General features: G+C 37.3%; 222 protein-coding genes and 2 pseudogenes (1 of these 224 cut by a window edge). 177 read left to right on the top strand and 47 right to left on the bottom strand.

From position 1 onward, the window contains the following. The 3 genes from IGL90_RS07990 to IGL90_RS07980 form a co-directional block, all read left to right on the top strand. Positions 1-1,673, top strand: partial view of a cation-translocating P-type ATPase gene (locus tag IGL90_RS07990; protein ID WP_002377094.1) — the 3' portion only. It extends 1,033 nt beyond the left edge of the window; 1,673 of the gene's 2,706 nt are visible here — the last part of the coding sequence; the start codon falls outside the window, past its left edge; it ends in the stop codon at positions 1,671-1,673. 69 nt (positions 1,674-1,742) lie between these two features. Further along, a complete protein-coding gene (locus IGL90_RS07985) occupies positions 1,743-2,279 on the top strand; it encodes a GNAT family N-acetyltransferase (protein WP_002370982.1) in 537 nt (178 codons plus the stop codon). A 69-nt stretch (positions 2,280-2,348) separates the two neighbouring features. Next, positions 2,349-2,789, top strand: a complete 441-nt coding sequence (locus tag IGL90_RS07980) for a hypothetical protein (RefSeq protein WP_002384384.1) — start codon at positions 2,349-2,351, stop codon at positions 2,787-2,789. A 240-nt stretch (positions 2,790-3,029) separates the two neighbouring features. Here the strand turns inward: IGL90_RS07980 and IGL90_RS07975 are convergent, their stop codons facing one another. Continuing rightward, positions 3,030-3,191: a hypothetical protein gene (locus tag IGL90_RS07975; protein WP_002357133.1), complete on the bottom strand. Its 162-nt coding sequence runs from the start codon at positions 3,189-3,191 to the stop codon at positions 3,030-3,032. 33 nt (positions 3,192-3,224) lie between these two features. Beyond that, positions 3,225-3,581: a hypothetical protein gene (locus tag IGL90_RS07970; protein WP_002365807.1), complete on the bottom strand. Its 357-nt coding sequence runs from the start codon at positions 3,579-3,581 to the stop codon at positions 3,225-3,227. A gap of 179 nt (positions 3,582-3,760) precedes the next feature. On the opposite strand from IGL90_RS07970, the gene IGL90_RS07965 reads away from it, so the two are divergent. The 7 genes from IGL90_RS07965 (at position 3,761) to IGL90_RS07935 (ending at position 12,560) form a co-directional block, all read left to right on the top strand. Then, entirely contained in the window at positions 3,761-5,095 is a 1,335-nt protein-coding gene (locus tag IGL90_RS07965) for an FAD-dependent oxidoreductase (RefSeq protein ID WP_048737313.1), read from the top strand. Further along, positions 5,085-6,551, top strand: coding sequence for a helix-turn-helix domain-containing protein (locus IGL90_RS07960; RefSeq protein ID WP_048737310.1), 1,467 nt, complete (start codon positions 5,085-5,087; stop codon positions 6,549-6,551). Before IGL90_RS07965 ends, IGL90_RS07960 begins: the two co-directional genes overlap by 11 nt. A gap of 276 nt (positions 6,552-6,827) precedes the next feature. Next, the gene (gene glpK / locus IGL90_RS07955; protein ID WP_002357138.1) at positions 6,828-8,333 is read left to right on the top strand and encodes a glycerol kinase GlpK; all 1,506 of its coding nucleotides are present in this window, start codon (positions 6,828-6,830) and stop codon (positions 8,331-8,333) included. 20 nt (positions 8,334-8,353) lie between these two features. Continuing rightward, the gene (gene glpO / locus IGL90_RS07950; protein ID WP_002379559.1) at positions 8,354-10,183 is read left to right on the top strand and encodes a type 1 glycerol-3-phosphate oxidase; all 1,830 of its coding nucleotides are present in this window, start codon (positions 8,354-8,356) and stop codon (positions 10,181-10,183) included. Between the two features lie 7 nt (positions 10,184-10,190). Beyond that, positions 10,191-10,910 (top strand): MIP/aquaporin family protein, encoded by a 720-nt coding sequence (locus IGL90_RS07945; RefSeq protein WP_002357140.1) that lies wholly within the window; start codon positions 10,191-10,193, stop codon positions 10,908-10,910. Positions 10,911-11,194: 284 nt separating this feature from the next. Continuing rightward, on the top strand, positions 11,195-11,722 hold the full coding sequence (locus IGL90_RS07940) for a 5-bromo-4-chloroindolyl phosphate hydrolysis family protein (RefSeq protein WP_048737323.1): 528 nt from the start codon (positions 11,195-11,197) through the stop codon (positions 11,720-11,722). Then, positions 11,715-12,560 (top strand): hypothetical protein, encoded by an 846-nt coding sequence (locus IGL90_RS07935; protein WP_002365799.1) that lies wholly within the window; start codon positions 11,715-11,717, stop codon positions 12,558-12,560. The genes IGL90_RS07940 and IGL90_RS07935 overlap by 8 nt, the downstream gene beginning before the upstream one ends. Before the next feature lie 299 nt (positions 12,561-12,859). On the opposite strand, the gene IGL90_RS07930 is transcribed toward IGL90_RS07935, so the two are convergent. Beyond that, complete coding sequence (locus tag IGL90_RS07930) at positions 12,860-14,368, bottom strand: helix-turn-helix domain-containing protein (protein WP_002357145.1); 1,509 nt, start codon at positions 14,366-14,368, stop codon at positions 12,860-12,862. 118 nt (positions 14,369-14,486) lie between these two features. Continuing rightward, positions 14,487-16,400, bottom strand: a complete 1,914-nt coding sequence (locus tag IGL90_RS07925) for a PfkB family carbohydrate kinase (protein WP_010822941.1) — start codon at positions 16,398-16,400, stop codon at positions 14,487-14,489. A gap of 146 nt (positions 16,401-16,546) precedes the next feature. Between IGL90_RS07925 and rihC the strand changes: the two genes are divergently transcribed. From rihC to IGL90_RS07910, 3 genes are read left to right on the top strand one after another with little or no spacing between them, the layout of a single operon-like run. After that, a complete protein-coding gene (rihC, locus tag IGL90_RS07920) occupies positions 16,547-17,500 on the top strand; it encodes a ribonucleoside hydrolase RihC (protein ID WP_002383111.1) in 954 nt (317 codons plus the stop codon). Positions 17,501-17,516: 16 nt separating this feature from the next. Continuing rightward, positions 17,517-18,890, top strand: a complete 1,374-nt coding sequence (gene dcuC, locus IGL90_RS07915) for a C4-dicarboxylate transporter DcuC (RefSeq protein WP_048737306.1) — start codon at positions 17,517-17,519, stop codon at positions 18,888-18,890. An 11-nt stretch (positions 18,891-18,901) separates the two neighbouring features. Next, a complete protein-coding gene (locus IGL90_RS07910) occupies positions 18,902-19,390 on the top strand; it encodes a GNAT family N-acetyltransferase (RefSeq protein WP_048737305.1) in 489 nt (162 codons plus the stop codon). Positions 19,391-19,468: 78 nt separating this feature from the next. Here IGL90_RS07910 and IGL90_RS07905 read toward each other — a convergent pair whose 3' ends face one another. Then, positions 19,469-20,497 carry a lactonase family protein gene (locus IGL90_RS07905; RefSeq protein WP_048737304.1) on the bottom strand — a complete coding sequence of 343 codons (1,029 nt, stop codon included), beginning with the start codon at positions 20,495-20,497 and terminating at the stop codon, positions 19,469-19,471. A 191-nt stretch (positions 20,498-20,688) separates the two neighbouring features. Between IGL90_RS07905 and clpX the strand changes: the two genes are divergently transcribed. Both clpX and yihA read left to right on the top strand, forming a co-directional pair. Then, complete coding sequence (gene clpX / locus IGL90_RS07900) at positions 20,689-21,942, top strand: ATP-dependent Clp protease ATP-binding subunit ClpX (RefSeq protein ID WP_048737302.1); 1,254 nt, start codon at positions 20,689-20,691, stop codon at positions 21,940-21,942. Between the two features lie 97 nt (positions 21,943-22,039). Continuing rightward, positions 22,040-22,621, top strand: coding sequence for a ribosome biogenesis GTP-binding protein YihA/YsxC (gene yihA / locus IGL90_RS07895; RefSeq protein ID WP_002357155.1), 582 nt, complete (start codon positions 22,040-22,042; stop codon positions 22,619-22,621). A 16-nt stretch (positions 22,622-22,637) separates the two neighbouring features. Here the strand turns inward: yihA and IGL90_RS07890 are convergent, their stop codons facing one another. Continuing rightward, positions 22,638-22,790 (bottom strand): SPJ_0845 family protein, encoded by a 153-nt coding sequence (locus IGL90_RS07890; RefSeq protein WP_002362024.1) that lies wholly within the window; start codon positions 22,788-22,790, stop codon positions 22,638-22,640. Positions 22,791-22,967: 177 nt separating this feature from the next. On the opposite strand from IGL90_RS07890, the gene yidD reads away from it, so the two are divergent. Next, the gene (yidD, locus tag IGL90_RS07885; protein ID WP_002357157.1) at positions 22,968-23,270 is read left to right on the top strand and encodes a membrane protein insertion efficiency factor YidD; all 303 of its coding nucleotides are present in this window, start codon (positions 22,968-22,970) and stop codon (positions 23,268-23,270) included. Positions 23,271-23,272: 2 nt separating this feature from the next. Continuing rightward, positions 23,273-24,154 carry an ROK family protein gene (locus IGL90_RS07880; protein WP_048737301.1) on the top strand — a complete coding sequence of 294 codons (882 nt, stop codon included), beginning with the start codon at positions 23,273-23,275 and terminating at the stop codon, positions 24,152-24,154. Between the two features lie 40 nt (positions 24,155-24,194). Here IGL90_RS07880 and IGL90_RS07875 read toward each other — a convergent pair whose 3' ends face one another. Beyond that, the gene (locus IGL90_RS07875; RefSeq protein ID WP_002365791.1) at positions 24,195-24,806 is read right to left on the bottom strand and encodes an FUSC family protein; all 612 of its coding nucleotides are present in this window, start codon (positions 24,804-24,806) and stop codon (positions 24,195-24,197) included. Between the two features lie 102 nt (positions 24,807-24,908). Here IGL90_RS07875 and IGL90_RS07870 point away from each other — a divergent pair, with 102 nt between their 5' ends. From IGL90_RS07870 to IGL90_RS07850, 5 genes are all read left to right on the top strand, one after another. Continuing rightward, positions 24,909-25,868, top strand: coding sequence for an aromatic acid exporter family protein (locus tag IGL90_RS07870; protein ID WP_002360063.1), 960 nt, complete (start codon positions 24,909-24,911; stop codon positions 25,866-25,868). Between the two features lie 117 nt (positions 25,869-25,985). Then, positions 25,986-26,939 (top strand): hypothetical protein, encoded by a 954-nt coding sequence (locus tag IGL90_RS07865; RefSeq protein ID WP_002360064.1) that lies wholly within the window; start codon positions 25,986-25,988, stop codon positions 26,937-26,939. 154 nt (positions 26,940-27,093) lie between these two features. Then, positions 27,094-28,431 carry a UDP-N-acetylmuramate--L-alanine ligase gene (murC, locus tag IGL90_RS07860; protein WP_002357163.1) on the top strand — a complete coding sequence of 446 codons (1,338 nt, stop codon included), beginning with the start codon at positions 27,094-27,096 and terminating at the stop codon, positions 28,429-28,431. A 198-nt stretch (positions 28,432-28,629) separates the two neighbouring features. Beyond that, the gene (locus IGL90_RS07855; protein WP_002357164.1) at positions 28,630-29,115 is read left to right on the top strand and encodes a MaoC/PaaZ C-terminal domain-containing protein; all 486 of its coding nucleotides are present in this window, start codon (positions 28,630-28,632) and stop codon (positions 29,113-29,115) included. Continuing rightward, entirely contained in the window at positions 29,108-29,794 is a 687-nt protein-coding gene (locus IGL90_RS07850; protein ID WP_002357165.1) for a Bax inhibitor-1/YccA family protein, read from the top strand. The genes IGL90_RS07855 and IGL90_RS07850 overlap by 8 nt, the downstream gene beginning before the upstream one ends. Positions 29,795-29,839: 45 nt before the next feature. On the opposite strand, the gene IGL90_RS07845 is transcribed toward IGL90_RS07850, so the two are convergent. The 3 genes from IGL90_RS07845 to IGL90_RS07835 all read right to left on the bottom strand — a co-directional run bounded on the left by IGL90_RS07845 (position 29,840) and on the right by IGL90_RS07835 (position 32,946). Then, positions 29,840-31,642: a glycerophosphoryl diester phosphodiesterase membrane domain-containing protein gene (locus tag IGL90_RS07845; RefSeq protein WP_002377127.1), complete on the bottom strand. Its 1,803-nt coding sequence runs from the start codon at positions 31,640-31,642 to the stop codon at positions 29,840-29,842. Between the two features lie 99 nt (positions 31,643-31,741). Beyond that, positions 31,742-32,350 carry a TVP38/TMEM64 family protein gene (locus IGL90_RS07840; RefSeq protein WP_002383106.1) on the bottom strand — a complete coding sequence of 203 codons (609 nt, stop codon included), beginning with the start codon at positions 32,348-32,350 and terminating at the stop codon, positions 31,742-31,744. 221 nt (positions 32,351-32,571) lie between these two features. After that, positions 32,572-32,946, bottom strand: coding sequence for a VOC family protein (locus IGL90_RS07835; protein WP_002419919.1), 375 nt, complete (start codon positions 32,944-32,946; stop codon positions 32,572-32,574). Between the two features lie 197 nt (positions 32,947-33,143). Between IGL90_RS07835 and IGL90_RS07830 the strand changes: the two genes are divergently transcribed. From IGL90_RS07830 to rplS, 4 genes are all read left to right on the top strand, one after another. Then, entirely contained in the window at positions 33,144-34,505 is a 1,362-nt protein-coding gene (locus IGL90_RS07830; RefSeq protein ID WP_002360069.1) for an Nramp family divalent metal transporter, read from the top strand. 107 nt (positions 34,506-34,612) lie between these two features. After that, complete coding sequence (rimM, locus tag IGL90_RS07825; protein ID WP_002360070.1) at positions 34,613-35,137, top strand: ribosome maturation factor RimM; 525 nt, start codon at positions 34,613-34,615, stop codon at positions 35,135-35,137. Continuing rightward, positions 35,127-35,867: a tRNA (guanosine(37)-N1)-methyltransferase TrmD gene (gene trmD, locus IGL90_RS07820; protein WP_048737299.1), complete on the top strand. Its 741-nt coding sequence runs from the start codon at positions 35,127-35,129 to the stop codon at positions 35,865-35,867. The genes rimM and trmD overlap by 11 nt, the downstream gene beginning before the upstream one ends. A gap of 143 nt (positions 35,868-36,010) precedes the next feature. Next, entirely contained in the window at positions 36,011-36,358 is a 348-nt protein-coding gene (rplS, locus tag IGL90_RS07815; protein WP_002357176.1) for a 50S ribosomal protein L19, read from the top strand. A 121-nt stretch (positions 36,359-36,479) separates the two neighbouring features. Here the strand turns inward: rplS and IGL90_RS07810 are convergent, their stop codons facing one another. Continuing rightward, positions 36,480-37,385, bottom strand: a complete 906-nt coding sequence (locus IGL90_RS07810; RefSeq protein WP_048737297.1) for a polysaccharide deacetylase family protein — start codon at positions 37,383-37,385, stop codon at positions 36,480-36,482. A gap of 223 nt (positions 37,386-37,608) precedes the next feature. Here IGL90_RS07810 and yqeK point away from each other — a divergent pair, with 223 nt between their 5' ends. From yqeK to IGL90_RS07795, 3 genes and pseudogenes are all read left to right on the top strand, one after another. After that, the gene (gene yqeK, locus IGL90_RS07805; RefSeq protein ID WP_010777729.1) at positions 37,609-38,187 is read left to right on the top strand and encodes a bis(5'-nucleosyl)-tetraphosphatase (symmetrical) YqeK; all 579 of its coding nucleotides are present in this window, start codon (positions 37,609-37,611) and stop codon (positions 38,185-38,187) included. Between the two features lie 159 nt (positions 38,188-38,346). After that, positions 38,347-38,826 (top strand): annotated as a pseudogene (locus IGL90_RS07800) (DUF4767 domain-containing protein); the annotation flags it as partial. A gap of 335 nt (positions 38,827-39,161) precedes the next feature. Continuing rightward, positions 39,162-39,887 carry a DeoR/GlpR family DNA-binding transcription regulator gene (locus IGL90_RS07795; protein ID WP_430604628.1) on the top strand — a complete coding sequence of 242 codons (726 nt, stop codon included), beginning with the start codon at positions 39,162-39,164 and terminating at the stop codon, positions 39,885-39,887. A 40-nt stretch (positions 39,888-39,927) separates the two neighbouring features. On the opposite strand, the gene IGL90_RS07790 is transcribed toward IGL90_RS07795, so the two are convergent. The 3 genes from IGL90_RS07790 to IGL90_RS07780 all read right to left on the bottom strand — a co-directional run bounded on the left by IGL90_RS07790 (position 39,928) and on the right by IGL90_RS07780 (position 42,224). Then, positions 39,928-41,331 carry a PTS galactitol transporter subunit IIC gene (locus IGL90_RS07790; protein WP_002357183.1) on the bottom strand — a complete coding sequence of 468 codons (1,404 nt, stop codon included), beginning with the start codon at positions 41,329-41,331 and terminating at the stop codon, positions 39,928-39,930. A 94-nt stretch (positions 41,332-41,425) separates the two neighbouring features. Beyond that, on the bottom strand, positions 41,426-41,728 hold the full coding sequence (locus tag IGL90_RS07785; RefSeq protein WP_002357185.1) for a PTS fructose transporter subunit IIB: 303 nt from the start codon (positions 41,726-41,728) through the stop codon (positions 41,426-41,428). A gap of 1 nt (position 41,729) precedes the next feature. Further along, the gene (locus tag IGL90_RS07780) at positions 41,730-42,224 is read right to left on the bottom strand and encodes a PTS sugar transporter subunit IIA (RefSeq protein WP_002357187.1); all 495 of its coding nucleotides are present in this window, start codon (positions 42,222-42,224) and stop codon (positions 41,730-41,732) included. A gap of 222 nt (positions 42,225-42,446) precedes the next feature. Here IGL90_RS07780 and lacA point away from each other — a divergent pair, with 222 nt between their 5' ends. Both lacA and lacB read left to right on the top strand, forming a co-directional pair. Beyond that, positions 42,447-42,875: a galactose-6-phosphate isomerase subunit LacA gene (lacA, locus tag IGL90_RS07775; protein ID WP_010713306.1), complete on the top strand. Its 429-nt coding sequence runs from the start codon at positions 42,447-42,449 to the stop codon at positions 42,873-42,875. 25 nt (positions 42,876-42,900) lie between these two features. Then, entirely contained in the window at positions 42,901-43,416 is a 516-nt protein-coding gene (gene lacB / locus IGL90_RS07770) for a galactose-6-phosphate isomerase subunit LacB (RefSeq protein WP_048737295.1), read from the top strand. A 245-nt stretch (positions 43,417-43,661) separates the two neighbouring features. Here the strand turns inward: lacB and IGL90_RS07765 are convergent, their stop codons facing one another. After that, positions 43,662-43,949, bottom strand: a complete 288-nt coding sequence (locus tag IGL90_RS07765; protein ID WP_048737293.1) for a hypothetical protein — start codon at positions 43,947-43,949, stop codon at positions 43,662-43,664. A gap of 580 nt (positions 43,950-44,529) precedes the next feature. On the opposite strand from IGL90_RS07765, the gene IGL90_RS07760 reads away from it, so the two are divergent. From IGL90_RS07760 to IGL90_RS07745, 4 genes are read left to right on the top strand one after another with little or no spacing between them, the layout of a single operon-like run. Further along, positions 44,530-44,976 (top strand): PTS sugar transporter subunit IIA, encoded by a 447-nt coding sequence (locus IGL90_RS07760; RefSeq protein ID WP_002379545.1) that lies wholly within the window; start codon positions 44,530-44,532, stop codon positions 44,974-44,976. A gap of 14 nt (positions 44,977-44,990) precedes the next feature. Beyond that, positions 44,991-45,488, top strand: coding sequence for a PTS system mannose/fructose/N-acetylgalactosamine-transporter subunit IIB (locus IGL90_RS07755; protein ID WP_002357192.1), 498 nt, complete (start codon positions 44,991-44,993; stop codon positions 45,486-45,488). Between the two features lie 33 nt (positions 45,489-45,521). Continuing rightward, positions 45,522-46,373 (top strand): PTS mannose/fructose/sorbose/N-acetylgalactosamine transporter subunit IIC, encoded by an 852-nt coding sequence (locus IGL90_RS07750; RefSeq protein ID WP_002357194.1) that lies wholly within the window; start codon positions 45,522-45,524, stop codon positions 46,371-46,373. After that, positions 46,348-47,217 (top strand): PTS system mannose/fructose/sorbose family transporter subunit IID, encoded by an 870-nt coding sequence (locus tag IGL90_RS07745; protein ID WP_002394543.1) that lies wholly within the window; start codon positions 46,348-46,350, stop codon positions 47,215-47,217. Before IGL90_RS07750 ends, IGL90_RS07745 begins: the two co-directional genes overlap by 26 nt. Before the next feature lie 203 nt (positions 47,218-47,420). Here IGL90_RS07745 and larD read toward each other — a convergent pair whose 3' ends face one another. Genes larD through larA form a run of 4 tightly spaced genes read right to left on the bottom strand, consistent with a single transcriptional unit; the run spans position 47,421 to position 51,472 of the window. Next, positions 47,421-48,131 carry a D/L-lactic acid transporter LarD gene (larD, locus tag IGL90_RS07740; RefSeq protein ID WP_002357197.1) on the bottom strand — a complete coding sequence of 237 codons (711 nt, stop codon included), beginning with the start codon at positions 48,129-48,131 and terminating at the stop codon, positions 47,421-47,423. A 14-nt stretch (positions 48,132-48,145) separates the two neighbouring features. Then, the gene (gene larC / locus IGL90_RS07735; RefSeq protein WP_002379544.1) at positions 48,146-49,420 is read right to left on the bottom strand and encodes a nickel pincer cofactor biosynthesis protein LarC; all 1,275 of its coding nucleotides are present in this window, start codon (positions 49,418-49,420) and stop codon (positions 48,146-48,148) included. After that, on the bottom strand, positions 49,417-50,160 hold the full coding sequence (gene larB / locus IGL90_RS07730) for a nickel pincer cofactor biosynthesis protein LarB (protein ID WP_048737291.1): 744 nt from the start codon (positions 50,158-50,160) through the stop codon (positions 49,417-49,419). Before larB ends, larC begins: the two co-directional genes overlap by 4 nt. A gap of 37 nt (positions 50,161-50,197) precedes the next feature. Then, entirely contained in the window at positions 50,198-51,472 is a 1,275-nt protein-coding gene (gene larA, locus IGL90_RS07725) for a nickel-dependent lactate racemase (protein WP_024041535.1), read from the bottom strand. Between the two features lie 159 nt (positions 51,473-51,631). On the opposite strand from larA, the gene IGL90_RS07720 reads away from it, so the two are divergent. From IGL90_RS07720 to larE, 5 genes are all read left to right on the top strand, one after another. Continuing rightward, complete coding sequence (locus IGL90_RS07720) at positions 51,632-52,288, top strand: Crp/Fnr family transcriptional regulator (protein ID WP_010710262.1); 657 nt, start codon at positions 51,632-51,634, stop codon at positions 52,286-52,288. A gap of 18 nt (positions 52,289-52,306) precedes the next feature. Next, entirely contained in the window at positions 52,307-53,293 is a 987-nt protein-coding gene (gene cbiM, locus IGL90_RS07715; protein WP_002361997.1) for a cobalt transporter CbiM, read from the top strand. Beyond that, positions 53,293-54,078 (top strand): energy-coupling factor transporter transmembrane component T family protein, encoded by a 786-nt coding sequence (locus IGL90_RS07710; RefSeq protein WP_010777723.1) that lies wholly within the window; start codon positions 53,293-53,295, stop codon positions 54,076-54,078. The genes cbiM and IGL90_RS07710 overlap by 1 nt, the downstream gene beginning before the upstream one ends. A gap of 1 nt (position 54,079) precedes the next feature. Then, positions 54,080-54,793 carry an ABC transporter ATP-binding protein gene (locus tag IGL90_RS07705; RefSeq protein WP_048737289.1) on the top strand — a complete coding sequence of 238 codons (714 nt, stop codon included), beginning with the start codon at positions 54,080-54,082 and terminating at the stop codon, positions 54,791-54,793. Between the two features lie 105 nt (positions 54,794-54,898). Beyond that, positions 54,899-55,735: an ATP-dependent sacrificial sulfur transferase LarE gene (larE, locus tag IGL90_RS07700; protein ID WP_002374609.1), complete on the top strand. Its 837-nt coding sequence runs from the start codon at positions 54,899-54,901 to the stop codon at positions 55,733-55,735. A gap of 184 nt (positions 55,736-55,919) precedes the next feature. On the opposite strand, the gene IGL90_RS07695 is transcribed toward larE, so the two are convergent. Together IGL90_RS07695 and IGL90_RS07690 are read right to left on the bottom strand one after the other, a co-directional pair. Further along, on the bottom strand, positions 55,920-57,842 hold the full coding sequence (locus IGL90_RS07695) for an FUSC family protein (RefSeq protein ID WP_048737288.1): 1,923 nt from the start codon (positions 57,840-57,842) through the stop codon (positions 55,920-55,922). Between the two features lie 107 nt (positions 57,843-57,949). After that, the gene (locus IGL90_RS07690; protein ID WP_002394536.1) at positions 57,950-59,407 is read right to left on the bottom strand and encodes a helix-turn-helix domain-containing protein; all 1,458 of its coding nucleotides are present in this window, start codon (positions 59,405-59,407) and stop codon (positions 57,950-57,952) included. A gap of 227 nt (positions 59,408-59,634) precedes the next feature. Here IGL90_RS07690 and IGL90_RS07685 point away from each other — a divergent pair, with 227 nt between their 5' ends. From IGL90_RS07685 to sprE, 13 genes are all read left to right on the top strand, one after another. Beyond that, positions 59,635-62,307, top strand: a complete 2,673-nt coding sequence (locus IGL90_RS07685) for a bacterial Ig-like domain-containing protein (RefSeq protein ID WP_048737285.1) — start codon at positions 59,635-59,637, stop codon at positions 62,305-62,307. Next, positions 62,283-62,642, top strand: coding sequence for a hypothetical protein (locus tag IGL90_RS07680; protein ID WP_002379536.1), 360 nt, complete (start codon positions 62,283-62,285; stop codon positions 62,640-62,642). The genes IGL90_RS07685 and IGL90_RS07680 overlap by 25 nt, the downstream gene beginning before the upstream one ends. Next, positions 62,635-63,186 carry a hypothetical protein gene (locus IGL90_RS07675; RefSeq protein ID WP_002357217.1) on the top strand — a complete coding sequence of 184 codons (552 nt, stop codon included), beginning with the start codon at positions 62,635-62,637 and terminating at the stop codon, positions 63,184-63,186. Before IGL90_RS07680 ends, IGL90_RS07675 begins: the two co-directional genes overlap by 8 nt. 98 nt (positions 63,187-63,284) lie before the next feature. Next, positions 63,285-64,265 carry a DUF916 and DUF3324 domain-containing protein gene (locus IGL90_RS07670; RefSeq protein ID WP_048737283.1) on the top strand — a complete coding sequence of 327 codons (981 nt, stop codon included), beginning with the start codon at positions 63,285-63,287 and terminating at the stop codon, positions 64,263-64,265. Between the two features lie 208 nt (positions 64,266-64,473). Further along, positions 64,474-65,490, top strand: a complete 1,017-nt coding sequence (gene adhP / locus IGL90_RS07665; RefSeq protein WP_010817394.1) for an alcohol dehydrogenase AdhP — start codon at positions 64,474-64,476, stop codon at positions 65,488-65,490. 47 nt (positions 65,491-65,537) lie between these two features. Beyond that, entirely contained in the window at positions 65,538-65,933 is a 396-nt protein-coding gene (locus tag IGL90_RS07660) for a hypothetical protein (RefSeq protein ID WP_048737281.1), read from the top strand. 503 nt (positions 65,934-66,436) lie between these two features. Next, complete coding sequence (locus IGL90_RS07655) at positions 66,437-72,064, top strand: TIM-barrel domain-containing protein (RefSeq protein ID WP_048737280.1); 5,628 nt, start codon at positions 66,437-66,439, stop codon at positions 72,062-72,064. An 81-nt stretch (positions 72,065-72,145) separates the two neighbouring features. Then, a complete protein-coding gene (locus IGL90_RS07650; protein WP_048737278.1) occupies positions 72,146-74,104 on the top strand; it encodes an amidase domain-containing protein in 1,959 nt (652 codons plus the stop codon). A 418-nt stretch (positions 74,105-74,522) separates the two neighbouring features. Next, a complete protein-coding gene (fsrA, locus tag IGL90_RS07645; protein WP_073340375.1) occupies positions 74,523-75,254 on the top strand; it encodes a response regulator FsrA in 732 nt (243 codons plus the stop codon). An 88-nt stretch (positions 75,255-75,342) separates the two neighbouring features. Beyond that, positions 75,343-76,071 carry an accessory gene regulator AgrB gene (locus tag IGL90_RS07640; RefSeq protein ID WP_048737275.1) on the top strand — a complete coding sequence of 243 codons (729 nt, stop codon included), beginning with the start codon at positions 75,343-75,345 and terminating at the stop codon, positions 76,069-76,071. Next, positions 76,068-77,411 (top strand): sensor histidine kinase FsrC, encoded by a 1,344-nt coding sequence (gene fsrC, locus IGL90_RS07635; protein WP_048737273.1) that lies wholly within the window; start codon positions 76,068-76,070, stop codon positions 77,409-77,411. Before IGL90_RS07640 ends, fsrC begins: the two co-directional genes overlap by 4 nt. A 234-nt stretch (positions 77,412-77,645) precedes the next feature. Continuing rightward, positions 77,646-79,178 (top strand): M4 family metallopeptidase coccolysin, encoded by a 1,533-nt coding sequence (gene gelE, locus IGL90_RS07630; protein ID WP_075578545.1) that lies wholly within the window; start codon positions 77,646-77,648, stop codon positions 79,176-79,178. 48 nt (positions 79,179-79,226) lie between these two features. Beyond that, a complete protein-coding gene (gene sprE / locus IGL90_RS07625; RefSeq protein ID WP_002364098.1) occupies positions 79,227-80,081 on the top strand; it encodes a serine proteinase SprE in 855 nt (284 codons plus the stop codon). A gap of 147 nt (positions 80,082-80,228) precedes the next feature. On the opposite strand, the gene IGL90_RS07620 is transcribed toward sprE, so the two are convergent. Then, the gene (locus IGL90_RS07620) at positions 80,229-81,059 is read right to left on the bottom strand and encodes an MBL fold metallo-hydrolase (RefSeq protein ID WP_002369253.1); all 831 of its coding nucleotides are present in this window, start codon (positions 81,057-81,059) and stop codon (positions 80,229-80,231) included. A gap of 391 nt (positions 81,060-81,450) precedes the next feature. Here IGL90_RS07620 and IGL90_RS07615 point away from each other — a divergent pair, with 391 nt between their 5' ends. The 17 genes from IGL90_RS07615 (at position 81,451) to IGL90_RS07535 (ending at position 103,773) form a co-directional block, all read left to right on the top strand. Continuing rightward, a complete protein-coding gene (locus IGL90_RS07615) occupies positions 81,451-82,305 on the top strand; it encodes a LysR family transcriptional regulator (protein ID WP_002361978.1) in 855 nt (284 codons plus the stop codon). A gap of 381 nt (positions 82,306-82,686) precedes the next feature. Beyond that, the gene (locus IGL90_RS07610) at positions 82,687-84,075 is read left to right on the top strand and encodes an MFS transporter (protein WP_002391405.1); all 1,389 of its coding nucleotides are present in this window, start codon (positions 82,687-82,689) and stop codon (positions 84,073-84,075) included. A 41-nt stretch (positions 84,076-84,116) separates the two neighbouring features. Continuing rightward, positions 84,117-86,177: an LTA synthase family protein gene (locus IGL90_RS07605; protein ID WP_048737269.1), complete on the top strand. Its 2,061-nt coding sequence runs from the start codon at positions 84,117-84,119 to the stop codon at positions 86,175-86,177. Between the two features lie 500 nt (positions 86,178-86,677). Further along, on the top strand, positions 86,678-87,523 hold the full coding sequence (locus tag IGL90_RS07600) for a glycosyltransferase family 8 protein (RefSeq protein ID WP_048737267.1): 846 nt from the start codon (positions 86,678-86,680) through the stop codon (positions 87,521-87,523). Then, positions 87,513-88,415 carry a glycosyltransferase family 8 protein gene (locus IGL90_RS07595; RefSeq protein ID WP_002382420.1) on the top strand — a complete coding sequence of 301 codons (903 nt, stop codon included), beginning with the start codon at positions 87,513-87,515 and terminating at the stop codon, positions 88,413-88,415. The genes IGL90_RS07600 and IGL90_RS07595 overlap by 11 nt, the downstream gene beginning before the upstream one ends. Before the next feature lie 385 nt (positions 88,416-88,800). Beyond that, positions 88,801-89,532 (top strand): GntR family transcriptional regulator, encoded by a 732-nt coding sequence (locus IGL90_RS07590; protein ID WP_002360115.1) that lies wholly within the window; start codon positions 88,801-88,803, stop codon positions 89,530-89,532. 11 nt (positions 89,533-89,543) lie between these two features. Further along, positions 89,544-90,716 carry an SIS domain-containing protein gene (gene agaS, locus IGL90_RS07585; protein ID WP_002357242.1) on the top strand — a complete coding sequence of 391 codons (1,173 nt, stop codon included), beginning with the start codon at positions 89,544-89,546 and terminating at the stop codon, positions 90,714-90,716. A 22-nt stretch (positions 90,717-90,738) separates the two neighbouring features. After that, on the top strand, positions 90,739-91,734 hold the full coding sequence (gene lacD, locus IGL90_RS07580; protein WP_002357245.1) for a tagatose-bisphosphate aldolase: 996 nt from the start codon (positions 90,739-90,741) through the stop codon (positions 91,732-91,734). Positions 91,735-91,749: 15 nt separating this feature from the next. Next, the gene (locus tag IGL90_RS07575) at positions 91,750-92,691 is read left to right on the top strand and encodes a hexose kinase (protein WP_082153286.1); all 942 of its coding nucleotides are present in this window, start codon (positions 91,750-91,752) and stop codon (positions 92,689-92,691) included. Positions 92,692-92,723: 32 nt separating this feature from the next. Further along, the gene (locus IGL90_RS07570; RefSeq protein ID WP_174078482.1) at positions 92,724-94,538 is read left to right on the top strand and encodes a glycoside hydrolase family 35 protein; all 1,815 of its coding nucleotides are present in this window, start codon (positions 92,724-92,726) and stop codon (positions 94,536-94,538) included. Further along, positions 94,535-95,014 (top strand): PTS system mannose/fructose/N-acetylgalactosamine-transporter subunit IIB, encoded by a 480-nt coding sequence (locus IGL90_RS07565; protein ID WP_002361968.1) that lies wholly within the window; start codon positions 94,535-94,537, stop codon positions 95,012-95,014. The genes IGL90_RS07570 and IGL90_RS07565 overlap by 4 nt, the downstream gene beginning before the upstream one ends. Positions 95,015-95,027: 13 nt before the next feature. Then, positions 95,028-95,927, top strand: a complete 900-nt coding sequence (locus IGL90_RS07560) for a PTS mannose/fructose/sorbose/N-acetylgalactosamine transporter subunit IIC (RefSeq protein WP_002357253.1) — start codon at positions 95,028-95,030, stop codon at positions 95,925-95,927. Next, complete coding sequence (locus tag IGL90_RS07555; RefSeq protein WP_002357254.1) at positions 95,914-96,723, top strand: PTS system mannose/fructose/sorbose family transporter subunit IID; 810 nt, start codon at positions 95,914-95,916, stop codon at positions 96,721-96,723. The genes IGL90_RS07560 and IGL90_RS07555 overlap by 14 nt, the downstream gene beginning before the upstream one ends. A 19-nt stretch (positions 96,724-96,742) precedes the next feature. Continuing rightward, positions 96,743-97,150, top strand: coding sequence for a PTS sugar transporter subunit IIA (locus tag IGL90_RS07550; protein ID WP_048737261.1), 408 nt, complete (start codon positions 96,743-96,745; stop codon positions 97,148-97,150). A gap of 149 nt (positions 97,151-97,299) precedes the next feature. Further along, positions 97,300-101,274 (top strand): endo-alpha-N-acetylgalactosaminidase family protein, encoded by a 3,975-nt coding sequence (locus tag IGL90_RS07545; protein ID WP_048737259.1) that lies wholly within the window; start codon positions 97,300-97,302, stop codon positions 101,272-101,274. Between the two features lie 579 nt (positions 101,275-101,853). After that, the gene (locus IGL90_RS07540; protein WP_048737088.1) at positions 101,854-103,008 is read left to right on the top strand and encodes an AI-2E family transporter; all 1,155 of its coding nucleotides are present in this window, start codon (positions 101,854-101,856) and stop codon (positions 103,006-103,008) included. 120 nt (positions 103,009-103,128) lie between these two features. Further along, positions 103,129-103,773 (top strand): DUF998 domain-containing protein, encoded by a 645-nt coding sequence (locus IGL90_RS07535; RefSeq protein ID WP_048737086.1) that lies wholly within the window; start codon positions 103,129-103,131, stop codon positions 103,771-103,773. A gap of 46 nt (positions 103,774-103,819) precedes the next feature. Here IGL90_RS07535 and IGL90_RS07530 read toward each other — a convergent pair whose 3' ends face one another. Continuing rightward, positions 103,820-104,431 carry a lipoprotein gene (locus IGL90_RS07530; protein ID WP_002382413.1) on the bottom strand — a complete coding sequence of 204 codons (612 nt, stop codon included), beginning with the start codon at positions 104,429-104,431 and terminating at the stop codon, positions 103,820-103,822. Positions 104,432-104,609: 178 nt separating this feature from the next. Between IGL90_RS07530 and IGL90_RS07525 the strand changes: the two genes are divergently transcribed. From IGL90_RS07525 to IGL90_RS07510, 4 genes are all read left to right on the top strand, one after another. Next, entirely contained in the window at positions 104,610-105,062 is a 453-nt protein-coding gene (locus tag IGL90_RS07525; protein ID WP_048737084.1) for a DUF2188 domain-containing protein, read from the top strand. Positions 105,063-105,252: 190 nt separating this feature from the next. Then, on the top strand, positions 105,253-106,272 hold the full coding sequence (locus tag IGL90_RS07520) for a branched-chain amino acid aminotransferase (RefSeq protein WP_002369265.1): 1,020 nt from the start codon (positions 105,253-105,255) through the stop codon (positions 106,270-106,272). A 135-nt stretch (positions 106,273-106,407) separates the two neighbouring features. Continuing rightward, entirely contained in the window at positions 106,408-106,728 is a 321-nt protein-coding gene (locus IGL90_RS07515; RefSeq protein ID WP_002369266.1) for a cupin domain-containing protein, read from the top strand. Positions 106,729-106,790: 62 nt separating this feature from the next. Further along, entirely contained in the window at positions 106,791-108,431 is a 1,641-nt protein-coding gene (locus IGL90_RS07510) for a peptide ABC transporter substrate-binding protein (RefSeq protein WP_002360129.1), read from the top strand. Positions 108,432-108,528: 97 nt separating this feature from the next. On the opposite strand, the gene IGL90_RS07505 is transcribed toward IGL90_RS07510, so the two are convergent. Beyond that, the gene (locus tag IGL90_RS07505) at positions 108,529-109,404 is read right to left on the bottom strand and encodes an NAD(P)H-hydrate dehydratase (RefSeq protein WP_048737082.1); all 876 of its coding nucleotides are present in this window, start codon (positions 109,402-109,404) and stop codon (positions 108,529-108,531) included. 149 nt (positions 109,405-109,553) lie between these two features. Here IGL90_RS07505 and IGL90_RS07500 point away from each other — a divergent pair, with 149 nt between their 5' ends. The 14 genes from IGL90_RS07500 to IGL90_RS07435 all read left to right on the top strand — a co-directional run bounded on the left by IGL90_RS07500 (position 109,554) and on the right by IGL90_RS07435 (position 123,253). Further along, positions 109,554-110,420, top strand: coding sequence for an SPFH domain-containing protein (locus tag IGL90_RS07500; RefSeq protein ID WP_002357267.1), 867 nt, complete (start codon positions 109,554-109,556; stop codon positions 110,418-110,420). Between the two features lie 172 nt (positions 110,421-110,592). After that, complete coding sequence (gene purE / locus IGL90_RS07495; protein ID WP_002365766.1) at positions 110,593-111,081, top strand: 5-(carboxyamino)imidazole ribonucleotide mutase; 489 nt, start codon at positions 110,593-110,595, stop codon at positions 111,079-111,081. Further along, on the top strand, positions 111,074-112,198 hold the full coding sequence (purK, locus tag IGL90_RS07490; RefSeq protein WP_048737080.1) for a 5-(carboxyamino)imidazole ribonucleotide synthase: 1,125 nt from the start codon (positions 111,074-111,076) through the stop codon (positions 112,196-112,198). Before purE ends, purK begins: the two co-directional genes overlap by 8 nt. Before the next feature lie 151 nt (positions 112,199-112,349). Then, positions 112,350-113,063 (top strand): phosphoribosylaminoimidazolesuccinocarboxamide synthase, encoded by a 714-nt coding sequence (gene purC, locus IGL90_RS07485; protein WP_002361953.1) that lies wholly within the window; start codon positions 112,350-112,352, stop codon positions 113,061-113,063. 13 nt (positions 113,064-113,076) lie between these two features. After that, positions 113,077-113,328 (top strand): phosphoribosylformylglycinamidine synthase subunit PurS, encoded by a 252-nt coding sequence (gene purS, locus IGL90_RS07480; RefSeq protein WP_002357271.1) that lies wholly within the window; start codon positions 113,077-113,079, stop codon positions 113,326-113,328. Beyond that, positions 113,329-114,003 carry a phosphoribosylformylglycinamidine synthase subunit PurQ gene (gene purQ, locus IGL90_RS07475; RefSeq protein WP_002357272.1) on the top strand — a complete coding sequence of 225 codons (675 nt, stop codon included), beginning with the start codon at positions 113,329-113,331 and terminating at the stop codon, positions 114,001-114,003. Next, positions 114,000-116,219, top strand: coding sequence for a phosphoribosylformylglycinamidine synthase subunit PurL (purL, locus tag IGL90_RS07470; protein ID WP_048737078.1), 2,220 nt, complete (start codon positions 114,000-114,002; stop codon positions 116,217-116,219). The genes purQ and purL overlap by 4 nt, the downstream gene beginning before the upstream one ends. Further along, positions 116,195-117,634, top strand: coding sequence for an amidophosphoribosyltransferase (gene purF, locus IGL90_RS07465; protein WP_048737076.1), 1,440 nt, complete (start codon positions 116,195-116,197; stop codon positions 117,632-117,634). The genes purL and purF overlap by 25 nt, the downstream gene beginning before the upstream one ends. A gap of 1 nt (position 117,635) precedes the next feature. After that, positions 117,636-118,667 (top strand): phosphoribosylformylglycinamidine cyclo-ligase, encoded by a 1,032-nt coding sequence (purM, locus tag IGL90_RS07460; protein WP_048737074.1) that lies wholly within the window; start codon positions 117,636-117,638, stop codon positions 118,665-118,667. Continuing rightward, on the top strand, positions 118,664-119,236 hold the full coding sequence (gene purN / locus IGL90_RS07455; protein ID WP_002360141.1) for a phosphoribosylglycinamide formyltransferase: 573 nt from the start codon (positions 118,664-118,666) through the stop codon (positions 119,234-119,236). Before purM ends, purN begins: the two co-directional genes overlap by 4 nt. After that, the gene (purH, locus tag IGL90_RS07450; RefSeq protein ID WP_373419654.1) at positions 119,188-120,774 is read left to right on the top strand and encodes a bifunctional phosphoribosylaminoimidazolecarboxamide formyltransferase/IMP cyclohydrolase; all 1,587 of its coding nucleotides are present in this window, start codon (positions 119,188-119,190) and stop codon (positions 120,772-120,774) included. The genes purN and purH overlap by 49 nt, the downstream gene beginning before the upstream one ends. Positions 120,775-120,792: 18 nt before the next feature. Further along, a complete protein-coding gene (gene purD / locus IGL90_RS07445) occupies positions 120,793-122,040 on the top strand; it encodes a phosphoribosylamine--glycine ligase (protein WP_048737069.1) in 1,248 nt (415 codons plus the stop codon). A 128-nt stretch (positions 122,041-122,168) separates the two neighbouring features. Beyond that, positions 122,169-122,498 (top strand): DUF1648 domain-containing protein, encoded by a 330-nt coding sequence (locus IGL90_RS07440; RefSeq protein WP_048737068.1) that lies wholly within the window; start codon positions 122,169-122,171, stop codon positions 122,496-122,498. Between the two features lie 20 nt (positions 122,499-122,518). Beyond that, complete coding sequence (locus IGL90_RS07435) at positions 122,519-123,253, top strand: TIM44-like domain-containing protein (protein ID WP_082153256.1); 735 nt, start codon at positions 122,519-122,521, stop codon at positions 123,251-123,253. Positions 123,254-123,292: 39 nt separating this feature from the next. Here the strand turns inward: IGL90_RS07435 and IGL90_RS07430 are convergent, their stop codons facing one another. The 4 genes from IGL90_RS07430 to IGL90_RS07415 form a co-directional block, all read right to left on the bottom strand. Then, positions 123,293-123,814, bottom strand: coding sequence for a QueT transporter family protein (locus IGL90_RS07430; protein ID WP_002385866.1), 522 nt, complete (start codon positions 123,812-123,814; stop codon positions 123,293-123,295). Between the two features lie 145 nt (positions 123,815-123,959). Then, positions 123,960-124,745, bottom strand: coding sequence for a 3-oxoacyl-ACP reductase (locus IGL90_RS07425; RefSeq protein ID WP_048737066.1), 786 nt, complete (start codon positions 124,743-124,745; stop codon positions 123,960-123,962). Between the two features lie 62 nt (positions 124,746-124,807). Further along, positions 124,808-125,041 (bottom strand): DUF2829 domain-containing protein, encoded by a 234-nt coding sequence (locus IGL90_RS07420; protein ID WP_002357284.1) that lies wholly within the window; start codon positions 125,039-125,041, stop codon positions 124,808-124,810. Next, entirely contained in the window at positions 125,031-125,693 is a 663-nt protein-coding gene (locus tag IGL90_RS07415; RefSeq protein WP_048737064.1) for a YigZ family protein, read from the bottom strand. Before IGL90_RS07415 ends, IGL90_RS07420 begins: the two co-directional genes overlap by 11 nt. A gap of 142 nt (positions 125,694-125,835) precedes the next feature. Between IGL90_RS07415 and IGL90_RS07410 the strand changes: the two genes are divergently transcribed. Further along, positions 125,836-126,123 carry a DUF7662 domain-containing protein gene (locus IGL90_RS07410; RefSeq protein WP_002357286.1) on the top strand — a complete coding sequence of 96 codons (288 nt, stop codon included), beginning with the start codon at positions 125,836-125,838 and terminating at the stop codon, positions 126,121-126,123. 120 nt (positions 126,124-126,243) lie between these two features. Then, positions 126,244-126,579 (top strand): PTS sugar transporter subunit IIB, encoded by a 336-nt coding sequence (locus tag IGL90_RS07405; RefSeq protein ID WP_002364074.1) that lies wholly within the window; start codon positions 126,244-126,246, stop codon positions 126,577-126,579. 336 nt (positions 126,580-126,915) lie between these two features. On the opposite strand, the gene IGL90_RS07400 is transcribed toward IGL90_RS07405, so the two are convergent. Continuing rightward, positions 126,916-127,632 (bottom strand): AAA family ATPase, encoded by a 717-nt coding sequence (locus IGL90_RS07400; RefSeq protein WP_048737062.1) that lies wholly within the window; start codon positions 127,630-127,632, stop codon positions 126,916-126,918. Positions 127,633-127,904: 272 nt separating this feature from the next. Between IGL90_RS07400 and IGL90_RS07395 the strand changes: the two genes are divergently transcribed. The 16 genes from IGL90_RS07395 (at position 127,905) to IGL90_RS07320 (ending at position 144,036) form a co-directional block, all read left to right on the top strand. After that, the gene (locus IGL90_RS07395; RefSeq protein WP_024041558.1) at positions 127,905-129,221 is read left to right on the top strand and encodes a DEAD/DEAH box helicase; all 1,317 of its coding nucleotides are present in this window, start codon (positions 127,905-127,907) and stop codon (positions 129,219-129,221) included. After that, complete coding sequence (locus tag IGL90_RS07390) at positions 129,211-129,897, top strand: ComF family protein (protein ID WP_010777679.1); 687 nt, start codon at positions 129,211-129,213, stop codon at positions 129,895-129,897. The genes IGL90_RS07395 and IGL90_RS07390 overlap by 11 nt, the downstream gene beginning before the upstream one ends. Positions 129,898-130,035: 138 nt before the next feature. Continuing rightward, the gene (gene hpf / locus IGL90_RS07385) at positions 130,036-130,587 is read left to right on the top strand and encodes a ribosome hibernation-promoting factor, HPF/YfiA family (protein ID WP_002357293.1); all 552 of its coding nucleotides are present in this window, start codon (positions 130,036-130,038) and stop codon (positions 130,585-130,587) included. A 255-nt stretch (positions 130,588-130,842) separates the two neighbouring features. Beyond that, complete coding sequence (gene secA, locus IGL90_RS07380; RefSeq protein WP_002381826.1) at positions 130,843-133,380, top strand: preprotein translocase subunit SecA; 2,538 nt, start codon at positions 130,843-130,845, stop codon at positions 133,378-133,380. 76 nt (positions 133,381-133,456) lie between these two features. After that, positions 133,457-134,558 (top strand): peptide chain release factor 2 gene (gene prfB, locus IGL90_RS07375; protein WP_111997025.1). Its coding sequence is split into 2 segments (ribosomal slippage): positions 133,457-133,528 and positions 133,530-134,558, totalling 1,101 coding nucleotides; the frame shifts between segments, so codons are not numbered across the junction. A 105-nt stretch (positions 134,559-134,663) separates the two neighbouring features. Next, the gene (ftsE, locus tag IGL90_RS07370; RefSeq protein WP_002361935.1) at positions 134,664-135,350 is read left to right on the top strand and encodes a cell division ATP-binding protein FtsE; all 687 of its coding nucleotides are present in this window, start codon (positions 134,664-134,666) and stop codon (positions 135,348-135,350) included. Then, a complete protein-coding gene (gene ftsX / locus IGL90_RS07365; protein WP_002364071.1) occupies positions 135,343-136,227 on the top strand; it encodes a permease-like cell division protein FtsX in 885 nt (294 codons plus the stop codon). The genes ftsE and ftsX overlap by 8 nt, the downstream gene beginning before the upstream one ends. 175 nt (positions 136,228-136,402) lie before the next feature. Beyond that, entirely contained in the window at positions 136,403-137,257 is an 855-nt protein-coding gene (locus IGL90_RS07360) for a phosphate ABC transporter substrate-binding protein PstS (RefSeq protein WP_002357298.1), read from the top strand. Positions 137,258-137,379: 122 nt separating this feature from the next. After that, complete coding sequence (gene pstC / locus IGL90_RS07355; RefSeq protein WP_002357299.1) at positions 137,380-138,300, top strand: phosphate ABC transporter permease subunit PstC; 921 nt, start codon at positions 137,380-137,382, stop codon at positions 138,298-138,300. Then, positions 138,300-139,184, top strand: coding sequence for a phosphate ABC transporter permease PstA (gene pstA, locus IGL90_RS07350; protein ID WP_002357300.1), 885 nt, complete (start codon positions 138,300-138,302; stop codon positions 139,182-139,184). Before pstC ends, pstA begins: the two co-directional genes overlap by 1 nt. 16 nt (positions 139,185-139,200) lie before the next feature. After that, the gene (gene pstB / locus IGL90_RS07345) at positions 139,201-140,010 is read left to right on the top strand and encodes a phosphate ABC transporter ATP-binding protein PstB (RefSeq protein WP_002357302.1); all 810 of its coding nucleotides are present in this window, start codon (positions 139,201-139,203) and stop codon (positions 140,008-140,010) included. Positions 140,011-140,020: 10 nt separating this feature from the next. Then, a complete protein-coding gene (gene pstB / locus IGL90_RS07340; protein ID WP_002357303.1) occupies positions 140,021-140,779 on the top strand; it encodes a phosphate ABC transporter ATP-binding protein PstB in 759 nt (252 codons plus the stop codon). 14 nt (positions 140,780-140,793) lie between these two features. Continuing rightward, positions 140,794-141,471, top strand: coding sequence for a phosphate signaling complex protein PhoU (phoU, locus tag IGL90_RS07335; RefSeq protein WP_002357304.1), 678 nt, complete (start codon positions 140,794-140,796; stop codon positions 141,469-141,471). 209 nt (positions 141,472-141,680) lie between these two features. Then, positions 141,681-143,282: a daptomycin-sensing surface protein LiaX gene (liaX, locus tag IGL90_RS07330; RefSeq protein ID WP_002364070.1), complete on the top strand. Its 1,602-nt coding sequence runs from the start codon at positions 141,681-141,683 to the stop codon at positions 143,280-143,282. Between the two features lie 74 nt (positions 143,283-143,356). Further along, positions 143,357-143,680: a PspC domain-containing protein gene (locus IGL90_RS07325; RefSeq protein ID WP_002357306.1), complete on the top strand. Its 324-nt coding sequence runs from the start codon at positions 143,357-143,359 to the stop codon at positions 143,678-143,680. Then, on the top strand, positions 143,680-144,036 hold the full coding sequence (locus IGL90_RS07320; RefSeq protein ID WP_002357307.1) for a phage holin family protein: 357 nt from the start codon (positions 143,680-143,682) through the stop codon (positions 144,034-144,036). The genes IGL90_RS07325 and IGL90_RS07320 overlap by 1 nt, the downstream gene beginning before the upstream one ends. Positions 144,037-144,070: 34 nt before the next feature. Here IGL90_RS07320 and IGL90_RS07315 read toward each other — a convergent pair whose 3' ends face one another. Continuing rightward, positions 144,071-145,033: a GIY-YIG nuclease family protein gene (locus tag IGL90_RS07315; RefSeq protein ID WP_048737058.1), complete on the bottom strand. Its 963-nt coding sequence runs from the start codon at positions 145,031-145,033 to the stop codon at positions 144,071-144,073. A 209-nt stretch (positions 145,034-145,242) separates the two neighbouring features. Between IGL90_RS07315 and hprK the strand changes: the two genes are divergently transcribed. The 6 genes from hprK to IGL90_RS07285 all read left to right on the top strand — a co-directional run bounded on the left by hprK (position 145,243) and on the right by IGL90_RS07285 (position 150,239). Beyond that, a complete protein-coding gene (hprK, locus tag IGL90_RS07310; protein ID WP_002357309.1) occupies positions 145,243-146,178 on the top strand; it encodes an HPr(Ser) kinase/phosphatase in 936 nt (311 codons plus the stop codon). 17 nt (positions 146,179-146,195) lie between these two features. Beyond that, positions 146,196-147,029: a prolipoprotein diacylglyceryl transferase gene (lgt, locus tag IGL90_RS07305; protein ID WP_048737090.1), complete on the top strand. Its 834-nt coding sequence runs from the start codon at positions 146,196-146,198 to the stop codon at positions 147,027-147,029. A gap of 67 nt (positions 147,030-147,096) precedes the next feature. Then, positions 147,097-148,119 carry an NAD(P)H-dependent glycerol-3-phosphate dehydrogenase gene (locus tag IGL90_RS07300; protein WP_002357312.1) on the top strand — a complete coding sequence of 341 codons (1,023 nt, stop codon included), beginning with the start codon at positions 147,097-147,099 and terminating at the stop codon, positions 148,117-148,119. Positions 148,120-148,130: 11 nt separating this feature from the next. Next, the gene (gene galU, locus IGL90_RS07295) at positions 148,131-149,027 is read left to right on the top strand and encodes a UTP--glucose-1-phosphate uridylyltransferase GalU (RefSeq protein WP_002357314.1); all 897 of its coding nucleotides are present in this window, start codon (positions 148,131-148,133) and stop codon (positions 149,025-149,027) included. Between the two features lie 177 nt (positions 149,028-149,204). After that, on the top strand, positions 149,205-149,636 hold the full coding sequence (locus tag IGL90_RS07290) for a DUF948 domain-containing protein (protein ID WP_002357316.1): 432 nt from the start codon (positions 149,205-149,207) through the stop codon (positions 149,634-149,636). Between the two features lie 15 nt (positions 149,637-149,651). Beyond that, positions 149,652-150,239: a YtxH domain-containing protein gene (locus IGL90_RS07285; protein WP_002381831.1), complete on the top strand. Its 588-nt coding sequence runs from the start codon at positions 149,652-149,654 to the stop codon at positions 150,237-150,239. A 120-nt stretch (positions 150,240-150,359) separates the two neighbouring features. Here the strand turns inward: IGL90_RS07285 and IGL90_RS07280 are convergent, their stop codons facing one another. Then, positions 150,360-151,463, bottom strand: coding sequence for an aminopeptidase P family protein (locus tag IGL90_RS07280; RefSeq protein ID WP_048737056.1), 1,104 nt, complete (start codon positions 151,461-151,463; stop codon positions 150,360-150,362). A gap of 214 nt (positions 151,464-151,677) precedes the next feature. On the opposite strand from IGL90_RS07280, the gene ccpA reads away from it, so the two are divergent. Continuing rightward, positions 151,678-152,679 (top strand): catabolite control protein A, encoded by a 1,002-nt coding sequence (ccpA, locus tag IGL90_RS07275; RefSeq protein ID WP_002357319.1) that lies wholly within the window; start codon positions 151,678-151,680, stop codon positions 152,677-152,679. Between the two features lie 104 nt (positions 152,680-152,783). Here ccpA and IGL90_RS07270 read toward each other — a convergent pair whose 3' ends face one another. Then, the gene (locus tag IGL90_RS07270; RefSeq protein ID WP_033786253.1) at positions 152,784-155,189 is read right to left on the bottom strand and encodes a transglycosylase domain-containing protein; all 2,406 of its coding nucleotides are present in this window, start codon (positions 155,187-155,189) and stop codon (positions 152,784-152,786) included. A 184-nt stretch (positions 155,190-155,373) separates the two neighbouring features. Between IGL90_RS07270 and tyrS the strand changes: the two genes are divergently transcribed. Continuing rightward, positions 155,374-156,636 (top strand): tyrosine--tRNA ligase, encoded by a 1,263-nt coding sequence (tyrS, locus tag IGL90_RS07265; RefSeq protein ID WP_002357324.1) that lies wholly within the window; start codon positions 155,374-155,376, stop codon positions 156,634-156,636. Positions 156,637-156,891: 255 nt separating this feature from the next. Here tyrS and IGL90_RS07260 read toward each other — a convergent pair whose 3' ends face one another. Then, on the bottom strand, positions 156,892-157,182 hold the full coding sequence (locus IGL90_RS07260) for a hypothetical protein (protein WP_002393362.1): 291 nt from the start codon (positions 157,180-157,182) through the stop codon (positions 156,892-156,894). A 436-nt stretch (positions 157,183-157,618) separates the two neighbouring features. Between IGL90_RS07260 and IGL90_RS07255 the strand changes: the two genes are divergently transcribed. From IGL90_RS07255 to ybaK, 8 genes are all read left to right on the top strand, one after another. After that, on the top strand, positions 157,619-158,281 hold the full coding sequence (locus tag IGL90_RS07255) for a YdeI/OmpD-associated family protein (protein WP_002361915.1): 663 nt from the start codon (positions 157,619-157,621) through the stop codon (positions 158,279-158,281). Beyond that, positions 158,281-158,748 carry a DUF1801 domain-containing protein gene (locus IGL90_RS07250; RefSeq protein ID WP_048737053.1) on the top strand — a complete coding sequence of 156 codons (468 nt, stop codon included), beginning with the start codon at positions 158,281-158,283 and terminating at the stop codon, positions 158,746-158,748. Before IGL90_RS07255 ends, IGL90_RS07250 begins: the two co-directional genes overlap by 1 nt. A gap of 10 nt (positions 158,749-158,758) precedes the next feature. Next, positions 158,759-159,652, top strand: a complete 894-nt coding sequence (locus IGL90_RS07245; protein WP_002357396.1) for a deoxyribonuclease IV — start codon at positions 158,759-158,761, stop codon at positions 159,650-159,652. Positions 159,653-159,845: 193 nt separating this feature from the next. Then, positions 159,846-160,064 (top strand): YneF family protein, encoded by a 219-nt coding sequence (locus IGL90_RS07240; RefSeq protein WP_002357397.1) that lies wholly within the window; start codon positions 159,846-159,848, stop codon positions 160,062-160,064. 196 nt (positions 160,065-160,260) lie between these two features. Continuing rightward, positions 160,261-162,012 carry an ABC transporter ATP-binding protein gene (locus IGL90_RS07235; protein ID WP_048737051.1) on the top strand — a complete coding sequence of 584 codons (1,752 nt, stop codon included), beginning with the start codon at positions 160,261-160,263 and terminating at the stop codon, positions 162,010-162,012. Beyond that, entirely contained in the window at positions 162,012-163,796 is a 1,785-nt protein-coding gene (locus IGL90_RS07230) for an ABC transporter ATP-binding protein (RefSeq protein WP_104859297.1), read from the top strand. The genes IGL90_RS07235 and IGL90_RS07230 overlap by 1 nt, the downstream gene beginning before the upstream one ends. 155 nt (positions 163,797-163,951) lie before the next feature. Continuing rightward, positions 163,952-164,713: a type I 3-dehydroquinate dehydratase gene (gene aroD, locus IGL90_RS07225; protein ID WP_002357400.1), complete on the top strand. Its 762-nt coding sequence runs from the start codon at positions 163,952-163,954 to the stop codon at positions 164,711-164,713. Beyond that, positions 164,710-165,225 (top strand): Cys-tRNA(Pro) deacylase, encoded by a 516-nt coding sequence (ybaK, locus tag IGL90_RS07220; RefSeq protein WP_002397353.1) that lies wholly within the window; start codon positions 164,710-164,712, stop codon positions 165,223-165,225. Before aroD ends, ybaK begins: the two co-directional genes overlap by 4 nt. Positions 165,226-165,354: 129 nt before the next feature. Here ybaK and IGL90_RS07215 read toward each other — a convergent pair whose 3' ends face one another. Next, complete coding sequence (locus IGL90_RS07215) at positions 165,355-165,762, bottom strand: ribonuclease HI family protein (RefSeq protein ID WP_002357402.1); 408 nt, start codon at positions 165,760-165,762, stop codon at positions 165,355-165,357. Between the two features lie 100 nt (positions 165,763-165,862). Here IGL90_RS07215 and IGL90_RS07210 point away from each other — a divergent pair, with 100 nt between their 5' ends. Beyond that, entirely contained in the window at positions 165,863-166,324 is a 462-nt protein-coding gene (locus IGL90_RS07210; RefSeq protein ID WP_002366775.1) for an EbsA family protein, read from the top strand. A gap of 104 nt (positions 166,325-166,428) precedes the next feature. Here the strand turns inward: IGL90_RS07210 and IGL90_RS07205 are convergent, their stop codons facing one another. Then, positions 166,429-166,635: a cold-shock protein gene (locus tag IGL90_RS07205; protein ID WP_002357404.1), complete on the bottom strand. Its 207-nt coding sequence runs from the start codon at positions 166,633-166,635 to the stop codon at positions 166,429-166,431. Between the two features lie 178 nt (positions 166,636-166,813). Between IGL90_RS07205 and IGL90_RS07200 the strand changes: the two genes are divergently transcribed. The 16 genes from IGL90_RS07200 to IGL90_RS07125 all read left to right on the top strand — a co-directional run bounded on the left by IGL90_RS07200 (position 166,814) and on the right by IGL90_RS07125 (position 184,341). Further along, complete coding sequence (locus IGL90_RS07200) at positions 166,814-168,484, top strand: formate--tetrahydrofolate ligase (protein WP_048737047.1); 1,671 nt, start codon at positions 166,814-166,816, stop codon at positions 168,482-168,484. A gap of 104 nt (positions 168,485-168,588) precedes the next feature. Further along, a complete protein-coding gene (locus tag IGL90_RS07195) occupies positions 168,589-169,293 on the top strand; it encodes a CBS domain-containing protein (RefSeq protein WP_002360173.1) in 705 nt (234 codons plus the stop codon). Between the two features lie 5 nt (positions 169,294-169,298). Further along, positions 169,299-169,775, top strand: coding sequence for a signal peptidase II (lspA, locus tag IGL90_RS07190; protein ID WP_002360174.1), 477 nt, complete (start codon positions 169,299-169,301; stop codon positions 169,773-169,775). After that, positions 169,762-170,667, top strand: a complete 906-nt coding sequence (locus IGL90_RS07185; RefSeq protein ID WP_002371061.1) for an RluA family pseudouridine synthase — start codon at positions 169,762-169,764, stop codon at positions 170,665-170,667. The genes lspA and IGL90_RS07185 overlap by 14 nt, the downstream gene beginning before the upstream one ends. A 338-nt stretch (positions 170,668-171,005) precedes the next feature. Continuing rightward, positions 171,006-171,545, top strand: a complete 540-nt coding sequence (gene pyrR, locus IGL90_RS07180; RefSeq protein ID WP_301280621.1) for a bifunctional pyr operon transcriptional regulator/uracil phosphoribosyltransferase PyrR — start codon at positions 171,006-171,008, stop codon at positions 171,543-171,545. Between the two features lie 16 nt (positions 171,546-171,561). Then, positions 171,562-172,842, top strand: coding sequence for a solute carrier family 23 protein (locus IGL90_RS07175; protein WP_002357410.1), 1,281 nt, complete (start codon positions 171,562-171,564; stop codon positions 172,840-172,842). A 13-nt stretch (positions 172,843-172,855) separates the two neighbouring features. Further along, a complete protein-coding gene (locus IGL90_RS07170; RefSeq protein WP_002357411.1) occupies positions 172,856-173,782 on the top strand; it encodes an aspartate carbamoyltransferase catalytic subunit in 927 nt (308 codons plus the stop codon). 8 nt (positions 173,783-173,790) lie between these two features. After that, complete coding sequence (locus IGL90_RS07165; RefSeq protein WP_002357412.1) at positions 173,791-175,074, top strand: dihydroorotase; 1,284 nt, start codon at positions 173,791-173,793, stop codon at positions 175,072-175,074. Between the two features lie 2 nt (positions 175,075-175,076). Continuing rightward, entirely contained in the window at positions 175,077-176,156 is a 1,080-nt protein-coding gene (locus IGL90_RS07160; RefSeq protein WP_002360175.1) for a carbamoyl phosphate synthase small subunit, read from the top strand. Next, complete coding sequence (carB, locus tag IGL90_RS07155; protein WP_002361908.1) at positions 176,156-179,338, top strand: carbamoyl-phosphate synthase large subunit; 3,183 nt, start codon at positions 176,156-176,158, stop codon at positions 179,336-179,338. The genes IGL90_RS07160 and carB overlap by 1 nt, the downstream gene beginning before the upstream one ends. A gap of 107 nt (positions 179,339-179,445) precedes the next feature. Continuing rightward, entirely contained in the window at positions 179,446-180,237 is a 792-nt protein-coding gene (locus tag IGL90_RS07150) for a dihydroorotate dehydrogenase electron transfer subunit (RefSeq protein ID WP_002365731.1), read from the top strand. Continuing rightward, positions 180,234-181,172 (top strand): dihydroorotate dehydrogenase, encoded by a 939-nt coding sequence (locus IGL90_RS07145; protein ID WP_002369312.1) that lies wholly within the window; start codon positions 180,234-180,236, stop codon positions 181,170-181,172. Before IGL90_RS07150 ends, IGL90_RS07145 begins: the two co-directional genes overlap by 4 nt. Next, on the top strand, positions 181,162-181,875 hold the full coding sequence (gene pyrF, locus IGL90_RS07140) for an orotidine-5'-phosphate decarboxylase (RefSeq protein ID WP_002365730.1): 714 nt from the start codon (positions 181,162-181,164) through the stop codon (positions 181,873-181,875). The genes IGL90_RS07145 and pyrF overlap by 11 nt, the downstream gene beginning before the upstream one ends. A 1-nt stretch (position 181,876) precedes the next feature. Continuing rightward, positions 181,877-182,509: an orotate phosphoribosyltransferase gene (gene pyrE, locus IGL90_RS07135; protein WP_002360179.1), complete on the top strand. Its 633-nt coding sequence runs from the start codon at positions 181,877-181,879 to the stop codon at positions 182,507-182,509. A gap of 170 nt (positions 182,510-182,679) precedes the next feature. After that, the gene (locus IGL90_RS07130) at positions 182,680-183,393 is read left to right on the top strand and encodes a carbonic anhydrase (protein WP_002382382.1); all 714 of its coding nucleotides are present in this window, start codon (positions 182,680-182,682) and stop codon (positions 183,391-183,393) included. Between the two features lie 18 nt (positions 183,394-183,411). Beyond that, positions 183,412-184,341 (top strand): LysR family transcriptional regulator, encoded by a 930-nt coding sequence (locus IGL90_RS07125; RefSeq protein WP_002361904.1) that lies wholly within the window; start codon positions 183,412-183,414, stop codon positions 184,339-184,341. 188 nt (positions 184,342-184,529) lie between these two features. On the opposite strand, the gene IGL90_RS07120 is transcribed toward IGL90_RS07125, so the two are convergent. Continuing rightward, entirely contained in the window at positions 184,530-185,576 is a 1,047-nt protein-coding gene (locus tag IGL90_RS07120) for a GntR family transcriptional regulator (RefSeq protein WP_002360181.1), read from the bottom strand. Between the two features lie 156 nt (positions 185,577-185,732). Between IGL90_RS07120 and IGL90_RS07115 the strand changes: the two genes are divergently transcribed. From IGL90_RS07115 to IGL90_RS07100, 4 genes are all read left to right on the top strand, one after another. Then, positions 185,733-187,022, top strand: a complete 1,290-nt coding sequence (locus tag IGL90_RS07115; RefSeq protein WP_002357422.1) for a glycoside hydrolase family 125 protein — start codon at positions 185,733-185,735, stop codon at positions 187,020-187,022. A gap of 11 nt (positions 187,023-187,033) precedes the next feature. Continuing rightward, positions 187,034-189,724, top strand: a complete 2,691-nt coding sequence (locus tag IGL90_RS07110) for an alpha-mannosidase (protein ID WP_048736873.1) — start codon at positions 187,034-187,036, stop codon at positions 189,722-189,724. Positions 189,725-189,885: 161 nt separating this feature from the next. Beyond that, a complete protein-coding gene (locus IGL90_RS07105; protein WP_048736870.1) occupies positions 189,886-191,064 on the top strand; it encodes a pyridoxal phosphate-dependent aminotransferase in 1,179 nt (392 codons plus the stop codon). Positions 191,065-191,174: 110 nt separating this feature from the next. Beyond that, complete coding sequence (locus IGL90_RS07100; RefSeq protein WP_002357425.1) at positions 191,175-192,065, top strand: phosphate ABC transporter substrate-binding protein PstS family protein; 891 nt, start codon at positions 191,175-191,177, stop codon at positions 192,063-192,065. A 40-nt stretch (positions 192,066-192,105) separates the two neighbouring features. Here the strand turns inward: IGL90_RS07100 and pnpS are convergent, their stop codons facing one another. Both pnpS and IGL90_RS07090 read right to left on the bottom strand, forming a co-directional pair. Further along, on the bottom strand, positions 192,106-193,881 hold the full coding sequence (gene pnpS, locus IGL90_RS07095; RefSeq protein ID WP_048736868.1) for a two-component system histidine kinase PnpS: 1,776 nt from the start codon (positions 193,879-193,881) through the stop codon (positions 192,106-192,108). Then, positions 193,878-194,588, bottom strand: coding sequence for a response regulator transcription factor (locus IGL90_RS07090; protein WP_002360193.1), 711 nt, complete (start codon positions 194,586-194,588; stop codon positions 193,878-193,880). Before IGL90_RS07090 ends, pnpS begins: the two co-directional genes overlap by 4 nt. Before the next feature lie 162 nt (positions 194,589-194,750). Here IGL90_RS07090 and IGL90_RS07085 point away from each other — a divergent pair, with 162 nt between their 5' ends. The 3 genes from IGL90_RS07085 to ffh all read left to right on the top strand — a co-directional run bounded on the left by IGL90_RS07085 (position 194,751) and on the right by ffh (position 197,060). Continuing rightward, on the top strand, positions 194,751-195,215 hold the full coding sequence (locus tag IGL90_RS07085) for a DUF523 domain-containing protein (protein ID WP_010824689.1): 465 nt from the start codon (positions 194,751-194,753) through the stop codon (positions 195,213-195,215). Positions 195,216-195,298: 83 nt separating this feature from the next. Beyond that, the gene (locus IGL90_RS07080) at positions 195,299-195,637 is read left to right on the top strand and encodes a putative DNA-binding protein (RefSeq protein WP_002357429.1); all 339 of its coding nucleotides are present in this window, start codon (positions 195,299-195,301) and stop codon (positions 195,635-195,637) included. A gap of 4 nt (positions 195,638-195,641) precedes the next feature. Further along, on the top strand, positions 195,642-197,060 hold the full coding sequence (gene ffh / locus IGL90_RS07075; protein WP_002360194.1) for a signal recognition particle protein: 1,419 nt from the start codon (positions 195,642-195,644) through the stop codon (positions 197,058-197,060). A gap of 74 nt (positions 197,061-197,134) precedes the next feature. Here the strand turns inward: ffh and IGL90_RS07070 are convergent, their stop codons facing one another. Beyond that, positions 197,135-197,890: a MerR family transcriptional regulator gene (locus IGL90_RS07070; protein ID WP_002377293.1), complete on the bottom strand. Its 756-nt coding sequence runs from the start codon at positions 197,888-197,890 to the stop codon at positions 197,135-197,137. Between the two features lie 117 nt (positions 197,891-198,007). After that, positions 198,008-198,562, bottom strand: a complete 555-nt coding sequence (locus IGL90_RS07065; protein ID WP_048736862.1) for an NADPH-dependent FMN reductase — start codon at positions 198,560-198,562, stop codon at positions 198,008-198,010. Positions 198,563-198,703: 141 nt separating this feature from the next. Here IGL90_RS07065 and IGL90_RS07060 point away from each other — a divergent pair, with 141 nt between their 5' ends. The 9 genes from IGL90_RS07060 (at position 198,704) to IGL90_RS07020 (ending at position 206,284) form a co-directional block, all read left to right on the top strand. Next, positions 198,704-199,507 carry a GNAT family N-acetyltransferase gene (locus IGL90_RS07060; RefSeq protein ID WP_048736860.1) on the top strand — a complete coding sequence of 268 codons (804 nt, stop codon included), beginning with the start codon at positions 198,704-198,706 and terminating at the stop codon, positions 199,505-199,507. 146 nt (positions 199,508-199,653) lie between these two features. Beyond that, on the top strand, positions 199,654-199,929 hold the full coding sequence (rpsP, locus tag IGL90_RS07055; protein WP_002357434.1) for a 30S ribosomal protein S16: 276 nt from the start codon (positions 199,654-199,656) through the stop codon (positions 199,927-199,929). Positions 199,930-199,940: 11 nt separating this feature from the next. Next, positions 199,941-200,186, top strand: coding sequence for a KH domain-containing protein (locus IGL90_RS07050; RefSeq protein ID WP_002357435.1), 246 nt, complete (start codon positions 199,941-199,943; stop codon positions 200,184-200,186). 120 nt (positions 200,187-200,306) lie between these two features. After that, complete coding sequence (locus tag IGL90_RS07045) at positions 200,307-200,873, top strand: hypothetical protein (protein ID WP_002357436.1); 567 nt, start codon at positions 200,307-200,309, stop codon at positions 200,871-200,873. A gap of 214 nt (positions 200,874-201,087) precedes the next feature. Then, on the top strand, positions 201,088-202,029 hold the full coding sequence (gene rnz / locus IGL90_RS07040) for a ribonuclease Z (RefSeq protein ID WP_048736858.1): 942 nt from the start codon (positions 201,088-201,090) through the stop codon (positions 202,027-202,029). Continuing rightward, positions 202,030-202,818, top strand: coding sequence for an SDR family NAD(P)-dependent oxidoreductase (locus tag IGL90_RS07035; RefSeq protein ID WP_002364028.1), 789 nt, complete (start codon positions 202,030-202,032; stop codon positions 202,816-202,818). It begins immediately after the preceding gene. A 16-nt stretch (positions 202,819-202,834) separates the two neighbouring features. Next, positions 202,835-203,302 (top strand): LapA family protein, encoded by a 468-nt coding sequence (locus IGL90_RS07030; protein WP_002357439.1) that lies wholly within the window; start codon positions 202,835-202,837, stop codon positions 203,300-203,302. Positions 203,303-203,456: 154 nt separating this feature from the next. Then, positions 203,457-205,769, top strand: a complete 2,313-nt coding sequence (gene recJ / locus IGL90_RS07025; RefSeq protein WP_048736855.1) for a single-stranded-DNA-specific exonuclease RecJ — start codon at positions 203,457-203,459, stop codon at positions 205,767-205,769. 2 nt (positions 205,770-205,771) lie between these two features. Continuing rightward, positions 205,772-206,284, top strand: a complete 513-nt coding sequence (locus IGL90_RS07020; RefSeq protein ID WP_002357441.1) for an adenine phosphoribosyltransferase — start codon at positions 205,772-205,774, stop codon at positions 206,282-206,284. 106 nt (positions 206,285-206,390) lie between these two features. Here the strand turns inward: IGL90_RS07020 and IGL90_RS07015 are convergent, their stop codons facing one another. Together IGL90_RS07015 and trhA are read right to left on the bottom strand one after the other, a co-directional pair. Beyond that, positions 206,391-206,588, bottom strand: coding sequence for a hypothetical protein (locus tag IGL90_RS07015; RefSeq protein ID WP_002360203.1), 198 nt, complete (start codon positions 206,586-206,588; stop codon positions 206,391-206,393). Positions 206,589-206,781: 193 nt separating this feature from the next. Beyond that, positions 206,782-207,435 (bottom strand): PAQR family membrane homeostasis protein TrhA, encoded by a 654-nt coding sequence (trhA, locus tag IGL90_RS07010; protein ID WP_002357443.1) that lies wholly within the window; start codon positions 207,433-207,435, stop codon positions 206,782-206,784. Between the two features lie 131 nt (positions 207,436-207,566). On the opposite strand from trhA, the gene IGL90_RS07005 reads away from it, so the two are divergent. From IGL90_RS07005 to IGL90_RS06940, 14 genes are all read left to right on the top strand, one after another. After that, positions 207,567-208,409, top strand: a complete 843-nt coding sequence (locus tag IGL90_RS07005; RefSeq protein WP_048736853.1) for a DegV family protein — start codon at positions 207,567-207,569, stop codon at positions 208,407-208,409. Positions 208,410-208,512: 103 nt separating this feature from the next. After that, positions 208,513-209,412, top strand: a complete 900-nt coding sequence (locus IGL90_RS07000; protein WP_002365717.1) for an SGNH/GDSL hydrolase family protein — start codon at positions 208,513-208,515, stop codon at positions 209,410-209,412. Further along, entirely contained in the window at positions 209,405-210,058 is a 654-nt protein-coding gene (locus IGL90_RS06995) for a YpmS family protein (protein ID WP_002357446.1), read from the top strand. The genes IGL90_RS07000 and IGL90_RS06995 overlap by 8 nt, the downstream gene beginning before the upstream one ends. A 16-nt stretch (positions 210,059-210,074) precedes the next feature. Then, positions 210,075-210,590 carry a peptide-methionine (S)-S-oxide reductase MsrA gene (gene msrA / locus IGL90_RS06990; RefSeq protein ID WP_002377304.1) on the top strand — a complete coding sequence of 172 codons (516 nt, stop codon included), beginning with the start codon at positions 210,075-210,077 and terminating at the stop codon, positions 210,588-210,590. A gap of 5 nt (positions 210,591-210,595) precedes the next feature. Further along, positions 210,596-210,814, top strand: coding sequence for a YozE family protein (locus IGL90_RS06985; RefSeq protein ID WP_002364020.1), 219 nt, complete (start codon positions 210,596-210,598; stop codon positions 210,812-210,814). A gap of 87 nt (positions 210,815-210,901) precedes the next feature. Then, positions 210,902-212,344, top strand: a complete 1,443-nt coding sequence (locus IGL90_RS06980; RefSeq protein WP_002379484.1) for a S41 family peptidase — start codon at positions 210,902-210,904, stop codon at positions 212,342-212,344. A gap of 17 nt (positions 212,345-212,361) precedes the next feature. Beyond that, on the top strand, positions 212,362-212,916 hold the full coding sequence (gene lepB, locus IGL90_RS06975) for a signal peptidase I (protein WP_002382369.1): 555 nt from the start codon (positions 212,362-212,364) through the stop codon (positions 212,914-212,916). Positions 212,917-213,030: 114 nt separating this feature from the next. Next, positions 213,031-213,480: a hypothetical protein gene (locus IGL90_RS06970; RefSeq protein WP_002357452.1), complete on the top strand. Its 450-nt coding sequence runs from the start codon at positions 213,031-213,033 to the stop codon at positions 213,478-213,480. A 148-nt stretch (positions 213,481-213,628) separates the two neighbouring features. Then, positions 213,629-213,997: a GntR family transcriptional regulator gene (locus IGL90_RS06965; RefSeq protein ID WP_002357453.1), complete on the top strand. Its 369-nt coding sequence runs from the start codon at positions 213,629-213,631 to the stop codon at positions 213,995-213,997. After that, the gene (locus IGL90_RS06960; RefSeq protein ID WP_002366745.1) at positions 213,994-214,848 is read left to right on the top strand and encodes an ATP-binding cassette domain-containing protein; all 855 of its coding nucleotides are present in this window, start codon (positions 213,994-213,996) and stop codon (positions 214,846-214,848) included. Before IGL90_RS06965 ends, IGL90_RS06960 begins: the two co-directional genes overlap by 4 nt. Position 214,849: 1 nt before the next feature. Beyond that, positions 214,850-215,581, top strand: a complete 732-nt coding sequence (locus IGL90_RS06955; protein ID WP_002371093.1) for a hypothetical protein — start codon at positions 214,850-214,852, stop codon at positions 215,579-215,581. 192 nt (positions 215,582-215,773) lie between these two features. Continuing rightward, entirely contained in the window at positions 215,774-216,454 is a 681-nt protein-coding gene (locus IGL90_RS06950) for an ABC transporter ATP-binding protein (RefSeq protein ID WP_002357457.1), read from the top strand. Beyond that, positions 216,455-217,738: an ABC transporter permease gene (locus IGL90_RS06945; RefSeq protein ID WP_002357458.1), complete on the top strand. Its 1,284-nt coding sequence runs from the start codon at positions 216,455-216,457 to the stop codon at positions 217,736-217,738. It abuts the gene before it with no gap. Positions 217,739-217,828: 90 nt separating this feature from the next. After that, positions 217,829-218,797 (top strand): NADP-dependent oxidoreductase, encoded by a 969-nt coding sequence (locus tag IGL90_RS06940; protein WP_002394481.1) that lies wholly within the window; start codon positions 217,829-217,831, stop codon positions 218,795-218,797. Between the two features lie 79 nt (positions 218,798-218,876). Here IGL90_RS06940 and IGL90_RS06935 read toward each other — a convergent pair whose 3' ends face one another. From IGL90_RS06935 to IGL90_RS06920, 4 genes are all read right to left on the bottom strand, one after another. Further along, the gene (locus IGL90_RS06935) at positions 218,877-219,479 is read right to left on the bottom strand and encodes an alpha/beta hydrolase (RefSeq protein WP_048736848.1); all 603 of its coding nucleotides are present in this window, start codon (positions 219,477-219,479) and stop codon (positions 218,877-218,879) included. Positions 219,480-219,491: 12 nt separating this feature from the next. Continuing rightward, positions 219,492-220,454: a ring-cleaving dioxygenase gene (locus IGL90_RS06930; RefSeq protein ID WP_033594769.1), complete on the bottom strand. Its 963-nt coding sequence runs from the start codon at positions 220,452-220,454 to the stop codon at positions 219,492-219,494. Positions 220,455-220,464: 10 nt separating this feature from the next. Further along, positions 220,465-220,893: a MarR family winged helix-turn-helix transcriptional regulator gene (locus tag IGL90_RS06925; protein WP_002379481.1), complete on the bottom strand. Its 429-nt coding sequence runs from the start codon at positions 220,891-220,893 to the stop codon at positions 220,465-220,467. 128 nt (positions 220,894-221,021) lie between these two features. Further along, a complete protein-coding gene (locus tag IGL90_RS06920; protein ID WP_002379479.1) occupies positions 221,022-221,816 on the bottom strand; it encodes an SDR family NAD(P)-dependent oxidoreductase in 795 nt (264 codons plus the stop codon). Positions 221,817-222,012: 196 nt separating this feature from the next. Here IGL90_RS06920 and IGL90_RS06915 point away from each other — a divergent pair, with 196 nt between their 5' ends. Beyond that, positions 222,013-222,765, top strand: a complete 753-nt coding sequence (locus IGL90_RS06915; RefSeq protein WP_016616339.1) for a DUF7006 family protein — start codon at positions 222,013-222,015, stop codon at positions 222,763-222,765. 104 nt (positions 222,766-222,869) lie between these two features. Continuing rightward, positions 222,870-223,592: a TraX family protein gene (locus tag IGL90_RS06910; protein ID WP_002379477.1), complete on the top strand. Its 723-nt coding sequence runs from the start codon at positions 222,870-222,872 to the stop codon at positions 223,590-223,592. 59 nt (positions 223,593-223,651) lie between these two features. Here IGL90_RS06910 and IGL90_RS06905 read toward each other — a convergent pair whose 3' ends face one another. Next, the gene (locus tag IGL90_RS06905) at positions 223,652-224,686 is read right to left on the bottom strand and encodes a YdcF family protein (protein WP_023895066.1); all 1,035 of its coding nucleotides are present in this window, start codon (positions 224,684-224,686) and stop codon (positions 223,652-223,654) included. Between the two features lie 282 nt (positions 224,687-224,968). Here IGL90_RS06905 and ptb point away from each other — a divergent pair, with 282 nt between their 5' ends. The 6 genes and pseudogenes from ptb to IGL90_RS06875 form a co-directional block, all read left to right on the top strand. After that, the gene (gene ptb / locus IGL90_RS06900; protein WP_048736843.1) at positions 224,969-225,790 is read left to right on the top strand and encodes a branched-chain phosphotransacylase; all 822 of its coding nucleotides are present in this window, start codon (positions 224,969-224,971) and stop codon (positions 225,788-225,790) included. 18 nt (positions 225,791-225,808) lie between these two features. Further along, complete coding sequence (gene buk, locus IGL90_RS06895) at positions 225,809-226,891, top strand: butyrate kinase (protein WP_048736842.1); 1,083 nt, start codon at positions 225,809-225,811, stop codon at positions 226,889-226,891. 5 nt (positions 226,892-226,896) lie between these two features. Further along, positions 226,897-228,306: a dihydrolipoyl dehydrogenase gene (gene lpdA, locus IGL90_RS06890; protein WP_010777656.1), complete on the top strand. Its 1,410-nt coding sequence runs from the start codon at positions 226,897-226,899 to the stop codon at positions 228,304-228,306. Between the two features lie 10 nt (positions 228,307-228,316). Further along, on the top strand, positions 228,317-229,309 hold the full coding sequence (locus tag IGL90_RS06885) for a thiamine pyrophosphate-dependent dehydrogenase E1 component subunit alpha (RefSeq protein ID WP_082153225.1): 993 nt from the start codon (positions 228,317-228,319) through the stop codon (positions 229,307-229,309). Between the two features lie 21 nt (positions 229,310-229,330). Next, complete coding sequence (locus tag IGL90_RS06880; protein WP_048736839.1) at positions 229,331-230,317, top strand: alpha-ketoacid dehydrogenase subunit beta; 987 nt, start codon at positions 229,331-229,333, stop codon at positions 230,315-230,317. A gap of 23 nt (positions 230,318-230,340) precedes the next feature. Next, positions 230,341-230,511 (top strand): annotated as a pseudogene (locus IGL90_RS06875) (biotin/lipoyl-containing protein); the annotation flags it as partial. Positions 230,512-230,686: the final 175 nt, after the last annotated feature.

Raw genomic sequence — 230,686 nt, 5'->3', positions numbered from 1 at the left:
AAATGACCGTTGAAGCGTTGTATACAGATGGTCAAGTGTTATCTGCTTCCACAGAAATCCCTGCTGATAATATGGCTTTAAAAATCATGAACTTTACGAATGATACAAAAATCGCTCAAGATGGTTCATTAATTGGTGACCCAACAGAAACTGCCTTAGTACAATTTGGTTTAGATCATGCGTTTAACGTAACCGAAAAAGTAGCAGCTGAACCTCGTGTGGCAGAGATTCCTTTTGACTCTGATCGTAAATTAATGACTACTGTTCATGAATTAAAAACAGGTGGCTTCCTAGTTTCTGTCAAAGGTGCACCAGATGAATTATTGAAACGTTGTACGGAAATCTTATCAAATGGAGAAACAAGTCCATTAGATGAAACAAAACGTCAAGAAATTTTGAAAACCAACACCTCATTAGCGAAACAAGCCTTACGTGTTTTAGGAATGGCTTATAAATATGTTGAGACGATTCCAGCCGAAATGAGTTCTGAACTTGTGGAAAAAGATTTAACATTTGCTGGTTTAGTCGGTATGATTGACCCAGAAAGAAAAGAAGCTGCAGATGCTGTAAAAGTCGCGAAAGAAGCGGGTATTCGTCCAATTATGATTACGGGTGACCACCGTGATACAGCAGAAGCAATTGCGGCACGTTTAGGCATCATCAAAGAAGGTGACGACGATGCCGTCATTACAGGCGCTGAATTAAATGAATTGTCAGATGAAAAATTCGCACAAGTCGTGGGACACTACTCTGTCTATGCTCGTGTTTCACCAGAACACAAGGTTCGGATTGTTAAAGCGTGGCAACAAGAAGGAAAAGTGGTTGCGATGACTGGTGATGGCGTAAATGATGCTCCAGCCTTAAAAGCTGCTGACATCGGGATTGGTATGGGAATTACCGGAACAGAAGTATCAAAAGGTGCTTCAGATATGGTCCTTGCCGATGATAACTTTTCAACAATTATTGTGGCAGTAGAAGAAGGGCGTAAAGTCTTTTCAAATATCCAAAAAACGATTCAATATTTACTTTCAGCTAACTTAGGGGAAGTATTAACCTTGTTTATTGCAACAATGCTCAATTGGGATACCTTGTTACCTGTTCACTTATTGTGGATTAACTTAGTAACGGATACTTTCCCAGCGATTGCGTTAGGTGTGGAACCAGCAGAACGTGATGTGATGAGCCATGAACCTCGTGGTAAAAAATCGAACTTCTTCTCTGGCGGCGTTTTAAGCAGTGTTGTTTATCAAGGGATTACGCAAGGGGCATTGACTTTGATTGTGTATAAAATGTCAATTATGTTCCCAGCACATACCGCAGCTAACACAAACTTATCGGCGCAAGCGTTGTATGATTTACAACACGGCGATGCTTTAACCATGGCCTTCGCTACTTTGGGATTAATTCAATTGTTCCATGCCTTTAATGTGAAGTCGATTTATCAATCAATTTTCAAAGTTGGCTTATTCCGCAACAAATCATTTAACTATGGGATTCTTGTTTCGTTCTTGCTATTAGCTGCAACGATTGTTATTCCAGGATTTAATGATTTATTCAGCGTCACACATTTAGATGCATATCAATGGGCAATTGTAGCAGGTACTTCTTTTGCTATCATCCCAATTGTGGAAATTGTGAAGTTCTTCCAACGTAAAGCAGGTAAAGGTGCTTAATAAATAAGAAAAGAAAATTGGCTGGTACTTAAACCAGTCAATTTTTCTTTATGTAAGGAGTGAAAGGGCTTGAAACGGAAAATTATTTTCGAAACACAACGACTTATTGTCAGAGAATGGCAGTCGGAAGATGAAGTGGAATTGAAAAAATTTTTGCAAGATGAAAATGTGATGTATGCCTATGAACACGCTTTTTCTGATGAAGAGGTTGCAAACTGGCTAAAGTGGAACTTACAGTCCTATCAAGAATACGGCTACGGCTTATGGGCGTTAGAGAAGAAACGAACAGGCGAAGTTATCGGCGAGTGTGGTCTCACCAATCAATTAGTAAAAGGCAAGAGCTATCCAGAAATTGGTTATCATTTATGTGGGAAAGAATGGCACAAAGGGTATGCGATTGAAGCTGCCGCAGCGACAAAACAGTACGCATTCGATGTATTAAATTTTCCAGAAGTTATTTCAACGATTCGTGATACGAACTTAGCCTCTATGAATGTCGCTATTCGAAACCAGATGCTTGTTAGGGATCGATACATTAAAACATATCGTGGCAAAACGATGCCTCACTATGTTTTCTCTGTTAAAAATCAAAAGAATAAAGACTGAAAAAGTGCCACTTGTCAGATGGAATAGAAAAAGTGTAAAATGGAGTGAAAGAGAAAAGGGAAAAGAGGGATGGTTATGAGACCAAATTTAGGATTTTACGTTCAAACAATTAATGATATCGTTAAAACAACAGAAGATATTGGCGAAGTCATGAATCCATATTACGAAGAAGTTCGTCAAGCGATCGATAAGAATAAAGTGAATGATTTAACAGCCGAACGAATTGCAGAAATTCAAGCAAAATTTAAAGAAGGTACTGAAAAATATGAATTAATGCTCAAAAAAGTCGGAACATTAAAACCAACACCACAAGTACTTGGCATTCACAAAAAATTTCAACATGCTTATACAGAATATGTAGCAGGATGCAATGAAATGATTTTAGCAACAGATCCAGAAACAGGTATTGATGCAGAATTATTTAACGCTTCAGAAGAAAAGCAAGACCAAGCAACGGATGAATTAACCTTTGCCATTACGCGAATGAGCAACATTCTTTTGAAAAAATAAAAAACTAATAAAAATAACTAACGAATTTAATATTTTTTTCATGTCTTTTTTATGGACAAAAGAGAAAGTGTATTGTATTATTAATTCATACCAACAACAACCTTTTTATTTTTCATTTTACTCTTATTGAGTAAATACTCCTTTTCCATCGGCAAAACTGCCGGTGGTTTTTTTGTTATTTTTTTATTTAATAATAAAACAACCTTTGATTTTATTAAAATCAAAGGTTGTTTTAGCTTGTTAATTTTCAACATTTCGCACATAATCATCAAAGTATTGAATTAACTCTTTCTTGATTTGTTGATAATCTGCTTCAGAATAGTTCTTTTCTTCTAGCGTACCATTAAAAAATGGCAAATTTAGTTCTTCTTTTAAACGTTCAATCACTTCTTCTTGCTTCATAAGGACCCCTTCTCAACGAATTGTTCTCTTCTATTATAGAACATTGTAGTCATCCGTCAATTGTTCAAAGGCAATTTTCATTTCCTCTAGACGTTCATTCAATTGATGGGTTTCATCTTCTTCATTGAAAAAATGTTGTTTTAATTCAAAATAAAAATTTTCGAAGGCTTGGAAAAAAGGCTCAGACTTGTTGTTTTCAAGAGCAGGAACACTTGTGTAGAGAACACGAGCGCTATGGTAGTAAGTGAAAACCTCGTTAATATTTAATAAAATACGCGCTTCTTCTGGGCGTGGTCGACTTGTAACTAAGTCATGTAAAGATAAACTTTTTGTATGGGTTTCAGATAAATAAAATAAAAATAGTTCCAATTGCTCTTTTGTTGCAGACATGAAAACTCCTCCTCAAACAGTAGTAACATTTATTATAAATGAAAATGAAAGTGCTTGAAAAGCAATGCGCTCAGCAAAAATAATTATTTTAAGTGAAAACTATAGTTGTTGCTTTAGCATTCTTTTTAATCATGATAAACTGAGAGAAGTATAGTAGGTCCTGACAGAGGAGGAAACAAATGAAAATTGTGATTATTGGTGCATCATTCGCAGGTATTTCCGCAGCAATTGCTTCAAGGAAAAAATATCCCCAAGCAGAAATTTCTTTAATTGATAAACAAGCAACAGTGGGGTATTTATCTGGTGGCTTAAGTGCGTATTTTAATCATACCATCAATGAATTACACGAAGCACGTTACATAACGGAAGAGGAATTACGTCGTCAAAAGATTCAGTTGCTTTTAAATAGAGAAGTCGTGGCAATGGATGTTGAGAACCAATTGATTGCTTGGGCACAAAAGGAAGAGCAACAGTGGTATTCTTATGATAAATTGATTTTAGCGACAGGCGCGAGCCAGTTTTCCACGCAAATTCGTGGTAGTCAAACAGAAAAACTACTCAAATATAAATTTTTATCAGGTGCTTTAGCGGCTGTTCCATTACTGGAAAAGAGCCAGACAGTAGCCGTCATTGGTGCAGGACCCATTGGAATGGAAGCTATTGATTTTCTTGTGAAAATGAAGAAAACGGTCCATGTCTTTGAAAGCTTGGAAAATCTATTGCCTAAATATTTTGATAAAGAAATGGTTGCAGAAGTTCAAAAATCTTTGGAAAAACAAGCAGTAATTTTCCATTTTGAAGAAACGGTCCTAGGAATTGAAGAAACAGCAAATGGTATTGTTCTTGAAACAAGCGAGCAGGAAATTTCTTGTGACAGTGGGATTTTTGCTTTAAACTTACATCCTCAATTAGCCTATTTAGATAAAAAAATTCAACGAAATCTGGATCAGACAATCGCGGTGGATGCTTATTTACAAACTTCAGTGCCGAATGTTTTTGCCATCGGAGATTGCATTTCAGTTATGAATGAACCAGTCGCGGAAACTTTTTATGCTCCGTTAGTAAACAATGCGGTACGAACTGGCTTAGTAGTCGCCAACAATTTAGAAGAAAAAACACACCGATTCATTGGCTCTTTGCGAACAATGGGAACAAAAGTGGGGGACTATTACCTTGCTAGTACAGGTCTAACCGAAACGGAAGGTTTATTTTTTCCGCAAACACTTGCTTCCGTAATTGTTAGACAGCCAGCGCCGCCTCTACAACATGGGACAGAAATTTTAGGCAAATTAATCTATGATAAAGTGACGCAACGGGTCCTTGGTGCACAGCTTTGTTCAAAAAATAACTGTTTAGAAAAAATAAATACGTTAGCATTAAGTATCCAAACAGCTCAGACACTGACAGACCTATTACAAAAAGATTATTTTTATCAACCTGCCTTAACCAATATTTATGATATTACAAATTTGATGGGTGCTTCGGCTTATTGGAGAGAGAACGATGAAAGTTGAGACGTTATTGGAAAAGAAAGCGATGCGACAATTATTAACGGTACAACAAACCATCTTAGCAGGCGGCACCTGCTCAGTCTCTGATTTAACAGCGTTTTTAGCGGTCACAAAAGCCTCTTTTGAAAAAGACTTAGAGGATTTACATTATTTTTTGAAACCTTTTGGACAGGATTGTCAGCTTACTTATGATGGCCAACAGCTATCAATCACCTTATCGGATTTTTTTTCGTTGAATCATTTAATTGAAGCATTTGTAAAAGAGTCTCTTAAATTTCAACTTTTAGATTATTTATATCGTAATAAAGAGTTTTCTATTGTTCAATTAACGACTAAATTTATGATTAGTGAGTCTTCTTTATTTCGAAAGATTAAGGAACTCAATCAATTGTTAGCCGCCTTTGATTTGCAAATAAAAAATGGACAACTACAGGGAGAAGAATTGCAGATTCGTTACTTTTACTTTCAGTTGTATTGGTATATTACTCCCTATGAAATACACCAGAAAAAAACGATGTCGCCGTTAAATAAACGGATAATTGAAGGGATTGAGACTGGCTTAGGTTTTACTTTTAATGAACATAATGCGTTAAAAGTTAGCCTTTGGTTGAGTATTACGAAAAAGCGCCTAGCGGTCACTTCAAAAAAATATCAACAATTGAGAAAGAAAATGATTGATTTTAAAGAAGATCCGTTATTTAAGCAAGTTCGACAATTGTTTTTCCGTTTTTCTAGTCGTTATTCATTAGAATTAGATGAAGGAGAAAGCATGATTCATTTTGTTTTTCTAATCACAATGTCGGTCTTACCAGAATCAGCTTTTGATGAATATTCCTTAATTCGGGGACGTCGTTCCGCTGTTTCTTTAGCTGATACGTTTATCTTGGAAAATGTGGTCTTGTATTATCGGCCCCATAAATTTGAACCTATTCTTGAGAAAACCATGGCTTACTATTTTTCACAAATTCATGGAAAACTGTATTTTTTTAAAGGAGAATTGGAAGTTTTTGATCGGGCCCATATCTGGGAAAAAGAACAGCAATTATCTAGTCGGGAATTAGCTTCTTTTTCAACAACGTTATTAGAAAAAGCTTTAGCTTGTTTTGATGAAACGTATCAACCAGGAGATAGTTTGCATGAACTTTCTCTGGTCAAATATTTAAGCGTGTTGGCATTAATTGAATTTAAAATGATTGGTGAAATAAAAATTGGAATTCACTTAGCAATGGATGCTCTTTATCAAGCGGCGTTAACACAAGTATTAATGCTTAGTCTTAAAAATATGAATGGCACGCTGGTGGAGAGGTATCAGCCTGAACAAACATATGATTTAATTGTGACCAATTATCAGCAAACGAGCTATCAAGGAACACCGGAAGTCTATGTTTTGTCAGAATTAAGTTCGACCTATGATGTGCAACAATTAAAAAAGAAAATACGCACCTTGCGGGAGAAATAAACAAAAGGTTGGTGTGACGGAAATTGTCTGATCCTCGCACCAGCCTTTTTACAATTAAAAGTCGAAAATTAGGCTTTTTTAAACAAAAATGTTTCTTTTTATTGAAAAATTAGAGATAATAAAAGTATTATTGAAAGCGTTGTCTTTGTTGGTTTTAGTAGAAATCCTTTCAATTTTTTTAAAATAAAAAAAGTTTTTGACATGTTTAGTTATTCTTTTGTTTGTAAGATAGGAACATAAAGAAAACGATTTCAAAAACGTTTAGGAGGAATTATCATGGCAGAAGAAAAATACATTATGGCGATTGATCAAGGAACGACTAGTTCTCGTGCAATTATTTTTGATAAAAAAGGAAACAAAATTGGTAGTTCACAAAAGGAATTTACTCAATATTTTCCTAATGCAGGCTGGGTGGAACATAATGCCAATGAAATTTGGAATTCTGTTCAATCCGTTATTGCAGGTTCTCTAATTGAGTCAGGAGTGAAACCAACGGATATTGCCGGAATTGGGATTACAAACCAACGGGAAACAACCGTTGTTTGGGACAAAGCAACTGGGTTACCCATTTATAACGCAATTGTTTGGCAATCACGCCAAACGACACCTATTGCTGATCAACTAAAAGAAGATGGCTACAGCGAAATGATTCATGAAAAAACTGGGTTAATCATTGATGCTTATTTCTCAGCAACGAAGGTTCGTTGGATCTTAGATCACGTAGAAGGTGCGCAAGAACGTGCAGAAAATGGAGAATTGATGTTTGGAACAATTGACACTTGGCTCGTTTGGAAATTAACGGGAGATACTCATGTCACTGATTATTCAAATGCAAGCCGGACGATGTTGTTTAATATCCATGATTTAGATTGGGATCAAGAAATTTTGGATCTTTTAAATATCCCACGAGTGATGTTACCGAAAGTCGTTTCGAACTCTGAAGTGTATGGATTAACAAAAAATTACCATTTTTACGGAAGTGAAGTTCCTATCGCTGGGATGGCTGGTGACCAACAAGCCGCTTTATTTGGTCAAATGGCCTTTGAACCTGGGATGGTTAAAAATACCTATGGAACAGGCTCATTTATTGTCATGAACACTGGCGAAGAACCTCAACTTTCTAAAAATAATCTGCTTACCACTATTGGCTATGGCATTAACGGCAAAGTATATTATGCCTTGGAAGGAAGTATCTTCGTGGCTGGTTCAGCGATTCAATGGTTACGAGATGGCTTAAAAATGTTGCAAACGGCTGCTGAATCTGAAGCAGTAGCCAAAGCGTCAACAGGGCACAATGAAGTTTATGTGGTTCCGGCATTCACTGGTTTGGGCGCACCATATTGGGATTCACAAGCGCGTGGGGCTGTCTTTGGATTAACACGCGGTACCACGAGAGAAGATTTTGTCAAAGCGACACTTCAAGCAGTTGCGTATCAAGTTCGTGACATTATTGACACGATGAAAGAAGATACAGGCATAGATATTCCCGTCTTAAAAGTAGACGGTGGAGCAGCAAACAATGATTTCTTGATGCAATTCCAAGCAGATATTTTAAACACTGCTGTTCAAAGAGCCCATAACTTAGAAACAACGGCCTTAGGCGCAGCTTTCTTGGCGGGCTTAGCGGTTGGCTTCTGGAAAGACTTAGAAGAAATCAAAGCATTCCAAGAAGAAGGACAACAATTTGAACCAATTATGGCGGAAGAAGAACGAGAAGATTTATATGAAGGTTGGCAACAAGCAGTAGCAGCTACCCAACAATTCAAACGTAAAAATAAGTAAATGGAAAAGGGGAATTTTCTATGACTTTCTCAATAGAAACACGCCGACAATCAATCGACGCTTTAAAAACACAACACTTAGATGTCTTAATTATTGGTGGTGGCATTACTGGCGCAGGCGTTGCCCTGCAAGCCAGTGCCGCTAAAATGAAGACAGGGTTAATTGAAATGCAGGATTTCGCAGAGGGCACCTCTTCACGATCAACCAAATTAGTTCATGGTGGTATCCGCTATTTGAAAACGTTTGACGTGGAGGTGGTAGCAGATACAGTGAAAGAACGAGCCGTCGTTCAATCCATTGCGCCACACATCCCTAAAGCGGATCCCATGTTATTGCCAATTTATGATGAGCCAAATGCAACATTTAATCTATTTTCTGTCAAAATAGCAATGGATTTATATGATCAGTTAGCTGATGTAACAGGTACCAAGTACGCCAACTATTTGTTAACAAAAGACGAGGTTTTGGCACGTGAGCCACAACTAAAAAGTGAAGGTCTACAAGGTGGCGGTGTTTATTTAGATTACCGAAATAATGATGCTCGTTTAGTTATTGAAAATATTAAACAAGCAGTAGCTGACGGGGCACATGCTGTGAGTCGGGTTCAAGCGGTGGGCTTTTTATACAATGATGAAGGGAAAATTACTGGTATTCAAGCAAAGGACCTACTAACTGACGAACAGTTTGAGATTCACGCAGATGTTGTGATTAATACTACTGGTCCTTGGTCAGATAAATTAAGAGGCTTAGACAAAAATGATTCATTTACACCACAAATGCGTCCAACTAAAGGGGTTCATTTAGTTGTCGACAAAAGCCGTTTAAATGTTCCTCAACCAACGTATTTTGATACAGGTAAACAAGATGGCCGCATGGTCTTCGTTGTTCCAAGAGAAGAAAAAACATATTTTGGGACGACGGATACAGATTACCATGGAGACTTTCAACATCCAACAGTAGAACAAAGTGATGTGGATTACCTATTGGAAGTAGTCAATAATCGTTATCCAGAGGTACAATTGACAATTGATGATATTGAAGCCAGCTGGGCTGGCTTGCGACCTTTAATTTCTGCTAACGGTGGCTCAGATTATAACGGGGGAAACAATGGCAAACTTTCAGATAAAAGTATTGATGAAGTCATTGATGTCGTTGACAGATACCAAAAAAACCAAACAGATAAACGAGAAATTGAAGAAGTCCTAAACCATCTGGAAGACAGTTTGGTGGAAAATAAAGTCAATCCTTCAGCTGTCTCTCGAGGCAGCTCATTGGAAAGATCAGCGGATGGCTTGCTCACTTTGGCTGGTGGGAAATTAACAGATTATCGTAAAATGGCAGAAGGTGCGATGAAAATGATTCAAACCATCTTAGCAGAAGAATACCAGAAAGAATTCACCTTAATTGATTCTAAAAACTATCCAGTTTCAGGCGGAAAATTGAACCCTGCAACGGTAGACGAAGAATTAGAAGCGTTGGCAAAACATGGCGTGTCTAAAGGGTTAAGTGAAAAGGATGCACTATACTTAGCTCATTTATATGGCTCCAACGTACCAACTGTTTTTGAAATGATTGATGATGCCAAAGTAATTCCTGGTTTAACCTTAACAGAAACTGTCTCTTTAAACTATGCGATGGAAGAAGAAATGGCTTTAACACCCGTCGACTTTTTATTGCGACGGACCAACCACTTATTGTTTATGCGTGATCGTTTGGACCAAGTGAAAGCGGGAGTCATTGAAGAAATGGCACAGCATTATCAGTGGACAGCGGAAGAAAGAGCACGACACATTGAAACATTAGAAAAAGTAATTGAAGAATCAGATTTAAAAAATTTGAAAGTAGGGTGAAGAAAAAATGGGAACTTCGATGATGACACAATTATTCGGTGAATTTTTCGGAACGATGATTTTAGTTTTACTAGGGGATGGCGTCTGTGCCGCAGTTAACTTGAAGAAAAGCAAAGCCTTTGCTTCTGGTTGGGTCGTTATTGCTTTAGGTTGGGGCGCTGCTGTTACATTAGCTGTTTACATGTCTGGGTATATGAGTCCAGCGCATTTAAATCCTGCTGTAACAGTTGCGATGGCAATTACTGGAAACTTTGAATGGGGCATGGTTTTACCTTATATCGTAGCTCAAGTCCTAGGCGGTTTTATTGGTGGTTTAGTTGTCTGGTTAGCTTATTTACCCCATTGGAACATTACAGAAGACAAAGGTGCTATTTTAGGAACCTTCGCCACTGGTCCAGCTGTCCGTAACTATCCAGCCAATGTTTTAACAGAAATTATCGGCACATTTGTCTTGGTTTTTGGCTTACTAGCCTTTTCTCAAAACGACTTAGCGGCTGGCATTAACCCAATGCTTGTTGGGATTTTGGTCTTAGGACTAGGTCTATCATTAGGCGGACCTACAGGTTATGCAATTAACCCTGCACGTGATTTAGGACCTCGTTTAGCGCATCAAATTATTCCTGTGAAAACAAAAGGTGATTCCGATTGGGCTTATTCTTGGGTGCCAATTGTGGGACCTATCTTAGGTGCTTCATTAGCTGCAGTAATTTATTTATTCACTATTTAATAAAATGAAATGTAAATAGTTGTTTTAGACAATAAAAAACGCTTGTGAGAAGTAATCAATTCTTGCAAGTGTTTTTTTGCTACATATTAAACCAAAAAAGATTTCCTTAGACATTTAGACAATTTGTCTAAATGCGGAACAGAACAATTTTCCTATATGATACAATAAAAGTGCACAAGTAAGTGGGGGAGTAACATTTCATACTTATTTGTCAATTTTAAGCTGGACAATGTGTTCAGTAATATATACTAATTTAAAAAGGAGTACATGATTTGAATGGGATAATGGTTTTGTTAGTGGGCGCTGGGTACATCGGTTGGGTTATTTATAGAAATGGTCGTACGTATTTCCGTTATAAAAAAAATCTAAAAAAATATCAAACGACGCACCATCTAACGGACAGTGACCTAGAGATGTACCAAAGAATTATGGACGAATTAAAAAAACAAATTATTTATTTAAACGAACTAACGAATAAGTCACGAAATTTAAAAAAAATTGAACAAGTAGAACTGGGTGTTGCTTCCGCTAAGGGCATCTTTAAACACTTAGTGAAGTATCCTGAAGCAATTACTCATTTTAGTGATTTTTTATATCATAAGGTACCAGAGATTTTACGAGCATCAGAACGGTTTTTAAGCATTAAAGAAGATAAATTGTCAACAGAAGAAATAACACTTGCAACCAATGGTATCTTAAGTACCATACGAGTGTTGTCGGAAAGTATCACAGATGATTATGAAAGATTAGTCTCCGAAGCATCTGAGGAAATTGCCTTATCAAAAAAATTAGTGGAGAGAAAAAATGGCTAAACAAAAGAATTTTTATGATACATATGATGCGCTTTTTCAAAAGCCAAAATGGTCGTTTTTTCCTGTCACAAGAACAGACACAGTAAAGCAACTTCCTAACCCAAATAAAAAAGTGGTAAAACCACAGACGAAAAAAAAGAAAAAACAAAAAAAGAACAAAAAAATTATTTGGATAGGCATTGCTGTAGCAATTGGCTTTATAGTATATATTGATCTTGCGGAGAAAGATGATTATTGGGATTACTCCGCTTCATCAGAAGATGTTTATCCTTTAAAAGAAGCTGGACTTACCACAACTGGACCTGTTGATTTAGAAAAACCACTAAAAGTCACAATAGAACAAAATAAACTTTTATTTAATCAAGGCTACCAAATAGAAATTATCGGCGATGCCGATATTGAAACCAGTGGCGGAAAGAACTTTTTAATTTTACCTTCTACAGAGGAGTATCCAGATACAAAATATCTAGGCAATATCAGTTTTTATGAAAAAAGAGACTATTATACATCGGCAGGTATGTACCTTTCTGGCAATCTTGTCAACAGTCTTTCTGATTATTTGGATACAAGTAAAGAGTTTATCAAAGCATATCCAATTGATAAAATTGCTGATGTACAAACCGGCTATATTTTAAAACGGAATCAAGGATATACAGACATCTCAAAATATTATCTCTTTAAAGATGGGACAGGATTTGAATTAGAAGTCTCTGTTGACCAATTGGAAAAGGTCAAAGATCCCAAAGACTATTCTTCTTTTGTAAAAACATACGCAAAAGAAGTCGCTTTTATAGAAAAAAGTTTTAAATTTGAGTCTACTGATGAGGAATCTCGATAGAGAAACTAGTTTTCAGCTTCAAGTAGCGCCTAGCAATACCTTTGTTGAAAAAATGTAAGAGCCTGAGACAAAAAACACTTTGGATCTTCGTCTCAGGCTTAAAAACTGATCAGCGGTGGAACCGTAGCACTTTAAGGACTGAAGTACGTTACTAGATTGTCTTTGAAGGTAACATAGAAAAGAACAGTAATATACAAGCGACCTACAAACTATTTTCTGTCAGACTAAAACTGGCAGAAGTGGTTTGTAGGTCGCTTGTTTTCATTATGGTTGGTGAGACAAGTTAGCGCTTGTTTGTTTTAATATTGCAAATCAAAAATGGCGATACTTATTTTACTGAAAATTAGTTCCCAATCTTCTCGGGTTAATTCTTCTTCTAAAATGTAAATTCGGTCAATTTCTTTTGGTAAATCAAATAAGGGATAGTCAGTAATCACAATATCACAACTAGAAAAATCGGTTCGTTCAAAAATAATATCCTCACTAAATGCTTGCTTGATTTTCATCATAATAAAGCTAGCAATGTAAAAATCGCGAGAATATGCAACACCAATTTTAATTTTTTTGCGGGGACTATAGTGCTTATAAATTCGTAACAACAATTCACATGTCCAAATTGGGTTCTCCTGATCCTTAAATCTTAACTGATAAGGGGAATGCGCTGAAAAGTTTTGATAAAAAGCATAGATTTCTTTCTGTAAATCTTTTTGATAAGTACTATTTTTATTGACTAAAAAATCTAGAATTGCGGTATTTGGTTGCTGTGAAATAAATAATTGGTTATAGATAATATTTTTAAATAAAATAAGTAAGAAGTAATGACGATCAAATTCACGCATTTTTGGAATTTGAAAAACTTCGCAAAAATTGGTTAATAAAGAATCAACGTAGAAATATTCTGGGCAAGAAATTTCATTTAGAGCAGCCAGTAAATCTTTGGCTCGTTTTGCTGAATCAAAATTATCAATGGCAATGGGTGCAATGATATCTACAACCCGCTGTTGATCTTCTGAAAAATTTGATTGGGAACAAAAAATAGTTTGTTTTGAGTCTGAGAAAAGCCTTAAATAAGGATGTTCTTCAAATTCTTTTTGGAGATCATCTTCACAAGTATATGGAAAGCGATATTTTGCGATGTGTAAAAGTAAATTTAATTTTAGTAGAGAAGCGTGTTCCAAGCGTTCAAGAATTTCTGGTTTAATATGTTGCGTCAGTATATCTTCAAAATAAGTAGAGGTATAACGTGGTAAGGCTAAGGTATTTAAAAAGATGGTCCAGTAGACATCAAGAAAAGCATATAGGACTTGAAATTCAGAACCTGTAATCACTTTACTCGCGGAGGGGGAAAAATGGACGGAAATTCCATACAAACCAAATAGTTTATTAATGTTATTTAACCGTTTGTAAATGTAAGATGAGCTAAAATTAGTTTCTTGACTCACTTTCCAGACAGAATTGTTTTCTTTTTTGATAATTGCTTGAAAAAGAATGAAGTCAGTAGAATGGACACAGTAATAATTAAATAATAAAAAATAGTGGGAAAGAAAATCATTGGAAGTCGTATGTAATGAAATTTTTCCGTGATGGATCTGAATCTCTAAGGTATTTTCAGGAAGGGTTGCTAAGTCTTCTTGAATTTCACGAAGATAAATTGATAAATTTTTAGTAGAAAGATCGAATTTTCGGGCAACACTAGATAAATCAAGGTTTGTTTGTTTTGCTAAGTATAAAAAGACAGCCAATTTTTTTTGTGTTTTCTTTGAAAGTAAAAATGTTTTTATGGCATCTTGTGTTTTGATGAGACTCACTCCTTAGTAATAACTTCTCTTTTATTATAATAGTTCGCCTAATAAATTGTAATAAAAAAGAACAATTCTCATTGGTTTATGAGAAAATAACAAGATATTCAGCAGGAAAACACCTGTGTCAGTCGACACAGGTGTTACGATGAGCAAAAAGAGCGGGTTCTTTTTTTATCAAATAATTTTCCAAAGTGACGTGATCAACTAAAGAATCAATCACCCCTTCTTTAGAAACTGAAAATCCTGCAGCCTGAATTGCTATTTGAATGGCTGCTTCAGTCGGATAACCTTTCGAAAGATAGGAGGCGAGCGCGCTGATAAAGCTGTCACTGGCACCAGTACTATCCACAGCTATATTTTCTGTTGCAGGGAAATAGTGGCACACTTGGGGTGTTTTTAATAACACGCCTTTTTTTCCTAAAGTAACAATGACATTTTTTACGCCCATTTCTAAGAAGTACGCCGCTTTCTCTTCTAATGTACCAGTATCTGGTTGAAGTTCCAATAATTCATCTTCATTGGGAATGAAAAAATCAACCTTTTCTAGTATATTCACTGGAATATGATGAATAGCAGCTGGTTTTAAAATAATCGGTACGCCTGAATGTTGGGCGATTTCACAAGCTTTCTCTACAGCAGACAAAGGAATTTCTGTTTGAATGAGACAAAAACTGGCATCCATAAATAGGTGTTTTTGCTGTGCGATTTTTTTAGGCGTAAGCGCTGTGTTTGCACCAGGTAAGATTGAAATCATGGAGTCGCCGCTTGTCTCAACATAAATATAAGCTTGACCAGTCTCAGTATCTTGAATACGTGTGATACCATCTGTCGTAACGTGGTATTTTTCTAATTCTTTATATAAGTAATTCGCATCTGTGTCTGAGCCTAAACAACCAATTAAGGTGGCCTGATGGCCCAGTTTGGTTAAGCCAACAGCTTGATTTAATCCTTTTCCGCCGGGGAATTTAGCATAGCTAGACAAAAAATTTGTTTTGCCGTTATGTGGTAAATTTGTTGAATACAGATAATTATCAACGTTTAAACTACCCACTACAATCATTTTGCTATGTGGATTAACACTAGACATGCCTAATGTATTTTTGTGATCTAGCACCAATTTTTCAGCCTCATTAATCAAGGCTGTTTTTTCTTTGCGTTTGTTAAGCAATAATAAGGCTAACTGGCTGCCAAACGTCTCTGTGTCTAATAAGACGGAAGAAATATGATCAGGTAAAAATGAACGATCAATTTTTCGCTTAATTGCGAGTAAAGAGTAATTATCGGGGGTTCGCAAACCGCTCTGCTTTAAAAGCTGTTCCAAAAAAACAGCCTGGGTATAGTCATCAGTAAGGATACCCGTAATCCCATCTGTGATAAGCTGATTACTGAAATCAGCAGGGATAGTAGTTAAAATATTTTCTTTACTAAAGGGTAAATTGACATCAAACAAGGCTTTTTTATAGCCTGCAATAATTGCTTCTTTATATTTTGGGTTAGTGACGAAATAACTAATTTTTTTATGGTTATTCTGTAATAATTCTTGGGTTAAAACATAACTAGCTTCTTCATAAAGACCCGCTAGAGAAGGTAATTCGTTAGTTGAGTGATTGACGAAATAGTAAGGAATCGTTAATTCTTCTATAAATTTCGCGTATTGTTTACTGTTTTCATTGATTGGGTCCCAAATAATGCCACTGGCTTGTTTTAAAGTTGGCGAGGTAATATTTTTCAGTTCTTGTTCTAAACTACCGTGACTATTTAAAATTAAGCAGCTATAGCCATTTTCTTGAGCTTTATCAATAAAGCTCGTAACCCAAGCCTCAAAAGTTTCATGGCTATTTAATAATAACACGAAGGTTTTTGTAGTACTATTTGTGACGAGATTTGCTGAGTAAGGTGTGTAGTTGTAATCTCGAACGATTTTTAAGACACGCTCACGGGTTTCTTTACTAATAGTTTGATCTTTATTATTTATAATTTTGGATACAGTTGAAGCGGAAACGCCAGCTAATTTTGCAATATCTTTAATATTCATCATTTTCGTCCTTTCACTGAACTCTTTTTTATAGTAAGCATTCTAAAAGCAGAAAGTCAAGAAAAAGCCTAATTATTTATTATTTAGAAATTCTGCTTGACTTTTAATGAAAGCGCTGTTAATCTCAAATTAAGAAAACGTTTCCGGAAATGTTTTTCCTAAATGTGAATGGAGGAAGAAAAATGGATACAAAGAAAAGACCAATCATTATTGATACGGACCCAGGAATTGATGATGCTGTAGCTTTAGCGATTGCACTGAATCATCCTAACCTAGAAGTTCGCTTAATAACGACGGTTGCAGGGAATGTAGATGTAGAAAAAACAACAAATAATGCCTTGAAACTTGTCGATTTTTTTGGGAAAAAGGTTCCTGTAGCCAAGGGGTGTAATTGTCCGTTACTTATTCAATTGGAAGATTCTGCTGAGATTCATGGGGAGACTGGCATGGATGGCTTTGAGTTTCCGCAACCTATCTCTACGTGTTTAGATATTCATGCAGTGGAAGCTATGCGAAAAGAAATTCTGTCTAGTGATGTTCCTTTGACCATTGTTCCAATTGCTGCATTAACGAATATTGCTTTGTTACTGACCCTCTATCCAGAAGTCAAAGAAAATATTGCAGAAATCGTCATGATGGGTGGCTCATTAGCAAGGGGAAATACAAATACAAGTGCCGAATTTAATACGTATGTCGATCCACACGCTGCACAAATTGTTTTCCAATCAGGTGTCCCGCTAACAATGGTAGGATTAGATGTTACAAGTCAAGCTGTGTTAACGAATCATGAAGTAACAGCCATCAGAGCGCTTGGTAGAGTGGGGGAAATGTTTTATGGTCTTTTCCGTCATTATAGAGGCGGCAGTTTAACTACAGGTTTGAAAATGCATGATGTCTGTGCGATTGCCTATTTAACTTCACCAGAATTATTTGAGACAACTGAAACGTTCATTGAAGTTGCTTTGGAAGGTCCAGCTGCGGGAGCTACTGTTGCGGATTTAAAAATGAAGTATCATAAAAACACGAATGCCGTTGCCTGTATAGATGTAAACGTTGAAGCTTTTCAAAAATGGGTTGTCGAAAAAATGAAAGCGGTTAATTAACTGAAGGAGGATAAGTATGATTGAAAGTTTATTGGTATTGGTCGTTTTAGTTGTTGTAGCCTATTTGATTGTAAAAAATTATCATCCCGCACTCAGCTTAATTATTGGTGCGCTTGTTCTACTTGCATGTGCATGGATGTTAGGACATCCCATTTATCCTGCAGGGGAAGGAACCGGTTTTGGATTATTTGATATTTTCTTGAAGTTTAAAGATACAATTATTGCACAAGTGAGTTCAGCAGGAATTGTAATTATGATTCTTTTTGGTTATTCAGGCTATATGAATGCAATCGGGGCCAATCAGATGGCTGTCAACTTTTTGGTGAAACCATTAATGAAGATTAAACGTAAATCGTTATTTGTCCCTGTGGTCTTTTTAATTGGAAATTTAATGTCACTGGTAGTTCCTAGTGCATCAAGCTTAGCGATTATTTTAATGTCTATATTATATCCGATGCTAGCCAGCATGGGGATTTCATCATTAACTGCTGCAGGTGTGATTGCAATGACGGCAACTATCATGCCAACACCTTTAGGCGCGGATAACGTAATCGCCGCAAATACCCTTGGTTATGATGTGTTAAATTATGTTGTATGGAATGCCAAAATTTCGCTGCCATCGTTATTAATCATTGCGGTTGCACAGTACTTCTGGCAAAAATACTGCGATAAAAAAGAAGGTGATGCTGCCTATGTCTCATTAAATGAAGAAGGCTTAAGCAAACAAAAAGAATTTGATGTTCCTAAATTTTATGCAATATTGCCAATATTACCGCTATTATTAATTGTTGGAGTGGGAATCGCAGGAATGTTTATTAAAGGAATAACGATGGATATTTTTGTTCTTACATTTATTTCTTTCTTCATCGCTGTATCGGTTGAGACGCTTCGCTTGAAATCTTTTAAAAAGGTTCAAGATACGGCTGTCGAGATGTTTAAAGGAATGGGGCAAGGGTTTAGTCAAGTTGTGATGCTTGTCGTAGGCGGTTCATTGTTCACGTCTGCGATTCAAACGTTAGGAATTATTGATAGTATTATGGCATCTGTCGAAGCATCAAGTTCAGCAGGAATTGTCACGACCTTAATTTTCAGCGGTGCAACGACCCTTTTTGGAATTTTAAGCGGTGGTGGACTGGCAATGTTTTATGCGGTTATCGAACTAATCCCTGGAATTGCCGAAAAAGCTGGGATTGATGGTATTTTAATTTCCTTGCCAATGCAGATGATCGCGAATTTAACTAGAACGATTTCTCCTGTAGCAGCAGTTGTCATGATTGTCGCATCAACAGTAGGAGTTAGTCCCATCAGAATTTTAAAACGGACGAGTGTACCGACCATCATTGGCATTATTAGTGTGATTGTCTTGTCGATTCTATTGTTACCTTATTAAGAGAATAAACAATGAAAATTAGAGTGGCTGATGAGAAAGAGTTACCGATGATTCTTCAATTTTTAACAGAAGTAAAGGCATACATGGATGTTGTGGGCATTACACAGTGGACAAAGGACTATCCTTCTCAAGGAGATATCCAAGAAGACATTACAAAAAAACGGTTGTATTTGCTAATGCACGAAGAAATGATTTTTTCAATGGCAACGTTCTGTATGGAGCAGGAACAAGACTTTGTTTGGCTAAAGCGCTTTGCAACTTCGCCTAATTATATTGCCAAGGGTTATGGCAGTTTGTTGTTCCATGAATTGGAGAAACGAGCAGTCTGGGAAGGAAGACGTAAAATGTATGCTCAAACTAATCATACTAACCATAGAATGATTCGATTTTTCGAAAGTAAAGGGTTCACAAAAATTCATGAATCTTTACAAATGAATCGCTTAGATTTTGGCTCTTTTTATTTATACGTTAAAGAATTGGAGAACCAATCCATCGTTTAAAATAAGAAAACAGGAGTCAGATGCAAAAATTATTTAGCATCTGACTCCTGTTATTTTCCAAGGAAATAGTCAACTTAATTATACAAATAAAACACAAACACATTCGGGAACAGCAACATCTTTTTGAATCATTTCTAATAAGCCTGTTTCTTGGTTCCGACGATAAAGTGTTAAGTTATCAGAGTCTTGATTAGCAACAACGATGAAATCTTCAGAAGGATCTAAATCAAAATCTCTCGGAATATCGCCTTCTGTTGAAATTAATTGAATTCGTTCAATCGCTTCGCCATTTTCTGAAACAGCATAGACAGCAATTGAGTTATGGCCACGGTTTGAAGCATAAAGGAAACGGCCATCAGAAGAAATACGAATTGCAGCACCACCATTAAACGCATCATAATCAGCAGGCAAAGTAGAAACTTTTTGTAATTCAGTAAAAGAACCATCTGTTTCATCATATGAAAGAACTGAAACAGTGCTATCTAACTCACCAAATAGATAGGCCAATGATTTTGTTGGGTGGAACACTAAATGACGTGGACCAGTCCCTGGCTCAGTCACGAATTGAGCGATTTCAGAAAGCTTTCCATCTAAGCTAACATTATACGTATACACGCGATCGGTTCCTAGATCACAGACGACTAAGCGTTGATCAGGCGTCAAATCTGTGTAATGAACATGGGCATTGTTTTGATTTTCATGAGGACCAGTTGGCTCTGTATGAATCACTTTGTCAGCATCTTCCAAAGCACCATCTTCTAAGATACGATACACGTGAACGATACCTTGGTGATAATTTGCTGCATAGACAAGTTGTCGGTTTTCGTCAACAGCTACATAACATGGCGGTGCACCTTCTTCAGTTACTTTATTCAATAAATTAAAATGGTCCATTTCTGGTTGATAAGCGGCAGTGCCACCTTCACCGTCAACACTAGTGACGCTAAAAAGTTCGCCCTTTTGACTCAGAGCAAGATAGGTAGGACTCGTTTCTTCTAACAAAAGTGTCGCTTCTGTTAAACGACCTTGTGTCGTATCTAATGCAATTTTATAAATGCCTTGGCTGGCTCTTCGAGTATAGGTACCTAGTAAAATTTGTTCTAACATCACAATTCCTCCAATTTGTTTCAACACAATCACTTTTTATGAAAGTGCTTTTATATAATGTAGTATACCATAAGAAGTCTAAGAACAATAAAACTTTCTATCTGAGATGTTCGCATTTTAAAGTGGTTTGTGCTATTATGATGAGAGACTGTGATGACAGTCATTTTTTGATTTTTAGAGGGGTGACGAACATGTACGACAATACGGATAATAACGGGACCGTTCGTTGTTCATTTTGTGGGAAAACACAAGAAGAAGTAAAAAAAATTGTTGCTGGTCCGGGTGTCTATATTTGTAATGAATGTATTGATCTATGTAAAGAGATTATTGATGAAGAATTTTATGATGAAGCAGTCCGAGAATTAACGGATGTGCCAAAACCCCAAGAAATTTTAAATGTTTTAAATGAATATGTTATTGGACAAGAACGTGCAAAACGCACACTTTCTGTTGCTGTTTACAATCACTATAAACGTGTGAATCAATCAGAAACAGCTGCAACTCAAGATGAAGTTGAATTGCAAAAAAGTAACATTTGTTTAATTGGACCAACAGGTTCAGGTAAAACTTTCTTGGCTCAAACGTTAGCAAAAACATTAAATGTACCTTTTGCAATCGCTGATGCGACCAGTTTAACAGAAGCAGGTTATGTAGGGGAAGATGTTGAAAATATCCTTTTAAAATTACTACAATCTGCTGACTATAATGTTGAACGTGCGGAAAAGGGCATTATCTATATTGATGAGATTGATAAAATTGCCCGTAAGAGTGAAAATGTTTCGATTACTCGAGATGTTTCAGGTGAGGGTGTTCAACAAGCCTTACTAAAAATTCTTGAAGGAACAGTTGCAAGTGTACCACCACAAGGGGGCCGCAAACATCCACATCAAGAATTTATCCAAATTGACACAACGAATGTTCTCTTCATCGTTGGTGGAGCATTTGATGGAATTGAAACTATTGTTAAAAACCGCTTAGGCGAAAAAACTATTGGTTTTGGTAAAACTAATTCTGCTTTAAATGAAGAAGAAAGCATCATGCAACATATTATTCCAGAAGATTTATTGAAATTTGGTTTAATTCCAGAATTTATTGGACGCTTACCTGTAATGGCTGCGCTTGATAAATTAACGAATGATGATTTAGTTCGAATTTTAACAGAACCGAAGAATGCCTTGGTGAAACAATATCAAAAATTATTGTCTCTTGATGACACTAAATTAGAATTTGAACCAGAAGCATTAAAAGCCATCGCAGCCAAAGCCATTGAACGTAATACTGGCGCACGCGGACTTCGTTCAATCATTGAAGAAATTATGATGGACGTAATGTTTGATGTTCCTTCAGATGAAAGCATTGAAAAAGTTATCATTACTAAAATGGCCGCTGAAGGTACCGGTAAACCAACAATTATTTATAACAAAAAAGATAAAGAAGCTGTATAAGATTGAAGCTGAAAACAGCTCTTTCGGCGGATCTCCGAAAGAGCTGTTTTTGTTAAGCTTTTGAATGAAAGACTGAACAGAAGAACGGAGGAAAACAATGAACGTACATAATGCAGAAATCGTGATTAGTGCGGTATCCCCTAAACAATATCCTGAATCTCAGTTACCGGAGATTGCTTTAGCTGGACGTTCGAACGTTGGGAAATCATCTTTTATTAATACCTTGATTAATCGTAAAAATTTAGCAAGAACTTCGGGTAAACCTGGTAAAACGCAAACGCTAAACTTTTATTTAATTGAGGATGCCTTACACTTTGTGGATGTTCCTGGCTATGGTTATGCCAAAGTTTCTAAAACAGAACGTGCGAAGTGGGGAAAAATGATTGAAACGTATATCACGCAACGTGAGCAATTACGTGCAGTCGTTTCTTTAATTGATTTACGTCATCCGCCGACCCAAGATGATATCCAAATGTATGAATTTTTGAAATACTATGATTTGCCAGTTATTATTGTGGCAACTAAGGCAGACAAAATTCCGCGGGGCAAATGGAACAAACACGAGAGTGTCATCAAAAAAGCCTTGAATTTTGATAAACAAGATGACTTTATTATTTTCTCTTCTGAAACAAAAGAAGGAAAAGAAGCAGCTTGGACAGCAATTGAAAAGTTTCTATAGAAAAAAACAAGCAAAATTACTCTTTTGCTTGTTTTTTTGCTTCTTCTTTTTTTGCTTCTTGTCGTTGTTTTGCCAGTTCTTCAAGAGGTACTTCTTTCTTTAATGGATCAACGGCGAAAGAATCGAAGAGTTTATCTAAGTCATTGGAACGTTCAAATTTTAATCCCATTTACTAAGCCTCCATTCCTTTTTTTATAGTGTAGCACGTTTTTTTTCATTTGGATAGCAACAGAAATGTAAGAATTCGTCATAGGTGCACCTGGTGTAATTTCTCGTAACTAAGACTTGCCAAACATGAAAAAACAAGCTATTCTTTAGTAAGAATTAGTTAGAAAGAAGGCACTTTATGAAAAATCCGTTAATCGGCGGTGTTCGTTTTTATCAACGATTTATTTCTCCAGGATTGCCTGCACGTTGTCGCTATTACCCAACGTGTTCACAATATATGATTGATGCAATTCATACACATGGAAGTGTCAAAGGAACAACGATGGGGGTAGCACGGATTTTACGATGTCATCCTTTTGTTAAAGGCGGCATTGACTATGTTCCGTTGAAATTTCGCTTGACGAAAAATCCTGATGAGACCTATCATGGACCGTATACGTATCGAAGAAATAAGAAAACAGAAGTAGAAAAGGATGGATAAATATGGCAATTTTAGCATTTGATCTTGGCGGTTCTTCCGTGAAATACGGCGTTTGGACAGGCAAAGAATTAACAAATCAAGGGAGCTTTCCAACACCTGGCTCTTGGGAAGAAATGAAAGCGCATTTATATTCGGTTTATGCAGACAAAAGAAATGAGTCGATTAGTGGTGTTGCTTTTAGTTCACCTGGAGTAGTTGACGAAAAAAGTCAACAGATTTTAGGGATTTCCGCCATTCCATATATTCATCATTTTAACATTTATGAAGAATTAGAAGCGTTGTTTGGCTTACCAGTGACTATCGAAAATGATGCGAATTGTGCTGGTTTAGCTGAGATATATGAAGGCGCAGCGAAAGGAAAAAAAGAAGTGCTTTTTGTCGTTATTGGGACAGGAATTGGTGGAGCGATTTTTCGCAATGGCGAATTGTACAAAGGCGCTCATTTATATGGAGGCGAGTTTGGACTGAACTTTTTAAGTAATGGCCAAACATTCAGTGAAATTGGCACAGCTGTCAAAATGGCTCAGCGCTATTGTGAACGAATTGGAGTCGAAAAACAGGCGGTGACAGGAGAAGAAGTTTTTGAACTGGCACAACGAGGGGATGAGGTTGCTCGCGAAGAAGTCAATAATTTTTATGATTATTTAACACAAGGATTATTCGGCTTACAGTTTTCTTATGATCCTGAAATGATTGTACTCGGAGGCGGTGTTTCTGCTAAAGAAGGCTTATTAGCAGAGATTAATCGCCGGATGCTAACGCATTTACAAACCTTTGAATTAAAAGATTTTGTTCCAGAAATCGTGACCTGCCATTATCAAAATGATGCCAACTTGATTGGCGCAGCCGCCAACTTTCAAGCAAAAATGAATTGGGAACTATAAAGAAACAGCCGATTGTTGTTCTCTTCAATCGGCTGTTTCTTTATTTATTTGCCTTGTCGTCAGTGTTTTCTTCTGCGGCAATCCGCGCTTGAACTTGTTGGCGTAAAGCTTCTAGTTCTTTTTCTTTCTTTTCTAATTCAGCTAAATCTTCAGAAATTTCATGGGCTTCTTCTGCTGGCTTAGGTTGTAAAAAGACGTTTAAACCAATCGCTATAAAGGTCCCAATGAATGTATCCAACACACGTTCCATTGCATATTGAAAGGAATCGCTTTGCGGAATACTTAAAGAAATCATTAAAAGTGTCGCAGTTGCAGAAATGATTCCAGCATTGTTATTAATCCCATCAGAAACAACGATGACGATAATGACTAAAAGTGGTAGTAGCAGTAATTCTACTAAGTGTTGATTAGGAAAATAATCTTGTGCTAATACATAAAGCAAAGCTAAAAAGCCACCCAATGTGTTTCCAATAATGCGCGATTTTCCAAAAGACAAACTAGTATTTAAATCTTGTCTTAGCGAAAAAACAGCTGCTAAACAGGCAATCATAGGTGAGCCACGATGGAAAAATTGAAATAAAAGAATACACAGCATGACAGCAATTGCTGTTTTTAACGTTCGCATGCCTAAACGAAATCGACCCACTATCATAAATATTCGCTCCTAAATAACTTTTCTCTTTAATGATAACCGAAATAGAGGTAAAATTACTAGAGAAAAGTGAAGAATTATTATTTTTTAAGGGGAGTATGCATGAAAATTGGTTTACGAACAGTCAAGACAGCCATTAGCGCTGCATTAGCAATGATTATTGCGGAAAAACTGGGATTACTTTATGCCCCTTCGGCAGGGATTATTTCGGTTTTAAGTGTTACTAGCACGAAAAAAACATCTGTCATGACAGGGATTTATCGTTTGTTATCCTTAGCTTTAGCAACTATTTTAGCGTATATTTGTTTTACTTTTTTAGGTTTTACAGCGATTGCTTTTGGTATTTTTTTGTTATTATTTATTCCAGCAGCTGTGTATTTTCAATTATCTGATGGGATTGTTGTGAGTTCCGTTTTGGTAACTCATTATTTAGTCGAAAAAAATCTTTCTTGGGCGATTATTGGAAATGAGTTTTTATTAATGAGTATTGGTGTGGGACTAGCGTTATTAGCTAATTCTTATATGCCTGATACAGAAAAACGTTTAAGAGAAGACCAAGAAGTCATTGAAACAATGTTTCGTAAAATTTTAAGGGAAATGGCGCTACATTTAAACAACGCTGCAGGAGAGCGAAATTTGGTCATGCATTGTGCAGATTTAAAAACCTTTATTCGCACAGGCGAGACGTGGGCCAAAAATCATGCCGAGAATCAATTGCTGTCTACCAATACGTATTATTTAGAGTACTTTGCGATGAGAAAAATGCAAAGTAATATTCTAAAAAACATGTTGGAATTATTAGAAGATATTACTGTTGATGCGCAACAAGTTCGTTATATTCAACAATTGTTGGAATATACGGCAGAAACATTTGCAGAGAATAATGATGGACAAGAAATTATGAATCGAATTAAGACCGTTTATGAAACCTATCGCACAAAACCATTGCCGCAAACAAGAAGTGAATTTGAAAATCGGGCGCGACTCTTTCAGTTTTTACAATTGTTTCAGTCATTCATTCAAGTCAAAGCGGACTTTGCCAAATTACAACTAGATAAATAAACAAAAAAGAAACCTTTTTAAACGGAGGTTTCTTTTTTTGTTCTCTTAAAAATTCAGGCAAGTTCTTTAGTATTCATTGAGAATGTGTTAAACTAATGAGAAAGAAAAATAAAAGGAATGACCGCAATGGATAATGCTCAAGTGAAGAGAAAACATTTCCGTTTTCCAGCATATGATGATGAACAGGGCGTAAAATTACCAACAGATAATGAACGTAACTTATTTCAAGATGATCTGATTGGTAAAGCAATGTCAGGTAGCAGAAGAACTGCAACATCTGCCGAAGATACCAGACAAAGCACACCATCCGTCCAACAACCAACAACGAATCAATCAACTACAAATAAACAAACACAACAATTAACAGCAGCACAACAAGAGCAATTAGCACGTCATCGTTCTAATTTGCCAGACTACACAAAACATGCTAGTAAAGCAACGAAAAATAAACAAGCAACGAAAAAAAATAATAGCCTTTTTGGGACGCCAAAAGGAAATGGCTGGACACAAACGTATAAAAAAAAAGAAGTCGTAGCGAAACCAAGTAGACCTGCCGCATCACCATTAGTGCAGAAAACGACACCTTCTTATTTTGTTCCTAAATATATCCCGGCTTCTGTGATTCCTGAGGAACAGGAACCTAGTTTTACTGAAGAAGAGTTGCTAAAAGCAATGAAAAAAGATCGGCGTTCATATGTCATTCTTGATGATGAACCAACGGCTTTTCAAGTGAAAGATACGGAAGAAGATCCAACGGTGCGGAAATTTAATATTCCAACCTCAGAACCTGAGATTCCTTTAACTAGACGACAATATCAACAAATCAAACCAGACTTAGAACGTTTTGGCGAAGATGCGTTGGATTTACGTTCGCGTTCCCGTTTGAATGCCGCAAAGAAAAATGCTAAAAGTCAAACGGCTTATGGGAAAAAATTAGCTAAAGCGAATGCTCAAGTGGAGCCGGAAGCACCTGTGACAGAAGAAAAGAAAAAGGGCATCTTGGATAAACCATTAAGTGGGATGCTAGAAGATTCAAGTTCTGTATTAGAAAACAGTAAATATTTTAGTTAAGAGATGAAACTTGCATGTGGAATTGAAACATGTAAGTTTTTTATTCTGTTTTAATAGTTGATTATTTTTTTGTTTTATACGATAATGAATCTCGTATGATTGAAATTTTTTTAAAAAAGGTATGTTTTATATAGTGACAGAGAAGAGGATTATAATGGGAAATCAAGAGAACAAATTATACCATTTTGTCGGAATTAAAGGTTCTGGCATGAGCTCATTAGCGTTGGTCTTACACCAAAAAGGCTACAACGTTCAAGGATCAGACGTAGAAGAGTATTTCTTTACACAACGGGATCTTGAAAAATCAGGTGTCCCTATTTTACCATTTAATGCAGATAATATTGATAAAGACATGATTGTTATTGCTGGAAATGCTTTTCCAGATACCCATGAGGAAATCGCCCGCGCCATCGAATTAGGCGCAGAAGTAATTCGTTACCACGATTTCATTGCTCGTTTTATCGAACCGTACACAAGCATTGCTGTAACAGGGTCACATGGGAAAACAAGTACGACTGGTTTGCTAGCACATGTATTAAGTGGTATCAATCCAACTAGTTATTTAATAGGGGATGGCACTGGCCACGGCGAACCAGATGCTGATTTCTTTGCATTTGAAGCGTGTGAGTATCGCCGTCATTTCTTGGCTTATTCACCAGATTATGCGATTATGACGAATATCGATTTTGATCATCCAGATTACTACAAGAGCATTGAGGACGTTTTTTCAGCGTTCCAAACAATGGCTCATCAAGTCAAAAAAGGAATTTTTGCTTATGGTGATGATAAGTATCTTCGTCAGTTAGAATCAGAAGTGCCAGTATATTATTATGGCGTCAGCGAAGAGGATGATATCCAAGCCCGAAATATTCAACGAACAACGGAAGGCTCATCTTTTGATGTTTATCACAAGGATGATTTTGTAGGTCATTTTGTCTTACCAGCATTTGGCCATCACAATATCATGAATGCGCTAGGTGTGATTGCTGTGGCTTATTTTGAAAAACTTGATATGCAAAAAGTCGCAGAAGAAATGCTAAGTTTTAAAGGTGTAAAACGTCGTTTTAGCGAGAAAAAAGTCAGTGACATGATTATTGTTGATGATTATGCGCACCATCCAGCTGAAATTAAAGCAACGATTGATGGCGCTCGTCAAAAATATCCTGATAAAGAAATTATTGCTGTCTTCCAGCCACATACATTTACACGAACAATTGCCTTAATGGATGAATTTGCTGAAGCACTGGATTTAGCAGATGAAGTATTCTTATGTAATATTTTTGGCTCTGCGCGTGAAACACAAGGCGAGGTACGCATTGAAGATTTAGGTGAAAAAATTCAAAAAGGTGGACAAGTAATTACCGAAGATAATGTGTCGCCTTTACTAGATTTTGAAAATGCAGTGGTTGTCTTTATGGGCGCTGGCGACGTTCAGAAATTTGAACAAGCCTACGAAACATTACTAAGTAACACAACTAGAAACGTTTTATAAGAGAACATAAAAAAAATCGGGACAGGGGTATCTGGCTTCAAAAAATAAGAAGCTGCTCCTGTTCCGTTGTTTGTTTTTAGAATGCTAGCATGGTAGATAAGTTGGTTTTGTTTAAACATCCTTTAAGGACTACTTTTTAGCTTGCCTTTTAAGTACATTTTGGTACAATTATCTTATCAATAACGGAGGTGTACTAATTTGAATATCGGAAAACCGAGAAAATTAGGCAAAACCATCGAAGATATCGAAGAGGGAGATTCGTTGTCCTTGACAGAGTCAATTGAAGACAAGGACTTATTACTTTACTTGGGCTTGACCAATGATGCGAATCCTTTATATATCCAACATGATTATGCCCAAAAAACAGAATATGAAAAACCAATCGTACCATCAATTATGCTGATGGGGATTATCACTAGTGCGATTTCAAAACATTTACCAGGACCAGGTTCACATGTTGTGAATTTCTCTGTGAACTTTGTGGAACCCGTTTTTCATTACGAAACATTGACTTTCCAATTAGAAGTAATCAAAGTCGACAAAATGAAAGATGTGATTACCATTTCAGTTGAGGCTGTTAATGAGCAAGAAAATCGCGTGTTAGATGCAGTGGTGATGGTTCAACCACCCCAAGTGACGATTGATGAACTAACAGAGAAAGAAGGGACTTTAACTTATGAATAATCAAGAGTATATCCAAACTGGCACAGGTTTGAATAAATTTTATGCCAAAATTTACGGATTTTTAGCGTTAGGAATTGGTATTAGCGCAATTATGGCTTATGCCATGACAACTGTCTTTTTACCTGTTCTAGCTACTTTATTCCAATCAAGCTTAGCTTTTTGGATGATTTGGCTTGTTGAAATTGGCTTAGTTTTATATCTAGGCGCAAAAGCACAGAAGAATCCAACCATTGCGATTGCAGGATTTGTTGCGTATGCATTATTAAATGGTGTCACTTTATCCGTGACGTTATTAATGTATACTGGTGGAACAGTGGCCGGCGCATTTTTAAGTGCAGCAGCTACCTTTGGCGCGATGTCATTAGTAGGTGTCTTTACGAAGAAAGACCTATCAGCAGTTGGTCATGCCGCTTATAGTGCCTTAATCGGAATTATCATTGCGATGTTGCTAAATATGTTCCTTTTACACAGTAATGCTGTAGAATTCTTTATTTCCATTTTAATGGTCCTAATTTTCTCAGGGATTACTGCTTACGATAACCAACGTATTCGCCAAGTCTATGCGCAAACAGGTGATCAAGCAGGTACTGGGATGGCCGTTTTCTTCGCATTACAATTATACCTTGACTTCATCAACTTATTCTTAGCTTTCTTAAGAATTTTTGGTAAAAACAACTAACATGAACGTAAAAGAGCCAATCTGCTCAGCAGATTGGCTCTTTTTTTAACCCATTCCAATAGCGAAATTCAACAGTTTATCGGAGTATGTTGGGTTTTCTAAATCGGTTTTCATTGTTTCGTTCAGTAGACTGAGCTGATCGGTAATGATGCCATCGACGCCATAAAAAATCATTCGTGTCATAACATCTTCATCATTTGCTGTCCAAGCATAAACTTTTTTCCCATCATGATGAGCGGCATTTACAAAGTTACGATTCATTGTACTGTATTCCATAGTAAAAAAGTCAACTGGCATTTTAGGCGGTCCCACAATGTTGAAAGGAATAACGTAACCTACATAAAAGCGTGGTTCTTCTTTCTTTAAGGCCATCGCCGTATCATAGGTTAAGGTATGAAGGATATGGCCGTTTTCTAAAATATTTTCACGGTATTGTTTGACAAAGCGCTGTACTAAATCAGGGCTATCTTGAGGCGTGGTTTTGATTTCAATTAATAAACGTTGTTTTAATTGATTGGCTTTGGCTAAATAATCATCGAAAGAAACCATTTTAGCAGTTTGACCATTTTCTGTGACATTCATATTCGTTAATTCTTTAAGTGTTAATTGATTCGGTCGTTTATTAACGCCCGTTAACGCCCGTAAATTAAAATCGTGCATGACAATAAATTGATGGTCTTTGGTTTCTTGAATATCCATTTCAACATAATCAGGTTTTGCCTTATTGGTCTCGATTAAAGAATCCAAGGTGTTTTGAACGCCATTGTTACCATTAACACCACGATGGGAGATGGTAACCGGTTTTCGGTCAGGTGTATGACTTAGGTAATTCGTATTATAGGTGCCTACACCAATTCCGAAGATGATTGCAATCAAACAAAAAAGAACGACTCTGAAGGTGGTCCATTCTACCCGAACCTCTGATTTCGGGGTGAACCATTCTGGCGTGTCAGGCAAAATCCCTTCATCCTCCATATCATCAACAATAATGTAAAAAATAGCAACACTAGACAACACCAAGTTTAAGAGCATCATAACCTGAAGGAGCGTCATAGCGATGACAGCGCTAGGTAAAGACCACTCAGGTTTAAATGTTTCGACGGCGGTTTGACCTAAAAATATCAAGAAATAGCCAGCCGTAAAAATCCCTAAAACAGTTCCTCCAATGATAATAAATTGCCCTAAAATCTGGAAAAAGCGCCGCTTTGTAATTTGCCAACTACGTTTTAAAGACTCACGAAAACCAACATCACGTAAAATCAACTCTGGAAGGGCAAAAGCAAGTCGAATCGCTAAATATAAGATAATCAGTTCTAACAATACGAAACCAATAATAATAATGACGCGATTTGCAAAAATAAAATCTAAGATAAAGGCTGGAATCTTAACTCTTGTTAATAAATAAGAGCGGAAGGTTAACCCACTTAATGGTAAAATCAAAAAGAAATATGCCAGGAAAAACAGAAAGGTAATTCCTCGAACTTTTTTGATCTGAAGCAAGGTGCCGTGCAATAATTGCGTTAGAGTAATTGCTTGCTTTTTCTTAATAAAATAGACACTAAGCAATAAAAAGGTAAATTCAAAAAAGAGTGCCAATAAAATTAACAGCCCAATTAGTAGAAAAGTCAAAAGGACATAGGGATGTTGCGTAGCAATTGCCCCTAAGTTATCGTAGGAAATATAATCAATCCCACCTTCTTTGAGTACCAATTTGGACAAACTTGTCAATAAAGGCAATAGAACGAATAACATAAATCCGTGCATCAAGAGCACATCGCGAAAATACGCCGTTGTCCCTTTAAGAAAATCTAGCGTATTCACAATACTATTTTTAAAATAACTAAACATCAAAAGTCCCCCAGTTTCTACCAAAATTCCATAATAAAAGGACTAAATCAAACTGACACAGGCAGAGTTTTGATTTAGTCCGTTCGCTTTTTTATTTATTTACATTCCCAGTAAGCTAGTTAAAAATGTACCGCCATAAATTAACGCAAGACTATATAAATAGATAGAAGCAGGTTTTGCTAATAGAATAATCAGAGTAAATTTTTTCACAGACATTTTTGTTAAACCGGCCATTAAACAAAGCGCATCATCCGGTGCAATCGGGAAGAAAATTGCTAAAGCAAACAATCGTTCAAAACGTTTTTCATTGTCTAACCAACCGATATACTTGTTATATGTTTTATCACTGACAAGGCTCATAATGAATGGTTTCCCATAATTACGACCTAATAAGAAAATGATAATAGAGCCAAGTGCAATACCAACGTAATTATAGACGAAGCCCATTGTTGGCCCGAAAATCAAGACCCCTGCAGCACAGCTAACACCACCAGGAATAATCGGAATAACCACTTGAATAATCTGAATTAACATGAAAATAATCGGACCGAGAATGACAGATTGCCCTACTAGTCCTCTTAGTGCATTGATGTCCTTGAAGACACCTAATCGGATAAAATAGATGGTTGCAATTATGGTTGCAACAATGCCCAAAATGGAAATAATATTAACAATTTTTCTAGATAGGGTAACACTCACATTTCTCATCTCCTTTAGTTATACTCATCGTACTTTTAGTATATAACTTTTTATCAATAAAAAACATCGTTTGTTCTTTCTGCAAACGAACAAAGTTGTAAGATACACATCATTTGATAAGTTTATTATACAAAAAAAGAGACAGAAAAGACATCCTACTTAAGACCCATTCTGCACTGATCTTTCGAAAGAGAGTTAAAGAAACGAAAGTGGCGCATCTTTTAGGAATATTATAGAGGGGCAAAGAGTGAAATTAAATTTGCATCCACGTCTTTAATGATTGCGTATCGTTGGCCCCAAGGTGCATTCCAAGGTTCTTTAAAAACAATGTAACCAGCTTGGCTCATTTTTTTCACGGTGCTATCAACTTCTGCGGCCGTTTCACAAAGAAAAGCAAGTTCAATTTTATCGCCTTGCTGGCTAGGCGCAAACCCATAGACACCAGTAATCATTTGTAGTGAATTTAAAGAAATCCTGACGCCATTGTTTTGTAATTCTGTGTAATCAGGCGAAGCTTCTCCCAGCACGTTAAAACCTAGCGTTTGGTAAAAAGAGAGTGCTTGTGTCATATCGTTGACGATAATACCGACCATATCTAACTTCATCCTCATAACCTCCGATCTATGATAAAATAAGTGTAAGGGATTTTTTGGTAAAAACCAAACGATTTATAGCGAAAGTGCTTAAAAAAATTAGAATGTAACAGTTTACAACGAAGAATAAGAAGACTATAATTATGTTAACTAGTTTTAGGTGTACCTAAAAGTGAAATGTGTGAACAAGATAGATTGAGGGATGTTGGATGAAAGAAAAGAAAACGGAAAAAATGCTTAATTATGCAAATGGACCTAGTTTAGAAGAGATAAATAATACCGTCGAGGTACCTAAAAATGCTAGCTTTTGGCGAACTTTGTTAGCCTATAGCGGACCTGGCGCTTTAGTGGCTGTTGGTTATATGGATCCAGGAAATTGGATTACGTCAATTGCTGGCGGAGCGGAATATAAGTACACGTTACTTAGTGTGATTTTGCTTTCTAGTTTAGTTGCCATGTTACTACAAAGTATGGCTGCACGCTTAGGAATCGTGACAGGAATGGATTTAGCCCAAGCGACTAGAGAGCATACAAGTAAACGAACGGGCGTTGCCTTGTGGGTGGTGACGGAGTTAGCCATAATGGCAACAGATATCGCTGAGGTAATTGGTGGCGCCGTTGCTTTGCAATTATTATTTGGTTTTCCATTATTAATTGGTGTGTTGATAACAACGTTTGATGTTTTATTACTTTTGCTACTGACAAAGTTAGGCTTTCGCAAAATCGAAGCAATTGTTTCTTGTTTAATTGCAGTCATCTTTTTTGTTTTTGCTTATGAAGTGGCATTAGCAGATCCAAATGTTGGTGAAGTATTACGAGGTTTTATTCCAGACACAAAAATAGCGACAGATAAATCCATGTTATTTTTAGCCTTGGGGATCGTTGGAGCGACAGTCATGCCTCATAACTTATATTTGCATTCTTCCATTGCGCAAGCTCGGAAATTTGATCGTAACGATGATGCTGAGAAAGCCAAAGCAATTCGTTTCACTACTTGGGATTCAAATATTCAATTAACTGTCGCTTTTGTCGTAAATTGTTTGTTGTTAATTTTAGGAGGAGCATTATTTTATGGAACTAACAGTGAATTAGGTAAATTTGTTGATTTATTTGATGCTCTGAAAAATCCAGATATTGTTGGTAATATTGCTAGCCCAGTGTTAAGTATTCTTTTTGCAATTGCTTTACTGGCTTCGGGTCAAAATTCAACGATTACAGGTACGCTGTCAGGACAAATTGTAATGGAAGGCTTTATCCATTTAAAAATGCCGTTGTGGGCACGACGAGTGTTAACTCGTTTGTTAGCAATTGTGCCAGTCATTATCTGTGTCATTATTTATGGCGGTAGCGAAACGGCTGTTGAAGACTTGTTGCTTTATACGCAAGTTTTCCTAAGTATTGCTTTGCCAGTGTCGATTATTCCTTTAACGATGTATACAAGTGATAAAAAATTAATGGGCCAATTTGCGAATCCAGCGTGGGTGAAATTTTTAGCTTGGATTATTGCTATTGCCTTGACGTTATTGAATTTATTTTTAATTTATGGCACATTAACTGGTTTAACGAATTAATAAAAACAAAGGCTGACTAGAAAAGTTGGCCTTTGTTTTTTCATAGAATTTGCGCGTAAGAAATGGTAGAATAGGAAAGATGAAATACAAGGAAGAGAGGCTTTCACGTGACAGATTATTTAAATGTAGGAAAAATTGTGAACACACAAGGAATCAAAGGAGAAGTTCGGGTCATTTCGAAAACGGATTTTCCAGAAGAACGTTATCAAAAAGGGGCAACGTTACTGCTATTTCAAGAGAAAAAAGCACCAATTGAATTGGTCGTGAAGTCCCACCGCAAGCATAAGAATTTTGACATTTTAAGCTTTGAAGGACATCCAAATATCAACGATGTTGAAAAATATCGTGACGGTATTTTAAAAGTTGCAAAAGACAATCTCGCTGAATTGGCAGAGGACGAATTTTATTATCACCAAATCATTGGTGCCACTGTTTATGATGAAACCGGTAGTGAACTGGGAAAAATTAAAGAAATTTTATCTCCTGGTGCGAATGATGTGTGGGTCGTCCAACGACCAAAGAAAAAAGATTTACTTTTACCGTATATTGAAGGCGTTGTTACAAAAGTCGATGTCGAAAATCAACGGATTGATGTGGACATTCCAGAAGGATTGATTGACGATGAGAATTGATGTATTAACTCTTTTTCCTAGAATGTTTGAAGGACCAATGGGGGAATCAATTATTGGGAAAGCTCGGGAAAAGCAGTTATTAGAATTGAATGTCTCTAATTTTCGCAATTTTTCAGATAACAAACATCAAACGGTCGATGATTATCCGTATGGCGGTGGCGCGGGGATGCTTTTAAAAGTACAACCGATCTATGATAACCTAAAAGCAATTGAAGAAGAGACAAACCAGCAACCAAAACGGGTCATCTTATTAGATCCGGCAGGAAAACCGTTTAATCAAAAAATGGCCGAGGAATTTTCACAAGAAGAACATTTAGTTTTTATTTGTGGACATTATGAAGGCTATGATGAGCGAATTCGCACGATGGTCACAGATGAAGTTTCATTGGGGGATTATGTCCTAACAGGTGGCGAATTAGGTGCGATGGTTATGATTGATGCAACAGTCCGTTTATTACCTGATGTCTTAGGTAACAATCTTTCTGCACAAACGGATTCACATTCCACTGGCCTATTAGAGCATCCACAATATACCAGACCTGCTATTTTCAATGATATGGAAGTCCCTGCCGTGCTAACGAATGGTAACCATAAATTAATTGCAGAATGGCAACTAAAAGAATCATTACGACGGACCTTTTTGCGTCGACCTGACATGTTGGAATCAGTAGAAATGACGCCTGAAATGTTGAAGTTATTAGAGGAAATTAAACAAGAAGAGCAAAAATAAGGGAACTTTCAAGAAAATTCTCTTTACAGCTTATTTTGTCTGTGGTAAACTAATTTGGTGAGTGCAATGCGCTCTAACTATTACAATATTCCGCTGTGGCAGAAGTGACCATAAGAATATTTGGGAATAAGGAGAAGGATAAAATGAATCCATTAATTCAAGAATTAACACAAGAACAATTACGTACGGATATTCCTGCGTTCCGCCCTGGTGACACTGTTCGCGTTCATGCGAAAGTAGTCGAAGGTACTCGTGAACGTATCCAGTTATTCGAAGGTGTTGTAATTAAACGCCGTGGTGCTGGAATCAGCGAAACTTACACAGTACGTAAAGTTTCAAATGGTGTTGGTGTGGAACGTACATTCCCATTACACACACCACGTGTTGCTCAAATTGAAGTGGTTCGCTACGGTAAAGTACGTCGTGCAAAACTTTACTACTTACGCGCATTACACGGAAAAGCAGCTCGTATCAAAGAAATCCGTCGTTAATCTTTACTATTCGACAAACGAACACCCTCTTGCTCAGCAAGAGGGTGTTTTTGTGTGTAATTAAGCAGAAAATCAACATTGGCTAAGACCAGAAATGCTTCCTTTAGTGCTCCGAGTTGCTTTAATATAAGACACCAAATTGATAACCATTTGCTTGATAAAACTCTATTAATTGTGGCAATGCTTGTTTTGTTAATTCCTTATCTACTGAATCATGCATTAAGACTACTCTAATATTATAATTTGGATAGACCTCAAGTGAATGTTGATGGAAAGCAAGCATTTCTGCGACTGTAGTAGGCTGTCTGTCTAACGGCTCCGCATCCCCAACCATCGCATTCCAGTCAATCCAATGGATGCCAAGTTGTTTGAATAATTCATCAGATTTTTCTGTACCTCCCCATGACATATGACCTCCTGGGTATCGCCAGAGAGTTGTTTGAAATGTTTCGCCCAGTATTTTTTTTAGTGAGTTTTCCATGGTTGCTATTTCCGCTTGTATTTCTTCAGTGTTGACAATCCCGTTTGGATATAACGTTGCATAATCATGTGTTAAACTATGAAAGCCTATTGAATGCCCTTCTGCGACTTCACGTTTCACTATGTTTTGATTTTCGGAAGTTAGGGTATTTCCTACAATAAAAAAAGTTGCGTGGACGTTATACTTTTTTAATGCATCTAGGACTTGTGGGGTTATTTGATTATTAACGCCATCATCAAAGGTTAAGAAGACTAATTTTTCACCTTTGTAAGGTTCTTCTCCAGTTATATATTTTCTGATTTTGTCTGCTGAGTAAGCATATTTTTTTGATGAAATAGTCATGTGTTTTGATTCCTTTTCTAACTTGGTCGGGGAATCTTTTTTTGCAGTTGAATTTTTAGTCAATGTCTGCACAGTATCATCATTTTTACTTGTTATCTTGGGTTGAGTTAAAAGGAACATTTGAATGAAAACAAGAACAATGAGGATTAACGCACTAAATAATACATACCCGTTTATTTTGAATTTTCTTTTCTTATGTCGCATACTTTCACTCCTCTTTGGTTAATGAAAAAGTTAAAAAATACACCTCCACGTTATACAAAATTGAACGTCCTATTAGTTATAGACGAATTTGAGGACCAAAAAGTTTCAATTTTTTCAATTTAGTTAGTTGTTTATTTAATAAAAAATAAAAGGTTGCTAGAGGATGAAAGGAGTATAATTTATTTATCTAGAAGAGTAATCGGAATGAGAAAGGGCTGTGGAAATGGATCATCAACAGGTGTTGAAAAATGAAATTAAACAATATTTAGTGAGTAAAAACTGTGAGAAGACGTATTATCATTGTATGGAAGTTGGAGAGTATGCCTATCAACTTGGTGAAAAATATTTAACTAGTCCAGAAAAAGTAAGTATTGCAGGATATTTACATGATATCTCTGCGATTTATCCAAATAATCAGAGAATTAGTGTCGCACAAAAATATGGGATTGAATTAAACGAAGCAGAAATGGCCTTTCCAATGATAATTCATCAAAAAATTTCTAAGTCTATTGCGAAAATGGATTTTGGTATTGAAGACAATGAAATTTTATCAGCTATTGAATGCCATACAACATTGAAGAAAAACTATTCGGACATAGATTTAGTTTTGTTTGTCGCTGATAAAATAAAGTGGGATCAAGAAGGGAAGCCACCATACTTAGATGGTTTATTACAAGCTTTAAATTGTTCTTTAGAAAATGCCGCATATTTCTATATCGATTATATTTTGAAACACGATATTAAAGTTGTGCATCCTTGGTTATGGGATGCTTACAATCAACTTAATTTGACAATTAAATAACAAATAAATATAGCCGTTTTTAGTCGAGTTTTGCTGGTGAGAAAAGTGGAAAAGTAGTACAGTATTCTTGTCAGAAAGAAGGGATTCCCAATGAAAAAAATAATCTTGATAGGTCTTTTATTGAGTATTTTATCAGGATGTTCTTCCAACAAAAATGGCGACAGCCAGCCCTTAGTTTTAGTGACGATGCAAAATCAAGGAGATCCTTATGGCTATCTATATTTTGGAGCAACAGATAACGCAGAGTTGAGGGCTGGCTTTGAAAAAATTGTAGGTGCCCCGTCAATTACTAAAGAACAAATCCCAAATATTTCAGTCAATCCGTGGTCTTCAAAAGAGGAAGCGATTGATTTTTACGAAGGAATGTATAAAAACACGGCAAACGAAATTTCAACTCAAATTGACTGGCATAACTATCAGCGGGCAAATTGGCGCGAGGTAGAAACAAAAGGCGACACGTTGACATTGCATTTTGCCAACGCGGGCGGTGCTGGGGGCTCATACACACAATTCACGAAAGTTGGTACGAATACTGTTGTTGTATCATTTGATGGTAATGCTGCTTATCCAGACAACCCAAGTAGCGTTTTACTTGTGCAAAACAGTGATTATAAAGTTTTAAGGACTTTGAATCAGTAATAGGGGAAATACATCGTTTACTTAAACATAGGCAAAGGCAGGTTACTTATAAAAAGGTAAGCAGCCTGCCTTTGCCTATGTGCTATTTTTTTGGATAGAGGTGCTCAGAGTAGGGGATGTTTTTCTGGGAAGTTTTTATGCTAGATCTCTATTTGACTAGGCTCAAATAGATCTGAATCAATCGTTGGAGTGATATCTGTTTATATAAAGATAGGCTAAATCGTCAATTTTTTTAAAATCGTCGTTCATGTTAAAATAAATGGAGAAATGTTTTAGTATTCATAGTAAGTATTTTATCGTAGAATAAAAGATATACTAACAATGGAGCGATGAAAATGCTAAAAGAAGAAAGATTAAATGCGATAGTCTCTCTAGTAGATCAAAAAGGGGCAATCAAAGTTACTGAAATTATGGAACGATTAAATGTTTCGGATATGACTGTTCGTAGAGATTTGACAGAATTAGAAGCAGCGGGGCGTTTAAAACGAGTACATGGAGGAGCTAGCAGTTTAAATACATATCGTCCACATGAATTGTCTCATGCTGATAAACAAATTATTAATAGTGTTGAAAAAAAAGAAATTGTCCAAAAAGCATTAAGTTTAATTCACGAAGAAGAAACTATCTTCCTAGGACCAGGAACAACTATTGAACTTTTGGCCGAGGCAATGGAATTTAAACATTTAAGAGTAGTAACAAACTGTTTGCCTGTGTTTGAAACGTTAAGTAAAAAAAAGAATGCGTTGACCATTTATTTGGTTGGTGGAGAAATGCGACTTTTAACTAAATCTTTTTTTGGTGAAATCGCTAATAAAGCATTTTTTAGTTGTAATGCGTTAAAAGATAATAAAATTATGACAGCCACTATTGAAGAAGGACAAACACAAGCTATTGCATTAGATAACTCAATAGAAAAATATTTGTTAATGGATACTTCTAAAGTAGAGAAACAGGATTTTTATTCTTTTTATCAATTAGAAGAAGTGACAGCGGTAGTTACAAATAAAGATAAATTTGACACATCTAAAGTATTGGAAAAAGTTGTCAGGGTGATCTACTAAAAAGAAGAGGTGCAGATGCACCTCTTCTTTTTAGTTCCCCTTATTGAGCTTTTTGAGCATAAATAATATTTCGCTTCTTCATTTGTTTTGCATACCAAATGAAAATCAGTAGATAGGCGACTAGCGCCAGACATGCGTATAAAATAAATTCGAGTTGACCTTGTGATGCATTGCCGACTAAGTATCCTAAGAATTTTTCCATTGGCCCTTCCATGGTAGTATGTGAAATTAAAGTATTATTATTTAGACCCGCTGGGAAAGCGCCAACTTTTTTTGCGGTTTCGGTAACGAACGGTGCAATTAGGGTACCAGACCATAAGAACAAAGGTAATTCGATTGCTCCAATGATAATCATTCGGATGAGTTTACCTCTTGTTACTACTAGTAGAGCAGGGGTTACACCCATTGCAATAATTCCGCCAAGTGGTAAAAGTTTGTTGCCAGGTAGGACAATGGCTTCTAATAGCATAATTGGAGCCAATACGTTAGCTGCTGCCCAGATTTCAGCACGACCAGCTAAGAAAGGCCAATCTAAACCAATATTAAGTGTACGTCCTTTTAATTTATTCGAAGCAAAATCAGTGATCCCTTGGGATAAAGGCTCAACTGCAGCGATAAACCAAGTTCCAATTAAAGAGAATAGTTCCAAACAGACTGCAGCCGTAAAGGATAGAGAAAAAATTTGCGTGGGTGTTTGGCCAGCTAAAAGACCCACAAAAATCCCTAAGTAAATCCCGATGGCAAATTTTGATCCCCAAAAGCCAATTTTACTATTCAATTTGGCAGCGTCAAAATCGTATTTGTCTAACCAAGGAAAAAGCTTATCAAAAATTTTATCAAAAACCATAATGATTGGGTTCATCATATAGTTCATATGTGTGGTAGTCATAGGATTGGTATCTGGGGCGTTAAGTAAATCGTTAAACGTTGGTTTCATTAAGTCAGAATTGATAATTTTTAAAACACCTATGAAAATAACTAAGATTGTTGCAATTATTAAGTTTGCGCCACAAAAAATAGCAAATAAACCAACAATCGATAGATGCCAAATGTCGAAAATATCCACATCTAATGTGTTTGTTTTATTTAGAATTAACATAATGACATTGACAATCACCATAATTAAAAGAAAGTAAAGGGTGTAAGGAGATCCCCAAGTGATGGTGGCCAAAGGTGCCCAACCAACATCGGTAATATTTAAAGAAATTCCTGTACGTTCTACGAAAGAGGCCATTGCATCTGAGAAAGCAGTAGTTAAAATTCCTATAATAGCACTGATACCAGTTAAAGCAATTCCTAGTTTAAGACCACCTTCTAATGCGCGAGTGGGTTTTACCTTAAAACAAAGGGCAATCAGTGTTAAAACAATAGTCATTAAAGGAGCAGCACCTAAATCAATTAAAGGTTTAAAAATTGTATTTGCTAGGTCAATAATCGTATTCATTTATTTTCTCCTTCATAAGCTAAGATAACAAAATTTTTATCTTAGTTTTGTTATTGTTGACAGTGAAGCGTAAGTAATTAGTCTGAAAAGGAAATCATTTGTTTAAAGAGTGAATGATACTTTCCATTTGTTGATAAACAGGTTCAGCCATTGCTGGAATTCGATAAAGAATTGCGCCTGCATCAACTACAGGAATCGTGATTGGGAAACCCAAATCTGTTTTGGCGATTTGGGCGAAAATATCATAATGGGATAGCATCTCTTGATTGATATCTTTAATCATTACGGCATCGCAAGAAACTTGGTAGCCTCTTTTTGATAATTCTGTTTCTAATGCAGATTTGATTTGATGGCTAGAGTTTACCCCAGCCCCACATGCAGCTAAAATTTTAATCATGTTAAATCTCTCCTTTAAAATTTTTTTGTAAAAAACGATAAACTTCTTCTTTATCTTCACATTGAAAAAAAGCCAATAGTGATGAACGGTCTGTCGTGTTAATAAAATCCATGATAGTCGCTAAAAGACCCGTTTGTTCAATACCGTTTTCATTTAAAATCATGAAAAGAAAGGAAACAGAGAGCGTTTCATCTGGGATAATCATGTTATGAAATGATAAGGATTGTTTCAATTTAATCGGGATAATTCTTGTCGTCCGTACAAAGGTACTTTCGGTATGCGGAATGGCGATATTCGGTAGTGCAGGATCAATCGGTGTTAAACTTAAACCAGTCGGATAGTTATGTTCTCGTTCCAATAAATTAGTTAGAAAATCAGGTGTAACTAATTTCTTTTTTAACAAGTCTAAATAAACTTCTTCAAAAACTTCTTCTTGTGTTTTTTTGTTTGAAATATAGGTAGTATCTAATGAAAAAATCGATGTTTTAATAACCATAGAACCCCTCGTTTCTTTAATATATTATTATTTATTTACAAGTATAATATAAAACGCTTTCAAAAAGATGTCAACACAATATTAAACAATAATAAACAAAAAAGAAAATAAATGTTGAATAAAGTTCGATATTGTTTTATTATGTTTTCGAGAAGGGGATTTGAGTTTAAAGAAAGGGACAGAATTTTAATAGTAGATACACGAGGTAAGGAGGAAAACAAAATGCGTGTCATACTTGGTTCAGATTTAGATGGAATAAAATTAAAAGCAGAAATGAAACAATACTTATTGCAAGAAAAAGTTGAGGTAATCGATAAAAGTGAAAGTGCTTCGGAAGACTTTATAGAAGCAACGCTTGCTGTTGCTCATGAAGTTTTAAAGGATACTGAAAGTTTAGGAATCATTTTTGATGGTTATGGGGCAGGTAGTTTTATGACTGCTGCTAAAATTAAAGGAATGATTGTCGCTGAGTTGTCAGATGAGCGTTCTGCATATATGGCGCGAGAACACAACAATGCTCGGATGATCACGGTGGGCGCAAAAATTGTTGGAACGGAACTAGCCAAAAACATAATAAAAGAATTCTTAACAGGTCATTATGCAGGCGGGCGTCATCAAATACGTGTCGATATGTTAAATAAAATGGCTTAACAAATAATAGAAAGGAAGCGTTTTTATGAAAATTGCCATTGGTTGTGATCATATTGTGACGGATACCAAAATAGCAGTTTCTGATTTTTTGAAAGCAAAGGGATATGAAATTTTAGATGTAGGCACGTATGATTTTACTCGAACTCACTATCCTATTTTCGGAAAAAAAGTGGGAGAAGCCGTAATGAGCAATCAGGCTGATTTGGGTATATGTATTTGCGGAACAGGCGTTGGAATTAACAATGCGGTTAACAAAGTGCCGGGTATCCGTTCTGCTTTAGTTCGCGATATGACTACAGCGTTGTATGCGAAAGAGGAATTGAACGCAAATGTTATTGGTTTCGGTGGGAAAATAACAGGAGAATTCTTGATCTGTGATATCGCTGCTGCTTTTATTGAAGCACACTATCATCCAACAGAAAACAACGAACAACTAATTGAAAAAATTAATCAAGTTGAAAAACAACATCCAGAACAACAAGATGCGCACTTTTTCGATGAATTTTTAGATAAATGGCAACGAGGAGTCTATCACGATTAGTACGTAATCAATGAGGGTTATTTGAGAAAGCGGTCTTAAATAATAATCATTGGTATTTGAGTTAAATTCCCCTTCATTAATTTTTATTGCTGTTTTAATGTGGCACTGTAAAGAGCATTATTAAGAAAAAGAAGTAACAAAGGAACAAATTGAAGGCTATACAGGTAACCATAAAAAGTACACGAGTTCTTTTCTCGTGTACTTTTTATGGTTTCGCTGCTTGTTTTATTTTAGTAATTATTTTTCTATAAAAATAGTCCCAGAATTATTAAAATAATCCCGATAACTAAACTGCCAATGCCAGAAGCCGTACCATATTTTTTACCTAAATTTACATCAGTAGTATTTTTAGGTATCAAGTTTGAGAAAAAATAAAATTTTTTTACCAAGATTAGATATGCAACAAGTAAAAGTAATAATCCTAAGAGAAGATAACTAAGATTTTCAGCTAATAAATCTAGATGAGCTAATAACAATATCCCCAAAAAGAGGCCTACCAATCCATATTTCATCGTTTTTTCTTTTGCTGACATATAAATATCCCTACTTTACTTTTTAATTTATTAAGAGCATAAAACCATAGATTCGATATAAGTTCATTTTGTTGTATCCAAAAGAGCATGACCTGGAATGACCTATATAATTAGAAAATTGGAGTGATATATAGTTATTTTACCATAGCTTAAATGAGTTGATTAACTCCGAATAATGTACAACTATGTACACCTATTGTGGGTGGAATGTGTGTTGGGACTTTGCTAACCTAATAGTTGAAAAAATGAATCAATAAATTTAGAAAAGGGACTATTCAAAAGCAACTTTTTTGGGAATTGCTATATTATTTATTTTTTTAAGCGTAATCAACTAAATGTTTTTATGGATAAAGAAAGTCATTGTTCCTTGTCATCAAGCTACAACAGCCAAATTCATTAGAACTTTTTTAGTGAATGACTTTAATTTTAGAAAGGTACTGTTGTTAAACATTCATGCTATCAAAGGAGCGTGAGGCGAATGAAGCAAGTATTTTCATTTTATAAAAGTTGTATTATGGACTCTTAAAAAGAGGTGATTTAAAAAATTTTGAAGTGGAAATGTTAAGAAAGGAGAGAGGAAATGACTTATTTAGTTCTGGTCAGTCATGGCGATTTTGCTAGAGGGTTAAAAAATTCATTAGGGATGTTTGCTAGCGATGAGATAGAGACAGTCAGAGTGTTTGGCTTACAACCTGGTGAATCTACCGATAATTTTGGTAAGCGGTTTCTTTATGAAGTTGAAAAATTACCGCAGGAAACGAGGCTAATCGTTTTGGCTGATATTGTAGGCGGGAGTCCACTTGCTACTATTTGTAAAGTATTAGATAAGCAAAAAATGCTAGAAAATTCTCTGATTGTTGGAGGAGTAAATTTTCCAATGGCTTTAAATGCGCTTCTAATGAAAGAAACTAGTGAATTATCTGATTTGAAAAAAATGATAGTAGCAGATGCTTGTCATGGCATTAGAGAGTTAACTGTAACTGAAGACGATGTAACTGAAAACGATATAACTGAAGAGGATATCTAAAGGAGAAGATGAACATGTCAATTTCTTTTGTTCGAATCGATGATCGAATGATTCATGGCTTAATTACTTTACGTTGGACTAAAGAAATGCCTTGTGATGGCATTATAGCTGTGAATGACAAAGCAGCAAGTAACCCTATTTTAAAGGAAGCTTATAAAGCAGCTGCACAAGATAAAAAAACCTTTATTTGGACAATGGCGCATTTTTTTGATGTAAAGGATAAAGTATTAGCGTCTAAGTCAAAATACTTTTTGATTACAAAGAGCCCTTTGGATATGAAAAAAATTTTGGTGGATTGGCATTTTGTTCCAAGTGAAGTAAAAATGATTAATGTTGGACCGGGAAATGACCGCGAAGGGACAATTAAATTAGGGGATAACCAATCCTTTACAGCAGAAGAAGCAGCGGCTTTTGAAGAAATTGAAAAGGCTGGTTACAAAGTGGATTTTGCCTTGTTACCTGATCAACGAATTGGTTCTTGGGCGCATTTTAAAGCTAAATTTGGTTACTGATTCTAGAAGTTTTGAAAAGAGGAGAGTAGTATTATGACAATCAACTGGATACAAGCGGCTATTTTAGGCCTATTTGCTTGTCTGTGTTCAAATTCTTGTATGGCTGGACAAGCGGTGGGAAATTATACGATTGGGCGTCCTTTAGTCGGCGGATTAGTTTGTGGCATTATTTTAGGAGATTTAAAATTAGGAATCGCTTGTGGCGTAGCAATGCAATTAGTTTACATTGCTTTGGTCACACCTGGAGGCACAGTGTCTGCTGATGTGCGGGCAATTTCATATATCGGGATTCCTTTGGCGATGGTGGCGATTTCGACCAAAGGGTTAGATCCACTTGGCGGCTCTGCAGCCGACCTAGCTAAATCGGTCGGCACATTAGTTGGAACGATCGGAACGGTATTATTTTATTCTGTTGCTGCGTTAAATTTAGTTTGGCAATCGTTTGGTTGGAAAGATATAAAAAAAGGCAAGCTTGATCATTTATATGCCATTAATTTTGGTTGGCCGTGGATTTCTCATCTACTTTTTTCCTTTTTGCCAACCGTGATTTTAACCTATTTTGGGGCTACGGCTGTTACAGCAATGAGAGATGCATTACCTATGGATGGTCTTGCAATGAAAACGCTTTTTACTGTAGGTGGCATGCTTCCGTGTGTGGGAATTGCAATTTTGTTACGTCAAATTGTTAATAAGAACATTGATTTTGTACCTTTTTTTGTAGGGTTCACATTAGCTGCTTCATTAAAACTCAATTTAGTCTCAATAACGATTATTGCGCTTCTTTTTGCTGTAATTTTTTATAAAATTGCTTTGATTAAAAACAATACTAAACTGGTTGATTCAACAGGAAGTCTGACGAATGATGATGAAGAGGAGGACATATGAGATGGAAGAGTTGAAAGCAAATAAATTAGACCAAAAAACGTTAAAGCATTCTTTTCATTTATGGTTTTGGGGAGCGTTAACTTGTTTTTCACAACAGCATATGCAAACCTTCGGCTATCTTTCTTCAATGCTTCCTATTATCAAAAAACTTTATCCAAAACATGAAGACCAAGTGAAAGCCATTCAAGCATATACAGCTTTTTTTAACACAAATCCAATGCTTGGAACGGTCATTGTTGGTGTGACTGCTAGTATGGAAGAGGCTAGAGCAAGTAAGAATGAAATTGATGGAGAAACCATTAATGATATGAGGGCAGGATTAATGGGGCCAATTGCAGGGATTGGTGATTCATTAGTTGATGGTACCTTAATTCCTATCTTGTTAGGAATTTCCTTAGGAATGTCCACGGGCGGTTCGCCAATTGGTGCCATATTTTATATTATTGTTTGGACGTTAATTTCCTATTTTGGCCAACGCTTTTTGTATTTTAGAGGCTATCATTTTGGCGATAAAGCAGTAAGTTTCTTAGTTGGGAAAGAAGGAGCCGCCGTTAGAGTTGCTATCGGAGTTATCGGTAGTATGGTTGTTGGTGGGGTCCTTGCATCTTGGGTAAATGTAACTACTTCTCTTAAATTAATAGGTGCTGACGGAAAAGTTTTCCTTAAACTGCAAGATAAAATTGACAGTATTTATCCAGGATTATTAACGATACTTGTTACCTTGTTTTGTTGGTGGTTAATGTCCAAAAAACATGTTTCCGCTATTTGGACGATGCTTATTTTAGTTGTTATTTCTCTCGTTGGCGTTTTATTAGGTGTTTTCAATCCAGGATTAACTTACTGAACAATCACCAAAAAGGACTCTAGCTGTTAGAGCAAACTGACTTTTGCATAAAACCGATGACGAAAAAGCTAATAAATTAAATTCTTACTCTCTAAGACACAGAAAAAATCTTGTGATTAAAATAAAAATATATAAAATAGAAGAAATTTAGAGACTAGCTTCTATTTTATATATTTTTTTGTTTTAGAAATTTAGTTGGTTTATTAGAATTTTAGGAAAAATTTTACGAAAAGTGTCGCAAAAATGGCTCCTAAAAACGGTGCAGTTCCGGGAACAATCAACCCATATTGCCAATCATTATTGGTTTTATTTTTGATTGGTAAAAGTTGATAGGCGATACGAGGACCTAAATCACGTGCTTGATTCATTGCGAATCCTGTAGTACCACCTAGCCCCATGCCGATTGCCCAAACAAGCAAGCCAACAGCAATGGGTAGTTGTGTTTCGTAGGAATGTGCAATCGCTAAAATAGATGTTAAAAAAATGAATGTTGCAAAAGTTTCAACAAAATAGTTTCTTGGTAAATTTCGTTGGTTCGGATTTGTAGAAAAAATATTACGAATGGCGATCGGATCGACACTATCGGCGGATAGCTTGAAATGATCAGCATACATAATATAAACAATGACGGCGCCACAAATGCCGCCTAACATTTCAGCGATGACATAGGGAATGAAGTAAGACCATGGAATCATTCCTAAAATAGCTTGAGCGAGGGCCATTGCTGGATTAATACAGACTCCGCCAAAGACGAACAGAACAACAGAGATTCCAAAAGCCCAAGTAGTGATTGCAAACATGTGACCAGAACCAGCGTATTTTGTTCGTTTTAGGACATCGTCGCAGTGAACACCTACCCCAAATACGATCATTAATGCAGTTCCCATAAATTCTGATAAGATATGATGAAACATAAGATAAAGCTCCTTTAATCAATAGTTTTATTATTTAATGTTTGGACGAGGCGATAGACTTCCTCAATTGTAAAATTATATTGTTTAGCAATTCGTTCACAATCTTGGTATTCAATAGACTCGTTCAATAGGCCATGATAATGATTTTTTTTAATATGGACCTTACCAAAAGGTGTTTCCAAGATTTTGAAAGAACGGTCCATCACACTACGTTCCATTGTTTGAAAACGCATACCAATTGTAGAAGTATGTTTAAAGAGTAGTTCTGTAAAATATTCTTTTTCCTCTGTTGTTGTTAAAACCGTTAATAGAATGGCACTTCGGTTTTTTTTCATATGAATGGGCGTGAAAAAAACATCTAGAGCACCATGCTCCAATAATAGATCCATTACGTAACCTAACTGTTCAGGTGTTTGATTGTCTATATTTGTTTCAATTTTTAAGACTTGGTCATGGTGTTCTGTCCTCTTTTTTTTACTATGTGTTTCAGTAAAGATTGATCCTCTGAGGGCATTGAATTTGCCGGTTTCTCGTTTGCCAAATCCGTAACCTATTTTTTCAATTAATCGTTGTTCTGGTGCGACAAATAGAGGACTAAGTTCTTTAAAAATAGCTAAGCCAGTCGGTGTGACAAGTTCAGTTTTTATCTCAAAGTCTTGTTGAATGATTAAATTTGTTTCTTTACGTAATTCCATCACCGCGGGAACTGGTATTGGCATGACTCCATGGGCAATTGTGATAGTACCACTTCCATCTGTAATTGGCGTTGAATAGACTTGTTCAATCTCTAACTGTTCCCATAGGATAAAAAAGCCAACGATGTCAACAATTGAATCAATTGCTCCGACTTCATGAAAATGAATAGTGTCAATTGTTTGTTGATGAACAGCAGCTTCAGCTTTTGCAATGTCATAGAAAACATTTTTACTATGTTTTTTTACAAAATTGGACAAGTCGCTTTTTTCAATTAATGTATAAATATCTTTTAAATTTCTAGAATGGCTATGATGATGTGCATGTTCTTTCGTTTCATGATGTTCATTTTCGTGGTGAGGAGAGAGACTGTGTTTTATACCGTAATCCTTTTTTCCATGTTGTAGGAGAACATCGAAATCTGTTCCGTAAATACAACTTTTAGCAATTCGTTGGGCTTGAATGGTGAACCCATCGATGGGAAGTTTTTTTAATTCGATTAACAGTTTGTTTAAATCCCCGCCTAAGTCAAGCAACAATCCATTTAACATATCACCACTAAGACCAGAAAATGGTTCTAAAAATAAGCTTTTCATAGTGAAGACTCCTTTATTTGATTAATCATACTTGCATTATAAGCGGCACCAAACCCGTTATCTATGTTGACTACACTAACGCCAGAGGAACAACTATTTAGCATTCCTAAAAGAGCAGTCAGTCCTTGGAAATTGCTGCCGTAGCCTATGCTAGTAGGGACGGCAATCACTGGCACGCTAACTAGTCCGCCTAGCACGGACACTAGTGCGCCTTCCATACCTGCAATCACAATAACCACCGAAGCCTGTTGAATCTCATCTAGGTGAGCGAACAAACGATGAATGCCAGAAACGCCTACATCATAGATACGTTTTATTTGATTCCCGAAAGTTTCTGCAGTGATTGCTGCTTCTTCAGCAACGGACATGTCTGACGTTCCAGCAGTAACTATCGCAATATAGTTTTTTGTTGTAGTCTCCATTTGGTTGATAACGAAACAACGTGCAAGTTCATAGTAGGTTCCATGAGGAAAGTTCGACTCTAAAGGCTGGGCTTTTTGTTGTGAAACGCGAGTAACTAAAATTGTATTGTTTTCTTTTCTTAAGCTATTGATAATTTTGATGAGTTGCTCAATTGTTTTCCCTTCCCCATAAACGACTTCTGGATAACCAGTTCTTTCTTTACGCTGCGTATCAATTTTTGCAAAGTCTAATTCGGAAAAGCCATTTAATTTGTTTGTTGCTTCTTCTAAAGATAATTTTCCCTCTTTAAAAGCTCCTAAAATTTCTTTCGGTTGCATAATACAACGCTCCTTATTTCTGATTTCTCAAGGATCATTATTCTACAATGACAGACAAGCCATCTCGAATCACAGTCACTTTTGCATTTAGACCTTCTCTTTCAAATGCTCGCTCTAATGCTTCATCAAACGTTTTTGCTATTTCCATATGCATCGAAGTGATAAGCTCAGGATCAACAAGATCTGAAACAAAAATTATATGATGATGAACTAAAATTCGCGCTAAAATTTGCGAAGTCCATTGATCTGGCACGGTTTCTAATCGTGGTGTATGGATGGCTGCTTCTAAAAATTCGTTTGGATTTTTAACATTGGCAATATTTTCATAAAAACCTTCACCACCGTGACCATCACGACATCCAGCGACCATAATAATGACACCGCCGTCTTTATTGGTTGCTTCTGCAGCGGTCATCCCTTTAACTGCTTGATAAATGTTTTGATCAAGTGGAAATCCGCCGTTCGTTGAAACCGCAATGTCGCAAGGTATTTTTTTGACACGGGCAATTTCTTTTACAAAGTTACAACCAACTTTATGCGCTTCAACCATATCGCCTGCAAAGGAACCAATAATTTTTTTGTCACCATCTAAAACAACATTAACAATAAAAGCTAGATTCGCTTTAGCGGCAGCGTAGACCATGTCATTATGAATCGGATTATCCGTTAAATTTCCTGTCCGTGAGTTGGAGGAATCAATAAATTCTCCAGAATGGTTAGCCATGATGGTTTTATAAGAAGCAATTCCAGGTAAAACAGATTTACGTCCACCAGAAAATCCTGCAAAAAAGTGTGATTCAATAAATCCTTCGGCCAGCAGTAAATCTGCTTCTGCTGCAATGCGATTAATGATACAATCGCCCCCTGAAGGTAGTTGACCGATTTTGACCATTGAGGAATCATCAGTAGAGATATGCATAACGATTTCTTCATTCTCTACGATCTCTTTACCATATTTATTAATCAGTTCTTCTCGTGTAGAGGGGCGATGAAAGCCTGTAGCAACTAAAATCCGGATTCTAGCTGTTTTGTTCACTGAACGAATTCTACGCAAAATAATTGGGGTGATAATATGTGAAGGAACGGGACGTGTGTGATCGGAACTAATAAGGACAATGTCTTTTTTACCCTTAGCTAATTCTTCTAATGGAAGGCTTCCAATAGGATTGTCCAGCGATTTTTCGACTGTTTCTTTCTCGGTATATGGATTTGAAAAATGTTCAGCTTTTGATTCGAGAAGCCCAATAAAATTTTTATCGGGAATTCTTGCAGTAATCATTTTCTTGTCATAAGGTAGGTTAATTTCTACCATAGCAATCATCTCCTAAGTAATATTTTACGAGACTAAGTATAATGAAATTTAGGAATCACACAGTCCTTATTGTGGGTAACATTTGCTAACAAAAGGTTGGTGAGAGTGTTTATAATAGTTAACGAATCAAACAGAAACTTAATCAAAGGAGTGACAATTATGGAGTCAGATTATCTTACAGCTTTCTTAGATAGAAAGAAGACACCGATTATCAAAAAAAAACGCCATACTTATCTCGCTTATCATGGATTGGAGGAAGCGTACACCTATGTATTAAAGAAAGGGGTCGTTAAGACGAGTATTATTTTAAAGGATGGACGAGAATTTAATCTGTCGTATATTGTGTCTCCTGACATTATTTCATTGTTACGTGATGAAGTATCAAATTATACATCTGCTCCTTTTAATATCCGCATTGAGTCGGAAGAGGCTAGCTTTTATCGGATACCAAGGACTGTATTTTGGGAATATGTTAAAGAAGATGCTGTTCTTCAAGATTATGTACGGGATTACTACCGAGCAAAATTATCGGAGAGTATTAGTTCCTTACAGAATATGACAATGAATGGTAAGAAAGGGGCTGTTTGTACTTTTATTTACCAATTAATTGATTTGTTTGGTGTACAGACAGAGGAAGGAATATTAATTGATTTTCAAGTAACTAATGAGGATATTGCGGGGTTTTGCGGGATTTCAACGAGAAATAGCGTAAACCGAATTATCCATGATTTAAAAGAGGAAAAAGTCATCGATATCAAAAAACAAAAAATTGTGATTTACGATCAAAGTTATTTAGCTGATTATATTGATCGATAAGATAGGAGTCTGACGAACATGCATATTCCAGAAAATTATTTAAGCCCACAAACTTGCGCAGTGATGGGCGCGATTATGGTACCTGTCTGGTACCGCGCGGTAAAAAAAGTTGACGTTCAAATTAAATTAAAAAAAGATACAGGGACCATGTTAGGGATTTCCTCCTCCTTGTCATTTTTAATAATGATGTTTAATTTGCCAGTACCTGGTGGAACAACTGCGCACGCTGTTGGGGCTGTTCTCATCGCATTATTGATGGGACCTTGGGCCGCGACGCTGTCTGTTTCGGTGGCTTTACTATTACAGGCTTGTTTATTTGGTGATGGTGGTATATTAGCTTTTGGTGCAAACGCCTTTTCTATGGCGTTTGTGATGCCATTCGTGGGATATGGAGTTTATAAGCTAGTTACGCGTGTAAAAAAATTTGAAACAATGGGTCTTTTCTTAGCTGGGTATCTTGGTGTAAATGTGGCGGCATTTTCTACTTCTGTATTACTAGGTATCCAACCCTTACTATTCCATGAAGCGAATGGTACGCCACTTTATAACCCATATGGTCTTTCTATAACTATACCAGCAATGATGAGTGTTCATCTTTTAGTAATAGGAATTGTTGAAGGTCTCTTCACCGTGTGTGTCTATAATTTTGTAAAAAGTGTGTCAAAAGATGCAATTTTTATCGAAGAAAAGAAGAAAAGGACTCCGTTGTTGCGATTAAAGAGACTGTTATTGGTTATGGTAATTTTATGTCCATTAGGTTTGATTGATCATGCCACTGCTTGGGGTGAATGGGATTTATCTGAATTAGTCAAGAATTTAAAACAGAATCATTTACCTGCAGTACAACCAAAAGGTATGGTGAATGGTTTTTCATTTCATGCACTTTTCAGTGATTACTTTATTCCAGGACTGCCATTAGCACTTGGATATATTTTAAGTGGCGTAACAGCCATAATCGTTTTTTTACTCATTTTTCGTTTATTTAATGGAAGAAGGCAAAGTTGATGCCTGAATGGATGAAAGAATCTTCCACGTCCTTTGAACCTAATAAAAAAGAAACCTTTATGCTTAAAAATCGAAAAGGAATCCTTTTTTTATTAAATAAATTTCAGGTGAGCGGGAAACGCAATAAGACAATTCTCAGTGATATACACCCAGCAATTCAACTGATCAGTACTTTTTTACTAATTGTTTTAATCAGCACAACACAAAAAGTTCTTGTTTTGTGGCTCGTAGGCATCTACCTAGGCATGTTACTTTTAGTTGAAAAACCAACTATTCTACGAAACATTGTCAAAAAAGCTAGTATCCTCATTTTGATGCCGCTGATTATCTATTTACCGATCTTTTTTTTAGGTCAATTTAGTTTATTATTTATTGTTCATTTGTTTTTTTTAGCCATAGCGATTAGTCAATATATGGAAACAACCAACATGAATCAATTTATAGCAGCATTAAAAATCTTTCATTTTCCGAATATAATACTTTTACAATTAGATATTACGATTAAATATATCTTTTTCTTTGGAAATCTCTTAATCCAACTGCTTGCCGCTGTAGAAGCTAGAGCAGTTGGTGGAAATATCCAGTTGAGTACGGGTAGTAATTTAATCAGTCTAATTTCTTTAAAATCTTTTACGTATGGGGAAAAGTTGGACATGGTGATGGAAGCAAGAGGATATACTGGTCAATATTATCGAGTAAAGCAACCATTAAAAACGAAAGATTTTTTGGTTAGTATTGCCTATCTTTTATTTTTCGGGGGGTTGCTTTATTTAGGGAGGAACTAATATGTATCGAGTAAATCATTTGGTTTATCGCTATCAAACGAAGCCTGTTTTTTCGCCTTGTAATTTGGAAATAGCCAGAGGAGAATATCTGGTTTTGATGGGAGATAACGGCAGTGGAAAATCCACTTTTTTAAATTTGCTCGCAGGTTTTTTAAAACCTTCCGAGGGAACGATTTATTTTATGGAACAATCATTAACTGCCTGGAAAAAAGACCCTATTCATAAAAAGAAGTATTATGCTCATTTGGGTATATTATTTCAAGAGACGGACACACAATTATTTAATGCGACGGTTTATGACGAATTGGCATTTGGCCCTAGACAGCTCCAACTATCCGAGCATGAAACAGCAAAAAGAATTAATGATTGTTTGAATTTATTAAAAATTACCCATTTAAGCAATCAAGTGCCTTATCAATTATCGGGCGGAGAAAAGAAAAAAGTGGCTTTTGCTAGTCTGTTAGTAATGAATCCAGACGTGTATTTATTAGATGAGCCGTTTGCTGGGTTGACAAAAGAATCGGAAAAATTATTTAAAAAGATAATAAAAAATCTGCATCAACTTGGTAAAACAATTATCATTTCCACCCATGACTATTTGAGTATTTGCGAGGAAGCTGATTCCATTTTATTGTTTGATTCGGCTGTTACAAGGTACTCAAAGAAAGAGATAGAAGCCAATGCTAACTTGTTACAACATTTAAAACGGTATTAAGTGTACAAATATTGACAATAATTGATACTATGAATCGTGATTTTTTCTAATGTGGAGATGTCTATAATTAATTATGTAAAAGAAAATCAATAGGAGATGGTTTAAATGTCTGTCATGAAAACGAAAGAACAAAATTTAGTTCGCGAATTACAAAAAATGGATAAGTTGGCTGTTGCATATTCAGGTGGAATTGATAGCTCTTACTTGCTAAAAAAAGCTTTGGACACTTTAGGTGCTGAAAATGTACTTGCGGTTGTTGTAAATTCAGAATTATTTTCTGATGATGAGTTTGATAAAGCGGTCGATTTAGCTAATGGATTGGGAGCAAATGTGTTAGGCCTTGAAATGAGCGAATTAGCGGATGATAGAATCGTTGCAAATAACCCTAATAGCTGGTTCTACAGTAAAAAATTATTATATAAAACTATTCGTTCGGCTATTCAGAAAGAGGGATTTGATGTTCTTGCCGATGGGATGATTATGGATGATAATACTGACTTTCGTCCTGGATTAAGAGCAAGAGATCAAGAAGGGGTCATCAGTCCGCTACAACAAGCTAAATTATATAAAATTGAAATACGTCAACTTGCTAAAGACGCAGGTATTTCCAATTGGAGTAAAGTTGCCTCATGTAGCATTGCTTCAAGAATTCCTTATGGCATTAAGTTAACACGCTCAGCTATTGATCAAGTATTTGCTAGTGAAAAATATTTACGGGAAATAGGTTTTCCAATTGTCCGTGTCAGAGCACATCATGATTTAGCACGGATTGAAATTCCAGAAGACAAACTTTCTCTGTTATTAGAAAACAGAGAAAAAATTGCAGATTATCTTAAAAAACAAGGATTTAATTATGTAACTTTTGACTTAGAAGGATTTAAATCTGGCCGAATGAATGATATCCTCACTGAAACTGAAAAAAAAGTTTTTTGTGAATGTTAGACAGATAAGTTTATAAAATTGAGTCGGTGTAACGGAGTCAGGACAGGGGTATTCCGTTACAAAAACCAAGTTTTCTGCTCGATTAGGTCGGTTGTTTTCATTGATTACTCTGCCAGTAGATTATCAACTTTTAAGCCTAGGAAAAATTCCCTTTGGATTTTTCCTAGGCTTTTTGTCTATTTAATCATTTGATATTTGCTAAAAAGAAATTAGCTGTAGAATTTTTTAAGATTACCAGTGATTGTTCAATTTGAGGAAAATAAATGGATTGTTTGGACTGGTTGATTAGTCGATTATTTTTGGGATTCGTGAGTGAAAGTATTTGCTGTGAATAGTTAAATAACTCAGTGTTTAGTGTGTCCGGCCTAACTGGCGTTAATTTTTTTAAGTAGTATTGTGTTTTCATAAGTTCTAAAAGAAGCTCTTCCATAGCAGTTTGCATTTCCAACAGTTGATCATTTAGTTGTTTTTGTTGCATTAAGCTTTCAGCAGAGGCATCGTTACTATAAATAGGAGATTCAAGAACAATTTCTTGAATAGAATAGTTTACTCTACGTTGTACTCGATAAGCTAGTACCCAAGCATCACTAGGCAACGTGGTCTCTTCATTGATTAACGCTAGCAAAATAGAGCTGATCGTTTTTGACCAACTATTGATATTTTTACGTAATACTTGACTATGCCATGTTGGGAAAATAAAAAACATAACAAAAGCAATCAGCGCACCAATAATTACATCAAAAACTCTTGTATAGCCTGCAGAACTACCACCTAATGTGAAAGTTAACCAAGTGGTCACACTTAGCATTAGAAATGCTTGACTTAATTTACGGACGGTTTCATACAATATAACTAGCAAACAAGACAATAGCATTGGCCATAAAGGATTTAGGTTTGTTAAGTTAGCAATTAATTGAGACAAAAAAATGCCTAAACAACCACCTAAAATAGAACCAATAGTTCTTGAAGTGATTTTGCCGAGTGTACCATGATAACCTGGCATAACCATCAAACAACCAGAAATAACTACCCAGAATTCGTGATTAGCTAAAGGCAAAGGGTACATGTAATTAAGTATAAGCGAACAAAAATGACACACTAAACCTGTTAAAGCTAAACGAATTGCGAATCTAGCAGAGCTGCCTTTGTAAGAATGAAGGATCTCTTTGGCTTCTGCAAGTCCTTCTTTTGTGGGTAAGAAAGATTTAAATGAGATTTTTTTAAAGGATTGTTCGTTTTGTATCAGAAGGATTGCTGATTTTATTTCGGTGTTTGCTGAAGCAAATTCTTGAAGAGGCAGGGTTAATTGTTCTCCTTTTAAAAAGAGTTGAATTGCTTTTAAAGCAGGAAGATTTTCAGCTGCATTGGTTGAATCTAACGAGCCTGCAATTGCATCTGCTTGTGAAACCAAGGGATAAATCCATGGTGTTTTTTGATGATTGACCCAGGGCATTGTTTCAACAGATTCGCGTACTTTTATTCTGAAATGGACATAGCGTGCGGGTTTTCCTTGTGCTAATAAATATAATTGCTCATATAAATCGGCTACTAATTTTCGTGCCTCATTATTTTGCGGCTTAGAATAAAGACAATAGAACAAACAAAGGATGGACATACCTAAAATTATTGCACCCAGACCTTCAAAAGTTTGACCAATAGACAAATTGCCTTTTAATTGCGCACCAGCTAGTAAAGAAATGGTCCCAAAGAGACATCGAATATACAGACCAATACTAAAGTTTCTTACAATCCCTGAAAAATACAAACCAAGGACGAATAATAAAATAATGAATATACTTGACGACTGTAAAAGTATCCCCAGACTGGCACCAAGAAAAATCATTAAAATACCATCTATGGCACTTCTTTGTGGAGAGCTATGTCGTGGTAAGACACAAATTACAGTGCCCAAAAAGCTACCAACATTTACTAAAACAAAAGCGAAAGGAAAGACTATTGTTAGAACAGCACCAACAGCATTTGCAATAATGATACTAAGAACAAGGGCAAACCAGTTCTGTCTTGTATCAAAAGTTAGTATAGGGCGACTATACGCCCAAGACGATTCTAAGAAAACCTCAAAAAATTTTTTGATAGATAATTTCACAAAACATTCCTTCTTTAAAAATTATTAGAAGCTAAAAAATTATTCCTCTGCTAGTATACACCTCTAAATTTTTTTTTCAAATTTGCTCTTTTTAAGAAAACTCACAATTATAGTCCAACATTAAGTTTAGCCATATATTTTTGTTGAATAAATTCTGTAAGCTCATGCCAACTTTCTTCATTTTCAATGGAATCTAAGTAGAAAATATCTTGATTAGAAGTAGCTTTTTCGAAGGAATCTGTGATGATGATATCCGCATTTGTGAAGTCTTCGGTAATAGAGATTGCGTTTGTATTATATAAGGAGGATAACCGTGTTTTAATAAAATAACTTGCATAAAAATCTTTGATAATTTGTAAATAGATTCTCACTTGTACTTTTTTTTCGGACACAGACAATGTGTAAAGCAGTTGACTGAGTAACTCTAAATGCGTTTCTTGGTGAACTAATTTTGCCACCGTTCCTTTTATTCGATTAAAGTATGCCACATCTGACGGAGTACAAATTTCTGGCTGCGGTAAATAAAGTGTTAAAAAAGTATAATAATTGCCCTCCGTTAAAAAGTACCAAGCATTAAAAATAGAAAGATAGTAAACGTATTGATAATCATGCTGATTTGTCAGTAAGTAGGCTACTTGCTTAAACAATTTTTTTGATAAAACACAATAAGGATGGTTAGATTCTATAAATAATTTTTCTATTTGTTTCGTTTGCTTTTCCGAAAAGATATAAGGAATAAAAATGCGAGATAAAAAATTAAAGTATAAAATTTCAGTTTTTCTTGTTTCGCATTGAATGTCAGCGAAGGAGTGTTCAAGAAAAAATAAAGTCACATGACTGTATTGATTGATCAGAATAAAAAAAGAATGCAGGTTTTTAGAGTGCGGCATCTTTAAGAAGTTTTGTGCACTTGTTCTAGTTTTAAATATCGCATATAAAATATAAAACGCTCTTTTCTTCATTCGGACATTTTTATAGGATCGTTCAAGAAGTTCATCGGGTAGACTTTTTTTTATTTCTTCAAGACTTATTTTAGAGAAAGGCCAAGCCAATTCTTGAAAGGAATCTTGTAGGAAAATGAAAGAAAACACTCGAATCGATAATTCATTGCCAGTTAATTGATAAATACCCTTAATACTAACGATTACTATATCAAAAATTTTAAAAAAGTTATTCAGTTGTTTCGTGATTTTTACCAGATAATGTTCAGAAATATATAAAACTTTAATTAATTCGTTTTTATCAATGGAAGAATGTGTGACCAATTGTACGCAATAATTAAATTGTACATTGTTTTTTAAAAGATTGAGTTTTAACGTGTAGGCGTATTCGACCGCGCTTTTTCGGTACGCTGGATTTACACAAACAATGCCATTATTGTTAGAGACAATAAAATGTTGGATTTGATAAGTATCCTCGAATTCTTGATTTATTTTTATCAGATTTTCCTTGACCGTTCTTTTTGAAATTTTTAAATTGGAAGAAATTTCATTTAATGACGTATGAGCTCGCTTCACTATATAAAATAAAATTTCTAGCTCATTCGTTAGGTAGGATGGAAACATGTTATGGACCTCCAAAAGTAAAATTTAGGTTCATTGTAGTCTACTTTCTTTAAATTTTTGTATTGATATGTTAACACAAGCGCAATAAGAAGCGGCCATCACAATTAATGTACAGCCTTATACATTAATTGTGTGTGGCAAAGCAATTTCAATGTTGATAAGCTAGCAGTAGTTAGAATAATTATTATTTAGTTTCTAATTCCAAAAAAGGTCAAGGTGAGTAAGCAATGAAAAAAATCAACGAACAATTAAAAATGAAAATGCCAACCTACAAAAGAAAAAAAAGCATTGCTTATTTCTTTTACTCTTGTCTACTATTGGTAACGATTTCTTGTTTTTTGAGCGTGCATTTTCAAGAATGTGAGGCAGCTTCACTCTATCAAGCGGGAGGGATAGCCATTGATTTGAGAACTGATTTACCTTATGGAATGGAGATAAGCCATGACGATGGTGGTGGTCCTGATGGATCATTTGGAGGAAAATTACACGTAAAATTATACGGAACAGTGGACACTTCTCATACACAAAAAATTACTGCTCTTGCTTTCGATACCGATGGGATGCAATATGGTCTGATGTTTCATTTGCCAGAAAATATAAGTGCAGATAATTTTAAAGCGGCTTATGACAAGGCTTATGCGGATAATCCAGAAAATTTTTATTCAATTAGTGGACAAAAAAATACACGAATATCAATCATCAACACAAAAGGAATGCGGACGTTTAACGGTTTTTCAGAAGATGGTTCACCAGGGTGGGGTGATCCCGAACAAGACTATAGTGGGATTGATACTGAGCATCAGGTGATGTTTTGTGAACGTGGAGATTCTATTGATTTGTCTCTTGGAAAAATTTATGACATTTGGAGTAATGAACCTGATAAAACTAAAATAACATTTGAGCTTCATTTTGATTTAGATGTGGCAACTTTGATGAAAGATGGCGATTCGAAGGATTATTCCCTCAATAAAAGTTTAACGAAACATCGCTTACCTGTATCAAATGTTTTGTCGGATGGTGATGAGAGTGATCAATTTTCGTTATCGGCAGATTTTTTTGGCCGGACGTATGAATTGGGTAGATTTTCAGATACAACGAATACAGTTAATCATAATATGGTAACGGCTAGTGCAGACATGTGGTTACGTGCGACAAGTTTAGCGGCAGCAGCAAAGCAAGATCCAAATAATTTGAATCATCAAATTATCACTGGAATCACTGGGAAAGTGGCTACTTGGTCTTCTTATATCTCGCCATGGGATAGCGGCGATAAAGACAATCCATTATCCAATTACAATACCCAAGATGCCTCTAAATATCCTGAAATACCTGAAAGCGAAACGATGTTACCAGGGGATTTTTTATCACCAAAGTTTACGATGAACCAAAGACAAGACAATCCGCTTAATTGGACAGATGGGTATGTTGCTCAACGGTTTGCGCGTGTAGTTAATTTTCATACTCACACAGTTGATCCTAAGGCCAATGTGAATGTCTCTTCACAACAACAAAACGGGTTAACAACCTATTTATTTAGTGGCAAAGATGGTTGTGGGCTGCCGTTAGTCAACCCGCCAGGAACGGATTCTTCAGAGCCCACAGATAAAACATATATGCGCGTCACAACAGATCCATACCAAGTGCCAAGTTTAGAAAAGGCAGCTTTTGTTAAAGGTCAAACAACATTTCACCCGCAACAAAAGATACCAGTAGAACTAACCGTTAAGGCTCCGACAACTAGAAAAGTTCAGATTGAAGAAAAAGTTTCAGGTGCTGCCCAAACTGATTTTCATAAAATTGGGGAGCAAGATTTAAAAAATTTACCAGTCACAGATGATTGCGTTAGTTTTAACTGTTTAGCAGATGCTTTACCAACTTCAGGAGATTACACATTAACGTTTAGAATTCTTGATGTTGATGATACATCTAAAAGCTACTCAAATGAGAAAAGTTTAACTGTACACATTGATCAAGCGCAAATTAAAGTTAAATCTCAAGATACGGTTTATCAATATACTCAATGGCAACCAGAAAGTGAAGTGACTAGCCTACAAACACCAGATGGTAAAAAAGGTGATTTTCGAGACGTAAGTGTCACCATATATAAACTGGACGGAGAGCAAAAGGTCCCAGTAGATGCGGTGGATACAAAAGTGGTTGGTAAATATGAAATTGATTATAACTACCTAGGATTAGAGGCGCAGACTGCACTAGAAGTCATTCCCTCTTCAGCTCATATTGGTGCACATAACGGCAGCTTTTCTGTGGGAACGCCCTTCGATCCAAAACGTCTTTTTGATAGTGCAACAGATAATGATGGGCGGTCCATTCCTTATAGTAAGATAACGATTCGCTATACGCCTAAGCAGGTAAACGATGAAGTAGCGGGCATCTATAGAATTACTTATGATATCTCTAAAATAGTAGGTTTTAGTAAAAGTGTTACTGTTGATTGGACCTACTATTACTCTAATCGTCTAGACTTTTATCACTTATCTGAACAACTAATGCCTTTTGAGAACGTAAAATTTAATGGCCAAGATCAAACACAGACATTAAAAAGTTGTGAGATGAACATTGAAGATACGGGGGATCCTAATCGGACAACTGGCTGGCAGCTTGAAGTAGCCTATAATTTAAATGATCAGAAAACACAAGCGTGGAAAGACGCAGGGCTTGATCTCACGCTAAATCCAAAGTCAGTCGATTATGTAACAACTGAGCAAAATATTATGGTTAACGATGAGCAACAATTAGTAGCTGATGTAAGTAACCAATCTATCAAAAATAAAAAAGTTTTGACGAAATTACAATTATTGCCCACATTAACTATTTCAAAAGTCACACCTGCTGATAAATATGAAGCTCAGTTAATTTGGAACTTAGAAGCAACACCGTAAGGGAAGAGGGAATAGCTGTGAAATGGTTTATCTATGATTTATTGTTTGTTGCCTTTATTCTCGGTTTGCCAATTCAAGCACAAGCTGAAGACAAGACAGCTGACGCACAAGCTGGCACAAAAGTCATGGTAATAGTGAAAGAGAGTGAGGATATTGTTCCACATCCCAATGAGCTTATACCGCAGACTAACGATATGCCAACTTCACGAGGACAACCTAATTTTTTACCAAAAACAAACGAGATTACGTCTCAAGAGACGATTTTAGGAATCGTGGTACTCGGAGGTACATTAATCGTCGGACTTTATAAAGAAAAGAGGAAAAATAATGAATAAAAAAATAATTGGTTTAACTGTCACTTTAGGAACGGGAATCTTTTTAATTGGACAACAAACTGTGAATGCGGCTGATAATACCAATACCACAGCGAATGTGTCGGTTTTGGGTGGCGGATTAACCATTACACCATTAGCACAAATTAACTTTGGGACGGTGACAAAAGACGGCCAAGATCATACGCAACCAGATCAAAGCAAGTCGCAACTTATCATTAATGATAATCGTGGGACAACGAATACAGGTTGGTATCTGACAGCGAATTTAGAAGATAAAGGAAAAGGTGTCACTGGCTTAGACGGAATGACACTTCATTTAGACACTAAAAAACCTGACGGATCTTCTGAAAAAGGTACCTTTACGGGCGTTGATTTAACCACAGATGCTTCAACCATTATTTCGCTAGATAAAAGTGATATCCGTTTATCAGACACTGTCACGACAGCCGATTTAAATGCAACGTTAAATATACCTAAAAGTATTGCTGCAAATACCTACTCTGGAACCATCGTCTGGAATGCCATCGATGGAGCACCCGCCTAAGAATTTAACATAAAACGATGTAAGAAAACGAGGCAGATAAATTGAAAAGAATTTTAAAGATACTTTTTATATTGACTATTCTCTGTTCAGGTGGAGCGATGCGTGCCTGGGCAGAGCCGTCTAATACCAATAGTTCAGCAACAATTGACAATGCGAATGCGTATACAGTCACACCCGTTTTCGGAGCAACTCAAAATAACAAAACCAGTAATTTTTTTGATATGACATTAACTCCGAAACAAAAAGATACATTCAAATTAACGATAACCAATACTACGCCGAAGCCTCAAAAATTTAAAGTTCAGGTAAATACAGCAACAACAAATAGTAATGGGATAGTTGACTATACAAAAAGTAGCTTTGAAAAAGATCCATCGATGAGTTTGGTACTTAGTGATTTGATTAGTCCCAATAGGAAAGACATTAGTGTCCCCGGTAAACAATCACAAACGATTGATTTTCAAATAACGATGCCAGAAAATTTATTCTCAGGAATTTTATTAGGTGGAGTGACGATTCGACCTGTAGAGATAGCTGGGGACCAGAGCAAGGGTGGGATTCAAAATGTTTATATGCATACGATTGCTATTCGGGTGAATGAAACAGCAGAGACCATACCTGCAAAATTGGAAAGTGGTTCTGTTAAAATTGGGCAAATTAACCGCCACAATACTGTTTCGATGGAAATTAAAAATCCACAGCGGAAGTTATTGTCAAAAGTCGAAGGAGATTTTTTTGTTAAAGAAAAAGGAACAAACAAAACGATCATTCACGAAAAGAAAAATAATCTGAGTTTTGCACCAAACACAAGGTTTGACCTGCCTATTTTACTGAAAGATTCGTTTAAACCTGGAGACTATACCTATACCATTAAGTTGAAAAACCATGAGGGGAGCTGGACGTTCTCAAAAGATTTCACGATAAACAAAAAGCAAGCTGATCAGTATAATAAGCGTTCTGTTGATCATAAAGTCAAAAACCTTCACTGGCTTAAGTACCTCATGGCCTTTTTAATTCTAGTTATTTTAGGTACCGTCTGCTATATCTTGGGAAAAAAGAAGGGAAAAATGAAGTTGTAAAACCTGCCTTTAAAATAGTTGACAATTATGCAGAAAAAATCATGCCAGTATGAATTATCTATGACATAAGGGAAGAATAGCTGTCTAGCAAGGATAAATTGTCAAATTAACGTTAATTTACGCAAGTCATTGGTGTTCCTTATTTTGGAAAGTAGTATTATACTATTATTGTTCAATTATTCACAATAGAAACAAGGAGGAAAGAACCATGTATAAAGCAATTGTCGCAGCAAAAGGAAAAACAACAAAAATTGTTGAAAAAGAATCGCGTCCATTGAAAGATAATGAAGCGCGGTTGAAAATGGAAGTCTGTGGTGTCTGTCATACGGATTTACACGTTAAGAATGCAGATTTTGGCGATGTTAGCGGTTGTACCTTAGGTCACGAAGGAATTGGGATTGTGACGGAGGTTGGAAAAGACGTTACTAGTTTAAAGATTGGTGATCGTGCATCTGTTGCATGGTTTTATGAAGGCTGCGGGCATTGCGAATATTGTACTTCTGGTCGAGAAACGCTTTGTCGTTCAGTAAAAAATGCTGGATATACAGTTGATGGTGCCATGGCCGAAGAATGCATCGTCACAGACGGTTATGCAGTGAAAGTGCCAGAAAATTTAGCATCAGAGCCAGCTTCCTCTATTACTTGTGCAGGGGTAACAACCTACAAAGCAATAAAAGAATCTGGGATTCGTCCAGGTCAATGGCTAATGATTTCAGGATTAGGTGGGCTAGGTAATCTAGCTTTACAATATGCCAAGCATGTCTTTAATGCAAAAGTAGTAGCTGTTGATGTGAATGATAATCAGTTAGCTTTTGCGAAAGAAATGGGTGCGGATCTTTTAATTAATCCAGTTAAAGATCCTGATTTTGCTGCACAACTTCAAAAAGAAATTGGAGGTGTCCATGCAGCAGTAGTTACTGCGGTAGCTAAATCAGCATTTAATGGCGCAGTCGATGCAGTCCGTGCGGGAGGAACGGTTGTCGCCGTTGGATTGCCTGTTGAGACAATGGATTTATCTATTCCACGTCTTGTTCTTGATGGCATTCACGTAGTCGGATCGTTAGTTGGAACCCGTCAAGATTTAAGCGAAGCTTTCCAATTCGGTGCAGAAGGAAAAGTTGTTCCTGTTTGTCAAACACGTCAACCAGAAGAAATTAATGCTATTTTTGAAGAAATGGAACAAGGAAAAATTCGCGGGCGCATGGTCATTGATTTTCGCAGTTAATTTAGTTTTTTAGTGATTCGTTGATTTAATCTGAAAACCATGAAAGGATGGATGGAATGTTTGCGAATCTTACTCTCCGTGAGAGACGACTGCTTAAACAAGCACAAGTGGGAGCCACAATTAGCTTTATTCTTTTGTTTTTACCAATTCTGACAATCAGTCTTTTGCATACCAGTGATTTATTAGCAAAATGGCTAGGTATAGTTGGGGTAATTATGGTTTTACCATTGTTGTATTTTGCGTGGCAGATTTTAAAGATAGCCTATAAAGATCAAAAAGATAATCCAACGCCTCCTTTGTGGGTTCCGAAAGTTTATGGGATTGGGCTTTCGATCAATCCCTATCACCGGTTTGGAAAGTTAATTTTTATATTGCTAGCGGTACTGATAGTTGGCATCATCATTAGTTTGCTTTTCACACCAGCAAGTCAAATCAATCACTAAAAACAATTATTAAACACCCTCTTGCTGAGCAGGAGGGTGTTGATTATTTTTAAATAGACTAAAGTTGAGTAACAGGTATTAGATTTTTGAAAAAAGTCTTTCTTTTTCTGATGTAGATATTTTCGCAATAAAATCATCATTATAAGTGAATTAACAGGTTTATCAAGGGTTAATACTCGTTAATGGTGGCTGCTATAATTAACCGTTGACAAACACAAAAAAACCATCATACGATAATTATGTTATTAAAAAAGTGAAAAATTGGTAGTCAACAAATGAAAACGAATTCATAGAGAAATTGTGATTCTGTACTAAAATTTTTATATAAGATGAAAATAGATTGTTTTCATTTAATATTTTATTGAAAGGATGTGTTTATGAAGGGATTACTGAAACTGACTTTCTAACAGTCTCAGTAAACTAAGAAAATCGTTATGACTTTTCATCTGGATAAAACTTTGTTGGGTTTTGGATTTTGTGAGTAATTGTGTCGGAACTATTCTATGGGGAGCAATTTTAAGGAGGAAAAAATGAACAAAGAGTATCAGGGTAAAAAAATTTACGGTAAAAAGCACTGGTTGACATTTTTATTAGTGAGTTCGTCTGTATTGGCGTTCCATTCGTTTGTTACGATGGATTCTCAAGTGGTTGATGCGCAAGAGCAAACAGCAAAAGAAGACGTAGCTGATTCAGCAACGTCAGTCGGAGCAATTGTGTCGATTGAAAAAGCGGAGAAAAACTTTGTCATTACGTATGCTTCTGGCAAAAAAGCACAAATTAGTATTTTAAACGACCATCTTTTTCGCTATCATCTAGATCAAACTGGTAAATTTGAAGAATATCCAACGCCAAATGATCCAAAGCATGTTGCGAAAATTACGGCTAAAACAATGGCCGACTATGGCACACAAGCCTTTGAGCAAACGAACGTCACAGATTCAGGAAACCAATTTACTCTAGAAAATAATGGTTTAAAAATTATATTCGAAAAAGAAAGCGCTTTAATGAGGGTTCTAGACAAGAAAAAGAATCAAGTCATTTTAGAAGAAACCGCTCCGCTATCCTTTAAAAATGATAAAGCTACACAAACGTTAAAACAAAGTAGTCAAGAAAATTATTTTGGCGGAGGAACTCAAAATGGTCGATTTACGCATAAAGGAACAGCTATCCAGATTGTCAATACGAACAATTGGGTAGATGGCGGAGTAGCATCGCCTAACCCATTTTATTGGTCAACTGCAGGGTATGGCGTTGTTCGAAATACATGGAAACCTGGCAACTATGATTTTGGAAGTCATGATCCACAAACAACCACAACAACGCACGAAGGAACAGATTTTGATGCTTTTTATTTCTTTAATGATTCCTCAGCAGGTATTTTAAAAGATTACTATGAATTAACCGGGAAACCAGCTTTGATGCCAGAATACGGGTTCTATGAAGCGCATTTAAACGCGTATAATCGGGACTATTGGGTGAAAGTAGCAGAAGGAACCGCGGGAGCAGTTAAGTTTGAAGATGGTAATTTTTACAAAGAATACCAACCAGGCGATTTAGGAAACTTAAATGGCACGTTAGAATCTTTAAATGGAGAAAAAGAGAATTATCAATTTTCTGCACGTGCAGTCATTGATCGGTATAAGAAAAACGATATGCCATTAGGGTGGTTCTTGCCAAATGACGGCTACGGTGCTGGCTATGGCCAAACAGATTCATTGGACGGCGATGTACAAAACTTAAAAGAATTTACTGATTATGCTCAAGCCAATGGTGTTGAAGTGGGGCTGTGGACCCAATCTAATCTCCATCCAGCGGATCCTAAAAATCCTAAAAAAGGAGAACGGGATATTGCGAAAGAAGTTAGTGTCGCTGGTGTTAAAGCTCTCAAAACTGACGTGGCGTGGGTCGGGTATGGGTATTCCTTTGGCTTAAATGGTGTAGAAGATGCCGCGAATGTTTTTGTAAAAGAAACAGACGGCGCAGTTCGTCCGATGATTGTTTCATTAGATGGTTGGGCCGGAACCCAACGGCACGCTGGTATTTGGACAGGCGATCAAACGGGTGGTCAATGGGAATATATTCGCTTCCATATCCCAACATATATCGGGACTTCGTTGTCTGGACAACCAAATGTCGGTTCAGATATGGATGGAATTTTTGGTGGAAAAAATAAAGAGGTCAACATACGTGATTTCCAATGGAAAACTTTTACACCAGTGCAGCTAAATATGGACGGCTGGGGCTCCAATCCAAAAACGCCATTTGCTTTTGATCAAGAAGCCACAGATTTGAACCGAGCGTATCTAAAATTAAAATCAATGATGATGCCTTATAACTACAGTATTGCCAAGGAATCAGTTGATGGACTACCAATGGTACGGGCCATGGCTTTAGAATTTCCTAATGAAGGAACAGCATATACAAAAGATTCTCAATACCAATATATGTGGGGACCCAATTTACTCGTTGCCCCAATTTATAATGGCAATCAAGATGAGGCAGGAAATTCAATCCGTGATGGAATCTACTTACCAGATGAAAAACAAGTCTGGGTTGACTTATTTACAGGCGAAAAATATCAAGGTGGCCGTGTCTTAAATGGAGTAAAAACACCGCTGTGGAAGGTGCCCGTTTTCGTCAAAGATGGCAGTATTATCCCAATGACAAATCCAAACAACAATCCAAAGGAAATCCAACGGGATCAACGATCTTTCTTGATTTATCCAAATGGCGCCACTTCTTTTAATATGTATGAAGATGACGGAATTTCAACTAGTTATGAAGCTGGGCAATCAGCTACGACTAAAATAAATAGTCAAGGCCCTAAATCAAACGAAAAAGGGGATCTGACCGTTACTATCGAACCGACAAAAGGAAGTTACAAAGGCTTTGTTGATGAACGAAGCACCACGCTTGATTTGCTAGCTTCAGAAGCGCCCGAAAGCGTAACAGCAATGGGGGGGGGAACAGAAGTAACCTTGAAACAAGCAGCTAATAAAGAAGAATTTTTAGCTGGCACAAATCTATATTATTTTGATAAAGAATTCCAAGTGAATCAGTATCTTTCTGAAGCTTCAGGAGAAAAACTGAACCAATCAGCGTTATCAGTAAAACTAGCGAAACAATCTGTGACCGCCAAAGATGTTCAAATAACTGTCAAAGGTTTCATTAATAAAGGAACGGTTGATGGAGGAAATACAACGGTCGATGACCAGTTAACTATTCCGGCAAATGTCGCAATCAATGAAGAAAAAACAACGCCATCTTCTTTGACTCTTCAATGGGATCAAGTAACTGAGGCAACAAGCTATGAAGTAGAGCGTGACGGGACTGTTTTCGGAAATATTCAAACGAATACAGCAACATTTGATGGATTTTCCTTCCTAAGCGAACATACTTTTCGAGTTCGAGCTGTTGGAAAAAACGGGGTCTCTGAATGGAGTGAACCGATTAAAGGAAAAACACAAGATGATCCCTATAAAGAAACAATTAATCAAGTCAAAGCAACAAGTAATTTACCAGAACAACCAGGCGCAGAATTGAAGAAATTAACAGATAAAGATTTAAGTACAGGCTGGCATACGAACTGGTCAACCGGTATCGCTAATCCAAGTGATGGGAATTTCTTGACTTTAAAATTTGATCTTGGTGCGGAGTATCAAATGGATAAAATTGAATACTTGCCAAGAGACAATGCCGGCAACGGAAATATTTTGCAACTCCAGTATCGGACGTCGAAAGATGGAGCTAATTGGACAGAGTTTTCAGAACCTATTAACTGGAAGCAAGATGCTTTGACAAAAACCATTGAAACGAAGGACCAAGCGTATCGTTTTGTTGAAATGAAGGTATTAAAATCGGTGGGTAATTTTGGCTCTGGTCGTGAGATGCTCTTTTACAAACAACCAGGAACAGAAGGAATCTTACATGGAGACATTACTAACGATGGAACGATTGATGAAAATGATGCAATGAGTTATCGAAACTATACAGGCTTAGAATCGGTGGACAGTGACTTTAATGGCTATGTTGAAAAAGGCGATTTAAATAAAAATGGGGTAATTGATGCTTATGATATCAGTTATGTTTTACGACAATTAGATGGTGGGATTGAGATACCTGATGTCGAAGAAATTGCGGGCGGTTTATCCCTTGCTGTGGTTAATGAAAATGGCAAGGATACCTATCTTCCTGGCGATACATTAACCTTTACACTTAAAGGTCAAGACTTAAAAAACATTAATGCGTTAAGCACAAAAATGTCCTTTGATTCTAGCAAATTTGAACTTGTCGGTCAGCCTGCAACCACGAATAATACAAAACAAATGGAAAATTATTCTAAATATCGGAAACATTCAAATGATGTGGAGAATCTATATTTAGTTCTTAGTAATCAAGGAAATAAACAATTGTTAAATGGTTCAATGGACTTAGTTACCTTTAAAGTTAAAGTAAAAGAAACAACTCGCGTAAAACGTGCGACAACTGTTGAGCAGCCATTACAATTTGATATGAGTCAAGGCTTATTAGTAGGCCAAGGATTCCAACAAGCCACACTTTCAGATTTTTCTGTAACAGTGAAGCCCACAGAGCTAGTAGATAAAGAGTTATTACAAGCGCTAATTACGCTAAATCAAGCACGTGTCGAAAAAGAATATACGCCTGAAACTTGGGCAATCTTTAAACCAATCTTAGATGAGGCAGTAGCTGTTCTAGCCAATGAGCAAGCCACACAGACAGACGTTTCTGCTGCTGTGGAAAATCTAGAAAAGGCTGTAGAACAGTTGGAAAAAATGCCTGATGTAGCGAATAAAGCTGATTTAGAAAAAGCAATTCAAGAGGGGCTGGCGAAAAAACCAAGTGATGGGCAAGAATTCACCGAAGAAACTAAAAAAGTTCTCGAAGAGTCATTAGCAGCAGCTCAAAAAGTATTTGCTCAAGAAAAAGTTACCCAAGAAGAAATAGACCAAGCGACTAAAACATTGCGTGAAGCAATTGCACAATTAAAAGAACAACCCGTCGCCGTTGATAAGGAAACCTTAAAAGAGAAAATCGCTCAAGCCCGAGGAAGAAAGCCGGAAGAAGGATACCAATTTACAAAAGAAACAGAAAAACAATTGCAAGAAGCAATTCAAGCGGCTGAAGCAATCGTAGCGAAAGAAACGGCGACAAAAGAAGAAGTCTCAGCGGCTCTAAACGCATTGGAAACTGCAATGGCTCAATTAAAAGAAGTACCCCTTGTAAATAAAGATCAATTACAAGAAGTTGTCAAACGAGCGCAGCAAGTCACTCCAAGTGAAGGGCACCAATTTACTGCCTCCTCGTTACAAGATTTACAAAAAGCGCTTTTAGCAGCTAAAAACACATTGGAAAACCCAGCAGCTAATCAAAAAATGATTGATGAAGCGGTTGCTGAATTAACTAGTGCCATCGATGGGTTACAAGAAGAAGCGTTAGTTACAGATAAAAAAGCCTTAGAGGCAATGATAGCCAAAGCAAAAGCAATCAAACCATCTGCCGGAAAAGAATTTACCAGCGAGTCTAAAGCGCGCTTAACTGAAGCAATTGACCAAGCGGAAGGGATTTTAGCTGATAAAAATGCTCGGCAAGAACAAATTGATACTGCTGAAAAAAATGTAAAAACTGCTTTGGATAGTTTAGAGGAACAAGTCCTTCAAACGGATAAAACAAAGTTGAAAGAACTGCTTCAAAAAGCAGAAACATTGAAAACTAAAGCAGGAAAACAATTTACAAAAGCATCGCAAGAAGCTTTAGCTGAAGCAATTAAACAAGCAAAAGCACTTGTTGAGGACCCAAGTGCGACGCAAGAAGCTGTGGACAAATGTTTAAGTATTTTAGCACAAGCCATTGAAGCAATGGCAGAAGAGCCAATCAGTAGCAACTCTACAGGCAACAATGGAAATCATGGCAGGGTTAGCGGGACTGGTAGCGTAACCAGCACAGGAAAGGGCACAGCAACAGGTGGAACGACAACGAAAACCAGCACTTCTGGCACTTTGCCAAAAGCAAATGAAGTTGTTTCGCCAATCTGGTCAATCAGTGGTTTTCTATTGATAGTAAGTATTGGTTTAGGAAAATTATTCTTCAAAAATAAAAAAGACCAAAATTAGCGTATCATTAACTTACAAGGCGCATTTGTACAAAAACAGTGTGCAAATGCGCAAGTAAGTAATAGGAGAGGATTTTTACGAATGAAAAGAAAGAAAATCAAGAATCAACTACTTGTTTTAACAAGTATTCTCGTTCTTCTAAGTTTGGAAGTCGCTCCAGTTGTTACGTTGGCTGCAGAATTACCAAGTAGCTCGCTACAAATAGCTCTGTCCTCAGCGACGACAATTACTTCGGAAGAAAAAGTAACCGATACAACCGAAACAACTGTTGCTACATCGACAACGTCCACTAGTAGTTCGTCATCTGAATCAAGTAGTTCTACCGATACGACTACCGAATCAACGAGTCAGTCAACGACAGAAACGACAACCACAAATACTAGTTCTGAAACAAAAAAAGAACCTACAGAGCCGACGGTATCATCAGAAATCACGCAGCTTGTTGAACAATCGCAACCACCACAAGTTCCTGTGACCAAGCAAGAACCCGAAGAACCTATTCAAGTTCCTGAAGCCACCAATAACGTTGTTGAAGAAAATCAGGCTGTATCGTTAAATCCGTCCCTCAAAGTAGATGAAATAGCTTCTTCAAATTTAAAAGGCTACGAACTTCCACTGTTGTCGTCTTTTGACGAACAGAAACGGGCAGTTGTGGTGGCTGAAGCATTAAGACACGTTGGGAAAACAAAAAAAGAATTTAATTTGACGGAGCAAGCATTAACCAGTAGTTTCCTTGCCCAAAAAATTTACCAACAATTATTTAAAATAGACATTGGCAGTACGCCGCAAGAACAAATGACATTTGGTAAAGCTCGTTCTATAGAGGAGGCAGAACCTGGTGATCTGATTTTTTGGCAAACAGCTGAAGGAAAAACGCTTCAAAATGGTGTTTATCTTGGCCAAGGAAAATATTTAATTGCCGCAGCGGAATCGGATTCTAAAGAGAAACCAGAGGTAATTGGTCAGTTAGAGAATATCTATACTGCCAAACAACAACCAGACTCAAAAGAGGAAATACGCTTGGTAGTGACTAATCCTTTTAAGGAGTTCACATTAACGGAGTATGGCAAAGAAGTTTTAGCAACATATGGTGCGTCATTTGAAATGCAGAAGTCAGAACAAACCACAGCGTTTATTAAAAAAATTGGTGAGACAGCCAGAGAACTTGGCGAAAAATACGATGTTTTTGCATCAGTAATGATAGCTCAGGCTATTTTAGAAAGTGGCTCTGGCGAAAGTCAACTAGCCAAAGAACCTTATTATAATCTCTTTGGCGTAAAAGGTTCGTTCCAAGGAAATAGTGTTAGCTTTTCAACAAAAGAGGCTGATCAGAGGGGCCAACTTTATACAATTTCCGCTGGGTTTCGCGATTACGGTGGCTATAATGACTCACTGCAAGATTATGTTCAATTATTCCGACAAGGGATTGATGGAAACCAAGATTTTTATAAACCGGCGTGGCGTTCGGAAGCCAAAAACTACCTTCAAGCAACGCGTTTTTTAACAGGTAAATATGCAACAGACAAGCAATACGATAATAAATTAAATTCGTTAATTGCGGTTTATAACTTAACGCAATTTGATTTACCAAAAACAGTGGACGGTTTGATTATCCAATCTAAAAATGAGCTGTCGGAAGCGGAACAGCAACAAATGCATTTTCCAGTCTATGATGGGATCAATTATAATCGAAGTGGTAGCTATCCCGTGGGCCAATGTACGTGGTATGTCTATAATCGTTTCAAACAGTTAGGCACTTCTGTGGATGAATTTATGGGAAATGGCAGTGACTGGGGAAGAAAAGGACGTGCATTAGGCTATCAAGTTAGTTCATTGCCTAAAGCTGGTCGTGCGATTAGTTTCCAACCAGGAGTTGCTGGCGCAGATAATCAATATGGACATGTTGCTTTTGTTGAAGCGGTCACTTCTGATGGAATCATTATTTCTGAAAGCAATGTCATCAATGATCAAACGATTTCGTATCGTGTCTTACCTAATGTAATTGCTTATAGTAGTGGCGTGACCTACATTGGCGCTTAATCGACTCATTCAACAGGAAGAAGTGTGGATGTTTAAGTAAAAAGTTAGCACAATGATCCATGTGTGAACTAACAAATTAAAATAACCAGAATCGACCAATGAATTGATTTTGTCATGTATAAAATGACAAGAACAGTTTGGCGGTTGATTCTTTGTTTTTCATCAACGAAGAGACAATAGTCCTCATGATTCGTTAGAAAAAGATGAATAGTCCAAAGTACTCTTTCTTGATCCTTTGTTATTTTATGTTTTTGTTTGCAGGAAACTACTGAAATCGCTATACTAAATTTATGTGAATATACTAACAGACAATCAATTTTTTATCTCTTTTATTGGTGTATAAATTGATTGAACATTATAATCATTTGTCTTTTGTTGTGTAATTTTATATCTTCTTGAGAAAGGGATGAGTGAACAAATGGCTATTTATATATTAGAAGACCAAATTATTCAAGCAAAAGCGTTAGAAGCATTGGTAACAAATATCCTACATTCAAGAAATATTTATAATGAAACAATCCATTTATTTTCACGTTCAGATGAATTATTACAAGTGGCACACCAGGACGCCCAACTAAATATCTTTTTCCTAGATATTCAAATGAACAATCATATCCAGGCAGGATTTGAGGTTGCTAAAGAAATCAGAAAAACAGACAGTGAAAGTCTGATTGTATTTATTTCTACTCACACAGAATTAGTTTTAACTTCCTACAAATATATGGTTTCAGCTCTTCAATTTATTCAAAAGAACGTGGATTTTCTAGATTTCCAAAAAGAAGTTGAAACATGTGTCGACGCATATATTCAACAAAAAGAAAATATAAAGACAAAAAGTGAATATATTATCATTAACTTAAAAGCGTCTTCTATAAAAATGGATATTAATGATATTTATTTCTTTCAAACGGAATACGATCATCGTGTGTCAATGGTTGGTAAAAATTTTAAAAGAGAATTTTATGGAACGTTATCAAAAATTGAACAACTGCATCCAGATTTGATTAGAGTCCATCAATCAATCATCATCAATAAAAAATATGCGTCAAAATTAAATTATAAAACGCATCTTTTAACTATGAGAGACGGAACGGAAGTACCAGTCTCAAGAAGATATTATACTCAGGTCAAGGCACTATTTCTTACTTAGGGAGGGATAATGACTAATTAAGGAATTATCTATCTATTAGTCGCTATATTCGTTATAATTTAGTGCAATACTTGAAGAGGAGGGCGATATGCTAATCGATTGGATTCTAAAAAATATTATGGATATGGATCAGGAAGATCAATCAGGAAAAACACAATGGACAAAGTATTATCTAACCGTTTATTTTTCTGGCTTATTTAATTTTCTGATGATTCTGATTTTATCAGTTTTATTTGGGACGTTAAGCGAAACCTTTATTGTATACGTCGTACTGGTTTTTTTACGGCCTGTCGCAGGTGGCTGGCATGCAAAAACTAAATGGCTCTGTCGTCTAGAAAGCATTGTTATCTATGTCGCCGTACCATTTGTATTGAAAAATTCTTCTGTGAGCTTACCGTTTATTTATAAAATTCTATTGATTTGCCTCTTAGTTGTATTATTTTATTGGTATGCGCCACAAGGAACAGCAATCGAACCTGTTCAGCCATCTGATTTAAACGTGCTCAAAAAGCAAAGCCTTATAAGGGTGTGTTTACTTATTTTATGTAGTCTGTTTGTCAAAGAAAAGATTGCTTCAGTAATACTCTACGGTCTCGTCATCCAAGGTCTGATGATACTCCCGGTAACAAAAAATTTAATTGAAGGAAGTGTTTTTATGAAATTTGGTAAAAAAATAATTAAAAATATTATTGAAAAAAGAGTTGCAAAAGTTAGTGATGGTGTGGGAACTAAGCCTAGATTAAATCAAAATTCGCCCAATATATTTGGACAATGGATGGGACAAACTGAAAAACCTAAAAAGAATATTGAAAAATGATTTTGTCGTTATTAGCTACTAACGTTTTGCTGGCATCTAGCTTTATCGTTTTTGTCTTTTTACGAGTAACATTGATCAAGATTGAATGTAAAATACCGTTACTTTCATTGCTTATTGTCATTAATCTTTGTTCGTTTGCGGCATTAATGTTGGGCTACTCTTGGTTGATTTATGCGCTGACAGTCGTTATTTTTACAGGATTTTTACTCATTCACAAAAAGAGGTTCTCAATTTTTAAAGCGATATTTTTATCCGTTTTTACATTGCTTATGGTTTCGTTTATCAATTACACGGAGCAAACGATTTTAAGTGTTTTTTTTCAACAGATTTATCAAAATAAATTATTATGGATTGCCTCAAATGTTATTCTGTTGCTTATAAATATCTGGATTGCTTTAAAAATTCCCAATAGTGTTTTTTTAAGATTAAATCGTGTGTTAGAAAATAGCCGAATTTTTTTTGGTTGTTTACTTTTATTGTTGATTCTGTTGTTACTTTTTGTGTTTTTGATTTCGCCAGAGATTTCACCTGACTTTATGCGAGGATTTGTCACGGTAAATAGTTCTAAATTGGAGTTATTAATAAGTGTAGGTTTATTTTTAATTCTGATTGGCTTAGTCATTGAAGCTTATTTGGAAGAACAACGTATCAACACTCAATTATTGAATAATTTAACGATTTATACTGAAAAAATAGAATCCATTAACGAAGAGCTAGCGATGTTTCGTCATGATTATAAAAATTTATTGTATAGTTTACAAATTGCTATTTCATACGAAGATATTCTGGAAATCAAAAGAATTTATGAAGAAACGATTGCACCAACCAAAAAAATTATTGATAATGAAGAATTTGAACTTATGAAGTTAAATCGTTTGAAAAATATGGAACTTAAGGCACTCATAAGTATGAAAATTAATACCGCAAAGCAAGCAAAACTAAAAGTGATTGTTGATGTGCCAGAAGTATTTATTCTTGATACATCAATCGACTTAGTGGTTGTGATTCGTTTGTTGGCTATTCTATTAGATAACGCGATTGAAAACAGTGCAAAATCAGAATTGAAAATGTTCGCAATCTCAATTTTCAATAAAAATGAAACACAAGAGTTTGTGATAACAAATAGTGTCCAAGCCGAATTTGATTTTAGGGTTATGAAGAAAACCAAATTTAGTTCTAAAAGTAACCCTGAAGAGCATGGTTGGGGGTTGTTATACGTAAAAGAAATTGTTGATTTTTCAGATCAATTTGATTTGCAAACGTCCTTCAATGAAGGAGCGGTCACTCAACATTTAATTATTGAAAAAAATCATAATAGTAAAAAAGTTGTTAACGAATGAATTTGTTAACAACTTTTTTGCTATGGTATTGAGATACGAGGAGCAATACAGGGAAAAATGTCGGCTGATTAAGGAATTTAGATAGTGCCGGTTAGGTAGTTGTCTATAATGAAAATAGCAACAAATATTTACGCAGGGAAAGGAGCGGTCGTTTAACGGGAAAGATTAGGGAGGATAAAGCAATACTTTTGTTGGGAAAAGAAATAAAAGGAAACTGGGAAAGGAGTTAATCGTTTGATGAAGGGAAATAAAATTTTATACATTTTAGGTACAGGCATCTTTGTTGGAAGTTCATGTCTATTTTCTTCACTTTTTGTAGCAGCAGAAGAACAAGTTTATTCAGAAAGTGAAGTTTCAACAGTTTTATCGAAGTTGGAAAAGGAGGCAATTTCTGAGGCAGCTGCTGAACAATATACGGTTGTAGATCGAAAAGAAGATGCGTGGGGGATGAAGCATCTTAAGTTAGAAAAGCAAACGGAAGGCGTTACTGTTGATTCAGATAATGTGATTATTCATTTAGATAAAAACGGTGCAGTAACAAGTGTTACAGGAAATCCAGTTGATCAAGTTGTGAAAATTCAATCGGTTGATGCAATCGGTGAAGAAGGAGTTAAAAAAATTATTGCTTCTGATAATCCGGAAAATAAAGATCTTGTCTTTTTAGCTATTGACAAACGTGTAAATAATGAGGGGCAATTATTTTATAAAGTCAGAGTAACTTCTTCACCAACTGGTGACCCCGTATCATTGGTTTATAAAGTGAACGCTACAGATGGAACAATTATGGAAAAACAAGATTTAACGGAACATGTCGGTAGTGAAGTAACGTTAAAAAACTCTTTTCAAGTAACGTTTAATGTACCAGTTGAAAAAAGCAATACGGGAATTGCTTTACACGGAACGGATAACACAGGGGTTTACCATGCAGTAGTTGATGGCAAAAATAATTATTCTATTATTCAAGCACCATCACTAACAGCATTAAATCAGAATGCTGTTGACGCCTATACGCATGGAAAATTTGTAAAAACATATTATGAAGATCATTTCCAACGACACAGTATTGATGATCGAGGGATGCCCATCTTGTCAGTTGTTGATGAACAACATCCAGATGCTTATGACAATGCTTTTTGGGATGGAAAAGCAATGCGTTATGGTGAAACAAGTACACCAACAGGAAAAACGTATGCTTCCTCTTTAGATGTAGTTGGTCATGAAATGACACATGGTGTGACGGAACATACTGCCGGTTTAGAATATTTAGGACAATCAGGTGCCTTGAATGAATCTTATTCTGATTTGATGGGTTATATTATTTCGGGTGCATCTAATCCAGAAATTGGTGCGGATACTCAGAGTGTTGACCGAAAAACAGGTATTCGAAATTTACAAACGCCAAGTAAACACGGACAACCAGAAACCATGGCTCAATACGACGATCGAGCACGGTATAAAGGAACGCCTTATTATGATCAAGGCGGTGTTCATTATAATAGTGGAATTATTAATCGGATTGGTTACACCATTATCCAGAACTTAGGCATTGAAAAAGCACAGACTATTTTCTACAGCTCGTTAGTAAATTACTTAACACCTAAAGCACAATTCAGTGATGCTCGTGATGCGATGCTTGCTGCTGCAAAAGTTCAATATGGCGATGAAGCAGCTTCAGTGGTGTCAGCAGCCTTTAACTCTGCTGGAATCGGAGCTAAAGAAGACATTCAGGTAAACCAACCAAGTGAATCTGTTCTAGTCAATGAATAAAAAAAATTCCCCAATTAAATAAAAATGGATAAGGAGTGGCATAATCTTATGAAAAAGTTCTCCATACGAAAAATTAGTGCTGGTTTTTTGTTTCTGATTTTAGTAACTTTGATCGCCGGTTTTAGCTTGTCTGCAAATGCAGAAGAGTATATCGTTCCTGCCGAAAGTCATTCACGACAAAAAAGATCGTTACTGGACCCTGAAGACAGAAGACAAGAAGTGGCAGATACAACCGAAGCGCCTTTTGCGTCAATCGGAAGAATCATTTCCCCTGCCAGTAAACCAGGCTATATTTCTTTAGGAACAGGCTTTGTTGTTGGAACTAATACAATTGTCACCAATAATCATGTGGCTGAAAGTTTTAAGAATGCCAAAGTATTAAATCCGAATGCCAAAGATGATGCTTGGTTTTATCCAGGTCGAGATGGCAGTGCGACACCATTTGGCAAATTCAAAGTGATTGATGTAGCTTTTTCCCCGAATGCGGATATTGCGGTAGTGACTGTCGGCAAACAAAACGATCGTCCAGATGGCCCAGAGTTGGGAGAAATTTTAACGCCATTTGTTTTGAAAAAGTTTGAATCTTCAGATACCCATGTCACAATATCAGGCTATCCAGGTGAGAAAAACCACACGCAATGGTCGCATGAAAATGATTTGTTTACATCTAACTTTACAGACTTAGAAAATCCATTACTATTTTATGATATCGATACAACAGGTGGTCAATCTGGTTCCCCAATCTATAATGCTCAGTTTGAAGTAGTTGGTGTTCATTCCAATGGCGGCATTAAGCAAACAGGAAACCATGGTCAAAGACTAAATGAAGTGAATTATAACTTTATTGTCAATCGAGTGAATGAAGAAGAAAATAAACGTTTATCCGCTGTGCCAGCAGCGTAAAGAACCATAAAAATACTCGAAATTTCCAGGATCACGGGAAATTTCGAGTATTTTTGTTTTTTAAGATAGTGTAAGTTACGATATAAGTACCTTGTAATTATCGGTTAAAAGCATATAATAGTGCTGAAAAGAAGGCAAATAATCCGATTAAGTTAGTATTTCTAAACCATCATAACTCGTAATGATTTCATGCTTTTGAGATAAAGCCGCCATCTCCGCATAAGACAAGCCGCCATTGTGAGAAAAATGGTTGGCAACGTAAATCGTTTTATCTGTGACGAGTTTTCTTTCTTTTAATTCTGCAATTAATTTTAAATTTTCTTCCCAATTCATATGACTATTGCCAGTTTCGTTTGTTTGACTAGTACAATCTAAAGAAACAATACTAAGAAGTAAATGGCTCTTTTCAAGATATTCAAACATTTCTGACGTAAAGTAACCTGTATCATGGGTGGATAAAAAAGCATCTTTACCATCGTCTATAACGAAAATAAAACAATCTTCGCTGAAATTTCCATGTTGTGCAGGAAGGGGATAAATCGTATAGTTCGCAATAGTAAAACATTTGTAGGGCTGAATAACCTGATAATGTAATCGGGTATCGTCTTGACGACCTTCTAAATCAAAGGCGCGCTGATAAAACGTCTTAACTGCTTCATTTCCGTAAACAGTTAAACGATTTGGAATATCTAATGCATAACCAGACATTCGATAAGCCAAATCCTCGCCGTAAAAATGATCGGAATGCCAATGAGAGATTAGTAAAGAGTCAAAGTCTGCAAAACACAAGTCGTACTGCAACAGGTGTAAATAAGAATCCCCTGGAAAATCAATCAGTAGGACATCATCAATAATTAATTGAGTTTGTGTACGAATTTCTCGTCCTTTTTTCTCTCGAGCGTACTTACATAATTTACAATTACAAAAAATTCCTGGAATCCGTTCTGCTGCACCCGTACCTAAATAGTTGATTTTCATTGGGAGTACCTAACCTTTCTTTGACATTCTTCATACTTAGTAGATAACGCTGAACCTTAAAGTAAATGGGCATGGAAACTGAAACATTTGTTGTGTCCATCTTACCTTTTTTAGAGAAGAATTGAAATGGAATTTCTTAAGTAAATTTGCGTAAAATAGAAAAAGCTAGACGCCTTTTTTAATAAGCTGAATTTGTTGCGAATGTTCATGCTATTTCCGAGAAAAAGTTTTACCAAAGGCACTTTCATATCCATCTGCTATTAGTTATAGAAAAATAACAAGATGGACATAGCTTATTAGAGCAAAAATAACTACGCTATTGATAAAGAGTGAGGCGTGTTTTGAACAGGTTACGTGGGCAAATGAATTTGAATAAAAGGGATGACAAAAGATGACTATTGAAAAATTAGAATATTTTTATACCATTGCAAAATATAATAGTATTTCCAAAGCAGCCTCTGAACTCCATGTTAGTAAATCAACCTTAAGTGCGTCATTAAAAGATTTGGAAAGTGAATTGGGCCATTTACTTTTTGACCGTAACGGGAATTCTTTGACGTTAAATTCCTATGGTGATAAAATCGTCCAATCTGTATATATCATTTTAAACGAGGCTAAGAAAATGAAACTTAATTTGCATGAAATGATTGAGAATCCAGTGATGCGTTTAGGTTTTGGAAATACGTCCTTGATGTATAAAGTGACAGAAAATGAGGATCAACTGAATCGTTTTTGGGAATGTTACCATGGTTCATCGTTTGAGTTATTGAATAAATTGGAGAATCATGAGTTGGATTTTGTGATTACTTCTGCAGATGTGAATAGTCCAGTTTTAAAGAAAGAACAATTAATTGAACTAAAAATGTATCTTTGTGTTTCAAGAGAAATTAAACAAGAAATTGAGGAAGAAGGCTTCAGCTGTTTGACCAACTATCCATTTCTATTTTTGCCGCATCACTTAGATCATTTAGAAGCTACCAAGAGTGTGCTAGAAATGTTGCAATTAACAAGTCCGCTTGTTTGTTGCTACGATACGTTGATGCTTACTCGTCTCATTGAAAAAAGTAAAGGAGTTTATGCGGTAATCTCTCTTCGGAAAGAACAACTGCAGGAAATTGATTCTAAACTCTTCTTTTTACCGATTGAACGAAAACAAAAATTTTATTTATACCGAAATGTTTCCAGTTCGGTTTTTGTCCAACCTGGTCAAATCAAGGCAACTTTACAAAAGTTGCTAGAGACTTAGCCATTAAAATTACTTTGGAATAGTTACCAAAAATAGCTTTATTCGCTTAGATTTACTTTTGCTGCGGATAAGGCTATTTTTGTTGTTCATTGTTTAAAAGAGATGCTCAATTATGGGGCTGTTCGATATTTCTGAACAGAATGTTCAATTATTTAATAACTTAAGAATCGATAAATCGTATCTATTACGGTTCAATTTAAAGGGGTTCTGGTGTATAGTTTGGCTATCTAAAGATTTACTTTTTTAAATATAAAATAACTAAATGGCAAGGAATATAAAGAACTGTTGATACGTGAGTACTTGCGATAACTGTGTCGTTAGAAGTTTAAGTGTCATTGTTGCTTTTCCTGTTTTATGTAGTTGCTAGAAAGGACTGTTTTTATGATCGATAGAAAAAAAGTTATTTTGTATACTTGTTGCATGAGTTTGTTTGTAGTGACCATGGATGTTACGGTTGTCAATGTGGCGTTACCATCCATTCAAAGTGATTTTCACACGAATCTGTCTACATTACAGTGGGTAACAGATGGCTACACTTTAATGGTAGCATCCTTATTATTGTTGTCTGGGTCTACAGCAGATCGAATTGGCCGTAAACGAGTCCTTCAATTGGGCTTAGCCTGTTTTGGTTTAGCGTCTTTCCTATGTGGGATTTCGCAAACCCCAGGGCAATTGATCGCGTTTCGCATGTTGCAAGGGATTGGCGGTTCTATGTTAAATCCGGTAGCAATGTCTATTATTACACAGGTATTTACCGAAAAGTTAGAAAGAGCGAAAGCAATTGGCTTGTGGGGCTCTGTTACAGGGATTTCCTTAGGCATGGGCCCGATTATTGGCGGACTAATTGTTTCTTATTTTAGCTGGCGGTATGTCTTTTTTGTAAATGTACCGATCATTGCTGCGGCAATTATCCTTACACAAAAGTTTGTACCTGAGTCAAAAGTAGAGAAAACGGCGAAAAATGATTTTGTTGGTCAAGCATTGATGATTCTTTTTCTATTTAGTTCTATCTATTCCATTATCGGACTACCTAGAAAAGGGCTTTTCGCGCCAGATATTTTAAGTACTGGGATAATCGGCTGTTTAGCCATTGTCATTTTCTTTATTTATGAATATAACATTGACAATCCGTTAATCAACCCGCGTTTCTTTTTATCTATTCCATTTACATCGGCTTCTTTTTTAGCTATTTTTGGCTTCATCATATATAACGGCTATTTATTTTTAAACACGCTATATTTGCAAGAAATGAGAGGCTTCAGCCCGTTGGAAGCTGGCTTATCAACCATTCCTTTGGCTTTTGTTAGTTTTCTTGTTGCACCGAGAGCCGGCGAAATGGTAGGGAGAATAGGGACGAAACGTCCTATTATGCTTTGTGGTATTTCAATGTTGGCTGTTAGCTTTTTACAATTATTTGTAACTAAAACAACGCCTATGATTATTTTATTTATTATTTATATCTTTTTAGGCATTGGGTTTGGGATGTTAAATTCACCGATTACCATTACAGCGATTGAAGGAATGCCACTTTCTCAGTCAGGAACGGCAGCAGCCATTGCGGTGACATGTAAGCAAATTGGCAATTCTTTAGGGGTTGCGCTACCAAGTCTTTTAATTACAAAGCCTATTACTAGTTCGCTTACTCGAACACCTTTTACAAACGTATGGCTTTTATTTGGATGTTGCGCCATTGCGATTATCTTTTTAAGTTATTTATCCAATTCTCCGCTAGCGAAAAAGTCATTGCGCAGAGTTAGGTTTTATTTTTAACAAATCAAGATTTTTTTGAAGGGAAAGGAAGACAAACTTAGATGAAAAAAATAAATAACCGATTAGGACTCTTTTTATTTTTTGTTTTACTCTTTTGGGCAAAAACGATTCTGGCGTATTACCTAGATTTCTCATTGGGCGTTAAGGGCAGTCTCCAGCGAGAAATTTTATGGTTCAATCCAGTTGCTACTACGCTGTTATTATTTGGTTTTAGTTTGTATTTTAAAAAGCATAAAACATTTATGCTTAGCTTAACTCTTTTAAATGTTTTAAATACATTAATTTTATATTTGAATATTATTTTTTATCGTGAATTCACTGACTTTATTACCATCCAATCTGTTTTTGGCTTTTCAAAAGTTTCAGAAGGGATTTCTGGTGATTTACTTGCTTTAATGAGAGTCCACGATGTCTTTTATTGGCTAGATACTTTAGTGCTGCTCGTTTTGGTATTTTACTCTTTTAAACAGCGACGGAATCATCAAGTCTTTGTGACCAAACCTATCAACAGAAGATTGGCGATCTCAATTAGTTGTTTAAGTGTCTTGCTCTTTTCGGTTAACTTATTTTTAAGCGAAACCGATCGTCCTCAATTGCTTCAAAGAATTTTTGATCGTAATTATATTGTAAAATATCTTGGCTTGGATGCATTCACAGCCATCGATGGTGTCAAAACAGCCATGTCAAATGAGGTAAGAGCAGAAGCTAGTTCAAACGAATTACCTGAAATCATGAAATTTACCAAGCAAAACAATTTACCGCTTAATCCGCAGTATGCCGGGATTGCCAAAGGAAAAAATGTATTTGTGATTCATTTAGAAAGTTTTCAACAATTTTTGATTAATATGAAAGTCCAAGGCCAAGAGGTTACACCGTTTTTAAATCAGCTCTATCAAAACAAAGCGACAATCAGTTTTGATAATTTCTTTCATGAAGTAGGGCAAGGAAAAACGAGTGATGCGGAGAACATGTTGGAAACAGGAACATTCGGGTTACCGCAAGGCTCTCTTTTTACACAATTAGGATCAGACAATACTTTCGAAGCGGCTCCCGCAGTTTTAGGACAAAAAGGCTATACAACCGCTGTTTTCCATGGGAATGTGGGGAGTTTTTGGAATCGAGACCATGTGTATAAAAACTTAGGTTATCAATACTTTTTTGATCGGTCATATTTTTCAAAAGATGACAAAATGCTAGGTTACGGTATTTTAGATAAACAATTGTTGCGTGAATCAGCTAGTGAGCTTGAGCATTTACAGCAGCCATTCTATGCGAAGTTTTTAACTGTGACCAATCATACCCCTTATTATACGGATGACCAAAACTTCCCGTTTCCTAAATTGAACACAGGCAATTCGATTGTGGATGATTATGTTCGAACAGCGCACTATTTGGATCAATCGCTAGAACAATTTTTCCATTACTTGCAAACAACAAGTTTATACAATCATTCTATTTTTGTTATTTATGGTGACCACTTCGGTATTTCAGATGCGAACAACAAGGACTTATGTAAAGCCTTCAACCGCGATCCAAAAACGTGGACAAACTATGACAATGCGCAATTGCAAAGAGTACCTTTGATGTTTTACATGCCAGGCTATACGCAAGGGAAAATCATGCACGAATATGGTGGGGAAATTGACGTTTTACCGACACTGTACCATCTTTTAGGTGTCGATGATAAAAATTATATCCATTTTGGCACGGACCTTTTATCTCCTCAATATAAACAAGTGGTTCCTTTTAGAAATGGCGATTTTGTAACGCCTCAATTTTCTTATCTAGGTGGGGAAATCTACAATAATCAAGGAAAAAAATTAGACCAAGTTCCAGCAGATTTAAAAGCAGAAGTCACGAAAGATAACGATTGGGTGAAAAAATCGTTAAGTTTATCTGACAAATTAAATCAGGAAAACCTTTTACGTTTTTATAAACCACAAGGATTCCAAGAAGTGCAACCAAAGGACTACAACTATGATGTGGCTTTTGAAAAAAACAAAGTCTTAGAAGTAGAAAAACAAAAAAATGCACAATCAACTAGCTTGTTTAGTCAAAATGGCAATCAAACGACAGTCCAAAATTATCCGAATACGCCGTAGATCATTTAAGAAGGATAATTTTTGTAAGGGAAAAAGGATCTTGTATGAAGTGAAGAAGGTCAGGACAGAACCGTTTATTTTCGAAGGAATTGGTTCTGTTCCCGCCATTTATCAGGTTTTGAGCCTGGAACAAAAATCCAAAGTGATTTTTGTCCCAGGCTCTTTCGCTCTTTTATTGAGTAAGAAGTCAGTTTAGAATTTATATTAAGTTTCGCTGTACATTTTAAAATTACTATCAACAGAAAATACAACAGGCGGATTTCTAGATAAAAAAATTAGTAAAACAAGTATTAAATAAATAGTATTTTTGAGGATAAAGTAAGAGAAATGTTGTTTTTTTAATAGTTGTTAACGGAAAACAAAATTATTTTATAGCCATAAAATATATTTTTATTATAATTATATTATAAAATAATGAGCATATGATTTGCAGATAAGTTTTTCAGGGCCTATTCTGAATAGGAACTTAGCTATAAAAATAAAAGAGGAGAGTGGTTTTGATGAGAAAAACTCAGAAGATTGTGCCAATTGTGACAGCTTCAGACGAAAATTATGCTCCTTATTTGAATGTAATGATGACAACTGTTTTAGAAAATTGTCATGCGGAGAGACCTGTTCATTTTTATGTGATTGATGATGGGCTGTCGCTATCTAGCAAAAAAGCACTCCGAGAAACGGTTAGTAGTAACTCACAAAGTGCGACTGTTGAATTTCTAACAGCAGACAAAGAAGTTTATCAAAATTTTTTAGTGAGTGATCATATTACAACGACCGCTTACTTACGCATTTCTTTACCGTCACTTTTACAAAAATATAGCTATAAAAAGGTTCTTTATTTAGATGCAGATACGCTGGTTTTAGATGATATTGTCCAGTTGTATGATACGCCATTAGTGAACCAAACGATTGGCGCGGTTATTGATCCTGGTCAAGCATATGCCTTGAAACGTTTGGGCATCCATTCCTCCGATTATTATTTTAATTCTGGAGTCATGATGATTGATATTGACCGATGGAACGAGAAAGCAATCACTCAAAAAACAATTCAGTATCTAGAAGAAAATGGGGACCGCATAGTTTATCATGATCAAGATGCTTTAAACGCTGTTCTTTATGAAGATTGGCTAGCTCTAGAACCAAGATGGAATATGCAGACGTCTTTAGTTTTTAATCGTCATGAAGCGCCTAATGAGGCTTACCAAAAATTATATGCAGCGGGAAATCAAGAGCCAGCGATTATTCATTTTACTGGTCACGATAAACCCTGGAATACGTTAGAAAATCATCCTTATACAGCTCTTTATCTAAACAAGTTAAAGAAAGTAGGTGCAAGAAATGGAAAATAGAAAAGAATTAGCGATTGTCTCCTGTTGCAATACCAACTTTGTACCGCATCTTGCTGCTATGTTTGTTTCAATTTTAGAAAATAGTCCTTCAGCGGCAGCTGTTCATTTTTATGTGATTGATGACAATATCAATTTTGAAAGCAAGCAACTACTGTATTTTACGATTAAACATACCCAAATCAATGCAGAGTTAACATTTTTAAAAATCAACCCCCATTTTTTCAAAAATGTTGTAACCAGTGAACGAATTCCCAAAACAGCTTACTACAGGATTGCTATTCCAGAGCTGTTTAGAGGAAGCCAGATCGAACGGCTGTTGTATATGGATTGTGACATGATTGCCTTAGATGATGTCGCAAAATTATGGACAGTTGATTTAGGTGAAAATATCATCGCCGCTGTTGAAGATGCAGGGTTCCATCAACGTTTGGAAAAAATGGCGATTCCTGCAGAATCTATGTGTTATTTTAACTCAGGCTTGTTGCTAATCGATGTTAAAAAATGGTTGAATTTAGATGTAACCACTAAAGTCTTAAGATTTATTGAAGAAAATCCAGATAAATTACGTTTCCATGATCAAGATGCATTGAATGCGGTTTTACACGACCGTTGGACCCTGTTGCATCCTAAGTGGAACGCCCAAGGTTATATTCTGTCAAAAGCGAAAAAACATCCAACTATTTATGGAGAAAAACAATATGAAGAAACGAGAAGAGCACCATCCATTATCCACTTTACTGGCCATGTCAAACCTTGGACGAAAGAATTTCAGTGGTATACCAAGCGTTATTATGATCAATATGCGAATAGGACGGCCTTTCGTTGTGTCAACACATTCAATCAATATTTATCTTATACGAAAATTAGCAGAAGGATTGAATATGCTCAATAATGAATATTGTCATGGATTTCGTAAAATCAGTTACTTGTTAGTTGTTGCCAGAACCAAACAATAGAAACGAAGAAGTCGGGATCGAACTGTTTTTCAGATTTTGAGTATGAGACAAAAATCTAAAGTGATTTTTGTCTCATACTCTTTTTTGTCTATTTAAAATAAAGCCAGCAACTGGTATCATATTTAAGGATGGTTTTTTATAAAAAAATGATTTCTTGAGGAAAAAAATATTACAATAAAGAAAAATAAAAAAATGTAAACGTTATCATTTCAAGGTTATAGCGGTATGAAGATATTTATTAATACTTTTTATTGACAAAATAAAAAAAACCACCGTACTATTGGTTTGTGGTTATAACCAGTTAGGGTAAAGGAGAAAGTTATGGAAAATGCCTTTAAAAACAAAGCTTTGTATCATCAACTTGTTGATTTGCTGCAGGAACGAATCGAAACATGCATGATTCCTCATGACAAGTTGCCCTCTGAACGTGAATTGACTGCACAATATGGAGTGAGTCGGACGACGGTCCGGTTAGCGCTACAAGAACTAGAAAATAGAGGTTCCATCTATCGTCGTCATGGCAAAGGAACATTTGTTTCAGATATAAAAAAAGAGGCCGCTGATTTAGCTGGCGCATATAGTTTTACAGAACAAATGAAAGGGCTGGGTCGAAAACCACATACCCGTATATTATCCTTCGAAAAATTGGAAGCGGATAAATTTATTTGTCAGCATTTGAATCTTTCGTTAGGAGAGGCAGTTTTTAAATTAAGTCGGTTGCGGATTGCTGATAACGAGCCATTAATGGTTGAAGACACATACTTGCCTGTGAAATTTTTCTTATCACTCACGGATCAATTACTACGTAGCAAACCATTATATGATCTATTTTCAGAAGATTTTAAGCAAACCGTTCGTTTAGCTGATGAAGAATTATATGCTAGCATTGCGTCAAAAGAAGATGCCAAATTATTGATGATTCCAGAAGGAGCGCCAGTCCTTCATTTAGCACGCCAGACATATAACATGAAAAATGAAATTATTGAATTTACGTTGAGTGTGGCGCGAGCAGACCAATTTCATTATCAGATACGCCATATTCGGAATAGTTAGGAGAGTTAAGTATGTTTACAGCAGAAAAAGAAGAACTAGAACAACTAGGAGCGGAAATCACGACACGTGAAATTCGTCAGCAACCTGAGCTTTGGCAAGAAACCGTGACACTTTATCATGAAAATCAAACAGCTTTGGAAAACTTTTTAAAAGAAGTCCAAGCCAAAGCGCAAGGAAAACGCACAAGAGTAATTTTTACAGGAGCAGGGACTTCGCAATATGTCGGTGATACTGTTGTACCTTATCTCCGAGCACACGGCGACACACAAGCCTTTTCATTCGAAAGTATTGGGACAACGGATATTGTGGCCAAACCAGAAGATTATCTGATTAAAGACGAACCAACATTGTTAGTTTCGTTTGCAAGAAGTGGAAATAGTCCTGAAAGTTTAGCGGCAGTTGAAGTAGCTAATCAAGTGGTTGAAACAATTCATCATTTAGCGATCACTTGTGCCGAAGAAGGACAACTGGCACAAATAAGCCAAAAAGAAGAAAACAGCTTTTTATTCTTAATGCCAACACGTTCCAATGATGGTGGTTTTGCGATGACTGGTAGCTTTTCTTGCATGACCTTGGGTACATTACTACTCTTTGATCAAACAGCCTTTGAGCAAAAACAAGATTATGTAACCGCTCTAATTAAATTAGGTGAAGAAGTGCTATCCCGTGAAGAAGAATTAAATGAAATTGTTAACCTTGATTTTGAACGCATTGTTTATGTTGGTTCTGGAAGTTTAGCTGGTTTGACAAGAGAAGCGCAATTGAAAATTTTAGAACTAACAGCCGGCAAAGTTGCCACAATTTTTGACTCTTCTATGGGCTTCCGTCATGGACCAAAATCATTTATTAATGAAAAAACAATAATGTTTGGTTTTGTTAATAATACACCATACACAAGAGATTATGACTTGGATATCTTAGAAGAAGTTCACGGTGACGAAATTGCGGCGGGTGTTTTTGCGATTGCTCAACCTGGCAAACGTAATTTCTCAGGTTCAACTATTGAATATTCCGCAGAAACTGCTCTATTACCTGATGGCTATTTAGCATTAGCAGATATCATGGTAGCCCAAACAGTCGCACTTTTAACATCTATTAAAGTTGGAAATAAACCGGATACCCCTTCACCGACAGGTACAGTGAATCGTGTGGTTAAAGGCGTAACGATTTATGACTATAAATAATACAACATTTGGAGGAGGAACTATGCTTACGTTAACAGCTGGAAAAAAAGCGGCAATGGATCGTTTGTCAACCCAAGAAGGAATCATTAGCGCATTAGCCATTGATCAACGAGGTGCCTTGAAAAAAATGATCAAAGCACTAGATGTAGAGCCAACCGATGCACAAATTGAAACGTTTAAAGAATTGGTCTCGAAAGAATTGACACCTTATGCGTCCGCCATTTTATTGGATCCAGAATATGGATTGCCTGCTGCAAAAGCACGCGATACCGAGGCTGGATTGTTACTCGCTTATGAAAAAACGGGCTATGATGCAACAACTCCGGGACGATTGCCTGATTTACTAGCAGATTGGTCTGTTTTACGCTTGAAAGAAGAAGGCGCAGACGCGATTAAATTTTTACTCTACTATGATGTGGATGAGGATCCAGAAATCAATCATCAAAAACATGTATTCATTGAACGCTTAGGAAGTGAATGTGCAGAAGAAGACCTACCATTTTACTTAGAATTAGTTTCTTACGATGCACAAATAGCAGATGCAACTTCTTTAGAATATGCAAAAGTTAAACCGCATAAAGTGAATGAAATGATGAAAGAATTTTCTAAACCCCAATATAAAGTAGATGTATTGAAAGTGGAAGTTCCAGTTAATATGAATTTTGTAGAAGGTTTTGCGCCGGCTGAAACAGCGTATACAAAAGAGGAAGCGGCGAATTATTTCTTAGAACAAAGTCAAGCCACTGATTTACCATTTATCTTTTTAAGTGCCGGTGTCTCAACAGAGCTATTCCAAGAAACACTACGTTTCGCTAAAGAAGCTGGTTCAACATTTAATGGTGTTTTATGTGGCCGTGCTACGTGGAAAAATGGCGTGAAACCTTTCGTTGAAGCAGGAGAAACTGCGGCTTGTGATTGGTTAAAAACAGAAGGCCGAGAAAACATTGAAAGTTTAAATGAAGTCATCGCGGCAACCGCCAGCTCTTGGCATGCAAAAGTTCAAGTAAACGAAGGATAATTGGGAGGCATAGCTGTGATAGTAACAGTAACAATGAATCCGTCAATTGATATCTCCTACCTATTAGATCATCTAAAGCTTGATACCGTTAATCGGACCAGTCAGGTGACCAAAACCCCTGGTGGCAAAGGATTAAATGTCACTCGTGTCATTCATGATTTAGGTGGAGATGTTATAGCTACCGGCGTTCTTGGTGGTTTTCATGGGGCGTTTATTGCAAACGAGTTAAAGAAAGCAAACATCCCCCAAGCATTTACGTCAATCAAAGAAGAAACGCGTGATTCGATTGCGATTTTGCACGAAGGGAATCAAACTGAAATTTTAGAAGCTGGACCGACTGTTTCCCCAGAAGAAATCAGTAACTTCCTTGAAAATTTCGATCAATTAATTAAGAAAGCAGAAATTGTCACAATTTCTGGCAGTTTAGCGAAAGGATTAGCATCAAATTTTTATCAAGAATTAGTTCAAAAAGCTCAAGCACAAGAGGTTAAAGTACTACTAGATACTTCTGGTGATAGTTTAAGGCAAGTTCTTCAAGGACCATGGAAACCGTATTTAATTAAACCTAATTTAGAGGAACTAGAAGGATTGCTAGAGCAAGATTTTTCAGAAAATCCATTAGCAACTGTACAAACAGCTTTAACAAAACCAATGTTTGCTGGAATTGAATGGATTGTCGTATCTTTAGGAAAAGATGGTGCAATTGCCAAACATCACGATCAATTCTATCGTGTAAAAATTCCAACGATTCAAGCTAAAAATCCTGTTGGTTCAGGAGATGCAACCATTGCTGGTCTTGCATATGGACTAGCCAAGGATGCCCCAGCGGCCGAACTGCTAAAATGGGGCATGGCGGCTGGAATGGCTAATGCCCAAGAAAGAACGACTGGGCATGTAGACGTAGAGAACGTGAAGAAACATCTTATGAACATACAAGTAGTTGAAATTGCTAAATAAAGAGCTTTCTTTATTTAGCAATTATCCAGCAATTGAAAGCGTTTACTAGAAAGGGTGGCAATGTGGACAGATTTGAAATTAAAGAGGAGTTTCTTTTAAATGGTCAACCATTTAAAATTTTATCAGGCGCCATTCATTATTTTCGTGTAGATCCCTCAGATTGGTATCATTCACTTTATAACTTGAAAGCTTTAGGCTTCAATACAGTTGAGACATATGTACCATGGAATTTACATGAACCGCAAAAAGGAACATTTCATTTTGAGGGAATATTAGATTTGGAGCGCTTTTTAAAATTAGCACAAGAACTTGGACTATATGCGATTGTGCGGCCGTCTCCTTATATTTGTGCAGAATGGGAGTTTGGTGGTTTTCCAGCTTGGCTATTAAATGAACCAGGACGGATGCGTTCGAATAATCCAACCTATCTGAAGCATGTTGCGGAATATTATGATGTTTTAATGGAAAAAATTGTTCCGCATCAACTTGCTAACGGTGGCAATATTTTAATGATTCAAATCGAAAACGAATATGGTTCATTTGGCGAAGAAAAAGCGTATTTACGGGCGATTCGTGATTTGATGATTGCACGTGGCGTGACAGCACCATTTTTTACTTCTGACGGGCCATGGCGCGCAACATTGCGGGCAGGCAGCATGATTGAAGATGATATTTTAGTAACTGGGAATTTTGGCTCAAAAGCCAAAGAAAATTTCGGTATGATGCAAGCCTTTTTTGAAGAACATGGTAAAAAATGGCCGTTAATGTGTATGGAATTTTGGGATGGCTGGTTTAATCGTTGGAAAGAGCCAATTATTAAACGAGATCCGCAAGAATTGGCTGAATCAGTTAGAGAAGCATTAGCATTAGGCAGTATCAACTTATATATGTTTCATGGCGGCACCAATTTTGGGTTTATGAATGGCTGCTCCGCACGAGGAACCATTGATTTACCACAAATCACTTCCTATGATTATGATGCGCCACTTGATGAACAAGGGAACCCAACCGAAAAGTATTTTGCGTTACAAAAAATGCTTCACGAGGAGTATCCTGCGTTACCACAAGCTGAGCCATTAGTAAAAGAATCTTTTGCGCAAACAGCAATTCCTTTAACCAACAAAGTGAGTTTGTTTGCAACCTTAGAAACGATTAGTCAGCCAGTAATTAGCGTTTATCCGCAAACCATGGAACAATTAGGACAAAATACAGGCTATCTTCTTTACCGAACAAGCATTGAAAAAGATGCTGCAGAAGAAAAGCTAAGAGTGATTGACGGTCGTGATCGTCTGCAATTATTTGTCAATCAGGTACATCAAGCAACGCAATATCAAACGGAAATCGGCGAAGATATTTACGTTACACTGCCGCAAGAGAATAATCAAATCGATGTTTTAATGGAAAATATGGGTCGTGTCAATTACGGGCACAAATTATTTGCAGATACTCAGAAAAAAGGGATTCGAACGGGTGTCATGGCAGATTTACATTTTATGACGCAATGGCAACAATATTGTTTACCTATGACAAGCTGTGAACAGGTAGACTATTCAAGAGAATGGCAACCTGATCAACCAAGCTTTTACCAGTATCATGTGGAGTTAGCAGAAGTGAAAGATACATTTATTGATGTTTCTAAATTCGGCAAAGGAATTGTTTTTGTTAACCAAACCAATCTTGGTCGTTTCTGGAATGTTGGTCCCACGCTTTCCTTATATATTCCCAAAGGATTATTAAAAGAAGGGCAAAATGAGATCGTCATTTTTGAAACGGAAGGAACGTACCAACCAGAAATTCAGTTAGTAAAAGAACCACTATATAAAGAAATGAAAGAGGGATTACAATGAGTATTATTGGCGTAAGAATTGATGGACGTTTGATTCATGGACAAGTGGCAAATTTATGGGCGACAAAATTGAATATTTCCAGAATTATGGTCGTTGATGATGAGGTTGCAGGGAATGCCATTGAAAAAAGTGGCTTAAAATTAGCAACACCAGCTGGCGTGAAACTAAGCGTGTTACCAGTTGAAAAAGCTGCTCAAAATATTTTAGCAGGAAAATACGACTCACAACGTTTACTAATTGTGGTACGGAAACCAGATCGTTTATTAAAACTAGTAGAACTTGGGGTGCCGATTAAAGAAATCAATGTTGGGAACATGTCACAAACAAACGAAACACGGTCGATTACTAAGTCAATCAATGTGGTCGATCAAGATATTGAGGTTTTTAAAGAGTTAAATGCTAAAGGTGTCCATCTGATTGCTCAAATGGTGCCAAGTGACAAAGCGGAAGACTTTATGAGTTTGATAACAAAATAGGAGGGAACAAAAAATGAATATCTTATGGTGGCAGATCTTATTATTAACATTATACGCAGGATACCAAATTTTAGATGAATTACAAATTTATTCTTCATTAAGTGCGCCAGTGTTTGCAGGTCTTTTTGCAGGATTAGTGATGGGGGATATTAAAGCAGGACTTATTATTGGTGGAAGTATGCAATTAACTGTATTAGGAGTTGGGACTTTCGGGGGTGCTTCCAAAATTGATGCTAACTCAGGCACGATTCTTGCCACAGCATTTTCTGTGTCTTTAGGAATGAACCCTGAACAAGCAATCGCTGCTATTGCAGTACCAGTTGCTAGTTTAATGATTCAATTAGACATTTTGGCTCGTTTTGCGAATACCTACTTTGCACATCGGATTGATAAAATGGTCGAAGATATGAACTATAAAGGAATTGAACGTAACTTCTTAATGGGTGCCTTACCTTGGTCTCTTTCTCGAATGATTCCAGTCTTCTTAGCACTTGCTTTTGGTGGTGGTTTAGTACAAAAAGTTGTATCTGTCCTAAATGGCGATTTGAAATGGTTAGGTGATGGCTTGTCTGTTGCTGGGGCGGTCTTACCAGCGGTCGGTTTTGCAATTTTACTACGTTACTTACCAGTGAAAAAACATTTCCCTTATTTAATTCTTGGTTTCACTGTAACTGCTTTACTAGGAACAATCTTTACAAACATGCAACTTTTAGGAACATCTGTTGCGAGCGTTGTGAAAGACTTCAGTGGTGTATTTAACGCACTACCAATGTTAGCAGTTGCTTTAATTGGTTTCGCTTTAGCCGCAATTAGCTACAAAAATGGTCAAATGATTCCGAGTGGGCCAGCAGCCAAAAAAGAACATGCAGCGAATGATTCAGACGAAGGAGAGATTGAAGATGACGAAATCTAATTATAAATTGACGAAAGAAGATTTTAAACAAATTAATCGCAGAAGCTTGTTTACTTTCCAATTAGGTTGGAACTACGAAAGAATGCAAGGATCAGGTTACTTGTATACGATTTTGCCACAATTGCGTAAAATTTATGGGGATGATACGCCTGAATTAAAAGAAGTGATGAAAACACACACGCAATTTTTCAATACTTCAAACTTCTTTAATACGATTATTACAGGGATCGATTTGGCCATTGAAGAAAAAGAAGGCATTGCTGGAAAACAAACAGTTTCAGGTTTGAAAACTGGTTTAATGGGACCGTTTGCAGCAATTGGGGATTCAATTTTCGCAGCTTTAATTCCAACTATTTTTGGGGCGCTAGCTGCCAACATGGCGATTAATGGCAACCCAACTGGTATCTTTATCTGGATTGTTGCTCAAATTGCCGTGATGGTCTTCCGTTGGAAACAATTGGAATTTGCGTATCGCGAAGGAATTTCTTTGGTGACAACTATGCAACACCGCTTAACTGCCTTAACAGACGCTGCAACTTTACTAGGGGTCTTCATGGTTGGCGCTTTAGTGGCAACGATGGTTAATGTCAAACTATCATGGGCACCAAGTATTGGGGATGTAACACTTAACATGCAAAATAACTTGGATATGATTTTACCACGTCTACTTCCTGCAGGAATTGTCGGTGGCGTTTATTGGATGCTAGGTAAAAAGAATATGACGTCTACTAAAGCCATTTTTATCGTATTAATTGTCTGTGTCGCATTGTCTGCGTTAGGTGTTATTTCAAAATAAGTAAGACAGGAGAAAATCGATGAGTGAACATTTAGTTTTAGTAAGTCATGGCCGTTTTTGCGAGGAATTGAAAAAAAGTGCGGAGATGATTATGGGACCGCAAGAAACAATTTCCACTGTTGCTTTATTACCAGAAGAAGGTGAAGCTGACTTTTTAGAAAAATTTGAAGCGATTACGGAATCGCTAGAAGATTTTGTTGTCTTTGCTGATCTATTAGGGGGGACACCTTGTAATATTTTATCCAAAAAAATTATGCAAGGTGCTTCGTTTGACTTATATACTGGGATGAATTTACCGATGGTTATCAGCTATGTAAATGCAAGTTTATTAGCGATCGAAGGTGACTATGTTAAGGAATCAGCAGAAAGTATTGTGAAAGTCAACGAATTGCTGCTAAATGTTGCAGTAGATGGCGAGGATGAATAATTCTGACTTGTTGTCGTAAGTAATCAAAGTTTTTAAGAGAATGATTTAGAGATGGACGTTCCAAAAATAAAAGAATTTATTTTTGGAACGCCCCTTTAATTGTTAATAATGAAAGCGCGTTCAAAAATGTTAGGGGGCTGATTTATCAGATGAAACATGGAAAAATAAAACGATTTAGTACATTGACACTATTGGCAAGCGCAACGATTTTAGTACCATTAAGTACGTCTGCAGAAGAAACAACAAACAGCAGCACTGAAACAAGCTCATCAATGGTGGAACCTGCCGCAACAGAAGAAAAATTGTGGCAATCTGATTTTCCAGGAGGGAAAACTGGTGAGTGGCAAGATGTGATTGGTAAAACAAATCGAGAATTAGCAGGAGAGTCATTGGCGATTTCACGAGATGCAGCAGCAGGTAATAATGCCGTATCTTTAAATTTAGATTCCCCTAAATTAGCTGATGGTGAAGTAGAAACAAAGTTTAAATACACTGCTGGAAGCGGTCGAACGGGTGTGATTATACGTGGTAATACCAAAGATAGCTGGGTTTTTGTAGGCTATAACGCGAATGGCAAATGGTTAGTTGAAAGCCCTAATTCGTGGAATGATTCAATTTCTGGGCCAACGTTAAATGAAGATACGAATTATTTGTTGAAAGTACGTTATGTTGGTGAAAAAATTACTATCTGGCTTAACACCACGTTGATTTACGAAGGAGAACCTGTTTTGGCCAATGGAGACAAAATTCCAACAGAAGCCGGACATGTGGGTGTCCGTTTGTGGTACGACAAAAAAATTGTCAATTATGACTATTTTAAAAATGGCCCCGTAGATAGCATTCCAGAAATTGTGCCAGAAGTGACACAAATTGCGCCAGTCAAAGTTTTTACAAAAATTGGTGTCGCACCAAAATTACCGAAACAAGTAAAAGTGACCTATAATACTGGTAAAGAAGCCAATGAAGCAGTCCGTTGGAATGAAATCGATCCTGATGCATATAAAGAACCAGGAACTTTTGAAGTCGACGGTACTTTGGAAAATACAAACATCAAAGCAAAAGCCAGCATTGTTGTTGCTAAAGACAATGAAGCTGAAAAAGGCGACAAAATCTCTTCCGCAGATTTAACAGCCGTGGTTGATCCACAATTTCCACGAATTATTCGCTACGAAGACCCTCAGAGTAATCAAGTGATTTTTAATGGCCAACACGAGAAAATTGACCAAGTAATGATTGATGGCAAAGCATATAAAGCAACTGCTGAAAAACAGAAGAGTGAAGCAAATCAAGCCGTTTATAACGTAGCTGTCCCAGAAATTGGTTTGCGTTTCACAACGACATTGACTGTTTCCGAAGGCCAAGAATTAGCTATGAAACTCTCAGATATTCGTGAAGAAGGAACCAAAATACACACAATTTCAATTCCAAATCAAGGCTTGATTTCTGTCAATAGTACAGATGAAGGGGCGACTTTTGCTGGCGTTGTGATGAATACTGGGACAAATGCAAATAACGGAAATAAAAATGGTGATACTATCCAAGATTTAACTACAACAAGCCAAGAAGAAACGAAAAAATATATGTATGGTTTCTTAAATACGGCGAATTATGCTGCAAGTTTTTGGACGAACGCCTATGGAGACGGCTCTGTCGATGGTAGTGACAACAATCGAATCCATAAACAAACAAAAGAAGCGGCGACTGGTTTTGTAACAACCTTGTCAAGTGGGGCATGGACCTATCGACCATTTGATGCACCGGAAGATTACACAACTGGAGAAACGCCAGAAGTGAAAGTTAAATTCTCAAAAGATAGCAACGACGACAATCGGGTGGATTGGCAAGATGCGGCAATTGGGTTCCGTTCAATTATGAATAACCCAATGGGTGCGGAAAAAGTCCCTGAATTAGTCAACCAACGGATTCCTTTTAACTTTGCTAGTCAGGCGACAAACCCATTCTTAGTGACGTTAGACGAATCAAAACGTATTTACAATTTAACAGATGGATTAGGACAAATGAATTTACTAAAAGGGTATCAAAATGAAGGACATGATTCTGCGCATCCAGATTACGGTGCTATTGGTCAGCGACCTGGTGGGGAACAAGCGTTGAATCAATTAATTGATGAAGGACATAAATTAAATGCCGTTTTCGGTGTGCATATTAATGACACCGAGTCTTACCCAGAAGCAAAAGGATTTAATGAGGAATTAGTTGATCCAACGAAGCGTGGCTGGGATTGGTTAGATCCGTCTTATTTTATTAAACAAAGACCCGATACATTGAGTGGTCGTCGCTATGAGCGCTTTAAAGAATTAAAACAAAAAGCACCGAATCTAGATTATATTTATGTTGATGTTTGGGGCAACCAAGGCGAATCAGGTTGGGCAAGTCGTCAACTAAGTAAAGAAATTAATTCACTCGGTTGGTTTACAACCAATGAATTTCCGAATGCTTTAGAGTATGACTCGGTTTGGAACCATTGGTCTGCAGAAAAAGATTACGGCGGTACAACAACGAAAGGCTTTAACAGTACAATCGTTCGTTTTATTCGGAATCATCAAAAAGACACTTGGATTATTTCCGACAACCCTTTGTTAGGTGGAGCTGAATTTGAAGCCTATGAAGGTTGGGTGGGTAAAACCAATTTTAATACCTATCGCCAAAAAACTTTTGCCATTAATGTCCCAACTAAGTTCTTACAACATTACCAAATTACAAACTGGGAAACTACAACAGCAGCAGATGGTCAAATCTATGGCACAATTAAATTAGCGAACGGTGCTGAAAAAGTGACCGTTACTCAAGCAGATGCTAATTCGCCAAGAAGCATTACGTTAAATGAGACAGAAGTTCTAAAAGGTGATGCGTATCTACTGCCTTGGAATGTCAATGGTCAAGACAAACTATATCACTGGAATCCAAAAGGCGGTACCAGCACTTGGTCATTGGATAAGAAAATGCAAGGAAAAACGAATTTACATTTATATGAATTAACAGATCAAGGGCGTATTGACAAAGGCGCAATTGCCACTACAAATAACCAAGTGACCATCCAAGCCGAGGCTAATACACCGTATGTCATTGCTGAACCTGATAGTATTGAACCCATGACATTCGGAACAGGAACACCATTTAAAGATCCTGGATTTAATGAAGCCAATACCTTGAAAAATAACTGGAAAGTTTTCCGAGGTGATGGAGAGGTTAAAAAAGATGCCAACGGTGATTATGTCTTTAGTTCAGAAAAAGAAAGAACCGAAATCAAACAAGACATCAATCTTCCTAAACCAGGAAAATATAGTTTGTATCTAAACACAGAAACACATGATCGCAAAGCCACAGTAACTGTTAAAATTGGTGGTAAAAAATATACGCGGACAGTGAATAATTCGGTTGCCCAAAACTATATTCAGGCAGATATTAACCATACAAGCAGGAAAAATCCGCAGTATATGCAAAATATGCGAATTGATTTTGAAATCCCAGATAATGCCAAAAAAGGCTCGGTGACGTTAGCGGTTGATAAAGGCAATTCCGTTACAAAATTTGATGATTTACGAATTGTTGAGCGTCAAACGGATATCATGAACCCAGACAAACAAACAGTTATTAAGCAAGATTTTGAAGACACACAAGCAGTTGGGTTATATCCGTTTGTTAAAGGCTCAGCTGGTGGTGTAGAAGATCCACGGATTCATTTATCAGAAAGAAATGAACCTTACACACAATATGGTTGGAATGGAAACCTTGTTTCAGATGTATTAGAAGGCAACTGGTCCTTGAAAGCCCATAAACAAGGAGCAGGTTTGATGCTTCAAACAATTCCGCAAAATATTAAATTTGAACCGAACAAGAAATATACGGTCCAATTTGATTATCAAACTGATGGTGAAAATGTCTTTACTGCTGGGACCATTAATGGGGAGTTGAAAAATAACAATGACTTTAAGCCAGTCGGTGAGTTGACTTCGACAGCAGCAGATGGTCAAACCAAGCATTATGAAGCAGAAATAATTGGGGATGCTTCAGGAAACACCACGTTTGGTATTTTTACAACAGGTGCCGATAAAGATTTCATTATGGATAACTTTACGGTCACAGTGGAATCGAAAAAATAAATTTAGTCTATCTAGAAGAGGTCGGAACAGAAGTGTTTAACTCCGAGAAATAAGAAGGAATTTCCGGAAATTATTCTATAATTTTTGGAGACCAAGTAGGTATTGTTCATCATCGAATCACTACGTTCTTCGTGATTCTCAACAATTTCGGCTTATTTCCGAAGGACCTTCACCAAGTAGGTACGATGATTTCATCTGTTCATGCTTCACAGTGAAACATCGCAACTCTTAGAGCTGTAGCTCTTTTGAAGGCTGTACTGTGACGAGACGCATGTCGAGAAAACACCTTAGAAGTTGTTGAGATCGGAGCAACGCGTAGTGTTGCTTCTGTTCCCGCCGTTTATCAGTTTTTGAGCGTGAAGCAAAAATCCAAAGTGATTTTTGTCCCACGCTCTACTTCTTTTATGAGAAGAAGCAAGGTCTAGTGCCTCATTTTTATACTGCAGAATAAACAGACACATTTTTTAAAGTGTCAGGCTTCTTTGTGTATTTCATCAAGAACGAATGGACAAACTTGCCTTTTGCCACAAATCGTTTACAATTACAATGATAGGCATAATTTATTTAGAGGTGAAGTGATTGAAGAAATACAATGTTGATTGGAATTACTGGGTTGTCCGCTTTTTATTTGTAATGGCGCTGATTGTTGGCTATTTATTAATCACGAATTATCAGCACTTTGTCCATAGTGTTTCGGGTTTATTAGGCATCTTATCCCCATTCATTACTGGGTTCGTGATTGCTTATTTATTGAGTGGAAGTCAGAAAAAAATCGAGGGATTACTAGAAAGAGTTCCTTTACCAGCCGTAAAAAAAGCGAAACACGGCTTGAGCGTACTCCTTTTGTACCTGATTATTTTGTTTATTTTTGTCTTGACATTAAACTATATCGTTCCGCTACTCATTAGTAATTTAGTAGATTTAGCAAACTCTTTACCCACTTTTTATGATCACATGGTTCAGTTTGTGATGAGTTTAGAAGATAAAGGGATTTTAAAAACAGCCGTGATTGAAAAATATTTAAATAGTGTCCTTAAAGATTTGTCGCCAGAACGTTTTTTAAATCAATGGACACAAGCGTTGTTTTCATTAGGAACGTTGACTAAAAATGTTTCTTCATTCTTTTTAAATGCATTTTTGACGTTGATTATCTCAATATATGCGCTGGTATTTAAGCAATCTATTTTGACATTTGTTAAAAAGGCTGCCCACAAATTGCTGTCTGAAAAAGTGTACAAGCAAACACAAACCTGGTTAAATACAACGAATAAAATTTTCTATAAATTTATCAGCTGCCAATTTCTTGATGCCTGTATAATTGGCGTTTCATCAACGATTTTGTTAAGTATTTTGAATGTGAAATTTGCTGTGACTTTGGGGATTTTATTAGGTATTTGTAATATGATTCCTTATTTTGGTTCGATTTTTGCGTCAATTGTTGCTGGTGTGATTACGCTTTTCACAGGTGGTGTTACTCAAGCCATTACGGTGTTACTAGTTTTATTAATTTTACAACAAATTGACGGTAATATTATTGGTCCTCGAATTATGGGAGATGCCCTAAATGTCAATCCGATTTTAATTATTGTTTCAATCACGATTGGGGGAGCGTACTTCGGCGTCTTAGGGATGTTTTTAGCAGTTCCTGTTGCTGCAATCATTAAAATTATTGTCTCGGAGTGGCTAAATGAATCAAAAGAAAATGATAAGATTGTAGATTCTATTGAATCCTAAAGTAAAACTTTTCGTCGCGCGTTGACGAAAAGTTTTTTAGTGGAAAAGAAAGTTTAATTATTTGGAATTTTTGATATGCTATACTTAAAGTAAATAAAAAATCAAAATTGAGGTGAATAGATGCAGTTTTTAAAAAAATATGGCGGCTATTTTTTAGTTTTAGGGGTCTTACTTGATTTTTTTACACCTTATTATGTCGGATTCAAAGATCAAGGTTACAATCAATTGACAGAAGTAATTAGCTTATTAGGTGAGGTGAATAGTCCAGTTAGGGAAAACTTTAATCGGTTAACTATCATTGCGGGAATGTTGATGTTAGCAAGTTTACCTAGGATATATGCTATTTTTTCCAGAAAAACGAAAAAAGGTGCTTGGTTAGTAGTGGCAATGATTGGCGCTTATGGTTTATTTGATTGTATTTTCAGTGGGCTCTTCAGCGTAGACACTTCAAGCGCTGGCACAGTTGCTGCCGCGCTTCATAACGGAGGATCAGCAGTCGGTTATACAGGCTTTTTGTTGTTATCAGGCGTCTTAACCATTATCTATAGTAAATACGGTTCGCAAAAAAATAAAAAACTTTTTGGCTTTTTGTTTATTTTATGTATGCTTGCAGCCGGCTTATATGGCTTAGCAAGGATTCCACAACTACAACAGGTAAAACCATTTAATTATTTAGGCTTATGGCAAAGAGTGAGTTCATTTTGTAATTATCTACCAATGCTGGCACTGTGTTTACAAACTAAAACCAATGACAAATTTGATTGAACATTTGTCATTGGTTTTTTACTAGTTAAAATTGTCTGGTAATAACTTAATTATTGGCTACGGTGACTTCACCAGTAACAGTGGCACCATCTTTTTCTAAGTCAGCAGAATCTTTGTATTCTTGTTTATCAAAAGTAATATTGCCATTAACTTTGGTACCATTTAAAGTAAAGCCATTTGCTTTCACCTCAATATCACCTTTGACAGTCCCGTGAACGATATTGAAATTTTCAGAAGAAACGATTAGCTTAGGAACCGTGATTTCATATTCAGCAGTTACTTTTTTATTATCATCTTGAGAATAAAGCGCTAATTTACGATAGACATCGTTGGAATCTTTCCCCTTATCATGGAAAGTACCAGCAACTGTTACCTCTTTATCAAAAGTGACATTGTCAGTAGCTGCGACAATCCAATTTCCTTTATCACTTAACGCCATTTCGAGCTCTTCAGGCTTGGCACTAATTGAAGCACCAGAGACTACTTCTGTACTTGAATTAGCTGTTTCTTTGCTACTAGAACTACTATCTGTTTTTTTATCAGATGAACAAGCACTAAGCAGCACAAGAGCAGCAGTTGCCGTCAAAACAGTGGTGAGTACTTTAGACATTTTCATGAAAATCCCTCCAAAAAATTTATTTATTTCTTCCTTTATCATAACTGATTCAAAGGGAAATGAGTAATCATACACTCAAAGATTGAGAAGTTTGGCCAACGGGAAATTAGGCTTATTCTCTCAAGAATGTTCAGGAAATATTCAAAGTAATCATTTCTTTTTCAAATGTTCCTTTTCTGTAGTAAGCTAGTAATAGACAGAATTTAAGGAGGAGATTTTGATGCCTTGGAATATGAATGATTATCCTACATCAATGAAAAATTTAGCACCTTTGATTCGGAAAAAAGCGATAGATATTGGCAATGCGTTGCTTGCGGATGGCTACCCTGATGATCGCGCCATTCCAATTGCGATTAGTCAAGCGGAGAAATGGTATCAAGAGGCAAGTGAAGCAGACAAAAAAGCCTTCGAACAAGAAGCAAATCCTACGAAACAAGATTCGCATAAACAGGATAAACATGCGGGAAAATTATTAACGGCGGCTGTCAACGTTAAATATAAAGACGGCCAATGGTTGGTGATTTCAGACAGCGCTGAAAAAGCAAGTAATACATTTACCCACAAACAAGAGGCGATTGAACGAGCCCAAGAAATTGCTCGGAATAAGCAAACAAAGCTGAAAATCTATAAGCAAGATGGTACGTTACAAGAAACCAAAGAGTATACTGAATAATTTTTCGAAACCTTGATATTCCGTTGCAATTCAAGAAACGGTTATCAAGGTTTTTTTGCGAGGGAGAAATGGACAAGTAAGAAAAAATAACAAAAGTTAAGAATGAGAATAAGACTTGCTTTTCTAGTTTTTGGTGGGTACAATTACACTAATTAAGATAAAAAATCAAAATAATTGAGGTGCTACGACAATGGAAAAAGCCAATCTTGATTGGAATAATTTAGGATTTTCTTACATTAAAACGCCCTTTCGTTATATTAGTTATTGGCGAGATGGCAAGTGGGAAGAAGGCACGCTAACAGATAACAATCAGTTAACGATTAGTGAAGGTTCGCCTGCTCTACATTATGGCCAACAATGTTTTGAAGGATTAAAAGCGTATCAATGTGCAGATGGTTCTGTCAATTTGTTTCGTCCAGATGAAAATGCCAAACGGCTACAAAAAAGTTGTGCGCGTCTACTGATGCCACAAGTGCCAGTAGAAACCTTTGTTTCTGCATGCCAAGAAGTGGTGAAAGCCAACCTTGCTTATTTACCGCCATATGGAACGGGCGGTACGTTGTATCTTCGCCCTTATATGATTGGTGTCGGCGATAATATTGGCGTAGCACCTGCCAAAGAATACATTTTTTCTATTTTTTGCGTGCCGGTTGGTTCGTATTTTAAAAATGGTTTAGCACCAACCAACTTTATCGTTTCTGAATATGATCGAGCAGCGGGTCGAGGAACTGGGGCAGCTAAAGTGGGGGGCAATTATGCAGCTAGTCTTTTACCAGGTGCAGAAGCACATGAGAAAGAATTTAGTGATTGCATTTATTTAGATCCGTATACGCATACGAAAATTGAAGAAGTTGGTGCAGCCAATTTCTTTGGCATAACCAAAGATGGTACTTTTATTACGCCGAAATCAGCGTCTATTTTACCAAGTATTACTAAATATTCATTATTGACGCTAGCAAAAGAACGTTTAGGGATGACGGCGCTTGAAGGAGACGTTTACATTGATCGATTAGCGGACTTCTCCGAAGCGGGTGCTTGTGGCACAGCGGCGATTATTTCTCCTATCGGTGGGATTCAAAATGGCACAGATTTCCATGTATTTTATAGTGAAACGGAAGTTGGACCAGTGACTAAGCAACTATATGATGAACTGGTTGGCATACAGTTTGGTGACAAAGAAGCGCCAGAAGGCTGGATTGTAAAAGTTTAAAGAGACAAAAAAGAGAGAATTCATGCTCTCTTTTTTTTTGTGTAGAATATTCAGAATTTTCTATAAAAATATTGACTTTGATTCTATTTAAAGGAATAATGGAAGATACAAGATTTAAAAAAGGAGGGGAAGTTATTGCTTATTAAATCAGCAGAATCAGAAGAAATGACGATTTTTTTTGATAAAGAAAACCAACCAAATGCACAAGTTCAAATGGGCATTATTACATTACAACCTGGTGAAAAACGGCCTTTAGCTGGATATGCTCGCCATGAACAGGATGAATATTCTTATGTGATTTCTGGCGAAGCACATACGATTTTAGAAGATGGTCAAGACTTAGTCGGAAAAGCTGGACAAGCCCAATTAATTGAAGCTGGTGAGGGGCACATTAATTATAATAATGGGTTGGAGCCAGCGGTCGTTGTCTGGATGCTTGTTGAAAGGACAAAATAAAAGGGGAGCTGTCTTTCTGTAAGTAAGAGCATAAAAAAATGAAGAGTTATAGGAGAAAGAAGATGAAAAAGTATTTAAAAATCACAATGGTTTGTATTTTATTGGTAGGATTTTTAGCTGGGTGTACCAATAAAAATGAAAATAAAAAGAAACAGAAAAATACCAAAGAAGCCGTTCAACTGATGTCACCCTCGGAATTAACAACGCTCAACACCTCTGTATTATTGGATTTTCCAGATGCTATTGTCCAAACAGCAGCGTTTGAAGGGTTATATAGTTTAGATGAACAAGACCAATTGGTACCAGCCGTAGCAAAAGCATTGCCGACGATTTCAGAAGATGGAAAAACCTACACGATTTCTTTGAGAAAAGAAGCGGTTTGGAGTAACGATGATCCTGTCACAGCGCATGATTTTGAATATGCTTGGAAAAAAATGATTGATCCTAAAAACGGCTTTGTTTATAGCTTCCTCATCGTTGAAACAATTCAAAATGGTGCAGAAATCTCAGCGGGGAAATTAGCACCCAATGAACTAGGTGTCACAGCTGTGGATGATTATACATTAAAAGTGACGCTCAAAGAGCCAAAACCCTACTTTACGTCCTTGTTAGCTTTTCCTACATTTTTCCCGCAAAATCAAAAAGTAGTCGAACAATTTGGTGCGGACTATGGAACTGCTAGTGATAAAGTCGTCTATAATGGTCCGTTCGTGGTAAAAGATTGGCAGCAAACAAAGATGGACTGGCAACTAGCAAAAAATAATCGCTATTGGGATCACCAGAACGTGCGCTCAGACATTATCAATTATACGGTTATCAAAGAAACATCTACTGCATTGAATCTTTTTGAAGATGGACAATTAGATGTGGCTACACTAAGTGGTGAACTGGCGCAACAGAATAAAAATAATACGTTGTATCATTCGTATCCAACAGCGACAATGAACTATTTGCGCTTAAATCAAAAACGGAAAGGGCAAGCAACGCCGCTTGCAAACGAAAACCTGCGTAAAGCATTGGCTTTAGGAATAGATAAAGAAAATCTAGTCAATAATATTATTGCAGATGGTTCTAAAGCTTTACATGGTGCGATTACGGAAGGCTTTGTGGCGAATCCCACAACGGGTCTCGATTTTCGTCAAGAAGCAGGTGATTTAATGGTTTATAACAAAGAAAAAGCGCAAAGTTATTGGAAAAAAGCACAAGCAGAATTAGGAGAAAAGGTTAACGTTGAATTGATGGTAACAGATGATGGTTCTTACAAAAAAATTGGTGAAAGTTTGCAAGGCTCGCTACAAGAACTGTTTCCTGGTTTGACAATAGAGCTAACCGCATTGCCGACCGAAGCTGCATTGAACTTTGGGCGAGAAAGTGATTATGATTTATTCTTAATTTACTGGACACCAGACTATCAAGATCCTATTTCTACCCTGATGACTTTATACAAGGGCAATGATCGCAATTATCAGAACCCTGTCTATGACAAATTATTAGATGAAGCAGCCACAACCTATGCCTTAGAGCCAGAAAAAAGATGGGCGACACTGATTGCAGCTGAAAAAGAAGTGATTGAAACGACTGCTGGCATGATTCCACTTAGCCAAAATGAACAAACAGTCCTGCAAAATGATAAAGTCAAAGGCTTGAATTTTCATACCTTTGGCGCTCCATTAACGTTAAAAAATGTTTATAAGGAAAAATAAAAAGAGAGCCTGGGCTGAAAATCGCTTTTGATTTTCGGCCCAGGCTTAAATCCTGCTTTTTAACCCAAAATTTGTCACCATTTAGCCTTTTCGGGTTTTATCTCGAACGCTTCTGTTCTAATAGTTCAAAATCAGGTGCAGTGTGGGGCTGGGCATATTTTTTCATATATGTCGGCAAGGCTTGACTAATCTTCGTTGGTAAAACAACATAGTCAGTTTTGGCCAAATCATCTCCAATGAGACTGTGTAAGTAGACGGCGCCAGCAATGGTTTCAATTGTCGGCTTAAACTGAGCTAAAAAACCAGCAATGATGCCAGCCAAGGTATCCCCAGTTCCGCCAGTAGCCATCCCAGGGTTGCCACCTGTATTTTGAAAAGGTTCTCCTGCGTGGAAAATTGTTGTGCGATGACTTTTTAAAACAATCGTACTGCCTAATTTTGCTTGTTGGCGCTGGTTATTTGCCAGTGTTTGTTGCTCGATAGGTAAGTGACTCAAACGTTGCCATTCTATTTGATGAGGTGTGAAAACAACTTTTTCAGGATAGGTAAGGGAAAAATTGCCTTGGCTAAACAGGGTAATTGCTGAGCCATCGATAATTAACCATTGTTGTTTTTGATGTTGGGCGAGTACCATCTTTAATATTTGTTGTGCAGTAGCATCTAAGCCTAAACCTGGACCAATTAAAATAACTTCCGCTTGCTCTACGACGTCCGTCAGAAGGACTGTTTCTTCAAAGCCCACGACCATCGCTTCTGGGCATCTTGCATGTAAAGCCCCGTGGTTTTTAACATCAGTAATCACAGTGGTGAGACCAGCGCCACTATTGATACACGCTTCGGTACTCATGATGATGGCTCCGCCATATTGACGGTTTCCTCCGATTAATACGACACGCCCAAAATTGCTTTTATAAGAGTCGGAGGGGCGTTGAGTGATGACTTCCTCTAAAATGTCCTTGCTTAAATAGCGCATTCTATCACTCCTTTTCTTGGGATTTCTTTGTTCTCAGTATACTACAAGAGCCCCGAAAAAATCAGTTTATTTAATGTTAAAAGTTACTCTATTGAAGGCAATGAGGTGTATAATAAGGACCAGATAAATGAGTTAGGAGAGTGAAACAGATGGAAGAGAAAAAAACATTTTATATGAGTGGCTACGTAGGAATTGCGAGCTTATTAGTTATTTTAATTGCGGGAATTGGTTTATTTATTTATGGAGCGAGTCATACCAATGGTGTTCTTGTTGTTTTAGGTATTATTTTGTTAGTTGGGGCTATTTTATTTTTAAGTTCCTTAACCATTGTTAGTCCCAACCAGGCGAAAGCTATTTTATTTTTTGGTCGCTACTTAGGTACGATTAAAGAAAATGGGTTGTTTATTACCATTCCATTTACGCAAAAAATGAACATTTCTTTGAAAGTACGAAATTTCAATAGTTCTCTATTAAAAGTCAATGACTCTGACGGGAATCCAATCGAAATCTCTGCGGTCATCGTTTTTCGGGTAGTCGATACAGCTAAGGCGTTATTTAATGTCGATTATTATCAAGACTTTGTGGAAATTCAAAGCGAAACGGCAATCCGGCATGTAGCAACACAATATCCTTATGACACTTTTTCAGATAATGATGTAACTCTGCGAGGAAATACCGAACAAATTTCCGAGGAGTTAACCAAAGAATTGCAAGAACGCTTAGCAGTGGCTGGTGTAGAGGTTATCGAAACACGGTTGAATCATTTAGCTTATGCAACTGAAATAGCTAGCTCCATGTTGCAAAGACAGCAAGCAAAAGCAATCTTAGCGGCCCGACAAACAATTGTTGAAGGTGCGGTAAGCATGACACAAATGGCCTTAGAACAGATTGAAGAAGGGCAAGAAATTAATTTTACCGATGAACGAAAAGTACAACTTATTAATAATTTACTAGTCTCAATCATTACTGATAAGGGCACACAACCAGTTATTAATACAGGCGACGTTTCTTCTTAAAGAGGAAGCAACGCTAAAAATAGCAAAAAAGAGTCATCTTTCCGATGGCTCTTTTTTTGGAAAACACGAACATTATATAATTTTAATTTATAATATTTCGGTTTTTCTTTGACATCTCTTTTTCTCATTGTTAGAATAACAGTGAAAAAAGGCGGAAGGAGTTATTATATTCATGAAACCATTAGTCGCTGTGATTATGGGAAGTACCTCAGACTGGGCAACGATGAAAGCTGCTTGTCTTGTGTTAGAAGAGTTGAAAATTCCTTATGAAAAACGAGTGATATCAGCACATAGGACCCCTGATTTGATGTTTCGTTTTGCAGAGGAATCACGAACAAAAGGATTGAAGGTTATTATTGCTGGCGCTGGTGGAGCGGCCCATTTACCAGGGATGGTAGCTGCAAAGACAACCTTACCTGTCATTGGTGTTCCAGTTAAAACACGAACATTAAACGGTATTGATTCACTGTTGTCTATTGTGCAGATGCCAGGGGGAGTTCCTGTAGCAACAACTGCGATTGGCTCAGCAGGTGCTACCAATGCTGGGTTATTAGCTGCAGAAATACTAAGTATTGATGATTTACAGTTAGCAGAAAGAATCCAAGCAAGACGACAATCATTGGAAAAAGCGGTTATGGAAAGTGGGGAACAACTTGAATAAACCTTTAAAAGTCGGAGCAACTATTGGCATTATAGGTGGGGGACAGTTAGGGCGAATGCTAGTCATGAGTGGTAAAAAAATGGGTTTCCAAATGATTGTGTTGGACCCAACGCTCAATAGTCCAGCTGGTCAAGTAGCTGACCGTCAAATTGTGGCAGCCTTTGATCAGATATCTGCTTTAACTGAACTAGCAGAGTTATGCGATGTGATCACCTATGAATTTGAAAATATTGAAGTGGCCTCTCTAGAAAAGGCCATTCCACTAGAAAAGCTGCCACAAGGAACAGAATTGTTAAAAATTACTCAAAATCGATTGCTTGAAAAAATGTTTCTTCAATCGATTGGCTGTAAGATTGCCCCTTTTACGGAAGTGAAAAGTCAGAAAGAGCTGCCACAAGCAACAGAAAAGATTGGTTTTCCATGTGTCTTAAAAACTATTCAAGGTGGATACGATGGAAAAGGACAGGTCGTCTTAAAATGCGAAGAGGATTTCTCCCAAGCGACTGAATTATTAGCTAACGCCACTTGTGAATTAGAAAAGTGGGTGCCTTTCACTAAAGAACTTTCAATCATCGTTGCAGGGAATAAGCATGGTTACCAAAGCTTTCCTGCATCTGAAAACATTCATCGAAAGAATATCTTGCATGAATCAATTGTGCCCGCTCGAATTTCTGAGAATGTGCAACAAAAAGCAGCGGAATTGGCGCAACACATTGCTGAGGAATTAAATTTATCTGGGGTTTTAGCTATCGAACTGTTTTTAACGGATTCAGAAGAGTTGTACGTCAATGAATTAGCGCCACGGCCTCATAACTCAGGTCATTACTCTATTGAAGCTTGCTCATTTAGTCAATTTGATGCGCATATTCGAGGAATTAGCAATTGGGGCATTGGGTTACCCCAGTTACTTCAACCAGTGGTTATGGTGAATCTCCTAGGCGAACACTTAGAAAAAAGCTACCAGTTATGCACGTCAAAACCTACTTGGCAAGTCCATTACTATGGAAAAGCCGAATCAAAAGTTGGCAGAAAAATGGGCCACGTCACCATTACAACACCTTGCTTATCAGAAACGTTAAAGGAAATTGAGACTGTTGGTATTTGGAACGTAACTTAATAAATGCTTGCTCCAAGCAAGTTTTTTATTTTTACATTCGACAAACACGAACGATTATTGTTTTTTTATAACTAATGTAAGTTTTTAACTGATGTAAATCAGCTGAGTTAGAAAGAATAGGGTTCATGAAGCTAACGAGAAGAGGGAAAGAATGGAAAAGAAAGCACTTGTGTATACAGGAAAAGCGAAGAAGTTGTATCAAACAGAAAATGCTGCGGTTCTTTTTGTGGAATATCTTGATCAAGCAACAGCTTTAAACGGTCAAAGAAAAGACAAAGTTCTTGGAAAAGGCGCTTTAAATAATCAAATCACTAGTCTTATTTTTGAATATTTACAGCAACAGAAGATTCCCAATCATTTTATCAAAAAAGTATCTGAACACGAACAATTAATTCAGGCCGTAGAAATGATTCCTTTGGAAGTTGTCGTACGTAATTATGCGGCAGGAAGTTTTTCGAAGCGTTTAGCGATTGAAGAGGGCACTAAATTAGTGACGCCCATTATTGAATTTTATTACAAAGAAGATCGTCTGGATGATCCTTTTATTAACGAAGACCATATTCAATTTCTAAAAGTAGCCACTCCTGCTGAAATTGTGGAGATTAAAGCATTGGCTTTACAAATTAATCAGGCGCTTAGTCAACTCTTTCAACGTCTCAATATTTGTTTGATCGATTTTAAAATCGAGATTGGTCGGACGAAGGCCAATCAATTGTTACTGGCAGATGAAATTTCTCCAGACACCTGTCGTCTATGGGATTTAAACACAAACGAACATCTGGATAAAGATGTTTATCGCCGTGAATTAGGAGAAATAGTTCCTGTATATGAAGAAGTTTTACAACGTTTACTAACAGCTAATTGAGGAGGAAGCGCGTATGTATTTTGTCAAAGTCTATGTTACGTATAAAGAATCAATTTTGGATCCCCAAGGTGAAGCGGTTAAGGAAGCAGTCCATCGGCTTGGTTTTACAGAAGTAGCCGAAATCCGTGTCGGTAAGTATTTTGAAATGCACGTCCAGCAGACAGAAGCAATTGAAGAGAAAATTGAACAAATTTGTGATCAACTATTAGCCAATGTAAATATGGAATCCTATCGTTTTGAAATTTTATCTTTGGAGGAAATTTAAATGAAATTGGCAGTGATTGTTTTTCCAGGATCCAATTGTGATGCAGACTTATTGTGGGCTGTCAAAGAGGTGATGGGCGTCGATGCAGAATTTGTCCGACACGATGCCACTTCTTTAGCAAAATTTGATGGCGTGTTATTGCCTGGTGGTTTTTCTTATGGCGATTACTTACGTTGTGGTGCAATTGCTCGGTTTTCGCCAATTATCAATGAGGTGATTCGCTTTGCTACAGAAGGCAAAATGGTTTTTGGCACTTGTAATGGCTTTCAAATTTTAACAGAAATTGGCTTACTTCCTGGCACGTTGCTAAGAAATGATTCGCTTCGTTTTATTTGTAAAAGTGTCCCATTGAAAGTGAATACGCACACAAAGTTTACAAGCGAGTATCCTGAAAATGTTTCGATACATTTACCAGTAGCACATGGCGAAGGGAATTACTATTGTGATGAAAAAACGTTGCAAGAGCTGAAAGAAAAGAACCAAATTGTTTTTACGTATCAAGAAAAGGTGAACGGGAGTCTTGCGAATATTGCTGGTATTTGTAATGAACAGGGCAATGTTCTAGGAATGATGCCTCATCCGGAACGAGCGATGGAAGAATTGTTAGGTTCAACAGATGGACGCAGCTTTTTTGCTTCAATCATTAAAAACTTTGGAAAGGAATTAAGCCAATGATGAATGAACCAACACCAAAAGAAATCAAGGAGACACGGTTGTATGCAGAATGGGGACTAACAGATGAAGAATATCATCAGATTGAGACCATTTTACAAAGAGAACCTAATTATACAGAAACTGGCTTATTTTCCGTGATGTGGAGTGAACATTGCTCTTACAAAAATTCCAAGCCCGTTTTAAAAAAGTTTCCGACGGAAGGGCCACAAGTGCTTCAAGGTCCTGGTGAAGGAGCTGGGATTGTCGATATTGGTGACGGATTAGCTGTTGTTTTTAAAGCAGAGAGCCATAATCATCCTTCTGCAGTGGAACCTTACGAAGGAGCAGCTACAGGCGTTGGTGGAATTATTCGCGATATTTTCAGTATGGGGGCACGGCCGATTGCTTTATTGGATTCGTTAAGATTTGGCGAATTGACGGATACACGAACACGTTATTTGTTTCAAGAAGTTGTGGCGGGGATTAGCGGTTATGGAAATTGTATTGGTATTCCAACCGTTGGCGGCGAAATTGCTTTTGAGCCATGTTATCAAGGAAACCCACTTGTTAATGCTATGTGTGTGGGATTGATTCGTCATGATGAGATTCAAAAAGGCCAAGCAAAAGGCGTCGGAAATAGCATTCTTTACGTAGGTGCGAAAACAGGACGAGATGGAATTCATGGTGCGACCTTTGCTTCAGAAGAATTTAGTGAAGGTGAAGAACAGCAACGATCTGCGGTACAAGTAGGTGATCCGTTTATGGAAAAATTATTATTGGAAGCTTGTCTTGATTTAATCAAAAATCATCAAGATATTTTAATCGGCATCCAAGATATGGGGGCGGCTGGCTTGGTTTCTTCAAGTGCTGAAATGGCATCAAAAGCAGGTTCAGGCTTGATTCTAGAGCTAGATAAAGTTCCACAGAGAGAGACGCAGATGAGCCCCTATGAAATGCTCTTGTCTGAGTCCCAAGAACGGATGTTAATCTGTGTGGAAAAAGGAGCAGAACAGCAAGTTTGTGAATTGTTTCAAACGTATGACTTAGAAGCGGTAGCGATTGGCTCCGTAACAGATGATGGACAGTATCGTGTCTTTCACGGTGGCAAAATAGTCGCAGATGTACCAGTAGATGCTTTGGCAGAAGAAGCACCTGTTTACCAGAAAGCCTATCAAGAACCAGAACGGATGCGTGCTTTTAAAAAATTAGCGCCCTTCATTCCAGAAATTACGAATAGTACGGAATTATTAAAACGCCTATTGCAACAGCCAACGATTGCATCGAAAAAATCAGTTTACGAAACCTATGATAGTCAAGTACAAACGAATACAGTGGTGCAACCAGGAAGTGATGCAGCTGTATTAAGAGTACGGGGCACCAATAAAGCCTTAGCGATGACGACAGATTGTAATAGCCGTTATTTGTATTTAAATCCTGAAATTGGTGGGCAAATTGCGGTTGCAGAAGCAGCCCGTAATATTGTAGCAAGTGGAGCACAACCTTTGGCTATCACTGATTGCTTGAATTATGGTTCCCCAGATAAACCAGAAAGTTTTTGGGAATTATGGACGTCGGCGGATGGAATCGCCGCCGCCTGCCGTCAGCTAGGAACACCCGTGATTTCAGGGAACGTCTCTCTTTACAATGAAACAGATGGTCAAGCCATTTACCCTACGCCGATGATTGGTATGGTGGGAGTGATTGAAGATGTTTCACAAATTACCACACAAGCGTTTAAACAAGTTGATGACTTAATTTATCTCATCGGTGAAACCCACGCAGATTTTAACGGCTCAGAAATTCAAAAAATGCAACTGGGTCGAATTGAAGGGCAATTACGCTCATTTGATTTAAAAGAGGAAAAAGCAAACCAAGAATTAGTTTTAAAAGCAATTCAAGCAGGCCTAGTTGCTAGCGCGCATGATTGCGCTGAAGGCGGCGTTGCCGTTGCTTTAGCCGAGTCGGCTTTTGCTAACAAACTGGGGTTACAGGTGACACTGCCATTAACAAAAGAATATCTATTTGCGGAGACGCAATCCCGTTTTATTCTTTCAGTTAGTCCCCAGCATCAAGAAGCGTTTGAAACACTTATCGGAAGAAAAGCCCAACATATTGGAAAAGTGACTGAAACTGGTTTGGTCATTCATGCGTTAGATGATGTGATCAATTGTTCAACAAAAGAAGCCAAAGCCTTATGGGAGGATGCGATTCCATGTCTTATGAAGCAAAAAGCTTAAATGAAGAGTGTGGTATTTTTGGTATTTGGGGTCATCCTGATGCGGCACAAGTGACCTATTTTGGCTTACACAGCTTACAGCATCGAGGCCAAGAAGGCGCGGGAATTGTGGCGAACAATTCTGGGAAATTAGATGGCCACCGTGATTTAGGTTTATTAGCAGAAGTATTCCAAAAGCAAGAACAACTGAATGCGTTAGAAGGAACGGCGGCTATTGGTCATGTACGCTATGCAACCGCTGGTACGGGTAGCGTGGATAATATTCAGCCATTTTTATTTAAATTTTATGATAGTCAAATTGGGTTAGCACACAATGGCAATTTGACAAATGCCAAGCGTTTACGAAAACAACTAGAAAGAGAAGGAGCTATTTTTCATTCCAATTCAGACACTGAAATTTTAATGCACTTGATTCGAAAAAGCACTGCTGCCTCGTTTCTCGATAAATTAAAAGAGAGCTTGAATTTGGTTAAGGGTGGCTTTGCTTATCTTTTATTAACAGAAACGATGATGATTGCTGCACTGGATCCCAACGGCTTTCGCCCTCTCTCCATCGGACAAATGAACAATGGGGCGTACGTTGTGGCATCCGAAACGTGTGCATTAGAAACAGTTGGGGCTAGCTTTATTCAAGATGTGGCGCCTGGTGAAGTAGTCATCATTTCTGATGAAGGCTTGAAAATAGAGGTTTTCACTACGGAAGTCCAACCGGCGATTTGCGCAATGGAATATATTTATTTTGCACGACCAGATTCAAATATTGCTGGAGTTAATGTGCATACAGCTCGTAAAAGAATGGGGAAGAACTTGGCAATCGAAAGTCCAGTCGCAGCTGATATGGTAATTGGGGTACCAAACTCGTCATTGTCTGCAGCTAGCGGCTATGCAGAAGAAGCACGGATTCCTTACGAACTAGGTTTAGTAAAAAATCAATATGTCGCTCGAACATTCATCCAGCCGACACAAGAATTAAGAGAACAAGGTGTCCGTATGAAACTATCGGCAGTTCGTGGCGTGGTCAAAGGAAAAAAAGTCATTTTAGTAGATGATTCGATTGTTCGCGGGACCACTATTCGACGCATTATTCATTTATTAAAAGAAGCAGAAGCGCAAGAAGTTCATGTCAGAATTGCTTCACCACCATTAAAATATCCGTGTTTTTATGGCATTGATATACAGACGCGGGACGAACTAATTGCGGCAAACTATTCAATTGAAGAAATCAAAGAGCAGATTGGCGCAGATTCGCTGGCTTTTTTGAGTGAAGCAGGGCTGATTGATGGGATTCAATTAAATTATGATGCTCCTTATTCTGGGCTGTGTATGGCTTACTTTAATGGAGACTATCCAACGCCTTTGTATGATTATGAAGAACAATATCAAGCATCCTTGAAAAAAGAAACTAGGAGGAATTGACATGGAAAATGCCTATTCAAAAGCTGGCGTAAATGTTGAGGCAGGATACGAAGTAGTGGAACGAATTCAAAAGCATAGCCAAAAGACACAACGGACGGGAACGTTGGGCATGCTTGGTGGTTTTGGTGGTTGTTTTGATTTAAGCAGTTACAAGCTTAAAGAACCAGTTTTGGTATCAGGAACGGATGGCGTAGGCACAAAGTTACTCTTGGCAATTGAAGAACAGAGACACGAGACAATCGGAATTGATTGTGTAGCAATGTGTGTCAATGATGTCGTCGCACAAGGCGCCGAACCGTTATATTTTTTAGATTATTTAGCGTTAGGGACCGTTAATCCAGCTAAAGTTGAAGCAATTGTTGCGGGTGTTGCGGCTGGCTGTTGTGAGGCGAATGCAGCCTTAATTGGGGGCGAAACAGCTGAAATGCCTGATATGTATGAAGCAGATGCTTATGACGTGGCTGGTTTTGCCGTGGGTATTGCTGAGAAAAGTCAACTCTTGACTCCAAGTAACGTAAAAGAAGGCGATTTCTTGATTGGTCTTCCTTCAAGTGGTCTTCATTCTAATGGTTACTCTTTAGTAAGAAATGTTTTTTTTAAGAAACATTCGTTTAAAACAACGGACAAGCTTCCAGAATTGGCACCCAAAACGTTAGGGGAAGAATTATTAACACCAACAAAAATTTATGTGAAGGAATTATTGCCATTGTTAAAAGCAGGACTCGTGCATGGGGCTGCGCATATTACTGGCGGCGGGTTTTTAGAAAATCTACCAAGAATGTTTTCTTCTTCATTAGCTGCAGAGATTCAATTAAATAGTTGGCCAGTGCTACCAATTTTTAAATTGCTTCAAAAATATGGTGAAATTCCATCTGAAGAAATGTATGAAATTTTCAATATGGGCTTAGGGATGATTTTAGCGGTGAGTCCAGAGCATGTTGAAAAAGTTCAGGAGCTTTTGCCAGAAGCTTTTGAAATTGGTCGTTTGGTACCTAGGAAAACGAAAGCCGTTATTTTTAAGGAAGCCTTATGAAGATAGCTGTTTTTGCATCTGGCAATGGTAGCAATTTTGAGGCGATTGCTGCAGCTTTTTCCCAGAAAAAAATTGCAGGGCAGTTGAGCTTAGTCTTTTGTGACCAGCCTGAAGCCTATGTATTGACCCGTGCCCAAAAACGCAAGATTCCCGTTGTTTGCTTTTCACCATCTGATTTTCCATCTCGTGGGCAGTATGAAGAACAAGTATTGAAACATTTAAAAGAGCATCAGATCGATTTAATCGTGTTAGCTGGTTATTTGAGAATTATCGGCAAGACTTTACTGGAGGCTTATCCAAAGAGAATCGTCAATATTCATCCTTCTCTGTTACCTAGTTTTCCAGGTCTTCACGGAATTGAAGAGGCATTTCATTATGGAGTGAAAATAACAGGAATCACTATCCATTATGTTGACTCTGGGGTTGATACAGGACCGATTATTTTTCAAACAACAACCAAGATTGATACTGAAGATACATTGGACACATTAGCAGAGAAAATTCATGCTCTTGAGCACGAATGGTACCCAAAAATAATTTCACAAATTGTAAAGGAGACAATGAAATGACCAAAAGAGCATTGATTAGCGTTTCAGACAAAACAGGAGTGATAACATTTGCAGCAGGCTTAGTTGCAAATGGCTTTGAAATTATCTCCACTGGGGGAACAAGGACTGTCTTGGAAGAAGCGGGGGTACCGACACTTGCTATTGACGACATCACTGGCTTTCCAGAAATGTTAGATGGCCGTGTCAAAACGTTACATCCGAATATCCATGGCGGACTTTTGGCAAAAAGGGGAAACCAAACGCATCAAAAAGCACTGACTGAACAAGGCATTCAATTTATTGACCTTGTAGTAGTGAATCTTTATCCATTTAAAGAAACAATTTTAAAACCAGCGATCTCTGAAGCAGAAGCGATTGAAATGATTGATATTGGCGGTCCTAGCATGTTACGTTCAGCGGCAAAAAATTATCAAGACGTAACAGCAGTGGTTGATCCTAGTGATTATGAACAGGTATTAAGTGAAATTAGCAGCACTGGAACTAGCCAGTTAGCCACTAGAAAAAGATTAGCAGCAAAAGTCTTTCGTCATACCGCTGCTTATGACGCGCTTATCGCTGACTATTTAACGACGCAAGTGGGTGAAACTGAACCAGAGAAACAGACGCTTACTTATGAACGTAAGCAAACATTGCGCTATGGCGAAAATAGCCATCAACAGGCCACCTTTTATCAATCCGTTGTACCTGTATCATTATCCGTTGCTTCCGCTCGACAACTTCATGGCAAAGAACTGTCATATAACAATATTCGAGATGCTGATGCAGCGCTCCGGATTGCTAGCGAGTTTACAGAACCTACGGTCGTCGCTGTTAAACATATGAACCCATGTGGAATAGGAACAGGAAAAACGATTTTGGCAGCCTATCGTCAGGCATTTGAAGCAGATCCAGTTTCAATTTTTGGTGGCATTGTTGTTTTGAATCGTCCAGTGGACCAAGCGACTGCGGCTGAAATGCATCAAATCTTTTTAGAGATAATTATTGCGCCTAGTTTTGAGGAAGAAGCTCTGGCCCTGTTATCTCAGAAAAAGAATCTTCGTTTGTTAACGTTAGATTTTCATGCTCAAGAAAAAAAAGCGAAGGAATTAGTTTCTGTTATGGGTGGGTTATTAATTCAAGAACAGGATACAGTTGTTGAAAATGACCAAGCATGGCAAGTTGTTACAGAGCGCCAACCCACACCAGCCGAAAGAGACGCCTTGAACTTTGCTTGGAAAGCAGTCAAGCATGTAAAATCAAACGCTATTGTTTTAGCCAATGAAAGCCAAACGGTGGGGATTGGCGCTGGTCAAATGAATCGAATTGGTTCAGTAAAAATTGCAGTTGATCAAGCCCAAGCAGCTGGAAAATTACAAGGGGCCGTCTTAGCAAGTGATGCCTTTTTCCCCATGGCAGATAGCGTGGAATATGCTGCACAACATGGCATTCAAGCAATTATTCAGCCAGGCGGGAGCATTAAAGATCAAGCATCAATTGATCTAGCGAATCATTATGGTATTGCGATGATTTTTACTGGGACTCGTCATTTCAAACATTAATTTTTAAAGGAGAAACCGATGAATATATTAGTGATTGGGCGTGGTGGTCGTGAACATGCAATCGCCAAAAAATTACAGCAAGAAAATAAAGTCAAGACTGTTTATTGTGCACCAGGTAATCCTGGTATGAGTGGTGATAATATTCGGACTGTACCTATCAGTGAAGAGCAGCAAACGGAACTAATTCAATTTGCGAAGGATAATCAGATTGATTGGACATTCGTCGGACCGGAAACGCCATTAATTGAAGGTATTGTAGATGCCTTTCAAGCAGCGGGATTACTGATTTTTGGCCCGACAAAAGCAGCTGCAATAATTGAAGGTTCAAAAAGTTTTGCGAAAGATTTTATGCAAAAATATCAGATTCCAACGGCAGCATATCGGGTCTTTCAACGTTTGGCACCTGCCTTAGAATATATTGAACAGCAAGGAGTACCAATTGTTATTAAGGCAGATGGTTTGGCAGCTGGAAAAGGAGTAGTAGTTGCCGAAACAAAAACAGCCGCAAAACGGGCGCTAGTTGCGATGATGGAGGACCAACAATTTGGAGCAAGCGGTCAAACGGTTGTAATCGAAGAATTTTTGCAAGGAGAAGAATTTTCCTTAATGGCTTTTGTTTCTAATGAGAAGGTATATCCGATGGTGATTGCTCAAGATCATAAGCGGATTTTCGATGGGGATGCTGGGCCGAATACAGGGGGGATGGGCGCTTATACACCAGTGCCTCAGATCCCAGAAGAAGCGGTTCAGCAAGCCATTAGTCAAGTCCTGAAACCGACTGCTAAAGGAATGGTGGCTGAAAAACGTCCGTTTCAAGGGATTTTATATGCTGGTTTAATCCAAACAGCAACTGGCCCCAAGGTTATTGAATTTAATGCTCGATTTGGGGATCCAGAAACACAAGTTGTGTTGGCACGTTTAGAGAGTCCCCTTTCAGAAATAATTTCTTCATTGCTGGCGAAAGAGCAACCAACGATTGTATGGAATGAGTTAGCGAGTGTTGGTGTTGTTGTAGCAGCAGAAGGCTATCCTAATCAATACAAGACAAATCTACCATTGCCTGAAATGTCTGGTGAAACCATCTATTATGCAGGGGTAACTCGTTCAGAACAGGCTCTGGTTTCGGCTGGCGGACGAATCTTTTTAGCAGAAGCAACTGCTTCGACTCTTGAAGAAGCCCGCAAAAAAGTTTATCAAACATTGGATAATTACTCATTTCCTGGAATGTACTACCGAAAAGATATAGGTGTGAAAGGCTTGATTTAGGATTTTCAAAAACAGAGGCAAGGACATTTAATCGAATGTTTCCTTGTCTTTTTTTTATTGCAAATTCAGATAGGGAGGCATAAACTGAAAGTATATCCATCATTAAACTAGAGGAGAAAGCTAAAATAATGAGAGAGAAGCAGATTGAAAAAGTTAGTCAGCGGTTATTTATTGTTACAAGTATTTTAGCAGTCAGTTTACTATTATTAAGTGCGGTGGTATATCCTGATTTACCAGCTCGTGTGCCCATTCATGTGAATTTTTTGGGCAAGGGTAATTCGTTTGGCCCAAGATATAGTATATTTATGTGGCCAGTGGTCCTGTTTGGCTTGAGTATTTATCAACGAAGTTATCAATCAGTACAACCATATGGTAGGTGGCTGAAGGTGTTCTTAATCATTGTTAATCTTGGCGCTTTGTTTAGTATTCTGCGTCTATTTATTCATTTGTTGGTTTGAAGGGGTCGAAAGGTGAGAAAATGAGAAAGTTAATTTTAGTTTTTGTGGGTTGTGCCATGGCCTTTTGTTTATGGCCTAATCAAGCGGAGGCTGTAGCTGGTGGCTATGGCGGTGGACGTGTAGAAAGTCCTAGCGGAGGTAATCCCTCGAATGGTTTTTCGCCAAGCGGTGATGGATCAAGAAGTTATGTTCATCATAACGAGACCGGGACCAGCAACACAACGCCACTGGAAGGCTTAATTTCAACAGTGTTTTTTGTTCTTTTTGGGGGCGCGATGATTTGGCAAAGACGCCGCAGAAATCAACCAGTCGATGAAGGAGCTTTTCAAGAAATGTGGGCAGCATTACCTGGAACATCAAAAGAAAAAAAGGCACTCTTAAAAGAAATACAACAAACGTTTTTAGAAATACAACAAGCGTGGGATCAAGAAAACTTGTCTGTAGTCAAAGATAACTATACAGAAAAACTTTATCAAAAACATCTTGCAGTATTACAAGCAAATCAACAAGCGGGCATCAGAAATCATGTGAAAAAAGTGAAAGTAGCGCCAGCTTCGAATTATCATCCTATTAGTGAAACCAGTTTTTCACTGATGCTTCATTTTTCTTGTATTGACTACGAGGAAGATACTCAAAGCGGTCGTGTTTTATCGGGATACAAGCATCAAAAACAATATTTTTCACAACTTTGGTATTTTGATTACAATCCATCTCTTGGAAAATGGCAAGCAGACTTCATTCAACCTAAAGGATAGTGCTAAAAAGCGCTTGGGGTTTAAACCCCAAGCGCTTTTTTATTCTTCGATGCGTTTTACAAGCTGTATTTTTTTATTTAATACGTAAATCAGGATGCCGCCGACCGTCATTGAAAGAAGTTCACCAAGTCCAACGGTCAACCATGTGTACCAAAAAGGTAACTGATAAAAGAACGTTAAGGGTCCGGCGACAGTGAACATGGACAAAGCAAAAAGAATGGCCGTCAGCATTAGTTTAATCAATAAATTTTGCTGATTTTTTGTCGCAAAATAGGCAATCCATAAGACTGCGCACGTTCCAGCGCTACCGATGACTATATCGATGATACCAAGAGGCGAAGCGGTGTTGGCAATCGCAACCCCTAACGTAATGGACCAGATATATCGCTTGTTAAAAACGCCTAAATAATTAAATAATTCGGCAAGACGAAGCTGTATCGGACCAAAACTAAGCGGAGCGAGAAGTACAGTGACAACAACATACAAAGCGGTAACCAGCGCCATTTTAGCCAACGCCGTAGCTGACCACGTACTGGTTTGTGGATTTGATGAATGATTCATTTAAGATTCTCCTTTATAAAACAACGACGTGTTTTAGTGATAACCATAACCAAAGGAAGGGCAGTAAAGCCAACTGAAGTGTTATGGTGTGAGTTGCCTCACTGTGTTACATGTTACTGAAGAACAGACACTCTGTAAAGTCTTTTTATTTCATGGTCCAACCACCATCAATGGTCATAACTGTGCCATGGATATAATCAGCGTCATCACTAGCTAGAAATAATGAAAGTTTTGCTACCTCTTGTGGCTGTGCCCAACGGCCCGCAGGTGTTTCACTTGCTACCCAAGTAGCCATTTCACCTTCTCCTGCAAAATCAGCTGCGTTCATGGGTGTTTGGATGGCACCTGGCGCAATCGCATTTGCTCGAATGCCTAATTTGGCATAATCGTAGGAAAGTTGTTTTGTATACCCGATGATTGCGTGTTTGGAGGCAGTGTACGCTGCGCCGCCGCCCCCAGCTACTAAGCCAGCGATAGATGCCATATTAACGATTACTCCTTTTTTTTGTTGGAGGAAATAAGGTAATAGAGCATTGGTCACTAAAAAGACACTTTTTAAATTGGTTGCTAAAATTTGATCCCATAAAGCTTCCGAAGTTTCTAGAGAAGGACGATAATCATCTAAAATACCTGCCGTATTTAATAAAATATCAATTTGGCCGTTGTTTTTCACAATTTGTTTCATCGTGGCTTGCACAAATGAGGGAGAAGACACATCACCGACAAAATAAGTAAATGGCTTAGTAGAATCTGGGTTAACCAGTGCGGCTGTCTGTTTTAACCCCGTTTCGTCTAGGTCGATGCCAATAACTTCAGCACCTTGCTCAGCAAAGGCAATTGCTTGTGCTTGGCCAATCCCTGAAGCTGCACCGGTTACAAGCACCCGTTTTGTTTCAAATTCTTTTGGCATAAGAAAAACTCCTTTAAACATTTAAAAATTAAGGTCTGGAAGAACGAGCAATCGCCGTAATCTGCCAGACCTTATGTGTATAATTATGCTTCAACAATCACCCAATCTTCTGCTAAGACATCACAAGGTGTTGGTGAAAACATGCTGTAGCCTTCATCAGAAGTTTTGATTAAAAAATACGGGGTAACTTGTAAAAATTCACCTTCGGAGGTGCCAATTTCATCACGTAATTCAATAAAAAGTTCAAAACCGCTCCAGCCTTTACGTACGGCTTTTTTTCCTGCTTTAATCTGTGGCAATACTTCTTCAAATGTCATTTGATTGTGCTCCTTTTTCGTTAAATGGTAGTTCATGATAGCTTGTTGCACCTTTTTCAATTGTCAACTGACCGTTAAGTAGATCCGTCATTTCAGCTATAAATGTTTCTGTTGCTTGTTCATCTACTAAACAAATTAACTGAATAGACTCTGTGTAAATAGTTTCTTTAAGCGTGTAGGGACTATGTTCCAAAAAGGCTTGGGCTTTTCCTAATAAAGGATAGGCGATCGTAATCAATAGTTCTTGTTGCAATTTGCCAATGACTAAACCAATTTCATCTAAAGTGTTGGAAAGAGCATGACTATATGCTCGGATTAAACCACCAGTGCCTAATTTTATTCCGCCAAAATAACGAGTGACAACAGCCACTACATTGATTAACTCTTTTTTCTTTAAGACTTCCAGCATTGGAACACCAGCAGTACCACTAGGTTCGCCGTCATCGCTGCTCCGCTGAATGTCATTTTTTTCGCCGATCACAAAAGCACTACAATTATGATTGGCTTTCCAATGTTCTTTTTTTATTGCGGCGATAAAGGCTTTTGCTTCTTCTTCTGATGTTACGCGCTTTACAGAACAGATAAACCGCGATTTCTTGATTTCAATCTCGCTGAAACCATCTTGTTTGACTGTAATATAGCTTTCTAACATATGGGCATCCTTTTCTCTCGTAATAAAGTCAGTATAAAAAAGAATCAACTGAATAGCAACTTTTTCTCTCATCTTTTTTGTGAGATTTTTTGGAAAAAAACGTTATAATAAGGTATGATAGAGAAAAGGGAGGCGCTGGAAAATGGTACATACACGACAGAAAAAATATGATACAATTACTCATTATTTGAAAACGAATGGCGGTTCCCAAGTTACCTTGACCTTTACCCAGTTTGATGAATTGTTATTCCCTCATTCTGGTTTACCAAAAACTGCTAAGACAGATGTCGATTGGTGGGCGAACGATTATAAGCATCCAGAAAAGGGCGCTTATGGTTGGTTGAATGCGAGTTACCAAGTAGTTCAAGTGAATTTGGAAAAAGAATATGTGGTATTTAATAAATTACTGAAATCAGCATGGTACGTTTAAACCAAGGTTGTATCCGCTTTAAAAAACAAGAATGATTGACAAAAATTAACTTTACACTATAATATTTTTAATAGATAATGTTGAAAATTGAAAAAGGCAATGGTAAAAGGGGCTGTTAAAATGTCAAAAAAAACAATTATGTTAGTTTGCTCCGCAGGAATGAGTACTAGTTTACTTGTTACAAAAATGCAAAAAGCAGCATTTAATCAAGGCTTAGATGCCCATATATTTGCGGCTTCTGCATCGGAAGCAGACACAAATTTAGAAAATAATCCAGTCGATGTGTTATTGTTAGGTCCACAAGTTCGTTATATGAAGAGTGATTTTGAAAAGCGTCTATCACCAAAAGGTATCCCAACAGATGTCATTAGCATGTCTGATTACGGCTTAATGAACGGGGAAAAAGTGTTGGAACAAGCCTTGGATTTGTTAGCACAAGCAGATAAAAAAGAGTAAAAAGACAAGTTGTTTTTTCGAGAATCTTCGAAAAAGCAACTTGTCTTTTTTTATGACTTTAGTTAATTAGAATTGAGCTGAAGCAGTCATTCTGGTTTATCAGTTCCATAAATTATAGAGCCGAAATTAGTCCTGTGAGCTAGAGAAAGACAACTGTCTTTAATTTTTTACTTTAATCTAGATACTAAAAAAACATACTTAACAATCTATTTTGTGAATAATGAACACCTTTTTCTGTAGTCTAAAAGTAGTAAAAAGTAGTAATTCAAAGAATGATTAACAATATTTTTATATACGAGTCATTATAGTATGGCATAAGCAATTCGAATAACAGACTTATTCAGCAAATAAATGAGAGAGAATTCTGTTTTTGTTGTTTAAAAATAATGAGGTTATTTCATAAGGCATACTTTCTTCATACGTGATTTCTAAAGGACTATCTTTATCAAAAGAAATAATTTGTGAGTCAGGCATTGCAAGTAATATAGGTGAATGAGAGACAATAATAAACTGAGACCCCTCATCAATTAGTTTTTTTATAGATATCATTAAGGCTAGTTGGCGTTGAGGTGAGAGAGCCGCTTCAGGCTCATCTAACAGGTACAGACCATTTCCTCTAAACCGATGGTTCACCAGATTCAAAAAACTTTCGCCGTGTGATTGATGATGTAGGGATTTATCGCCATATTCAGAAAAATCTAAGTCTATATTTTCTGCATATGTAGCGACATTGTAGAAACTTTCAGCTCTTAAAAAGAAGCCATCCGTAGCACGCTTTACACTTTTTCCAACAGTTAAATAATTATGTAAATCCAAGTGAGTATCGTTTGTAGAGAAATTAAAATTAATACTATCGCCTTCAGGATTAAATCCCCAATTGACTGCGATTGCTTCTAATAAAGTGGATTTTCCAGTTCCATTTTCACCTGAAAAAAAAGTAATAGGTTTTTTAAAATTTAGTGAATTAAATTTATTCAGCCCTTCAATTTTTGAAAAAACAGAATCTTCTTCAAAAGCTTTGAGTTCTAGTCTTTTTAAAAAAATATTTTCCATGATAAAGCTTGCTCCTTTCTAGTCTTTTCAAATTAAAGCTTGAATTACTAGATATACTTTAACATTAATTTTTCTTTAAAGGTAGATAAATTTGTTTATAAAAAATCTGCATATAGGTAAGTCGAAAGTAGAAGATTCGTGTAAACAATAAAGCGTATCAAGAGTTTGTTTAGTAGGTAACGACTAGATAAGAATAGAAAGATAACGGTGGGAGATCTCCTTTTTCGCAAAAAAGCTAGAGAAATGCGTATTTTATAAATGAGGTGGTTAACATGGAAGATTTGCATGGACGTAAAATAATTCTTGAAGAAACAGAACCTTCAATACAGACAAAACTGGTTTATTTACCAACAATGTTAGAGCGTTCACCCCTAACAATTCAATGTCAGCGGTGCGGGGAAGTAGTATCCAAAAAAGAAAACAGACTGGCGACAAATGTATACTACTGTCATGCGTGCATTCAATTAGGCCGTGTGACTTCTTGTCAAAAATTTTGTCATTTACCAGAAAGGCCCAATAGCCCAAGAACTGTCTTTTTTGAGTGGTCTGGACAATTAACAAAGGGACAGCAAGCGATCTCAGTTGAACTTTGTGAGACGGTAAAAATAAGGGAGAATCGCTTAGTGTGGGCAGTTACAGGTGCAGGCAAAACAGAAATGTTATTTGCTGTTTTGCACCAAACCTTACAAGAAGGGGGACGAATTGCGCTGGCTTCGCCGCGTGTCGATGTTTGCTTAGAACTGTTTCCCAGAATCCAAGCGGTTTTTCCTCACGAAGCAATTGCTTTACTTCATGGAAACAGTCAAGAAGCGTATCGTTATACGAAACTAGTGATTTGCACCACCCATCAATTATTGAAATTCCATCAAGCGTTTGATTTACTTATTGTTGATGAAGTAGACTCTTTTCCTTTTGTTAATAACGAGCATCTTTATTATGGAGTGCGTAACGCACGAAAAAAAAGAAGTAGTTTGGTGTACTTAACAGCAACCCCTACGAAAGAATTACGGAAGCTTTTACAGCAAAAGAAGTTAGCGGCCAGTATTTTGCCAGCAAGATATCATCGTAGGCCATTACCTGTGCCACGCCGATTTTGGGTTCAGTCGTGGCAACGTATTTCTACCAAAAATATTAAAATCATTGCACATCATTTGAAACGTTTATTGGTGCGTAATTCAGTTTTATTATTTTGCCCAAGCATTCCATTAATTCACCAATTGCATCCATTAATAGCTGAGCGATTTTCCGACAAAGAAGTTGTCGCCGTTTATGGTAGTGATGAACTTCGTCTGGAAAAAGTTCAAGCAATGCGTCAGCAGAAAACGGATATTTTGATCACTACAACCATTTTAGAACGTGGTGTGACTTTTGATGCAGTCTCAGTTATTGTTTATGGTGCTAATCATCGAGTCTTCACTTCTTCAACACTTGTCCAAATTGCGGGCCGAGTCGATCGAAGACAAGAATTCAATTACGGCGAAGTTTTATTTTTACATGATGGGGAAACAAGAGATATGAAAGAGGCGATTCGGCAAATAAAGCAAATGAATCGCTTGGCTAGCAAACGAGGGATGTTAGATGGATTGTAAAAATTGCGCAAGCCCCATTCGTTTGGAGATAACATTAAAAATGCTCTTACGATTTAAAAAATGGGCGAGGCCTTCACTTTGCCAGCACTGCCAAGCAAAGTTCCAGAAACTGCCAATGATAGGCACTTGTTTTGGCTGTAGTCGCGTCAGCCAAGAGCGCTATTGTTTTGATTGTCAAAGGTGGCAGTTGCTTTATCCAGAGTATTCTTTTCATAATGCAGCGTTGTTTCATTATGATGAAGGAATGCAAGAGTGGATGGAACGCTATAAATTTCAAGGAGACTATCGCTTAAGAATGTGTTTTAGTGAGGAAATCAACTTTTACTTTCAGCAACAATCTGCGGACTATATTATTCCGGTACCCTTATCCGAAAAACGAATGCAAGAACGAGGCTTCAACCAAGTAATTGGCTTACTAGAAGCGGCTGATGTTCCGTACAGCCCTTTTTTAATTAGAAAAGAGGAAAATGTTCCGCAATCTAAGAAAACTAGAAAGGAAAGGATGCAGTTGCAACAACCATTTGCCATCCAAAAAGAAAATCAAAAAAAATTAAAAAATTGTTCTATTATTTTGGTGGATGACATCTATACCACTGGACGAACTCTTTTCCACGCAGCTGCTGTTATCAATGACTGTTATCCTAAAAGTTTGAATACGTTTACTCTCGCGCGGTAAAAAGAAAAGAATTCATAAATTTGATGACTATTTTGTTGGCAAAACCCAGATTATTCGATATAATGAAATTAAGAAGAAGGGAATTAAAGAGTGGTCCTTTAATCTTTTCTTTACTGGTAGATGAAAGGGGTAATTGTTATGTTTAGATATAATGTACGTGGAGAAAATATCGAGGTAACCGAAGCGATTCGAGACTATGTTGAGAAAAAAGTCGGTAAATTAGAAAGATATTTCAGCGATTCACCTGAAGCAACGGTTCACGTGAATTTGAAAGTGTACACTGAAAAAACAGCCAAAGTCGAGGTTACTATTCCTCTTCCTTATCTAGTTTTACGAGCTGAAGAAACGTCACCTGATTTATACGCAAGTATTGATTTGGTTGTCGATAAATTAGAACGACAAATTCGTAAATTTAAAACAAAAATCAACAGAAAATCTCGTGAAACAGGACGTAACAATACAAAAGCCGCTGTCTTCTTAGTTGGTGAAGAAACAGAAGAAACACCTTCAGAATTAGACATCGTTCGTACAAAACGTCTATCATTAAAACCGATGGACAGTGAAGAAGCTGTTTTACAAATGAACATGTTAGGACATAACTTCTTCATTTTTGAAGATGCTGAAACAAATGGAACAAGCATTGTTTACCGTCGTAAAGATGGCAAATATGGCTTGATTGAAACAGACTAAAGCTTAAAATAAGAGCTGAAATGCCTTCGTGCATTTCAGCTCTTTAAACATCTTTAAAGCACAGAGTAAAGAAAAAATAAAGAAATACATAAAATAACTTTAAAAGTTCCTCTTTTAAAGGAAAATGTCTGTAAAATAGAGAGAAATGGTTTTCTTTCTCGTCAAGTAATGATAAAATAAAACGGATAGATTGTGCTTCTTGTACAAAAAGGATACAAAAATAAAAAGAGGTAATTGAAAGGAACACAGATACCAATGGCAAATTTTTTGAAAAAAATGATTGAAAACGATAAAAAAGAATTAAGACGATTAGAAAAAATCGCCGATAAAATTGATGCACATGCAAGTGCAATGGAACAACTAAGCGATGAACAATTACGTGAAAAAACAGATGAATTTAAAGCCCGTTATCAAAAAGGGGAAACCTTAGACGAACTATTACCAGAAGCGTTTGCGGTTGTCCGTGAAGCTGCTAAACGAGTACTAGGTTTATTCCCATACCGTGTCCAATTAATGGGTGGGATTGTGCTTCATGACGGGAACATTCCTGAAATGAGAACAGGTGAAGGGAAAACCTTGACTGCCACAATGCCTGTATACTTGAATGCACTATCTGGCGAAGGAGTACACGTTGTTACAGTTAATGAATACTTAGCAACCCGTGACTCTAACGAAATGGGAGAATTATATAATTTCTTAGGCTTAAGCGTTGGTTTAAACATTAACTCTAAATCTTCTGATGAAAAACGTGAAGCGTATAACTGTGATATCACTTATAGTACAAATAACGAATTAGGATTTGACTATTTGCGTGATAACATGGTTGTTTATCGCAGCCAAATGGTTCAACGTCCATTAAACTATGCAATTGTCGATGAAGTGGATTCAATCTTAATTGATGAAGCAAGAACCCCATTAATTATTTCTGGACAAGCTGAAAAATCGACAGCACTCTATACGCGTGCCGATAATTTTGTCAAACGCTTAAAAGAAGACGAAGATTACAAAATTGATATTCAGTCTAAAACAATTGGCTTAACAGAAGCAGGGATTGAAAAAGCGGAACAAACTTTCGGATTGGATAACCTTTACGATATTGAAAATACAGCATTAACGCACCATTTAGATCAAGCGTTACGGGCAAACTATATCATGTTACTAGACATTGATTACGTGGTTCAAGACAATAAAGTCTTAATTGTTGACCAATTTACTGGTCGTATCATGGATGGTCGTCGTTATTCTGATGGCTTGCATCAAGCGATTGAAGCAAAAGAAGGCGTCGAAATTGAAGATGAAACAAAAACAATGGCGACGATTACGTTCCAAAACTACTTCCGGATGTACAAAAAACTAGCCGGGATGACTGGTACTGCTAAAACAGAAGAAGAAGAATTCCGTGAAATTTACAATATTCAAGTCATTCAAATTCCAACCAATCGTCCAATTATCCGTGACGATCGTCCAGATTTACTTTATCCAACCTTAGAAAGTAAATTTAATGCAGTGGTGGAAGATATTAAAGAACGTTACCACAAAGGACAACCAGTGTTGGTGGGGACTGTTGCGGTAGAAACGTCAGAATTACTTTCTGATAAATTAAACGCAGCTAAAATTCCTCATGAAGTATTAAATGCGAAAAATCACTTTAAAGAAGCTGAAATCATTATGAATGCCGGTCAAAAAGGCGCAGTTACAATTGCAACAAATATGGCTGGTCGTGGAACGGATATTAAACTTGGTTTAGGTGTACTTGAACTAGGTGGTCTAGCAGTTATCGGGACAGAACGTCATGAGTCACGTCGTATTGATAATCAGTTGCGTGGACGTGCAGGACGTCAAGGGGATCCAGGGGTTTCACAATTTTATTTATCTTTAGAAGATGACTTAATGAAACGCTTTGGTTCAGAACGAATTAAAACATTCTTAGAACGAATGAATGTGCAAGAAGAAGATGCAGTTATTCAAAGTAAAATGTTTACTCGCCAAGTAGAATCTGCTCAAAAACGTGTGGAAGGAAATAACTATGATACACGTAAAAATGTCTTACAATACGATGACGTGATGCGCGAGCAACGTGAAGTTATTTATGCGCAACGACAAGAAGTGATTATGGAAGAAAATGACTTGTCTGATGTATTGATGGGCATGGTAAAACGGACGATTGGCCGAGTGGTGGATAGCCATACACAATTAGAAAAAGAAGAATGGAATTTAGATGGGATTGTCGATTTTGCAGCCTCAACACTTGTCCATGAAGATACGATTTCTAAAAAAGATTTAGAAAATAAATCAGCTGAAGAAATCAAAGACTACTTAGTGGCACGTGCGCAAGAAGTATTTGAAGAAAAATCTCAACAATTGAATGGCCAAGAACAATTGCTAGAATTTGAAAAAGTAGTCATCTTGCGTGTTGTCGATACTAAATGGACAGATCACATTGATGCAATGGATCAATTACGCCAATCTGTCGGCTTACGTGCGTACGGTCAAAACAACCCATTAGTAGAATATCAAACAGAAGGTTATTCTATGTATAACAATATGGTGGGTTCAATCGAATATGAAGTAACACGTTTATTCATGAAATCGGAAATTCGCCAAAATGTCCAACGTGAGCAAGTAGCTCAAGGACAAGCGGAACATCCAGAAACAGAACAAGATGCAGCTGCACAAAGCAACACAAGTGCGAAGCGTCAACCTGTGCGTGTAGATAAAAAAGTGGGCCGTAATGATTTATGCCCATGCGGAAGTGGCAAAAAATTCAAAAATTGTCATGGAAGAAACGCTTAATTAAAGAAAAAACGCAGGGTGGGGCAATTTGTCCCGCCTTTGCTCTTTTTACAATAAAGAGAAAGAAGGAATCATTTTGGAAAACCCAGAAATTCGTACATTATTAGACGAAATGACACAAAAAATTACTAGCTTCAGGAGGTCTCTTTGACTTAGACCAGTTAGAAGAAGACATTGCCGAGGCGGAAAATCGGATGGGAGAACCTGGTTTTTGGGACAACACAGAAACGGCTCAAAAGCTAATTAACGAAACCAATAGTTTGAAAGAAAAATATCAACAATTTCATCAGCTCTCTGAGGAACTTGACGAATTAACGGTGATGTTTGAATTACAACAAGAAGAATATGATGCAGAGATTCAAGAAGAATTGGAAGAAAGAATTCATCTCTTGCAAGAACGTTTAACAACGTATGAGCTATCCTTACTACTAAATGAGCCATATGATCATAATAACGCCCTAATTGAATTACACCCTGGTGCCGGTGGTACTGAATCACAAGATTGGGGAAGTATGCTTTTACGAATGTATACACGTTGGGCAGAAAGTCACGGTTTCCAAGTTGAAACGTTGGATTACCAAGCTGGAGATGAAGCAGGGATTAAAAGTGTCACCTTATTAATCAAAGGTTACAATGCTTATGGTTACCTAAAATCTGAAAAAGGTGTCCATCGTCTTGTGCGGATTTCGCCCTTTGATTCCGCTAAACGCCGTCATACTTCGTTTTGTTCAGTTGATGTAATGCCTGAATTAGACGACACAATAGAAATTGCGATCAATCCAGATGACTTAAAAATTGATACCTATCGAGCAAGTGGTGCTGGTGGTCAGCATATTAATAAAACAGAATCGGCTGTTCGAATCACACATATTCCAACAGGTACCGTTGTCGCAAGCCAAGCACAACGTTCTCAATTAAAAAACCGTGAGCAAGCAATGAGTATGTTAAAAGCCAAATTATATCAATTGGAAATGGAAAAGAAAGCCCAAGAAGCAGCAAGTTTACGTGGTGAACAAATGGAAATTGGCTGGGGCTCACAAATCCGTTCTTACGTGTTCCATCCGTATTCAATGGTCAAAGACCATCGGACAAATTACGAAACCGGCAATGTACAAGCTGTGATGGATGGAGACCTTGATGGTTTCATTGATGCCTACTTAAAACAGCGCTTAAGTTAAGCTCTTCATTAAATTGAAATAAAAATGTAACTTAATGCAAGAAGTTTGCAATATTGACATGTTATAATGAGTAGGATTGAAGAAAAAAGAGATGGAGAGAACGCCATGATTGAAATGAAAGATGTAATGAAGAAATATTCGAATGGTACAACAGCGATTCGAAATATTTCAGTAGAGATTGACCAAGGCGAGTTCGTCTATGTGGTTGGTCCCTCAGGTGCAGGGAAATCAACCTTTATTAGATTAATGTATCGTGAAGAAAAAGCAACAAAAGGTAATTTGACAGTTGCAGGTCATGATTTAATGAAAATAAAAAATAAAGAAGTTCCTTATTTACGTCGTGAAATCGGCATCGTTTTCCAAGACTATAAACTATTACCAAAGAAAACTGTGTATGAGAACGTGGCCTATGCGATGCAAGTTATCGGACGACGTCCTCGCGAAATCAAAAAACGCGTGATGGAAGTTTTAGATTTAGTCGGTCTAAAACATAAGGTACGTGTTTTTCCAAGCGAACTTTCTGGTGGGGAACAGCAACGGGTATCCATTGCACGAGCAATCGTAAATACACCGAAAGTTTTAATTGCCGATGAACCAACTGGGAACTTAGATCCAGAGAATTCATGGGAAATCATGAAATTGTTGGACCGGATTAACGCACAAGGAACAACAGTCGTGATGGCAACGCATAATAGTACAATTGTAAATACGATTCGTCACCGTGTTATTGCCATTGAAAATGGTCGCATTATCCGTGACCAAGTGGAAGGAGAATACGGCTACGATGATTAGAACATTCTTTTCTCATTTATTTGAAAGTATCAAAAGTTTAAAACGGAACGGTTGGATGACTGTTGCCTCAGCAAGTGCGGTTACAATTACATTAGTTTTAGTTGGTATTTTTATGGGCGTTATTTTTAATGCAACGAAACTTGCTGATGATATCGAAAAAAACGTGACAGTGTCTGTCTTTGTCGATATTGGTACAAAACAAAATGAAATGAAAACATTAGAAAAACAACTTAAAGGATTAGACAATGTTGAAGATATTTCTTATTCAAACAAAGATCAACAATTGAAAAAAATCCAAGAACAAATGGGGGATGCCTGGAATCTTTTCGAAGGCGACAGTAACCCATTATACGACGTGTATTATGTCCGTGCAAAAACACCAGAAGACACGAAAGATATTGCGAAACAAGCAGCTAAATTCCCAAGTGTTTTTAAAGCCGATTACGGTGGTGTAAACTCAGACAAAATCTTTAAAATCGCTCAAACCGTTCGAACTTGGGGCTTAGCAGCTGCTGCATTACTTTTATTCGTTGCAGTGTTCTTAATTTCCAACACTATTCGGATTACGATTTTATCTCGTCAAAAAGAAATCCAAATTATGCGTCTTGTAGGAGCCAAAAACAGTTTCATTCGTTGGCCGTTCTTCTTAGAAGGTGCTTGGATTGGGTTGATTGGCGCAATCGTGCCAGTCATTATTATGACGTTAGGCTACCATCAAGTTTATAACATGTTCAACCCGCAGTTATTGCGTTCGAATTATTCATTAATTCGTCCAGAAGATTTTATCTGGAAAGTCAATCTATTAATGATTGCAACAGGAATGATTATTGGATCACTAGGTTCAGTTATTTCAATGCGTCGTTTCTTGAAAATTTAAACGAAAAAAAGCTCTCCATTTTGGAGAGCTTTTTTTCGTTTAGTTTTAAAATACTTGTTATTTAATTTAAGAGTTTTCTCAGTTGTACCAACAAATTGATAACTTATAATTTTCAAGTCCTACATATAATGGTAAAATAGAATAGATTGAAATTAATTGGAGGAATAATGAATCGATGAAAAAAAGATTGCTATTATTTATTGGTTTGGCAAGTATACTTACTTTGACAGGATGTGCAAAATGGATTGATCGTGGTGAATCCATCACAGCGGTAGGCTCATCAGCTTTACAACCATTAGTAGAGACAGCGAGTGAGGAATATCAAAGCCAAAATCCGGGAAGATTTATTAATGTCCAAGGTGGCGGAAGCGGAACAGGTCTGAGTCAAGTCCAATCTGGCGCGGTAGACATTGGTAATTCTGATTTATTTGCAGAAGAGAAAAAGGGCATCAAAGCGGAAGACTTAATTGATCATAAAGTTGCTGTCGTTGGGATTACACCAATCGTTAACAAAAATGTCGGTGTCAAAGATATCTCAATGGAAAATTTAAAGAAAATCTTTTTAGGTGAAGTAACAAACTGGAAAGAACTTGGCGGGAAAGACCAAAAAATTGTTATTTTGAATAGAGCGGCCGGTAGCGGTACGCGTGCGACTTTTGAAAAATGGGTCTTGGGAGATAAAACAGCCATTCGTGCGCAAGAACAAGATTCCAGCGGCATGGTTCGTTCCATTGTTTCTGATACACCAGGAGCGATTAGTTATACCGCATTTTCATATGTTACTGATGAAGTAGCTACGTTAAGTATTGATGGTGTTCAGCCAACAGATGAAAATGTAATGAACAATAAATGGATTATTTGGTCTTATGAACACATGTACACTCGTAAAAATCCAAGTGATTTAACCAAAGAGTTTTTAGACTTTATGTTGTCAGATGATATCCAAGAACGTGTGATTGGTCAATTAGGGTATATTCCTGTTTCGAAAATGGAAATTGAACGGGATTGGCAAGGAAATGTCATTAAATAATTCTCTTAACACAAAATTTACAAACTTAACATAAAATTTACATGTTATTAAAAACAAATTGATGTAAAAAAGGTACACTATTTTTATCTGTAAAAGTTGGATTGTTTGAGGAGGAAATATTCTTGGAAGATGTACAGAAAAAATTATTAACAAAATCGAAAAGAGCCAAGATGGAGCAACGAGGGAAATTTATTAGTTTCCTATGTATTGCCTTAATTGTAGCAGTGGTTGTTTCAATTTTCTATTTTGTTGCAAGTAAAGGACTTGCTACATTCTTTAAAGATAAGATTAATGTGTTTGATTTCTTATTTGGAACAAACTGGAACCCAAGTGATATCGGCGCAGACGGTAAACCCATGGTTGGGGCTTTACCAATGATTGCGGGTTCCTTTATTGTAACGTTTTTGTCAGCGATTGTTGCGACGCCATTTGCGATTGGAGCGGCTGTTTTTATGACAGAAATTTCACCTAAAAAAGGAGCGAAATTTTTACAACCAGTTATTGAATTACTTGTAGGGATTCCCTCTGTTGTTTATGGATTTATTGGTTTATCTGTCATTGTTCCTTTTGTCCGTTCAATCTTTGGCGGAACAGGATTCGGTATTTTAGCTGGTACATTTGTACTATTTGTCATGATTTTACCAACGGTCACTACAATGACCGTGGATGCGCTAAAAGCTGTGCCTAGACATTATCGTGAAGCGTCGTTGGCGCTTGGTGCTACGCGTTGGCAAACGATTTATAAAGTTGTCTTGCGGGCAGCTGTGCCTGGTATTTTAACTGCGGTGGTCTTTGGTATGGCTCGTGCGTTTGGTGAAGCCTTAGCAATCCAAATGGTAATCGGAAATGCAGCTGTGATGCCAACTAGTTTGACAACACCAGCTTCGACACTAACAAGTATTTTGACAATGGGGATTGGGAATACGATTATGGGAACAGTTGAAAACAACGTTCTTTGGTCTTTAGCCTTGATTCTATTGTTGATGTCTTTACTATTCAACATTGTTATCCGAATTATCGGTAAGAGAGGAGCCTTAAAATAATGAATGCAAAAAAAGCAGATAAAATCGCAACAGGTATCTTATATGCCGTATCTGGCGTCATTGTTTTAATTTTGGCGGCCTTACTGATTTACATTTTAGCTAGAGGAATTCCACATATTTCGTGGGAATTTTTAACACAACCATCCAGAGCCTATCAAGTTGGTGGTGGGATTGGTATTCAGCTTTTCAACTCACTATATTTACTATTGATTACAATGATTATTAGTATTCCAATTTCATTGGGTGCTGGAATTTACTTATCGGAATATGCGAAAAAGAATTGGTTAACTGATTTAATTCGTACCTCGATTGAAATTTTAAGTTCATTGCCTTCCGTTGTTGTCGGGCTGTTCGGCTTCTTGATTTTCGTTGTACAAATCGGATATGGCTTTTCAATCTTATCAGGTGCGTTAGCATTAACATTTTTTAACTTACCATTATTGACTAGAAATGTTGAGGAATCTTTGAAAGCCATTCATTATACACAGCGTGAAGCGGGGTTAGCCTTAGGTCTTTCACGTTGGGAAACAGTTAAAAAAGTTATTTTGCCAGAAGCATTACCAGGAATTTTGACAGGTGTTATTTTGAGTTCTGGTCGGATTTTCGGTGAAGCCGCTGCGTTAATTTATACAGCAGGACAAAGCGCACCTGCCTTAGATTTCAGTAATTGGAATCCATTGAGCGTTTCAAGTCCAATTAGCATTTTCCGTCAAGCGGAAACGTTGGCTGTGCATATTTGGAAAATTAATACCGAAGGAACGATGCCAGATGGCGCTGCGGTCTCAGCAGGTGCCTCCGCTGTGTTAATTTTAGTAGTTTTACTTTTCAATTTTGGCGCTCGTTTTATCGGCAACCGTCTTTATAAGAGAATGACATCAGCTTAATGTTAGGGGAATTAGCATGAAAGAATACAATTTAAATGATACCCATTTACTTCAACTAGATAGCCAAAAAGACCCGATTGCGTTACACACGGAAGACTTACATGTCTTTTACGGGGACAATGAGGCTATCAAAGGTGTTGATTTGCAATTTGAAAAGAACAAAATAACCGCCTTAATTGGACCTTCTGGTTGCGGTAAATCCACGTATTTACGTTCGCTAAATCGTATGAACGATGGCATTGCCAATTCACGTGTTACTGGAAAAATCATGTATAAAGATGTCGATGTCAATACGAAAGAAGTTGACGTCTACGAAATGAGAAAACGCATTGGCATGGTTTTTCAGCGGCCCAATCCATTTAGTAAATCTATCTATGAAAATATCACATTCGCATTGAAACAGCATGGTGAAAAGGATAAGAAAAAATTAGATGAAATCGTTGAAACAAGTTTGAAGCAAGCCGCACTTTGGGATCAAGTGAAAGATAACTTAAACAAAAGCGCCTTAGCTCTGTCTGGTGGGCAACAACAACGTTTGTGTATCGCTCGGGCAATTGCGATGAAACCAGATATTTTATTGTTAGATGAACCGGCAAGCGCGTTAGATCCGATTTCAACAGGAACGGTTGAAGAAACGTTAGTGAATTTAAAAGATGATTACACGATCATCATTGTGACACATAACATGCAACAAGCGGCGCGGATTAGTGACTATACAGCTTTCTTCTATATGGGTAAAGTCATTGAATACGACCATACAAGAAAAATCTTTACACGACCAAAAATTCAAGCAACGGAAGACTACGTTTCAGGACATTTTGGTTAGGAGGAGCAAGATGGGCAAAGAAATTATTTCATCAAAAGATTTACATTTATATTACGGGAAAAAAGAAGCATTGAAAGGCATTGATTTAACTTTTAATCAAGGAGAATTAACTGCCATGATTGGTCCTTCTGGTTGCGGGAAGTCAACGTATTTACGTTGCTTGAATCGTATGAATGATTTAATCCCAGACGTAACTATTACTGGAAGTGTCGTCTATAAAGGAAAAGATATTTATGGACCGAAAACAGATAACGTTGAATTACGTAAAGAAATTGGCATGGTTTTCCAACAACCTAATCCATTTCCGTTTTCAGTTTATGAAAATGTGATTTATGGCTTGCGCCTAAAAGGAGTCAAAGACAAGCAAGTCTTAGATGAAGCAGTTGAAACCAGTTTGAAAGCTGCTGCCGTTTGGGAGGATGTCAAAGATAAACTTCACAAAAGTGCACTTTCACTTTCTGGTGGACAACAACAGCGGGTTTGTATCGCTCGTGTTTTAGCTGTGGAACCAGATATTATTTTATTAGATGAACCAACTAGCGCCTTGGACCCAGTTTCTAGTGGTAAAATTGAAAACATGCTGTTAACATTAAAAGAGAAATATACCATGATTATGGTGACACATAATATGTCGCAAGCATCACGGATCTCTGATAAAACGGCCTTCTTTTTACAAGGTGATTTAATTGAATTTAATGACACGAAAAAAGTATTTTTAAATCCAAAAGAAAAACAAACAGAAGATTACATTTCTGGTAAATTTGGTTAAAAGGGGGAAAAAGAATGTTACGGACACAATTTGAAGAAGAACTATTAAATCTGCACAATCAATTTTATGAAATGGGTATGATGGTTAGTAGTGCCGTCCATAAATCCGTGAAGGCATATATTAATCATGATAAAAAATTGGCTCAAGAAGTGATTGATCGCGATATTGAAATTAATGATATGGAAGTCAAACTTGAGAAAAAGAGTTTTGAAATGATTGCGTTACAACAACCAGTGACAACAGACTTACGTATGATTATTACTGTTATGAAAGCTAGTTCGGATTTAGAAAGAATGGCGGACCATGCCGTTTCAATTGCTAAATCAACGATTCGCTTAAAAGGAGAAACACGTATTCCTGAAATTGAAAAAGAAATTTCAGATATGTCTGATTATGTGAAAAAAATGGTGGATAATGTTTTAATCGCCTATGTTAAAACGGATCAAAAAGATGCACGAATGATTGCACAAATGGATGATCGTACTAATGAATATTTCGATAGTATTTACAAACATGCCGTAGAAGCAATGAAAGCTAATCCAGAAACGGTCATTAGCGGAACTGATTATCTACATGTGGCACAATACTTGGAAAGAATTGGCGACTATGTCACAAATATTTGTGAGTGGATTGTTTACTTGGCAACTGGTAAAATTACCGAATTGAATAGTAATCGTGACGAACAATTTTAAGAAAAACAAATAAAAAAAACTAGGAGACGGCCTTTTTTAGACCAATTCCTAGTTTTTTTAGCGTAAAATGAACTGATTTTATAAAACTAGTCCTTACTAATGAGAAGAAATCGTTCTTAAGTCCTATGACAAATGATCAAAAACAAGGCATAATAATGCATGTAAGGAAAACACTATTGAGTGAAAAATTTGCTAAGGAGGCAATATCCATGAAAGAAAGAGAACGCGTATTAGAATTAGTGAAAAAAGGTATTCTAACGTCAGAAGAAGCGTTAATTTTATTAGAAAATATGGCAACTGAAAAAGATGAAAAACAAATCGAAAAAGCTGCTGAAAAAGTCGATACACAAAATATTGGAACAACAAATAAAGAAGATCAAGTCGCAGATTTAATGGATGCATTAGAAAAAGGCGAATCAGAAGGACCTACTGTTGATCCGTTTGAAGAAAATACACAGGACAGTGCAGAAAAAGATCGTGAAAACTTAGAAAGAATTCTTGATGAGTTAGCAACAAAAGCCAATCGTGCTTCGGCTGAATTGGACGAAGTCAACGCAGAAATTGCCGGCATCAAAGAAGAAATTAAAGAAGTCGTAGAAGAAATTGGAACATTAGATACAAAAGAAGAGTTAGATGCATTAACAGAAGATGAACAAGTTCAACGAAAAGACTTGCACGTTTTACTTGCACAATTAGAAGAAAAATTAGCGACTCAAAGTACTGAAAAAACAGCACTGGAAGAAGAACTAAAAAACATTCGCAAAGAACAATGGAAAGGTCAATGGAATGATACAAAAGAAAAAGTTTCTTCTCAATTCTCTGAAGAGTGGAAAGATCAAGCCACAGACACCTTTAACCAAGTCGGCGGCAAAGTTGCCGAAGTTGGCGGCCAAGTGGGAGAATTCTTGAAAAAAACATTTAATTCTTTCAGTGATACCATGAATGATAATGTGGAATGGAAAGACATTAAAATGAAAGTTCCTGGTGTGGCAACAACTAAGTTTGAACATGAATTTAACTATCCAAATCCACAAGCAAGTTTAATTGATGTCAAGGTAGCAAATGGTACCGTGGTTTTCAAAACTTGGGATCAAGAAGATGTGAAAGTCGAAGCAAAAATCAAATTATATGGTAAAATGGCAGGAGATTCACCAATGGAAGCTTTCTTAGAACGAAGTGACATTGATGTGGATGATGAAACGATTTCTTTCCAAGTGCCAAACAAACGGGTGAAAGCAGATTTAACGTTCTATTTACCAAAACGCACTTACGATCATGTATCTGTTAAATTATTAAACGGAAATGTCTTAGTAGAAGAGTTAACAGCGAAAGATGTTTACACAAAATCAACGAATGGGACGATTACGTTTAAAAAAATTGATGCAACTATGTTAGAAATTGAAGGCGTGAATGGTGAAATTAAAGTCCTAGAAGGAACGATTTTAGATAACATTATTGAAACAGTCAATGGTGATGTGTCTATTTCCGCGGCACCAGAAAGTCTAAGTGTCTCTCTGATTAATGGAGATATCCGCATTACAGCTAAAGAAAAAACGCTTCGCCGTGTTGAAGCAAGCTCTGCAAATGGGAATATCAAGTTGGCCTTGCCAAATGACTTAGGCGTTGAAGGGCAAGTGAAAACGAATTTAGGTAGTATTAACAGCCGTTTAACAGATATTGAAGTTGTTCGTGAAAAGAAAGATCGCGGCAATCAACAATTACATTTTAGACGTGTACTGGAAGAATCAATGGCTCAAATTAATGCTTCTACAACAACGGGAAGTATTTTCCTAAAAGATACGGATAAATAATTAATAATTTTAAGCTAGATGGGCTGACGAATCAGCCTTTCTAGTGTAAAATTTAGTAGACGAGGTGAAAACATATGAAAAGAAAACTAACAAAATCTCCGAATAACGTGGTTTTAACAGGAAGCTTAGCTGGGATTGCTGATTGGCTAGGAATTGACCCAACAATTATTCGTGTCGTTTATGTCTTGCTCAGCTTTTTCTCAGCAGGATTTCCAGGCATTCTCTTATACATTGCCTTAGCAGTCTTGATCCCTTCTGGAAGAACAGGAAGCGATCGCGGCTACGGCCATCAAAATCCTTATAATAGAAATGTTCGCAATGAAAATCCTTATGCTGCCAATAAAAAGCAACGTAAAGAAGCGGAAAAAATTGATGATGACGAATGGAGTGACTTTTAATGACATATTTTCAGCGATTGGTTGTTAATACACTGACATTCATTTCTTTATCAGTTGTTTTTCCTGGCATGATTCATGTGAGAGGCATAATGCCTGCAATTATTGCCGCCTTTGTTCTCTCAATCCTAAATATGTTGGTGAAACCAGTCTTAACAATCTTGTCGCTCCCATTTACTTTATTAACGTTTGGTCTATTTAGCTTTGTTGTCAATGCAGCGATTTTACAAATGACCTCGTTTTTTGTGGGGGAAATGAACTTTGGCTTCTCAAGTTTTTGGGCAGCGGTGCTAATGGCTGTAATTATGTCAATTGTCAATACGATCGTTACGGATCACAATTTATCTAAATATGAATAAAAAAGCCTGAAGAGCGCAGCATAAAATGCGTTCTTCAGGCTTTTTCGATGGTTAAATTTTCTAGGTGACATTCTGGATGGCGGCTGATATAGCCATATAAAATGTTTAAAAAATCAACTTGTTGCTTCGAGTAATGCTCAATTGTTTTCGGTGGTTTTTTGGGCATGATTTTTTTTGCTAGTTCAAGCGGTGGATATTTTTGAAACGTTTGTTTAGTAACAACACGTGTTGCTACCACCAAGCCTTGGTAAATTAAATAGTATTTGATTTTTTTCTGACAAGGTAACCACATCAGTTGCCAATCTCGTTGGTTAGCTTGACTAATTCGTTGATTTTGGTTTGCAAAGCGCGTCAGAAAGAGCCAATCTTCTTTGAGTTTTGCCGCTTTTTCGAAGGCTTGTTTTTCAGCAGCTTCTTGCATTTGTTGAGCAATTCGTTTGATTGGTTCTCGTCCTTGATTATGGAAAAAGTCGAACAATTCTTGTTGAAATAGTTCGGTCGGAATGGCACTCTCTTTTTGAAAGGTTTGATGCCAATAGTTGATTGGGACGAGATCGTAGATACTATCCAAAATTATTTTTAAACGGTTTAATTTTCGGCGAATCGAATAAGGACCAAAACAGTTCTCTTTAGTGGGAATATTTAAGAGTTTAATCTCTAATTGCCGCTCATTAACGGCTACCGATACATAAGAATATTGTTCATAAGCATTCATTTGGCGATTGTAGCGCGGCCGATACTGTTGAATCAGTTGACATTCTAGAAGGAGCGCATCCAATTCTGTGTCAGTATGGAGAACATCGAAGTCTATAATTTGTTTGACTAAACGCATCGTCTTTCGAGAATGTTGATTACTATTAATAAAATAGCTCGACACGCGATTTTTTAATTTTTTGGCTTTACCCACATAAATAATTGTGTCGGTTGCGTCTTTCATTAAATAAACACCCGGTGTTAACGGTAATTGATGGGCTTTTTCCTTTAAATATTCTTTCATAAGTTTCCTCTTTTCTTAAAAGGATCGGCTTCAAGTATACAAAGTTTTCTGAAATAGTCAAGTGACAGAAATAGCATAGGTAATTTCACTGAAAAATAGTTTCATTTTTTTGAAATATGATAATTCTAGGAATTATCTAGTGAATAGCTAGAAACTTGTATTTTTAAATGATAAAATATAACAAGTAGCAGAAAGGACTGACATTCGATATGACAGAAGTGGTAAAGATTTATCAACTGGTAGAAAATCTTTCTTTAGAAGTAGTATACGGAGATGAAGAAAGCTTAAATAGAACAATTAAAACTGGTGAAATTTCCCGGCCAGGTTTAGAATTAACTGGGTATTTTAATTATTATTCCCATGACCGTTTACAATTATTTGGGAGCAAAGAAATTACCTTTGCGGAACGAATGATGCCTGAAGAGCGTTTATTAGTGATGCGCCGTTTATGTGCGAAAGATACTCCAGCCTTTATAGTATCCAGAGGACTAGAAATCCCCGAAGAATTAATTACAGCAGCAAAAGAAAATGGGGTTTCTGTATTACGTTCACCGATTTCAACTTCCCGTTTACTAGGGGAACTATCCAGTTATTTAGATGGCCGTTTAGCTGTTCGGACAAGTGTCCATGGGGTTTTAGTTGATGTTTATGGACTTGGTGTTTTGATTCAAGGAGATAGCGGTATTGGTAAAAGTGAAACAGCTTTAGAGCTTATTAAACGTGGACATCGGCTAATCGCAGACGATCGTGTCGATGTTTATCAGCAAGATGAATTAACCGTGGTGGGAGAGCCACCAAAAATTTTGCAGCATTTAATTGAAATTCGTGGTATCGGAATTATTGACGTCATGAACCTGTTTGGAGCTAGTGCGGTCCGCGGCTTTATGCAAGTTCAATTGGTCGTTTATTTAGAGGCATGGGAAAAAGACAAGAAATATGATCGTCTTGGTAGTGATGATGCAATGGTTGAAATAGCTAACGTTGATGTCCCTCAGATTCGTATTCCTGTTAAGACCGGCCGAAATGTGGCCATTATCATTGAAGTAGCAGCAATGAACTTCCGCGCGAAAACAATGGGCTATGATGCAACAAAAACGTTCGAAGAGCGCTTAACCCGTTTGATTGAAGAAAATTCAGGAGAATAGAAGGAGAAGATGTGATGATGTTAGCTCAAGTAAATTCAATTGCATTTCGCCTTTTCGGTATTCCCGTCTATTGGTATGCAATTATTATTGTTTCAGGGATTGCTTTAGCTGTTTGGCTAAGTAGTCGTGAAGCCGTTCGTATTGGTTTAAAAGAAGATGATGTCTTTGACTTTATGCTCTGGGGATTACCTGCAGCAATTGTTGGCGCGCGCTTGTATTACGTCGCTTTTCAATGGCAAGATTATGTAGACAATCCGATTGAAATTTTCTTTACTCGAAATGGTGGCTTAGCGATTTATGGTGGTCTTATTGGTGGGGGACTGGCGCTGTTTTTCTTTACGCGTCATCGTTTCATTTCTACATGGACTTTTTTAGATATTGCCGCACCAAGTGTGATTTTAGCGCAAGCAATTGGTCGCTGGGGCAACTTTATGAATCATGAAGCCTATGGGCCAGCGACCACCAGACAATTTTTAGAAAATCTCCATTTACCAACGTTTATCATTGATAACATGAATATCAACGGAACGTATCATCAACCAACATTTTTATATGAATCTGTCTGGAATGTTTTAGGCTTTATCGTTTTAGTGTTATTACGCAAAAAGCCACACTTTTTAAAAGAAGGCGAAGTCTTTTTAGGTTATATAATATGGTATTCTTTCGGCCGTTTCTTCATCGAAGGCTTACGGATGGACAGTTTGTATGCGTTTAGTAATATTCGTGTCTCACAATTGTTGTCTTTAGTGATGTTCGTGGCAGCAATTGTTATTGTGATTGTTCGTAGAAGGAATCCCAATTTGAAATTTTACAATCGGGAGAAACAAAAGAAAAAAATAACAACTTCTTAATCAACTTGATCAAAGAATATGGTAAACTAGAGAAGTAACGTTGTTTAGCGAAAGGAGAGTTTCACCGATGAAACAAAAAGTCGCTGTTTTAGGTCCAGGTTCCTGGGGGACAGCTTTAGCTCAAGTATTAGCCGAAAATGGACACGAGGTCTGTATTTGGGGAAATAAACCAGAGCAAATCGATGAAATAAATACAAAACACACCAACAAACATTATTTACCAGAATTAATCTTACCTACTTCAATTCAGGCAACCACTGATTTAGCTACTGCTTTAGTAGATGTGGATGCAGTACTGTTTGTGGTACCAACTAAAGCCATTCGTTCAGTAGCACAAGAAGTGGCCCAACATTTAAAAACAAAACCAATTATTATTCATGCAAGTAAAGGGCTCGAACAAGGTACACATAAGCGGATTTCAGAAGTGATAGCGGAAGAGATTCCAGCAGAAAAACGGCAAGGGATTGTGGTTTTATCTGGTCCAAGCCATGCAGAAGAAGTCGCTGTTCATGACATCACAACCATTACAGCAGCAAGCGAAAATTTAGCAGACGCTGTGTATGTGCAAGAGTTGTTTATGAATGATTACTTTAGAATTTATACGAATGATGATGTGATTGGTGTAGAAACAGGGGCGGCCTTAAAAAATATTATTGCTTTGGGCGCCGGAGCGATTCATGGCTTAGGCTTTGGTGATAATGCCAAAGCGGCAATTATGACTCGTGGTTTAGCAGAAATTAGTCGTTTAGGGGTTGCGATGGGAGCAAACCCATTAACATTTATTGGTTTAAGTGGTGTTGGGGATTTAATTGTTACTTGTACAAGTGTCCATTCTCGAAATTGGCGTGCGGGTAATTTATTAGGAAAAGGTCATAAGTTAGATGAAGTCTTAGAAAACATGGGCATGATTGTGGAAGGTGTTTCAACAACTAAAGCAGCCTATGAATTGGCACAACAACTAGAAGTCGAAATGCCAATCACAGAAACAATCTACAATGTCTTGTACAATGACGAAGATGTACAACAAGCAGCAAAAGAAATCATGTTGCGCGATGGCAAAACCGAAAACGAATTTACACTTGATTTTTAGGAGGAAAAAAGATGAAAGTTAAAAAGGCAGTTATTCCAGCAGCTGGGTTAGGAACACGTTTCTTGCCGGCTACTAAAGCGATGGCAAAAGAAATGTTACCGATTGTTGATAAACCAACGATTCAATTTATTGTAGAAGAAGCACTAGCTTCAGGAATCGAAGATATTTTAATTGTGACAGGCAAAGCCAAACGTCCGATTGAAGATCATTTCGATTCAAATGTTGAATTAGAAAATAATTTAAAAGAAAAAAATAAAACCGATTTATTGAAATTAGTCGAAGAAACAACGGATGTTAATTTACATTTTATTCGTCAATCTCATCCGAAAGGCTTAGGACACGCTGTTTTACAAGCGAAAGCATTTGTTGGCAATGAACCTTTTGTCGTGATGTTAGGCGACGATTTAATGGAAGATAAAGTGCCATTAACGAAACAATTAATGGATGATTACGAACAAACACATGCTTCGACAATTGCGGTAATGAAAGTACCCCATGAAGATACTTCAAAATATGGTATTATCAATCCAGAAAAAGAAATCGAAAAAGGACTATACAATGTCGAGAATTTTGTTGAAAAACCAAAGCCCGAGGAAGCACCAAGTGATTTAGCGATTATCGGCCGTTATTTATTAACCCCTGAAATTTTTGATGTACTTGAAAATCAAAAACCAGGCGCTGGTAACGAAATTCAGTTAACAGATGCGATTGACACTTTAAATAAAACACAACGCGTTTTTGCTCGTGAGTTTAAAGGAGAACGTTACGACGTTGGCGATAAATTTGGGTTTATGAAAACAAGCATTGAATATGGTTTGACTCATCCAGAAGTAAAAGATAATTTACGAGAATACATTATTAATTTAGGTGCTCAATTAGCGAAAAAAGAGCAACCAAAAGAAAAATAAATAAAAATAAGCGTAAAATTTCAATTCGTTAGAAGGAAATTTTACGCTTATTTTCTTAAAGAAAAGGGCATGAGAATTTTATAAAATAAATTGTCATTCTTAGCTTTATGAGTTGTGAAAAATATAAGTTGGTGTTATCCTAAGATTATAAATAAAATTTCAGAGGGGAGTAATGATATGTCAGGTGGGGAAATTGCTGCCTTAATTGCAGCGGTAGCATTTGTTGTTTTAGTCATCTTTTTAGTACTTGTGTTATATAAAGTTTCTCAAGTTGTTTCAAAAATTGAAGATACAATTGATGAAACAAATACAACAATCAAAGTCGTGACTAGCGATGTGAATGTATTGAGTCGCCAAGTGGAAGGCTTGCTTGTTAAAAGCAATGAACTATTAACAGATGTGAATCAAAAAGTGGCAACGATTGATCCGTTGTTTACGGCCGTTGCTGATTTAAGCGAAAGTGTCTCTGAATTGAACACCTCAAGTAAACATTTGATTACAAAGGTAGGAACCGTAGGGAAAGGCACAGCGAAAGCTGGTTTAGTGAGTAAAGTAGGCGGTTCTGCTTTTAGAGCAATGCGTTCAAAAAATAAAAAAACAAATAACTAATTGGAGGAGATTTTTATGGCTAAAAAAGGCGGATTTTTCTTAGGAGCAGTAATTGGTGGAACAGCAGCAGCCGTTGCCGCATTATTACTTGCACCAAAATCAGGTAAAGAATTACGTGATGATTTATCAAATCAAACAGATGATTTAAAAAACAAAGCGCAAGATTACACAGATTATGCTGTTCAAAAAGGAACAGAATTAACAGAAATCGCAAAACAAAAAGCCGGCGTTTTATCAGATCAAGCCTCTGATTTGGCAGGTTCTGTCAAAGAAAAAACAAAAGATTCATTGGATAAAGCACAAGGTGTTTCTGGCGACATGCTTGATAACTTTAAAAAACAAACAGGTGATTTATCTGATCAATTTAAAAAAGCAGCTGACGATGCTCAAGATCACGCAGAAGATTTAGGTGAAATTGCCGAAGATGCAGCAGAAGATATCTATATTGACGTTAAAGATTCTGCGGCAGCGGCCAAAGAAACTGTTTCTGCTGGTGTCGATGAAGCAAAAGAAACCACCAAAGATGTTCCTGAAAAAGCTGCAGAAGCAAAAGAAGATGTTAAAGATGCAGCGAAAGACGTAAAAAAAGAATTTAAAGGGTAACAAGCGTTTAGCTTATGAAAGTTAGCAACGGATCGTGTTGCTTTTGTTCAGCGGCTTACCTTAAAATTTAGAAATGAGGCCATCAGTCCGGTTGACTGATGGCCTCATTTTATTTTTATGCTATTGAATAATTTGCAATTCTTTGGTTGTCTTAGTGAATGGTTCGGAGCCTGTTTTTGTTACGTGTAAACAATCTTCAATACGAACGCCTACTTTTCCAGGAATGTAAATACCGGGCTCAATAGAGAAACACATACCTTCTTCAATGACTAAATCATTGCCATGAACCAGCGATGGGTATTCATGGACAGTGGTTCCAATGCCATGGCCTAAGCGATGGTTAAAGTATTCACCATAACCAGCTTTTGTGATTACACCTCGAGCAATATCATCTAATTCGCCTGCTGTAACACCAGGTTTCACTGCTTCAGTTGCTGCTAATTGTGCTTCTAAAACAATTCCATAAATTTCTTTTTGGAAATCAGAAGGTTCCAAGTAGCTGACTGTTCGTGTGGCATCACTACAATAGCCATTATGAACGACACCTAAATCAAATAACACTAAGTCATGGGGCTCAATTTTTGTTTCGCCAGGTACCCCGTGAGGACTAGCTCCGTTTTTTCCTGTTAAGACTAACGTATCAAAACTCATTGAGCGAATACCTTGACGTTTTAATTGATACTCGATTTCTGCAACAATTTCTTGTTCCGCAACGCCTGCTTGAATTGCTTTGAAGCCAATCTCAAAAGCGACATCAGCCCAACTACCAGCTTCTAGTAAACGTTGAATTTCAGGTTCTGTTTTAATTAATTGAAGTTTTTCAATTAAAGGCGTAACATCATGCGAAAAATCGCTAGCTGGAAAATAGGTTTTCAATTGATCAAAACGAGCTAAAGAAAGAGCTTGTTTTTCTAAAGCAAAGCGTGGCGTGCCTTGTGTCCGTTTATTTAATAAAACCGCAATTTTTTCCCAAGGATTTTCGCTATCTAAATAACCATAAACGGGATAAGTCCAACTACTCTTTTCGGCATCTTCGACTTCTAATGCAGGTGTAAATAAAAATGATTGGTCGTCCGCAGCGATAAACAAAGCTAACACGCGTTCATGAGGTTCGCTTTCGTAACCAGAAAAGTAAGCGATATGACCAGGATCACTAATATAAGTGAAGTCAATCTTTTCTTGGTGCATCCAATTTTTTAAATCGGCAATTTTTTCTTGATTCATAAAACATCCTTCTTTCTTTTATTCTGAAGTGAATCACAGTACTATCATAACATGAAATGACAAAAAGTTCCTTTTGAAATGGAAAGTAAATTTTCATGAAAAAACGATAAAACGGTTGCAAAAATAGAAGAATTTTGATATTCTAGGCTAGGAAAGAAATGTAAACAGTGTTTTCAGAAAATGAGAACAAATTCATATTTATAGGAGAAGAAACATGGAAAAACAAACAATTACAATTTATGATGTTGCTAGAGAGGCAAATGTATCTATGGCTACTGTTTCTCGTGTTGTCAATGGTAATCCCAATGTAAAACCAGCAACGCGTAAAAAAGTCTTAGAAGTGATTGATCGCTTAGATTACCGTCCTAACGCAGTCGCACGTGGTTTAGCAAGTAAAAAAACGACAACAGTGGGTGTTATTATTCCAGATGTTAGTAATGCATTTTTTGCTTCATTAGCACGTGGCATTGACGATGTGGCTACAATGTATAAATATAATATCATTTTAGCTAATTCAGATGGAGACGATCAAAAAGAAGTTACTGTATTGAACAATTTACTTGCCAAGCAAGTAGATGGGATTATCTTTATGGGTCATCGCATTACAGATGATATTCGTGGTGAATTTTCACGTTCAAAAACACCTGTTGTCTTAGCAGGTTCAATTGATCCAGATGAACAAGTCGGTAGCGTTAATATTGATTACACAGAAGCAACGAAAGATGCAACAGCGACTTTAGCGAAAAATGGGAACAAAAAAATTGCTTTTGTTAGTGGTGCATTAATCGATCCAATTAATGGTCAAAACCGAATGAAAGGCTACAAAGAAGCTTTAGCGGAAAATGGCTTGTCTTATAATGAAGGCTTAGTTTTTGAATCTGAATATAAATTTAAAGCAGGCATTAATTTGGCTGAGCGTGTCCGTAATAGTGGGGCAACTGCTGCCTTTGTTACAGATGATGAGCTAGCAATTGGCTTATTAGATGGGATGCTAGATGCTGGTGTGAAAGTTCCAGAAGAATTTGAAATCATTACAAGCAATAACTCATTGCTTACAGAAGTCTCTCGTCCACGTCTATCAAGTATTACACAACCTTTATATGATATCGGTGCCGTGTCAATGCGTTTATTAACAAAACTAATGAACAAAGAAGAAATTGAAGAAAAAACAGTTGTTTTACCTTATGGAATTGATCAAAAAGGTTCAACAAAATAAATTGAATTAAACGGCTAAACTAAGAGCGTTAACTCTTAGTTTAGCCGTTTTTTGATACCTAAAAATGAGCCAGAAAACGTATTTTTCTGGCTCATTTTAGCGAGTTAATTATTGTTCTTTTTATTATCGTTGTTTTTATTGTTGTTATTATTTGTAGTGGCACGTGGAGCAAGATTTCCCCAGTAAGAAGCGTAATTGCTGTCTGTTCCACCGATCCCAAATTTATAGGTACTTTGTGGTGCACCATCTTTGGCATAGTATGAAGTCGTTGTTTTGCCAGGTGTATTGAACTTGGCACCATTATAGGTAATTGAGCCAGGTTTTTCACCAGTAAATTCAGAAACTTTTGATTTAATGACACTTGGGTCTAATTCAAATTTTTGACCAATGCCAAACAATTCTGGATTCGCATAGTACAGCGCGTTAGCTAAGTTCGCCATATAATTCCCGTTATTGTCGCCGCTGGTCGTCGTCATTGGCGCTGGTAGATCATGTCCTGACCAAGAACTTAGTGTCACAGTCGGGGTAGAGACAATTAGCCATGAATCTTTATAGTCATTAGTTGTCCCAGTTTTTCCGACCCAATCAGCACTGGCTAAATGAGGATTCAAGCCAGCTAATGTTGGTTTGAATTTTGTCGTATTCGCAGAATCCACCACTGAGCGCAACAAGTCATTCATAATAGAAGCGGTCGCCGGTGAATAAACTTGCGTTCCTTCATCTTTGTGTTCGTAGACCACATGTCCGCTATTGTCTGTGATTTTTTCAATCATGTAGGCTTTTTGATATTTACCTTTGTTAGCAAGCGCTTGGAAGCCGTTTGTTTGTGTTACAACATTTGTTTCTACTGAACCCAATGGCGCAGATTCGTAAGCCCAAGCATCTGAAGCTGGATAGTTCATTTTACTTAAGTAGTGATTGTAAGAGAAATTATCATCACCCATTTTTTTCCTTAGCTCATTATTAACATGAACGACAGGGATATTGAAAGACCAATTCAAGGCATTCCGAACAGTCACGAATTGATTTAAATCCACATTTGTGGAATTAACAAATTCTGTACCATCAGCATAAGTCGTTGGGTAGTTGGCCAGACGACTTTCAGAACCAATGAGTCCTTGATCAATCGCAGGGCCATAGACAGAAATTGGTTTAATCGTAGAACCAACTTGACGATCGGCATTAAAGGCATGGTTGTTTTGATTAATATCGAAGTTTCTGCCGCCGATAAAACCAAGGATACGACCAGTAGCGTTATCCATTAAAATATTGCCAGTTTCAATCATTGTATTCCCATTGACATCTGCAGTGCCATCATCAAGCAAATAACCATAATTTGCGACAGCGGTTTGCATCGTGTTATAAATGTTCTGATCAATGGTTGATTGGATTGTATAGCCTTGCGACTGGATTTCGCGACGTGCTTGTTCTTCATATTGATCTAAACCAACTTGATCTAAATCATCACGATTAACTTTAGCTTTTTTCATATCTAAATCCATGACAATCTCAACTGCTTTATCTAACACCGTATAGTATAGATAGCCTTCTGTATTGACATTGGCCTGTTCAGTTGGTAAAAAGTCTTTTTTCAAGTCGTAAGCTTTGGCTTCTTCATATTCCTTTTGTGAAATTGCTTTTTCTCGGTACATACTGAAAAGAACAAAATCTTTTCTCTTCATTCCTAAAGATAAATCGTCTTTCAAGGCACCAGTGTTAGTATAGGGCGTGTAAACAATGGGACTTTGGGGAAGTCCTGCGATAAAGGCCGCTTGAGGAAGATTCAAGTCCTTGGCACTTTTACCAAAGAGTCCTTTGGCTGCTTCTTCCACGCCTGCAATATTTTCACCTTTGTTATTACGACCAAAAGGGGAGACATTTAGATAAGTTGTCACGATTTCGTCCTTAGAAAAGTATTTTTCAATACGTAAAGCTAATAAAATTTCGTTGGCTTTCCGTTTAAAAGTCGTTTCGTCAGTTAAAATCTGTTGCTTTACCAATTGCTGAGTCAATGTTGAACCACCAGAAGAACCGCCGATACCTGTCGCATCAGAAATCAACGCTCGAACTAGCGCTTTTGGTACTACCCCATGATGTTCTTCAAAATATTCATCTTCTGTTGAAATAATGGCTTTTTTTAGCAATGGAGACATTTGATCGCCATTAATTCGTGTCCGAATTAAATCTGATTTGATGTTAGCAATCGGAGTACCATCTGCGTAAGTCATTTTTGACACTTCGGTAATATCACTGATTTCTTTTTGCAATTCTTCCTTCGTTGGGGGCTGTGTATCTTCAACTAGAAAAGCAAAATAGCCCATTCCAATACCTAAGCCAAGAGAGCCACCTAAGACAATCAGAATAACCCCAAAAACCACTAATGACTGAAAAACGCGAATAATGACATTTAAAATAAGTAAAAAGACATTGCCGCCAGAAGAGGTCGTTGGTTTTTGCTTATTGTTACTTGAATTATTTTTCAAAAGCTTCACCTCAATAAAATGATACATTCTGTGTTATTATAGCAAAAAAAAGCTTCTATGAATAGTTTCTACACCAATTGCCATTTTTTGTTGAAAAAACTTAAGAGAAAATAGGGAAATCTCATTTTTTGACTTTTCAAGTGTGACAGAATCGGTTACTATGAATAGGGGAATTTGATCTATTATTATGTTTTACTATAGGAGGAAAATCATGAATTCAGCTTTTTTTGAAGAATTAAAAGCCCGTGGGTTGGTCTACCAAGTCACAGATGAAGAAGCCTTACAAAAACAATTAAATGAAGAATCTGTTAAATTATATATCGGCTTTGATCCAACGGCAGACAGTTTACACATCGGGCATCTACTGCCAATTCTTATGTTACGTCGTTTCCAACAAAATGGTCATGTGCCCATTGCTTTAGTTGGTGGCGGAACAGGCATGATTGGTGATCCATCATTCAAAGATGCAGAACGTAGTTTAAACACACTTGATACAGTGAAAGCTTGGTCTGAAAGTATTAAGGGCCAGTTGTCACGTTTTATCGATTTTGAAGATGAAAAAAATCCAGCGATTCTAGCAAATAACTATGATTGGCTTGGAGAACTTTCATTAATTGATTTCTTACGTGATGTGGGAAAAAACTTTACAATTAATTATATGATGAGTAAAGAAAGCGTGAAACGCCGAATCGAAACAGGAATTTCTTATACTGAATTTGCGTATCAATTATTACAAGCGTATGATTTCTTGAAATTGTACGAAACAGAAGGCTGTTTATTGCAATTAGGCGGCAGTGATCAATGGGGAAACATTACTTCAGGGATTGAATTATTACGCCGAGAACAAGAAGTTCAAGGATTTGGCTTAACTATGCCTTTAATTACAAAAGCAGATGGTACCAAATTTGGTAAAACAGAAGGAAACGCAGTTTGGCTAGATGCGGAAAAAACTTCGCCATATGAATTTTATCAATTCTGGATTAACACAGATGATCGTGATGTCGTGAAATTCTTGAAATACTTTACTTTCTTAACATTGGATGAAATTGCAACAATTGAAGAAGAATTTACAGCGAACCCAGGTCAACGTGCTGCGCAAAAAGCGTTAGCCAAAGAAGTGACTACTTTAGTCCACGGTGAAGCAGCCTATCATCAAGCGGTTAAAATTTCAGAAGCGTTGTTCAGCGGAGATATCCAAAGCTTAACAGCAGAAGAAATTAAACAAGGATTTAAAGATGTACCAACGTACGAGGTGCAACCAGAGGATCAATTAAGTTTAGTTGACTTATTAGTTACCTCAAAAATAGAACCATCCAAACGTCAAGCCCGTGAAGATGTTCAAAATGGAGCGATTTACGTCAATGGAGAACGTAGACAAGATTTAGCAGCTGAATTGACAGAAACTGATAAAATCGAAGGGCAATTTACTGTGATTCGTCGCGGTAAGAAAAAATATTTCTTGTTAAAATACTAAAACACTGTGAACTTCAATCTTATACGGTTTATAAATTAAAAATAATAGTTAACAGTTAATACTAGCTTAATATTTTGCTTTAGGAAGACTTGTTTACCTTAATGTAAGCAAGTCTTTTTATAAAGTTTTGCTTATAGTACTAGAATCAATAGTCACCAACATTATCTTGAACGGTTTATTATATAAAAATACCGACCAAGTTTCTCTGGTCGGTATTCTGTCTAATTTTTAAGTCTCACTACAGATAGCCAATCCTTACTTGTATAATATTACTGTATGGAAACCTTCCATAGATCCTGACAGACCTTGATTTTGTAGTGAATCAATTTTTATATCAACAATTTCATAACCATCTAACTGCATAGAAGATATTATTTCATCAATTTGCGTAGTGTATTTGTCCTCACAGCCAAAATTTTGATTAATCCATTTACTAAAACTATTTACCATAACTAGATGAGTTAAACCATCTTTAGGTTTTAAAAATTTTTTTATTTCTTTTTGATAAATAGATTCTGCAGCACTTTTTTGTCCTTTTGTAAACATTCCCACTCTATTTCACCACCTTTCCAGTAAAATTATTATTGCTAATATATTTATTGCTTCAAGCTTTTTGTGAATGTCCAAAGTGTTAATCACTAATAAAGTTAGACTATTATTCCTCTCTATGGTGATTCATTAAGGAAAAGTATTGGTTAAAGCATATAGACGATAAAGATAGTATATCAATGTTCACAAAAGTCTACAATAAAAATTCAAATTTGTTATAGACTATATTAGAAAAGTAATGGGTGGGTATTGTTGTATCAACAATAAGGAGGACTGTAAGAAAAGTCCTTTGTCAAGATAGTATTGAAATAAAAAGCTGAAAATCAAAAGGACAAATGTTACAAAAAACTCTTTTTTACTATTGGGCATATTCAATTACAGATAACTTGTGCTATGCTAGAATAAAAAGTGCAGTCGCTATAAGGAGTAGGTTATGAAATCAATTGTCGAAAAGTTAAACTTAACGAAGTATCAGCACCCAGTTATTTTAAATAGACCACAGGCAGAGTATCTATCTGAATTTGCTTCAGCCGCGCAGCAATTACCCTCAGAACCAGTTGAGCTGATTTTTGCATTTGTAAAAACGATGGCGGAATTTCAAGAGATTGTTTCAATGGTGATTGAAGGTCAACATTTAGTAGAAAATGGGTTGTTATATGTGGCTTATCCGAAAAAAGGCAATAAAATGTATCCAACTTTTGTCCACCGAGATGAAATTTTTCCAACATTACAAGTAAACGAGGCAGATGGGTATATTAAAGGCTCAACCTTAAAATTTAATCGCATGGTTAGTTTAGATGAGACTTTTACGGTTGTCGGCATGAAGAATGTTCTTAAAAAGCCAGCGAAGAATCAGACCAGTTCTGCTGTTGGGGATTATGTTCAATATTTACCAGAAATTGAAGCGTTGGTACAAACAGAACCAGCTGCTGCAGCGACATTCGCTGCATTAACGCCTGGTTATCAAAAAGAGTGGGCGCGGTATGTATTTAGTGCAAAGCGAGCGGAGACACGGAAAAAGCGGCAAACTGAAATGTTAGTCATTTTAAAAGAAGGCTATAAAACCAAAGCGCTTTATCAGCAAAGGAAGAAATAATGGCGCAGTCAATTGAAACAGTTACAGCATACATCGAAACAGTTGAACCAAAATGGCGAATTGCTTATCAGCAAGTATTAGACGTCGTTTCGCAAAATTTGCCAGCAGGATTTGAATTAACGATGCAATATGGCATGCCAACCTTTGTTGTGCCGCTTTCAGTATTTCCAGAAGGCTATCTCAACCGTGGTGATGAACCGTTACCATTTATCAGCTTAGGCGCTACTAAAAGGCAAGTAGCTTTATATCACATGGTATTAATGGGAAATGAAGCCGTCCGAAGTTGGTTTCAAGAAGCCTATCAGGAACAAGTGTCAACAAAGCTAAACATGGGGAAAAGTTGTATTCGCTTCACTAATCCTAAGCGAATACCCTATGAACTAATTGGCGAATTAGTAACAAAAATCACGCTAGAAGAATGGCTGCAACAGTATCAACACCACCAAAAGAAAAAGAAGAATTATTAGGAGGAACCACATGTTATTAGGATCACACGTTAGTATGAGTGGCAAGAAAATGCTATTAGGCTCTGCCGAGGAAGCGGCTAGCTATGGCTCAACAACCTTTATGATTTATACAGGCGCGCCACAAAACACGCGCCGGAAACCGATTGAAGAAATGAATATTGAAGCTGGGCAAGCTTTTATGAAGGAACACAATTTAAGTAATATCGTCGTTCATGCCCCGTATATTATTAATTTAGGTAATACAATTAAAACGGAAAATTTCGGTTTTGCCGTAGACTTTTTGCGACAAGAAATTGAGCGAGCACAAGCGTTGGGAGCAACGCAAATCACGTTACACCCAGGTGCGCATGTTGGCGCAGGTCCAGAAGCCGGCATCAAACAAATTGTTAAAGGTCTAAACGAAGTCTTGTGGAAAGAGCAAATCCCTCAAATCGCTTTAGAAACAATGGCTGGTAAAGGGACCGAAATCGGCCGTACATTTGACGAACTAGCTGCGATTATTGACGGAGTTACGCTGAATGATAAACTTTCTGTCACTCTGGATACTTGCCACATTAATGATGCAGGTTATAATGTAAAAGATGATTTTGATGGCGTATTAGTTGAATTTGATAAAATTATCGGATTGGATCGTTTAAAAGTTATTCATGTGAATGATTCTAAAAATCCTATGGGCTCACATAAAGATCGTCATGCCAATATTGGCTTTGGCACTATTGGTTTTGAAGCTTTAAACGGTGTGGTTCACCATGAAAAATTAACTGCTTTACCAAAAATTTTAGAAACACCTTATGTCGGAGAAGACAAAAAAAATAAAAAGGCCCCTTACGGCTTTGAAATTGCGATGTTAAAAAATCAAACATTTGATCCAGAATTATTAGAAAAAATTCAAGGACAAAACTAAAGCAACAATCGCTCTTAAAGGTCCTATTGACATTTAAGAGCGTATATTTTTGACTTTTAATCACTATTTTGCAAAAAAATCAGACTTTTTTCATTATTTAAGAGAAATCCCGCAAAAAGAACTTTTCTTTTTTTGCTATTTCTAGTAAAATAATTCATTGAGAGCAAAACTATACGGAGAGGAGAGAGTTTCAATGGCAACAGGTTGGGTAGTATTAATCGCAGTAATCGCTTTATTAGTAGGCGCTGCAGGGGGCTTTTTCCTTGCACGCAAATATATGCAAGATTATTTCAAAAAAAATCCTCCCGTTAATGAGGATATGTTACGCATGATGATGGCATCAATGGGTCAAAAACCGTCAGAGAAAAAGGTTAGACAAATGATGCAACAAATGAAAAACCAAGGAAAATAGTAAAGGTTATTCAGGTAATCATGAATAAGTGTAAAAACGGGCTGATTTTCAGTCCGTTTTTTTGTTGTTTTGCGGGAGAATAGGATAATCTAGGAGGAAAAGAGCGAAACGTTTAATCAAAAACAACAATAACGAAGAAACCTTCTAGCTCGAAAGTAGTCTTCGTAGAACAACAAAGTAAAGGAGGGACAACTGAATGTCCATATTCAAAAAATTAGGCTGGTTTTTTAAGCAAGAGAAAAAAAGTTATATTATTGGGGTTTTCTCATTAATGATGGTCGCTCTTGTTCAATTAGTCCCGCCCAAAGTTATTGGCGTCGTTGTAGATGAAATCGTTAACAAAGAAATTCGCTTAACGAAAATTATCGTGTGGGTTGCACTCTTGGTTGGTGCTGGGCTTGCCCAATATCTTTTTCGCTATATTTGGCGGATGCATATTTGGGGGAGTGCCGCTCGTTTGGAAAAAGAGCTACGGACTCAATTATTTCATCATTTCACAAAAATGGATAGTATCTTTTATCAGAAATATCGGACAGGTGACTTGATGGCGCATGCAACCAATGATTTAAATGCCATCCAAAATGTGGCTGGAGCTGGGATTTTAACATTTGCTGACTCTGTGATTACGGGAGGAACAACAATTATCGCAATGGTTCTATTTGTCGATTGGCGCTTAACATTAATTGCTTTATTACCGCTGCCTTTATTAGCGGTCACCTCACGAGTTCTAGGTTCTAAGTTGCATGATGCCTTTCGAGATTCACAAGCTGCTTTTTCAGCGATTAATGATAAAACACAAGAAAGTATCACTGGAATTAAAGTCATTAAAACATTTGGGCAAGAAAAAGAAGATCTTGCTGATTTTACAGAGAAAATTGATGATGCTATCGTCAAAAATAAACGAACGAACTTTTTAGATGCACTATTTGATCCGTTTATTACGCTGATTATTGGTGTTTCTTATGTTTTGACAATTATTATTGGTGGTCGTTTCATCATGGAAGGAACGATTAGTTTAGGTCAGTTGGTCTCTTTCATTGCCTATATTGGGATGCTAGTTTGGCCAATGTTTGCGATTGGGCGCTTATTTAATGTGTTAGAACGTGGGAATGCTAGTTACGATCGTGTGAACGAATTATTACATGAAAAAACGCATATTATCGAACGAAAAGATGCCATCAAAACAATGGCGCAAGGAACAATTTCAATGAAGATTGATTCTTTTTCTTATCCAAAAGAAGAGGCAGTGGCGTTGGAAAATATCCAATTTTCGTTGCAAGAAGGAGAAACTTTGGGGATTGTTGGCAAAACAGGCGCTGGTAAAACCACTATTTTGAAGTTGTTGATGCGTGAATATGACCAATACCAAGGAACGATTTCCTTTGGAAAACATGACATTAAAAATTACACATTAGATGCATTGATGGGTGCAATGGGTTACGTGCCACAGGACCATTTTCTCTTTTCCATGACGGTACGAGATAACATTCGTTTTGCTAAACCAGACTTGGAACAAGCAGCAGTTGAACAAGCGGCAGCATTAGCATTTATTAACCAAGAAATTAAAGCATTCCCTGAAGGCTATGACACAATGGTTGGGGAACGTGGCGTTTCGCTTTCTGGAGGACAAAAACAACGGATTTCTATTGCACGGGCCTTGATTGTTGAACCAGAATTGTTAATTTTAGACGATGCCTTATCTGCAGTCGATGCGAAGACTGAAGAGGCGATTTTATCAAATCTAAAAGAAACACGCCAAGAAAAAACCACTATTATTACAGCGCATCGTTTAAGTAGTGTCATGCATGCAAAAGAAATCTTAGTGTTGGATGAAGGGAAAATTATTGAACGGGGGACACATCAGGAGTTACTGGCTCAGAAGGGTTGGTATCAGCGGATGTGGGAAAAACAGCAATTAGAAGCGAAAATTGAAGGGAGTGAGAGTTAATGGAAGAAAAGTATCAATCCGAATGGTCCAGAGAGTTACCGCTGAAAGAACAATTAACGATTGTTCAGCGTTTGTTTCGTTTTGCCAAACCGTTTCGACGCATGTTTTACACAGCTATTCTCTTTGCATTTGTCTTATCAATTATCAATATTCTTTTGCCTAGAGTCATTCAAGTTTTTATGGATAATTATTTAACGCCTAAAACTGCTACAATGCAGGTGATTCTAACTTTTGCTGCTATTTATTTTTTTGGTGTCATTGTCAAAAGTATTGTTTGGTTTTTCCAATGGTATTTGTATTCGATGGCTTCTTTAAAAACGTATCAATATATACGAGTGAAATTATTTGAAAAATTACACACTTTAGGTATGCGTTATTTTGATCAAACACCAGCGGGTTCGACGGTGTCTCGTGTTACAAATGACACAGAAACATTGTTTGAATTCTGGTATGTATTCTTAATGGTGATTACAGGAATTTTTGCCGTAATCTCGTCATTTTTTGCAATGTTTCAACTCAGTCCAGAAATCTCATTTTATTGTCTAATTTTCTTGCCAATTTTATTAGTTGTGATTTGGTATTACCAAAAATTTAGTTCAAAATTATATCGCAGTATGCGGGAAAAATTAAGTCAATTAAACACCAAACTAAATGAATACATCTCTGGTATGCAAATCATTCAACAATTTCGCCAAGAAAAGCGTTTGGAAAAAGAATTTGAGGAAACCAATGATGATTATTTAAAAACACGTGTAGCAATGATTCGTATGAATTCGTTATTATTAAGTCCCATCATTAATTTGTTGTATACGTTGGCGATTGCATTGGCCTTAACTATGTTTGGCATCGATGCTTTACATTCACCTGTTGAAGCGGGGATGATTTATGCTTTTGTAACGTATGTCCAAGCTTTTTTTAATCCGATGACGCAAATGATGGACTTCCTAAGTATCTTTACAGATGGGATTGTCGCAGGTAGCCGTATTTTAAAAATTATGGATACGGAAGAATTAACGCCGCAACAATCAGTAGGTGCGAATGGGGAAATTATTCGCGGGAAAATTGAATTTCGCAATGTTACTTTTTCTTATGACGGCAAAAACGAAGTATTGAAAAATATTAGCTTTGTTGCAAATCCCGGGGAAACCGTCGCTTTAGTCGGTCATACAGGAAGTGGTAAAAGTTCAATTATTAATGTACTCATGCGCTTCTATGAATTTTATGAAGGGCAGATTTTAATTGATGATCGTGACATTCGTGATTTTCCCATGACAGAATTACGGGAAAAGATGGGCTTAGTATTACAGGACGCTTTCATGTTTTATGGAGATATTGCTGGAAATATCCGTTTACTGAATCCCAATATTACAGATGAACAAATTAAACAGGCTGCGGAATTTGTTCAGGCGGATAAATTTATCCACACGTTACCCAATACCTATCATGCGAAAGTCATTGAACGAGGAGCGAGTTATTCTAGTGGACAACGTCAATTAATTTCGTTTGCACGAACGATTGTGACTGATCCCAAAATTTTAGTTTTAGATGAAGCAACCGCTAATATTGATACAGAAACAGAAGGATTGATTCAAGAAGGATTAGCCAAAATGCGTCAAGGGAGAACGACAATTGCGATTGCGCATCGCCTTTCGACGATTCGTGATGCAAACTTGATTTTAGTTTTAGACAAAGGACAGATTGTAGAACGAGGAACGCATGAAACGTTATTGGCAGAAGGTGGCCTTTATGCGGATATGTATCAGTTACAAAGTACGGAAGTTTAACGTAACAACTGAAAGAGTTAAATAACCCAAACAAAGACATTTAGTGTTAGGAAATTCCTAATTCTAGGTGTCTTTGTAGCTCTTTAAATTGCAAAAAAGAATAGAAATGGTATGATATGAAGAGAGAAAAACAAACGAGGAAGTTAGGTGGAACTGTGAAGCCAGTTATAGTCAAAAATGTGCGAATAGGTGAAGGGAATCCCAAAATTGTGGTGCCCATTGTTGCTCCAACAGCCGAGGATATTTTGGCCGAAGCAACGGCGAGCCAAACACTAGATTGTGATTTGGTGGAATGGCGTTTAGACTATTATGAAAATGTCGCTGATTTTTCCGATGTATGTAATCTTTCACAACAAGTGATGGAACGGTTGGGGCAAAAACCGTTATTGTTAACTTTTCGTACACAAAAAGAAGGTGGCGAAATGGCTTTTTCCGAGGAAAATTATTTTGCTTTGTATCATGAATTAGTGAAAAAGGGTGCGTTGGATTTATTGGATATTGAATTATTTGCGAATCCACTGGCGGCAGATACGTTAATTCATGAAGCTAAAAAGGCGGGGATTAAAATTGTTCTCTGTAATCACGACTTTCAGAAAACACCGTCGCAAGAGGAGATTGTCGCGCGGTTACGCCAAATGCAAATGCGTCAGGCGGATATTTGTAAAATAGCTGTGATGCCACAAGATGCGACAGATGTACTTACGTTACTTTCAGCAACCAATGAAATGTACACCCATTATGCATCCGTCCCAATCGTTACTATGTCAATGGGACAGTTAGGGATGATTAGTCGCGTAACAGGTCAACTGTTCGGGTCGGCACTAACTTTTGGCTCCGCCCAGCAAGCGTCTGCACCAGGCCAACTATCCGTACAAGTATTAAGAAATTATTTAAAGACATTCGAACAAAACAAGTGATTCAGAAGGTGAAAAAAGTGGCAAAGAAAAAAACACAACAAAAAACGAATGCGATGCGCATGGTAGAACAACATAAAGTACCATATAAAGAATATGAATTCGCTTGGAGCGAAGATCATTTAAGTGCAGAAAGTGTCGCTGAAAGTTTAGGTATTGACAAAGGACGAATTTTTAAAACCTTGGTTACAGTAGGTAATAAAACAGGTCCCGTCGTGGCTGTCATTCCTGGTAATCAAGAATTAGATTTGAAAAAATTAGCGAAAGCTAGTGGCAACAAAAAGGTAGAAATGCTTCACTTAAAAGATTTAGAAGCAACCACAGGCTATATTCGTGGGGGCTGTTCACCAATTGGGATGAAAAAACAATTTCCCACCTATTTGGCTGAAGAAGCTCAACAATATTCTGCAATTATTGTTTCTGCAGGCAAACGTGGCATGCAAATTGAATTAGCTCCTGAAGCAATCCTTTCGCTAACCAATGGACAATTTGCGGAAATAACGACAAAAGAATAAGTGGCTATAAGAAGAAGTCGAGACAGAACCGTTTATCTGTTTTTAAACGTGGAGCAAAAATCACTAGGGATTTTTGCTCCACGTGTTTAATTATCAAATTAATAAAGGAAAAGCATTAAGTAGACAGTGCTACTTTTTATTGGGATAAAATTTTTGTAATGCTTGCCGTGCGAGCATATCGGCCGCTTTGTTTTGACTTTCAGGTAGCCATTTGATTAAGAGCAAAGGGAAATTCTTTTCTAGTTGTTGATATTCTGCTAAATAAGGCTGGTACTTTTCATTTTTAGCATAGTTTTTTTCAATTGTTTGGACAACAATTTTACTATCTGAGTGGAGAAGAACGGTTTGTTGATTGTCTTCATTGGCAATCGCTTGTTTTAAAGCTTCAATCAGCACTTTAAATTCGGCTTCGTGATTACTAACAATGCCTAAAGGCACATGCAATTGTTGCCGCGATTGGTCGGTGAGGTAAACGATACCGCCGCCAGATTCACCTGGATTGCCTTTTGTTGCAGCATCTACATAAATTCTTAACATAAAATTACTCCTAATTTCTTTTTGTTCTTAAAAAAAGTATGTTACTATTATAACATATTTAAATTTAGCGGCGTTGATCCAGAAGTAGTGAGGGCACTTTATGAAAAAACAGAAATTCTATTGGCAGCCAGAATTAGCATCAACAATTATTTACTGGTCTTGCACATTTTGTATATTATTTATTAGTTTAATTTTAGCATTGGAAAATAATGGTCCTTACTTGATTAGTAATCTGGTGATGGTTCCATTTTTTGTGTTTGCGTATCTAGGAATTGCGCGGTCTTTTAACCTGACAGAAACATCTTTAATTGTCAGAGATGTTTTATGGTTTCGCAAAAAAGCACTTCCGCTTTCTCAGATAGAAAAAGTAACCTACAATGAAAAAAGCATCGAAATTTTTTCCTCAGAATTTAAGGAAGGCTCAAAAGTCTTTTTAATGAAAAAGAAAACGATTCCGTTATTTCTTGAGGCACTTAAGGTAAAAAAGCCTGAATTGAAGGTAGCAGAAGATCATTCTTTGGGCCTTCATAAAAAAGAAGAAAAAAACAAGAGTGAGTCATAAGTCGAAACGACTGGTGACCCACTCTCAAAATCTTAAAATAATCAGCTGAAACAAACGCTACGTTTACTTACTTTTTGGAGCTAAGCGCTGTTGGTTCAGCTTTTTTAGTTATCTATTTTTTTGACATGTGCTGCTTGTAGCCCACGATTGCCTTCCATTATCTCGAATTCTACAGATTGATTCTCATCAAGTGATTTGAATCCGTCACCTTCTATAGCAGTGAAGTGGACAAAAATCTCATCTTCTTCGTTGTAAACGATAAAACCATAACCTTTTCTGTTATCGAACCATTTGACAATTCCTTTTTGCATCCAATTCACGCTCCTTTTAGATTTGTAAAGACACTTTCATTATACGAGAAAAGGCTACCAAACGTCAATGGTTGGGTTGTTTAAAAAAGGTTATTCTAGCCATTCTATTCAATACAAGCTATAATTTAAAAGAAACAATGTGTCACAAAGACGATAAAGAATTGAAAAGGGGTCCGTTATGAAGACAGATATTAACATTGCACAAGCAGCAACATTAAAACCTATTCAAGAGATTGCCGAAACAATCGGTCTTTCAGAAGATTCGCTCGAACTTTATGGAAAATACAAAGCGAAAATAGATTTTCCAACGCTTCAATCCTTAGAAGCGAAACCAGAAGGTAAATTAATCCTCGTTACGTCGATTAATCCAACGCCAGCAGGAGAAGGAAAGTCAACCGTGACCATTGGTTTAGGAGATGCATTAAATCAAATCAATAAAAAAACAGTTATTGCCCTAAGAGAACCATCATTAGGTCCTGTGATGGGGATTAAAGGTGGCGCAACAGGTGGCGGTTACGCACAAGTATTACCAATGGAAGAAATCAATTTGCATTTTACTGGTGATATGCATGCCATTACGACAGCCAATAATGCCTTAGCTGCGTTACTAGATAATCATTTACAGCAAGGAAATGAATTAAAGATTGATTCTCGGCGGGTGATTTGGAAACGTGCAGTGGATCTAAATGATCGTGCGCTCAGACAGGTCGTTGTTGGTTTAGGCGGTCCTTTCCAAGGTGTACCAAGAGAAGACGGTTTCGATATTACTGTGGCAAGCGAAATTATGGCGATTCTTTGTTTATCGCAAAATTTAACGGACTTAAAAGAACGCTTAAGTCGGATTATTGTCGCCTATAATGACCAAAGAGAGCCGGTGACGGTTAAAGATTTAAACGTGGCAGGTGCCCTGACTTTATTATTGAAAGACGCCTTAAAACCTAATTTAGTTCAAACGATTGAAGGAACTCCAGCTTTTGTTCACGGTGGTCCTTTTGCCAATATCGCTCATGGATGTAACAGTATTTTAGCGACAAAAACGGCTTTGCATCTAGGGGATTATGTCGTAACAGAAGCAGGTTTTGGTGGCGACTTAGGTGGCGAAAAATTTTTAGATATTAAAGTACCTTCTTTAGGAAAAGCACCCGATGCCGTTGTGATTGTGGCAACGATTCGCGCGTTGAAAATGCATGGCGGTTTGGCGAAAGATCAGTTAGCAGAAGAAAATTTACCAGCGTTACAAAAAGGCTTTGCCAACTTAGAAAAACATATTCAAAACATGCAACGTTATGATGTACCAGTAGTTGTTGCAATTAATGAGTTTACACAGGATACAGAGAAGGAAATTCAACTGTTGAAAGAAGCCTGCCAAGCGTTAGGCGTGCCCGTCGAGTTAACAAGTGTTTGGGCGCAAGGTGGCGCAGGTGGCACGAATCTAGCGAAAACAGTAGTAGCAGAGATTGAAGCCAATACAAAACAGTTTCAACCTTTATATAATCCTCGCCAAACTATTGAAGAAAAAATTCAAGCCATTGTACAAACGATTTACGGCGGGGAACAGGCGATTTTTTCTCCGAAAGCGCAAAAACAAATCGCAGACTTTACAAAAAATGGTTGGGATCAATTACCAATCTGCATGGCGAAGACACAGTATTCACTTTCTGACGATCCTCAAAAATTAGGACGGCCAGAAGGATTTACGATTACGATTCGTGAGCTAGTTCCAAAAATCGGTGCAGGGTTTATCGTGGCGTTAACGGGTGACATTTTAACGATGCCTGGCTTGCCGAAAGTTCCTGCTGCGTTAAATATGGATGTGGACGAAACGGGTCAAGCGAGCGGTCTCTTTTAAAGCCGCTCTTTCCTGAGACCTATTTTTAGTATATACTTGAAAGTAGCTCAATAAAAAATAATGACGGAAATTTATTGCGTAGTTTATTATAAGGAGCAACGACTATGGGGGAACGAGCAGATACATTTTTAGCACACTTTAATCGCATTGAAAAGTGGATGAGAGAGAGACTGAACAATCCTGTCAACATGGGATTCAGTGAAATGACAAGACGTCTTTCCCGAAAAGAAAAAGGACAGATTGCTCAATTTGAAGAGGATTTGCTTCAAATGGCTCAGTTAAGAAATGCCATCGTTCATGAGCGAATTGCTGATGATTTTGTAATTGCAGAGCCAAACGAATGGGCAGTTCAACGAATTGAAACGATTGAACAAGCTTTAACAAAACCAGAAAAAGTAGTGCCTAAATTTGCGAAACGTGTTACAGCTTTTGAAATCACCACTTCTTTAGAAACGTTATTAACGATTATTGCAAAAAAACAATATTCCCAATTTCCGATTTATGAAAAAGGTGTATTTAAAGGATTAATCACGGTTCGAGGGATTGGTGTATGGTTTGCCATTGAGAGCACCAAAGGCGAAGTTCACATTGCCAACCGAACGGTGCGAGAATTGTTGGCATCAAATTATAAACGCAGCAACTATCAATTTGTTTCAATTGAAGCAACCGTTTTTGAAGTTGAACAAATGTTTCGGGAGCAGCCACGCTTAGAAGCTGTGCTTATTAGTAAAAGTGGCCATCCTAATGGTGAGTTAGTAGGCATTGTTCGACCAAGAGATTTAGCAAGTATTCATAGAGAAAAGGAATGACGCGATTGTTAGTAGTATATTTTTTAATCAGTGCCTTATTAGTAGGGCTTGACCAATGGAGCAAATATTTGACGGTCCAAAACATTTCTTTGGGTGAAACAAAAGAATTCATTCCTGGATTTTTGTCGCTGACCCATTTAAGAAATACCGGAGCCGCTTGGAGCTTATTAGAAGGAAAGATGATATTCTTTTATGTCATCACAGTAATTGTTAGTGTCGTGATTATTTATTTATTAATTAAGAATTATAAAAAAAGTATCTGGTATTCTGTAGGTTTATCTTTTGTCTTAGCAGGTGCCATTGGGAATTTTATTGATCGTGTACGTTTAGGCTACGTAGTGGACATGCTCCAAACGGATTTTATGAATTTTCCTATTTTTAATGTTGCAGATAGTACGTTAGTGGTCGGCGTTATTTGTATATTTATTTATTTGATTTTAGATGAAAAAGCAGCAAAGGAAGGCAAAAATGGAACAAATTAACGTAACGATTCAAACAGAAAAAGGCCGGATTGATAAAGTATTAAGTGAACATTTACCCAATCATTCCCGCTCGCAAATTCAACAATGGTTAAAAGAAAAACACGTAACAGTTAATGGTGAAACGGTCCGCGCAAATTACAAAGTTACAGCAGGCGATGAAATTGTTGTAACAATTCCTGAACCAGAAGTTCTAGATATGGTAGCAGAGGATATTCCTTTGACCATTGTTTATGAAGACAATGATGTGATTGTCGTCAACAAACCTCAAGGCATGGTCGTTCATCCTTCGGCAGGGCATCCCAATGGTACATTAGTGAACGCGTTACTTCATCATGCGGATCACTTATCGGCGATTAATGATGTGGTGCGACCGGGAATTGTTCATCGAATTGATAAAGATACTTCGGGGCTATTGATGGTGGCTAAAAATGATCAAGCCCATGAATCATTAGCGAAACAGCTAAAAGAAAAAACATCGTTACGTAAATACGTTGCCTTGGTCCACGGTGTTATTCCTCACGATAAGGGAGAAATAAATGCGCCTATTGGTCGTTCCAAGGTTGACCGTAAAATGCAAGCGGTCATTGAAGGCGGTAAAGAAGCAGTCACGCATTTTACTGTTTTAGAGCGTTTTGATGCATTTACCTTAGTTGAATTACAACTAGAAACAGGCCGGACACATCAAATCCGTGTTCACATGAAATATATCGGTTATCCATTAGCTGGAGATCCATTATATGGACCGAAAAAAACATTGCCTGGCAATGGACAATTTTTACATGCGAAGTTATTAGGCTTTACACATCCTACTACAGGTGAACAATTAGTCTTTGAAGCACCTTTACCAGAAGTTTTTGAAAAAACTTTACACCAATTAAGAAATAATCATTGATTTTTTTCTGAAGAAGAGGTAAACTCTTTTTTAAGAAGAAAAATAACTAAATAACTGTAACCTTTAAGTTTAGTCCCGTGAGGCTAAGAAGGAATCATGCAAAAGAACACTAGGTGCGCTTAGTTAGTAAGTTGTGTGGGCTACATGGTACCCTTGTACCTTTTTAAACTGTAACCAACATCCTCCTATCCTCATACGGGTAGGAGGATTTTTTGTTGGAAAAAATAACAGGACAATTTCAATAAAAATCCACTTATTTTTCAGCTGCTCAATTGAAGGAAGAATCGCTGACCCCAAGACAGCGAGGACGTAGATAAAAAAGAAATGAGGAGGAAATTATTATGCCAAAGAAAGAAGTTGTTGACGCAGTCACAATGAAACGAGCGCTTACTCGAATCTCGTATGAAATTATTGAAAGAAACAAAGGAATTCAAGACATTGTTTTAGTAGGAATTAAAACGCGTGGGATATACATTGCACAACGTCTAGCCGAACGCTTAAAACAATTAGAAGATATTGACGTGCCAGTTGGTGAATTAGATATTACTTTGTATCGTGATGATGTGAAAGATATGGAGGAACCTGAATTACATTCTTCTGACGTACCAGTCTCAATTGAAGGTAAAGAAGTTATTTTAGTGGATGATGTCTTGTACACGGGCCGGACCATTCGTGCTGCGATGGACGCTGTTATGGATTTAGGTCGTCCAAGAAAAATCTCTTTAGCAGTCTTAGTAGATCGTGGGCATCGGGAACTACCGATTCGTGCCGATTATGTAGGAAAAAATATTCCAACATCAAAAACTGAGGAAATTATTGTGGAAATGGAAGAGCGTGACGGCGCAGATCGTATTATGATCAGTAAAGGAAACGAATAAAAAGGAGTGAACAACGTTGTCAGAAAAAGAATTTCGAAATGAGGATGCAGTCTTAGATATTAAAGACAGACCGCAAGCTTTTCACTGGGTTGGCCTAAGTTTACAACATTTATTTACGATGTTTGGCGCAACGGTTTTAGTACCAATCTTAGTGGGAATTGACCCAGGGATTGCGTTAGTCAGTTCAGGATTAGGAACAATGGTCTATCTGATTACTACAAAAGGAAAAATCCCCGCCTATCTTGGCAGTAGCTTTGCTTTTATTGCAGCGATGCAGATGTTAATGAAGAGTGATGGTTATCCAGCCATTGCCCAAGGTGCTATGACAACCGGCTTGGTATACCTAATCGTTTCATTAATCATTAAAAAAATTGGTTCCGACTGGTTGGATAAAATTTTACCGCCTATCGTTGTAGGACCTGTCGTGATGGTTATCGGTTTAGGCTTGGCTGCTAACGCCGCAAATAACGCAATGTATAACAACAACGTTTATGATTTTAAATATATTGCCGTAGCCTTGATTACTTTAGGCTTAACCATTTTTTACAACATGTTTTTCAAAGGCTTCCTAGGATTAATTCCAATTCTTTTGGGAATTGTCAGTGGGTACCTAGTCGCTTTAGCTTTCGGAATTATTGATTTAACCCCTATTAAAGAAGCTGCGTGGTTTGCTTTACCGAATTTTGAAGTACCTTTTGTTCAATATGAACCGAAATTGTATTTAAATGCCATTACAACAATGGCACCAATTGCTTTTGTAACAATGACAGAACATATTGGTCATTTAATGGTCTTGAATAAATTAACCAAGCGCAACTTTTTCCAAGACCCAGGCTTATCTAAAACTTTAATGGGAGATGGCTTAGCGCAAATTGTAGCAGGTTTTGTTGGTGGACCGCCAGTTACAAGTTATGGTGAAAATATCGGCGTGTTGGCAATTACAAGAGTACACAGTGTCTTCGTGATTGGTGGAGCCGCGGTGTTCGCTGTAGCTTTAGGATTTGTTGGAAAATTAAGTGCCTTGATTCTAAGTATCCCAGGACCAGTTATTTCAGGAATTAGTTTCGTCTTGTTCGGTGTGATTGCCGCAAGTGGTTTGAAAATCTTAATCGATAATAAGATTAATTTTGATAAGAAAAAGAATTTATTGATTGCTTCAGTAATTTTAGTCATCGGCATTGGTGGCTTAGTCTTCAAAGTAGGAACCTTTGAATTGTCTTCAATGGCATTAGCAACCGTCTTAGGAATTGTTTTGAATTTAATTTTACCGGAAAACGCACGTAGCGAAGAACAGTAGGAGGACTGGACGAATGATTATTACATCTGAACGAATTAGTTTAAAACATCTTTTAACTGCTGAGGCTTTAACCGACCGTGAAGTCATGGGGTTAATCCGTCGCGCAGGAGAATTTAAACAGGGGGCAAAATGGCACCCAGAAGAACGTCAATATTTTGCAACAAACTTGTTTTTTGAAAATAGTACTCGAACACATAAAAGTTTTGAGGTAGCTGAGAAAAAATTAGGCTTAGAAGTGATTGAGTTTGAAGCAAGTAGAAGTTCTGTTCAAAAAGGAGAAACGTTATACGATACAGTACTAACGATGTCGGCAATTGGTGTAGATGTAGCAGTCATTCGTCATGGTAAAGAAAATTATTACGATGAATTGATTCAAAGTAAAACGATTCAATGTTCTATTATTAACGGTGGGGACGGGAGTGGACAACACCCTACACAATGTTTATTGGATCTGATGACCATTTATGAAGAATTTGGTGGATTTGAAGGCTTGAAAGTGGCGATTGTGGGAGATATTACACATTCTCGCGTTGCTAAATCAAATATGCAGTTATTAAACCGTTTAGGCGCTGAAATTTATTTTTCAGGTCCAGAAGAGTGGTATGATCATCAGTTTGATGTCTATGGACAATATGTGCCGCTAGATGAAATTGTTGAAAAAGTCGATGTGATGATGTTACTTCGCGTGCAGCACGAACGTCATGATGGTAAGGAAAGTTTTTCAAAAGAAGGCTATCATTTGGAATATGGTTTAACCAACGAACGGGCAACTCGTTTACAGAAACACGCAATTATTATGCATCCAGCGCCAGTCAATCGGGATGTTGAACTGGCAGATGAATTAGTGGAAAGTCTGCAATCAAGAATCGTCGCGCAAATGAGTAACGGAGTCTTTATGCGCATGGCAATTTTGGAAGCAATTTTACATGGAAAGGCCTAGGTGGAGAAATGAAGACGTTAATTAAGAATGGAAAAATCATCAAAAAAGAGAATCAATTGATTGAGGCAGCACTTTGGCTAGAAAATGGTGTGATTCACGCAATCGGAGAATCGTTTGACGAAGCAGATTTTGAGCAAGTGTTTGATGCGAACGGGCAACTAATCACGCCAGGCTTGGTGGATGTGCATGTTCACTTTAGAGAACCAGGCTTTACGTATAAAGAAACGATTAAAACGGGTAGTAAAGCTGCTGCTCGCGGTGGTTTTACTACGGTTTGCGCAATGCCCAATTTGAATCCAGTACCAGATACGGCTGAAAAATTAAGTGAGGTTTACGACTTAATTCAAAAAGATGCAGTCGTGAAAGTTTTACAATATGCGCCCATTACAGAAGAACTACGGAGTGAAGTTTTAACCAATCAGAAAGCCTTAAAGGAAGCGGGTGCCTTTGCATTTACGAATGATGGTGTTGGTGTCCAAACGGCAGGAACGATGTACTTAGCCATGAAAGAAGCGGCTGCATTAAATATGGCGCTTGTTGCGCACACGGAAGATGAATCTTTATTATTTGGTGGTGTGATGCATGAAGGAGAAGTTTCTAAGAAATTAGGCCTACCAGGGATTTTAAGTGCAACGGAAGCTTCACAAATTGCTCGGGATATTACTTTAGCGAAAGAAACAGGCGTTCATTATCATGTTTGTCATGTTTCAACAGAAGAAAGCGTGCGCGTTATTCGAGATGCTAAAAAAGCAGGGATTCACGTAACAGCCGAAGTTTCGCCACACCATTTAATTTTAGTCGATGAGGATATTCCTGGTGACGAAGGGTTTTGGAAAATGAACCCGCCATTACGTGGTTTAGCAGATCGACAAGCATTGATTGACGGCTTGTTAGATGGCACGATTGACTGTATTGCTACCGACCATGCGCCCCATGGTTTAGAAGAAAAGCAACAATCATTTTTAAACGCACCTTTTGGCATTGTCGGTAGTGAAACGGCCTTCCAATTGATTTATACGAACTTTGTCGAAACAGGCATTTTCACATTAGAACAAGTGATTGATTGGATGGCAGTGAAACCGGCAGAAATTTTTGGATTAAACGCAGGAACACTAACAATTGGTGCACCAGCAGATATTGCAGTTTTTGACTTAGCAACAGCTGCACCAATTGATGCAGAAGCATTTGAATCAATGGCTGTCAATACACCATTTACAGGGTGGACAGTCAAAGGAAAGACACTTATGACATTTGTTGACGGAGCATTAGCTTGGTCGGAGGAGGCGCAGTAGGTTTGAAAAGGTTATTGATTTTAGAAGACGGAACAGTATTTGAAGGAAAAGCGTTTGGTGCAGAAGGCAATGTAGTAGGAGAAGTTGTTTTTACTACTGGCATGACAGGTTACCAAGAAGCAATTACTGACCAAAGTTTTAATGGACAAATGATTACTTTTACGTATCCATTAGTTGGAAATTACGGGGTCAACCGAGATGATTATGAATCCATTGCACCAACCTGTAAAGGTGTCATTGTTAAAGAGCATGCGCGGGTTGCTTCAAATTGGCGTCAACAAATGACCTTGGATGAATTTTTAAAGCGCAAAGGGATTCCGGGAATTTCAGGAATTGATACGCGTGCGCTGACTCGTAAGTTACGATCAGCTGGAACAATGAAAGGGAGCATCATTGATGCCGTGGATGATTTGCCGCATGCATTTGATCAACTAAAAGCGACGGTCATGCCGAAAAATCAAGTGGCACAAGTCTCCACTACTAAACCTTATCCGAGTCCAGGTATTGGGCGTAATGTAGTCGTCGTTGATTTCGGGTTGAAACATAGTATTTTGCGAGAATTATCAAAACGGCAATGCAACTTAACCGTGTTGCCTTATAATACAACGGCCGAAGAGATTTTAGAATTAAGTCCCGATGGTGTCATGTTGACAAATGGGCCTGGAGATCCCAAAGATGTGCCTGAAGCTATTGAAATGATTCAAGCAATCCAAGGAAAAGTTCCAATTTTCGGCATCTGCTTAGGTCATCAGTTATTTTCATTAGCAAATGGTGCGGATACGTATAAGATGAAGTTTGGACATCGCGGTTTGAATCATCCTGTACGAGAAATTGCAACAGGACGCATTGATTTCACTTCACAAAATCACGGATATGCCGTAGATGAAGCAACAATTGATCCAGAAAAATTACTTGTGACCCACGTGGAAGTCAATGATGGAACGGTTGAAGGCGTGCGTCATCGAGATTATCCAGCTTTTACTGTGCAATATCACCCAGATGCGGCTCCAGGACCGCACGATGGTCTTCATTTATTTGACGAATTTATGGAATTAATGGATGCATGGAAGGAGCAAAACTAATGCCAAAACGAACGGACATCAAGAAAATCATGGTGATTGGTTCAGGACCAATCATTATTGGACAAGCAGCAGAATTTGACTATGCAGGCACACAAGCCTGTTTAGCGCTAAAAGAAGAAGGGTATGAAGTTGTCTTAGTAAACTCAAATCCAGCGACTATCATGACCGATAAGGAAATCGCGGATCATGTTTATATCGAACCGATTACTTTAGAATTTGTTTCAAGAATTTTGCGAAAAGAACGTCCTGATGCTCTTCTACCAACATTAGGTGGTCAAACTGGATTAAATATGGCGATGGAATTATCGGAATCAGGAATTTTAGATGAGCTAAATGTAGAATTGCTAGGAACAAAGCTCAGTGCGATTGACCAAGCGGAAGACCGTGATTTATTTAAACAATTGATGGAAGAATTAGAACAACCGATTCCAGAAAGTGAAATTGTCAATACGGTGGAACAAGCCGTGGCTTTTGCCAAACGAATTGGCTATCCAATTATCGTTCGTCCCGCATTTACTTTAGGTGGAACAGGCGGCGGCATGTGTGATACGGAAGAAGAACTCCGCCAAATTGCCGAAAACGGTCTGAAATTATCACCAGTTACACAATGTTTAATTGAAAAAAGTATTGCTGGTTTTAAAGAAATTGAATATGAAGTGATGCGTGATTCGGCTGATAATGCGATTGTGGTTTGTAACATGGAAAACTTTGATCCTGTCGGCATTCACACTGGGGATTCGATTGTTTTTGCTCCGAGTCAAACCTTATCAGATTATGAATACCAAATGTTGCGAGATGCGTCTTTGAAAATTATTCGTGCATTAAAAATTGAAGGTGGCTGTAATGTTCAATTAGCTTTGGATCCGCATAGCTTTAATTATTATGTGATAGAAGTGAATCCTCGTGTTTCTCGCTCATCTGCACTTGCTAGTAAAGCCACAGGGTATCCCATTGCGAAGTTAGCTGCAAAAATTGCTGTTGGTTTAACATTAGATGAAATGAAAAATCCAGTTACTGGAACCACTTATGCCGAATTTGAACCGGCTTTGGACTATGTTGTTTCCAAAATTCCTCGTTGGCCTTTTGACAAATTTGAAAAAGGTGCTCGAGAACTAGGAACGCAAATGAAAGCAACCGGGGAAGTCATGGCAATTGGCCGCAATATTGAAGAATCCTTATTAAAAGCAGTTCGTTCTTTAGAAATTGGTGCTTATCACAACGAGTTAGCAGAACTAAGTCATGTCAGTGATTTAGAATTAACGAAGAAAATGGTCCATGCGCAAGATGATCGATTGTTCTACTTATCAGAAGCCATTCGTAGAGGATATAGCATCGAAGAATTACAAAGTTTAACGAAAATTGATTTATTCTTCTTGGATAAACTTTTACACATTATCGAAATTGAAACAACCCTTGAAAGTCACGTGGACAACGTAGCTGTCTTGAAAGAAGCCAAACAAAATGGCTTTTCTGATCGGAAAATCGCAGCACTTTGGGGACAAACAGAACAAGCCATCGCTGACTTCCGCAGAGCCAATCAAATTGTGCCCGTCTATAAAATGGTGGATACGTGTGCTGCAGAGTTTGAATCACATACGCCTTATTTTTATAGCACGTATGAAGTGGAAAACGAAAGCAATGTTTCGAAAAAGCCTTCTGTACTAGTATTAGGTTCTGGTCCCATTCGCATTGGTCAAGGGGTCGAGTTTGATTATGCAACCGTTCATTCTGTCAAAGCAATCCAAGCGGCTGGTTATGAAGCAATTATTATGAATAGTAATCCTGAAACAGTTTCAACAGATTTCTCTGTTTCTGATAAATTATACTTTGAGCCATTAACTTTAGAAGATGTCATGAATGTGATTGATTTAGAAAATCCGATTGGCGTGATCGTCCAATTTGGTGGACAAACAGCGATTAATTTAGCTGAGCCGCTCACAAAACAAGGCGTTAAAATTCTTGGAACAACGATTGAAGATTTAGATCGTGCGGAAAATCGTGATTTATTTGAACAAGCTTTGCAAGAGTTAGAGATTCCTCAACCACCAGGAGATACGGCCACAAGTGCAGAAGAAGCAGTCGTGATTGCTGATCGTATCGGCTATCCCGTTTTAGTGCGTCCAAGTTATGTTTTAGGTGGTCGTGCAATGGAAATTGTCGAAAATCAAAAGGATTTGGAAGATTATATGCGACATGCAGTCAAAGCTTCTCCAGAACATCCTGTCTTGGTTGATAGCTATTTATTGGGACAAGAATGTGAAGTTGATGCCATTTGTGATGGTGAAACAGTACTAATTCCAGGGATTATGGAACATATTGAACGAGCTGGCGTTCATTCTGGCGATTCAATGGCGGTTTATCCACCGCAGTATCTTTCTCAAGAAATTCAGGCAACAATTGCCGATTATACAAAAAAACTAGCACTTGGTTTAAACTGTGTAGGCATGATGAATATTCAATTTGTTATTCATGAAAATCGTGTTTATGTGATTGAAGTGAATCCTCGTGCGAGTCGAACAGTTCCTTTCTTAAGTAAAATCACAGGGATTCCGATGGCCCAAGTTGCTACAAAAGCGATTCTTGGTGAGAAACTGACTGACCTAGGATATCAAGATGGATTATACCCTGAAAGTAAACAAGTTCATGTGAAAGCCCCTGTGTTCTCCTTTACGAAACTACAAAAAGTAGATACGTACTTAGGGCCTGAAATGAAATCAACTGGGGAAGTTATGGGTAGTGATTATTATTTAGAAAAAGCCTTGTATAAAGCCTTTGAAGCATCTGGCTTGCATTTGCCAAGTTATGGAGCTGTACTTTTCACCATTGCTGATGAAACAAAAGAAGAGGCGTTAGAAATTGCTAAGCGTTTTTCAGCAATTGGCTATAGTTTAGTCGCAACGGAAGGAACCGCTGACTTTTTAGCGAAGCATCAGTTGCCTGTTAAGAAAGTGACGAAAATTTCTAATCCTGAAGGGGAAACCGTGCTGGATGTCATTCGTAATGGGAATGCACAAGTGGTAATCAATACCATGGATAAAAATCGTTCCAGTGCCAACCAAGATGGGTTTTCAATCCGTCGGGAAGCAGTCGAACATGGGATTCCATTGTTTACCTCACTTGACACAGCGAATGCGATTTTAAAAGTTTTAGAATCAAGAGCCTTTACGACAGAAGCCATTTAAGCAAAAATCTGGAACAATCGTCTGAGGAGGACTGTTCCAGATTCTTTTACGAAGAAATAGAAAATCATTTATAGGGGAATCAGAGAATAAAGGAGTGAAGGATACTGATGCAGAGAAAGCAAGAAATGATGACCATTGTAGCTCAAAAACAGTTAGCGCCACGGATTTATCAGTTAGACTTACAAGGCGAGTTAGTGAAAGAGATGACACGACCTGGACAGTTTGTGCATATCAAGGTTCCGCGTGCAGATTTACTTTTGCGGCGACCGATTAGCATCAACCAAATTGATCATTCGAACGAAACCTGTCGTTTGATTTATCGAGTCGAAGGCGCTGGAACGGAAGTGTTTGCCACCATGAAGGCTGGTGAACAATTAGATATTTTAGGTCCTTTAGGAAACGGCTTTGATATAACTACCGTAGCAGCTGGTCAAACTGCTTTTATCGTTGGCGGAGGAATCGGGATTCCCCCATTGTATGAATTATCAAAACAACTCAATGAAAAAGGCGTGAAAGTGATTCATTTTCTTGGTTATGCATCAAAAGAGGTTGCTTATTACCAACAAGAATTTATGGCATTAGGAGAAACACATTTTGCCACAGATGACGGCTCGTTTGGCGCTCATGGCAACGTGGGACGTTTATTGTCAGAAGCGTTAGCAAAAGGACGGATCCCTGATGCAGTTTATGCTTGTGGTGCGAATGGTATGTTAAAAGCAATTGATTCTTTATTTCCAACACATCCACACGTTTACCTTTCTTTAGAAGAACGGATGGCCTGTGGAATTGGGGCTTGTTATGCCTGCGTTTGCCATAAAAAAGGAGACACTACTGGAGCAAAAAGTGTCAAGGTCTGTGATGAAGGTCCGATTTTTAAAGCAAGTGAGGTTATCTTATAATGAAAAATCCTTTAGCTGTTTCAATTCCAGGTTTAACATTAAAAAATCCAATTATTCCCGCCAGTGGTTGCTTTGGGTTCGGGGAAGAATATGCTAACTATTATGACCTTGATCAATTAGGTTCAATTATGATTAAGGCAACAACGCCCCAAGCACGATATGGAAATCCCACGCCACGTGTAGCTGAAACACCTAGTGGTATGCTAAATGCCATTGGATTGCAGAATCCAGGTTTAGAAGTGGTGATGCAAGAAAAATTACCGAAATTAGAAAAATACCCTAACTTACCGATTATCGCAAATGTTGCAGGTGCTTGCGAAGAGGACTATGTGGCTGTTTGCGCAAAAATTGGGCAAGCGCCTAACGTCAAAGCAATTGAATTGAATATTTCCTGTCCTAATGTGAAACATGGCGGCATAGCTTTTGGTACAGATCCAGAGGTTGCTTTTCAATTAACACAAGCAGTCAAAAAAGTCGCATCTGTTCCGATTTATGTTAAACTATCACCAAACGTAACGGACATTGTGCCGATCGCCCAAGCAATTGAAGCAGGGGGCGCAGACGGTTTTTCTATGATTAATACATTGCTCGGGATGCGCATTGATTTAAAAACGAGAAAACCTATTTTAGCCAATCAAACTGGTGGACTATCTGGACCAGCCATTAAACCTGTTGCTATTCGCTTAATCCGACAAGTCGCCAGTGTTTCTCAGTTGCCAATTATTGGAATGGGCGGTGTTCAAACAGTGGATGATGTCTTGGAAATGTTCATGGCAGGTGCTAGCGCTGTCGGTGTTGGTACGGCCAATTTTACAGATCCATATATTTGTCCGAAGTTGATTGACGGATTACCTAAGCGAATGGAAGAGTTAGGTATTGAATCGTTGGAACAATTAATTAAAGAAGTGAGAGAGGGGCAGCAAAATGCACGATAGACCAATTATTGCGTTAGATTTTCCCACGCAAAAAGAAGTGGCTGTTTTTTTAGAAAAATTTCCTAAGGAAGAAGCCTTGTTTGTTAAAGTGGGAATGGAACTTTTTTACGCAGAAGGACCAGCGATTGTTCGCTGGCTTAAAGAACAAGGACATGATGTTTTCTTGGATTTAAAATTACATGATATTCCGAATACTGTGGAAAAAGCGATGACAAATTTAGCAAAATTAGGCGTTGCCATTACCAATGTCCATGCAGCAGGGGGCGTTCGAATGATGCAAGCAGCTAAGGAAGGTCTAATCAAAGGGACTCAGCCAGGCGCTAAGGTTCCTGAGTTAATTGCTGTAACCCAGTTGACTTCTACTAGTGAAGAAGAGATGCACCATGATCAATTAATCAACGTTTCTTTAGAGACAAGTGTCATTCATTATGCTAAATGTGCGGAAAAAGCGGGTCTGGATGGCGTGGTTTGTTCAGCATTAGAAGCACGTGGTATTCAAGAAGCAACCAAGCAAACGTTTATTTGCTTAACACCTGGTATTCGTCCAGCAGGAAGTGCAGTAGGTGACCAACAACGGGTCGTTACGCCGCAACATGCTCGCGAAATCGGGTCCACATATATCGTTGTTGGCCGACCTATTACCCAAGCAGAAAATCCTTACGAAGCCTATCAAGAAATCAAAAAAGACTGGAGCGGAAAGTAACATGACAAAAGTAGCAAAAAAGATTGCCAAAGATTTATTAGAGATTGAAGCGGTATTTTTAAACCCTAATGAGCCGTTTACCTGGGCTAGTGGCATAAAAAGCCCGATTTATTGTGATAACCGTATCACGATGAGTTATCCTGCTGTGCGTAAAGAAATTGCAGAAGGCTTAGCGGCAAAAATTAAAGAAACTTTCCCAGAAGTCGAAGTGATTGCTGGGACAGCTACCGCAGGGATTCCACATGCGGCATGGGTAGCCGATATTTTAGGATTACCAATGGTTTATATCCGCAGTAAAGCCAAAGATCACGGCAAAGGGAATCAAATTGAAGGCCGAATTTCTGAAGGACAAAAAATGGTAGTTATCGAGGATTTAATTTCAACCGGCGGTAGCGTTTTAGAAGCGGCAGAAGCGGCGGAACGTGAAGGAGCAACGGTTTTAGGCGTTGCGGCAATCTTCACTTATGAGTTACCCAAAGGAACGGCAAATTTTGCAGATAAACAGATGACGTTACTAACGTTAACCAATTATTCAACTTTAATTGATGCTGCATTAGAAGCAAATTATATCGAAGAAAAAGATGTTACCTTATTACAAGAATGGAAAAAAGATCCTGAAAACTGGGGCAAATAAACGTTGAACTAAAGATAGTTCTTGTCGTCTGATTTTTAGTAACCAGATTTAACGGTAGGAGAACTTAGGTCATTTGCCGAGGAGCGTAATGATCTAAGTTCTTTTGTTTGACGTAGAAAAGATGTTAGGATAGAGTTTTAACATGAGTTTTACCTGATTACTATGTGGAAATGAAGGAAGAGTGTATGAAAAAAATAAAAAATATGGACGTTGAATGGAGCTATACAGGCAACGATGGACCGGAACATTGGCATACGCTATGTGACTGGTTTGCAGAAGGTGCTAAGTTTGCTTATCAATCGCCAATTGCTTTAGAAAAAGAAAGTGCTGAGACAGTAAATTCTCAGATTACGTTTCATTATAAAAAAGAAGAATTCACTGAAAAGGAATTCAAAAATACGTTTCATTTTGTACCACCAAATACGGAAAGTTACGTAATGTTTGAAAATGTTGCGTATCATTTAACCGATATTCATTTTCATATGCCTAGCGAACATTTGCTATCGGGAAAGCAGTATCCGCTAGAATTCCATTTGGTTCATATGAATGATGCTGGCGAAAATTTAGTTGTCGGTTGCCTGTTTACCATCACTGAGGAAGAAAATCGTTTTTCAGAAGCGAATCATCCGATGGACTGGGAAAACGGCACGCACCAACAATGGTTTAATCCGTCAATCTTTTTACCAGAGGAGCGTCTACACTACCATTATGTAGGCTCGTTAACAACACCGCCAACTAAGGGTCCAGTGAAATGGTTTGTATTTGATACCATTCAAAAAATGGATCAAGCCTTTTTAAATAAGATCAAGGAAGGTATGTTGGCCTTTAACAATCGGCCCCTTCAGCCGTTGAATGGGCGTAAGATTTATTTTTCAAATGATTAGTGTGTGGAGGAAAAAGTGTTGAATATTCAACAAATGAAGTATGTTGCTGCCATAGCTAACAATGGGAGTTTTCGGGAAGCAGCCAAAAAACTATTTATTACACAACCTAGCTTGTCAAATAGTATTCGAGAATTAGAAGAAGAACTAGGAATTTCCCTCTTTTTACGTACTAATAAAGGCGCTTTTTTAACAGAAGAAGGAATGGTTTTTTTAGAACAAGCAGAGAAAGTCTTAGTTCAAATGGAGTTATTGGAAAATCGCTATCGCGAGACAGTGACCAGCGAACGATTCTCCATCTCTTCGCAACATTACGATTTTTTAGGTGAGGTAATTGCCAAAGTTCTTAAAAAGTATGGGGATCAATATAAAGATTTTCGTGTCTTTGAAACCACGACCTTAAAAGTAATTGAAGACGTCAAAGGATTTCACAGTGAGCTGGGGATTATTTATTTAAATGAACAAAATAGTGTCAGTATTGAACGGTATTTAGAACAAGCTAATCTAGCCTACGAGGTAATTAGTACTTTTAATACACACATTTTTTTAGGAAATCATCATCCTTTAGCCAAGCAAAAAGAAATTCATTTAGAGGAATTAGTTCCCTATCCACAAGTTCGCTTTAATCAAGAAGGAAGCAATTTTTCCTATTTTTCTGAAGATTTAGTTGAAATTCCTGAACAGGAATCGGTCATTCATACTACGGATCGTGGAACCTTGATGAATTTGTTGGTAGAAACCAATGCTTATGCTTCTGGTTCAGGAGTCGTAACGGGTTTTACGAAGAAAGAAATTCGGTTAGTGCCATTGGCGCCAGCTTTGGAAAATCGTATTTGTTTACTCTTTCCCAAAAATCGGGAAATCAGTCCAATTGGTCGCTACTTTATCAAAGAACTAAAAGCGTTGTTTAAAAAAGAGGTAGATACCAAAACATTTAGCACTAAGGAATAAAAAGAAGAGGTCGGGACAGAAGTGTTTAACTCCGAGAAATAAGAAGGAATTTCCGAAAATTGTTCTTTAATTTTTGGAGAATTTCGGCTTATTTCCGAAGGAGTTGCTTCTGTTCCCGCCGTTTATTAGTTTTTGAGCGTGGAGCAAAAATCCAAAGTGATTTTTGTCCCACGCTCTTCTTTTTTTGCTCATTTTGAAACAGTAGAAATGGTTTCTCTTTCAATTAATGTGACAGGTACTTGAATGTCTTCTATGATTTGAATGTCTTGTTGCATCGTTTGTAATAACACTTCACCAGCTAGTTTTCCCATTTCTTTAAAGTCTTGCGCCATGGTTGTTAATGGCGGTTCGACAAATGCTGCTGCTTGAATATCGTCAAAACCAATAATCGATAATTCTTCAGGCACATGAATACCTAGGTTTTTACAGTTTCGTAAACAATGTAACGCGCTGAAGTCATTATCGCAGACCACGGCTGTGAGTTGGTGCGCCTCAAAATACTGTTTAAAGTTGTGTTCATCTAAGAGATTGGTTTCCGTGATTGCTGTATGGAACGCCAGATTGGCTTCTTTTAAAGCTTGGAGATAACCTAAATAACGTTGCCGAACGGATTGTAGGGCCGGACTTCCTGAAAGGATATATCCAATTTTTGTATGTCCTAAGCCAATTAAGCGTTCGGTTGCTGTTTTACCACCAGCAAAGTTGTCTGATTGAATGGTTGCAAAAGGTAAATCATGGATCTTTTTATCCAAGACAACGACTGGAAAATTCATCAAAGCCAACTCAAACAATAAGTCGAGGTAGTCATTACTAGTAGCAGCATAATAGACAAGCCCGGCAAACTCATTCACAATGTCCGCAGCATTTTTCTCTCTCAAAAAATTAGGCGAGGTCATAAAGACTTCTAAACCAGCTGCTTGAATAGTAGGGGCCAAACCGCTATAGAAATTTCCTACTGATAAATCGTCTGCAAAAGGCAATAAAAAAAGAACTTTATTTAAAGAGGTATGGAGAGGGTGCTTTGGTGCTTGAACAAAACTTCCTTTTCCTTGGTGACGTTGGATTACGCCTTGCGTTTCCAACTCAGTTAGCGCTCGTTTGGACGTAATTCTACTGACGTTAAACTGAGCCGATAATTCTTTTTCGGTAGGCACTTGCGCTCCAACAGGCAATCGCCCTGAATCAATTTCATTTTGTAAATAATCAATAATTTGTTGATATAATGGTTGCTTCATTCATTTCACCTCACAATAAGATATATCTTATTTATAGTTTACCATAAATTAATTGGTTTTAAAATGAAAAAAATGATTGAAATCACTAGACAAAGTGAAATGTAAACGCTATAATTCAATTGTAAAATGATATATCAAATTTAAGAGGTGACGAGAATGGTTTATACAGAAGTTCCAAAATCCGTAGCAACATTTATGGAGACAATTACAGAAAAATGCGGTGAAGCACATCAAGATTGGGCAAAAAACTTTCAGGCGGCCTTTGCCAATACTTTACTAACAACAGTGAAACGTCAAGAAGATGGTACTACCTTTTTATTAACAGGCGATATTCCAGCAATGTGGTTAAGAGACTCAACAGCACAAGTTCGTCCCTATTTAGTGATTGCGAAAGAAGACGAAGACCTTGCTCAAATGATTGCTGGTTTGGTTAAGCGCCAGTTTCGTTATATTTGCATTGATCCATATGCCAATGCGTTTAATGAAACAGATAATCATGCAGGCCATCAAACTGATAAGACCGAAATGAATGGCTGGATTTGGGAACGGAAATATGAAATTGATTCATTATGTTACCCGGTCCAATTAGCCTATTTACTTTATAAAAATACTGGGATGACCGAACAATTTAATTCAGATTTTGTGGAAGGCGTCAAAAAAATTCTCAACGTTTTTACAACAGAACAAGATCACGCACAGTCACCTTATTTATTTGAACGAGATACGTGGCGTCAAGAAGATACGTTGGTTGAAGCAGGGAAAGGAACACCAGTTGGCAAAACAGGGATGACATGGTCAGGCTTCCGTCCTAGTGATGATGCCTGCCAATATGGTTACTTAGTTCCTTCTAATATGTTTGCAGTCGTAATTTTAGGCTATATTCAAGAAATTTTCTCTGATGTTTTAGAAGATGCTACGATTGTGGCGATTGCTAAAAAATTACAAGAAGAGATTGAAGAAGGCATCCAAACATTTGGACGAACAAAAAATCAAAATAACGAAACGATTTATGCGTATGAAGTGGATGGCTTAGGCAATGCAAGCGTGATGGATGACAGTAATGTTCCCAATTTAGTAGCAGCCCCTTATCTGGGTTATTGTTCAACAGAGGATGAACAATATTTAACAACGCGTCAAACCTTATTAAGTAAAGAAAATCCTTACTTCTATGAAGGCAAATACGCGAAAGGGATTGGTAGCTCGCATACACCAGAAAATTACGTGTGGCCGATTGCTCTAGCAATGGAAGGAATGACAACCAAAGATAAAGCAGAAAAAGAACGAATTTTAGATTTATTGGTTGCCACAGATGCGGGGACTCATTTGATGCATGAAGGTTTTGACGTAGATAATCCTGAAAATTATACAAGAGAATGGTTTTCATGGGCTAATATGATGTTTTGTGAATTAGTTATGGATTATTTTGACATCCGAGTGGAAAAATAGGAGGAAAAGTGATGACAAAGAAAAAAGTCTATATTGTTTCCCATAGTCATTGGGATCGTGAATGGTATCTTCCTTATGAAGAACATCATATGCGCTTAATTGAATTAGTGGATAATGTATTAGATTTAATTGAAAATGATCCTGAGTTTAACAGTTTCCATTTAGATGGACAAACGATTATCTTAGACGACTATTTACAAGTTCGCCCAGAGAAAAAAGAAGCCGTGAAAAAAGCTGTCCAAGCAGGCAAACTAAAAATCGGACCATTTTATATTTTACAAGATGACTTTTTAATTAGCTCTGAATCCAATGTTCGAAACATGCTGATTGGGCATTTAGAAAGTCAAAAATGGGGAGCACCAGTTCAATTAGGTTACTTCCCGGATACATTTGGGAATATGGGTCAAACGCCTCAAATGATGCAATTAGCAAATCTGCCTGCGGCTGCGTTTGGACGCGGGGTGAAACCGATTGGCTTTGATAATCAAGTCTTAGAAAGCGACTATAGCTCACAATATTCTGAAATGTGGTGGGAAGGTCCTGACCAAACCAAAATTTTCGGCTTGCTTTTTGCGAACTGGTATAGTAACGGGAACGAAATTCCTTCAGAAAAAGAAGCGGCAATCGCTTTTTGGAAACAAAAATTGGCTGATGTGGAACGTTACGCTTCCACAAACCATTTATTGATGATGAATGGGGTCGACCACCAACCGGTACAAAGAGATATTACTAAGGCCATCGCTTTAGCCAATGAACTATTCCCAGAATATGAATTTATTCATTCCAATTTCGATGACTATTTGAAAGCTGTTCAAGAGGAGTTACCAGAAGATTTAGGAACAGTAACAGGCGAATTAACGAGTCAAGAAACGGATGGCTGGTACACATTAGCCAATACTTCTTCTGCTCGCGTCTATTTAAAACAGTGGAACACAAAAGTGCAACGCCAATTAGAAAATATCGCAGAACCTTTAGCAGCAATGGCTTACGAAGTAACTGGCGACTACCCACATGACCAATTTGATTATGCTTGGAAAACATTGCTTCAAAACCATCCGCACGATAGTATTTGTGGCTGTTCTGTCGACGAGGTTCACCGAGGCATGATGACTCGCTTTGAAAATGCCAATGATGTCGGGCATTTCTTAGCAGATGAAGCAACACGACAATTAACAGAAGCAATTGATACAAGTGTTTTCCCAGAAAAAGCGCACCCGTTTGTTTTATTTAATACTAGTGGCTATCAGAAAACGGAGGTTGTCACTGTGGAAGTGGAGATTGAACGATTGCCATTTTATACAGGAAAACCTGAAGATCTTTATCATGAATTAAAACAAAAAGCCACCCCAGATTATCAAGTGATTGATCCAACAGGACAAGCCGTTGCAAGCCGTATTGTCAAAGAAGATGTTCGTTTTGGTTACGATTTACCTAAAGATGCTTTCCGTCAACCGTACATGGCTAAATACTTAACGGTCGAATTATCTGTCAAAGAAATGGCGCCATTCTCTTGGGATAGCTTTGCATTGATTCAAGGAAAAACGAAAGCTTTTGAAGGAAGTCTTTTGGCTCAACCAGCAACAAATGAAATGGAAAACGAATTTATTCAAGTGAAAATTGAAAACAATGGTAGCTTAACCATTGCTGACAAAAAAACAGGAGAAACATTTTCAAAATTGTTAACATTTGAAGATACTGGCGACATTGGGAATGAATATATCTTTTTCAAACCGACTGAAGACCAAGGAATTACAACCGAAAATGTAACGGCTGAAATTACGAATAAAGAAAATTCCCCTGTAAAAGCAAGTTATCAAATTAAACAAACCGTCATGTTACCAGTTTCAGCAGATGAACGATTAGAAGAAGAACAAAAGGCTGTTCGTGAGTTTAGAGAACGCCAAGCACAACGTTCAACGACGCTTCGCCCGTTCGAAATAACGACAGTGGTTACAATGATCAAAGAAAGTAACCAATTGTTCTTTGAAACAACCATTAATAATCAAATCAAAGATCATCGTTTACGCGTGCTTTTCCCAACTGGCATGGTCACAGAAACACACGAAGCGGATAGTATTTATGAAGTCGTGACACGACCAAATCAAGTAAGCGACACATGGGAAAATCCAACAAACCCGCAGCACCAACAAGCGTTTGTGAATGTTCATGACCAAAACAAAGGCGTGACTATCTTCAATGAAGGCTTAAATGAGTATGAAGTCTTAGCAGATGGAACCATTGCGGTCACATTAATTCGTTGTGTTGGCGAACTAGGTGATTGGGGCTATTTTGCGACACCAGAAGCACAATGCCAAGGAGAATATACCTTTAAATATGGTTTGTCATTGCATGGAAAACCAGAAGAACGCTTTGCTACGTATCAACAAGCCTATAGTGCACAAATTCCTTTTACTGCAGCTACTACTGCGCGTCATGAAGGTAAACTAGCACCGAACCATGTCTACTTGACAACGGCAGAAGGACCAATTGGTTGGACAGCCGTTAAACGTCAAGAGCAAACAAATCATTTAGTCGTTCGTGGCTTTAATCTAACAGCGCAAAATATTCCTTGTGAACTTCACAAAGAGACACAACCAGCGACTTGTTTAACAAATGTATTAGAAGAACCGTTGACACCAGCGATAGAAGTTGATGCACCATTACGTCCGTTTGAAATTCGGACATGGCGTTTCGAAAAATAAATAAATAGGAGAACTTTGTTGAAAAGGACAAAGTTCTCCTATTTTCTTTTCTGTCGTTTTTTTGAGATATTTATAATAAAAATCTAGCGAAACAATGAGAAAATCATTCATTTTACGGTCAATTTGTGCTACTATAACGTCAACTGAAGGAGTGAAGCTAAATGGATTTAACCAATCGTTTTAATCGTCAAGTAAATAAAATTGCTGTTTCTTTAATTCGTCAATTTGACGAACAAGTCTCAGGAATTGAAGGTATTTTAAAATTAACGCTAGGAGAGCCGGATTTTAACACACCTGAGCATGTCAAAAAAGCAGCCAAAGAAGCAATTGATGCGAATTTTTCTCATTATACAGGGATGTCTGGTTTATTAGATGTCCGTGAAGCAGCCGCTTATTTTATGAAAGAAAAGTACCATTTGACTTACCAGCCTGCGACAGAAATTTTAGTAACAGTTGGAGCAACAGAAGCGATTTCAGCTTCGTTATTAGCAATTTTAGAACAAGGTGACAAAGTGCTATTGCCAGCACCTATTTACCCAGGGTATGAACCAATTATTACATTGGCGGGGGCGGAGCCGATATATTTGGATACACGAGACAACGATTTTGTCTTGACCCCTGAAATGATTGAAGCGGCAATGGCCGAGCATGGGGAACAAGTCAAAGCAATTATTTTAAATTATCCTAGCAACCCAACTGGTGTCACCTATAACCGCCAAGAGTTGCAAGCAATTGCTGATGTTCTAAAAAAATACGACATTTTTGTGATTAGTGATGAAATTTATAGTGAGTTAACTTATGATGAGAGTCATGTTTCGATTGCTGAAATGTTACGTGACCAAACGATTTTAATTAACGGTTTGTCGAAATCACATGCCATGACAGGCTGGCGGATTGGCTTTATTTTTGCACCAGCGATTTTAACAGCGGAGATTATTAAAGTTCATCAGTATTTAGTTACTGCGGCTGCAACAGTGTCTCAAAAAGCGGCTGTTCGTGCCTTAATCGAAGGAATGCATGATGCTGAAATTATGAAAGAAGAGTATCGGAAACGGCGCGATTTTGTTTATGAACAGATGACTCAATTGGGGTTTGAGGTTGCGCGTCCAAATGGCGCCTTTTATATTTTTGCTAAGATTCCTACTGGTTATGAACAAGATTCTATGAAATTTTGTATTGATTTAGCGCAAAAAGAAGCAGTAGCGTTGATTCCAGGTATTTCTTTTGGTCCAGAAGCAGAAGGATACGTCCGAATTAGTTATGCGTCCGATATGGATAAATTAACAACGGCCATGGAACGAATCGCACATTACATGGCGACCCAACGCGTAACGCACTAGCCTTTATAGATTCTTTACACACCTTTACCTTTTATTTACATTTAATTGAAACAGAATTAACAGAGTCTTGGTAGACTAAACTTGTAACTAATTGAAAAGGAAGTGCAAAGATGAAAAAACGTGTAATTGCAGCAACTATGCTGAGTCTAGGGTTATTATTAACTGGGTGCGGAGCTCAAGGAGGCACAACTGAAAAATCCAGCGAAGCGGATAGTAACAAACCAGTTAAAATTGTCGCTGTTGGTTCCACCGCTTTACAACCGTTAGTAGATGCTGCGAAAGATCAATTTACACAAGAACATCCCAATTATACAGTTTCTGTCCAAGGTGGCGGCAGCGGAACAGGACTTTCGCAAGTTGCGGATGGCGCAGTGACCATTGGAAATTCCGATGTGTTTGCCGAAGAGAAAGATGGCGTGGATGCCTCTAAATTAGTCGATCATCGGGTGGCCGTGGTCGGTATGGGACCAGTGGTCAACAAAGAAGTCGGCGTGAAGAATTTAACAAAGCAACAATTGATTGATGTCTTTACTGGCAAAGTCAAAAACTGGAAAGAAGTGGGCGGCAAAGATCAAGAAATCGTCGTAATAAACCGCGCAAACGGAAGTGGCACCCGAGCAACATTTGAAAAATGGGGCTTAGATGGAGCTAAACCAGTTCAATCACAAGAACAAGATTCTTCGGGAACAGTTCGTAAAATTGTTGAACAAACACCAGGAGCAATCAGCTATTTAGCTTTTTCTTATATGGATGATTCCACCGTTGCCTTAAGCATTGATGGTGTTGAACCAAAAGAAGAACACGTGAAAGACAATTCATGGAAAATCTGGTCTTATGAACATATGTATACAAAAGGGGAGCCTAATAAAGAAGTAAAAGCCTTCTTAGACTATATGGTCACCGATGATGTTCAAAAAACCATTGTCAAAGACTTAGGTTATTTAGCCATCACAGACATGCAAGTAGAACGTGATGTAAATGGAAAAGTAACTGAAAAATAAACAAAAAAACTCAGCCAATAAACAGGATTGGCTGAGTTTTTTAGGCTTCTTTTTTTGTTAAAGGCAAGGTGATTGTAAAAGTGGTCCCTAAGCCTAAGTGACTATCAATGACGATTTTACCGCCTAATAATTCTGTGTAATTTTGGACAATAGCTAGACCTAGACCGGTGCCACCAGAATGACGGCTACGTGCTTTATCGACACGATAGAACCGTTCAAAGATCCGTTCTTGGTCTTTTTGACTAATGCCAATGCCAGTATCTTGAACAGATAAACGTAATTGCTGATTTTCAATAGCATAAGAAATAGTAATCTGTCCATTTTCTTGGGAATACTGAATGGCATTTTCAATTAGATTCTTCACGATTGGATAAAACAATTCGTATTTGGTGAAAAATTGGCTCTCTGGCAGACCATGAACGACTGTTTTCAGCTGTTTTGCTGCCAATTGTTGCTGATAAGAACCGAGAATTTCTGTAATGAATTTTTCTAAAGTAATTTCTTGTTCTGCATAAGGAATTGTTGCGCTGCCCCGAGAAAGTTCTAAAATTTCTTGAATTAATTGTTGCAGACGCTGGGCATCTTTTTGCATGATGTGCAAAAATTGATCAAGGACTTCCGGATCTTCTTTGGCGCCATCTATGAGTGTCTCGGTAAAGCCCAAAAGAGAAGTGACAGGCGTTTTTAATTCATGAGACACATTTGATACAAAATCTTTTTGCATTTTTTCTAGTTGGCGAACGCGCGTTAAATCATAGGCAATTCCTAACACTTGATAATCATTGGCGCTTTGATCATCCAAGTAACGAAGAGAAAGATCTAAGCGTAAAGGTGTTGGTCCTTGTGTCACAGTAATTTCTTGATGTAAACTGTTTTTTTCAGCGACGACTTGATGGATTAAATGAATCAAATCGGCGTCTTGAATCACTTCAAGATAATTGCTTTGCATATTTTTAGCAGAGAGTCCTAACATTTCCTGCATTTTAGGGTTCAACAGACGAAGCCGTCCTTGCGTATCAATGATAAAGACACCAATCATCAGCTCATCTAAAAGTTCGTGAAATTGCTCATCCGCAGACGTATACGCTTTATACGTTTGACTTACTTGTTGACTCAGTAAGTTAATAGTTTCGTAAAGTTCATTCCATTCAGAAGATTGCTGGATAATGGATCGATTTTCATCTGGATGTTTAAGCATTCGTTTCAGAATCGGTAAGACAGTCACTAGCGGTTGATTTTTTTGCCGTAACAATAAAAAGATAAACAAGGTAATTAGTAGGAACAAGATGCCAAATGTAAAGATAATATAGCGACGAAAAGATTGGATATTTTTAGAAAATAGCGCAGTTTGTTCCGAAATCCGAATAATACCAACGATTTCTCCTGATTTTAAAACAGGCGTGGCAACGTACAGAAGTTCTTTATTTAACGTTTTACTCTTTCGTAAAGCTGAACCATAGGTAGCTCCTGATAGAACCGCAGCGATTTCAGGTCGTTTTTTGTGCGACTCTAGCGGTTCATTTTGGCTGCTGTCAAAAAAGACGGTACCATTTTTTTGCAACAAAGTTACTCGTTCTTCTGCATCATCTAACGCATGGGTGACAAGGAGTTGTTGTTGGTTTGTCAGTTGCCCTTTTTCGAAAACGGAAGGGGGCAACTGGTCTGTTAAAAGGGTATTTTTTCTTCTTAAATAGGTTTCTTGCTGAGCAACCATTTCTTTTTGAAAGAAAAAATTGGTCGCTGCAATACTCCCGACAAATAATAAAAGCATGACTGCCGCAACTAAAAAATATTCAATCCGCAGTCTCTTTTTCATCGTTTTGGCTCCTGAAAACGGTAGCCAAAGCCACGGACAGTTACTAAGTAAACGGGCCGTTTGGGATCGGGCTCGATTTTATCACGTAAATGACTAATGTGGACATCGACGATGCGACTTTGTCCAGCGAAGTCATATTGCCAAATTCGTTCCAACAAGGTTTCCCGATTAATGACCCGATCTTTGCGTTTCATAAAGTAAACGAGTAATTCAAATTCTTTCGGTGTTAGTTCAATGGGCTGATTGCGCACAAAGACTTCATAATTTTGTTCATCCACACGAATCTCGCCAATCACAAGCGGAGCTTTAGGTGTGTCCTCTTGAAGCGGTTCGGTCGTGGTAGGTTTTAAACGACGGAAAATAGCTTTCATGCGTGCTAGGACTTCTCTGGGACTAAAAGGTTTTGTTAAATAATCATCTGCTCCAATTTCTAAGCCGATGATTTTATCTACTTGTTCATCTTTGGCAGTTAAAATCAAAATAGGCGTGTCAATTTTTTCTCGACGAAGTGCCTTGGTAATTTCTAAGCCATCCATACCAGGAAGCATTACATCTAAAATTATAAAATCATATTGATTAGACAAAGCTAATTCGAAGCCGTTTTTACCATCTTCGGAAGTAGTCACCTGATAGCCTTCTTTTTCCAAATTAAAGGTTAACAAAGTTAAAATCGATGGTTCATCATCGACGACAAGAACTTTTTTCATTTACATAACTCCTTCAAGAAATTTCTGAAAATAAGTGTATATTTCACTATTGTTAGTTTAACATATTTTTAGAGGAAGAACGTACTTTAAAGTAAGCGAGAATGCTACTTTTGAGAAAAGTCAACTCATGGTATAATAGAGAAATGAAATGAGGAGAAGCGAATGATTGGTATTAGTAGTTGCTTAGGTGGGATTTGTTGCCGTTACGATGGAAAATCTCAAGAACAAGAAGCGTTAAAACAACTTGTAACTAATGGAAAAGCAATAATGATTTGTCCCGAAGTTTTAGGCGAATTGCCCATTCCACGTCCGCCAGCAGAAATCATTGGCGGGGATGGCTTTGATGTTTGGGCGAATACTGCTTATGTATATACGGATAACGGGGAAGATGTGACTGTGGCATTTAAAGCAGGGGCACAACGCGCGTATCAAAAATTAAAAGCCCAACAAATTACAACCTTGATTTTGAAAGAAAAAAGTCCCAGCTGTGGCAGCCAGCTGATTTATGATGGACAATTTTCTGGCATTAAAAAAGCTGGAGTTGGAGTCGCAACTGCTTATTTTATTCAACAAGGAATGACCGTTTATTCTGAAGAAACATGGCAACTTGCGGACATTTCTTTTTAAAAGGTAAAAACTTAGTAAAAAAAGATTGACTATTCCCTATGAAATCGGTAACCTATAAGGGATTGAAGATGGGAGCACGGCTCATGGAAATGGAAAAAACAAACCGCATGAATGCGTTATTTGAATTTTATTCGACATTATTAACGGAAAAGCAGATGAATTATATGGAGCTTTACTATGCTGATGACTTTTCTTTAGGAGAAATTGCGGAAGAATATGAGGTTAGTCGCCAAGCGGTTTATGATAACATTAAACGAACCGAAAAAATTTTAGAAGAATACGAAAAAAAGTTACATCTTTATTCAAACTATGTTGTACGGAAAGAATATCTTGAACAACTACAGCAGTATGTTCAAGAAACTTATCCCAAAGATAGTGAAATCAAAAAATATATTGAACAAATTCAAGAAATAGAGGAATGAAACTATGGCTTTTGAGAGTTTAACAAACCGCCTACAACAGGCAATGAGTAAAATCCGTCGTAAGGGAAAAGTTTCCGAAGCCGACGTAAAAGAAATGATGCGAGAAATCCGTTTGGCTTTATTAGAAGCCGACGTTAATTTACAAGTGGTCAAAGATTTCACAAAACGCGTCAGAGAACGGGCAGTAGGAGTTGAAGTATTAGAAAGCTTATCACCAGCCCAACAAATTGTGAAAATTGTTGATGAAGAATTAACGAAAACGTTAGGTTCAGAAACGGTTGAACTGAATAAATCTCCAAAAATCCCGACAGTGATTATGATGACAGGGTTACAAGGGGCTGGTAAAACAACTTTTACTGGTAAATTAGCCAAACACTTAATGAAAACTGAAAACGCTCGTCCGCTTTTAATCGCTGGTGACGTTTATCGTCCAGCAGCGATTGATCAGTTGAAGGTTTTAGGTCAACAATTAGAAGTTCCCGTTTTTGATATGGGAACCGATGCTAATCCAGTGGAAATTGTTCGTCAAGGGTTAGCGTTAGCAAAAGAAAAGAAAAATGATTATGTCTTAATTGATACGGCCGGCCGTTTACACATTGACGAAGCTTTAATGGACGAATTGAAACAAATTAAAGAGTTGGCTAATCCCAATGAAATTCTGTTAGTTGTTGATGCGATGACGGGGCAAGATGCTGTCAACGTTGCAGATAGTTTTAATGAACAGCTTGGAATTACTGGGGTTGTTATTACCAAAATGGACGGCGATACTCGTGGGGGGGCTGCGCTGTCAATTCGGGCAGTAACGGGGGCTCCGATTAAATTTGTCGGTTCTGGTGAAAAATTAACTGATTTAGAAATTTTCCATCCCGATCGTATGTCGAGTCGTATCCTAGGTATGGGGGACATGTTGACGCTAATTGAAAAAGCGCAACAAGATTACGATGAGAAAAAAGCAGAAGAACTTGCTCAAAAAATGAAAGAAAACAGTTTTGACTTTAACGATTTTATTGAGCAATTGGATCAAGTTATGGGCATGGGACCGATTGAAGACTTATTAAAAATGATCCCTGGAATGAGTAACATGCCTGGTATTGAAAATGTCAAAGTCGATCCAAAAGATGTGGCACGGAAACGGGCGATGGTCTTATCAATGACCCCTGCAGAACGTGAAAATCCTGATCTATTAAATCCTAGTCGCCGCCGCAGAATTGCAGCTGGTTCAGGAAATAGTGTGGTTGAAGTCAATCGTATGATTAAACAATTTAAAGAATCCAAAAAAATGATGCAACAAATGTCCAAAGGGGATATGAACATTCCTGGTATGGATCAAATGCTAGGTGGCGGCGTTAAAGGCAAGCTAGGTAAAATGGCCATGAATCGTATGATGAAGAAAAACAAAAAGAAGAAAAAGAAAAAAAGATAAACAGGCTTTAGTTAATTATCGTAAGAAACAGAAAGTGCGCCATCAGTCGAAGAGACTGATGGCGCACTTTCTGTTTAAGCGTAGTTTTGGATAATTGCGTTTAACGCTTCGGCAAAACCAGCGCCGTGTTGTTCATAATATGACGTAAATCGTTCATCGCCAACATACATAAGGCCTAACCCTTTGTGTGCTTCTGGCGAATAGCTTGACCAAGAGTACATTAACCAATCTTTGTGTAATTGGAAAATTTCTTGCGCAAGTTGGCTAGTTAACTTGGGTGATTTTTGATACATGGCTAACTTAGAAAATAAATCTTTTTCCACGTTCTGCATTGCTTGCATGTCTTTTTCCGTCAAGTTTAAATATTTTTTGTTGGCTTGTTCAATCGTTTCGTTGCCATATTTTTCCCGAATCTCTTTACCATATTTTTCTTCGTTTTCTTGAACTCGTTGTTGTTTGAATGCTTCGAATTTTTGCTGATCTGACATGTTTATCTCTCCTTTGTAATGGTGTAAGGTTTGTTGAACAGAGGCTAAAAGACGATCAATTTCATTGCGCTTTTCCAATAGTTTTTGTTGATGCTCGTATAAAGCCTGTTCAACATTAAAGTCAGGTTGCTCCAAAATTTCTTTAATTTCATCTAGTTTCAGATCCAATTCACGGTAAAAAAGAATTTGTTGCAAACGATTCACCTCGGCTTGCCCGTAAATTCGATAACCAGAAGAATTAATTCTGGCTGGTTGAAGAAGACCAATTTCATCATAATATCGTAACGTCCGTGCACTGACGCCAGATAGTGAAGCCATTTTTTTAATTGTATATTCCATCATTCATTCCTCCTGACAAAATCTATCATAAACCTTTACGTAACGAGAGGGTCAAGCAAAAAAATAAAAAAAGTGAGACAACCTGTAAAAAGTTACCTCACTTTTTCTCGATTGATTCAATTAGGCAGTTAAGCGATTAAAGAAATCCACGTAAGCATCTACAATTGATTGTAAGAAACCAACAGTGCCATCAATAATTTTACCATCTTCACCAATTAAGTTCGTAATGCCGCCAATATAGGCTTCAGGTTGTTGTAAAGTTGGAACATTTAAGAATACTAATGATTGTCTTAAATGATGGTTCGCACCAAATCCGCTAATTGCACCTGGTGAAACACTCACCACAAGTCCTGGTTTTTTATCCCAAACGCTTTCGCCATACGGACGTGAACCGACATCCAATGCATTTTTTAAAACAGCTGGTACTGAACGGTTATATTCTGGTGTTACAAACATCACACCATCTATTTGTTTGACTTCTTCACGGAATGTTGTCCAAGCTTCAGTGGGGGTTCCTTCATCATCCAAATCTTGATTGTATAATTCTAAATCACCAATGTTAATAAAAACAGGTTCGAAATCAGCTGGAAATAAGTCCGCCATTGTTTTTGCTACCAATTTGTTAAATGAATCTTTTCTTAAACTCCCTACAAAAATACCAATTTTTTTTGTCATGTAAATCCCTCCATTTTTCTTTTACTTACTTTATGATAGTACTTTTTCGAAAAAAGCGCAAACGTTTTATCCTTGTACATTGTTGAACTTCGTAACTTCACGTATAATAGCTAGTAAAAGGATGAGTAAAGGAGCAACTGCTTGAATAAAAAAATAAATTGGCGCCGACAATTAACACCGTCGGAGAAACAAACATTGACTGAATTAAGAAACAAGGAAATGATTAAACAAGGAACTTTTTATAAATTGGAACAAACATTTCCTGAGGAATCAGCTTATACTTATTATGGTTTATACAGGAAGGGACAAGCCATTCAAGCGTATATCGTAGAGTATTGTTTTGATGGGGAAACCTTGGAAGCGACGATTGTTGCGCCAAATGTAGGACCATTTTTTGAAGAACTTGTTCAAGAACTCGAAAAGCAAGCAGCTTTGTGGGGAATGAAAGAAGTCTTTCTCGTGATGGAAGACAAGCAATCTGTTGGCCTGAATTATTTTAATAGACAAGGAATTGTGCCAGCTTTTTCAGAACAGTATCTGGTTTTTCAAAGAGAAACATACTCACAGGAGTTGGCGAAGCTGACACTTCTCCGACCGCAAGTGGCTGATTTGGATTCCTTGGCTAGGTTACTAGAAGGTACGCCTTTGCCGGAGGACCTTCAACGAACACTTATTTATAAAGAAAACAATCAACTTTTAGCCACGCTACGTTTGGATCATTTTGAAAACGAATGGGGGATTTATGGCTTTGTTGTGACAAAAACGCAACGAGGTCGCGGTCTTGGCCGTCAAGTGTTACAGTCTGCGCTCCGAATGATTTTAGAAAATTCAGCTTCAGCGACTATTTTTTTAGAAGTTGAAACAGAAAATCAAGCAGCGCTTCATCTCTATCAAACAGAAGGCTTTCAAGTGAGAAACCAGTACAACTATTATCAAATTTTGTGAAAATTCTTCATTATTTCGTTTGTTTTCCTGCAAATTGGCTAAAAAAATTGAAAAAAAGTAAAGGTGTCAAGAAAAAACTCTTTACAGGTTGTTGTTAATCTGTTAAACTAACTCTTGTGATTAAGTTAATGGAGGTGTATTTAATAATGGCAGTTAAAATTCGTTTAAAACGTATGGGTTCTAAAAAGAGTCCTTTTTACCGTATTGTAGTAGCTGATTCTCGTTCTCCTCGTGATGGACGTTTCATCGAAACTGTAGGTACTTACAACCCTTTGAAAGACCCTGCAGAAGTAGTTTTAAAAGAAGATTTAGTTTTAGATTGGTTATCTAAAGGTGCGCAACCTTCTGATACAGTTCGTAACATCCTTTCAAAAGAAGGCGTTATGAAAAAACATCATGAAGCTAAAAACGTTAAGAAATAAGGTGATTGAATATGGCAGATGTGAAAGAGTTAATTTTAACTATTGTCCGTCCGTTAGTCAGTCAACCTGAAGCAGTCTCATTAGAAATTGAGGAATCAACTGATTTCCTCGAGTATAATTTGACTGTGGCCAAAGAAGATATTGGACGTATCATTGGTAAACAAGGGCGTGTTGCAAAAGCAATTCGGACAATTGTTTATAGTGTACGTATCGATGGTCCGAAAAAGGTCCGTTTAAATATTCTTGATGGTAAATAAGCATTAACAAGGAGGTAGCCTAGCTATCTTCTTTTTTTATACATAACCAAAAAGTTTTCATTGCTAGAGACAGGCCTTTCTTGCTAAAATAGATGTATCCAGAATAAAGGAGCGATTTGTATGGCAAAACGAATTATCATTATGAACTTTGATATTGAAAGTAAATCGTACCAAGCATTTTCCGAAATAAAAAAGATGCAGGCAGAAAGACAGCTTAAAGGTGAGCAAATGGCGGTTGTTACGCATGTTAATGATGGCCAGCATCAATTTAAAATCAATGATTTTATCGATTTTACAGGCAACAATCATACATCAAAAGATAGCATGATTGGGATGCTAGTAGGCATATTAGGTGGTCCTCTGGGCATTCTTTTTGGCTGGTTTGCTGGAAGTATGTATGGTGCAAGCAAAGACGCCAAAGAAATTCAAGAAGCCCAAACGGTTTTTGAACATGTGATTCAAAAGATTGATGAAGGACAAACGGGATTGTTATTAATTGCAGAAGAAGAAGACAACCGTCCGCTCAACCAATTGGTTATGTTTGACTTAGGTGGCGAAATCACGCGGCTTGATTTAGAGGAAGTCCAACAAGAAATTAACGATGCGAACGAAGTTGCAAATGAAGCGAAACAATCGTGGCAAGCAAAAAAAGAACAACATAAAGAAGCGACATCGAAAGAAGAATAAGGATCAAAGACTGTTTTCTGAATAAAGGGAAACAGTCTTTTAAAATACTAAGAAATCACGGTTTTTTATGGTAGTTTGCTAATTTTTTGTTATTTTATCGTAAAATACGGTAAACTAAGAAGAAAACTTTGAGAAAATAGATAAATTATTATTTGCTAAAGGAGCAAACTTCTTCTAAAATAAAAAGGAAGTTTAAAAGAAAGTATGGTAGCAGATGGAAATACAATTTTTAGGAACAGGCGCTGGTGTGCCAGCAAAACATCGCAATGTCACAGGGATTGCGTTGAAATTATTAGATGAACGAAATTCAGTTTGGCTCTTCGATTGTGGGGAAGGGACTCAATTGCAAATTTTAAAAAGTAGTATTCGCCCAAGAAAAATTGAAAAGATTTTTATTACACATTTACATGGGGATCATATTTTTGGTTTACCTGGTTTGTTAAGTAGTCGTTCTTTTCAGGGCGGGACAGAACCTTTAGAAATCTATGGACCAGTTGGGATTGCTGATTTTGTTAAAACTTCTTTACGAGTCTCACAATCGCGGTTGTCCTATCCACTGAAATTTATTGAATTAACGAAAGAAAATGACGTTATTTTTAAAGATAAACAATTCACTGTTCGCTGTAATATCTTGGACCATGGCATCACGAGCTTTGGCTATCGAATTGAGGAAGCAGCGCATGAAGGAGAATTACAAGTAGAGAAACTTCAAGCTTTAGGGATTCCTTCTGGGCCATTGTATGGCAAACTCAAACGTGGTGAAACGATCGTTTTTGATGGACAGGAAATTAATGGACAAGCGTTTGTGGGAGAACGTAAACCCGGACGAATCGTGACGATTTTAGGAGACACTCGCAAAACCAAAAATAGTGTAACTTTAGCACGACGAGCGGATGTTTTAGTCCATGAAAGTACGTTTAATAAACACGAAGCAAAAATGGCAAAAGCCTACTTCCACTCAACCAGTCAACAAGCAGCTGAAGTTGCAAAAGAAGCGCAAGTAAAACAACTTATCTTAACGCATATTAGTGCCCGTTATTTAACCAAAGAGGCCTATCAGCTTCAAGAAGAAGCCCAAGAAATTTTCCCCAATACAAAAATCGTAAAAGATATGGATATCATTGAGATTCCATTTGCCAATGAAGGAGGAGCTTAGATGGATTTAACAAATAAAGTCGTTGTCGTAACTGGAGGTTCAGCTGGTTTAGGTGAACAAATTTGTTATGAAGCAGCTAAACAAGGGGCAGTCGTCGTTGTCTGCGCCCGCAGAATTAATTTGATTGGTAAAGTTCGCGAGCAGTGTGCCGCTTTAAGCGGACGAGAAGCATTTTCTTATCAATTAGATATTGCCGATCCAGAAAGTGTTGAACGTGTGGTTGAAGCTATTTCAGCAGAAGTTGGTCCTATAGATGTTTTAGTCAACAATGCTGGTTTTGGCTTGTTTGAAAATTTTGTTGAAATTGACTTGGCTGTTGCACGCCAAATGTTTGATGTCAACGTTTTAGGAATGATGACGTTTACTCAAAAAGTAGCTATTAAAATGATTGAAGCTGGGCAAGGACATATTATCAACGTTGCTTCAATGGCTGGGAAGATGGCTACAGCTAAATCAACCGTTTATTCTGCAACGAAATTTGCTGTGTTAGGTTTTTCAAATGCTTTACGTTTAGAATTGAAACCGTTGGGTGTAGCAGTAACGACTGTCAATCCAGGACCAATCCAAACAGAATTCTTTGATAAAGCGGACCCGACAGGCACTTATCTAGCTGCGGTGGATAAAATTGTTTTAGACCCTACGAAATTAGCGAAAGAAGTGGTTGGGAGTATGGGGACTTCTCGACGTGAGATTAATCGTCCGTTTGTCATGGAAGCGGCTGCCCGCTTTTATACATTGTTTCCACATTTAGGAGATTTCATAGCGGGAAATATTTTAAATAAAAAATAAAGGAGTCGATCAAGTCATGAAAAATCAATGGCGTGTTATTTTGGGCCTTGTGTTGGTCTTAATTGTTGTTATTTTTGCTGTTTTAAATAATCAAGCTGTTCCAGTAAACTTTGGTTTTACTAAAATTAGTGGACCGTTAATCTTAATTATTTTAGGTTCTGCAATTATTGGCGCACTAGTTGGATTACTAACCTCCACAACCACCATTTGGAACCAACGTAAGGAATTAAAAGCTGTACAAAAAGAGTTGGATATTTATAAAAATGATATGGATAAATTAGTCAAAGAAGAAACGGAAAAAGTTCAACGTTCTTTTGATAATCAATTGGCTGATTTGCAAGCCAAACAAGCGGCAGCACCACAAGTCGCAGAACCAGTGGTCAACGAACAAACATCAAACACAGAAGTAGACGCAACGCCTGTGTCAGGTAGTCGTATTGATCGTTATGTGAAACCTCGTGTGAATGAAGAGGAACAAAAATAAGGAAGAGACTTTATCGCTAAGTTTCTTTTAAAATAAAACTGTGATATCTGCTATTTATCTAACAGATATCACAGTTTTTTTCTCAGATTTAAAAAAATGCTTTCTTTAGTTTTTGGAAAAATTTTGCTATAATTACTTGGTTAGGAGTGACGTCGTGAAAAAATCAAACTATCAATGGCAGTTACAGACAAAGACAGAATTACCTGTAGAATTTATAGAACAATTAAAAAAAGAAGAAATTAATCCATTAATTGGCCAACTTTTATGGCACCGCAATATCCGGACAGAAGAAGCATTACGTAAGTTTCTACATCCGACTATCGAAGATATTTATGATCCGTTCTTAATGCATGATATGGAGAAAGCGGTAGCCCGCATCCAGCAAGCCGTCGAAGCGGGTGAACAAATCCTTGTCTATGGGGATTATGATGCAGATGGCATCACTAGTACCACGGTTATGAAAGAAGCAATCGAATTAGTCGGTGGCATGGTTCAGTACTTTCTACCAAATCGTTTTGTTCATGGATATGGACCTAATAAAGACGTATTTGCTGAACAAATTGAACAAGGAGTCCAATTAATTGTAACCGTTGATAATGGTGTAGCTGGACATGAAGCAATTAACTACGCTATGGCTCAAGGGGTAGATGTAATCGTTACTGACCATCATGAATTGCCTGAACAATTACCAGAGGCCTATGCGATTGTCCACCCTAGACATCCGCAAGGAGACTATCCTTTTGGAGATTTAGCTGGTGTTGGCGTGGCTTTCAAAGTCGCTACTGCGTTACTTGGTGAATTGCCAATTGAGTTATTAGATTTGGTAGCAATCGGGACAATTGCTGACTTGGTTTCATTAACCGATGAAAATAGAACGTTTGTCAAAATGGGCCTGCAAATGATTCAAACTGGTGATCGAATTGGTTTAGACGTTTTATTACAAGAAGCGGGTGTGAAAAAGGAAGCTGTTTCAGAAGAATCAATTGGCTTTACCATTGGACCTCGTTTAAACGCATTAGGTCGATTAGGAGAAGCCGCACCAGGTGTTGAATTGATGACTACATTTGATGAAGAACAAGCGCTGGAAATCGCTAAATATATTGATCAACAAAACAATGAACGAAAAGACATTGTAACGACGATTGCCAAAGAAGCCCTGGATTTAATCGACCCGAATGCGCCGGTCCATATTTTAGCGAAACAAGGCTGGCATGAAGGCGTCTTAGGGATTGTCGCGGGCCGCATTATGCAAGAAACGGGGAAACCAACCATTATTTTAGCAATAGATGAATCTGGTACGACTGCTAAAGGCTCTGGACGTAGCATTAGCGCATTGAATCTCTATGAGGCGTTGAACGAAGTGCGTGAGCAATTCACTCATTTTGGTGGGCATCATATGGCAGCGGGAATGACTTTACCTGTTGAAAATATTTCTTTTGTTCAAGAACATTTGGCACACTTTATTGAAAAAAATCAAATTGATATGGCTAATGGACAAGAGTTACTCATTAGTGAGAGCTTAGCGGTTTCGCAGGCAACGACTACTTTTATTGATCAATTGCGTATTTTGGCGCCTTTTGGGACTGATAATACTGTGCCAACTTTTGTATTTAAGGAAATCACGCCTACGCAAATTCGGCAAATTGGTGCAGATAATGCACATCTGAAATTTCAAATGAATCAAGAAGGGGCACAATTGGATGCAATTGCTTTTCAAATGGGGCCTCAAGCGGATGAACTAGCACAAGGAACCGCCGATGTGGCAGGCCAACTTTCCATCAATGAATGGAATGGTCGTAAGAAACCACAATTAATGGTGACTGATTTTGCTGTATCGGGAAGACAATTATTTGATTTTCGTGGCAAAAATAATCAAACGAAACCAATTCCTTCAGAAGCAACAGCTTATCTTTTGTTTGATGAAAAAAATCAAAAATTCATTTCAGATCCAACCGCTAATATTATTGTTTGGTCAAACCAAGAAGAATTGGTGGAAGCTGTTTCTCAAAATCAAATCGAACAACTGGTTTTTGTCGACTGTCCTGTGGAAGCAATCACGGTTAAAGAAATTGTTGAAGCGACTGAGATCCAACGTATATACATGATGTTTATTTCACCAGAAGAAGCTTATTTAAACGGTATGGCTTCACGTGAACAATTTGCAACATTGTATAAATTTATTTTGCAGCAAAAAGAAGTAAATCTACGTTCCCAGCTATCGAAGGTGGCAAATTACTTAAATATCCAAGAAAAATTATTAATTTTCATGATACAGGTGTTTTTTGACTTAGGATTTGTTACAATAGAAAGCGGTGTTTTAAACAGTATTGAGAAACCCGACAATCGACCATTGACTGAAAGTCAAGTGTACCAACAACGATTGAAAAAAATAAAAACAGAAGAATTTCTACTTTACAGTGATTGTCAAACAATACAACAATGGCTGTGGAATGAGGAGGACAAATAAAAATGGATTTAAGAGATTACATTGCAAGCATTCCAGATTATCCTGAGAAAGGGATCGTGTTCCGTGACATTTCTCCATTAATGGCTAATGGGGATGCCTACCGTGAAGCAACGAAACAAATCGTGGATTACGCGAAAGAAAAAAGAATTGATATGGTTGTAGGACCAGAAGCTCGTGGCTTTATTGTCGGCTGTCCAGTGGCTTATGAACTAGGGGTTGGCTTTGCTCCGGTTCGTAAAAAAGGAAAACTTCCTCGTGAAACCATCGAAGTGACTTATGACTTAGAATATGGTTCAGATACATTAACGTTGCACAAAGATGCCATCACACCAGGTCAACGTGTTTTGATTTGTGATGACTTGCTAGCAACTGGTGGTACAATTAAAGCAACCATCGAATTAGTCGAACAATTAGGTGGTATTGTGGTTGGTTGTGCGTTCCTAATTGAATTAATGGATTTACATGGCCGCGATAAAATTGATGGCTACGATATTGTTACCTTAATGGAATACTAATCTAATTTAATTAGAAAGAGCGAAGGAATTTAATCCTTCGCTCTTTCTTTGACATATTTATAAAAACGGAGCGTAGCTTGGGGGGAACACACCGTTTTATTATTTATTAAGGGAACTTACGATAAACGTATCTTGCTTGCTGTTGTTTACGTGTACGTGTATAACGCTTCTCATCCCATGACATAAACCAAAGAATAAATAACGGCGTCACGATCATAAAAGCAAGACGTAATCCTAATGTTCCCAAAAAAATACCTATAACCAATACAAAAAATAAAAATCCAACACGACGAATTGCTTCCATGTGTATCACCTCTTCATTTGATTCGAACGAGTGTTCGTATTGTTATTATACGAATGTATGTTCGTTTTGTAAAGTCTTTTCTACTAATTTATGTTAAAATAATTCGAAAAGAAGAATAATCCTTTATAATAAAGAGATTTAGGGCAATAAAAGAACACGATGCTTTGAGCATCGTGTTCTTATTGTGCTGTGATTACGTATAAAAGAGAACAGAAAAATACATGAGGATCGCTGCAAGCATGACGAACAAGTGCCAAACCACATGCATAAACCGCACATTTTTCAATGAATAGAAGGCTGCACCTAATGTGTAAGACACACCCCCTGCGACCAATAACGCTGTTCCTGTAAACCCAAGAGATTCATATAACGGACGAGCAGCGATGATACAGAGCCAACCTAAAACAATATAAATAATCGTTGAAATGTTTTTCACTGTTTCTTGTTTATGCAACGTGAGGGATTTATAGACAATACCAACGATGGCGATTAACCAAACTAAACTGAATAAAGTCCAACCTAACCAGCCGCCAATACTAATTAAGCAAAACGGCGTATAGCTGCCAGCAATCAATAAGAAAATAGAACTATGATCGAAGACCTGAAAGACCTTTTTGGCTCTTGTAAAAATTAAACTATGAAATAACGTTGAAGATAAAAAAAGTAGAATCAACATGGAGCCATAAATAGCATAAGATACCACGTGAATCGGTGAGCCTAAACGAGCTCCTTTAACAAGTAAAATGACTAAACCAGCAATACTTAAACCTGCGCCTATGCCATGTGTAACTGCATTTAAGACTTCGTTCACGATTAGGTATTTTTTTGAGAAATGCGTTTTTTCCAATAAATTCACTTCCTTTATTTTAATTTGATGAAAAATTCGGCAGTGTCTGTTATACTATAACTAGATAATTAACCGTTTAATGGTATTCTACCATGAAAACAGGTTCCTTTTAAAGAAAGAGTGATAAATTTATGACAAACGTTAAAATCGTAACGGATTCTTCATGTACGATGGAAAAAAGTCTTAGAGATGAATTAAATATCCATATGATGCCTTTATCAATTATGGTTGATGGCGTTGTTTATCCAGATGATGATCATTTGCCAGGCGAAAAATTTATGGACATGATGGCTAATGCGAAGGCCTTACCCAAAACCAGTCAACCACCAATTGGTGAATTTGTAGAATTATATGATCGCTTAGGTGAAGATGGCAGTGAAGTAATTTCGATTCACATGACAAAAGGCTTAAGTGGAACGGTTGAAGCGGCCCGTCAAGCTAGTAACTTATCATCAAGTAAAGTAACGGTGATTGATAGCGATTTTACAGACCAAGGTTTGTCTTTCCAAGTCATTCAAGCAGCAAAATTGGCACAAGCGGGAGCGGGTGTTCCAGAAATTTTAGCTGAAATTGAACGCGTCAAACAAAATACTAAATTATACATTGGCATTTCAACATTAGATAATTTGGTTAAAGGTGGACGAATCAGCCGTACAACAGGATTATTATCAAACATTTTTAATATGAAAGTTGTCATGGACTTTGAAAATACGGAATTGGTTCCTGTAGCGAAAGGCCGAGGCGTTAAAACGTTTAATAAATGGTTTGACGAATTGAAATCAGAATTAAGTAAGATTCCAAATGTTCGACAAATTGGCATTTCTCATGCGGATGGGCTAGAACTAGCAAATGGATTCAAAGAAGGATTACAAGCAATCTTTAAAGACATGGATATTCCCGTATTACATACGAATCCAGTCATTGCAACACATACAGGAAAAAATGCCTTTGCTATTATGTACTATACAGACTAAGAAATAACGAGGTTGGGTCTCACTCTTAAATGAGTAGACGCAACCTCTTTCTAACAAGAAAAGGAAAATTTCTTGTTGGTTTATTTAAAAGGAAGTGACGAAGATGAAAAAACAAACACAGCATATTTTGCTGACCGTCTTAACACCTATCCTCATTGCGCTAGGTGTTTTTACATTGTTAAGTGTGGCCATCCCCAAAGCAAAGCCACTATTAAAGCAAGAGAAAGTGGCCACAACTGCTCAAAAAAATCAAAAAGAAGTCATTCATTATACAGCAATCGGTGATTCTTTAACTGAAGGAATTGGCGATTTGACGAATAGTGGAGGTTTTGTTCCTATTGTGGCAGATGATTTAAAAGAACACTACAACTTGAACGGTGTTCAAACAGACAATTTTGGGAAAAATGGGGATCGTAGTGATCAAATTTTAAAACGAATCAAAGAGAAACCTGAAATTCAAAAGGGCCTTGCCTCTGCGGACGTGATTACGCTAACGGTTGGTGGAAATGACTTAATGAAAGTAATTAGTAGTAATATTTTCGACTTGAAAGTTAGCTCGTTCAATCGTCCTCAAAAAGCCTATCAACGCCGAGTAAGACGACTACTTGAAGAAATCCGAGAGTACAACGAGAAGGCCCCTATTTATGTCTTAGGAATTTACAATCCCTTCTACTTAAACTTTTCCGAAATTACAGAAATGCAAGAAATCGTTGATAACTGGAATCAAGCAACCGAAGAAATGGTTCAAGAGCAAAAACGAGCCTATTTCATTCCTATCAATGATTTACTCTATAAAGGTCGTGGCGATGAAGTTGGCGTAACTGGTGGCGACTCAGAAACTACAGGAAGTAGTGCTAGCAAAGAGGATTTAAACAATTTGTTATATGAAGAAGATCGCTTCCATCCGAATAATCTTGGCTACCAAATTATGGCCGGAGCTGTCCGGGATGAAATGGTCAAGACAGAGAAAGAATGGATAACCAAATCAGAAGGTAGTGAATAAAATGAATGAAGAAAAGCCAAAAACAAGTAAATCAATTAAAAAGACACAACCAACCAATCTTAAACGAAATCCCTGGAAAATCGCTTTTCTTGTTCTAGTGGGTTTAGTCATTGGTAGTGTAGCTTTCGTGACATTTCGAGCAACACAAGTTCGCGAACCAGATTTAAAGAAAATACCAGCAATTGTTGAAAAAGAAGGCGAGCCAGTCGTCACAATTCAGTCAAAAAAACAACAAGTGAACAAACTGATTGACTTTTATTTAGCCGACTTTCAAAAAGGCTCGGAGATTAAATATAAATTTTATTTAGAAAATGATGCTTTATTAAATGGAACATTTCAGGTGTTAGGGCATGACATTCCTTTTTACTTATATTTTGATCCTTACGTGATGGCGAATGGTAATGTACAATTAAAAGCAAAAAGTTTGTCTATAGGAACGTTAGGCTTGCCAATTAAAGAAGTATTGAAATTTGCTAAACGTTCTTACAAACTACCTAAATGGGTTGAAATCAATCCAGATGATCAAACTGTTTTATTACGTTTAGATCAGTTTAGAATGCAAAATGGTCTATTTGTTCGAGCAGAAAAGATTAATTTAGTTGACGATGACATTCGGATGAATATATACTTGCCAAAAGAGAAATAAAAAAGGAGTGTTAGAGATGGAAGAAAAAGCAATTTTTGCAGGCGGCTGTTTCTGGTGTATGGTGCAGCCTTTTGATACACAACCAGGAATTATCTCAGTTGTTTCGGGTTATACAGGTGGGCACGTGCCTAATCCAACATATGAACAGGTTCTAACACACACAACAGGCCATACGGAAGCAGTAGAAATCACTTTTGATCCAGCGATTATTTCTTACGAACAATTAGTGGAGATTTATTGGCAACAAACGGATCCTACTGATGCTTTCGGTCAGTTTCAAGACCGCGGCGATAATTATCGGCCAGTTATTTTTTATCGTTCCCAAGAACAAAAAGAAATTGCTGAGAAAAGTAAAGAACGTCTAGCTAATAGTGGTCGTTTTACAGAACCAATTGTTACCACCATCGAACCAGCAGCACCATTTTATCCTGCTGAAGAATACCATCAAGACTTTTATAAAAAAGACGCTTTGCGTTATGGATTGTCCCATCAACGTAGAAGTGAATTTATCGAAGAAAAATGGAGTGATTAATTTACATGAGACGAAGCTTTTACCATTACTTAATGACATTAAAAGGTCCGGCTAAAGATTCTGAAACTGATTTTGCCAATGAAGCGGCCAAAGATATTCAGTTTCCAAAACAAACCGAGGATTATCATGAACTTTCTTCTTATTTAGAAATGAATGCTGACTATTTAAGCAACATGGACATCTTTGATGAGTTATGGGAAAAGTACCTTGAAAACAATAAATAAATCCAGAGGAAAAGCAAACAAAGCTTTTCCTCTTTTTTCATTCATGTTATAGTAAACAAAAGTAGTGACGAATTTGTTAGAAATGAGATGAAATCTATGAAGAACAAACGAACTGTTCCTTTTTATCAATATATTATTTCGCTCCTCTGTGTCGCATTTTTAGCTGGAGGAAGTAGTTATATTTATTTTGATCATCGTGTTAAAAAGATGAGTCAAGAAGGGGCAATTACCAATGCTGATTTAAGCAAAGTGCAGGATTTATATAATGAAATTAGTACCAATTATGTAGGTGAAGTAGATAAAAATGAATTAGTTGAAGGCGCCTTAAAAGGCATGTCTGAAGCTATTGGAGACCCATACTCAACTTATCTAAATGAATCTGCTGCCAATAATTTAAACGAAAGCTTATCTGGCGATTTTGAAGGAATTGGTGCCACTATGACAATGAAAGATGGCGAACCAGTTGTAGCAGAGGCCCCTGTAGCAGATTCCCCAGCTGAAAAAGCGGGAATCAAAGAAGGCGATATTATTGAAAAAGTTGATGGTACAGCTACAAAAGGGATGAAACTAGCAGAAGTCGTCTCAAAAGTCCGAGGTAAAAAAGGAACTTCCGTTGAATTGACTATCCAAAGAGAGGGAGAAACTAAAAATATCTCCATCAAACGTGGGAAAATTCCCGTTAAAACAGTGACTGGTGAGTTAGACAAAAATGATGCACAAATTGGCTCGATTAAAATTACGTCCTTTGGTAAAAAAACATATCAAGAATTGAAAGAAACAATCACGAATTTACGTGACAAAGGAGCTAAATCCTTTGTAATTGATGTACGCCAAAATCCTGGTGGACTGCTAGATCAAGCAGAGCGAATGGCCAGTATGTTTTTAAAAAATGGCGAAACAATTGTTCAATTTGAAGACAAAAAAGGACGTACGATGAAAGAAGTTGCTTCCAAAGAATTAGACGGCGGCTTTAAAGTAAAAGAACCTGTTGCAGTTATCATTGATGGCAATAGTGCCAGTGCATCCGAAATTTTTGCTGCAGCACTGCATGAATCTGCGAATGTCCCATTAATTGGAACGAAAACATTTGGCAAAGGAACGGTCCAAACGGTGAAAGATTTAAATGACCAAACCGAAATAAAATTGACTGTTTTAAAATGGTTAACACCAAAAGGCGAATGGATCAACGAAAAAGGAATTGAACCAACCATCAAAGCTGATTACCCCGAGTATGCCTATTTAAAATTGATTCCTCGCGATAAAACGCTAAAAGAAGGAGATCAATCTGAAGATATTCAGAACTTAAATGCTATTTTAGCTGTATTAGCGTATCCTGTTGATGAAAACAATGCAAACTACACCGCAGAAACAAAAGCAGCGGTTAGCGATCTTCAACAGAAAAATGGCTTGCCTGTAACTGGAGAAATCGACAATGAAACAGCCACAAAAATTGAAGCCACTTTAGGTAAATTAATTCTTGAAAATGACGCTGCTTACGATACAGCAGTCAAAGAAATTCAAAAAAACTAGAAAAAGGTGGCACGAAGTTGAAGAAGAAACGTGATTATGTTGGGTATTTAATGTACTTTCTGAAAATTTTAGTACCAGCAATCGTAGCCGTTTTTATTTTAAGAGGATTTTTCCTGATTCCTGTTCGGGTGGATGGCCATTCTATGCAAAAAACCTTGAATCAAGGAGATATGATTGTGATGGAAAAATTCTCCGCCATTAAACGGTTTGATGTGGTGGTCTTTAAAACAGATACAGGATCGATTCTGATTAAACGTGTGATTGGTTTACCAGGAGAAGCTGTGCGTTACGAAAACGATCAATTATATGTCAATAATCAGCCAATCGCTGAACCGTATTTAACTAAAAACAGAAAAAAAGATCATGAAACGATGCCTTACACTACGAATTTTGATTCAAAAGAATTGTTAATGCAAGAAAAATTACCTAAAGATAGCTATTTTGTGCTTGGTGATAATCGCCGTATGTCCAAAGACAGCCGTTCTTTTGGTGCAATACATGCAGATCAAATCTTAGGGAAAGCACAATTTGTTTATTACCCACTCACTCATATGAAGATCATTCCTAAATAAGTAAGACCACTAGTTCGTTTATTTAAATAACGACTAGTGGTCTTTTCTAATCTGAAAAATTGTTCTCTTAGCTGAAAAATGTTAAGGTTAAAGTAATGATAGATGTAGGAGGTCATGCAAATGATTAGAAAAACAATTTTAGCAAGTTCTATCTTAGGCGTTGGGTTGCTAATTGGTGCATGTGGGAATCAAACCCAAACTCAAATGAATTCAACTAATACCAGTGAATCATCACAGCCTAAAGTAACCGAATCAAGTCGCAAGTCATCTGAAAGTGCGTCTAATAACGAAGGTGTATCAAGCGATTCTAGTAAATCCACAAGTTCCACTACAGAATCAGAAATCTTAAAAGGTCTGGCGGAAGAAAAAACGCTAAAAGAAAAAATCCCGTCCTTAAATCAAACAACGATTAAGAAAGTCACTGATAATGAGTATAAACGCATTCTTGTGATGGAAGAAAAGGCTACAGGAACGACCTATAAAAGTATTTTGATAAAAAAACAAAATCGCTTAAAAATTGTCAACGAAACAACCGATGAATTGTTATACAATGGAACCCTATAAGAACGAAACCATTCAATAAACTCAAAAGTATAGCCATTGTTTTCAAAGAAAAATTTCTTTGGAAACAATGGTTTTTTTATTGACAAAAGAATTTCTAGGATATATAGTTAGTTACATAAGTAGTTAACCGTTTAAGCGAGGTGTAAAAATGGAATTTAATTTTTCGGGGGAAAAGCCTTTATTTCAGCAAGTAGCCGATCAGATTGCCGAAGGAATTTTTAATGGCGCTTACTTAGAAGGCGAACAAATTCCCTCAACCACAGAAATATCAAAAAGTTATCAAATCAATCCAGCCACCGTTTTAAAAGGAATGAATTTATTAGTAGAACGACAGTTGATTGAAAAGAAACGGGGGATTGGCATGTTTGTTTTACCAGGCGCTCAAGAGAGAGTAAGAAGTGCACGGAAAGAAGAATTTTTAAATAAAGAAGTCTTAGAAGTTGTCGCAGAAGCTAAAAAATTAGGGATTACAGCTGAACAATTAAAACAACTAATTGAAAGAGGGTATGACGCATGAGTTTGCGGGTGGAATCAGTAAGTAAAAAATATCATCAAAAACAAGCACTAGATAATATTTCAATTACTTTTGAAAAAGAAACGATTTATGGGCTCTTAGGCAGAAACGGGGCTGGTAAAAGTACGTTATTAAATATCATAAATAATCGAAGTTTTGCCACTTCAGGTTCCGTTAAATTGGCGGGAGAAACAGTGACCGATAATGAGGCTGCTTTGACTCATATTTACTTAATGAGTGAAGATAATTTGTTTCCTCCTCAGTTAAAAATTAAAGATATTTTTAAAACGACTGAAGGTTTTTATGGATCCTTTGACTGGTCTTTAGCCGAACAAATGTTAAGCGATTTTGATTTAGATGGTAAAAAGACATTCAAAAAATTATCAACTGGTTATCGGAGTATTGCTAAACTAATAGTGGCGCTATCCGTCCCCTGTGAGTATATTTTTTTAGATGAGCCAGTCTTAGGTTTAGACGCCAATCATCGGGAATTATTTTATACTTATTTAATTGAGACATACCAAGAACGTCCCCGTACGTTTGTGATTTCTACCCATTTGATTGAAGAAATTGCGAATTTATTAGAAGATATTATCATCATTGATCAAGGAAAATTGATTCGCGCAGAATCTATTGAAACAATTTTGAAAAACGGTCGCATTGTTTCTGGGCCGAAAGAACAAGTAGAGCGCTATACTCAGTCATTGGAAATCTTAGGCATGGACACTTTAGGTGGAGCAGTTACGGCTTACGTGTACGGCGACTTGCCGACTGAAAAAGCAGAGGTTCAAATTGCGCCGCTAAATTTACAAACATATTTTGTACAATTAACCAATAGAAAGAAGGAAAAGTAAAATGAAATTTAAAACAGCTTTGCGGTATCGTGTTATTTATCAAGTCCGTTCCTTAGCAATTTATTTTGGCTTTTATGCTTTGTTCGGCATTCTTTTTCCTCTTATTGGCTTGCTCTTTTCTAACGACGTAAATACTGTCAGCTCTGATGCAGTAATTCCTTGTCTGGTTTTTATGGGGATACTATCATTTTTAGGGGTAAACACAGATTTTAAACTGTTTATTCAAAACGGGCTTTCCCGCTGGACAATTTTTTTGGTGAATTTTGTAAGTAATGCTATTTTATCTTTGGTTGGATCCTTGGCTGTACTTGTACTGATTAAAGTATTTAGCGGCAATTTCATTTCTCATTTTCAATTATCAATGAAATTAATTGATGTCTATGCGCAAGGAAACTTTTTCATGTCGTGGTTGCTCTTTTTTATCTTACTAATGCTTAGCGGCTCACTTGGCTTGTTAGCAGGTGTCTTTAATGATCGGATAGATGGCGTAAAAAAACTCATTGTTTTATTGCTGTTATTAATGATTCCTATTTTACTGGGCACGATTGCACAATTAGGGGGGGCACCAATGCGCCTGAGAATGCTCCATGTCTTGCAAGCAATGGTTGGTTATCAATCCACTGGTTTTACTGTCCTGCCACTTCTTCTGACAATCAGTTGCTTTGTGGGCATTAATCTTGGTTTGGCCTATTTATTGAATAAACATCGTGAAATTAAACGCGTAAATGCATAACTAATTAATAAGAACATGTTCAATGAGGTGAATTTGGAACATGTTCTTATTGTTTTAATTGAGAGATACATCGGAAGTACCATGACAAAGGAAAGGGCTTCCGTCAAAATAGAAAGAGAAGAAAGGAGTATGAAAAGAGTAAAAAACTTTGTAAATAAGTAAACGACAAAGAATGAAAAATGGAGGGGTAACATGGCGGTAATTGAAGCAAAAAATATTAAAAAAAGTTATGGAAAGAACGAAACAAAATTTGATGCGTTAAAAGGTGTTGATTTAAAAGTTGAAAAAGGTGAATCTGTGGCCATAATTGGTAAAAGTGGCTCTGGGAAATCAACATTTATGCACATTTTGGCATTGCTAGATCAACCAACTTCAGGAGATATTTATTTAAATGGTAAAAATGTTACTAGTATTAGAAAGAAAGTGCTGAATAAAACGAGAAATGAAGAATTTGGTTTTGTTTTTCAACAATTCTTTATGAATGCCAAGGATACAGTTTTAAATAATGTTCTTTTACCATTAAAAATTGGTGGGATTTCCGGTAGCAAGAGGAAAAAGATGGCTTTAGATGCGTTAAAAGCAGTCGGTTTGGAAGATAAAGTTCAAAATAAAGCGAATAATTTATCTGGTGGCCAAAAACAACGGGTATGTATAGCGCGTGCTTTAGTTAATAATCCGCAAATTATTTTTGCAGATGAACCTACAGGGAATTTAGATTCTGCCACTGGGAAGAAAATTGAAGAATTGTTATTTGATTTAAATAAAAATAAAGGAATTACCTTAATTATTGTGACACATGATCCAGACTTAGCAGCACGTTGTGATCGGCAAGTTCATGTTCGAGACGGCTTGATTGTAGGAGGAGATGAGTAAATGAAATTTAGAGATATTTTAAAATCAGCTAGTACCAATTTAATGCGTAATAAAGGTCGAACCGTATTGACCATTATTGCAATCTTTATTGGAGCATTTACCATAGCTTTAACTACAGGAGTCAATATTGGTGTAAATGATTATATTGACAAACAAGTCGGCAGTGTCGGTGGTGCAAATCAGCTATTTATTCAGCCAAAAATGGAGATGAATGTTGGTAACGGAACAGAACCAAGTAAATATAATCCAGAGAAAAAAACCAGTACGATTCAACAACAAAGTATGCTTGCTGAAAAAGATATTGAGAAGATTAAAAAAATCTCGGATGTTACATCAGTGGAACCAATGAAATCCGTTGCTATCGATTATATAAAAGGAGCAGATAAGCATAAATATGTATTTTCAGCTACTTCTGCGCTAGATGAGATGACCATTGATTTAGCGGCTGGCCGTAAAGTTTCGCAAACGAGCCAGGACTTCGAAATTAATTTGTCACCAGAATATGTAAAAGCGCTCGGCTATACATCTAGTAAAGCTGCCGTGGGAGAAACAGTTCAATTAGGTATCTCAAGTTCCTTGAAAGGACAAGAGCAAGTTATTGAAGCAAAAATTGTTGGCGTTAGAAATGCCAGTGTCATTCAAAATGGGCTCTCGCTGATGAATAAAGCATTGATTGATAAAGTTGTCTCAATCAATCAAGCAGATCTTCCAGAACATTTAAAAAATCAATACGCGATGATTATTGCTGAAGTTAAAAAAGACAGCACGCCAGAGCAGATTAAGGACATCAAAAAAGATTTAGATAAAGCTGGCTATTTAGCGACTACTGTCGAAGATGAAATTGGCATGATTCGTAATATAATCAATGCAATCACTGGTGTTTTAACCATGTTTGGTGCAATTGCCTTGTTAGCTGCAAGCTTTGGCATTATTAACACGCTGTATATGTCTGTCCAAGAAAGAACGCGAGAAATTGGTTTAATGAAAGCCATGGGACTTAGCAATGGGAAAGTCTTTACAATTTTTAGTGTTGAGGCGGCTTTAATTGGCTTTTTTGGCTCAATATTAGGCATTTTAGGAGCTGTTGGGGTTGGAAATTTAGTTAATCGTTTGGCAACGGATTCTTTTTTAAAGGCTTTAACAGGATTTAAATTAATTCAATTTTCATTGCCATCTTCATTAACGATTATCTTAGTTATTATGTTTATTGCTTTTTTAGCAGGAACTTTACCAGCTCGAAGAGCAGCAAAATTAGATCCAATTGAATCTTTACGTTATGAATAATAGACTAAAAACAGCTACTTTCTCTCAATTTAACTAAAGCATATTCTTATATAAAAAGAAGGCAATAGGCGTATACTAAAAGTGTGAAAAATGAAACAAATGAGAGGAAGTTGGTTTATGAAAGCTGTTGTGATTAATCAGTACGGAAGTAAAGAGGTACTTGAAGAAGCAGAAGTAACACTGCCAGAATTATCGGAACATCAAGTGTTGGTAAAAGAATACGCGACATCAATTAATCCGATTGATTGGAAATTGCGTGAAGGATATTTAAAACAGATGTTTGATTGGTCCTTTCCGATTATTCTTGGTTGGGATGTCGCTGGTGTGATTACAGAGGTGGGGAGTCAAGTAACGGATTGGCAAGTTGGCGATAAAGTTTTTGCTCGTCCTGAAACTACTCGTTTTGGTACCTATGCAGAAGTAACGATTGTGGATGATCATTTATTAGCAAAAATCCCTGAAACAATTAGCTTTGAAGAAGCGGCTGCCGTTCCGTTGGCTGGTTTAACCGCTTGGCAAGCATTGTTTGATCATGGTCACCTTAAAGAAGGAGAAACTGTTTTAATTCATGCGGGTGCAGGTGGGGTCGGTACTTATGCGATTCAACTAGCAAAAGAAGCGGGCGCACATGTCATCACGACCGCTAGCGCAAAAAATCATGCTTTACTGAAAAAAATTGGTGCAGATGAAGTGATTGATTATCATACAACGAATTTTGCAGAGGTATTAGCTGATGTTGATTTGGTCTTTGATACAATGGGTGGTGAGGTTCAAAAAAATAGTTTTGACGTCTTAAAACCAAACACCGGTCGTCTTGTTTCAATTGTGGGCATTGAAGATAAACAATTGGCAGCCGAAAAAAATATTTCTGCTGAAAGTATTTGGCTTCAACCAAATGGAGAACAATTACAAAAAATTGCTGATTTGATGGCAGCTGGAAAAGTGAAATCAATTATTGGTGAAGTTTTCCCTTTTTCTAGACAAGGGATTTATGATGCACATGCACTCAGTGAAACGCACCATGCAGTTGGTAAAATAGTTGTTCAAATGGCAGAATAAAAAGAAGCTCAGACAGTGAATTATCTTAAAATAGAAAAAGTGGGTCCTAAGTCATTTCGACTTAGGACCCACTTTTTTGTTAAGAGGACAGATGTACCAACCAAGTTTGTGTTTCCTTAATTTCTTGATAAGTTAATTGATGACTTTGTGTCCAAACCTCTTGTACGGTTGCTCCATGATTCTGAAATAATTGAATCACACGCATACTTTCAGGAAGTGGGACAATCGGGTCATGCTCTCCTAGAGATAATAAAACAGAAGTGGCGGTCAAGTCTGGTTGATTGGTCAATTCAACAGGAAACATGGGATGATAGAGGACAGCTTGATGGTAGCTGCCGGGATGAGTAAGCAATAATTGAATAGCGATATTGGCCCCATTTGAATAGCCAATAAAAATAATTTTATCCAATGAAAATTGATGCTCGTTAGCGGCTTGTTGAATAAACTTATGAAGCGCCTCACCGCGTTTTTCTAGATCTTCTAAGTCATAATGACCTTCCGCTAGGCGCTTAAAATAACGATTCATTCCATTTTCTGAAACATCACCACGAATACTTAGTACAGTGGCTTGTTTATTTAGTTCTTGGGCAATTGGTAGGAGAGATGTTTCATCACCACCTGTACCGTGAAGTAGCACAAAGACAGGTGCTTCAGGATGTCCTTTTTTAAAAATTGAATGCATGTTTTTTCCTCCTTAGGCTCGTTTTGTATTGAAAGGCTTGATAACACTCTCAATATACTCACGACGGTTTTCTAAAAATGGTGCAAGAGATAACTTTTCTCCTAATGTTTCGTAAGGTTCATCCCCCATAAATCCTGGTTCATCGGTGGCTAATTCGACTAAAATATGCCCAATGCGAACATACAATGATTCAAAATAATAACGATCGACATAGCCAGAGTTTTGTAAGCCTAAATGATCAAAGAGCGCTTGCCAAGTCCCAAGTGATTTACGATCCGCTAGGCGGAATGCAACGTGATGTACTTCACCATATCCTTGTTGTGCTTGTGAGCTAGTATCATCGTCTACCAAAACGACTTGGGCACCATTGCCACCTTGGCCAACTTCTAGTAAATAGCGATTGCCTTCTTGTGCCACTAGGTGAAAGCCTAGAATTTCTTCAAAGACTTCTTTGAATTCATGAAAATAGGAAATAGCTATTTCGACAGGTCCTAAGCCATAAATCGCAAATTCTGTTGGAACAGGTCCTTTTTTCCAAGGGGTGCCCGCTGCAACGCCCTGATTTAATTCATCAGAGATTAATTGATACGCTTGATCATCAAAATCCCAGAAGCGAAGGACTTTTTTGCCAAATTCTTCAGAAATACCTGTGTGTTTGACCGCAAATTTATTAAAGCGATTTTCATAATAAGTCAAAGCTGCATCTGAAGGAACCCGGAACCCTGTTCTTGAAATTGTATTGGTTCCTTTTAATCCTTTAGGGTTATTGGGAAAATCGAAAAAGGTCATGGTTGTACCTGGTGTACCCAAATCATCAGCAAAATAGGTATGGTAAGTATAGATATCATCTTGATTCACTGTTTTTTTGACTAAACGCATCCCTAAAACGTCTGTAAAGAAGTGATAGTTTTTTTCTGCATCACTTGTCATAGCTGTAACGTGGTGGATTCCTAATAATTGATCTTCTTTTTTCATCATTATTTCCTCATTTCGTTTCATTTGTTATTTTTCGTAAAGTTTTTTGAAGAAGAGTTAATTCTTCAGAAGAGAGTTGTTCAAATGCTTCTGCAATTCGCTTTGCATGCATCGGGAAAATTTCTTCAATTAATGTTTTTCCAGCTTCTGTTAATTCAACGTAAGTAATGCGTCGGTCTTTTTCACTGGGGGTGCGCGTTACATAGCCTTTTTTATGTAATTGGTCAATAACATAAGTGGTGCTACTGCTAGCGATTAAAATTTTCTCCTTAATTTTTTGGATGGTCTGAGGACCTTTATGGAGTAACAGCTCTAATACTGAAAATTCTGTAATGTTTAAGTCATAACAAGTGACATCTTGCTTGGCAAGTTGCTCTAGTTGATGGCTGGTTCTTAATAAACCGATATAGGCTTTTAAAGCTTCTTGCTGTTGGGTCATTGTTTCACCTCTTTTTATTTCGAATTCGAGATAAATATAACTTACTTTTGGTAAGTAATCAATTAATATGCTTAAAAAGACAGCCAGCAAAAAATGTGAATTTTTTCTGGCTGTCTTTTTTGTTTAATTTAGAAGATCGTTGGAACTAAGCCGCCATCGATTCTTAAGGCTTCGCCTGAGAATGAAGAAGAATCCGGGCTGGCCACAAAGGTAACAAAACGACCAATTTCTTCTGGTCGAATGAGCCGTTGGATTTGTGAACGAGAACGATGATTTTTCATGAAATCTTTTTCCCAATCCTCTTTGGGAATGTCTGAATCAGCGTACATATCTTCCAACATTTTTTCTACACCTTCGGTAAGGGTTGAGCCAGGCATAACCGTGTTAACGGTGACATGTGTGCCGACAGTTAAGTTGGATAAACTTTTAGCTAAGGAAAGATTCATCGTTTTTGTCATGCTATATTGGGGCATTTCGCCAGAAGGCATCACCGCTTCTTCGCTAGCGATGAAAATAATGCGACCAAAATCTTGTGCAAGCATTTTAGGTAGATAAGCTTTTGCTAATGCATTGCCTGACAACACATTCACAGTAAAAAATTTTTCCCAAGTGGCGTCATCGATGTCCCAGTATTCCATTGGCTCAAAAATCCCCATATTGTTCACTAAAATGTCGACTTTAGGGAATTTTTCAAGTAAAGTAGCTCGTTGACTTTCAATGGAAATATCGGCAGTCCCTGCTTGAGGATGAGTGTCTGGAAACATTGTTTGTATTTCTTCAACAACTTTGATTACTTCGGCTTCATTGCGCCCATTGATAATGACATCGGTCCCTTCACGAGCCATTTCAATCGCAATTGCTTTGCCAATTCCTTTGGTTGAACCAGTAATTAATGCTAATTTCTTCGTTAAGTGTAAATCCATTTAAATCCCTCCAACGTTTGTCTATCTCTAGTGTAGGTCTTTTTCTGGACTTTTAAAAGGAAAAAGTTTTTTCGGCCCGCGAGAAACAAGCCCCAATAATTACTTAACAGCTGAGTTTTCACTTTTTGGGCGTAAAACGAGTAATTATTGTCAGTAAAAAAGCGTCACTTTTTTGATAGAATAACTAGAGACGAAATTGGCAAAGACCAATTTTGTAAAATTGTACATAAAAAAGAAGAGTGGGAATGCTATGAAGAAACAATATTACTGGAATATACCCGATAACTTATTAAACTCGTTAAAACAGCGGAAAAAGTTATACAACTTTTATAAAAATGAACAAAATAAGGCAAGAGAATTAGTAGAGAATTGTCAGTCGGTTCTTTTTCCTGAATTAGTCGCTTCGCTGAATAAAATAGATGAGCGGATTAAATTATTGATATTCTATCAAAATTTAGAAGATTGTGAGCTTTCAGAAGAAGAAATTATTACTGTGATTGAGCGAGAATATTTTGTAACTTTTTACGAAACAATTGAAGAACCGACCACTGAAATTATTAGTAGTCATTCTATGTATTATTTATTGCAACAGCCGACTAAAGAAATGCTTTGGGATTTAGACTTTAGTAACATGTTAAAACAAGGTCAGTTAGTTGATTTAATGGATTATCAAAAATTGACCAAATATTATCAAAAGCTGCAGAATCAAGCTAAAAATTTGATTGAAAAATTAAATAAAGAAACATTTTACACATTCTATAGTCAACTTTTATTGATTGATTGCCAATGCAAATTATTAATAGAAGAGGCGCTTCTAAAAGAAGAATCATTGATGACGGTCGATGAATGTTTAACAGCCATTAAGCAAGAAATTCGAAAAATTCATTTTGAACAATTTAAATACCAACATTATTTATTTGAAGATTTATCTTTGCGGTACCAAGTTTAACGAAAGTGACAAAAAGAATGGTTGAATCTAACAAGAATGTTCGTTGTTTTCTGTTATATAAAAAGATATGATAGTTTCTGTAGAAAAAATAAAGGAGACGATTCATGAACGCAAATCGCTTAAAGTTATTGATGATGGGGTTAATGGTTCTTGACCATATTAGTTATTTTGTTCCGCCAGGATGGGCACTGATTTTTCATGTAATTACTCGTTGTGTCGGTGTGTTTTTTGGTTACATGGCTGTAGAAGGGTTCAACTATACACGGAATGTTTATCGTTACAATGGTCGTTTGTATATTTGGGCAGCAATCATGTTTGTTGGAAATACGCTGCTAAATCATTTAGTGAATAATCCAGCTGTCGCTGTTCACAACAATATTTTCTTCACCTTAGCCCTTGGTGTCAGTATGTTAATTGTGACAAAAGCGATGCTAGAAATGCCAAAAATCAGTTTAAAAATTGTTTTATTGATTAGTATATTAGCAATTTTAGGAATAGGAGCAATGTTTGCTGAAGGTGGCATTGTGATGTTACCTTTTATGTTGATTACGTATTTAGCCAGAAAGAGACTTGTCTTACGGAACTGTTTATATGGTGCATTAGCGCTCTTTTTCTTAGTTACAAGTTTTCAATGGTTGGGAGATTGGCCAACGACAATTGAAATGTTAGCTTATAATTCTGATTTTATGTTTATCACTGTGTTACCATTTATATTGCTTTACAATGGTGAGAGAGGGAGCAAAGCACCATTTTTCAAATATTTATTTTACGGATTCTATCCGCTTCATTTATGGCTGATTGCATTGATAGCCAATTACGTTCATTAAACCTTTTTATATTAAAAAAATAAAAATAGCGACTCACATTTTTGTGAGTCGCTATTTTTTTAGATGGGTAAGATACTGATTCCTAAAAGAAGAGTGACAAGTAGAAAAACAAAAAGCACAATTCGCTTATCATGAACCAGTAAGGCAATGTATTCTCGGATTAGAGCAGTTGGTAAAAAATATAAGGCAGTTGGCGCCCCGACACCTTCAGCTTTTAAGCCGACACGATGGGCATACATAGCTCCTCGTAAGACATGATAGTTATTTGTTGAAAAAATAACAGAGGGTTGTTTAGAATCAGACGGCATCTTTTGCCAATCTGCCTGAATTATTGCTTTAGAAAACAACATATTTTCATAAGTGGTTGTGGATTGGCCCTCCATCAAAATTGCTTCTGCAGGAATATTTTGTGAAAGCAAATATTTTTTCATTGCGAAAGCTTCGGCCACAGGTTCGTCAGGACCTTTACCACCGCTGACTACAAATTTAGCGGTGGGATTTTTTTCATAATATTCAATCCCTTTATCTAACCGACTCTTCAAAAGTGGAGGTACTTCCTCGCTACGAATTCCCGAACCTAAAACAATGATATAATCAACCGCTTTTTTTAAAGGAATCATTTGGTACATCCATGAATACAAGACGTAAGCAGCAAATAGAAAGGTCAGTAAAAGATCCATTAACAATAGAAAAAGTAAGAACAGAAAAAGCATATAAGGTATTTGCGCTGTGCCAACTGATAATAAATATAGAAAGGCTGGTAAAGCAATTAATAAGTTCAGCCCTAAGCCCGCCGACAATTTAGCCGTGACACTTTTGCCTTCTTTCGTTTGCATCGTACGTGAGTTAAAAATAAAGTAAAGGCAAATGCCGATAAACACAGCGGGAATTAATAGATAAGCAATGGCCAAGGTAATTAGGTCGCCATTCTTAAAATGTAAATAAATTTTGTCTAATCCGATAAATAGTAAGGTGACTAATGACAATAAGGTGCCGGAAGCCAGAGTGATACCGCCGAGGATACTGCGGTTATTAATTTTTAATATACCAAATCCTAGTAGGGCGATAAACAAAAAGAATAGTAGTAGTGCCATTTAATTCCTCCTAAAAATAAGTATCTAAAGTATAACATGCTTTAGGATCTGACATAAATAAACAGCTGTGCCGAAGTATAAGTTTTCCTTTCATTCTTAGAAAAGAAGTTTTTTCATGAAAAGTAAATTAGATAACGATTGTTTAGAGAAGGAAAAGCTTGATTTACTAAGCTTTTCCTTCTCTATAAAAAATATTAATAAGGGCATAAAAATTAACAATTTGTATGCGCTTACATACTAAGGTAGATTTAAAGTGTAAAGAAGAAAAAATGAGGTGAGAAAATGATCACTGTTTCAATTGCAGGAGGTTCACAACCAGAGATTTTACAGCTAGTTAAAAAAGCACTAAAAGAAGCCGAGCAACCGTTGCAGTTTATTGTATTTGATACAAGCGAAAATCTTGATACTGAAAATCTCTGGAAATATGTTCATTGCTCAGATGAGGCCGCGGTAGCACAGGAAGCTGTCAGTCTAGTTGCAACCGGTCAAGCACAAATTTTATTGAAAGGAATTATTCAGACCCACACATTACTAAAAGAAATGTTGAAAAGTGAGCATCAATTAAAAAATAAACCGATTCTTTCCCATGTAGCAATGGTGGAGCTGCCTGCGGGGAAAACCTTCTTGTTAACCGATTGTGCGATGAATATCGCCCCCACTCAAGCGACACTCATTGAAATTGTTGAAAATGCTAAAGAAGTCGCCCAAAAATTGGGACTGCACCACCCGAAAATTGCTTTGTTAAGCGCAGCGGAAAATTTCAATCCTAAAATGCCTTCGTCTGTTTTAGCAAAAGAAGTCACGGCACATTTTAATGATCAACAAGAGGCTACGGTTTTTGGTCCACTTTCGCTTGATTTAGCGACCTCTGAAGAAGCGGTTGCGCATAAACGTTACAGCGGTCCTATCATGGGGGATGCAGATATTTTAGTGGTCCCAACTATTGATGTTGGCAATTGTTTATACAAATCATTAACCTTGTTTGGGCACGCCAAGGTGGGAGGAACGATTGTTGGCACAAAAGTCCCAGTCGTTTTAACATCTAGAAGCGATTCGACAGAAAGCAAATTCCATTCATTAAGATTTGCCATGAGACAAGTTTAAAAAAAGGAGCAGAAAACAATGGAAACAGTATTGGTTATTAATCCTGGCTCGACCTCCACGAAGTTAGCGCTTTTTGCTAATCATGATTGCTTGGCGGAAGAAACGCTTAGACATAGCGTCCAAGAATTGGCACCTTTTGAAAATGTTGTCAGTCAAACATCATTTCGAAAACAAATGATCGCGGAATTTTTAGAAACACATAACATCACACAATTAGCCGCTGTCGTGGGGCGTGGTGGTTTGCTTAAGCCTATTCCTGGCGGTACGTATCTTGTCGATCAACAAATGCTAGAAGATTTGCGGACAGAACGCTTTAATACCCATGCTTCAAATTTAGGGGCGATTTTAGCTAATGAGTTTGCAGAAAAATATCACGTGCCAGCCTTTATTGTCGATCCTGTTGTTGTAGATGAGCTACAGCCATTAGCCAGGATTTCTGGATTAAAAGGCATTCAGCGGCGTAGCGTTGGTCACGCCTTAAATCAAAAAGCGGTCGCTCGAAAAATCGCTGAGGATTTAGGAAAAACATATGAGCAAAGCAATTTTATCGTTGTTCATTTAGGTGGGGGCATTAGCTTGGGGGCGCATCAAAAAGGCCGCATGGTGGATGTGGTAAATGGGCTTGATGGTGAAGGTCCTTATACGCCTGAACGCAGTGGCGCCTTACCGCTCGTTGAATTTGCGCAATGGATACTTGAACAGGAGTTAACGATTAGCCAAGTGAAAAAGCTAATTGCGGGGAATAGCGGTCTTAAATCATACCTAGGTGAAACAGATTTACGGCATATCCAAGCACAAATAGCTGCAGATGATCAAACAGCAAATTACTATTTAAAAGGAATGTGTTACCAAATCGCAAAAAGTATTGGCGAGATGGCCGTAGTTCTTGAAGGCACAATTGATGCAATTATTTTAACAGGGGGCGCAGCCTACTCGCAAACCGTTGTTCAAGAAATTAGTCAAAAAATCACTTGGATTGCACCAATTAAGGTTTACCCAGGTGAAATGGAGATGGCTGCTTTATATGAAGGCGTCAATCGAGTATTAACAGGGGAAGAACAAGCTTTAAATTATAGTGAAGCAAAAATTGAGCAGGAGTGATCAAAATGGCGGAACAAACAGATTTACTGATTTTAGGTGGCGGAACAGGAGGCTATGTAGCAGCAATTCGAGCCGCACAAAAAGGGCTAAACGTCACAATTGTTGAAAAATACAAATTAGGTGGCACTTGTTTGCACAAAGGCTGTATCCCTACAAAAGCTTTATTAAGAAGCGCAGAGGTTTTTGATACCTTAAAACAAGCGGCTTCTTTTGGGATTGAAACAGAGGCAGCGTCCATTGATTTTTCTAAAATACAACAACGGAAAGAAGGAATTATTGAGCAGTTACACAAAGGTGTTGAAGGCTTATGCAAGAAAAATAAAATCAAAATTTTAGCAGGCGAAGGTGCGATTTTAGGTCCCTCTATTTTTTCACCAGTCTCTGGCGCAGTGGCAGTTACGTTTAATGATCCAACACGGGAAGAAGAAATTATCGTTCCTAAAAATGTCATTATTGCGACAGGCTCTAGTCCTAAAACGTTACCTAATTTGCCACTGGATGAAGAATTTATCTTATCTTCTGATGGGATGCTTGAATTAGAAGAGCTACCAGAATCAATTGCAATTATTGGTGGTGGCGTTATTGGTGTCGAGTGGGCTTCTTTATTAAATAGTTTAGGTGTCAACGTAACTATCATTGAATTTTTGGATCGTTTACTTATAAATGAGAGTGCAACAATTTCTAAAGAATTAAAGAAACGTTTAGAGCAACGAGGAATTAACATTTTATTAGGTAGCAAAGTCCAAGAAGCGAAAGTTACCGGACAGAAGGTTCAAGTAGAAGTTGCAGGACAAGAAACCCTCACTGTTGACAAAGTCATGGTAGCAATTGGTCGTCAACCCAATATCAATAAGTTAGGGTTACAGAATACCTCAGTGAAATATACTGACAAAGGCATTGAAGTAAATGAATTTTATCAAACCACAGAAGGACATATTTATGCGATTGGTGATTGTATTGATACACTTCAACTAGCGCATGTGGCTATGAAAGAAGGAGAGCTAGCTGTTCAGCATCTTTTAGGCGAGACAGTTGAACCTTTAAATTATACAAACGTGCCTCGAGGTGTTTATACAAATCCTGAAATAGCAAGTGTCGGCTATACTAGAGAAACTTTGCCAGCAGATAAAGAAGTAGTGATTGGCACCTTTAATTTTAATGGTAATGGTAAATCACTTGTTTATGGAGAAACAGATGGCTTTATAGAAGTAATTCGTGACAAGAAGACCGATGATTTATTAGGGGTTTCTATGATTGGGCCACATGTCACGGATTTAATTGCCGAAGCAAGTACTGCCATGTATTTAGATGCCGCGCCCATTGAAATTGGTGAAGCAATCCATGCGCATCCAACAATGACAGAAGTATTGCAAGAAGCAGCCTTAGATACTTATGGCTTAGCGATTCACAAATAGAGAAAGGTTGATGAAAATGAAAGCGCTTAAAAAATCAGGTTTATCAAAAGAAGAATTGATTCAGGCATATCGTCAAGTACTACGAGGACGTCGTTTAGACGAACGGTTGTGGCAATTAACAAGGATTGGTAAGACCTCTTTCAATATTTCTGGTCAAGGGGCAGAAGTTGCACAAGTAGCGATGGTGATGGCTTTTGATCCTCAAAAAGATTATTTTTTACCGTATTATCGTGATATGACCGCGTGCTTGGTTTGGGGCATGACCTCCAAAGATATTTTAATGGGTTCTTTTGGAAAAGAAGCGGATCCTTCTTCCCATGGTCGTCAAATGCCGAATCATTATGGTTCAAAAGAGCATAATATTGTTTCCTTCTCTTCAACAGTAAGTACACAAATGCCATTAGCGACAGGTGTTGGTTATGCAGCGCAACTTCAAAAGGCTGATTTTGTTGCATTGACCACCACTGGGGAAGGCTCTGCCAATCAAGGAGAAGTCCAAGAAGCTATGAACTTTGCAGGCGTAAAAAAATTACCAGTCATTTTTGTTGTTGAAAATAATGAATATGCGATTTCTGTCCCAATTGAAGAACAGTATGCCAATAAACGAATGGCCGATCGCGCGAAAGCTTATGGCTTTGAAGGTGTAACCGTTGATGGTAGTGATTTTACTGAAGTCTATCTAGCGTTTAAAGAAGCAGTAAAAGCGGCTCGCGGGAAAAAAGGACCAAAATTGATTGAATTAATGGTTTCTCGCTTGACTTCTCATTCCGCTGACGATGATCAATCTGTTTATCGTTCAAAAGAAGAAATTGAAGAGATGAAAAAGAACGATGCAGTGAAGCTTTTTGAAAAACAATTATTAGAAGAGGGCTATTTAACAGACGAAGACATTGCCAAAATTGATGAAGAAATTCGTGCAGAAATCAATCAAGCAACGGATGAAGCAGAAGCAATGCCAGATCCTGTACCGACATCAATTTTAGAAGAAGTGTATGCAAAATAAGAGAAGAGGAGAAGAAATATAATGGCTGAGATGACTTATTTAGAAGCAATTAACTTAGGAATTTCTGAAGAAATGGCTCGTGATGAAAAAGTAGTTATTTTTGGAGAAGATGTCGGCGGCGACAAAGGCGGCGTGTTCGGTGTAACAAAGGACTTGGCTGCTAAATACGGTGACGAGCGTTGTTTTAATACACCGTTAACAGAAGGCTTAATTGGTGGTTTAGCTGTCGGCTTAGGTTTAATGGGCTATCGCGCAATTGGTGAATTTCAATTTGCGGATTACATTTTGCCTGCAACCAATCAATTGTTATCAGAGGCTCGGACAATGCGCTATAGAACAAAAGGCGATTGGACTGCGCCAATCGTTTATCGGACACCTTATGGCGGCGGTGTTCGTGGTGGGCTGTATCATTCTCAGTCTACAGAAAAAGTTTTTTGTGGACAACCAGGATTAAGAGTTGTGACCCCCTCTAATCCTTATGATGCAAAAGGGATGATTAAAGCAGCGATTCGTTCCGATGATCCAGTCATTTTTTACGAACATAAGCGTTTATATCGTTTACTAAAAGATGAAGTGCCTGCAGATGATTATATCGTACCAATTGACAAAGCCAATGTCGTTAGAACGGGTAGTGATTTAACCGTGATTAGTTACGGCATGACCTTGCAATTAGCTTTAGCTGCGGCGGAAAAACTAGCCGCTGAAGGAATTGATGCCGAAATCGTCGATGTTCGCTCATTATATCCTTTAGATCACGAAACATTAGTAGCTGCAGCTAAGAAAACAGGGAAGGTTTTACTCGTAACAGAAGACAATAAAGAAGGCAGCGTGATGAGTGAAATTGCGGCAATGATTTCAGAAGATGCTCTCTTTGATTTAGATGCACCGATTCAACGACTTGCAGGACCTGATTGTCCAAGCATGCCTTATGCATTACCTTTAGAAAGAGAATTTTTAATCAATGAAGAGCAAGTATTAGCAGCAATGAAAGAATTAGCAGAATTTTAATTGAAGCAAGGAGGAAAAAATAAATGGCCACAAAAGAAATCAAAATGCCTCATCTAGGCGAAAGTGTCACAGAGGCAGCCATTGTCCAATGGTTAGTTAAACCAGGAGATGCAGTGAAACGCTATGATCCCTTAATGGAAGTCGTTTCTGATAAAGTCACCACGGAAGTCCCATCAGATTTTGATGGTGTAGTAAAAGAATTTCTGATTTCTCTAGATACAGATGTGCCCATCGGAACAGCGGTGATGACGTTAGAGACAGAAGAAACAACAGAAGAAACAGAAGTAGCTACTTTAGCACCAGTGAAAGAAGCAAGTGCGGAACAAGCACAAGAACATGAAACGGCTGAAACAACAAGCACTGCGACGT

This window comes from Enterococcus sp. DIV1307a (assembly GCF_050537425.1).
Lineage (GTDB): Bacteria > Bacillota > Bacilli > Lactobacillales > Enterococcaceae > Enterococcus > Enterococcus faecalis.
The sequence above is the reverse complement of the archived record's forward strand: the minus strand, read 5'-3'. Positions and strand labels throughout refer to the sequence as shown.

Bases quoted from the DNA above. Each gene is read 5' to 3' on its own strand.
- IGL90_RS07980 (WP_002384384.1), top strand. From the start codon at position 2,349: ATGGTTATGAGACCAAATTTAGGATTTTACGTTCAAACAATTAATGAT.
- IGL90_RS07975 (WP_002357133.1), bottom strand. From the start codon at position 3,191: ATGAAGCAAGAAGAAGTGATTGAACGTTTAAAAGAAGAACTAAATTTG.
- IGL90_RS07970 (WP_002365807.1), bottom strand. From the start codon at position 3,581: ATGTCTGCAACAAAAGAGCAATTGGAACTATTTTTATTTTATTTATCT.
- IGL90_RS07965 (WP_048737313.1), top strand. From the start codon at position 3,761: ATGAAAATTGTGATTATTGGTGCATCATTCGCAGGTATTTCCGCAGCA.
- IGL90_RS07960 (WP_048737310.1), top strand. From the start codon at position 5,085: ATGAAAGTTGAGACGTTATTGGAAAAGAAAGCGATGCGACAATTATTA.
- glpK (WP_002357138.1), top strand. From the start codon at position 6,828: ATGGCAGAAGAAAAATACATTATGGCGATTGATCAAGGAACGACTAGT.
- glpO (WP_002379559.1), top strand. From the start codon at position 8,354: ATGACTTTCTCAATAGAAACACGCCGACAATCAATCGACGCTTTAAAA.
- IGL90_RS07945 (WP_002357140.1), top strand. From the start codon at position 10,191: ATGGGAACTTCGATGATGACACAATTATTCGGTGAATTTTTCGGAACG.
- IGL90_RS07940 (WP_048737323.1), top strand. From the start codon at position 11,195: ATGGTTTTGTTAGTGGGCGCTGGGTACATCGGTTGGGTTATTTATAGA.
- IGL90_RS07935 (WP_002365799.1), top strand. From the start codon at position 11,715: ATGGCTAAACAAAAGAATTTTTATGATACATATGATGCGCTTTTTCAA.
- IGL90_RS07925 (WP_010822941.1), bottom strand. From the start codon at position 16,400: ATGATGAATATTAAAGATATTGCAAAATTAGCTGGCGTTTCCGCTTCA.
- rihC (WP_002383111.1), top strand. From the start codon at position 16,547: ATGTTTTTCCTAAATGTGAATGGAGGAAGAAAAATGGATACAAAGAAA.
- dcuC (WP_048737306.1), top strand. From the start codon at position 17,517: ATGATTGAAAGTTTATTGGTATTGGTCGTTTTAGTTGTTGTAGCCTAT.
- IGL90_RS07910 (WP_048737305.1), top strand. From the start codon at position 18,902: ATGAAAATTAGAGTGGCTGATGAGAAAGAGTTACCGATGATTCTTCAA.
- IGL90_RS07905 (WP_048737304.1), bottom strand. From the start codon at position 20,497: ATGTTAGAACAAATTTTACTAGGTACCTATACTCGAAGAGCCAGCCAA.
- clpX (WP_048737302.1), top strand. From the start codon at position 20,689: ATGTACGACAATACGGATAATAACGGGACCGTTCGTTGTTCATTTTGT.
- yihA (WP_002357155.1), top strand. From the start codon at position 22,040: ATGAACGTACATAATGCAGAAATCGTGATTAGTGCGGTATCCCCTAAA.
- IGL90_RS07890 (WP_002362024.1), bottom strand. From the start codon at position 22,790: ATGGGATTAAAATTTGAACGTTCCAATGACTTAGATAAACTCTTCGAT.
- yidD (WP_002357157.1), top strand. From the start codon at position 22,968: ATGAAAAATCCGTTAATCGGCGGTGTTCGTTTTTATCAACGATTTATT.
- IGL90_RS07880 (WP_048737301.1), top strand. From the start codon at position 23,273: ATGGCAATTTTAGCATTTGATCTTGGCGGTTCTTCCGTGAAATACGGC.
- IGL90_RS07875 (WP_002365791.1), bottom strand. From the start codon at position 24,806: ATGATAGTGGGTCGATTTCGTTTAGGCATGCGAACGTTAAAAACAGCA.
- IGL90_RS07870 (WP_002360063.1), top strand. From the start codon at position 24,909: ATGAAAATTGGTTTACGAACAGTCAAGACAGCCATTAGCGCTGCATTA.
- IGL90_RS07865 (WP_002360064.1), top strand. From the start codon at position 25,986: ATGACCGCAATGGATAATGCTCAAGTGAAGAGAAAACATTTCCGTTTT.
- murC (WP_002357163.1), top strand. From the start codon at position 27,094: ATGGGAAATCAAGAGAACAAATTATACCATTTTGTCGGAATTAAAGGT.
- IGL90_RS07850 (WP_002357165.1), top strand. From the start codon at position 29,108: ATGAATAATCAAGAGTATATCCAAACTGGCACAGGTTTGAATAAATTT.
- IGL90_RS07845 (WP_002377127.1), bottom strand. From the start codon at position 31,642: ATGTTTAGTTATTTTAAAAATAGTATTGTGAATACGCTAGATTTTCTT.
- IGL90_RS07840 (WP_002383106.1), bottom strand. From the start codon at position 32,350: ATGAGAAATGTGAGTGTTACCCTATCTAGAAAAATTGTTAATATTATT.
- IGL90_RS07835 (WP_002419919.1), bottom strand. From the start codon at position 32,946: ATGAAGTTAGATATGGTCGGTATTATCGTCAACGATATGACACAAGCA.
- IGL90_RS07830 (WP_002360069.1), top strand. From the start codon at position 33,144: ATGAAAGAAAAGAAAACGGAAAAAATGCTTAATTATGCAAATGGACCT.
- trmD (WP_048737299.1), top strand. From the start codon at position 35,127: ATGAGAATTGATGTATTAACTCTTTTTCCTAGAATGTTTGAAGGACCA.
- rplS (WP_002357176.1), top strand. From the start codon at position 36,011: ATGAATCCATTAATTCAAGAATTAACACAAGAACAATTACGTACGGAT.
- IGL90_RS07810 (WP_048737297.1), bottom strand. From the start codon at position 37,385: ATGCGACATAAGAAAAGAAAATTCAAAATAAACGGGTATGTATTATTT.
- yqeK (WP_010777729.1), top strand. From the start codon at position 37,609: ATGGATCATCAACAGGTGTTGAAAAATGAAATTAAACAATATTTAGTG.
- IGL90_RS07795 (WP_430604628.1), top strand. From the start codon at position 39,162: ATGCTAAAAGAAGAAAGATTAAATGCGATAGTCTCTCTAGTAGATCAA.
- IGL90_RS07790 (WP_002357183.1), bottom strand. From the start codon at position 41,331: ATGAATACGATTATTGACCTAGCAAATACAATTTTTAAACCTTTAATT.
- IGL90_RS07785 (WP_002357185.1), bottom strand. From the start codon at position 41,728: ATGATTAAAATTTTAGCTGCATGTGGGGCTGGGGTAAACTCTAGCCAT.
- IGL90_RS07780 (WP_002357187.1), bottom strand. From the start codon at position 42,224: ATGGTTATTAAAACATCGATTTTTTCATTAGATACTACCTATATTTCA.
- lacA (WP_010713306.1), top strand. From the start codon at position 42,447: ATGCGTGTCATACTTGGTTCAGATTTAGATGGAATAAAATTAAAAGCA.
- lacB (WP_048737295.1), top strand. From the start codon at position 42,901: ATGAAAATTGCCATTGGTTGTGATCATATTGTGACGGATACCAAAATA.
- IGL90_RS07765 (WP_048737293.1), bottom strand. From the start codon at position 43,949: ATGTCAGCAAAAGAAAAAACGATGAAATATGGATTGGTAGGCCTCTTT.
- IGL90_RS07760 (WP_002379545.1), top strand. From the start codon at position 44,530: ATGACTTATTTAGTTCTGGTCAGTCATGGCGATTTTGCTAGAGGGTTA.
- IGL90_RS07755 (WP_002357192.1), top strand. From the start codon at position 44,991: ATGTCAATTTCTTTTGTTCGAATCGATGATCGAATGATTCATGGCTTA.
- IGL90_RS07750 (WP_002357194.1), top strand. From the start codon at position 45,522: ATGACAATCAACTGGATACAAGCGGCTATTTTAGGCCTATTTGCTTGT.
- IGL90_RS07745 (WP_002394543.1), top strand. From the start codon at position 46,348: ATGATGATGAAGAGGAGGACATATGAGATGGAAGAGTTGAAAGCAAAT.
- larD (WP_002357197.1), bottom strand. From the start codon at position 48,131: ATGTTTCATCATATCTTATCAGAATTTATGGGAACTGCATTAATGATC.
- larC (WP_002379544.1), bottom strand. From the start codon at position 49,420: ATGAAAAGCTTATTTTTAGAACCATTTTCTGGTCTTAGTGGTGATATG.
- larB (WP_048737291.1), bottom strand. From the start codon at position 50,160: ATGCAACCGAAAGAAATTTTAGGAGCTTTTAAAGAGGGAAAATTATCT.
- larA (WP_024041535.1), bottom strand. From the start codon at position 51,472: ATGGTAGAAATTAACCTACCTTATGACAAGAAAATGATTACTGCAAGA.
- IGL90_RS07720 (WP_010710262.1), top strand. From the start codon at position 51,632: ATGGAGTCAGATTATCTTACAGCTTTCTTAGATAGAAAGAAGACACCG.
- cbiM (WP_002361997.1), top strand. From the start codon at position 52,307: ATGCATATTCCAGAAAATTATTTAAGCCCACAAACTTGCGCAGTGATG.
- IGL90_RS07710 (WP_010777723.1), top strand. From the start codon at position 53,293: ATGCCTGAATGGATGAAAGAATCTTCCACGTCCTTTGAACCTAATAAA.
- IGL90_RS07705 (WP_048737289.1), top strand. From the start codon at position 54,080: ATGTATCGAGTAAATCATTTGGTTTATCGCTATCAAACGAAGCCTGTT.
- larE (WP_002374609.1), top strand. From the start codon at position 54,899: ATGTCTGTCATGAAAACGAAAGAACAAAATTTAGTTCGCGAATTACAA.
- IGL90_RS07690 (WP_002394536.1), bottom strand. From the start codon at position 59,407: ATGTTTCCATCCTACCTAACGAATGAGCTAGAAATTTTATTTTATATA.
- IGL90_RS07685 (WP_048737285.1), top strand. From the start codon at position 59,635: ATGAAAAAAATCAACGAACAATTAAAAATGAAAATGCCAACCTACAAA.
- IGL90_RS07675 (WP_002357217.1), top strand. From the start codon at position 62,635: ATGAATAAAAAAATAATTGGTTTAACTGTCACTTTAGGAACGGGAATC.
- IGL90_RS07670 (WP_048737283.1), top strand. From the start codon at position 63,285: ATGCGTGCCTGGGCAGAGCCGTCTAATACCAATAGTTCAGCAACAATT.
- adhP (WP_010817394.1), top strand. From the start codon at position 64,474: ATGTATAAAGCAATTGTCGCAGCAAAAGGAAAAACAACAAAAATTGTT.
- IGL90_RS07660 (WP_048737281.1), top strand. From the start codon at position 65,538: ATGGATGGAATGTTTGCGAATCTTACTCTCCGTGAGAGACGACTGCTT.
- IGL90_RS07655 (WP_048737280.1), top strand. From the start codon at position 66,437: ATGGGGAGCAATTTTAAGGAGGAAAAAATGAACAAAGAGTATCAGGGT.
- IGL90_RS07650 (WP_048737278.1), top strand. From the start codon at position 72,146: ATGAAAAGAAAGAAAATCAAGAATCAACTACTTGTTTTAACAAGTATT.
- fsrA (WP_073340375.1), top strand. From the start codon at position 74,523: ATGGCTATTTATATATTAGAAGACCAAATTATTCAAGCAAAAGCGTTA.
- IGL90_RS07640 (WP_048737275.1), top strand. From the start codon at position 75,343: ATGCTAATCGATTGGATTCTAAAAAATATTATGGATATGGATCAGGAA.
- fsrC (WP_048737273.1), top strand. From the start codon at position 76,068: ATGATTTTGTCGTTATTAGCTACTAACGTTTTGCTGGCATCTAGCTTT.
- sprE (WP_002364098.1), top strand. From the start codon at position 79,227: ATGAAAAAGTTCTCCATACGAAAAATTAGTGCTGGTTTTTTGTTTCTG.
- IGL90_RS07620 (WP_002369253.1), bottom strand. From the start codon at position 81,059: ATGAAAATCAACTATTTAGGTACGGGTGCAGCAGAACGGATTCCAGGA.
- IGL90_RS07615 (WP_002361978.1), top strand. From the start codon at position 81,451: ATGACTATTGAAAAATTAGAATATTTTTATACCATTGCAAAATATAAT.
- IGL90_RS07610 (WP_002391405.1), top strand. From the start codon at position 82,687: ATGATCGATAGAAAAAAAGTTATTTTGTATACTTGTTGCATGAGTTTG.
- IGL90_RS07605 (WP_048737269.1), top strand. From the start codon at position 84,117: ATGAAAAAAATAAATAACCGATTAGGACTCTTTTTATTTTTTGTTTTA.
- IGL90_RS07600 (WP_048737267.1), top strand. From the start codon at position 86,678: ATGAGAAAAACTCAGAAGATTGTGCCAATTGTGACAGCTTCAGACGAA.
- IGL90_RS07595 (WP_002382420.1), top strand. From the start codon at position 87,513: ATGGAAAATAGAAAAGAATTAGCGATTGTCTCCTGTTGCAATACCAAC.
- IGL90_RS07590 (WP_002360115.1), top strand. From the start codon at position 88,801: ATGGAAAATGCCTTTAAAAACAAAGCTTTGTATCATCAACTTGTTGAT.
- agaS (WP_002357242.1), top strand. From the start codon at position 89,544: ATGTTTACAGCAGAAAAAGAAGAACTAGAACAACTAGGAGCGGAAATC.
- lacD (WP_002357245.1), top strand. From the start codon at position 90,739: ATGCTTACGTTAACAGCTGGAAAAAAAGCGGCAATGGATCGTTTGTCA.
- IGL90_RS07565 (WP_002361968.1), top strand. From the start codon at position 94,535: ATGAGTATTATTGGCGTAAGAATTGATGGACGTTTGATTCATGGACAA.
- IGL90_RS07560 (WP_002357253.1), top strand. From the start codon at position 95,028: ATGAATATCTTATGGTGGCAGATCTTATTATTAACATTATACGCAGGA.
- IGL90_RS07555 (WP_002357254.1), top strand. From the start codon at position 95,914: ATGACGAAATCTAATTATAAATTGACGAAAGAAGATTTTAAACAAATT.
- IGL90_RS07550 (WP_048737261.1), top strand. From the start codon at position 96,743: ATGAGTGAACATTTAGTTTTAGTAAGTCATGGCCGTTTTTGCGAGGAA.
- IGL90_RS07545 (WP_048737259.1), top strand. From the start codon at position 97,300: ATGAAACATGGAAAAATAAAACGATTTAGTACATTGACACTATTGGCA.
- IGL90_RS07535 (WP_048737086.1), top strand. From the start codon at position 103,129: ATGCAGTTTTTAAAAAAATATGGCGGCTATTTTTTAGTTTTAGGGGTC.
- IGL90_RS07530 (WP_002382413.1), bottom strand. From the start codon at position 104,431: ATGATAAAGGAAGAAATAAATAAATTTTTTGGAGGGATTTTCATGAAA.
- IGL90_RS07525 (WP_048737084.1), top strand. From the start codon at position 104,610: ATGCCTTGGAATATGAATGATTATCCTACATCAATGAAAAATTTAGCA.
- IGL90_RS07520 (WP_002369265.1), top strand. From the start codon at position 105,253: ATGGAAAAAGCCAATCTTGATTGGAATAATTTAGGATTTTCTTACATT.
- IGL90_RS07510 (WP_002360129.1), top strand. From the start codon at position 106,791: ATGAAAAAGTATTTAAAAATCACAATGGTTTGTATTTTATTGGTAGGA.
- IGL90_RS07505 (WP_048737082.1), bottom strand. From the start codon at position 109,404: ATGCGCTATTTAAGCAAGGACATTTTAGAGGAAGTCATCACTCAACGC.
- IGL90_RS07500 (WP_002357267.1), top strand. From the start codon at position 109,554: ATGGAAGAGAAAAAAACATTTTATATGAGTGGCTACGTAGGAATTGCG.
- purE (WP_002365766.1), top strand. From the start codon at position 110,593: ATGAAACCATTAGTCGCTGTGATTATGGGAAGTACCTCAGACTGGGCA.
- purC (WP_002361953.1), top strand. From the start codon at position 112,350: ATGGAAAAGAAAGCACTTGTGTATACAGGAAAAGCGAAGAAGTTGTAT.
- purS (WP_002357271.1), top strand. From the start codon at position 113,077: ATGTATTTTGTCAAAGTCTATGTTACGTATAAAGAATCAATTTTGGAT.
- purQ (WP_002357272.1), top strand. From the start codon at position 113,329: ATGAAATTGGCAGTGATTGTTTTTCCAGGATCCAATTGTGATGCAGAC.
- purL (WP_048737078.1), top strand. From the start codon at position 114,000: ATGATGAATGAACCAACACCAAAAGAAATCAAGGAGACACGGTTGTAT.
- purF (WP_048737076.1), top strand. From the start codon at position 116,195: ATGTCTTATGAAGCAAAAAGCTTAAATGAAGAGTGTGGTATTTTTGGT.
- purM (WP_048737074.1), top strand. From the start codon at position 117,636: ATGGAAAATGCCTATTCAAAAGCTGGCGTAAATGTTGAGGCAGGATAC.
- purN (WP_002360141.1), top strand. From the start codon at position 118,664: ATGAAGATAGCTGTTTTTGCATCTGGCAATGGTAGCAATTTTGAGGCG.
- purH (WP_373419654.1), top strand. From the start codon at position 119,188: ATGGTACCCAAAAATAATTTCACAAATTGTAAAGGAGACAATGAAATG.
- purD (WP_048737069.1), top strand. From the start codon at position 120,793: ATGAATATATTAGTGATTGGGCGTGGTGGTCGTGAACATGCAATCGCC.
- IGL90_RS07440 (WP_048737068.1), top strand. From the start codon at position 122,169: ATGAGAGAGAAGCAGATTGAAAAAGTTAGTCAGCGGTTATTTATTGTT.
- IGL90_RS07435 (WP_082153256.1), top strand. From the start codon at position 122,519: ATGAGAAAGTTAATTTTAGTTTTTGTGGGTTGTGCCATGGCCTTTTGT.
- IGL90_RS07430 (WP_002385866.1), bottom strand. From the start codon at position 123,814: ATGAATCATTCATCAAATCCACAAACCAGTACGTGGTCAGCTACGGCG.
- IGL90_RS07425 (WP_048737066.1), bottom strand. From the start codon at position 124,745: ATGTTTAAAGGAGTTTTTCTTATGCCAAAAGAATTTGAAACAAAACGG.
- IGL90_RS07420 (WP_002357284.1), bottom strand. From the start codon at position 125,041: ATGACATTTGAAGAAGTATTGCCACAGATTAAAGCAGGAAAAAAAGCC.
- IGL90_RS07415 (WP_048737064.1), bottom strand. From the start codon at position 125,693: ATGTTAGAAAGCTATATTACAGTCAAACAAGATGGTTTCAGCGAGATT.
- IGL90_RS07410 (WP_002357286.1), top strand. From the start codon at position 125,836: ATGGTACATACACGACAGAAAAAATATGATACAATTACTCATTATTTG.
- IGL90_RS07405 (WP_002364074.1), top strand. From the start codon at position 126,244: ATGTCAAAAAAAACAATTATGTTAGTTTGCTCCGCAGGAATGAGTACT.
- IGL90_RS07400 (WP_048737062.1), bottom strand. From the start codon at position 127,632: ATGGAAAATATTTTTTTAAAAAGACTAGAACTCAAAGCTTTTGAAGAA.
- IGL90_RS07395 (WP_024041558.1), top strand. From the start codon at position 127,905: ATGGAAGATTTGCATGGACGTAAAATAATTCTTGAAGAAACAGAACCT.
- IGL90_RS07390 (WP_010777679.1), top strand. From the start codon at position 129,211: ATGGATTGTAAAAATTGCGCAAGCCCCATTCGTTTGGAGATAACATTA.
- hpf (WP_002357293.1), top strand. From the start codon at position 130,036: ATGTTTAGATATAATGTACGTGGAGAAAATATCGAGGTAACCGAAGCG.
- secA (WP_002381826.1), top strand. From the start codon at position 130,843: ATGGCAAATTTTTTGAAAAAAATGATTGAAAACGATAAAAAAGAATTA.
- ftsE (WP_002361935.1), top strand. From the start codon at position 134,664: ATGATTGAAATGAAAGATGTAATGAAGAAATATTCGAATGGTACAACA.
- ftsX (WP_002364071.1), top strand. From the start codon at position 135,343: ATGATTAGAACATTCTTTTCTCATTTATTTGAAAGTATCAAAAGTTTA.
- IGL90_RS07360 (WP_002357298.1), top strand. From the start codon at position 136,403: ATGAAAAAAAGATTGCTATTATTTATTGGTTTGGCAAGTATACTTACT.
- pstA (WP_002357300.1), top strand. From the start codon at position 138,300: ATGAATGCAAAAAAAGCAGATAAAATCGCAACAGGTATCTTATATGCC.
- pstB (WP_002357302.1), top strand. From the start codon at position 139,201: ATGAAAGAATACAATTTAAATGATACCCATTTACTTCAACTAGATAGC.
- pstB (WP_002357303.1), top strand. From the start codon at position 140,021: ATGGGCAAAGAAATTATTTCATCAAAAGATTTACATTTATATTACGGG.
- phoU (WP_002357304.1), top strand. From the start codon at position 140,794: ATGTTACGGACACAATTTGAAGAAGAACTATTAAATCTGCACAATCAA.
- liaX (WP_002364070.1), top strand. From the start codon at position 141,681: ATGAAAGAAAGAGAACGCGTATTAGAATTAGTGAAAAAAGGTATTCTA.
- IGL90_RS07325 (WP_002357306.1), top strand. From the start codon at position 143,357: ATGAAAAGAAAACTAACAAAATCTCCGAATAACGTGGTTTTAACAGGA.
- IGL90_RS07320 (WP_002357307.1), top strand. From the start codon at position 143,680: ATGACATATTTTCAGCGATTGGTTGTTAATACACTGACATTCATTTCT.
- IGL90_RS07315 (WP_048737058.1), bottom strand. From the start codon at position 145,033: ATGAAAGAATATTTAAAGGAAAAAGCCCATCAATTACCGTTAACACCG.
- hprK (WP_002357309.1), top strand. From the start codon at position 145,243: ATGACAGAAGTGGTAAAGATTTATCAACTGGTAGAAAATCTTTCTTTA.
- lgt (WP_048737090.1), top strand. From the start codon at position 146,196: ATGTTAGCTCAAGTAAATTCAATTGCATTTCGCCTTTTCGGTATTCCC.
- IGL90_RS07300 (WP_002357312.1), top strand. From the start codon at position 147,097: ATGAAACAAAAAGTCGCTGTTTTAGGTCCAGGTTCCTGGGGGACAGCT.
- galU (WP_002357314.1), top strand. From the start codon at position 148,131: ATGAAAGTTAAAAAGGCAGTTATTCCAGCAGCTGGGTTAGGAACACGT.
- IGL90_RS07290 (WP_002357316.1), top strand. From the start codon at position 149,205: ATGTCAGGTGGGGAAATTGCTGCCTTAATTGCAGCGGTAGCATTTGTT.
- IGL90_RS07285 (WP_002381831.1), top strand. From the start codon at position 149,652: ATGGCTAAAAAAGGCGGATTTTTCTTAGGAGCAGTAATTGGTGGAACA.
- IGL90_RS07280 (WP_048737056.1), bottom strand. From the start codon at position 151,463: ATGAATCAAGAAAAAATTGCCGATTTAAAAAATTGGATGCACCAAGAA.
- ccpA (WP_002357319.1), top strand. From the start codon at position 151,678: ATGGAAAAACAAACAATTACAATTTATGATGTTGCTAGAGAGGCAAAT.
- IGL90_RS07270 (WP_033786253.1), bottom strand. From the start codon at position 155,189: ATGTATCATTTTATTGAGGTGAAGCTTTTGAAAAATAATTCAAGTAAC.
- tyrS (WP_002357324.1), top strand. From the start codon at position 155,374: ATGAATTCAGCTTTTTTTGAAGAATTAAAAGCCCGTGGGTTGGTCTAC.
- IGL90_RS07260 (WP_002393362.1), bottom strand. From the start codon at position 157,182: ATGTTTACAAAAGGACAAAAAAGTGCTGCAGAATCTATTTATCAAAAA.
- IGL90_RS07255 (WP_002361915.1), top strand. From the start codon at position 157,619: ATGAAATCAATTGTCGAAAAGTTAAACTTAACGAAGTATCAGCACCCA.
- IGL90_RS07250 (WP_048737053.1), top strand. From the start codon at position 158,281: ATGGCGCAGTCAATTGAAACAGTTACAGCATACATCGAAACAGTTGAA.
- IGL90_RS07245 (WP_002357396.1), top strand. From the start codon at position 158,759: ATGTTATTAGGATCACACGTTAGTATGAGTGGCAAGAAAATGCTATTA.
- IGL90_RS07240 (WP_002357397.1), top strand. From the start codon at position 159,846: ATGGCAACAGGTTGGGTAGTATTAATCGCAGTAATCGCTTTATTAGTA.
- IGL90_RS07235 (WP_048737051.1), top strand. From the start codon at position 160,261: ATGTCCATATTCAAAAAATTAGGCTGGTTTTTTAAGCAAGAGAAAAAA.
- IGL90_RS07230 (WP_104859297.1), top strand. From the start codon at position 162,012: ATGGAAGAAAAGTATCAATCCGAATGGTCCAGAGAGTTACCGCTGAAA.
- IGL90_RS07215 (WP_002357402.1), bottom strand. From the start codon at position 165,762: ATGTTAAGAATTTATGTAGATGCTGCAACAAAAGGCAATCCAGGTGAA.
- IGL90_RS07210 (WP_002366775.1), top strand. From the start codon at position 165,863: ATGAAAAAACAGAAATTCTATTGGCAGCCAGAATTAGCATCAACAATT.
- IGL90_RS07205 (WP_002357404.1), bottom strand. From the start codon at position 166,635: ATGCAAAAAGGAATTGTCAAATGGTTCGATAACAGAAAAGGTTATGGT.
- IGL90_RS07200 (WP_048737047.1), top strand. From the start codon at position 166,814: ATGAAGACAGATATTAACATTGCACAAGCAGCAACATTAAAACCTATT.
- IGL90_RS07195 (WP_002360173.1), top strand. From the start codon at position 168,589: ATGGGGGAACGAGCAGATACATTTTTAGCACACTTTAATCGCATTGAA.
- IGL90_RS07185 (WP_002371061.1), top strand. From the start codon at position 169,762: ATGGAACAAATTAACGTAACGATTCAAACAGAAAAAGGCCGGATTGAT.
- IGL90_RS07170 (WP_002357411.1), top strand. From the start codon at position 172,856: ATGATTATTACATCTGAACGAATTAGTTTAAAACATCTTTTAACTGCT.
- IGL90_RS07165 (WP_002357412.1), top strand. From the start codon at position 173,791: ATGAAGACGTTAATTAAGAATGGAAAAATCATCAAAAAAGAGAATCAA.
- carB (WP_002361908.1), top strand. From the start codon at position 176,156: ATGCCAAAACGAACGGACATCAAGAAAATCATGGTGATTGGTTCAGGA.
- IGL90_RS07150 (WP_002365731.1), top strand. From the start codon at position 179,446: ATGCAGAGAAAGCAAGAAATGATGACCATTGTAGCTCAAAAACAGTTA.
- pyrF (WP_002365730.1), top strand. From the start codon at position 181,162: ATGCACGATAGACCAATTATTGCGTTAGATTTTCCCACGCAAAAAGAA.
- pyrE (WP_002360179.1), top strand. From the start codon at position 181,877: ATGACAAAAGTAGCAAAAAAGATTGCCAAAGATTTATTAGAGATTGAA.
- IGL90_RS07130 (WP_002382382.1), top strand. From the start codon at position 182,680: ATGAAGGAAGAGTGTATGAAAAAAATAAAAAATATGGACGTTGAATGG.
- IGL90_RS07120 (WP_002360181.1), bottom strand. From the start codon at position 185,576: ATGAAGCAACCATTATATCAACAAATTATTGATTATTTACAAAATGAA.
- IGL90_RS07115 (WP_002357422.1), top strand. From the start codon at position 185,733: ATGGTTTATACAGAAGTTCCAAAATCCGTAGCAACATTTATGGAGACA.
- IGL90_RS07110 (WP_048736873.1), top strand. From the start codon at position 187,034: ATGACAAAGAAAAAAGTCTATATTGTTTCCCATAGTCATTGGGATCGT.
- IGL90_RS07105 (WP_048736870.1), top strand. From the start codon at position 189,886: ATGGATTTAACCAATCGTTTTAATCGTCAAGTAAATAAAATTGCTGTT.
- IGL90_RS07100 (WP_002357425.1), top strand. From the start codon at position 191,175: ATGAAAAAACGTGTAATTGCAGCAACTATGCTGAGTCTAGGGTTATTA.
- pnpS (WP_048736868.1), bottom strand. From the start codon at position 193,881: ATGAAAAAGAGACTGCGGATTGAATATTTTTTAGTTGCGGCAGTCATG.
- IGL90_RS07090 (WP_002360193.1), bottom strand. From the start codon at position 194,588: ATGAAAAAAGTTCTTGTCGTCGATGATGAACCATCGATTTTAACTTTG.
- IGL90_RS07085 (WP_010824689.1), top strand. From the start codon at position 194,751: ATGATTGGTATTAGTAGTTGCTTAGGTGGGATTTGTTGCCGTTACGAT.
- IGL90_RS07080 (WP_002357429.1), top strand. From the start codon at position 195,299: ATGGAAATGGAAAAAACAAACCGCATGAATGCGTTATTTGAATTTTAT.
- ffh (WP_002360194.1), top strand. From the start codon at position 195,642: ATGGCTTTTGAGAGTTTAACAAACCGCCTACAACAGGCAATGAGTAAA.
- IGL90_RS07070 (WP_002377293.1), bottom strand. From the start codon at position 197,890: ATGATGGAATATACAATTAAAAAAATGGCTTCACTATCTGGCGTCAGT.
- IGL90_RS07065 (WP_048736862.1), bottom strand. From the start codon at position 198,562: ATGACAAAAAAAATTGGTATTTTTGTAGGGAGTTTAAGAAAAGATTCA.
- rpsP (WP_002357434.1), top strand. From the start codon at position 199,654: ATGGCAGTTAAAATTCGTTTAAAACGTATGGGTTCTAAAAAGAGTCCT.
- IGL90_RS07050 (WP_002357435.1), top strand. From the start codon at position 199,941: ATGGCAGATGTGAAAGAGTTAATTTTAACTATTGTCCGTCCGTTAGTC.
- IGL90_RS07045 (WP_002357436.1), top strand. From the start codon at position 200,307: ATGGCAAAACGAATTATCATTATGAACTTTGATATTGAAAGTAAATCG.
- rnz (WP_048736858.1), top strand. From the start codon at position 201,088: ATGGAAATACAATTTTTAGGAACAGGCGCTGGTGTGCCAGCAAAACAT.
- IGL90_RS07035 (WP_002364028.1), top strand. From the start codon at position 202,030: ATGGATTTAACAAATAAAGTCGTTGTCGTAACTGGAGGTTCAGCTGGT.
- IGL90_RS07030 (WP_002357439.1), top strand. From the start codon at position 202,835: ATGAAAAATCAATGGCGTGTTATTTTGGGCCTTGTGTTGGTCTTAATT.
- IGL90_RS07020 (WP_002357441.1), top strand. From the start codon at position 205,772: ATGGATTTAAGAGATTACATTGCAAGCATTCCAGATTATCCTGAGAAA.
- IGL90_RS07015 (WP_002360203.1), bottom strand. From the start codon at position 206,588: ATGGAAGCAATTCGTCGTGTTGGATTTTTATTTTTTGTATTGGTTATA.
- IGL90_RS07005 (WP_048736853.1), top strand. From the start codon at position 207,567: ATGACAAACGTTAAAATCGTAACGGATTCTTCATGTACGATGGAAAAA.
- IGL90_RS07000 (WP_002365717.1), top strand. From the start codon at position 208,513: ATGAAAAAACAAACACAGCATATTTTGCTGACCGTCTTAACACCTATC.
- msrA (WP_002377304.1), top strand. From the start codon at position 210,075: ATGGAAGAAAAAGCAATTTTTGCAGGCGGCTGTTTCTGGTGTATGGTG.
- IGL90_RS06985 (WP_002364020.1), top strand. From the start codon at position 210,596: ATGAGACGAAGCTTTTACCATTACTTAATGACATTAAAAGGTCCGGCT.
- IGL90_RS06980 (WP_002379484.1), top strand. From the start codon at position 210,902: ATGAAATCTATGAAGAACAAACGAACTGTTCCTTTTTATCAATATATT.
- IGL90_RS06970 (WP_002357452.1), top strand. From the start codon at position 213,031: ATGCAAATGATTAGAAAAACAATTTTAGCAAGTTCTATCTTAGGCGTT.
- IGL90_RS06965 (WP_002357453.1), top strand. From the start codon at position 213,629: ATGGAATTTAATTTTTCGGGGGAAAAGCCTTTATTTCAGCAAGTAGCC.
- IGL90_RS06960 (WP_002366745.1), top strand. From the start codon at position 213,994: ATGAGTTTGCGGGTGGAATCAGTAAGTAAAAAATATCATCAAAAACAA.
- IGL90_RS06955 (WP_002371093.1), top strand. From the start codon at position 214,850: ATGAAATTTAAAACAGCTTTGCGGTATCGTGTTATTTATCAAGTCCGT.
- IGL90_RS06950 (WP_002357457.1), top strand. From the start codon at position 215,774: ATGGCGGTAATTGAAGCAAAAAATATTAAAAAAAGTTATGGAAAGAAC.
- IGL90_RS06945 (WP_002357458.1), top strand. From the start codon at position 216,455: ATGAAATTTAGAGATATTTTAAAATCAGCTAGTACCAATTTAATGCGT.
- IGL90_RS06940 (WP_002394481.1), top strand. From the start codon at position 217,829: ATGAAACAAATGAGAGGAAGTTGGTTTATGAAAGCTGTTGTGATTAAT.
- IGL90_RS06935 (WP_048736848.1), bottom strand. From the start codon at position 219,479: ATGCATTCAATTTTTAAAAAAGGACATCCTGAAGCACCTGTCTTTGTG.
- IGL90_RS06930 (WP_033594769.1), bottom strand. From the start codon at position 220,454: ATGAAAAAAGAAGATCAATTATTAGGAATCCACCACGTTACAGCTATG.
- IGL90_RS06925 (WP_002379481.1), bottom strand. From the start codon at position 220,893: ATGACCCAACAGCAAGAAGCTTTAAAAGCCTATATCGGTTTATTAAGA.
- IGL90_RS06920 (WP_002379479.1), bottom strand. From the start codon at position 221,816: ATGGATTTACACTTAACGAAGAAATTAGCATTAATTACTGGTTCAACC.
- IGL90_RS06910 (WP_002379477.1), top strand. From the start codon at position 222,870: ATGAACGCAAATCGCTTAAAGTTATTGATGATGGGGTTAATGGTTCTT.
- IGL90_RS06905 (WP_023895066.1), bottom strand. From the start codon at position 224,686: ATGGCACTACTACTATTCTTTTTGTTTATCGCCCTACTAGGATTTGGT.
- ptb (WP_048736843.1), top strand. From the start codon at position 224,969: ATGATCACTGTTTCAATTGCAGGAGGTTCACAACCAGAGATTTTACAG.
- buk (WP_048736842.1), top strand. From the start codon at position 225,809: ATGGAAACAGTATTGGTTATTAATCCTGGCTCGACCTCCACGAAGTTA.
- lpdA (WP_010777656.1), top strand. From the start codon at position 226,897: ATGGCGGAACAAACAGATTTACTGATTTTAGGTGGCGGAACAGGAGGC.
- IGL90_RS06885 (WP_082153225.1), top strand. From the start codon at position 228,317: ATGAAAATGAAAGCGCTTAAAAAATCAGGTTTATCAAAAGAAGAATTG.
- IGL90_RS06880 (WP_048736839.1), top strand. From the start codon at position 229,331: ATGGCTGAGATGACTTATTTAGAAGCAATTAACTTAGGAATTTCTGAA.